The 230,686-nt window shown below is 70.6% G+C and carries 191 protein-coding genes, 1 tRNA gene and 3 pseudogenes (1 of these 195 only partly in view); 75 read left to right on the forward strand and 120 right to left on the reverse strand.

Features of this window, described 5'->3' with window-relative positions; genetic code table 11:
• Nucleotides 1–204, reverse strand: partial view of a TetR/AcrR family transcriptional regulator gene (locus tag AB0L91_RS01630; protein ID WP_365006866.1) — the beginning only. It extends 555 nt beyond the left edge of the window; only the first 204 of its 759 coding nucleotides appear in the window; the start codon lies at nucleotides 202–204; the stop codon falls past the left edge of the window.
• 125 nt (nucleotides 205–329) lie between these two features.
• Here AB0L91_RS01630 and AB0L91_RS01635 point away from each other — a divergent pair, with 125 nt between their 5' ends.
• Complete coding sequence (locus tag AB0L91_RS01635) at nucleotides 330–2,069, forward strand: DEAD/DEAH box helicase (protein ID WP_365011134.1); 1,740 nt, start codon at nucleotides 330–332, stop codon at nucleotides 2,067–2,069.
• Nucleotides 2,069–2,611, forward strand: a complete 543-nt coding sequence (locus AB0L91_RS01640) for a hypothetical protein (RefSeq protein ID WP_365006867.1) — start codon at nucleotides 2,069–2,071, stop codon at nucleotides 2,609–2,611. Before AB0L91_RS01635 ends, AB0L91_RS01640 begins: the two co-directional genes overlap by 1 nt.
• 40 nt (nucleotides 2,612–2,651) lie before the next feature.
• On the opposite strand, the gene AB0L91_RS01645 is transcribed toward AB0L91_RS01640, so the two are convergent.
• The gene (locus tag AB0L91_RS01645) at nucleotides 2,652–3,386 is read right to left on the reverse strand and encodes an SDR family oxidoreductase (protein ID WP_365006868.1); all 735 of its coding nucleotides are present in this window, start codon (nucleotides 3,384–3,386) and stop codon (nucleotides 2,652–2,654) included.
• Between the two features lie 147 nt (nucleotides 3,387–3,533).
• Between AB0L91_RS01645 and AB0L91_RS01650 the strand changes: the two genes are divergently transcribed.
• A complete protein-coding gene (locus AB0L91_RS01650; protein ID WP_365006869.1) occupies nucleotides 3,534–4,136 on the forward strand; it encodes a TetR/AcrR family transcriptional regulator in 603 nt (200 codons plus the stop codon).
• 10 nt (nucleotides 4,137–4,146) lie between these two features.
• Here the strand turns inward: AB0L91_RS01650 and AB0L91_RS01655 are convergent, their stop codons facing one another.
• A complete protein-coding gene (locus AB0L91_RS01655; protein WP_365011135.1) occupies nucleotides 4,147–5,826 on the reverse strand; it encodes a DEAD/DEAH box helicase in 1,680 nt (559 codons plus the stop codon).
• 397 nt (nucleotides 5,827–6,223) lie between these two features.
• Here AB0L91_RS01655 and AB0L91_RS01660 point away from each other — a divergent pair, with 397 nt between their 5' ends.
• On the forward strand, nucleotides 6,224–7,210 hold the full coding sequence (locus tag AB0L91_RS01660) for a YihY/virulence factor BrkB family protein (protein ID WP_365011137.1): 987 nt from the start codon (nucleotides 6,224–6,226) through the stop codon (nucleotides 7,208–7,210).
• Here the strand turns inward: AB0L91_RS01660 and AB0L91_RS01665 are convergent.
• Nucleotides 7,183–7,419, reverse strand: coding sequence for a DUF3039 domain-containing protein (locus AB0L91_RS01665; RefSeq protein WP_355277558.1), 237 nt, complete (start codon nucleotides 7,417–7,419; stop codon nucleotides 7,183–7,185). The two genes, AB0L91_RS01660 and AB0L91_RS01665, sit on opposite strands and share 28 nt — an antisense overlap.
• A 143-nt stretch (nucleotides 7,420–7,562) precedes the next feature.
• Between AB0L91_RS01665 and AB0L91_RS01670 the strand changes: the two genes are divergently transcribed.
• Nucleotides 7,563–7,922: a DUF3099 domain-containing protein gene (locus AB0L91_RS01670; RefSeq protein ID WP_357345707.1), complete on the forward strand. Its 360-nt coding sequence runs from the start codon at nucleotides 7,563–7,565 to the stop codon at nucleotides 7,920–7,922.
• Here AB0L91_RS01670 and AB0L91_RS01675 read toward each other — a convergent pair.
• Nucleotides 7,893–9,284 (reverse strand): MFS transporter, encoded by a 1,392-nt coding sequence (locus AB0L91_RS01675; protein ID WP_365006870.1) that lies wholly within the window; start codon nucleotides 9,282–9,284, stop codon nucleotides 7,893–7,895. The two genes, AB0L91_RS01670 and AB0L91_RS01675, sit on opposite strands and share 30 nt — an antisense overlap.
• Before the next feature lie 201 nt (nucleotides 9,285–9,485).
• Here AB0L91_RS01675 and AB0L91_RS01680 point away from each other — a divergent pair, with 201 nt between their 5' ends.
• From AB0L91_RS01680 to AB0L91_RS01690, 3 genes are all read left to right on the forward strand, one after another.
• A complete protein-coding gene (locus tag AB0L91_RS01680) occupies nucleotides 9,486–10,232 on the forward strand; it encodes a VOC family protein (protein ID WP_365006871.1) in 747 nt (248 codons plus the stop codon).
• 451 nt (nucleotides 10,233–10,683) lie between these two features.
• Entirely contained in the window at nucleotides 10,684–12,201 is a 1,518-nt protein-coding gene (locus AB0L91_RS01685; protein WP_365006872.1) for a methyltransferase, read from the forward strand.
• A gap of 168 nt (nucleotides 12,202–12,369) precedes the next feature.
• A complete protein-coding gene (locus tag AB0L91_RS01690) occupies nucleotides 12,370–13,338 on the forward strand; it encodes a sigma-70 family RNA polymerase sigma factor (protein WP_022566390.1) in 969 nt (322 codons plus the stop codon).
• 111 nt (nucleotides 13,339–13,449) lie between these two features.
• Here the strand turns inward: AB0L91_RS01690 and AB0L91_RS01695 are convergent, their stop codons facing one another.
• Together AB0L91_RS01695 and AB0L91_RS01700 are read right to left on the reverse strand one after the other, a co-directional pair.
• Nucleotides 13,450–16,194: a GNAT family N-acetyltransferase gene (locus AB0L91_RS01695; RefSeq protein ID WP_365006873.1), complete on the reverse strand. Its 2,745-nt coding sequence runs from the start codon at nucleotides 16,192–16,194 to the stop codon at nucleotides 13,450–13,452.
• A complete protein-coding gene (locus tag AB0L91_RS01700; protein WP_365006874.1) occupies nucleotides 16,187–17,428 on the reverse strand; it encodes an acetoin utilization protein AcuC in 1,242 nt (413 codons plus the stop codon). The genes AB0L91_RS01695 and AB0L91_RS01700 overlap by 8 nt, the downstream gene beginning before the upstream one ends.
• A 129-nt stretch (nucleotides 17,429–17,557) precedes the next feature.
• Here AB0L91_RS01700 and AB0L91_RS01705 point away from each other — a divergent pair, with 129 nt between their 5' ends.
• Nucleotides 17,558–18,244: a metal-dependent transcriptional regulator gene (locus AB0L91_RS01705; RefSeq protein ID WP_355277572.1), complete on the forward strand. Its 687-nt coding sequence runs from the start codon at nucleotides 17,558–17,560 to the stop codon at nucleotides 18,242–18,244.
• 3 nt (nucleotides 18,245–18,247) lie between these two features.
• Nucleotides 18,248–19,228: a UDP-glucose 4-epimerase GalE gene (gene galE, locus AB0L91_RS01710; protein WP_365006875.1), complete on the forward strand. Its 981-nt coding sequence runs from the start codon at nucleotides 18,248–18,250 to the stop codon at nucleotides 19,226–19,228.
• Nucleotides 19,229–19,247: 19 nt separating this feature from the next.
• Here the strand turns inward: galE and AB0L91_RS01715 are convergent, their stop codons facing one another.
• Together AB0L91_RS01715 and AB0L91_RS01720 are read right to left on the reverse strand one after the other, a co-directional pair.
• Nucleotides 19,248–20,411, reverse strand: a complete 1,164-nt coding sequence (locus AB0L91_RS01715; protein ID WP_365006876.1) for a DUF4192 domain-containing protein — start codon at nucleotides 20,409–20,411, stop codon at nucleotides 19,248–19,250.
• A 137-nt stretch (nucleotides 20,412–20,548) separates the two neighbouring features.
• Entirely contained in the window at nucleotides 20,549–21,289 is a 741-nt protein-coding gene (locus AB0L91_RS01720) for a sensor domain-containing protein (protein ID WP_365006877.1), read from the reverse strand.
• A 195-nt stretch (nucleotides 21,290–21,484) separates the two neighbouring features.
• On the opposite strand from AB0L91_RS01720, the gene AB0L91_RS01725 reads away from it, so the two are divergent.
• The 5 genes from AB0L91_RS01725 to AB0L91_RS01745 all read left to right on the forward strand — a co-directional run bounded on the left by AB0L91_RS01725 (nucleotide 21,485) and on the right by AB0L91_RS01745 (nucleotide 28,134).
• Nucleotides 21,485–22,429 carry a PAC2 family protein gene (locus tag AB0L91_RS01725; protein WP_355277582.1) on the forward strand — a complete coding sequence of 315 codons (945 nt, stop codon included), beginning with the start codon at nucleotides 21,485–21,487 and terminating at the stop codon, nucleotides 22,427–22,429.
• Nucleotides 22,430–22,485: 56 nt separating this feature from the next.
• Nucleotides 22,486–24,984 carry a DUF3516 domain-containing protein gene (locus AB0L91_RS01730; RefSeq protein WP_365006878.1) on the forward strand — a complete coding sequence of 833 codons (2,499 nt, stop codon included), beginning with the start codon at nucleotides 22,486–22,488 and terminating at the stop codon, nucleotides 24,982–24,984.
• A 104-nt stretch (nucleotides 24,985–25,088) separates the two neighbouring features.
• Nucleotides 25,089–26,204, forward strand: a complete 1,116-nt coding sequence (locus AB0L91_RS01735) for a type III PLP-dependent enzyme (protein WP_365006879.1) — start codon at nucleotides 25,089–25,091, stop codon at nucleotides 26,202–26,204.
• 8 nt (nucleotides 26,205–26,212) lie between these two features.
• On the forward strand, nucleotides 26,213–27,415 hold the full coding sequence (gene speD / locus AB0L91_RS01740; protein ID WP_355277591.1) for an adenosylmethionine decarboxylase: 1,203 nt from the start codon (nucleotides 26,213–26,215) through the stop codon (nucleotides 27,413–27,415).
• 158 nt (nucleotides 27,416–27,573) lie between these two features.
• Entirely contained in the window at nucleotides 27,574–28,134 is a 561-nt protein-coding gene (locus tag AB0L91_RS01745) for a hypothetical protein (RefSeq protein WP_355277601.1), read from the forward strand.
• A gap of 55 nt (nucleotides 28,135–28,189) precedes the next feature.
• Here AB0L91_RS01745 and AB0L91_RS01750 read toward each other — a convergent pair whose 3' ends face one another.
• From AB0L91_RS01750 to AB0L91_RS01775, 6 genes are all read right to left on the reverse strand, one after another.
• Nucleotides 28,190–28,402, reverse strand: coding sequence for a 4-oxalocrotonate tautomerase family protein (locus AB0L91_RS01750; protein WP_355277604.1), 213 nt, complete (start codon nucleotides 28,400–28,402; stop codon nucleotides 28,190–28,192).
• Nucleotides 28,403–28,417: 15 nt separating this feature from the next.
• Complete coding sequence (locus AB0L91_RS01755) at nucleotides 28,418–29,158, reverse strand: SDR family NAD(P)-dependent oxidoreductase (RefSeq protein WP_365006880.1); 741 nt, start codon at nucleotides 29,156–29,158, stop codon at nucleotides 28,418–28,420.
• Nucleotides 29,159–29,241: 83 nt separating this feature from the next.
• Nucleotides 29,242–29,832 (reverse strand): TetR family transcriptional regulator C-terminal domain-containing protein, encoded by a 591-nt coding sequence (locus tag AB0L91_RS01760; protein WP_365006881.1) that lies wholly within the window; start codon nucleotides 29,830–29,832, stop codon nucleotides 29,242–29,244.
• Nucleotides 29,833–29,879: 47 nt separating this feature from the next.
• Nucleotides 29,880–30,482, reverse strand: a complete 603-nt coding sequence (locus AB0L91_RS01765; RefSeq protein ID WP_365006882.1) for an energy-coupling factor transporter transmembrane protein EcfT — start codon at nucleotides 30,480–30,482, stop codon at nucleotides 29,880–29,882.
• Nucleotides 30,479–31,159 (reverse strand): ABC transporter ATP-binding protein, encoded by a 681-nt coding sequence (locus AB0L91_RS01770; RefSeq protein WP_365006883.1) that lies wholly within the window; start codon nucleotides 31,157–31,159, stop codon nucleotides 30,479–30,481. The genes AB0L91_RS01765 and AB0L91_RS01770 overlap by 4 nt, the downstream gene beginning before the upstream one ends.
• A gap of 21 nt (nucleotides 31,160–31,180) precedes the next feature.
• Nucleotides 31,181–31,774: a biotin transporter BioY gene (locus AB0L91_RS01775; RefSeq protein ID WP_357344689.1), complete on the reverse strand. Its 594-nt coding sequence runs from the start codon at nucleotides 31,772–31,774 to the stop codon at nucleotides 31,181–31,183.
• A 186-nt stretch (nucleotides 31,775–31,960) separates the two neighbouring features.
• Here AB0L91_RS01775 and AB0L91_RS01780 point away from each other — a divergent pair, with 186 nt between their 5' ends.
• Nucleotides 31,961–33,055, forward strand: coding sequence for a LuxR family transcriptional regulator (locus AB0L91_RS01780; RefSeq protein WP_357344687.1), 1,095 nt, complete (start codon nucleotides 31,961–31,963; stop codon nucleotides 33,053–33,055).
• 10 nt (nucleotides 33,056–33,065) lie between these two features.
• Here AB0L91_RS01780 and AB0L91_RS01785 read toward each other — a convergent pair whose 3' ends face one another.
• The 3 genes from AB0L91_RS01785 to AB0L91_RS01795 form a co-directional block, all read right to left on the reverse strand.
• Nucleotides 33,066–33,695: a serine protease gene (locus AB0L91_RS01785; RefSeq protein WP_365011138.1), complete on the reverse strand. Its 630-nt coding sequence runs from the start codon at nucleotides 33,693–33,695 to the stop codon at nucleotides 33,066–33,068.
• A 103-nt stretch (nucleotides 33,696–33,798) separates the two neighbouring features.
• A complete protein-coding gene (locus AB0L91_RS01790) occupies nucleotides 33,799–34,035 on the reverse strand; it encodes a hypothetical protein (RefSeq protein ID WP_355277618.1) in 237 nt (78 codons plus the stop codon).
• 107 nt (nucleotides 34,036–34,142) lie between these two features.
• Nucleotides 34,143–35,051: a hydrogen peroxide-inducible genes activator gene (locus AB0L91_RS01795; protein ID WP_355277620.1), complete on the reverse strand. Its 909-nt coding sequence runs from the start codon at nucleotides 35,049–35,051 to the stop codon at nucleotides 34,143–34,145.
• A 109-nt stretch (nucleotides 35,052–35,160) separates the two neighbouring features.
• Here AB0L91_RS01795 and AB0L91_RS01800 point away from each other — a divergent pair, with 109 nt between their 5' ends.
• From AB0L91_RS01800 to AB0L91_RS01810, 3 genes are all read left to right on the forward strand, one after another.
• Entirely contained in the window at nucleotides 35,161–35,748 is a 588-nt protein-coding gene (locus AB0L91_RS01800) for a peroxiredoxin (RefSeq protein WP_019048020.1), read from the forward strand.
• Between the two features lie 41 nt (nucleotides 35,749–35,789).
• Nucleotides 35,790–36,329 carry a carboxymuconolactone decarboxylase family protein gene (locus tag AB0L91_RS01805; protein ID WP_355277623.1) on the forward strand — a complete coding sequence of 180 codons (540 nt, stop codon included), beginning with the start codon at nucleotides 35,790–35,792 and terminating at the stop codon, nucleotides 36,327–36,329.
• A gap of 116 nt (nucleotides 36,330–36,445) precedes the next feature.
• Nucleotides 36,446–37,147 carry a PhzF family phenazine biosynthesis protein gene (locus tag AB0L91_RS01810; RefSeq protein ID WP_365006884.1) on the forward strand — a complete coding sequence of 234 codons (702 nt, stop codon included), beginning with the start codon at nucleotides 36,446–36,448 and terminating at the stop codon, nucleotides 37,145–37,147.
• A 2-nt stretch (nucleotides 37,148–37,149) separates the two neighbouring features.
• Here the strand turns inward: AB0L91_RS01810 and AB0L91_RS01815 are convergent, their stop codons facing one another.
• Entirely contained in the window at nucleotides 37,150–38,217 is a 1,068-nt protein-coding gene (locus tag AB0L91_RS01815) for a hypothetical protein (protein WP_365006885.1), read from the reverse strand.
• A gap of 58 nt (nucleotides 38,218–38,275) precedes the next feature.
• On the reverse strand, nucleotides 38,276–38,866 hold the full coding sequence (locus AB0L91_RS01820; RefSeq protein ID WP_365006886.1) for a DUF5134 domain-containing protein: 591 nt from the start codon (nucleotides 38,864–38,866) through the stop codon (nucleotides 38,276–38,278).
• A gap of 116 nt (nucleotides 38,867–38,982) precedes the next feature.
• Between AB0L91_RS01820 and AB0L91_RS01825 the strand changes: the two genes are divergently transcribed.
• Nucleotides 38,983–39,474 (forward strand): GNAT family N-acetyltransferase, encoded by a 492-nt coding sequence (locus tag AB0L91_RS01825; protein WP_357344680.1) that lies wholly within the window; start codon nucleotides 38,983–38,985, stop codon nucleotides 39,472–39,474.
• A gap of 15 nt (nucleotides 39,475–39,489) precedes the next feature.
• Here the strand turns inward: AB0L91_RS01825 and AB0L91_RS01830 are convergent, their stop codons facing one another.
• Nucleotides 39,490–40,713, reverse strand: coding sequence for an aminotransferase class III-fold pyridoxal phosphate-dependent enzyme (locus tag AB0L91_RS01830; RefSeq protein ID WP_365006887.1), 1,224 nt, complete (start codon nucleotides 40,711–40,713; stop codon nucleotides 39,490–39,492).
• Nucleotides 40,714–40,767: 54 nt separating this feature from the next.
• Entirely contained in the window at nucleotides 40,768–41,409 is a 642-nt protein-coding gene (locus tag AB0L91_RS01835; protein WP_365006888.1) for a Pr6Pr family membrane protein, read from the reverse strand.
• Between the two features lie 192 nt (nucleotides 41,410–41,601).
• Here AB0L91_RS01835 and hrpA point away from each other — a divergent pair, with 192 nt between their 5' ends.
• Nucleotides 41,602–45,804 carry an ATP-dependent RNA helicase HrpA gene (hrpA, locus tag AB0L91_RS01840; protein ID WP_365006889.1) on the forward strand — a complete coding sequence of 1,401 codons (4,203 nt, stop codon included), beginning with the start codon at nucleotides 41,602–41,604 and terminating at the stop codon, nucleotides 45,802–45,804.
• Nucleotides 45,805–45,816: 12 nt separating this feature from the next.
• On the opposite strand, the gene nrdR is transcribed toward hrpA, so the two are convergent.
• From nrdR to AB0L91_RS01855, 3 genes are all read right to left on the reverse strand, one after another.
• Nucleotides 45,817–46,290 carry a transcriptional regulator NrdR gene (nrdR, locus tag AB0L91_RS01845; RefSeq protein WP_355277642.1) on the reverse strand — a complete coding sequence of 158 codons (474 nt, stop codon included), beginning with the start codon at nucleotides 46,288–46,290 and terminating at the stop codon, nucleotides 45,817–45,819.
• A 54-nt stretch (nucleotides 46,291–46,344) separates the two neighbouring features.
• Nucleotides 46,345–47,553 carry a hypothetical protein gene (locus tag AB0L91_RS01850; protein WP_365006890.1) on the reverse strand — a complete coding sequence of 403 codons (1,209 nt, stop codon included), beginning with the start codon at nucleotides 47,551–47,553 and terminating at the stop codon, nucleotides 46,345–46,347.
• A gap of 162 nt (nucleotides 47,554–47,715) precedes the next feature.
• Nucleotides 47,716–48,363, reverse strand: a complete 648-nt coding sequence (locus AB0L91_RS01855) for a hypothetical protein (RefSeq protein ID WP_365006891.1) — start codon at nucleotides 48,361–48,363, stop codon at nucleotides 47,716–47,718.
• Nucleotides 48,364–48,593: 230 nt separating this feature from the next.
• Between AB0L91_RS01855 and lexA the strand changes: the two genes are divergently transcribed.
• A complete protein-coding gene (lexA, locus tag AB0L91_RS01860; RefSeq protein WP_355277648.1) occupies nucleotides 48,594–49,310 on the forward strand; it encodes a transcriptional repressor LexA in 717 nt (238 codons plus the stop codon).
• Nucleotides 49,311–49,329: 19 nt separating this feature from the next.
• On the opposite strand, the gene AB0L91_RS01865 is transcribed toward lexA, so the two are convergent.
• The 7 genes from AB0L91_RS01865 to AB0L91_RS01895 form a co-directional block, all read right to left on the reverse strand.
• Complete coding sequence (locus AB0L91_RS01865; protein ID WP_365006892.1) at nucleotides 49,330–50,073, reverse strand: pirin family protein; 744 nt, start codon at nucleotides 50,071–50,073, stop codon at nucleotides 49,330–49,332.
• A gap of 90 nt (nucleotides 50,074–50,163) precedes the next feature.
• A complete protein-coding gene (locus tag AB0L91_RS01870) occupies nucleotides 50,164–51,021 on the reverse strand; it encodes a lysophospholipid acyltransferase family protein (protein WP_355277651.1) in 858 nt (285 codons plus the stop codon).
• A 143-nt stretch (nucleotides 51,022–51,164) separates the two neighbouring features.
• Nucleotides 51,165–52,595, reverse strand: coding sequence for a GTPase HflX (gene hflX, locus AB0L91_RS01875; protein ID WP_355277849.1), 1,431 nt, complete (start codon nucleotides 52,593–52,595; stop codon nucleotides 51,165–51,167).
• 163 nt (nucleotides 52,596–52,758) lie between these two features.
• On the reverse strand, nucleotides 52,759–53,649 hold the full coding sequence (dapF, locus tag AB0L91_RS01880; protein WP_365011141.1) for a diaminopimelate epimerase: 891 nt from the start codon (nucleotides 53,647–53,649) through the stop codon (nucleotides 52,759–52,761).
• A 44-nt stretch (nucleotides 53,650–53,693) separates the two neighbouring features.
• Entirely contained in the window at nucleotides 53,694–54,518 is an 825-nt protein-coding gene (locus AB0L91_RS01885; protein ID WP_316575495.1) for a TrmH family RNA methyltransferase, read from the reverse strand.
• A gap of 8 nt (nucleotides 54,519–54,526) precedes the next feature.
• Entirely contained in the window at nucleotides 54,527–55,474 is a 948-nt protein-coding gene (gene miaA / locus AB0L91_RS01890; protein WP_365006893.1) for a tRNA (adenosine(37)-N6)-dimethylallyltransferase MiaA, read from the reverse strand.
• Nucleotides 55,471–56,244, reverse strand: a complete 774-nt coding sequence (locus AB0L91_RS01895) for a hypothetical protein (protein WP_365006894.1) — start codon at nucleotides 56,242–56,244, stop codon at nucleotides 55,471–55,473. The genes miaA and AB0L91_RS01895 overlap by 4 nt, the downstream gene beginning before the upstream one ends.
• Nucleotides 56,245–56,507: 263 nt before the next feature.
• Between AB0L91_RS01895 and AB0L91_RS01900 the strand changes: the two genes are divergently transcribed.
• The gene (locus tag AB0L91_RS01900) at nucleotides 56,508–57,887 is read left to right on the forward strand and encodes a DUF349 domain-containing protein (RefSeq protein ID WP_357344658.1); all 1,380 of its coding nucleotides are present in this window, start codon (nucleotides 56,508–56,510) and stop codon (nucleotides 57,885–57,887) included.
• A 51-nt stretch (nucleotides 57,888–57,938) separates the two neighbouring features.
• Here AB0L91_RS01900 and AB0L91_RS01905 read toward each other — a convergent pair whose 3' ends face one another.
• Together AB0L91_RS01905 and miaB are read right to left on the reverse strand one after the other, a co-directional pair.
• Nucleotides 57,939–58,517, reverse strand: coding sequence for a hypothetical protein (locus tag AB0L91_RS01905; RefSeq protein WP_357344656.1), 579 nt, complete (start codon nucleotides 58,515–58,517; stop codon nucleotides 57,939–57,941).
• 137 nt (nucleotides 58,518–58,654) lie between these two features.
• Nucleotides 58,655–60,196, reverse strand: a complete 1,542-nt coding sequence (gene miaB, locus AB0L91_RS01910) for a tRNA (N6-isopentenyl adenosine(37)-C2)-methylthiotransferase MiaB (RefSeq protein WP_365006895.1) — start codon at nucleotides 60,194–60,196, stop codon at nucleotides 58,655–58,657.
• Between the two features lie 223 nt (nucleotides 60,197–60,419).
• Between miaB and AB0L91_RS01915 the strand changes: the two genes are divergently transcribed.
• The 4 genes from AB0L91_RS01915 to AB0L91_RS01930 all read left to right on the forward strand — a co-directional run bounded on the left by AB0L91_RS01915 (nucleotide 60,420) and on the right by AB0L91_RS01930 (nucleotide 63,671).
• Nucleotides 60,420–61,148 carry an amino acid ABC transporter ATP-binding protein gene (locus tag AB0L91_RS01915; RefSeq protein WP_355277854.1) on the forward strand — a complete coding sequence of 243 codons (729 nt, stop codon included), beginning with the start codon at nucleotides 60,420–60,422 and terminating at the stop codon, nucleotides 61,146–61,148.
• 32 nt (nucleotides 61,149–61,180) lie between these two features.
• Entirely contained in the window at nucleotides 61,181–62,017 is an 837-nt protein-coding gene (locus AB0L91_RS01920) for a glutamate ABC transporter substrate-binding protein (RefSeq protein WP_355277667.1), read from the forward strand.
• 92 nt (nucleotides 62,018–62,109) lie between these two features.
• Nucleotides 62,110–62,781 carry an amino acid ABC transporter permease gene (locus AB0L91_RS01925; RefSeq protein ID WP_355277669.1) on the forward strand — a complete coding sequence of 224 codons (672 nt, stop codon included), beginning with the start codon at nucleotides 62,110–62,112 and terminating at the stop codon, nucleotides 62,779–62,781.
• Nucleotides 62,778–63,671 carry an amino acid ABC transporter permease gene (locus AB0L91_RS01930; protein WP_355277672.1) on the forward strand — a complete coding sequence of 298 codons (894 nt, stop codon included), beginning with the start codon at nucleotides 62,778–62,780 and terminating at the stop codon, nucleotides 63,669–63,671. The genes AB0L91_RS01925 and AB0L91_RS01930 overlap by 4 nt, the downstream gene beginning before the upstream one ends.
• A gap of 259 nt (nucleotides 63,672–63,930) precedes the next feature.
• Here AB0L91_RS01930 and AB0L91_RS01935 read toward each other — a convergent pair whose 3' ends face one another.
• From AB0L91_RS01935 to AB0L91_RS01975, 9 genes and pseudogenes are all read right to left on the reverse strand, one after another.
• A complete protein-coding gene (locus AB0L91_RS01935; RefSeq protein WP_365006896.1) occupies nucleotides 63,931–64,791 on the reverse strand; it encodes a 3-hydroxyacyl-CoA dehydrogenase in 861 nt (286 codons plus the stop codon).
• Between the two features lie 174 nt (nucleotides 64,792–64,965).
• Nucleotides 64,966–65,934, reverse strand: a complete 969-nt coding sequence (locus tag AB0L91_RS01940) for a glycine betaine ABC transporter substrate-binding protein (RefSeq protein ID WP_365006897.1) — start codon at nucleotides 65,932–65,934, stop codon at nucleotides 64,966–64,968.
• Complete coding sequence (locus tag AB0L91_RS01945; RefSeq protein WP_357344645.1) at nucleotides 65,931–66,698, reverse strand: ABC transporter permease; 768 nt, start codon at nucleotides 66,696–66,698, stop codon at nucleotides 65,931–65,933. The genes AB0L91_RS01940 and AB0L91_RS01945 overlap by 4 nt, the downstream gene beginning before the upstream one ends.
• The gene (locus AB0L91_RS01950) at nucleotides 66,695–67,867 is read right to left on the reverse strand and encodes an ATP-binding cassette domain-containing protein (protein WP_365006898.1); all 1,173 of its coding nucleotides are present in this window, start codon (nucleotides 67,865–67,867) and stop codon (nucleotides 66,695–66,697) included. Before AB0L91_RS01950 ends, AB0L91_RS01945 begins: the two co-directional genes overlap by 4 nt.
• On the reverse strand, nucleotides 67,860–68,510 hold the full coding sequence (locus tag AB0L91_RS01955; RefSeq protein WP_365011142.1) for an ABC transporter permease: 651 nt from the start codon (nucleotides 68,508–68,510) through the stop codon (nucleotides 67,860–67,862). Before AB0L91_RS01955 ends, AB0L91_RS01950 begins: the two co-directional genes overlap by 8 nt.
• Before the next feature lie 416 nt (nucleotides 68,511–68,926).
• Nucleotides 68,927–69,097 (reverse strand): annotated as a pseudogene (locus AB0L91_RS01960) (recombination regulator RecX); the annotation flags it as partial.
• Nucleotides 69,098–69,466: 369 nt separating this feature from the next.
• A pseudogene (locus AB0L91_RS01965) lies at nucleotides 69,467–70,345 on the reverse strand (regulatory protein RecX); the annotation flags it as partial.
• 3 nt (nucleotides 70,346–70,348) lie between these two features.
• Nucleotides 70,349–71,386, reverse strand: coding sequence for a recombinase RecA (gene recA / locus AB0L91_RS01970; RefSeq protein ID WP_019048052.1), 1,038 nt, complete (start codon nucleotides 71,384–71,386; stop codon nucleotides 70,349–70,351).
• A gap of 175 nt (nucleotides 71,387–71,561) precedes the next feature.
• Nucleotides 71,562–72,011 carry a nuclear transport factor 2 family protein gene (locus AB0L91_RS01975; RefSeq protein ID WP_365006899.1) on the reverse strand — a complete coding sequence of 150 codons (450 nt, stop codon included), beginning with the start codon at nucleotides 72,009–72,011 and terminating at the stop codon, nucleotides 71,562–71,564.
• Between the two features lie 127 nt (nucleotides 72,012–72,138).
• Between AB0L91_RS01975 and AB0L91_RS01980 the strand changes: the two genes are divergently transcribed.
• Nucleotides 72,139–72,654 carry a CGNR zinc finger domain-containing protein gene (locus AB0L91_RS01980; RefSeq protein ID WP_365006900.1) on the forward strand — a complete coding sequence of 172 codons (516 nt, stop codon included), beginning with the start codon at nucleotides 72,139–72,141 and terminating at the stop codon, nucleotides 72,652–72,654.
• A 19-nt stretch (nucleotides 72,655–72,673) separates the two neighbouring features.
• On the opposite strand, the gene AB0L91_RS01985 is transcribed toward AB0L91_RS01980, so the two are convergent.
• The 3 genes from AB0L91_RS01985 to AB0L91_RS01995 form a co-directional block, all read right to left on the reverse strand.
• Nucleotides 72,674–73,900, reverse strand: a complete 1,227-nt coding sequence (locus tag AB0L91_RS01985) for a phosphotransferase (protein ID WP_365006901.1) — start codon at nucleotides 73,898–73,900, stop codon at nucleotides 72,674–72,676.
• Nucleotides 73,901–73,907: 7 nt separating this feature from the next.
• The gene (locus tag AB0L91_RS01990; RefSeq protein WP_218716463.1) at nucleotides 73,908–74,099 is read right to left on the reverse strand and encodes a DUF3046 domain-containing protein; all 192 of its coding nucleotides are present in this window, start codon (nucleotides 74,097–74,099) and stop codon (nucleotides 73,908–73,910) included.
• Nucleotides 74,100–74,174: 75 nt separating this feature from the next.
• The gene (locus AB0L91_RS01995) at nucleotides 74,175–75,326 is read right to left on the reverse strand and encodes a nucleotide disphospho-sugar-binding domain-containing protein (RefSeq protein ID WP_365006902.1); all 1,152 of its coding nucleotides are present in this window, start codon (nucleotides 75,324–75,326) and stop codon (nucleotides 74,175–74,177) included.
• Between the two features lie 128 nt (nucleotides 75,327–75,454).
• Between AB0L91_RS01995 and AB0L91_RS02000 the strand changes: the two genes are divergently transcribed.
• Nucleotides 75,455–76,108: an HD domain-containing protein gene (locus AB0L91_RS02000; protein WP_365006903.1), complete on the forward strand. Its 654-nt coding sequence runs from the start codon at nucleotides 75,455–75,457 to the stop codon at nucleotides 76,106–76,108.
• 49 nt (nucleotides 76,109–76,157) lie between these two features.
• On the opposite strand, the gene AB0L91_RS02005 is transcribed toward AB0L91_RS02000, so the two are convergent.
• Nucleotides 76,158–76,868 carry a PIG-L deacetylase family protein gene (locus tag AB0L91_RS02005; protein WP_365006904.1) on the reverse strand — a complete coding sequence of 237 codons (711 nt, stop codon included), beginning with the start codon at nucleotides 76,866–76,868 and terminating at the stop codon, nucleotides 76,158–76,160.
• Between the two features lie 28 nt (nucleotides 76,869–76,896).
• Nucleotides 76,897–77,340 (reverse strand): hypothetical protein, encoded by a 444-nt coding sequence (locus AB0L91_RS02010; protein WP_365006905.1) that lies wholly within the window; start codon nucleotides 77,338–77,340, stop codon nucleotides 76,897–76,899.
• Between the two features lie 51 nt (nucleotides 77,341–77,391).
• On the opposite strand from AB0L91_RS02010, the gene AB0L91_RS02015 reads away from it, so the two are divergent.
• The 7 genes from AB0L91_RS02015 to AB0L91_RS02045 are packed head-to-tail and all read left to right on the forward strand — an operon-like array spanning nucleotide 77,392 to nucleotide 84,505.
• Entirely contained in the window at nucleotides 77,392–78,246 is an 855-nt protein-coding gene (locus tag AB0L91_RS02015; RefSeq protein WP_365006906.1) for an ABC transporter permease, read from the forward strand.
• Nucleotides 78,243–79,016, forward strand: a complete 774-nt coding sequence (locus AB0L91_RS02020) for an ABC transporter ATP-binding protein (protein WP_355277712.1) — start codon at nucleotides 78,243–78,245, stop codon at nucleotides 79,014–79,016. The genes AB0L91_RS02015 and AB0L91_RS02020 overlap by 4 nt, the downstream gene beginning before the upstream one ends.
• 40 nt (nucleotides 79,017–79,056) lie before the next feature.
• Entirely contained in the window at nucleotides 79,057–80,019 is a 963-nt protein-coding gene (locus AB0L91_RS02025) for an ABC transporter substrate-binding protein (RefSeq protein ID WP_365006907.1), read from the forward strand.
• Nucleotides 80,016–80,987 (forward strand): asparaginase domain-containing protein, encoded by a 972-nt coding sequence (locus tag AB0L91_RS02030; protein WP_365006908.1) that lies wholly within the window; start codon nucleotides 80,016–80,018, stop codon nucleotides 80,985–80,987. Before AB0L91_RS02025 ends, AB0L91_RS02030 begins: the two co-directional genes overlap by 4 nt.
• Nucleotides 80,984–82,198 carry a M20 family metallopeptidase gene (locus AB0L91_RS02035; RefSeq protein ID WP_365006909.1) on the forward strand — a complete coding sequence of 405 codons (1,215 nt, stop codon included), beginning with the start codon at nucleotides 80,984–80,986 and terminating at the stop codon, nucleotides 82,196–82,198. Before AB0L91_RS02030 ends, AB0L91_RS02035 begins: the two co-directional genes overlap by 4 nt.
• Nucleotides 82,199–82,217: 19 nt before the next feature.
• A complete protein-coding gene (locus AB0L91_RS02040; protein ID WP_365006910.1) occupies nucleotides 82,218–82,967 on the forward strand; it encodes a GntR family transcriptional regulator in 750 nt (249 codons plus the stop codon).
• Between the two features lie 50 nt (nucleotides 82,968–83,017).
• The gene (locus tag AB0L91_RS02045) at nucleotides 83,018–84,505 is read left to right on the forward strand and encodes a carboxylesterase family protein (RefSeq protein WP_365006911.1); all 1,488 of its coding nucleotides are present in this window, start codon (nucleotides 83,018–83,020) and stop codon (nucleotides 84,503–84,505) included.
• 60 nt (nucleotides 84,506–84,565) lie between these two features.
• Here AB0L91_RS02045 and AB0L91_RS02050 read toward each other — a convergent pair whose 3' ends face one another.
• The 5 genes from AB0L91_RS02050 to pgsA form a co-directional block, all read right to left on the reverse strand.
• Nucleotides 84,566–85,420: a hypothetical protein gene (locus AB0L91_RS02050; protein ID WP_355277726.1), complete on the reverse strand. Its 855-nt coding sequence runs from the start codon at nucleotides 85,418–85,420 to the stop codon at nucleotides 84,566–84,568.
• A gap of 203 nt (nucleotides 85,421–85,623) precedes the next feature.
• Nucleotides 85,624–86,448 carry a PspA/IM30 family protein gene (locus AB0L91_RS02055; RefSeq protein WP_355277728.1) on the reverse strand — a complete coding sequence of 275 codons (825 nt, stop codon included), beginning with the start codon at nucleotides 86,446–86,448 and terminating at the stop codon, nucleotides 85,624–85,626.
• Nucleotides 86,449–86,643: 195 nt separating this feature from the next.
• On the reverse strand, nucleotides 86,644–87,096 hold the full coding sequence (locus AB0L91_RS02060; protein ID WP_355277730.1) for a helix-turn-helix transcriptional regulator: 453 nt from the start codon (nucleotides 87,094–87,096) through the stop codon (nucleotides 86,644–86,646).
• A gap of 91 nt (nucleotides 87,097–87,187) precedes the next feature.
• Nucleotides 87,188–87,679 (reverse strand): CinA family protein, encoded by a 492-nt coding sequence (locus tag AB0L91_RS02065; protein WP_355277733.1) that lies wholly within the window; start codon nucleotides 87,677–87,679, stop codon nucleotides 87,188–87,190.
• Nucleotides 87,676–88,332 carry a CDP-diacylglycerol--glycerol-3-phosphate 3-phosphatidyltransferase gene (pgsA, locus tag AB0L91_RS02070; RefSeq protein WP_365006912.1) on the reverse strand — a complete coding sequence of 219 codons (657 nt, stop codon included), beginning with the start codon at nucleotides 88,330–88,332 and terminating at the stop codon, nucleotides 87,676–87,678. Before pgsA ends, AB0L91_RS02065 begins: the two co-directional genes overlap by 4 nt.
• 256 nt (nucleotides 88,333–88,588) lie before the next feature.
• On the opposite strand from pgsA, the gene AB0L91_RS02075 reads away from it, so the two are divergent.
• Both AB0L91_RS02075 and AB0L91_RS02080 read left to right on the forward strand, forming a co-directional pair.
• On the forward strand, nucleotides 88,589–89,155 hold the full coding sequence (locus tag AB0L91_RS02075) for an amino-acid N-acetyltransferase (RefSeq protein ID WP_365006913.1): 567 nt from the start codon (nucleotides 88,589–88,591) through the stop codon (nucleotides 89,153–89,155).
• 36 nt (nucleotides 89,156–89,191) lie between these two features.
• Nucleotides 89,192–89,476 (forward strand): YciI family protein, encoded by a 285-nt coding sequence (locus AB0L91_RS02080; RefSeq protein WP_355277739.1) that lies wholly within the window; start codon nucleotides 89,192–89,194, stop codon nucleotides 89,474–89,476.
• A gap of 54 nt (nucleotides 89,477–89,530) precedes the next feature.
• Here AB0L91_RS02080 and AB0L91_RS02085 read toward each other — a convergent pair whose 3' ends face one another.
• Nucleotides 89,531–90,511: a TerC family protein gene (locus tag AB0L91_RS02085; RefSeq protein WP_365006914.1), complete on the reverse strand. Its 981-nt coding sequence runs from the start codon at nucleotides 90,509–90,511 to the stop codon at nucleotides 89,531–89,533.
• 438 nt (nucleotides 90,512–90,949) lie between these two features.
• Here AB0L91_RS02085 and AB0L91_RS02090 point away from each other — a divergent pair.
• Nucleotides 90,950–91,023 (forward strand) — tRNA-Leu (locus tag AB0L91_RS02090).
• Nucleotides 91,024–91,186: 163 nt separating this feature from the next.
• On the opposite strand, the gene AB0L91_RS02095 is transcribed toward AB0L91_RS02090, so the two are convergent.
• Entirely contained in the window at nucleotides 91,187–93,748 is a 2,562-nt protein-coding gene (locus AB0L91_RS02095) for a DNA translocase FtsK (protein WP_365006915.1), read from the reverse strand.
• Nucleotides 93,749–94,045: 297 nt separating this feature from the next.
• Here AB0L91_RS02095 and AB0L91_RS02100 point away from each other — a divergent pair, with 297 nt between their 5' ends.
• Both AB0L91_RS02100 and AB0L91_RS02105 read left to right on the forward strand, forming a co-directional pair.
• Complete coding sequence (locus AB0L91_RS02100; RefSeq protein WP_365006916.1) at nucleotides 94,046–94,429, forward strand: DUF4189 domain-containing protein; 384 nt, start codon at nucleotides 94,046–94,048, stop codon at nucleotides 94,427–94,429.
• A gap of 36 nt (nucleotides 94,430–94,465) precedes the next feature.
• A complete protein-coding gene (locus AB0L91_RS02105; protein WP_365006917.1) occupies nucleotides 94,466–95,026 on the forward strand; it encodes a hypothetical protein in 561 nt (186 codons plus the stop codon).
• Nucleotides 95,027–95,084: 58 nt separating this feature from the next.
• Here AB0L91_RS02105 and AB0L91_RS02110 read toward each other — a convergent pair whose 3' ends face one another.
• Together AB0L91_RS02110 and dapA are read right to left on the reverse strand one after the other, a co-directional pair.
• Entirely contained in the window at nucleotides 95,085–97,121 is a 2,037-nt protein-coding gene (locus tag AB0L91_RS02110) for a ribonuclease J (RefSeq protein WP_365006918.1), read from the reverse strand.
• A complete protein-coding gene (gene dapA, locus AB0L91_RS02115; protein ID WP_355277753.1) occupies nucleotides 97,118–98,026 on the reverse strand; it encodes a 4-hydroxy-tetrahydrodipicolinate synthase in 909 nt (302 codons plus the stop codon). The genes AB0L91_RS02110 and dapA overlap by 4 nt, the downstream gene beginning before the upstream one ends.
• Nucleotides 98,027–98,175: 149 nt before the next feature.
• On the opposite strand from dapA, the gene AB0L91_RS02120 reads away from it, so the two are divergent.
• On the forward strand, nucleotides 98,176–98,622 hold the full coding sequence (locus AB0L91_RS02120) for a toxin-antitoxin system HicB family antitoxin (protein WP_357344601.1): 447 nt from the start codon (nucleotides 98,176–98,178) through the stop codon (nucleotides 98,620–98,622).
• Nucleotides 98,623–98,626: 4 nt separating this feature from the next.
• Here AB0L91_RS02120 and AB0L91_RS02125 read toward each other — a convergent pair whose 3' ends face one another.
• From AB0L91_RS02125 to AB0L91_RS02165, 9 genes are all read right to left on the reverse strand, one after another.
• Entirely contained in the window at nucleotides 98,627–99,826 is a 1,200-nt protein-coding gene (locus AB0L91_RS02125; protein WP_365006919.1) for a crosslink repair DNA glycosylase YcaQ family protein, read from the reverse strand.
• Nucleotides 99,827–99,866: 40 nt separating this feature from the next.
• On the reverse strand, nucleotides 99,867–100,892 hold the full coding sequence (locus AB0L91_RS02130; RefSeq protein WP_365006920.1) for a hypothetical protein: 1,026 nt from the start codon (nucleotides 100,890–100,892) through the stop codon (nucleotides 99,867–99,869).
• Nucleotides 100,885–102,105: an ATP-binding protein gene (locus AB0L91_RS02135; RefSeq protein ID WP_365006921.1), complete on the reverse strand. Its 1,221-nt coding sequence runs from the start codon at nucleotides 102,103–102,105 to the stop codon at nucleotides 100,885–100,887. Before AB0L91_RS02135 ends, AB0L91_RS02130 begins: the two co-directional genes overlap by 8 nt.
• Nucleotides 102,102–102,776 (reverse strand): response regulator transcription factor, encoded by a 675-nt coding sequence (locus AB0L91_RS02140; RefSeq protein ID WP_365006922.1) that lies wholly within the window; start codon nucleotides 102,774–102,776, stop codon nucleotides 102,102–102,104. The genes AB0L91_RS02135 and AB0L91_RS02140 overlap by 4 nt, the downstream gene beginning before the upstream one ends.
• Nucleotides 102,777–102,909: 133 nt before the next feature.
• On the reverse strand, nucleotides 102,910–103,968 hold the full coding sequence (locus AB0L91_RS02145; protein ID WP_365006923.1) for an aldehyde reductase: 1,059 nt from the start codon (nucleotides 103,966–103,968) through the stop codon (nucleotides 102,910–102,912).
• 92 nt (nucleotides 103,969–104,060) lie between these two features.
• Nucleotides 104,061–104,513, reverse strand: coding sequence for a flavodoxin family protein (locus AB0L91_RS02150; RefSeq protein WP_365006924.1), 453 nt, complete (start codon nucleotides 104,511–104,513; stop codon nucleotides 104,061–104,063).
• Nucleotides 104,514–104,516: 3 nt separating this feature from the next.
• Nucleotides 104,517–105,014 carry a hypothetical protein gene (locus AB0L91_RS02155; protein WP_357344588.1) on the reverse strand — a complete coding sequence of 166 codons (498 nt, stop codon included), beginning with the start codon at nucleotides 105,012–105,014 and terminating at the stop codon, nucleotides 104,517–104,519.
• Nucleotides 105,011–105,757: a 4-hydroxy-tetrahydrodipicolinate reductase gene (dapB, locus tag AB0L91_RS02160; protein ID WP_218717779.1), complete on the reverse strand. Its 747-nt coding sequence runs from the start codon at nucleotides 105,755–105,757 to the stop codon at nucleotides 105,011–105,013. The genes AB0L91_RS02155 and dapB overlap by 4 nt, the downstream gene beginning before the upstream one ends.
• A 74-nt stretch (nucleotides 105,758–105,831) precedes the next feature.
• On the reverse strand, nucleotides 105,832–106,938 hold the full coding sequence (locus AB0L91_RS02165; RefSeq protein ID WP_365006925.1) for an alcohol dehydrogenase catalytic domain-containing protein: 1,107 nt from the start codon (nucleotides 106,936–106,938) through the stop codon (nucleotides 105,832–105,834).
• 134 nt (nucleotides 106,939–107,072) lie between these two features.
• On the opposite strand from AB0L91_RS02165, the gene AB0L91_RS02170 reads away from it, so the two are divergent.
• Nucleotides 107,073–107,468 (forward strand): VOC family protein, encoded by a 396-nt coding sequence (locus AB0L91_RS02170; protein ID WP_365011144.1) that lies wholly within the window; start codon nucleotides 107,073–107,075, stop codon nucleotides 107,466–107,468.
• Here AB0L91_RS02170 and AB0L91_RS02175 read toward each other — a convergent pair.
• Nucleotides 107,465–108,670 (reverse strand): MFS transporter, encoded by a 1,206-nt coding sequence (locus AB0L91_RS02175; RefSeq protein WP_355277775.1) that lies wholly within the window; start codon nucleotides 108,668–108,670, stop codon nucleotides 107,465–107,467. The two genes, AB0L91_RS02170 and AB0L91_RS02175, sit on opposite strands and share 4 nt — an antisense overlap.
• Before the next feature lie 92 nt (nucleotides 108,671–108,762).
• Between AB0L91_RS02175 and AB0L91_RS02180 the strand changes: the two genes are divergently transcribed.
• Complete coding sequence (locus tag AB0L91_RS02180; protein WP_365006926.1) at nucleotides 108,763–109,095, forward strand: helix-turn-helix domain-containing protein; 333 nt, start codon at nucleotides 108,763–108,765, stop codon at nucleotides 109,093–109,095.
• Nucleotides 109,096–109,099: 4 nt separating this feature from the next.
• Here AB0L91_RS02180 and AB0L91_RS02185 read toward each other — a convergent pair whose 3' ends face one another.
• The 6 genes from AB0L91_RS02185 to AB0L91_RS02210 form a co-directional block, all read right to left on the reverse strand.
• The gene (locus tag AB0L91_RS02185; protein ID WP_365006927.1) at nucleotides 109,100–110,539 is read right to left on the reverse strand and encodes a tetratricopeptide repeat protein; all 1,440 of its coding nucleotides are present in this window, start codon (nucleotides 110,537–110,539) and stop codon (nucleotides 109,100–109,102) included.
• Between the two features lie 57 nt (nucleotides 110,540–110,596).
• A complete protein-coding gene (locus AB0L91_RS02190) occupies nucleotides 110,597–111,928 on the reverse strand; it encodes a pitrilysin family protein (RefSeq protein WP_365011145.1) in 1,332 nt (443 codons plus the stop codon).
• A gap of 135 nt (nucleotides 111,929–112,063) precedes the next feature.
• A complete protein-coding gene (locus AB0L91_RS02195; RefSeq protein WP_365006928.1) occupies nucleotides 112,064–134,809 on the reverse strand; it encodes a non-ribosomal peptide synthase/polyketide synthase in 22,746 nt (7,581 codons plus the stop codon).
• Between the two features lie 608 nt (nucleotides 134,810–135,417).
• A complete protein-coding gene (locus tag AB0L91_RS02200) occupies nucleotides 135,418–137,688 on the reverse strand; it encodes a polyribonucleotide nucleotidyltransferase (RefSeq protein ID WP_355277786.1) in 2,271 nt (756 codons plus the stop codon).
• 374 nt (nucleotides 137,689–138,062) lie between these two features.
• A complete protein-coding gene (gene rpsO / locus AB0L91_RS02205) occupies nucleotides 138,063–138,332 on the reverse strand; it encodes a 30S ribosomal protein S15 (protein ID WP_019048089.1) in 270 nt (89 codons plus the stop codon).
• 161 nt (nucleotides 138,333–138,493) lie between these two features.
• Complete coding sequence (locus AB0L91_RS02210; protein WP_355277789.1) at nucleotides 138,494–139,462, reverse strand: bifunctional riboflavin kinase/FAD synthetase; 969 nt, start codon at nucleotides 139,460–139,462, stop codon at nucleotides 138,494–138,496.
• Nucleotides 139,463–139,531: 69 nt separating this feature from the next.
• Between AB0L91_RS02210 and AB0L91_RS02215 the strand changes: the two genes are divergently transcribed.
• Nucleotides 139,532–140,299: a metal-dependent transcriptional regulator gene (locus AB0L91_RS02215; protein ID WP_355277791.1), complete on the forward strand. Its 768-nt coding sequence runs from the start codon at nucleotides 139,532–139,534 to the stop codon at nucleotides 140,297–140,299.
• A 1-nt stretch (nucleotide 140,300) separates the two neighbouring features.
• On the opposite strand, the gene AB0L91_RS02220 is transcribed toward AB0L91_RS02215, so the two are convergent.
• Both AB0L91_RS02220 and AB0L91_RS02225 read right to left on the reverse strand, forming a co-directional pair.
• Complete coding sequence (locus tag AB0L91_RS02220; protein ID WP_365006929.1) at nucleotides 140,301–141,128, reverse strand: hypothetical protein; 828 nt, start codon at nucleotides 141,126–141,128, stop codon at nucleotides 140,301–140,303.
• Nucleotides 141,129–141,272: 144 nt separating this feature from the next.
• Nucleotides 141,273–142,121: a helix-turn-helix transcriptional regulator gene (locus AB0L91_RS02225; RefSeq protein WP_365006930.1), complete on the reverse strand. Its 849-nt coding sequence runs from the start codon at nucleotides 142,119–142,121 to the stop codon at nucleotides 141,273–141,275.
• 184 nt (nucleotides 142,122–142,305) lie between these two features.
• On the opposite strand from AB0L91_RS02225, the gene AB0L91_RS02230 reads away from it, so the two are divergent.
• The gene (locus AB0L91_RS02230) at nucleotides 142,306–142,503 is read left to right on the forward strand and encodes a hypothetical protein (RefSeq protein ID WP_365006931.1); all 198 of its coding nucleotides are present in this window, start codon (nucleotides 142,306–142,308) and stop codon (nucleotides 142,501–142,503) included.
• Between the two features lie 44 nt (nucleotides 142,504–142,547).
• On the opposite strand, the gene AB0L91_RS02235 is transcribed toward AB0L91_RS02230, so the two are convergent.
• The 6 genes from AB0L91_RS02235 to AB0L91_RS02260 all read right to left on the reverse strand — a co-directional run bounded on the left by AB0L91_RS02235 (nucleotide 142,548) and on the right by AB0L91_RS02260 (nucleotide 148,530).
• Nucleotides 142,548–142,970, reverse strand: a complete 423-nt coding sequence (locus tag AB0L91_RS02235; protein WP_365006932.1) for an EF-hand domain-containing protein — start codon at nucleotides 142,968–142,970, stop codon at nucleotides 142,548–142,550.
• Nucleotides 142,971–143,124: 154 nt separating this feature from the next.
• Nucleotides 143,125–144,057 (reverse strand): tRNA pseudouridine(55) synthase TruB, encoded by a 933-nt coding sequence (truB, locus tag AB0L91_RS02240; RefSeq protein WP_365006933.1) that lies wholly within the window; start codon nucleotides 144,055–144,057, stop codon nucleotides 143,125–143,127.
• Nucleotides 144,057–144,728, reverse strand: a complete 672-nt coding sequence (gene npt / locus AB0L91_RS02245; protein ID WP_365006934.1) for a 4'-phosphopantetheinyl transferase Npt — start codon at nucleotides 144,726–144,728, stop codon at nucleotides 144,057–144,059. Before npt ends, truB begins: the two co-directional genes overlap by 1 nt.
• A gap of 153 nt (nucleotides 144,729–144,881) precedes the next feature.
• A complete protein-coding gene (locus AB0L91_RS02250) occupies nucleotides 144,882–145,838 on the reverse strand; it encodes a metallophosphoesterase (protein WP_365006935.1) in 957 nt (318 codons plus the stop codon).
• A 113-nt stretch (nucleotides 145,839–145,951) separates the two neighbouring features.
• Nucleotides 145,952–147,085 (reverse strand): lipase family protein, encoded by a 1,134-nt coding sequence (locus AB0L91_RS02255; protein ID WP_365006936.1) that lies wholly within the window; start codon nucleotides 147,083–147,085, stop codon nucleotides 145,952–145,954.
• Nucleotides 147,086–147,186: 101 nt separating this feature from the next.
• Nucleotides 147,187–148,530, reverse strand: coding sequence for an MATE family efflux transporter (locus tag AB0L91_RS02260; RefSeq protein WP_365006937.1), 1,344 nt, complete (start codon nucleotides 148,528–148,530; stop codon nucleotides 147,187–147,189).
• Nucleotides 148,531–148,805: 275 nt separating this feature from the next.
• Here AB0L91_RS02260 and AB0L91_RS02265 point away from each other — a divergent pair, with 275 nt between their 5' ends.
• Nucleotides 148,806–149,984, forward strand: a complete 1,179-nt coding sequence (locus AB0L91_RS02265) for an MFS transporter (RefSeq protein ID WP_365006938.1) — start codon at nucleotides 148,806–148,808, stop codon at nucleotides 149,982–149,984.
• Nucleotides 149,985–150,119: 135 nt separating this feature from the next.
• Here AB0L91_RS02265 and AB0L91_RS02270 read toward each other — a convergent pair whose 3' ends face one another.
• From AB0L91_RS02270 to rimP, 7 genes are all read right to left on the reverse strand, one after another.
• Nucleotides 150,120–151,118: a bifunctional oligoribonuclease/PAP phosphatase NrnA gene (locus tag AB0L91_RS02270; RefSeq protein ID WP_365006939.1), complete on the reverse strand. Its 999-nt coding sequence runs from the start codon at nucleotides 151,116–151,118 to the stop codon at nucleotides 150,120–150,122.
• A gap of 5 nt (nucleotides 151,119–151,123) precedes the next feature.
• The gene (gene rbfA / locus AB0L91_RS02275; protein ID WP_355277821.1) at nucleotides 151,124–151,573 is read right to left on the reverse strand and encodes a 30S ribosome-binding factor RbfA; all 450 of its coding nucleotides are present in this window, start codon (nucleotides 151,571–151,573) and stop codon (nucleotides 151,124–151,126) included.
• Between the two features lie 19 nt (nucleotides 151,574–151,592).
• Nucleotides 151,593–151,886, reverse strand: a complete 294-nt coding sequence (locus AB0L91_RS02280; RefSeq protein WP_355277864.1) for a DUF503 domain-containing protein — start codon at nucleotides 151,884–151,886, stop codon at nucleotides 151,593–151,595.
• Between the two features lie 93 nt (nucleotides 151,887–151,979).
• Nucleotides 151,980–154,970 carry a translation initiation factor IF-2 gene (gene infB / locus AB0L91_RS02285; protein WP_365006940.1) on the reverse strand — a complete coding sequence of 997 codons (2,991 nt, stop codon included), beginning with the start codon at nucleotides 154,968–154,970 and terminating at the stop codon, nucleotides 151,980–151,982.
• Nucleotides 154,971–155,079: 109 nt separating this feature from the next.
• Nucleotides 155,080–155,409, reverse strand: coding sequence for a YlxR family protein (locus AB0L91_RS02290; protein ID WP_357345694.1), 330 nt, complete (start codon nucleotides 155,407–155,409; stop codon nucleotides 155,080–155,082).
• A 68-nt stretch (nucleotides 155,410–155,477) separates the two neighbouring features.
• Nucleotides 155,478–156,506: a transcription termination factor NusA gene (nusA, locus tag AB0L91_RS02295; protein ID WP_355280671.1), complete on the reverse strand. Its 1,029-nt coding sequence runs from the start codon at nucleotides 156,504–156,506 to the stop codon at nucleotides 155,478–155,480.
• The gene (rimP, locus tag AB0L91_RS02300) at nucleotides 156,503–157,132 is read right to left on the reverse strand and encodes a ribosome maturation factor RimP (RefSeq protein WP_357344551.1); all 630 of its coding nucleotides are present in this window, start codon (nucleotides 157,130–157,132) and stop codon (nucleotides 156,503–156,505) included. Before rimP ends, nusA begins: the two co-directional genes overlap by 4 nt.
• A gap of 364 nt (nucleotides 157,133–157,496) precedes the next feature.
• On the opposite strand from rimP, the gene AB0L91_RS02305 reads away from it, so the two are divergent.
• Nucleotides 157,497–158,042: a hypothetical protein gene (locus AB0L91_RS02305; protein WP_365006941.1), complete on the forward strand. Its 546-nt coding sequence runs from the start codon at nucleotides 157,497–157,499 to the stop codon at nucleotides 158,040–158,042.
• Nucleotides 158,039–158,476 (forward strand): ferritin-like domain-containing protein, encoded by a 438-nt coding sequence (locus AB0L91_RS02310; protein ID WP_355280666.1) that lies wholly within the window; start codon nucleotides 158,039–158,041, stop codon nucleotides 158,474–158,476. Before AB0L91_RS02305 ends, AB0L91_RS02310 begins: the two co-directional genes overlap by 4 nt.
• A 78-nt stretch (nucleotides 158,477–158,554) precedes the next feature.
• Here AB0L91_RS02310 and AB0L91_RS02315 read toward each other — a convergent pair whose 3' ends face one another.
• Nucleotides 158,555–160,306, reverse strand: a complete 1,752-nt coding sequence (locus AB0L91_RS02315) for an acyl-CoA dehydrogenase family protein (protein WP_365006942.1) — start codon at nucleotides 160,304–160,306, stop codon at nucleotides 158,555–158,557.
• Nucleotides 160,307–160,427: 121 nt separating this feature from the next.
• On the opposite strand from AB0L91_RS02315, the gene AB0L91_RS02320 reads away from it, so the two are divergent.
• The gene (locus AB0L91_RS02320) at nucleotides 160,428–160,913 is read left to right on the forward strand and encodes a MarR family winged helix-turn-helix transcriptional regulator (protein ID WP_357344544.1); all 486 of its coding nucleotides are present in this window, start codon (nucleotides 160,428–160,430) and stop codon (nucleotides 160,911–160,913) included.
• 19 nt (nucleotides 160,914–160,932) lie between these two features.
• The gene (locus AB0L91_RS02325) at nucleotides 160,933–162,228 is read left to right on the forward strand and encodes an FAD-dependent monooxygenase (protein ID WP_365006943.1); all 1,296 of its coding nucleotides are present in this window, start codon (nucleotides 160,933–160,935) and stop codon (nucleotides 162,226–162,228) included.
• A gap of 44 nt (nucleotides 162,229–162,272) precedes the next feature.
• Here AB0L91_RS02325 and AB0L91_RS02330 read toward each other — a convergent pair whose 3' ends face one another.
• Both AB0L91_RS02330 and AB0L91_RS02335 read right to left on the reverse strand, forming a co-directional pair.
• Entirely contained in the window at nucleotides 162,273–163,715 is a 1,443-nt protein-coding gene (locus AB0L91_RS02330; RefSeq protein WP_365006944.1) for a DUF6882 domain-containing protein, read from the reverse strand.
• A gap of 123 nt (nucleotides 163,716–163,838) precedes the next feature.
• Nucleotides 163,839–165,587, reverse strand: a complete 1,749-nt coding sequence (locus tag AB0L91_RS02335) for a proline--tRNA ligase (protein ID WP_365006945.1) — start codon at nucleotides 165,585–165,587, stop codon at nucleotides 163,839–163,841.
• Between the two features lie 105 nt (nucleotides 165,588–165,692).
• On the opposite strand from AB0L91_RS02335, the gene yaaA reads away from it, so the two are divergent.
• A complete protein-coding gene (yaaA, locus tag AB0L91_RS02340; protein WP_365006946.1) occupies nucleotides 165,693–166,439 on the forward strand; it encodes a peroxide stress protein YaaA in 747 nt (248 codons plus the stop codon).
• Here the strand turns inward: yaaA and AB0L91_RS02345 are convergent.
• The 4 genes from AB0L91_RS02345 to AB0L91_RS02360 all read right to left on the reverse strand — a co-directional run bounded on the left by AB0L91_RS02345 (nucleotide 166,429) and on the right by AB0L91_RS02360 (nucleotide 168,878).
• Nucleotides 166,429–166,821, reverse strand: a complete 393-nt coding sequence (locus tag AB0L91_RS02345) for a VOC family protein (RefSeq protein WP_357345692.1) — start codon at nucleotides 166,819–166,821, stop codon at nucleotides 166,429–166,431. The two genes, yaaA and AB0L91_RS02345, sit on opposite strands and share 11 nt — an antisense overlap.
• On the reverse strand, nucleotides 166,821–167,102 hold the full coding sequence (locus tag AB0L91_RS02350; RefSeq protein WP_365006947.1) for a metalloregulator ArsR/SmtB family transcription factor: 282 nt from the start codon (nucleotides 167,100–167,102) through the stop codon (nucleotides 166,821–166,823). Before AB0L91_RS02350 ends, AB0L91_RS02345 begins: the two co-directional genes overlap by 1 nt.
• An 89-nt stretch (nucleotides 167,103–167,191) precedes the next feature.
• A complete protein-coding gene (locus tag AB0L91_RS02355; RefSeq protein WP_365006948.1) occupies nucleotides 167,192–167,872 on the reverse strand; it encodes an NAD(P)-binding domain-containing protein in 681 nt (226 codons plus the stop codon).
• A gap of 70 nt (nucleotides 167,873–167,942) precedes the next feature.
• Nucleotides 167,943–168,878, reverse strand: a complete 936-nt coding sequence (locus tag AB0L91_RS02360; protein ID WP_365006949.1) for a LysR family transcriptional regulator — start codon at nucleotides 168,876–168,878, stop codon at nucleotides 167,943–167,945.
• 110 nt (nucleotides 168,879–168,988) lie between these two features.
• On the opposite strand from AB0L91_RS02360, the gene AB0L91_RS02365 reads away from it, so the two are divergent.
• Complete coding sequence (locus AB0L91_RS02365) at nucleotides 168,989–169,681, forward strand: type 1 glutamine amidotransferase domain-containing protein (protein ID WP_365006950.1); 693 nt, start codon at nucleotides 168,989–168,991, stop codon at nucleotides 169,679–169,681.
• An 88-nt stretch (nucleotides 169,682–169,769) separates the two neighbouring features.
• Complete coding sequence (locus tag AB0L91_RS02370) at nucleotides 169,770–170,642, forward strand: SGNH/GDSL hydrolase family protein (RefSeq protein ID WP_365006951.1); 873 nt, start codon at nucleotides 169,770–169,772, stop codon at nucleotides 170,640–170,642.
• 6 nt (nucleotides 170,643–170,648) lie between these two features.
• On the opposite strand, the gene AB0L91_RS02375 is transcribed toward AB0L91_RS02370, so the two are convergent.
• On the reverse strand, nucleotides 170,649–171,272 hold the full coding sequence (locus AB0L91_RS02375) for a metal-dependent phosphohydrolase (RefSeq protein ID WP_365006952.1): 624 nt from the start codon (nucleotides 171,270–171,272) through the stop codon (nucleotides 170,649–170,651).
• A 68-nt stretch (nucleotides 171,273–171,340) separates the two neighbouring features.
• Nucleotides 171,341–172,984, reverse strand: coding sequence for a PucR family transcriptional regulator (locus AB0L91_RS02380; RefSeq protein ID WP_365006953.1), 1,644 nt, complete (start codon nucleotides 172,982–172,984; stop codon nucleotides 171,341–171,343).
• A 110-nt stretch (nucleotides 172,985–173,094) separates the two neighbouring features.
• On the opposite strand from AB0L91_RS02380, the gene AB0L91_RS02385 reads away from it, so the two are divergent.
• The 3 genes from AB0L91_RS02385 (at nucleotide 173,095) to AB0L91_RS02395 (ending at nucleotide 176,423) form a co-directional block, all read left to right on the forward strand.
• Nucleotides 173,095–174,585: a CoA-acylating methylmalonate-semialdehyde dehydrogenase gene (locus tag AB0L91_RS02385; protein ID WP_365006954.1), complete on the forward strand. Its 1,491-nt coding sequence runs from the start codon at nucleotides 173,095–173,097 to the stop codon at nucleotides 174,583–174,585.
• A 19-nt stretch (nucleotides 174,586–174,604) separates the two neighbouring features.
• Nucleotides 174,605–175,951 (forward strand): aspartate aminotransferase family protein, encoded by a 1,347-nt coding sequence (locus AB0L91_RS02390; protein WP_365006955.1) that lies wholly within the window; start codon nucleotides 174,605–174,607, stop codon nucleotides 175,949–175,951.
• 73 nt (nucleotides 175,952–176,024) lie between these two features.
• Nucleotides 176,025–176,423 carry a PPOX class F420-dependent oxidoreductase gene (locus tag AB0L91_RS02395; RefSeq protein WP_355280640.1) on the forward strand — a complete coding sequence of 133 codons (399 nt, stop codon included), beginning with the start codon at nucleotides 176,025–176,027 and terminating at the stop codon, nucleotides 176,421–176,423.
• Nucleotides 176,424–176,450: 27 nt separating this feature from the next.
• Here AB0L91_RS02395 and AB0L91_RS02400 read toward each other — a convergent pair whose 3' ends face one another.
• The gene (locus AB0L91_RS02400) at nucleotides 176,451–177,914 is read right to left on the reverse strand and encodes an MFS transporter (protein WP_357345690.1); all 1,464 of its coding nucleotides are present in this window, start codon (nucleotides 177,912–177,914) and stop codon (nucleotides 176,451–176,453) included.
• 85 nt (nucleotides 177,915–177,999) lie between these two features.
• Entirely contained in the window at nucleotides 178,000–179,256 is a 1,257-nt protein-coding gene (gene cobA, locus AB0L91_RS02405; RefSeq protein ID WP_355280638.1) for a uroporphyrinogen-III C-methyltransferase, read from the reverse strand.
• Nucleotides 179,257–179,380: 124 nt separating this feature from the next.
• Between cobA and AB0L91_RS02410 the strand changes: the two genes are divergently transcribed.
• From AB0L91_RS02410 to AB0L91_RS02420, 3 genes are read left to right on the forward strand one after another with little or no spacing between them, the layout of a single operon-like run.
• On the forward strand, nucleotides 179,381–179,854 hold the full coding sequence (locus AB0L91_RS02410) for a nucleoside deaminase (protein WP_365006956.1): 474 nt from the start codon (nucleotides 179,381–179,383) through the stop codon (nucleotides 179,852–179,854).
• Entirely contained in the window at nucleotides 179,851–180,813 is a 963-nt protein-coding gene (locus AB0L91_RS02415) for a 2-oxoglutarate and iron-dependent oxygenase domain-containing protein (protein ID WP_365006957.1), read from the forward strand. The genes AB0L91_RS02410 and AB0L91_RS02415 overlap by 4 nt, the downstream gene beginning before the upstream one ends.
• 18 nt (nucleotides 180,814–180,831) lie before the next feature.
• Nucleotides 180,832–181,782, forward strand: a complete 951-nt coding sequence (locus tag AB0L91_RS02420) for a hypothetical protein (RefSeq protein WP_365006958.1) — start codon at nucleotides 180,832–180,834, stop codon at nucleotides 181,780–181,782.
• A gap of 2 nt (nucleotides 181,783–181,784) precedes the next feature.
• Here AB0L91_RS02420 and AB0L91_RS02425 read toward each other — a convergent pair whose 3' ends face one another.
• Nucleotides 181,785–183,131 (reverse strand): DoxX family protein, encoded by a 1,347-nt coding sequence (locus AB0L91_RS02425; protein WP_365006959.1) that lies wholly within the window; start codon nucleotides 183,129–183,131, stop codon nucleotides 181,785–181,787.
• Between the two features lie 200 nt (nucleotides 183,132–183,331).
• Between AB0L91_RS02425 and AB0L91_RS02430 the strand changes: the two genes are divergently transcribed.
• Both AB0L91_RS02430 and AB0L91_RS02435 read left to right on the forward strand, forming a co-directional pair.
• Complete coding sequence (locus AB0L91_RS02430; protein WP_365006960.1) at nucleotides 183,332–184,462, forward strand: phosphotransferase family protein; 1,131 nt, start codon at nucleotides 183,332–183,334, stop codon at nucleotides 184,460–184,462.
• Nucleotides 184,463–184,477: 15 nt separating this feature from the next.
• Nucleotides 184,478–185,587 carry a hypothetical protein gene (locus tag AB0L91_RS02435; RefSeq protein ID WP_365006961.1) on the forward strand — a complete coding sequence of 370 codons (1,110 nt, stop codon included), beginning with the start codon at nucleotides 184,478–184,480 and terminating at the stop codon, nucleotides 185,585–185,587.
• Between the two features lie 70 nt (nucleotides 185,588–185,657).
• On the opposite strand, the gene AB0L91_RS02440 is transcribed toward AB0L91_RS02435, so the two are convergent.
• The 7 genes from AB0L91_RS02440 to mqo all read right to left on the reverse strand — a co-directional run bounded on the left by AB0L91_RS02440 (nucleotide 185,658) and on the right by mqo (nucleotide 194,760).
• Nucleotides 185,658–187,256: a TROVE domain-containing protein gene (locus AB0L91_RS02440; RefSeq protein ID WP_365006962.1), complete on the reverse strand. Its 1,599-nt coding sequence runs from the start codon at nucleotides 187,254–187,256 to the stop codon at nucleotides 185,658–185,660.
• Between the two features lie 394 nt (nucleotides 187,257–187,650).
• Nucleotides 187,651–188,103: a cobalamin biosynthesis protein gene (locus AB0L91_RS02445; RefSeq protein ID WP_365006963.1), complete on the reverse strand. Its 453-nt coding sequence runs from the start codon at nucleotides 188,101–188,103 to the stop codon at nucleotides 187,651–187,653.
• 52 nt (nucleotides 188,104–188,155) lie between these two features.
• Nucleotides 188,156–189,544 (reverse strand): cobyrinate a,c-diamide synthase, encoded by a 1,389-nt coding sequence (locus tag AB0L91_RS02450; RefSeq protein WP_365006964.1) that lies wholly within the window; start codon nucleotides 189,542–189,544, stop codon nucleotides 188,156–188,158.
• A gap of 40 nt (nucleotides 189,545–189,584) precedes the next feature.
• Entirely contained in the window at nucleotides 189,585–190,199 is a 615-nt protein-coding gene (cobO, locus tag AB0L91_RS02455) for a cob(I)yrinic acid a,c-diamide adenosyltransferase (RefSeq protein ID WP_355280624.1), read from the reverse strand.
• Between the two features lie 363 nt (nucleotides 190,200–190,562).
• Nucleotides 190,563–192,665 carry a magnesium chelatase subunit D family protein gene (locus AB0L91_RS02460; RefSeq protein WP_365006965.1) on the reverse strand — a complete coding sequence of 701 codons (2,103 nt, stop codon included), beginning with the start codon at nucleotides 192,663–192,665 and terminating at the stop codon, nucleotides 190,563–190,565.
• A 103-nt stretch (nucleotides 192,666–192,768) separates the two neighbouring features.
• On the reverse strand, nucleotides 192,769–193,218 hold the full coding sequence (locus AB0L91_RS02465) for a GNAT family N-acetyltransferase (RefSeq protein ID WP_365006966.1): 450 nt from the start codon (nucleotides 193,216–193,218) through the stop codon (nucleotides 192,769–192,771).
• Between the two features lie 12 nt (nucleotides 193,219–193,230).
• On the reverse strand, nucleotides 193,231–194,760 hold the full coding sequence (gene mqo / locus AB0L91_RS02470; RefSeq protein ID WP_365006967.1) for a malate dehydrogenase (quinone): 1,530 nt from the start codon (nucleotides 194,758–194,760) through the stop codon (nucleotides 193,231–193,233).
• Nucleotides 194,761–194,990: 230 nt separating this feature from the next.
• Here mqo and AB0L91_RS02475 point away from each other — a divergent pair, with 230 nt between their 5' ends.
• Nucleotides 194,991–196,034 carry an alpha/beta hydrolase gene (locus tag AB0L91_RS02475; protein ID WP_365006968.1) on the forward strand — a complete coding sequence of 348 codons (1,044 nt, stop codon included), beginning with the start codon at nucleotides 194,991–194,993 and terminating at the stop codon, nucleotides 196,032–196,034.
• 41 nt (nucleotides 196,035–196,075) lie between these two features.
• Here AB0L91_RS02475 and AB0L91_RS02480 read toward each other — a convergent pair whose 3' ends face one another.
• On the reverse strand, nucleotides 196,076–196,639 hold the full coding sequence (locus tag AB0L91_RS02480) for an alpha/beta hydrolase (protein ID WP_365006969.1): 564 nt from the start codon (nucleotides 196,637–196,639) through the stop codon (nucleotides 196,076–196,078).
• A 364-nt stretch (nucleotides 196,640–197,003) separates the two neighbouring features.
• On the opposite strand from AB0L91_RS02480, the gene AB0L91_RS02485 reads away from it, so the two are divergent.
• Nucleotides 197,004–198,092, forward strand: coding sequence for an NAD(P)/FAD-dependent oxidoreductase (locus tag AB0L91_RS02485; protein ID WP_365006970.1), 1,089 nt, complete (start codon nucleotides 197,004–197,006; stop codon nucleotides 198,090–198,092).
• A 73-nt stretch (nucleotides 198,093–198,165) separates the two neighbouring features.
• On the forward strand, nucleotides 198,166–198,612 hold the full coding sequence (locus AB0L91_RS02490; protein WP_365006971.1) for a hypothetical protein: 447 nt from the start codon (nucleotides 198,166–198,168) through the stop codon (nucleotides 198,610–198,612).
• Nucleotides 198,613–198,655: 43 nt separating this feature from the next.
• Here AB0L91_RS02490 and AB0L91_RS02495 read toward each other — a convergent pair whose 3' ends face one another.
• The 3 genes from AB0L91_RS02495 to AB0L91_RS02505 are packed head-to-tail and all read right to left on the reverse strand — an operon-like array spanning nucleotide 198,656 to nucleotide 203,510.
• Nucleotides 198,656–200,305 carry a cobyric acid synthase gene (locus AB0L91_RS02495; RefSeq protein ID WP_365011147.1) on the reverse strand — a complete coding sequence of 550 codons (1,650 nt, stop codon included), beginning with the start codon at nucleotides 200,303–200,305 and terminating at the stop codon, nucleotides 198,656–198,658.
• 32 nt (nucleotides 200,306–200,337) lie between these two features.
• Nucleotides 200,338–201,201 carry a type I methionyl aminopeptidase gene (gene map / locus AB0L91_RS02500; RefSeq protein ID WP_365006972.1) on the reverse strand — a complete coding sequence of 288 codons (864 nt, stop codon included), beginning with the start codon at nucleotides 201,199–201,201 and terminating at the stop codon, nucleotides 200,338–200,340.
• 23 nt (nucleotides 201,202–201,224) lie between these two features.
• Complete coding sequence (locus tag AB0L91_RS02505; RefSeq protein ID WP_365006973.1) at nucleotides 201,225–203,510, reverse strand: FdhF/YdeP family oxidoreductase; 2,286 nt, start codon at nucleotides 203,508–203,510, stop codon at nucleotides 201,225–201,227.
• 149 nt (nucleotides 203,511–203,659) lie between these two features.
• Here AB0L91_RS02505 and AB0L91_RS02510 point away from each other — a divergent pair, with 149 nt between their 5' ends.
• Complete coding sequence (locus AB0L91_RS02510; RefSeq protein WP_365006974.1) at nucleotides 203,660–204,646, forward strand: class I fructose-bisphosphate aldolase; 987 nt, start codon at nucleotides 203,660–203,662, stop codon at nucleotides 204,644–204,646.
• On the opposite strand, the gene AB0L91_RS02515 is transcribed toward AB0L91_RS02510, so the two are convergent.
• Nucleotides 204,647–205,804: a GAF domain-containing sensor histidine kinase gene (locus tag AB0L91_RS02515; protein WP_365006975.1), complete on the reverse strand. Its 1,158-nt coding sequence runs from the start codon at nucleotides 205,802–205,804 to the stop codon at nucleotides 204,647–204,649.
• Nucleotides 205,801–206,466, reverse strand: a complete 666-nt coding sequence (locus AB0L91_RS02520) for a response regulator transcription factor (RefSeq protein WP_365006976.1) — start codon at nucleotides 206,464–206,466, stop codon at nucleotides 205,801–205,803. The genes AB0L91_RS02515 and AB0L91_RS02520 overlap by 4 nt, the downstream gene beginning before the upstream one ends.
• Before the next feature lie 135 nt (nucleotides 206,467–206,601).
• Here AB0L91_RS02520 and tkt point away from each other — a divergent pair, with 135 nt between their 5' ends.
• Together tkt and AB0L91_RS02530 are read left to right on the forward strand one after the other, a co-directional pair.
• Nucleotides 206,602–208,605: a transketolase gene (tkt, locus tag AB0L91_RS02525; RefSeq protein ID WP_365006977.1), complete on the forward strand. Its 2,004-nt coding sequence runs from the start codon at nucleotides 206,602–206,604 to the stop codon at nucleotides 208,603–208,605.
• On the forward strand, nucleotides 208,602–209,312 hold the full coding sequence (locus AB0L91_RS02530; RefSeq protein WP_365006978.1) for an HAD-IA family hydrolase: 711 nt from the start codon (nucleotides 208,602–208,604) through the stop codon (nucleotides 209,310–209,312). The genes tkt and AB0L91_RS02530 overlap by 4 nt, the downstream gene beginning before the upstream one ends.
• A gap of 46 nt (nucleotides 209,313–209,358) precedes the next feature.
• Here the strand turns inward: AB0L91_RS02530 and AB0L91_RS02535 are convergent, their stop codons facing one another.
• Nucleotides 209,359–210,789, reverse strand: coding sequence for a DHA2 family efflux MFS transporter permease subunit (locus AB0L91_RS02535; protein ID WP_365006979.1), 1,431 nt, complete (start codon nucleotides 210,787–210,789; stop codon nucleotides 209,359–209,361).
• 46 nt (nucleotides 210,790–210,835) lie between these two features.
• Complete coding sequence (locus AB0L91_RS02540; protein WP_365006980.1) at nucleotides 210,836–211,312, reverse strand: MarR family transcriptional regulator; 477 nt, start codon at nucleotides 211,310–211,312, stop codon at nucleotides 210,836–210,838.
• 121 nt (nucleotides 211,313–211,433) lie between these two features.
• Between AB0L91_RS02540 and AB0L91_RS02545 the strand changes: the two genes are divergently transcribed.
• The 3 genes from AB0L91_RS02545 to AB0L91_RS02555 all read left to right on the forward strand — a co-directional run bounded on the left by AB0L91_RS02545 (nucleotide 211,434) and on the right by AB0L91_RS02555 (nucleotide 215,778).
• Nucleotides 211,434–212,444, forward strand: coding sequence for an LLM class flavin-dependent oxidoreductase (locus AB0L91_RS02545; RefSeq protein ID WP_365006981.1), 1,011 nt, complete (start codon nucleotides 211,434–211,436; stop codon nucleotides 212,442–212,444).
• 150 nt (nucleotides 212,445–212,594) lie between these two features.
• Nucleotides 212,595–213,029, forward strand: a complete 435-nt coding sequence (locus tag AB0L91_RS02550; protein WP_365006982.1) for a serine/threonine-protein kinase — start codon at nucleotides 212,595–212,597, stop codon at nucleotides 213,027–213,029.
• Nucleotides 213,030–213,051: 22 nt separating this feature from the next.
• Entirely contained in the window at nucleotides 213,052–215,778 is a 2,727-nt protein-coding gene (locus tag AB0L91_RS02555; RefSeq protein ID WP_365006983.1) for a tetratricopeptide repeat-containing protein kinase family protein, read from the forward strand.
• A gap of 22 nt (nucleotides 215,779–215,800) precedes the next feature.
• On the opposite strand, the gene AB0L91_RS02560 is transcribed toward AB0L91_RS02555, so the two are convergent.
• Nucleotides 215,801–216,409 (reverse strand): DUF4126 domain-containing protein, encoded by a 609-nt coding sequence (locus AB0L91_RS02560; protein ID WP_365006984.1) that lies wholly within the window; start codon nucleotides 216,407–216,409, stop codon nucleotides 215,801–215,803.
• Between the two features lie 145 nt (nucleotides 216,410–216,554).
• Between AB0L91_RS02560 and AB0L91_RS02565 the strand changes: the two genes are divergently transcribed.
• The 4 genes and pseudogenes from AB0L91_RS02565 to AB0L91_RS02580 all read left to right on the forward strand — a co-directional run bounded on the left by AB0L91_RS02565 (nucleotide 216,555) and on the right by AB0L91_RS02580 (nucleotide 219,671).
• Nucleotides 216,555–217,031, forward strand: coding sequence for a DUF1772 domain-containing protein (locus AB0L91_RS02565; protein WP_365006985.1), 477 nt, complete (start codon nucleotides 216,555–216,557; stop codon nucleotides 217,029–217,031).
• Between the two features lie 29 nt (nucleotides 217,032–217,060).
• Nucleotides 217,061–217,459: a PPOX class F420-dependent oxidoreductase gene (locus tag AB0L91_RS02570; protein WP_365006986.1), complete on the forward strand. Its 399-nt coding sequence runs from the start codon at nucleotides 217,061–217,063 to the stop codon at nucleotides 217,457–217,459.
• A gap of 56 nt (nucleotides 217,460–217,515) precedes the next feature.
• Nucleotides 217,516–217,674, forward strand: a pseudogene (locus tag AB0L91_RS02575) (transcriptional regulator); the annotation flags it as partial.
• A gap of 311 nt (nucleotides 217,675–217,985) precedes the next feature.
• Nucleotides 217,986–219,671: a hypothetical protein gene (locus AB0L91_RS02580; protein ID WP_365006987.1), complete on the forward strand. Its 1,686-nt coding sequence runs from the start codon at nucleotides 217,986–217,988 to the stop codon at nucleotides 219,669–219,671.
• A gap of 76 nt (nucleotides 219,672–219,747) precedes the next feature.
• On the opposite strand, the gene AB0L91_RS02585 is transcribed toward AB0L91_RS02580, so the two are convergent.
• The 4 genes from AB0L91_RS02585 to AB0L91_RS02600 form a co-directional block, all read right to left on the reverse strand.
• Nucleotides 219,748–221,352 carry a hypothetical protein gene (locus AB0L91_RS02585; RefSeq protein ID WP_365006988.1) on the reverse strand — a complete coding sequence of 535 codons (1,605 nt, stop codon included), beginning with the start codon at nucleotides 221,350–221,352 and terminating at the stop codon, nucleotides 219,748–219,750.
• A gap of 336 nt (nucleotides 221,353–221,688) precedes the next feature.
• Nucleotides 221,689–226,728: an FtsK/SpoIIIE domain-containing protein gene (locus tag AB0L91_RS02590; RefSeq protein WP_365006989.1), complete on the reverse strand. Its 5,040-nt coding sequence runs from the start codon at nucleotides 226,726–226,728 to the stop codon at nucleotides 221,689–221,691.
• Nucleotides 226,725–228,176 carry a hypothetical protein gene (locus AB0L91_RS02595; protein WP_365006990.1) on the reverse strand — a complete coding sequence of 484 codons (1,452 nt, stop codon included), beginning with the start codon at nucleotides 228,174–228,176 and terminating at the stop codon, nucleotides 226,725–226,727. The genes AB0L91_RS02590 and AB0L91_RS02595 overlap by 4 nt, the downstream gene beginning before the upstream one ends.
• Entirely contained in the window at nucleotides 228,176–230,008 is a 1,833-nt protein-coding gene (locus tag AB0L91_RS02600; protein ID WP_365006991.1) for a hypothetical protein, read from the reverse strand. Before AB0L91_RS02600 ends, AB0L91_RS02595 begins: the two co-directional genes overlap by 1 nt.
• Nucleotides 230,009–230,686: the final 678 nt, after the last annotated feature.

Genomic DNA, 230,686 nt, shown 5'->3' on the forward strand with positions numbered 1-230,686 from the left:
CCCGAGGTCGGCGGCGACCGCGCGGATCGTCAGCTTGTCGATCCCGTCGCGATCGGCCAGGGCGATGCCCGCGGCGACCACGGCGTCGACGGTGAGCCCTGGTTTCGGGCCGCGGGCGCCCGGTCTGGCGGGCAGCGCGTGCCGCCACAGCAGCTCGAGGATGCGGGTGGCCTGCGCGGTGGACTCGTCGCCGTCGGTGGGCACGCGCGGTCCTTTCTGGCGGTCGGGAACAAACTCAGTACAGTGTACGTTGTTAGGTCGTTCGCGCTGCCCGATCAGAGGAGACCGCTCTGCCCGCCACCCAGGCCACCTATCTCCCCGACCGTCACCTGTTCGCCCTGTGGACGTGGACCGGTCACGGTGCGGGCCCCGCGCCCACCGACCTCGGCGATCGGGAACACCTCACGCTCGCGCTGCCGGTCGGCGAACGCGGCGCGATCGAGCCCACCGAGATCCCGGCCGCCGTGGTGACGCCCGCCGAGCTGGCCGGACTGGCTCCCGGCGACCTCGCGCCGTCGACGCTGGCGTGGCGCGCGGTGCTCGCCCAGGACACCGACGTCCGGCCCGACACCCTGCCGATCGCCGCCCACGCCGTCCCCGACGCCGTCGGCACCGCGATCTTCTCGGCGGAGCGAGCCGCGCGGGTGCTACGGGAGACCGAGCTCGCCGCCATCGAACTCGCCGGCCTGCTCGACGCCACGCTGCGTCCGTATCAGGTGCGGGGCGTGAGCTGGTTGCACGAGACCGTCGCGGCGTACGGCGGCGCGGTGCTGGCCGACGAGATGGGGCTCGGCAAGACCGTGCAGACCATCGGATTCCTGCGCGGCCGGTCCGCGGGCCCGCAACTGGTGGTGTGCCCGACTTCGCTGGTCGGCAACTGGGTCCACGAGATCACGCGGTTCGCGCCCGATCTGACGGCCGTGTCCTGGCGCGGTGGCGCGGTGCCCGCGGCGCCCGGCACGATCGTGGTCACCGGGTATCCGACGCTGCGGCTGCACGGGGCCGCCCTGACCGAGACCCGGTGGGCGACCGTGGTGTTCGACGAGGCCCAGGCGCTGAAGAATCCGCGCACGCAGGTGTCGCGGGCCGCCAAGGCCGTGCCCGCCGACGCCAAGGTCGCGCTGACCGGCACGCCGGTGGAGAACCATCTCGACGAGCTGTTCGCGCTGCTGCACCTCACCGTGCCGCGACTGTTCGCCCACCGCACCCAGTTCCGGCGCCGGTTCGTCAAACCGATCGAGGAGGGGTCGGCCACGGCCGCGGCCCGGTTGCGGGACGCGGTGGAACCGGTCCTCCTCGGCCGCAAGAAGATCCAGGTCGCGGCCTCGCTGCCGGCGAAGATCCACAGCGATCTGCTGTGCGACCTGACGCAGGAACAGGAACGGGTCTACGACGCGGTGCTCGCCGAGGCGCTCGACGAGGGCTTCGGCTCCGGGCTGCAACGCCAGGGGCGCGTGCTCGCGGCGCTGACCGGGCTCAAACAGGTCTGCAACCATCCCGGCCTGGTCTCCGGCGACCTGGACGAACTGGCCGGGCGCTCCGGCAAACTCGACCTCTGCACCGACATCGTGGCGACCAATCTCGACACCGGCGACCCCACGCTGATCTTCACCCAGTACCGCGCGACCGGTGAGCTGCTGGTGCGGCATCTCGCCGAACAGTTCGGGGTGACGGCGCCGTTCTTCCACGGCGGGCTAGACGCCGACCAGCGCGCCGGGATCGTCTCCGCGTTCCAGTCACCGGACGGCCCACCGGTGCTCGTGCTGAGCCTGCGCGCGGCGGGCACCGGTCTGACCCTCACCCGCGCCGCCGATGTGATCCACTTCGATCGTTGGTGGAATCCGGCCGTCGAAGCGCAGGCCTCCGACCGCGCGCACCGGATCGGGCAGACCCGCACCGTCACGGTCACCACGCTGACCAGCTCGACCACGGTCGAAGAGCACATCGCCGCGATGCACACCCGGAAATCGGCGCTGACCGATCTGTCCGACGCGGCGGGCATCGCCGAACTGGCCCGCCTCGACGACGACGCCCTCGTCGACATCCTGCGCCGGAAGCGAGAGAACTGATGGCCGACAACGAATTCGGTTACACGCCCTGGGGCAAGGACTGGGTCCGGCTGGCCGAGCCGCTGCGCCAGACCAAGCCGGAACCGATGCTGCCCCGCGCCCGCAGCATCGCCCGCAATCACGGCGTGCGCACCGAGATCGAGGGACGCACGGTCCGCGCGCATCTGCATCGGGGGGGTCAGGCCTCGATCGCCCATGTCGAGGTGGTGCCGCTGACCCGGGCCGAGGTGACCACGATCGCGCGGGCGATTCCCGATTCCTCGGTGGTCACCGACGAGATGCACCGCGCGCTGCTCGACGCGGGTCACGCGCCCGCCCCGACCCTGGCCAGTACCGACTGCTCGTGTTCGGCGCGCACCGACCGGTGCGTGCACGTGCTCGCGGTGCTGTACACGATCGCCCGGCAGGTCGACGAGAATCCGCGGCTCGCCCTGGAGCTCCAGGGCTATTTCGACGCGACCACCGACACCGCGGCACCCGTCCAGGAACAGCGCTGGACCAGCATCAACGCACTCGATCCCGCGCGCTTCTTCGCGGTCTGACGCGCCGGGGCACCGCCGTTCGCGCGGTGCCCCGGCGCGCTCAGGCGTTGGTGCCACCGTCGATGGTGATGACCGCGCCGGTGATGGTCCGCCCGGCGGGACCGGCGAGGAAAGCGACGAGATCGGCGACGTCCTCGGGCGCGCCGAAACGCCCCAGCGCGTTGAACTCCCGCTGGACCGGCGCGTGATCGCTGCCCGCCGGGTTCATGTCGGTGTCGGTGGGTCCCGGCTGGACCAGGTTGACGGTGATGCCGCGCGGGCCCAGTTCGCGGGCCAGCGCCTTGGTGTAGCCGTTGAGCGCGGACTTGCTCAGGTTGTAGAGCGCCAGGCCGCCGAAGAGCGCGCGGTCGGTCAGGTTCGAGCCGATGGAGATGATCCGCCCGCCCTCGCCCAGATGGGCCAGGGCGGCCTGGCCCGCGACGAACGGGGCGCGCGCGTGGATGTTCAGCGCCCGGTCGATCTCGTCCAGGCCGAATTCCTCGTAGGGCTTGGCCGGGAAGATGCCCGCGTTGTTCACCAGCACGTCCAGCCCGCCCAGGTCCCGCGCGGTCCGGTCGACCGCGGCGGCGATCTGCCCCGCGTCGGCGCTGTCGGCGCGCAGCGGCAGCGCCCGCCTGCCCAGCGCCTCGATGTCGGCGGCGACGGCCTTCGCGGCGACCTCGTCGCGCTGGTAGGTGAACGCCACGTCGGCGCCCGCGCCCGCCAGCTTGCGGGCGATGGCGGCGCCGATCCCCCGGCTGCCACCGGTCACCAGGGCCACGGTGCTGCTCGTCATCGGTTCGCTCCTTTGTGTAGTGATCAATACACAAATAGCCAAGCGCACGACGCCGAGCCGCGTCAAGAGTTTCTTATCGATCGATACAGAATTTACGAGCGGGGGCTCGACGAGGTATGTTTGTCGATCGACACAGAAAGGTTCGCCATGGCAGAACGCGGCCGCCCACGCGGTTTCGATCGCGACGTCGCCCTGCGGCGCGCCATGGAGGTGTTCTGGGAACGCGGCTACGACGGCGCCTCGATGGCCGACCTCACCACCGCCATGGGGATCAACTCCCCCAGCCTCTACGCCGCCTTCGGCGACAAGGAAGCCCTGTTCCGCGCCGCAGTCGAGCTCTACGGCCGCACCGAGGGGTCACGCACGGCACGGGCACTGCGCGAGGAACCCACCGCCTACACCGCCATCGAGGCGATGCTGCGCGACAACATCACCACCTACACCGACCCCGGGCTGCCGCACGGCTGCATGGTGGTCCTGGCGGGCGCGACCTACACCACGCGCAACGCCTCGGTCCGCGAGTTCCTGGCCGAGGCCCGCAGGCACACCACCGCCGACATCCACGCCCGGCTCGACCGCGGCGTCGCCGACGGCGATCTGCGGCCCGGCACCGACACCGCCGCGCTGGCGACGCTGTACAGCACCGTCCTGTACGGGCTCTCGATCCAGGCCAGGGACGACGTCGGCCATGCCGAGCTCAGCGCCGCCGTCGACAGCGCGCTGCACGTACTCGCCGCGTCGACGACGTAGCGTCCACGCGCTACTGGCGCCGCAGGGCCGCGATGCGCTCGGTCAGCTGGTCGGCGGACGCCAGAGCCGTGGGCGGACCGCCGCATTCGCGCCGGAGCTCGCCGTGGATCACGCCGTGCGGTTTGCCGGTGCGGTGGTGGTGCATCGCGACCAGGCTGTTGAGTTCGCGGCGCAGTTCCCCCAGCTTGTCCGACGTCGCGACCCGTTCGACGACCGCGGCGGGCGCGGGGACGGCGGCGTCCTGGGCACTGCGGTCGGCGAGCTGACGGGTCTGCCGTTCGCGCAGCAGCGCGCGCATCTGGTCGGCGTCGAGCAGGCCGGGGATACCCAGGTAGTCGGCTTCCTCGTCGCTGCCCGCGATGGTGGCGGTGCCGAAGGAGGAGCCGTCGTAGATCACCTGGTCGAGCTCGGCGTCGGCGGCCAGGGCGACGAAGGACTTCTCCTCCTCGCCCGGCTCGTCCTTGGTCTTGTTCGCGTCGATCAGCAGTTCGTCGTCGAGCGCGTTCTTCTCGCGATGCGGCTTGCCGATCACGTGGTCGCGCTGGAGCTCGAGCTGGGCCGCCAGATCGAGCAGCACCGGCACCGACGGCAGGAAGACGCTGGCGGTCTCCCCCGGCTTGCGGGCACGCACGAAGCGGCCGATGGCCTGGGCGAAGTACAGCGGCGTCGACGCGCTGGTCGCGTACACACCGACGGCCAGGCGCGGCACGTCGACGCCCTCGGACACCATGCGCACCGCGACCATCCACGGCTGGGTGCCCTTGGCGAACTCGTCGATGCGGCTCGAGGACTGCGGGTCGTCGGAGAGGACCACCGCGGGCCGCTCCCCCGAGATGTGTTCCAGCAGTTCGGCGTAGTCGCGGGCGCGTTCCTGATCGGTGGCGATCACCAGGCCGCCCGCGTCGGGGATGCCCGAGGAGCGCAGCTGGCGCAGCCGGGTGTCGGCCGCGCGCAACACCGCCGAGATCCAGTCGCCCGCCGGGTCCAGCGCGGTGCGCCAGGCACGCGCGGTCTGTTCGGCGCTGAGCGGTTCGCCGAGGCGGGCGGTGTGCTCCTCGCCCGCGCTGTCGCGCCAGTGCGCGTCACCGGAGTAGGCCAGGAAGACCACCGGGCGCACGACGCCGTCGGCCAGGGCGTCGGCGTAGCCGTAGGAGTGGTCGGCGCGCGAGCGCGGGAAACCGGCCTCGTCGGGTTCGTAGGTGACGAACGGGATCTTGGAATCGTCGCTGCGGAACGGGGTTCCGGTCAGCGCGAGCCTGCGCGTCGCGTCGCCGAAGGCCTCCTCGGTGGCCTCGCCCCAGCTCTTGGCATCGCCCGCGTGGTGGATCTCGTCGAGGATCACCAGGGTGCGGCGATTCTCGGTGCGCACCCGGTGCCGCGCGGGGTGGGCCGCGATCTGGGCGTAGGTCACCACGACGCCGTGGTAGTCGCCGGAGGTGCCGCCGGTGCTGTTGGAGAAGCGCGAGTCCAGCTGGATGCCGGAGCGGGCGGCCGAGGCGGCCCACTGGTGCTTGAGGTGCTCGGTCGGCGCGACAACGGTCACCTGGTCGACCGTGCGATCGGCCAGCAACTCCGCGGCTACCCGCAGCGCGAAGGTGGTCTTACCCGCGCCGGGGGTCGCGACCGCGAGGAAGTCGCGCGGCTTGGTGGCCAGGTATTTCGTGAGCGCGCGCCGCTGCCAGGCGCGCAGGGAACCCCCCGACGCACCCCCCGCGGCCGCATCGCCCGGTGTACCCGCTTCTCTCGCCGCAGCGACGCCACCCGACCCAGTCACGCAGACGACCCTAGCCGCCCGATGCGGCGTGTCGCCAAACCGACGCGGGGTGGGCGACAGGCATCACAAACGAGCCCGAGGTCACCGGCCATTTACCTGTTACCCGCCGACACGATGCCCGGCCCGCACCACACGGACCACCATCGTGCGGGATGCTGGAGACACCATGAGCAACGACCAGATCCGGGCAGCCGACGCGGCGCACCCGCCGCGGGCACCCCTGCCCGGCGGTCCGCCCGCCCCGCCCGCGGCCCCGGCCGGGGCCGCCGGGCAACGTCCCCGCGAACACGCCCGGGTGACGCGGTGGCTGCTCATGGCGTGGCGGCTGGTGGTCCGGGTGGCCCAGAAGTGCTGGAACAACTCGATCTTCGCCAAATCGGCGGCCGCCGCCTTCTGGCAGACGCTCTCGCTCGCGCCGCTGCTGCTCGGCCTGCTCGGCAGCCTCGGCTACGTGGGCGGGCTCTTCGGCCCCGACACGGTGCAGATCGTGGAATCCAAGATCATCGCGTTCAGCCGGGAGTTCTTCAGTCCGTCGGTCGTCTCCGACCTGATCGAACCCACCGTCGACGACGTGCTCGGCCGCGGGCGCGGCGCGGTGGTGTCGGTGGGCTTCGTGCTGTCGCTGTGGGCCGGGTCCTCGGCGATGGCGACCTTCGTCGACGCGATCGTGGAGGCCCACGATCAGCAGGACGCCCGGCATCCGGTCTGGCAGCGGATCTTCGCGCTGCTGCTGTACGTGCAGTTCCTGGTGGCGGCGGTGCTGATCCTGCCGGTGATCGCGCTCGGACCCACCCGGATCGGCCGGGTGCTGCCCGACACCTGGCGCGAACCCGGCCTGCGCCTGATCGACACGTTCTACTACCCGATCGTCGGGTTGCTGCTGATCGTCGGGCTGACCACGCTCTACAAGCTGGCGCTGCACCGATCGCTGCCCTGGCACCGGCTCTTCGGCGGCGCGCTGGTGGCGGGGGTGTTCTTCCTGGCCGCCAGCGACCTGCTGCGCCGGTATCTGGCCTGGATCACCGCCACCGGGGTGAGCTACGGCGCGCTGGCCACGCCGATCGCGTTCCTGCTGTTCACCTATTTCCTCGGCTTCGCGGTGATCCTCGGCGCCGAGTTCAACGCCGCGGTGCAGGAGTTCTGGCCGGCCAGAGCCACCCGGATGGAGCAGGTCAAGGAGTGGCTCAGCAACCAGGTGCGCGGTGACGACGAACGCGACGAGGCGGCCGACGCCTCGGCGGAGGCATCGACCGCACCGAACGCGGAGCCGGTTCAGTCGCCCTTGCGCAAGCCGTCGTAGACCTTCTTGCAGTCCGGGCAGACCGGCGAACCGGGCTTGGGCGAACGCGTCACCGGGAAGACCTCGCCGCACAGCGCGACGACCATGGTGCCCATCACGGCACTCTCGGCGATCCGGTCCTTCTTCACGTAGTGGAAGAACTTGGGGACGTCGTCGCCGGTCGTCTCGTCGGTCGTGGTTTCCGGGCGTACCAGAGTGTCTGTACTCACGCCTTCCATGATGCCGCATCCCGGGCGCGTACCGCTGACCAGCCGCGTGTGCGTTCGCCGGCGTCGAGTGGAAGACTCGGGGTATGCAGTCCCACGGCGACACCCCCGGCGCCGACGAGCCGACACCGGCCCCGGAGGTGACGATGCCCGCCGCGCCGAGTTCCTCGCGCGGCTATTTCCCCGGCGCCGACGCCAAGCACCCGGTGCTCATCACCGAGGCCGCGCCGTCGCTCGACGACCAGCATCGCGCCCGCGTCCGCCGCTACACGATCATCATGGCCTTCCGCATCCCCTGCCTGATCCTGGCCGCGATCGCCTACAGTGCGTTCGAGAACCCGCTGATCTCGATCCTGATCATCGTGGCCTCGGTGCCGCTGCCCTGGATCGCCGTGCTCATCGCCAACGACCGGCCGCCGCGCAGCAAGGACGAGCCGAGCCGCTGGGACGGCCGGGCCAACCAGATCGCGCTGGACTCACGCCCGCACAAGGCCATCGACGGCTGACGCCCGCGGGCGCCGCACCAGCATCGACATCAGCGCCGCCAGGCCGCACAGCGCGCCGGCGAGGTACCAGGCCAGATCGTAGGAACCCTGCAGGTCGCGGATGAGTCCCGCGCCGGTGGCCGCGATCGCCGCGCCGACCTGATGAGCGGCGAACACCCAGCCGAACGCGATCGGCCCGTCGGCGCCGAACAGCTCCCGGCACAGCAGCACGGTCGGGGGGACCGTGGCGATCCAGTCCAGGCCGTAGAAGACCACGAAGACCCACATGCTGGGCTGGGTGTGCGGACCCAGCAGCGAGGGCAGGATCAGCAGCGAGAGCCCGCGCAGCGAGTAGTAGCCGAGCAGCAGGTAGCGCGGATCGACCCGGTCCGAGAGCCAGCCGGAGGCGATCGTGCCCGCCACATCGAAGATCCCGACCAGCGCCAGCAGCCCCGCCGCGGTGGTCGGCGGCATGCCGTGATCGTGGGCCGCGGTCACGAAATGCGTGCCGACCAGGCCGTTGGTCGACGCGCCGCACACCGCGAAACCGCCTGCCAGCAGCCAGAACCCGGGCCTGCGCGCTGCCGAGGCCAGGACCCTCAGCGCCCGGCCCGCGCCCCCGTCGACCGCGACGCGCGTCCCCGCGTCCGAACCCTCCGGCGCTCCGTAGGCCCGCACGCCGACATCGCTCGGGTAGTCCCGCACGAACAGCCACACCAGCGGCACCACGGCCAGCGCGACGCCTGCCACGAGCACCGACGGCAACCGCCAGCCGTGCTCGTGCGCCAGCATCGACACCAGCGGCAGGAACACCAGCTGACCGGTCGCGCCCGCGGCGGTCAGCACGCCGGTGACCAGGCCGCGGCTGCGCACGAACCAGCGGCCGGTGATGGTGGCGACGAACGGCATCGACATCGATCCCACGCCCACGCCGACCAGCAGGCCCCAGGTCGCCACCAGCTGCCAGGCCTCGGTCATGAACACCGTCAGCCCGCTGCCCGCCGCGATCAGCACCAGCGCCGAACACACCACCCGGCGGATGCCGAAGCGGTCCATCAGCGCGGCCGCGAACGGCGAGATCACGCCGTAGAGCAGCATGTTCAGGGAGACGGCGGCCGAGATCGTCGCGTGCGACCAGCCGAACTCGGCGTGCAGCGGGTCGATCAGGACGCTGGGCACCGAGCGGAAGGCGGCGGCGCCGAGCAAGGCGACGAAGCCGACGCCCGCCACGATCCACGCGGGATGCGGGGCGCGACGACGCCGGGTGGTCACCGGCGCGACGTCGGTCGGCCGATCGATGGCCCCCGCGTCGCCGGGGACGGGCGTGGCGCGGTCGGCCGGGTCGTCGCCGGTGGGCGGCAGGGGCGCGCGGAGATCGGTCACCGGAACAGGGTGCCGGAACTTCGCGGCACGAACGAGTGGCCGCGATGACATCTTTCGTCGACATCCTGCCAACTCGCCGCCCGGCGATATCGCGGTCGACAGCGCGCCCGTTGCCGCCTACCGTGCGGACAGGACCTCCGCCCCCGCGCCGACGATCGGTCGGCCGCGCCGGGACCCGATCCACACCGAAACGGAGACAGCATGATTCGCTGGACGTGGGCCTTTCTCGACCGTCCCGCCACCGGTTTCGACGACTGCGTGCGGTTCTGGGCGACGGTCACCGGCTCCACCGTGTCCGAACCCCGTGGCGCGGACGGCGAATTCGTCACCCTGCTGCCCGCCACCGGTCCCGCCTGGCTGAAGATGCAGCGCGTCGGGGACGACGGCGGTATCCACCTCGACCTCGACGTCGACGACATTCCCGCCGCGGTGGCGAGCGCGACCGATCTCGGCGCCCGGGTCGTCACCGTCGAGCGCGACTACACCGTGCTGGAATCGCCCGCCGGACAGACGTTCTGCTTCACCCCGGTTCGCGAGGCCGCCACGCCCGAGGACGCGACCCCACCCCCGGTCGTCGTGTCGACCGCGCCCGACGGCACCGTGACCCGCCTCGATCAGGTCTGCCTGGACTTGTCCCCCGCCGACATCGCGACCGACACCGCCTTCTGGCAGGCGCTGACCGGCTGGACCCACCGGCCGGGCCGCCGTCCGGAATTCTCCCGCCTACGTGGCCCCGACCAGCCGCTGCACTTCCTGCTCCAACGCCTCGACGAGCCGCGCCCCGCCGCCGCCCACCCGGACCTGGCCTCCTCCGATATCACCGCCACCGCGGCCTGGCACGAATCGCTGGGTGCCACCCGGGTCGCGGACGGCGAACGCTGGATTGTGCTGCGCGACCCCGGTTCCGCGCTCTACTGCGTCACCGGCCGCGACCCGTACACCGGCTGAACCACCCGCCGGGACCGCCGCCGTCAACGCCCCGGGCTCCTGCCGGACGACCGATCGACGACCGGACACGATGCGCGAGCGCCAGAGCGAGCCTGGGCGCCGGTGACCTCTACCCCATCGACGGCCAGACATGGTCCGGGACCGGCCCGGTCGCGGCGACGACACCCAGCCCATCGACCACTGGACATGGTCCGCGAACGGCCCGGCAGCGGCGACGGTCGCCAGCCCCATCAACGGCCAGACAGGTCCGGGACCGGCCTGGTGGCGGCCACGACAGCCAGCCCCATCGACCGCCGGACATAGTCCGGGAGTGGCCGGTGGCGGCGACGGTTGCCAGCCCAGCACCGTCGGCACGGGGGCGGCCCCTCCAGCGGTGGGCGCGTGCCGGGCCGCACGACACGCGCCTGTAGCTGGTCGATCCGGGCGCGCGTTGCCCTGGCAGAGTAGGCGGGTGCCTACGAACCCCACGACCACCGGTTCCCTGCTCACCGCCCTGTGCCCGGACCTGCGCACGGCGCTGATCCGGGTGGGCTACGACGCCGACACGCTGGTGGACGCGCTCGGCCCCGACGTGCACGCCGCGCTGGGCCGGTCCGAGCCGGTGCCGGTGCGCCGGGCCGCGCGGGCGGCCGGGGAGCTGGGCACGCTGATCCGGCTGCTGCTGCTCGGTGACGCGCTGCCGGAACGCGAGGTCGCCGCCGCGCTGTCGCCGGTGCGGATCGACGACGCCGTCGCGGCGGGGCTGCTGGCCCGGGACGGCGACGACCTCAGGGCCGCACTGGATCTGCGCCCGCTCGACACCGGCGCGGGCACCCGCTGGATCCTGTCCGACCTCGACGATTCGATGCGCAGGCGCACCCTCACCGAGGACCATGTCCTCGGTGTCGGGCACGCGTCGCTGTCGCTGCTGCGCGCCACACCGACCGAACCGGTGGGCACCCTGCTCGACCTGGGCACCGGCTGCGGTGTGCAGGCCGTGCACGCGGCGAGCTACGCGGGCCGGGTCACCGCCACCGACGTCAACGCGCGAGCGCTGTGGCTGGCCCAGGCCACCGCCGCCCTGAACGAACTCGACATCGAACTGCGGGAAGGGTCCTGGTTCGAACCGGTGGCGGGCCGGAAGTTCGATCAGATCGTGGCCAATCCCCCGTTCGTTGTCGGCCCGGCGCGCATCGAACACACCTATCGCGACTCCGGGCTGGCCCTGGACGGGGCCAGCGAACTGGTGATCGGGCAGGCGCCCGGTCTGCTTGCCCCCGGCGGCACCGCGGCCATGCTCGCCGCCTGGGTCCACGTCGAGGGCCAGGACTGGCGGCAGCGGGTGTCGTCGTGGCTGCCCGCCCACGGCGTCGACGCCTGGGTCGTGCAGCGCGACGTCGCCGATCCGGCGCTCTACGTGGGCACCTGGCTGCGCGACGCGGGCCTGGACCCACGTGACCCGGCCGCCCAGGCCCGCGCGGAGGCGTGGCTGGCGGCGTTCGAGGCCGCCGACGTGGAGGGCATCGGGTTCGGGTTCGTCTACCTGCACGCCATCGACGGACCGACCGAGCTGATGGCCGAGGACCTCACCCACGGCTTCGACGATCCGCTCGGTGACGAGGCGCCCGCCTACTTCGCGCGCTCGGCGTGGCTGCGCGCGGTGGCCGCCGACGACACCCTCGCCTTGACCTCCCGCTTCGCGCCGAGCCCGGCCACCGCCCTGGAGCGGGTGTATCTGCCCGGTGAGCACGGCTGGGCCGAGCAGGTCGCGCGGCTGCATCGCGGCGACGGTCCGCGCTGGCAGCACGAGGTCGACGAGTCGACGGTGGCCCTGGTCGCGGGAATGCGACCGGATGGTCTGCCGTTGTACGAACTGCTCGAACTGCTGGCCCTCGCCGAGGGCGCCGACGAGGTGACCCCGGAGTTCGCCGCCCAGGCACTCGGCGTCGTGGCCGGTCTGGTGCGCCACGGATTGGTCCGACCCGTGTAAGCCGCCCGGTGGTGGGCCGAGTTCCGGGCACGGTGCTCTTCTCAGGAACTTCTCAGCCGTACCGGTGGGAACCCGCAGCTCAGAGCGGTTTATCACCGGCACGATCGGGAACTTTCTCTAAGTCGGGTCCGTTGATCGGAGTGAGACACCACCGACAGGAGGCAAGTCATGACAAGCCCCGCCACTACTCGTGTGCGCCCCAGCGAGTCCGATATCGACGCCCAGAGCCCGGCCGCCGACCTGGTACGCGTGTACCTGAACGGAATCGGCCGCACGGCACTGCTCACGGCGGCCGACGAGGTCGAGTTGGCCAAGCGTATCGAGGCGGGCCTGTATGCCCAGCACCTGCTCGAGACCGGTAAGCGGTTATCGGCGACCCGCAAGCGTGATCTGGCGATTCTGGTCCGCGAAGGGCAGGCCGCCCGCTCGCATCTGCTCGAGGCCAACCTGCGCCTGGTCGTCTCGCTGGCCAAGCGCTACACCGGCCGCGGCATGCCGCTGCTCGACCTGATCCAGGAGGGCAACCTCGGACTGATCCGCGCGATGGAGAAGTTCGACTACGCCAAGGGCTTCAAGTTCTCCACCTACGCCACCTGGTGGATCCGCCAGGCCATCACCCGCGGTATGGCCGACCAGAGCCGCACCATCCGGCTCCCCGTGCACCTGGTCGAGCAGGTCAACAAGCTCGCCAGGATCAAGCGTGAGCTGCACCAGCAGCTCGGTCGCGAGGCCACCGACGCCGAACTCGCCAACGAGTCGGGCATCCCGGTGGAGAAGATCGCCGACCTGCTCGACCACAGCCGCGACCCGGTCAGCCTGGACATGCCGGTCGGCAACGACGAGGAAGCCCCGCTGGGCGACTTCATCGAGGACTCCGAGGCCACCTCCGCCGAGAGCGCGGTCATCGCCGGCCTGCTGCACCACGACGTGCGCAGCGTCCTGGCCACCCTCGACGAGCGCGAGCAGCAGGTCATCCGCCTGCGCTTCGGCCTCGACGACGGTCAGCCCCGCACCCTGGACCAGATCGGCAAGCTGTTCGGTCTGTCCCGCGAGCGGGTCCGCCAGATCGAGCGCGAGGTCATGTCCAAGCTGCGCAAGGGCGAGCGCGCCGACCGGCTGCGCGCCTACGCCAGCTGATCCCGAGAACCCGACGGCCCCGCGGGGTCGTCTGCCGAAACGCCGACCGGTGTCCGCGACCTCACCCCTCCGGGGTCGCGAGCCGGTCGGCGTTGTTCGTCGGGGACCCGCTCAGGCCAGCCTGCGCGGACCGGTGTCGAAGCGGCTCGGTTCCGGGCCGATCCGGGCCCTGGCGTAGATGATCTCGGCCGATGACGGTGCCGCGAGCACCGGATCGCAGGACAGCTCGCGCATCTGCGGGATGTCGTCGAACAGGGCCGAGATGCGCTGCGCCAGCTCGGCCAGGGCCGCCTTGTCGACGGCCGGCCCGGCCTGACCCCCGGACAGCAGCGGCGCGGCCCGTGGCGCCTCGATCAGGGCCACGGATTCCTCCGCGGTGAGCGGCAGCGCGCGGAAGGCACGGTCGCCGAGCAACTCGATGATCAGGCCCGAGAGCCCGAACTCGATGACCGACCCGAACGACGGGTCGTCGGTGACCCGCAGCACGCACCCCATGCCCTTGGTCGCCATCTTCTGCACGTGCAGCAGCGGATCGCCGCAGATCTCCACCAGGTCGGTGTAGGCCTGGCGGACCGCGTCGGGGGTCCACAGGTCCAGGCGCACCCCGAGCAGGTCCGGCCTGCGCCGCCACAGCTCCCCGGTGGCCTTCGCCGCGACCGGATAGCCCAGTTCCTCGGCGGCGGCGACCGCCTGTTCGGCGTCGTGCACCGCCCGGAACTCGACGACGTCGATGCCGTAGCAGCTCAGCAGCCGCACCGTCTCCTCGTCGGTGAGCCAGCGCCCGCCCGATTCCGCCAGCCACCCCGCCACCAGGGCCGACGCGGCCGCGGTGTCGATGCCGGGCGGCCGCACGACCGGGGAGACCGGCCGGTCCCGCCAGCGGGCGTAACGCTCGGCCCTGGCCAGTGCCCTGGCCGCGCGTTCCGGGTCCGGATACGAGGGGATGGATCCTCTGGCCGGCGCGCCACCGGTCGTGCGGACCGCGAGCAGCTTCGGAATGCCCGACTCGGCGACGAAGGTGGTCAGCACCGGCTTGTCCTTGCCGGGCGCCGAGGCGGCCGCGGCCCGGAGCGCGTCGGCGAAGCCGGTCATCGGCACCGGCACCGGCGGGGCGACGACGACGATCACCGCGTCGACCTCGTCGCTGCGCAGCGCGGCCTGCACCGCTTCCCGATAGTCGGCGGGGGTAGCCTCTGGCCCCAGATCCACCGGTCCGTCGACCGGTGCGCTGGCGGCCCGCTCGGTCGGCCGCGCGCTGGGACCGCGATCCAGCGCCGTGGCGGGCCGGTGCACGCGCAGGCCCTCGCTGTGCGCGGCGTCGATGGCCAGCCAGTTCAGCGCGGCGCTGTTGCCTACGACCGCCACCCGTGGCCCGCGCGGCAACGGCTGACTGGCCAGCAGCGCGGCGCAGTCGAACAGCTCCGAGATGGAGTCGACCTGGATGATCCCGGCCTGGGCGAACAGGTCGCGCACCACCGTGCGATCCATATCGGCGCCCGCCGCGAGGCGGCCGCTGCTCACCGCCACGATCGGCTTGCCGCGCGCCACCCGCCGGGCCAGCCTGGAGAACTTGCGCGGATTACCGAAGCTCTCCAGGTACAGCAGGATCACCTCGGTATCGGCGGCGGTGTCCCAGAACTGCAGCAGATCGTTGCCGGAGACATCGGCGCGGTTGCCCGCCGACACGAACGTCGACAGGCCGAGATTGCGGGCCGCCGCCTCGCCGAGGATCGCCGCGCCCAGCGGGCCGGACTGGCAGAAGAACCCGATCCGCCCGCGCTCGGGCAGCACCGGGGCCAGGGTGGCGTTGAGCCCGACTGCCGGGTCGGTGTTGGCGATGCCGAGCGCGCTGGGACCGACCACCCGCATGCCGTGGCCGCGGGCCGCGGCGACCAGCTCGTGTTCGGCGGCCAGGCCCTCGGGTCCGGTCTCGCCGAAACCCGCCGTCAGCACCACCAGGCCCTTGACCCCCTTGGCCATGCAGTCGTCGAGCACCGACCCGATCGCGGCCGGTGGTACCGCGACGACCGCCAGGTCCACTTCGTCGGGGATCTCGCGCACCGTGGCGTAGGCGCGCACCCCACGCACCGAGCGCCGGTGCGGGTTCACCGGGAACACCGGGCCGCTGAAGCCGCCGGCGAGCAGGTTCGCCAGTACCGCGCCGCCGACCCGGGTGGCCTCCGGCGACGCGCCGATCACGGCCACCGAGCCCGGCGCGAGCAGGTTGCCGACGCTGCGCGCCTCCGAGGCGGCCTCGCGCGAATCCCGCACGGTGCGCAGCGCTTCGGTGGGGTCGATCGCGAATTCCAGATGCACCTCGGCGCCGTCGCGACTGCGCTGCAGCTGATAGCCGGCATCGCGGAAGACGGTGATCATCGCCTCGTTCTCGGCGAGCACCTCCGCGACGAAGGCCACCACCTCGTTCTCGGCCGCCGCCCCCGCCAGGTGCTCGAGCAGCACCGAGCCGAGCCCGCGGCCCTGGTGCTCGTCGGCGACCACGAACGCGACCTCGGCGGCGCGCGGGCCCTGCCGGTCGAGCAGCTCGTAGCGGGCGACGCCGATTATCGCGTCCCCGAGCAGGGCGACCAGTCCCACCCGGTCGCGGTAGTCCACGTGGGTGGTGCGGTACATGTCCTTGGGCGAGATCCGCGGGTACGGACCGAAATAGCGCAGATACCGGGTGCGATCCGACAGCGCGGCGTGGAACACGGCCAGCGCGGGCGCGTCGGCGGGCACGATCGGGCGCACCCGGACCACGCCGCCGTCGGAGGCGAGCACGTCGCCGTACCAGTGCTGGGGTGGCGCAGGCGGATTCGCGGGCGTATCGGGGGTGTCGGGGAGCAGCGGCTCAGTCACGAGGATCCTCCGGGTCGAGCCCGAGCAGGGCGAAACTCGCCCGCCGGGTGGCCGTGATGGCGGTATCGATGGCCCGTTGGGCGCGGATCTGGCCGGCGTCACCGAGCTCGGGGGTGCCACCGGGACCGTCCCAGGGCCGGTAGGCGGTGTCGCCACCGTCACCCATGCTGGTCGGCGGCTGGACCCGGGGTGCGGCGGCGCGCACCTGCTCGATCCAGTCGGCCGGGACCGGGGTCTCCGGTGCCAGCGGCCGGTCCAGGGCCGCGGCGAGCAGATGCGTCCAGGCCCGGGGCACCACCCGGACCACCCCGTATCCGCCGCCGCCGATGGCCAGCCAGCGCCCCTCGGCATACGTGTCGGCCAGATCACGCATCGCCAGGAAGGCCGCGCGCTGACCGTCCACGGTGAGCTCGAGATCGGCCAGCGGGTCCTCCCGATGGGTGTCGACGCCGCACTGGCTGACGATGATCTGCGGCCGGAACGCGGCCACCGCGCCGGGCACCACCGCGTGGAATCCGCGCAGCCACTGGGCATCCCGGGTGCCGGGCAGCAGCGGCAGGTTGATCGAGGTGCCCTCGGCCGCCCCGATGCCGGTCTCGGTGGGCCAGCCGGTGTTGGGCCACAACGTCGCCGGGTGCTGGTGCAGCGAGATCGTCAGCACCCGCGGATCGGCGTAGAAGGCGCGTTGCACGCCGTCGCCGTGATGGACGTCGACGTCGAGGTAGGCGATGCGGTCGAAGCCGTGATCGAGCAGCCACGAGATCGCGATCGCGGCATCGTTGTAGATGCAGAAGCCCGCCGCCGCGTCGGGCATGGCGTGATGCATGCCACCACCGATGCTCACCGCCCGCCGGGTCCGCCCGGCCGCGATCTCCCCGGCGGCGGCGAGCGTTCCGCCCACGATGACCGACGCCGCCTCGTGCATGCGTGGGAAGATGGGATTGTCGGCGGTTCCCAAGCCGTACACCGTGTCCTCGGGCGTCGGTGGGCCGTCCCCGGCCCGCCGCACCGCCTCGATATAGGCGCTGCTGTGCACCCGCAACAGGTCCGCCTGGGTGGCCGTGGCCGGCGCCAACGGCTCGACACCGTCGAGCACGCCCAGACTTTCGGCCAGCGACATGGTGAACTGCAGACGCGCCGGTTTCATCGGGTGCTCCGGACTCCAGGTGTAGCCGAGGAATCGCTCGGTCCACACGACGGTCCCGGGCTCTTCGCTGCGCGGCGGCGTGACCATGCTCGCCACGCTAGTCGGAAGCAGCGACCCCCGTGACGCGTTGACATGCAGTAGAAATAGGGCCGCCGGTCCGGCGGGCGGACGGGCGTTCGCGCGTGGGTAGAATTCGTGCCGACGAAGGGGTAACAGGTGAAGGATCTGGTCGACACCACGGAGATGTATCTCCGTACCATCTACGACCTCGAGGAAGAGGGCGTGGTGCCGCTGCGGGCGCGTATCGCCGAACGGCTCGAGCAGAGTGGTCCGACGGTGAGCCAGACGGTCGCGCGGATGGAACGCGACGGCCTCCTGCTGGTCGCGGGTGACCGCCACCTCGAGCTGACCGACAAGGGCCGCGCCATGGCGGTCGCGGTGATGCGCAAGCACCGGCTCGCCGAGCGGTTGCTGGTCGACATCATCGGCCTCGACTGGCAGAACGTGCACGCCGAGGCGTGCCGCTGGGAGCACGTGATGAGCGAGGAGGTGGAACGGCGTCTGATCGAGGTGCTCAACCACCCGACCACCTCGCCCTACGGCAATCCCATCCCCGGGCTGGACGAGCTCGGCCTCGGCGATACCCCCGCTGCCGAGGAGACGCTCGTGCGGCTGTCCGACCTGCCCAACGGCGCGCTGCACGCCGTCGTGGTGCGCAGGCTGGCCGAGCACATCCAGACCGACCCGGAGGTCATCGGCAGGCTGCGCGAGGCGGGTGTAGTGCCCGACGCGCGCGTCACCGTCGAGACCAAGCCGGGTGCGGTGCTGATCACGGTGCCGGGGCACAGTGGTTTCGAACTGTCCGAAGAGATGGCGCACGCCGTCCAGGTGAGGCTGGTCTGATACGTGAAACTTCTGGTCACCGGCGGCGCCGGCTACGTGGGTGGCGTCTGCGCCGCCGTCCTGCTCGAGGCCGGCAACGAGGTGGTCGTCGTCGACGACCTCTCGACCGGTAACGCCGACGGTGTCCCCGCCGGCGCCCGCTTCGTCCAGGGTGACATCGCCGTCGCGGCACCGGAGTTGCTGCGCGCCGAATCCTTCGACGGCGTCCTGCATTTCGCGGCGCAGTCGCTCGTCGGCGAGTCGGTGGAGCAGCCGGAGAAGTACTGGCAGGGCAATGTCGTCAAGACACTGACCCTGCTCGAGGCGATCCGCGAGACCGGCACCCCGCGCCTGGTGTTCTCCTCCACCGCCGCGACCTACGGCGAACCGGATCAGGTGCCGATCACCGAGGCCGCGCCGACCCGCCCCACCAACCCCTACGGTGCGAGCAAACTGGCCATCGACCACGCCATCACCTCCTACGCGGTGGCGCACGGTCTGGCCGCGACGAGCCTGCGCTACTTCAACGTGGCAGGCGCCTACGCCGGTCTCGGTGAGAACCGAGTCGTGGAAACACATCTGATCCCCCTCGTGTTGCAGGTGGCGCTGGGCCACCGCAAGGCCATCTCCGTCTACGGCACCGACTGGCCGACGCCGGACGGCACGTGCGTGCGGGACTACATCCACATCCGCGACCTGGCGCAGGCGCATCTGCTCGCCCTGGCCTCGTCGCAGCCGGGCAGCCACCGGATCCTCAATCTCGGCTCGGGCACCGGTTTCTCGGTGCGCGAGGTGATCTCGGCGTGCGAGCGGGTGACCGGCCTGCCGATCGAGGCGATCGACGCGCCGCGCCGCGCGGGCGATCCGGCGGTCCTCATCGCCTCCAGCGACCGGGCGATCGCCGAGCTGGGCTGGCAGCCTGCGCACAACGATCTCGACGAGATCGTCTCCGACGCCTGGGAATTCCTGCGTTCGCTCGGTGACAAGGCGCACAGCGCGCGCTGAGTTCCGCCGATCGCCGGTGTCATGACCGGAGTGGGCCGATGTCGACCCCCAGATCGGCCGCGATCTGGTGACCGCAGTGCGCGAGTTTGCGGAGCCGTTCCGGCCGCAAACCGCTCTGCAACGAGGTCTCCAGCAGCACGGCCATCGGGTGGGTCGCGTCGGCGTCCACCGCGGCGGCGAGGGCGACCCCGGCGAACGGGCCGTCCCCGCGCAGGTAGGCGCTGAATCCCAGCAGCGCGGCGGCTTCGGCGCGATCGGCGCCGGGGGTGGCCCGGGCCAGCTGGGCCCACAGCTGCTCGGCGGCCTCGGCGTGATCGCCCAGCGCCAGCCCGTACATCGCGTCCCGGATCGGCCGGTCGCGCAGCGTGGCGGCCAGCTGCGCGAGTTCGCGATCGGCGCGCGGCGCCCCCGAGGCGGCGTCGGCGATCTGCCACAGCACCCATTCCAGCGCCCGGCGCTGATAGGCCACCGCGTGCCCGGCGCGGGACGCGGCGGACAGGCCACCGCGATAGCGCGCGACCGCGGGTCCGAGCCGGGTCTGCACCCGGGCGCGCAGGTGGCGGTCGGGCCGGACCAGGGCGGTCAGTTCGGTGCGGGAGCCGCGGATCTGCCTGCCGTCGAGGACGTGCGAGAGCGCCACCATCGACGACGCCGGATCCCCGACGACCCCGCCCGCGCCGCGCTGGAACAGGTCCCGGAACCGCGCCCCCGCCACGATCGCGGGCACCGACCACGCCCCGCACACGACGATGCCCTCGTCACCGAGCGCTTCGAGCAGCGATGCCGCCCGCAGCGCCTGCATCACCCCGGTCCCGGCCTCGTCGACGAAGACCGCCAGCACCCCGGCGGCGTGCTCACGCAGGCAGATCGACCCGACACAGGTGGTGAACTGGCCGATCCGGTGCGGATCGGCCAGTGCGTCCAGATCGAACCGCACCACCGCCTCGATCGCCGTGGCACCGCCCCGGCCCGCACCCTGCAGGACGGCGACGACCAGCGAGCGTTCGGGGACGAAGCCGAGCATGGCGGGCAGGGCGGCGATGAGCTCGCCGGGATCGTCCACCCGCAGCGGCGGCTGTGGCAGGCGCGCGGGATAGCCGGGGGTGGATTCGGCGCAGGTGAGCGCCCGGGGAAAGGGTCCGGAGCGGGTGGCCCGGCGGGTGGAGTTCGTCGAAGGTGTCATGGCTCCACCGTGCCCGGGGCCGTCGTCGGCGCCGGACAGCCGACCTGGGCATTCCGCCGCCCTGTTGACGGCGTCGCGGCTGTGGAGCGATCCCGGTCCCGGCGTCGCGCCCGGACCGGACTTGTCACCCCCGCGTGCTAGGCCTCGCGCACCCGGCGCACGGCGGTCGCGAACATCTCCGCGACGGCCTGGTCGTCCGGCTGCCCCGCGCCGAAAGTCATCGACGTCACCGTGATCCGCACATCGCCGACCTGCCCGATCGAGGTCTGCATCGTCTGGGTCAGCCCTGGCCCACCGACATCGGGAACAACGGTGCGCCGCAACGACACCGCGTCGTCGGCGCCCGCCGGGACGGCGGTGCCGAGCACGGTCGAGACGGTCGATTCCGCGCCCGCCCGGCTGACCCGGATCTGCTCGCACCCGGCGAGCCGGTCGCGCAGGCGCGCGGCCGCCTCGGTGGTGCGCGACAGTTCGACGGTGAGTGTGGCCCGGCTCGCGTCGTCGTTGCCGACTGCGACCGCGGCCGGTTCGCCGCCCGGCCCGGGGTCCGGTGGCGTGCATCGCGACGGGCTGACGGTGGCCGCGGCCCCGACCCCGTCCAGATCGCCCGCCGCCGCGGCCGCGGCCTGCGGCGGCAGCACCACGGCCGGATACCGGGCCGGGAACTGCTGCGCGGTGGGCAGCAGATCGGCGAGCGCGCCGTCGACGTGCCGGACCGCCATCGCGCTCTGGGCGACCGGCGTGCCGCTGATGCTCTCGCCACACCCGGTCAGCGCGAGCCCGGCGACCGCCACCGCGCAGACGAGGGTCCGGCGCCGCTGCCCGGGGCGCCGGACCGGATCGCCGTGGTGGGCCGGTGTCGTTTCCGCCACGTTCACCCCTCCCACTGTGCCGCACCGGGCCGGTCGGGGCGTGATCGCCACGCCGCGCGGGAATGTCGAGGCAGCGGTGGCTGTTGTGTAGCAGGACGAGCCGTCCTCCGGCCGTGTGCGACGCTTCTGCTCGCGTGGGGGACAATGGAGAACGCCTCCCCCGCCGCGAGCGTTGGTGGACCGCGCAGGAAGGAGTACGCGATGGATGACCAGTCGCACATGTACGAGCTGGAGTTCCCGGCACCGCAGCTGTCGTCGGACGACGGTGCGGGCCCCGTGCTGGTGCACGGGCTGGAAGGTTTCACCGACGCCGGTCACGCCGTGCGCCTGGCGACCACCCATCTGCGCGAGAGCCTGGAATCCGAGCTCGTCGCCTCCTTCGACGTCGACGAGCTGCTCGATTACCGCTCGCGGCGTCCGCTGATGACGTTCAAGACCGATCACTTCGCCGAGTACGCCGAGCCCGAGCTGAACCTGTGGGCGCTGCGCGACACCGCGGGCACCCCGTTCCTGCTGCTGGCGGGCCTGGAGCCGGATCTGCGCTGGGAGAAGTTCACCACCGCGGTGCGGCTGCTGGCCGAGCAGCTCGGTGTGCGCCGCACGATCGGGCTGTCCGCGATCCCGATGGCGATTCCGCACACCCGGCCGCTGGGTGTCACCGCGCATTCCTCGGACCGTTCGCTGATCGGTGACCACCAGCGCTGGCCCGGTGAGCTGCAGGTGCCCGGCAGCGCGTCCTCGCTGCTCGAGTTCCGGATGGCCCAGCACGGCCACGAGTCGCTCGGGTTCTCCGTGCACGTGCCGCACTACCTGGCCCAGACCGACTACCCGGAAGCCGCCCAGACGCTGCTGGAGAACGTCGCCGACAGCGCCGGCCTCGAACTGCCGCTCACCGCGCTGGGCGAGGCGGCCGCGCGCGTGCGCGAGCAGGTCGCCGAGCACATCGCGGGCAACGAGGAGGTGGAGACGGTCGTGACGGCGCTGGAACGCCAGTACGACAGTTTCGTGACCGCCCAGGAGAGCCAGTCCAGCCTGCTGGCCGGCGACGGTGAACTGCCCAGCGGCGAGGAGCTCGGCGCCGAGTTCGAGCGCTTCCTCGCCGAGCAGGGCGGTTACGGCGACAACGCCCGCGACAGCGAGGACTGACCCGCCGGGCCGTGCTGACGGGGGCCACGCCCATCCTGCCCACTAGGGTGGTCGGAGTGGATCTGACCGACCTGCTCGAAATCCCCGGGACCGACGCCGACGCGCTCTACGAGTCGTTCGCGGCGTGGGCCGCCGAGCAGGGCACCCCCCTGTATCCGGCGCAGGACGAGGCGCTGATGGAGCTGGCGTCGGGGTCCAACGTGATCCTGGCGACGCCGACCGGCTCGGGCAAGTCCCTGGTCGCGGTCGGCGCGCACCTGTTCGCGATGGCCAACGGGCAGCGCAGCTACTACACCGCGCCGATCAAGGCGCTGGTCAGCGAGAAGTTCTTCGCACTGTGCGAGGTGTTCGGCGCGGCGAACGTCGGCATGGTCACCGGCGACGCGGCGGTCAACGCCGACGCCCCGATCATCTGCGCGACGGCGGAGATCCTGGCGAACCTGGCGTTGCGCGAGGGCCCCGACGCCGAGGTCGGCCAGATCGTGATGGACGAGTTCCACTTCTACGCCGATCCCGATCGCGGCTGGGCCTGGCAGGTCCCGATCATCGAGCTGCCGCGCGCGCAGTTCCTGCTGATGTCGGCGACCCTGGGCGAGGTCGACTTCTTCGCCGAGGATCTCGAACGCCGCACCGGCCGCTCCACGGCGGTGGTCGCGGGCACCGAACGCCCTGTCCCCCTGACGTTCTCCTACGTGCGCACCCCCATCACCGAGACGCTCGAAGAACTGGTCACCACCCATCAGGCGCCGGTGTACGTCGTGCACTTCACCCAGGCCGCAGCGCTGGAACGCGCGCAGGCGCTGACCAGCGTGAACTTCGCCACTCGCGCCGAGAAGGACGCGATCGCCGCCGCCATCGGCGAGTTCCGGTTCGCCGCCGGTTTCGGCAAGACCCTCTCGCGGCTGATCCGGCACGGCATCGGCGTGCATCACGCCGGCATGCTGCCCAAGTACCGCAGGCTGGTGGAGAAGCTCGCCCAGGACGGCCTGCTGAAGGTGGTGTGCGGCACCGACACCCTCGGCGTCGGCATCAACGTGCCGATCCGCACGGTGCTGCTGACCGGGCTCACCAAGTTCGACGGCGTCCGCACCCGCAGGCTCAAAGCCCGTGAGTTCCATCAGATCGCGGGCCGCGCCGGCCGCGCCGGCTTCGACACCATGGGCACCGTCGTCGTCCAGGCGCCCGAGCACGAGGTGGAGAACGCGCGCCTGATCGCCAAGGCGGGCGACGACCCGAAGAAGCAGCGAAAGGTGCAGCGCCGCAAGCCACCCGAGGGTTTCGTCTCGTGGAGCGAGGAGACCTTCGACCGGCTCGTCGCCGCGCAGCCCGAGCCGATGGTGTCGCGCTTCGCGGTGACCAACGCCCTGCTGCTCAACGTGATCGCCCGGCCCGGCAACTGCTTCGACGCCATGCGCCACCTGCTCGAGGACAACCACGAGCCGCGGCCCGCCCAGCGCAAGCACATCCTGCGCGCGATCCGGCTCTACCGCGCGCTGCGCGATGCCGGTGTGGTGCAACAGCTCACCGAACCCGACGCCAAGGGCCGGATGGCCCGGCTCACCGTCGACCTGCAGCGTGACTTCGCTCTCGATCAGCCGCTCTCGCCGTTCGCGCTGGCCGCCTTCGAACTGCTCGATCGCGAAAGCCCCACCTACACACTCGATGTCGTCTCGCTGATCGAGGCGACCCTGGAGGACCCCCGCCAGCTGCTGATGGCCCAGCAGCACAAGGCGCGCGGCGCCGCGGTGGCCGAGATGAAGGCCGACGGTATCGAATACGAGGAGCGCATGGAGCTCCTGGAAGAGGTCACCTGGCCCAAACCGCTGGCCGAGCTGATCGAGCCCGCGTTCGAGACCTACCGGGCCGGGCATCCCTGGGTCTCGGAGTTCGCGCCGTCGCCGAAGTCGGTGGTGCGCGACATGATCGAGCGCGCGATGACCTTCGCCGAGCTGATCTCGTTCTACGAGCTGGCCCGTTCCGAGGGCGTGGTGCTGCGCTATCTCGCCGACGCCTACCGCGCGCTGCGCCGCACGGTGCCCGACGCGGCGCGCACCGAGGAGCTCGACGACCTCGTCGAATGGCTGGGCGAGCTGATCCGCCAGGTGGATTCGAGCCTGCTCGACGAATGGGAGCAGCTCACCAACCCCGGCGCGGAGAACGACGCCGAGCAGGTCGCGTTCGGCGCGGAGTCGGTGCGCCCGATCTCGGCCAACGAGCGCGCCTTCCGGGTGATGGTGCGCAACGCCATGTTCCGCCGGGTCGAACTGGCCTCTCGACAGCGCTGGTACGACCTCGACGAACTGAGCCCCGGCCCCGACTGGGCCGAGGACTTCGCCCCCTATTTCGACGAGTACGCCACGATCGGCACCGGCCCCGACGCCCGCGGCCCGCAGCTGTTCCAGGTGGAGCAGCGGCCGGGTTTCTGGAACGTACGCCAGGTGCTCGACGACCCCGCCGGGGACCACGGCTGGGCGCTGACGGCCATCGTCGATCTGGAGGAGTCCGACGCCGCGGGCGAGGTCGTGTTCGACGAGGTCACGGTGTCAGCGGGCTGAGTGATACCCGTTCACTATCGTCGAAAATGACGAATGTTTGACGGATTCGTTGTTGGGTAGGCGCCGCTGATAGTCTCTCCCGGCCGCCGACCGAAAGTTCAACTATGCCCGAATCCCCGTACCTTGTCATCTACCCCGAACGGGTACGTGCCAATTACCGAACTCTCGCAGCCGCCGTGTCGGCGCGGCGCAGCCGGGGCACCCGGATCAGGTACGCGGTGAAAGCGGCACCGGTCGACGAGTTGCTGACCCTGCTCGACGCCGAGGGCGCCGAGTTCGACGTGGCCAGCATCGGCGAGATCGACCAGGCGCTGCGCCTGGGGATCGACGCGGGCAAGCTCTGCTACGGCAACCCCATCAAGAAGAGCGCCCACATCGCGCGCGCCTTCGCCCTGGGGGTGCGCCGCTACGCCTTCGACACCGAGGACGATCTGCTGCGCATCGCCGAGCACGCCCCCGGCGCGGAGGTCGAGTGCCGGTTCCTGTCCTCGGCGCCGGAGTCGCGCACCCCCTTCGGCACCAAGTTCGGCTGCGCGCCGAGCGAGGCGCTGCGGCTGCTGGTGCGCGCCCGCGATCTGGGCCTGGTGGTGGGCGGCCCGTACTTCCACGTCGGCTCCCAGCAGCTCGATCCGGCCGCCTGGCGGATCGGCATCCGGCAGGCCGGTGAGATCGTGACCGCGTTGGCGGACAAGGACATTCACGTCGCCGCGGTCAACGTGGGCGGCGGCCTGCCGATCTCCTACGTCGACGCGGCCCCCGAACTCGACGCGATCGCGGCCGCCATGACCGCGGCCGCCGCCGAGTTCCTGCCCGAGTCCACCGGCCTGGTCGTCGAACCCGGCCGCGCGCTGGTGGGCAACGCGGGCACCATTCACGCCGAGGTCGTCGGCGTGCGATTCGCGCCGGATGGCCGGCGCTGGGTGTATCTCGACATCGGCCGGTACAACGGTATGGCCGAGACGGAGAACGAGTACATCGCCTACCGGTTCGTCACCGATCGCGACGGCGATCCGGTGGATGAGGCGGTGGTCGCGGGTCCGACCTGCGACGGCGACGATGTACTGTATCAACGCACGAAGGTCCTTCTGCCGACCACGTTGCGAGCCGGTGATCAGATCCAGATCCTCGACACCGGCGCCTATACCGCGAGTTATTCGTCGGTGTCCTTCAATGGTTTTCCGCCCTTGACCGTTCATGTCTCGGGCGCTGAGCGAGAGTGAGTTTGCCCATGACGGCGGAATTCACCGGCTGGCACGTGCTGGCCGAGTTCGGTGGTGTCGACACAGACCTGTGTGACGATCTCGAACGACTCGAATCGGCGTTGCGTGAGTCTCTGATCGCGGCGGGCGTCACCATCTGCGATGTCGTTCACAAAAAGTTCGATCCGCAGGGGGTGACCGTCCTCGCCCTGTTGTCGGAGTCCCACGCCTCGATTCACACCTATCCGGAGTCCGGCGACATCTTCGTCGACGTCTTCACCTGCGGCAGCATCGGCGCCGGTGCGACGAAGGCGGTAGAACTCCTGCGAGACAAGTTGTCTCCCAAGGATGTTCGTATGAAGGTCGTCCAGCGCGGCCACGGTGCCGAGAAGATCTACGAACCGGTGGGCGACGGCCTGACCCGGATCTGGGATCTGCACGAGGTGATCGTGGACACGAACACCCCGTTCCAGCACATGGTGATCGCGCGGACCGATCAGGGCATCTCCCTGTTCTCCGACGACGACCGCCAGTCCACCGAGTTCTCCCAGGTCACCTACCACGAGGCCATGATGGTCCCGGCGTTCGTGCTGGCCGAGAAGCTGGACCGGGTGCTGATCATCGGTTCCGGCGAGGGTGTGGCCTCGCAGATGTCGGTGGCGGCGGGCGCGACCCTGGTCGACCACGTCGACATCGACCAGCGCGAGGTCGAGCTGTGCGCCCGGCACCTGCCCTACGGCTACACCACCGAGGAACTGGCGGCCGCGGTCGCCGGCGAGGGTCCGGTGCACGTGCACTACGCCGACGGCTGGGACTTCCTGGCCAACGCGCAGGAGGCGGGCACCCGCTACGACGTGATCGTCATCGATCTGCCGGACGAGCGCGTCGAGGACGCCCAGCACAACCGCCTCTACGAGGCGGAGTTCCTGTCCCGATGTAAGGCACTGCTGGCGCCCGGCGGCGTGCTGTCGGCCCAGGCCGGCTGCGCGACCATGTGGCGCAACGAGACCCTCAAGCGCTCGTGGGGCCGGTTCCACGAGCAGTTCGCCACCGTGGTCCCCTACGGCAGCGACGAGCACGAGTGGACCTTCCTGTTCGGCCTGAACGAGAAGATCGACGACCCGGTGCGCGGCATGACCGACCGCCTGGCCCTGCTCCCCTACCGCGCCGAGACCATCGACGCCCGCGCCCTCGAGCGCGGCGCGATCGAGCCCTACGCCCTGCGCGCCTGAGCTCGCTTCGCGACAGCCACCGAAGGCGGTGACCCGGACCCGGGTCACCGCCTTCGTCGTTTCCGCGGATCACCACCGGGCTGCCGATTCCGGTGTCGTGGCTCGCCGAACGTTGGCAGTATGCAAGATGCACAGCATCGACAGAATCGAGTCCGCTCATGACGCCGACACCGTTGTCCGCCGACGGTCTGATGCCGGTCCGCGCGCCGTCGGGCCATCGCCCGCGCCTGGACGCCCTGTCGCGGGCCGGGCTCACCGAGTTCCGCGCGCTGTTCGACGCGGCGCCCGCGGTGACCGAACGCGACTTCGCGCGGCTCGACGGTGATGTGACGATGCGGTCGTTCCCCGGGTCCGCCGAGCGGGTGCTCGGGCCGGTGATGGCGCGGCCGTCGTATTTCTGGGTGGCGAAATCGTTTCGTCACGTGGACGGCGGGGTGGCGGTCGGCCACAACGTCTTCCGTCTGCTCGGCGGCATGCGGGCGCTGAATTTCGTGGCCACGGTGGGTGATTCCGTGCTCGACGGGCGCGCGGCGGTGCTGTTCGACTACGACGATCCGCGAGTCGGTTCGCGGCGGCCCGCCCGGCGGATCTACGACGAACTGCGGGAGATCGAGCCGGATCTGTGGCTGGGCCCGAGCTACTTCCTGACCCGGGGGAAGCGGATCCCGATGGGCTGGTTCGCCCTCGACGCCGCGGTGCCGTTCGACGGCCCGGCCTGACGAACGGCGGCGCGCCGGGCGCGGGAGAGCCCGCACCCGGCGCACCGTGGCACCCTCAGCCGCGCGCCGCGCGTTGGGCGCGATACTCGGCGACGTTGACCCCGCCGACGCCCCAATCCGTCAGCGCCACTTCGTCGATCACCACGTAGGTGCTGTCGGGCGACTTGCCGAGCACCTCGAACAGCAGGTCGGTGACACCCTTGATCAGCTGACCCTTCTGCTCCGGGGTGACCCCTTCGTCGGTGACCTTGATGTTGACATACGGCATGGTTTGGTTTCCTTTCTACGCCGCTCTACCCGAGATGAACCCGCCGTCGACGGGGAGGATGTGGCCGGTGACGAACTCGGCGTCGGTCAGGTACAGCACGGCCGCCGTGGTGTCGGCGACCTCGCCGATCCGGCCGAGCAGCGCAGCGCCCGCGGCGGCGCGCTCGTCACCGTCACCGAACAGCGGGGTGCGGATGATGCCGGGCGCGACCGCGTTCACCCGGATCCGGGCGGGCGCGAGTTCGGCGGCCAGGCTGGTGGTCAGGGCGTGCACGCCGCCCTTGCTGATCAGCGCTGCCGACGCGGGCAGCCCGGTCATCGCGTGGTCGATGAGCACGGTGCCGATATTGACGACGCTGCCGCCGTCGCCCTGGGTGAGCAGCTGGCGCACCACGGCCTGGGTGGTGAAGTAGGTGCCCTTGAGGTTGCCACCGAGATAGCGGTCGAGCTCGGACTCGGTGACGTCGACGAAGGGGGTCGCGCCGAACACGCCCGCGCTGTTGATCAGCGCGTCGACCCGACCGAATCGCTCCAGAGCGGCGCGGACGTATGCCGATCCCGTTGCGGGCGAGCCGATATCACCGGCCACGGTGGCCACGCGATCCGGCGCGTCCAGTTCCGCGGCGACGGCGGCGAGCTTGTCCGCGTCGCGCCCGCCCAGGACCACCGCGTCGCCTCTGGCGACGAAGGCGCGGGCGACATCACGCCCGATTCCGCTGGATGCCCCGGTCACGACGACCGTCTTCGGAGTCGACATCGACTGTTCCTTTCGAGTTCGGATACGACCGGTCGTCTTAGGATGGACGACCGGCAGGGTTGGGACGCGAGATAGGGCTTTGGTTACGGCCGGAAGTAGTCGTCGAGCAGGCGGCGCAGACACTTGTCCAGCGGCTCGACGGTGCGGTCGATCTTCATCCGGATGACCGCACCCTCCCACGACTCCAGCAGCAGATCGGCGAGGTCGACGGCATCGATGTCGGCGCGCACCGTCCCCTCGGCCTGCGCGGTCCGCAGGGCGCCCGCGACGCCGTCGCGCCAGGCCGCCCAAGCCGCCGAGAGCGCGGTGCGCAAGGTCTCGCTGCCCTCGAGTTCACCGCCGAGATTGGCGATCAGGCAGCCGCCGGTGTAGTCGGCGGCGACGAAGTCCGCGGTCAGCGTGCCGAAGAAGCGGCGCAGTCCGGTGAGCGCGTCGGGGGCGCCGCCGAAGGCTTCGGCCAGGTTGCGCTGCACGCACAGCGAGTGATGCTCGATCACCGCGTGCGCGAAGCTCTCCTTGCTGTCGAAGTAGTTGTAGAACGACCCCTTCGGCACGCCGACCTTGTCGAGCACCTGCTTGATGCCGGTGCCGTGATAACCGTTGGACAGCAGACCGACCGCGCCCTCCTCGATCAGGAGTGCTCGGGTGTCGTCGCTACGTCGGGGCCGTGCCATGCGAACGACTATACGACCGGTCGTCTACTAATCGCAAGAGGTATTCGTCAGTCGTCGTCGACGCCGCGCGCCGCCAGCGCCTCCCCCATCGCATCGGCGGTCCGCAACGCGCGCACCAGCACGGGCGTGACCAGGGCCGTCGCCGACCAGGACACCCCGCGAGCGCGGCGCGCCTCGGCGACGTCGTGCACGATCTGCGCCAGCAACGGAACGCAGCGAATGGCCAGGGCCAGCAGCAGCCCCACCCGCTCGGGATCCACCCCGACCCGGCGCAGCGGCCCGAGCGCGCGGGTGAGGGCGTCCAGCAGGTCGGTGACCCTGGTCGTCACGGTGACCAGCGCCGCGAGCGCGACCGAGGCGAGCAGCACAGCGCAGACGACGACCGCCCGGGTCGGCGAGGTGGTGAACAGCTGGAACACACCGATGATCAGCGTCATCCACAGCACCGGCCGGATCTGCGCCAGCGCCACCCGCCAGGAGATCCGCGCGAGCGCGAACAGGCAGGCGATCGCAAGTACGAGCACACCCACCCCCGGCAGACCGCGCACGAAGACGGTCATCGCGACGATCGCGACGACGAGCAGCACCAGCTTCGCCCCCGCGGGCATCCGGTGCAGCGGGGAATCGCCGGGACGGTATAGGCCGATCACTCGACGAGCCGCCGGTACGCGCCGACCGCGTCCGCGGGCGGGCCGTCGTAAGCGACGGACCCGTTGTCCAGCACCACGACTCGGTCGAAGCCGTCGAGCAGGGCGAGCTGGTGTGTCACCACGATCACCTGCTGGTCGAGGGCGTTCAGCGCCTCCGACACCCGGCGGGCGTTGCGCAGGTCGAGCAGGGTGGTCGGCTCGTCGGCGACGATCACCTCGGGCTCGCGGATCAGCGCGGAACCGATCGCGAGCAACTGCTTCTGCCCGCCCGAGAGCAGGTGCGCCGGATGGTCGGCGTGCGCGCTCAGCCCGAATCGGTCCAGCATCCCGGTCACCCTGGCCGCGATCTCGGCGCGGCCGAGGCCGCTGCGCCGCAGCGAGAACGCCAGGTCCTCGGTGACGGTCGGCATCACGATCTGGGTGTCGGGATCGGTGAACACGAAGCCGACCTTGCGCCGCACCTGGGCACCCTTGCGGGCAGCGTCGATCCCGTCGACCGTGACGCTGCCCGAGGTCGGCTTCAGCAGGCCGTTGAGCATCCGCGCCAGCGTCGACTTCCCCGAGCCGTTGGCGCCGATGAGCCCGACCCGTTGTTCGGTGATCCGCAGGTCGATCTCGCGCAGGACGGTCCGGTCGCCGAACCGGTGGCCCACCCCGTCGAGGACGATCTCGCTCACGCGCGCCGCCGACCCGCGCGCTCAGCCACGGATCAGTCCGGGATAGGCCCGGTGCACGCCCTTGGCCACCACGGTGGCGATGACGACCTTGGCCAGGTCGCCCGGCACGAACGCGAAGTTGGTCGATATGGCGGCCCAGAGCCCAAGGTCGGTGCGGACCAGCAGGCCGGCGGTACCGAACAGGTAGATGACCAGGATGCCGCCGAGCGCGTTGATCAGCAGGCCCGGCACGATCGGGTACTTCGGCAGGATAAGCGCGGTCAGCGACCCGATCACCAGCGTGGCGGGAATCCAGCCGATCAGATAGCCCGCGGTCGGCGAGGCCAGCGCGGTCAGGCCGGTGCGACCACCCGAGAGCAGCGGCAGGCCGATCAGGGTCAGCGCGATGAACACCGCGACGGCGGCGGTGCCCTTGCGCGCGCCGAGGATCGCGCCGGTCAGGATCACACCGAGGGTCTGCAGGGTGATCGGCACGCCACTGAATCCGACGGTGATCGCGCCCGGCAGCCCCAGGGCGGCGATCAGCGCGGCGAACACCGCGATCTGCGCCAGGTCCCGCGCGGCGAAACCGACCGCGGGCTTAGGGGATTTCTCGATATCGGACACAGCGGACATCCTTCACCATGGAATTGAACGACGTTCAAGATAGCAGGTGAGCCGCCTGAGTCCGCGGCCGGAAGACATCGGCGAGCATTTCGCCGCGCCCGAAGATCGATTACGATTCGAAGGTTGGGACTTCCCGGGCGGCGCTCGCCGCACAACGGCAGCGCGCCGACAACCCGTGGCCGAGGAAGGGCCATCATGTCGATAGCGCTACAACGTTTTTCGAACTTGATCGCCGCGATCTACGGCGCGGGCAACGACCCGGACCGGTGGGACTCGGTGATCGGGGAGATCACCGACACCTTCGGCGCGGTCCACGGCTTCCTGGTCATCGCCGATCCGGTCGGTGACCGGTTCGCGATCAAATCCGCGGGGGCCAGCAGCCCGCCGGATCTGCCCGCGCAGCTCGAGCGCGTCGCCGAGCGGGTCCAACAGCTGCCGGTCGGCAGCACCGCCACCAGCGACGACCTGTTCGCCGTTCCGGAGCACGGCAGCGCGCTCGCCGACCAGGTCAGTGCGAACGGCCTGTCCAACAGCTTCCTGGCCCGGCTCAGCGACGATCGCCCGTCGTCGTGGATCTGCCTGACGATGCCCGATCACCAGTCGATCACCGGCCATCCCGCGGGCCTGGCGCTGCTGCGGGTGCTCGTGCCGCACCTGCGCGGCGCGCTGCGCACCCAGTCCAAGCTGGTCGAACTGTCCCGGGACCGGGCCTTCGCGCTCGCGACCCTGGAGCAGGCGCACTACGGGATCATGATCGTCACCACCGACGCGGCACTGGTGTTCGCCAACTCGATGGCCGAGCGGATCACCGAGGCGTCCGACGGGTTGTCGGTGGACGCCTTCGGCTGTCTGCGGGCCGGATCCCCGACCACCCAGAAACAGCTCAGGGACCTGATCAACTGCGCCGCCGACCCCGGATTCTCCAGCGGCAACGTGGCCGTCACCCGCTGTTCCGGCCGCAAGCCGCTGATTCTGCGGGTGTCCCCGCTCGACGGCATCGCCGGCGACGGACTGTGGCACCGCGCGGTGCTGCTCCTGCTCGTCGATCCGGATCACGACCCCGAGCCGGAGCCGGAGGCCCTGCACGATCTGTACGGCCTGACCGACGCGGAGACCATGGTCGCCATGGGGGTGCTGCGCGGCGACGGCTTGCCCGCCGTCGCCGATCAGCTCTCCGTCTCGGTATTCACCGCCCGCACGCACCTGCAGCATATTTTCGCGAAGACGAAAACACACCGACAGGCGGAATTGGTTCGGCTCCTGCTGACCACTGCCATTTCCGCGCAGTAACTATTCGCAATCAAATCGGATGGAATCCTGCACCGATTCCGCCGCGTGCGTCGACATCCGCGAGAATCAGCGAGAAATTCGCGCCGACCTGCGGGCCGATGCACGGCAACCCGATATAGCCGTTGACGATCGCGACGAGCGTCGAACCGACGACGACGGGCGCGCCGGAATCACCGAGGATCACGCAGATCTGGGTCAGCGTCCACGAGGCGCCACCGAAGACGTCTCCGTAGACCAGCCCACAGGTCTGCCCTGTTGTCCGTCCTTCCTTACAGGCGACAGCCGGGAACTGGGCGGGCACGCCGACGTCGGTGATCGTGGTCGAGCCGACCCGGTTCACCGGGATCACCGCACTCTCGTCGAAGGCGATGACCGCGTAGTCGAGATCGCTGCCGAGCAGCGCGATCGTGCCGACGTTGCCTGCCTCGGGATCGGCCTCGGCGGCCACTCCCATGCCCTCACCGGCGGCAGCGCAGTGCGCGGCCGTGAAGCCGACCAGACGACCGGCACCATCCCAGCCGATCGTCGTGAGTGTGCAGGTCGAGCCGTCGTCGAGGACGATGCCGGAGCCACCACCGAGCGTCACCGGGGCGGCTCCCTGCGCCGTCCCGACAGTGCCGACGGTGCCCCAGACCAGCAGCAGCGTGGCGGCGGCGATCCACCACCGACCCCATGTCGTAGGAGCACTCCCGCGCTGAAGTGCGGGAGTGCCTCGATTGCTTCTCGTTGTCGGCATCTGCGTGTCAGACCACGCAGACCGGGTACAAGAAGGGAACGGTGATCAGGACGATGCCGCATGCGAGGAAGGCACCGGGGATCGTGATGAACGGTGACAACACAACGGGCTCGACCTGAACCGGAACCGGTGCGACGGGGACGGGGTCCGCCGCCGGTGCTGCGCCGGCGACGCCGGCACCTAGAGCGATCATCGGCGCACAAGCGAGCACCGCGATGGTTGAACGTACTTTGTACATGGCCATTCCTTCGACTGTCTCCCACATTTGTCGTGCCGATCCCACGACGGAATCGTCACCCTATAAAGGACAGCACCGACGGCCCGGAATATCGTCGTACGAACAGATGAGATCTAAAAGGGCCGCTTCGATCGGATCACAGCTGCGAGGTATTCGTAATCCTCGGCCCGCGCGGATGACCCCCGATATGCCAGCCCGATCGTGCGGCCGGGCGCGGGATCGGCGAAGCGCGCGGTGTCGAGGGTGGCCCGCGCGGTCTCGGTGGCCACGGCCATCTGCGGAATGAGGGTCACCCCGAGGCCGCCCGCGACGCACTGCACCACGGTCGTCAGCGAGGCGGCGCGGGTGTCGCCGACCGCGCCGGGGTGCACCTCGGCGGTGCGGCACAGCTCCAGCGTCTGGTCGCGCAGGCAGTGGCCTTCGTCCAGCAGCAGCAACGGCATGTCGGCCAGCACCGGCGCGGCCAGGTCGGTGCGCCCGGCCAGCTCGTGCCCGCGCGGGGTGACGAGCACGAATTCCTCGGAGTACAGCGGGATCTCGACCAGGCCGGGGGCGTCGGTGGGCAACGCGAGCAGGGCGACGTCGAGCACGCCGGTGCGCAGCCCGTCGAGCAGCCGGGCGGTCTGGTCCTCCACCACCTGGGGCACCAGCGCGGGCAGTTTGCGGCGCAGCTCGGGCAGCAGGTCCGGCAGCACGTAGGGCGCGACGGTCGGGATAATGCCCAGCCGCAGCACGCCGCCGAGTCCGTCACCGGTCGCCGAGGCCACGAAACGGTCGGCCGCCTCGAGGGTCGCCATCGCCTGCGGCAGCAGCCGCATCCCGGCCGCGGTGACCAGCACGCGACGGGTGCTGCGCTCGATGAGCTGCAGTCCGAGGCCGTTTTCCAGTGATGCCAGTGCCTGCGATAACGTGGGTTGGCTCACAGTCAAACGCGCTGCGGCGGTGCCGAAATGCCGATATTCGGCCACGGCGACGAACGCACGCAGCTGCGACAGGGTTGGCTGATAAGTCTGATCAGTCACGCCTATCAGTGTACGACGAGCGATCGGCTTTACCTTTCAGTACGCTTTCGGCAAGATCACCGCGGGCTCACACGACGAGCGCGACCACACCACGAATGAGGAGATGAGCATGGCTCTGCTGACCATCGGCGACCAGTTCCCGGCATACAACCTCAAGGCAGTCATCGGAGGTGACCTGTCGAAGGTCGACGCGCAGCAGCCGGACGATTACTTCACCCAGATCACCAGCGACGACCACGCGGGCAAGTGGCGAATCGTGTTCTTCTGGCCCAAGGACTTCACCTTCGTGTGCCCCACCGAGATCGCCGCCTTCGGCAAGCTGAACGAGGAGTTCGCCGACCGTGACGCCCAGGTGCTCGGCGCCTCGGTCGACAACGAGTTCGTGCACTTCCAGTGGCGCGCCCAGCACGAGGATCTCAAGACCCTCCCCTTCCCGATCCTGTCCGACCTCAAGCGTGAGCTGGCCGCCGCCACCGGCGTTCTCAACGCCGACGGCGTCGCCGATCGCGCCACCTTCATCGTCGACCCGAACAACGAGGTGCAGTTCGTCTCGGTGACCGCCGGTTCGGTCGGCCGCAACGTCGACGAGGTGCTGCGCGTGCTCGACGCCCTGCAGTCCGACGAGCTGTGCGCCTGCAACTGGAAGAAGGGCGATCCGACCATCAACGCGGGCGAACTGCTCTCGGCCAGCGTCTGATCCACCCGTCCCCACCGAACACCCAGAGGAGCCCCACTGTCATGAGCATCGAGAACCTGAAGAACTCCCTCCCCGAGTACGCCAAGGACCTCAAGCTCAATCTGTCGTCGATCGCGCGCACGACGGTGCTCAGCGAGCAGCAGCTGTGGGGCACCCTGCTCGCCTCGGCCGCCGCGACCCGCTCGGCCACCACGCTGCGCGAGATCGCCGAGGAAGCCGCCGACGTGCTGTCCGCCGAGGCCTACGAGGCCGCGCTGGGCGCCGCGTCGATCATGGGCATGAACAACGTGTTCTACCGCGGCAAGGCGTTCCTGGACGGCCGCTACGACGATCTGCGCGCCGGCCTGCGGATGAACATCATCGGCAACCCCGGTGTCGACAAGGCCGACTTCGAGCTGTGGTCGTTCGCGGTCTCCTCGATCAACGGCTGCGCGCACTGCCTGGAGGCGCACGAGAAGACGCTGCGTGAGGCCGGTGCCTCGCGCGAGGTGATCTTCGAGTCGCTGCGCGCGGCGGCCATCGTCGCCGGTGTCGGCCAGGCGGTGCAGTCCACCGAGGCCCTGGCCTCGGCCGCCGTCTGAGGTAGCGCCCCGCGGCCCCCGACCGGGATCCGGTCGGGGGCCGCGGTCGTTTCCCGAGGACACGACCGGGCGCGCGATCCTGCCGGGCCCGCGTACCGGCCGGTAGGCTCGCGATCATGAACGCACATGATGTGCCCGATGCCCCGGACATCCAGGTCGAGGTCGTCCGAGTGTTCACCGACCCCGCCGGGCAGCTCGGCAACGCGCTCGGCATCGCCCGCGCGGGTGACGTCGTCGCGCTCGACAAGCAGGAGCTGGCCGCGCGGCTCGGCTTCAGCGAGACCACCGTCGTGCAGGACCCCGTGGACGGGATCGCCGACATCCGGATCTACACGCCCACCGTGGAATTGCCGTTCGCCGGGCATCCGAGCGTCGGCACCGCGTGGTGGCTGGCCGTGCAGCGCACGCCGGTACACACCCTCCAGGTCCCCGCGGGACCCGTCGCCGTCGCCCAGACCGACGGCCTGACCTGGATCACCGCCCGCGCCGAATGGGCGCCCGACTTCACCTTCCACGAGCTGGCCACGGCCGAGGAACTGGCGCTGCTGCGGCCCGACGACTTCAGCACGGGCCAGCACTACTTCTGGACCTGGACCGACGAACCGCGCGGCGCCCTGCGCTCCCGCATGTTCGCCCCCGCCATGGGCATCGCCGAGGACGAGGCCACCGGCGCGGCGGCGGTCGCGCTCACCGCCCAGTTGCGCCGCGGTCTGGTGGTGACCCAGGGCCAGGGGTCCCAGCTCTACACCGAATGGGATTCCGACGGCTGGGTGCGGCTCGGCGGCCGGGTCGCCGAGGACCACGTGGTGGTGCTCTGAGCTCAGCTCCCCAGCGGGCCGCCGAAGCGGCGTAGCCAGGGTGGGCGGGCGGTCCAGTGCCCGCGCCGTGGGGTGCCGGGTCCGGCCAGGTCGGCGAGGATGCGGGTCTCCAGGTGCCGGGGCGGGGTGCGCTGGTCGTCGGCCGCCAGGCGCGCGAGCACGTCGTGCACACCGCGGACCCGGTCGGCGAATTGCGCGAGACCGGGCGTGGTCATGGTGGCCAGCTTGTTCTCGATGTGGTGGTGTTCGAGTTCGGCGACCGCGTCGAGGGCGTAGGCGTCGGCGAGGGCGAGCACCGAGCCCGGTGGACACCAGTGCCGCGTGCTGCCGACGCGGATGGTGCGCTGCTCGGCCAGCCGCTCCACGCCCTCGGCGAGCAGCCGGGTGACGACGGGGACCCGCAGGCCCAGTTCGCGCCCGATCGCGCGGTAGGTGCGCCCGCCGTAGTAGGCGAGCACGAACACCTCGCAGTGGCTGTCGAGCGGATCGGCGAAGCCGAGCCGGGCCGACGCGGCGAGCCAGGGCATGTCGTCGCGGTCGTGCCGGTCCAGCCGCAGTCGCTGGATCGCGAGCCGGTGGACCTGAGCGAGCAGCCAGGTCTGCTCGGCGTCGAACTGCGGTTCGCCGCGCCCCCGGTAGGGCGCGGGCAGTTCTGGCTCGCCCACCGGCGGGAGGTCGCCGCCGACCCGGGAGCCGTCGCGGCCGTAGACCGCGCCCCGGCCGAAGCCGGTGTCGGAGCCGGGGTCCCGCCGCTGCCCGCCGACGAATGCCGAACGGCCCCAGGGCGTCCCGAGATCGGGACCGTGGTCGTCCGCGAGGTCGGCCGGTGGGTCCGGCGGCTCGGCGTCGGCCGTCCACGGGGTCGTGCGGAGTCGCCGATATCCCTCGCGGACAACGTCTTCAGCCGCACCCCGCCGGTGCAGCACCCGCAGCGCCAGCCCGAAGGCCGCCGCACCGGTGGCCCGGAAGAGGGTGCGCAGCGCCTCGCGGTCGTCCGGCTCGGACGGGAGGTCGGGGACGGACCGCTCGACGCCACCGACCGCCGGGTCGGGACCACGCTGCCGGTTCATCGTCGAATTCCTGTCCACACAACGGCAATTCGCAGCGCGAGCGGTTGTGGATCGGTATTCACCGCCCGATCGCGGCGATCAGCATGAAGGCGGTACCGATATCCATCACCACATGGGGGATCAGCGCCGAGCTCAGTGGATGGGCACCGGCCGGGTGGACGAACCGGTGCGGGCGCGGTCCGTGACCGACGGTGCCGAGCGCGAGCAGGGCGTCCAGCGCGAACAACGCGGCCAGCGCCAGCGCGGGCCAGGCCGGTCCACTCACCGTGTGCCCGCCGCCGTGCCCGGCCATCGCGTACAACATCGCCGCGGCAGCGAGGGTGTGGTAGCCGAGCGCCATGACCCCGTCGGGACCCCCGGCAGCACCCGCCCGCAGGCCGACGACGCGCTCGGCCAGCAGGATCGCGAAGGCGACCGTGAGCGCGGTGAGGACACCGCGCACGGCCAGCGGATGGGTCGCGGCGGGGAAGATCAGCATGGCCAGCATCACCAGGCACATGAGCAGGTGGGCGCTGTCGGCCGCCGCGTCGACCCGGTGCCCGGGCGCCACCCGGCCGGTCAACCGCCGCGCGACGATGATCGTCGCGAGCACGAACGCGGCGACCACCGGCCACCGGACGAGTGCATAGTGCTCAACGAATTCGGCCACACCCCACCACCTTCGAGTCGAGACCCGCGCACCCCATGCTCGCATCGACCGGTGTCCCCGCGGGCGGGTTTGCCCCCAGGCGAGAGCACCCGCGGGAGATGACGGATCATGGACCGATGTCCGACGCACCCTCCGTGGCCTCGGCGCAGGCACTGCGCGTGACGGTCGACGACCTCTCCGACGCCCCGATCCGCGACCTGCTGACCGGCCATCACACCGAGATGGCCGCCAACTCCCCCGCCGACAGCATGCACGCCCTCGACCTGGCCGCCCTGCGCGATCCCGCGGTCACGGTGTGGAGTGCCTGGGCGGGCGCCGAACTGGCCGGCTGCGGCGCGCTCAAGGAACTCGACGCGGGCCACGGCGAGATCAAGTCCATGCGCACCGCCGACGGGTTCACCGGCCGCGGCGTCGCCGCGCGGGTGCTGGCCGACATCGTCGCCGAGGCGCGACGACGCGGCTACGCGCGACTGAGCCTGGAAACCGGCTCGAACGCGTACTTCGCACCCGCCCGCCGCCTCTACCTACGGCACGGGTTCACCGAGTGCGCGCCCTTCGCCGACTACGTCCTCGATCCACACAGCCAGTTCTTCACGCTGGCCCTCTAGCCACCGGCCCCGTGCTCAGCCCAGGGCGCGGGTGAAGCCCTCGACGAGCTCGGCGACCTGCGCGTCGGTCATCACGAACGACGGCGAGATCTGCATGGCGCCCTGACCGGCGGCGCGACCCGAGATGCCGTGCTCGCGCAGGGTTTTCACCAGGCCGGGACCCTCGGACGGATCGGCCAGCTGCACCGCGGCCACCGCACCGAGCCCGCTGCGTACCTCGGCGACGCGCGGATGCTCGGCCAGCGGCGCGAGCAGCGTGTGCAGGGTGCTCTCCAGGCGGGCCGCCTCCGCGAGCAGCCCTTCGCGTTCGACGATGGCGAGGTTGGCCAGCGCCGCGGCCGCCGCGCCCGCGTGCCCGCCGTAGGTGTAGCCGTGCCGCCACCAGACGCCGCCCGCGAAGAACGGCTCGGCCAGGTGCGGTGCGATGAAGACCGCGCCCATCGGCACGTAGCCCGAGGTCAGGCCCTTGGCGGTGGTGACGAGGTCGGGTTCGAGGGCGAACTTGGTGGAGGCGAACCAGGTGCCGCCGATCCGGCCGAAACCGGTGACCACCTCGTCGGCGACGAACAGGATGTCGTTGTCGCGGCAGATCTGGCGCACCTCGGCCAGGTACCCCTCCGGCGGCAGGTACACCCCGCCCGCGCCGATGATCGGCTCGCAGAAGAAGGCCGCGATCTGCTCGGCGCCGATGTCCTCGATCAGGGCGAGCAGCGATTTCGCGTCGTCCCATTCGACGGTGCGGGTGTCGGCGACGAGTTCGCCGTACCCCTCCCGGTTGCCGGCCAGACCACCGATCGAGGTGCCGGCGTAGTGCATGCCGTGGTAGGCCAGGCGGCGGCCGACCAGGATCTTCTTGTCGGTGCGGCCGAGTTCGTGCCAGTAGCGGCGAGCCAGCTTGGCGGCGGTCTCCACCGAGTCCGAGCCACCGGAGGTGAAGAAGATCTTGCTGCCCGGTACCGGCGCGATCGCCGACAGTTTCTCGGCCAGTTCCTGGGTCGGCGGTTCGGTGAGGTCACCGAAGTTGGAGTAGTGCGCGATGGTGCGCAACTGCTCGGCGACCGCGTCGGCGATCTCGGCGCGACCGTGCCCGACATTGGCGAACCAGAGCCCGGCGGTGGCGTCGAGGTACCGCGTGCCCGCGGTGTCGTAGACGTAGGCACCGTCACCGCGAGCGACGACGAACGGACCGTCCCGAGTGACGGCACCCATATCGGCGAATCCATGCCAGAGCGCATTCATGGCTCCACACTTACCCGAACCGGCCCGGCCGCGCTCGCCGGACTCGCGGATGTCTCAATCCGCGGACGCGCGCTCCCGCCACCACGCCCGCAGATCGCCCAGCGACGCCATGGCTACCGCGAGGACGGCGAACACCAGCGACAACACGACCAGCCCGATCGCCATCGACAGGTAGCCCTGCTGGCGCGGATCGATGAACGGATACGGATACCAGTCCACGATCGGGCCGCGGATCAAGCTGTAGGCGCCGTAGAGCAGCGGGTAGATCAGCCACTGCCCGACCAGTGCGGGACTCGGCCGCAGCCGCTCCGGCATCGACACCAGCACCCAGTCCAGCAGCAGCACCAGCGGCAGGTACCGGTGCATGACGTCGTTGATCCACTTGTCGTTGAGCATCACGTCGATCCGGGAGAGCAGGACCGCGTAGACGACCATGGTGATCAGCATGTACAGCGTCGCCGCGCCACGGAACAGCTGCCAGCCACGGCCCTGCGGGGCGAGGAATCCGCCGACCAGCAGCACGATCACGCCGAGGATGTTCGACTCGACCGTGAAGTAGCTCAGGTAGTTGGTGAGCGAGAACGTCGCGGAGTCGATGTTGCGCAGCGGAATCCACAGCAGCGCGACCGCACCGAGGATGCCGAACCCGATCCGCAGAACCCTGATCCACCACGCCGTGCCCGCCGCTGCGCTCATCTCGGGATCATCGCACGCTCCGACCGCGAAAACGCCGGTCTGCGGCGTCGCGTCGCGGCATCGACGGCGACCGCTCCGGACACGCGCGGGCCGACGGTCCGGTCCGACGGTGTGTCGTTGGTCTCCGCGACACCGGCCGTGGGCGGCGTGCCGGGAAAACCGGTGGCGGCCTTCGCTAGGCTGGTAGGCGCAATGACCAGGACAGCTAGCACCGGTACCCGCGCGCTGCGCACCCGCCTGGCGGAGGTCTCGCTGCGCGACGAACACCGGCTCCGGCGCAAGCTCGACCGGTCGCGCGCCGAGGATCTGCCCGCGCTCGAGGCGGAGATCGCCGCCGCCGAGAGCCGCGTGGCGAATCGCCGCGCGGCGGTTCCGCGCATCACCTACCCCGAACAACTCCCGGTCTCCGCGCGCCGCGACGACATCGCCGCCGCGATCGCCGCACACCAGGTCGTGATCGTGGCAGGCGAGACCGGCTCGGGCAAGACCACCCAGATCCCCAAGATCTGCCTCGAGCTCGGCCGCGGCATCCGCGGCACCATCGGCCACACCCAGCCGCGCCGCCTCGCCGCCCGCACCGTCGCCGAGCGCATCGCCGAGGAGCTGGGCACCGAACTGGGTGACGTGGTCGGCTACACGGTCCGCTTCACCGACCAGGCCTCGGACCGCACGCTGGTCAAGCTGATGACCGACGGCATCCTGCTCGCCGAGATCCAGCGCGACCGGCTGCTGCGCCGCTACGACACGATCATCATCGACGAGGCGCACGAGCGCAGCCTCAATATCGACTTCCTGCTCGGCTACCTGAAACAGCTGCTGCCCCGGCGCCCCGACCTCAAGGTGATCATCACCTCGGCGACCATCGATCCCGAGCTGTTCGCCCGCCACTTCGCCGACGCGCAGGGCACGCCCGCACCGATCGTCGAGGTGTCGGGCCGGTCGTATCCGGTCGAGCTGCGCTATCGCCCGCTGTCGCTGGAGCTGCCCGGCGCCGAGGACGACGAGGACGACACCCGCGTCGTCGACCGCGACCCCACCGACGCCATCGCCGACGCGGTCACCGAGCTGTTCGCCGAGGGCGACGGCGACGTGCTGGTGTTCCTGTCCGGCGAACGCGAGATCCGCGACACCGCCGACACCCTGCGCGACCTGAGACTCCCCCGCACCGAGATCGTGCCGCTCTACGCGCGCCTGTCGGCGGCCGAGCAGCACAAGGTGTTCGCCCCGCACACCGGCCGCCGGGTGGTGCTGGCCACCAACGTCGCCGAGACCTCGCTGACCGTGCCGGGCATCCGCTATGTGGTCGACCCCGGCACCGCCCGCATCTCCCGCTACTCGATGCGCACCAAGGTGCAGCGGCTGCCGATCGAACCGGTCTCGCAGGCCTCGGCCCGGCAGCGTTCCGGCCGCTGCGGCCGCGTCGCCGACGGCATCTGCATCCGGCTGTACTCCGAGGACGATTTCGAGTCGCGGCCCGCGTTCACCGAGCCGGAGATCCTGCGCACCAATCTCGCCGCGGTCATCCTGCAGATGACGGCGCTCGGCCTGGGCGACATCGAGAGCTTCCCGTTCGTCGAGGCACCCGATCGCCGTGCCATCCGCGACGGCATCGCGCTGCTCGAGGAACTGGGCGCGCTGGCCCACGGCAGCGCGAAAGCGGTGGACGGCGACGCGGATTCGGGTGGCCATCTCACGCTCACCCCGATCGGCCGGGAGATGTCGCAGCTGCCGGTCGACCCCCGGATGGCGCGCATGCTCGTCGAAGCGCACCGCAACGGGTGCCTGGACGAGGTGCTGGTGATCGTGGCGGCGCTGTCCATCCAGGACGTGCGCGAACGGCCGGTGGAGCATCAGCAGGCCGCCGACACCCGGCACGCGCGGTTCACCGTCGACGGGTCGGATTTCCTGGCCTACCTGCGGTTGTGGGACTACCTGACCGAACAGCGCAAGTCGCTGTCGTCCAACCAGTTCCGCCGGATGTGCCGCGAGGAGTTCCTGCACTATCTGCGGATCAGGGAGTGGCAGGACCTGCACGGTCAGCTGCGCACCATCACCCGGGGACTCGGCTGGAACGCCGGGAACGCCCGCGGGGAGAACACCGACGCGGCCACCGAGGACGGTGCGGCCCCGCAGCGCGGGCGGCGTGGCGGCGGACGCGCTGCCGACCGCGAGCAGCCGCTGTCGGCCGCCGAGGCGGGCGACCGGTCGTCGGCGCGACAGCGCGGCTCGTCCCGGCGCGGGCGCGGGGCGCGGCCGGAGCGGGGATCGGCGACGGACACCACGGCGGCGAAAGTCGCTAGCGGAGCAGCGGATTCGGCCGCGGCCGCCGACGAGGCCATGCCGTGGCCGAGCGCGCAGATCCATCAGTCCCTGCTGGCGGGCATGCTCTCGCACATCGGGGTGCGCGAAGCGGAGTCGCGGGAGTTCCTCGGCGCGCGCAACGCCAAGTTCATGATCTTCCCCGGGTCCTCGCTGGCCAAGAAGCCGTCGCGCTGGGTGATGGCGGCCGAGCTGGTGGAGACCTCGCGGCTGTGGGGCCGGATCGCGGCGAAGGTGGAACCCGAGTGGGCCGAGCGGCTCGCGGGCGATCTGGTGAAACGCACCTACTCCGAACCACATTGGTCGTCGAAGCGGGGCGCGGCGCGGGCCTACGAGCGGGCCACGCTCTACGGCGTTCCGCTGGTCACCGGCCGTCCCGTCGACTACGGGCGGATCGATCCGGAACTGTCGCGCGAGCTGTTCCTGCGGCACGCCCTGGTGCAGGGCGAATGGCAGACCAGACACGGCTTCTTCGCCCGCAACCGCGCGCTGATCGATGATGTGGCCGACCTCGAGCATCGGGCCCGGCGCCGTGACATCCTCGTCGACGACGAGGTGCTCTTCGAGTTCTACGACCAGCGCGTCCCCGCCGACGTCGTCTCGGTGCGGCACTTCGACAGCTGGTGGCGCAAGGCCGAGCGCACCGATCCCGCCCTGCTGGACTTCTCGACCGACACCGTCGTCAACGCCGGTGCCGCCGCGCTCGATCCGACCGATTTCCCCGATGCCTGGCGCCAGGGCGAGCTCAGCTTCCCGCTGACCTACCAGTTCGAGCCCGGCCAGGACGACGACGGGGTGACGGTGCGCATCCCGGTCGAGCAGCTCGCGCACGTGCGGGCCGTCGGCTTCGACTGGCTGGTCCCCGGCATGCGGGAGGAACTGGCCGCCGCGTTCATCAAGACCCTGCCGAAGACCCTGCGCCGCCAGGTGGTTCCCGCTCCCGATTTCGCGGCGGCCGCGCTGCGCGAGCTGGTCCCCCGCGCCGAGCCGCTGCGCACCGGGCTGGCCAGGGAGCTCTCCCGGCTGGGTTCGGTCACCATCACCGCCGACGATCTCGCACCCGGCACGCTCCCCGATCATCTGCGGATGACCTTCGCCGCGGTCGACGGCCGGGGCACCGTGCTCGCCAAGTCCAAGAATCTCGCCCAGCTGAAAACCCAGCTGGCCGCCCAGGTGTCGGCCTCGGTGGCGCGGGCGACGGCGGGCGCGGAGCGGGCGCCCGCCACCGTGTGGACGTCGGAGTCGCTGGGTTCGGTGGCGCCGACCGTGCGCCGCGAGGTGGCCGGGCAGACCGTCACCGGGTATCCGGCGCTGGTGCCCGAGGGCGAGGGGGTGGCCGTGCGGGTGCTCAGTTCGCCCGCCGAGCAGGCCGCCGCGATGCGCGCCGGCGTGCGCACCCTGCTGCTGGCCGCGATCCCGACCTCCACCCGCGCCGTCACCGCCGGGCTGCCCGCCGCCGACCGGCTGGCCTTGAGCCAGAACCCCGACGGCTCGCTGGACAAGCTGGTCGAGGACTGCCGGGTGGCCGCCGCCGACGAGCTCATCGCCGCCGCGGGCGGACCGGTCCGGACCCCGCAGGAGTTCGATGCGCTGGTCGCCACCGTCCGGCCCCAGCTGGCCGGCGCCGTCACCGGGCTGATCCGGGCCGTGGCGCCGGTACTGTCGGCCGCGCACCGGGCCCGCGCGGCCCTGGCCGACACCACCGAGACCGATATCGCCGACGATGTCCGCCAGCAGCTCGATGACTTGTTGTTCCCCGGTTTCGTCGCCGAATGGGGGCGGGCCAGGCTGCGCGAACTCCCCCGCTACCTGCTCGCCGCGGCCCAGCGGCTGGAATCGCTGCCCGGCTCGGCCGTGCGCGATCGCCAGGGCATGGTCGAGGTCGACCGGATGCTGGCGGCCTACGACAAGCTGGTCCGCAGCCTGCCCGAGGGCCGCCGCAACGCCCGCGACGTCACCGAGATCTGGTGGATGATCGAGGAACTGCGGGTGAGCCTGTTCGCGCAGAAGCTCGGCACACCGTATCCGGTGTCGGCCAAGCGGATCGAGAAGGCGATCGGCGCGATCCGGCGCTGACCGACCGGCGGGTCAGTCGGTCGGCGCGGCGACGGCCGCCGCGCGCGCCTTGCGCATCTCGGTGATCTCGCGCTCGAAATCGGCTGCGCTGGTGAAGGATCGGTACACCGAGGCGAAGCGCAGGTAGGCCACCTCGTCGAGATCGCGCAGCGGACCCAGGATGGCCAGACCCACCTCGTGGCTGGGTACCTCGGGAGAGCCCTTGGCGCGCACCGCGTCCTCGACCTGCTGGGCCAGCAGGTTGAGCGCGTCGTCGTCGACCTCGCGGCCCTGGCAGGCGCGCCGGACACCGACGATCACCTTCTCGCGGCTGAACGGTTCGGTGACACCACTGCGCTTGACCACCGACAGGATCGCGGTCTCGACGGTGGTGAACCGGCGACCGCAGGACGGACACGACCGCCTGCGGCGGATCGCCGTACCCTCCTCGACTTCACGCGAGTCGACGACTCGCGAGTCAGGGTGACGGCAATACGGGCAATGCATCCGAGGGTTCCTTCGTCGAGGCGCACTCCATGGCACTTGACAGAATACCTGTCACTACTGCACCACCTGCCACTGCGTGGTCAGGTCCGCGATCAGCTCGGGCAACCGGGCGAACATCCGGCCCCGGGTGAGCTTGGCGGGGAAGGGTTCGGCGAAGACCGACACCGCGCGCGCCGGGTCGGCGGTGAGGTCGAGATGGCGCGGCACCAGGTCCGCGGTGATGTAGGCCCAGCGCGCGTCGCGGTCGGCCCAGTTGAAGTCGGGCAGCGGCATCCGCAGGCCGAGTCCGCCCGCGCGCACCGTCGCAGGCGCGTAGACGCCGGGCGCGCGCACGCCGGGCACGGCGGGCTTGCCCGCCACCGTGGTGACGTAGGTGAGGACCCGGCCCATGCCGTCGCGACCGGCCGCGGTGACGTCCCACTGGTCGGCGACGATGTGGTTCTGTTCGCGGTCGGTCATCCGGACCAGCGAGTCCGCCCGGCCCGCCGCGGTGCCGCCGTCGATGCCCGCCCAGGCCGCGCGCATGCTGTCGTCGATCACGCCCGCGGCGAACAGTTCCTCGATGCCCGCCATCCCCTCGGCCAGGTAGACCTCGTGCTGCGGGACCAGGTCGGTGAAGATGTGCTTCTGCATGATCATCAGCCGGGTCTGGTACCAGGCGAGATCGGCGGCGGTCAGGCGCGGGCCGTGCAGCGCCAGCCCGGTGATGTCGGCGGGCACCTCGGCGACGAGTTCGGGCGGGGTGGCCCGCAGCAGCTCGGCGACGGCGGTCCCGAGTTCGTGGATCCCGCCGACCGAGAGCACCGCGCCGATGTCACCGACGTCGAAGAAGCCGGAGGCGAAGGAGCCGCCCGCGATCCCCGCCAGGCCTGCCCAGTAGAAGTCGGGCCGGGCCGCGGCGATGCGGAAGTAGTTGACGTACACCTGGCTGAAGGTGGCCGAATTGGCGGCGACGCCGCGCGCGGGCTCCCAGGCGGCCAGATCGATGGCCGCGTTGTCGGTGGCGACCACGAGCCAATACTGGTGCAGCAGGGTCGCGTAGCGCGCGGGCGCGATGCCGTCGGCGCGCGCCTCGGCCAGGGCTTCCCGCAGCGGTGACTCAGTCAGTGGCAGTGCCGGGTGCAGACCGCCGCCGAACTCGCCGTCGGCGTTGAGCGCGGGGAGATCGAGATAGCCGGTGTACGCGGGAGCCGCGCCGGCCGGTGGCGCCGCTACCGCGCCGAGGAGCAGACAGAGCAGCACAACGATCGAAGAGCGGCGCATATGACCTCGCAACCGGTAACGCCGAGGCCCCTACCCGCCTCGGTTCGGGATGCCCGTCACGGTAGCAACGCGTTCTAGTTCTGGGACGCTTTTCGGCGACGCCGTTGATCTTCGGAACGGCCCGGATGATCCGAAAACCCTTTCTGTCCAGGCCTTTTCACCCTAGTTGACTGTCCCGGACAGTCCGCCCGTCCCGGCGTCCACCGACTGCGAAATCCCGGGATTCGCCGGCTCGAACCGATCACCGAAGCTCCCGGCACGCAGGTGCGCCAGACCGAGGAAGGCCACGACGACGATCGCCGTCACCAGGGCCGCCACCGCCAGTGCGGCGAAACCGATCTGGGCCTGTTCGACCCGGCGCACCGGATGCACTCCCCTCGCCCGCCGAGTGCCGGACACGCGGTCGTACAGCGCCGCGTCGGCGCGACGGCCCGCCTGCCGCGGCCCCCGCTCGGTCCGGGCGGGCTCACGCGTGCGGCGGGGCGCTTCCGTCTGCGGCACCGTGGCGAAGGCGCGATCGAGGTCGGCGTCGACCGGCCGCGCCGACGCCGCGACGAGCACGTCGCGGGCGGCGGCCAGACCGTCGGTCCCGTACGCGGCGAACACCTCGGTGGCGGGCCCGCGCGCGATCTCGGGACGCGCCACCAGCGGCGGCGGCACCGGCGCGGGGCGACGAACAAGCGAGCCGGCACCGGCGCCGCGCACGAGCGAGAACGGCCGTCGCGCACGGGCGTCGCGACGACGCCGGACGATCGGCTCGGGGTAGGCGGCGTGGTCGTGGGAACGCAGGGCGCTGGTCGCTGTGCTCATCGGAAGAACCTCCGGGGTGGTGTGCTCCGCTGCTGAAGGAAGTGCTGGTGAAGCCGCTGTGTCACACATTGTTCGAACACCTGTGCGACGAACTGATGTTCGATTTCTACCACGCCGCGGAGGCGATGTCAGCACGAAACGCCCGACATGCTCGAACAGATGTTTGATACTTCGGCGTGGCACGACTAACGTCGGAAAGGCGAAATCGACCAGCGGAAGGGCGGGACACGGTGACCCACACAGACGACACGGGTGACGAAAGCGCTACCGGCACCGTCACATCGGGATCCGGTGCGGATCTCACCGTGCGTCAGCGCACGGTCCTCGACGTCATCCGCACCTCGGTGACCGAGCGTGGCTATCCGCCCAGCATCCGCGAGATCGGCGACGCGGTCGGGCTCACCTCCACCTCCTCGGTGGCGCATCAGCTGCGCGCGCTCGAGCGCAAGGGGTATCTGCGCCGCGACCCGAATCGTCCGCGCGCGGTGAACGTTCGCGGCCTGGACGAGGCGGTCCGCTCGGTGACCACCCTGCCCGTCGACGCGCCCGACGAGGTCGACGCGAGCAGGCCGACGCCGACGTTCGTTCCGGTGCTCGGCCGGATCGCCGCCGGTGGGCCGATCCTGGCCGAGCAGGCCGTGGAGGACGTCTTCCCGCTCCCCCGCGAGCTCGTCGGCGACGGCTCGCTGTTCCTGCTCAAGGTCGTCGGCCAGTCCATGGTCGACGCGGCCATCTGCGACGGCGACTGGGTCGTGGTCCGGCAGCAGAACGTCGCCGAGGGTGGCGACATCGTCGCCGCCATGATCGACGGCGAGGCGACGGTGAAGACGTTCAAGCGCACCGGCAAGGATGTGTGGCTGATGCCGCACAACCCGCATTTCGAACCGATTCCGGGCAACGACGCGCAAATTCTCGGCAAGGTCGTCACCGTCATCCGCAAGATCTGAGCCGTGGCCCTGCGCGCGCTCAGTCGCGCACGGCCGCGTCCATCTCCCAGATCAACAGTTCGGCGGCGGTCAGCGCGGTGATGCGGTGGCCGCCGGTGGCGGTCAGACGCACGGCGTCGCCCTGGGCCAGCGCGCCGTGGTCCTCGAAGTCGACGGAGCCGCGGGCGACGAAAACGTGCCCGTAGGGCGCGTCGGGCACGGCGATCGAGTATCCCGGGTCCAGCCGCGCCACATGGAAGGTGGCGTGCCGATTGCCGATGCCGATCGCGGCGTCGGCACGGTGGCGCGGCATGCCGGAGGCGACGGGCATCAGGGTGTTGCGGCGCAGCGCGTCCTCGATGTCGAGTTCCTGGTAGCTCGGCCCGACGCCGGGAGTGTCCGGCGGGATCCACATCTGCACGACGTGCAGGCGCTCGCGTTCCCGGTAGCCCGCGCCGTTGCGTTCGGAGTGTCGGATGCCGGTGCCCGCGCTCATCCGCTGGGCCAGGCCGGGGTGGATCACCCCGGAATGCCCGGCCGAGTCCTGGTGCACCATGGTGCCCTCCAGGACCCAGGTGAGGATCTCGGTGTCGCGGTGCTGATGGGTGTCGAAGCCCTCACCGGGGCCGACGATGTCCTCGTTGTGCACCAGCAGCAGCCCGTGCGCGTTGTCCTCGAGGACGAAGTTGCCCGTCGCCGGGAAGGACTGCCGGGAGTCGAGCCAGGCGTTCCACCAGTGCGCGCGTTCCGCGCCCGGGACCACCTGTACCTGCGCCGTCGCCATCGTCGTCACCTTCCGTCATCCGGACTATGGTCCGCATAGCGGGTAACGCGGGCGGCGCCGCGGGCATTCCACGGCGCCGGCCGGCGAAGGTCAGAAGGGCAGAGCGCCGCGCAGGCGACCGATCAGGGTGCGGCCCGAGTCGCGCTCGCGTTCGTTGAACAGGAACTGGAGTTCTTCCTCGAGCCCCTTGCGCACGACGTCGCGCAGATCGATGGCCGCGGCGTCGAGATCGTCGGCCTCGAGCCAGGGCGCCGGGTCGATCGGCGCGCCCGCCGAGAAGTAGAACCGTTCCGGACGGGGCAGCGGCGTCGGGCCGATGCCCTTGACCATCGGCGGATTCAGCTCGGGATTGATGCCGAGCAGGCTGCAGGTCCAGCGCAGCGGGCGCATCACCGGATGCTGGCCGTCGAAGACGATGTCGAACGCGTCGTCGACACCGATCATCGCCAGCGGCACGATCGGCACCCCCGCCTGGATCGCCATCCGCGCGAAGCCGGTCCGGCCCTCCCACTTGAGCACGTACTTCTCACCCTTGCGGCGGATCGCCTCCCGGCCACCACCGGGGAACACGACCACGGCCTCGCCCCGCTCCAGCAGCGCCAGGCAGTTGTTGCGGGTGCCGCGCACCGCGCCGAAGCGATGCAGGATCTCCCGCACGCCGGGCACCATCAGCACGTGCTCGGCCAGGCCGCGCACCAAACGTCCACGCTGCCGCAGGATCTCCGGCATCAGCAACGGCGCGTCGATCCCGCCGAGCAGATTGTGGTTGGCCACGATCAGCACCGGCCCCTCGGCCGGGATGTTCTCCAGACCGTAGAACCGCGGACTCGCCCACGCGCGCACCGGCGCGAACACCGCTTCGAACGCGCGGATCTCCCACTCGCTCGGCGTCGGATTCAACGGCGCGTTGTCGGAGAGGATCCGGTCGCCCTGCTCGACCGATCCCACCCTGTTCTCATTCACAATTCCTGGACCCCGCTGGTCATTCGACATAACACCCTCCTGCTGTCGACAATCGACCATAGCGCCCGAAAAAGGCTGTGTCGCATCGACATTTAACCGCTAACTCGCGGCAAACCCCGCTGGTCGGATCAGTTCGGCACGGCCTCCGCCGGGCCCGAATGCGCGTATTCCGACAGGGCGGCGGCCAGCGCGTGCGGTACCCGCGCGCGGACCCTGGTGCCGCCTTCCTCGTGCTCGGAGGTGATGATCCGGCCGTCGGCGTGGATGCGCGCCAGCAGATCGCCGCGGCTGTAGGGCAGCAGCACGCTGATGTCGACATCGAGCCCGCCGAGCACCTCCGAGAGCCGCTCGCGCAGCTCCTCCACCCCGGCGCCGGTCTGCGCCGAGACGAAGGCCGCGTCGGGCAGCAGCCCGCGCAGCCGGGTGAGCTCGTTCGGGTCGGCCGCGTCGATCTTGTTGACCACCAGCAGTTCCGGCGGCGCGGCGGTGCCCTGCTCCTTGATCACGTCGGTGATCACCTCGCGGACCGCCTTGATCTGCTCGAGCGGCAGCGGATCGGAACCGTCGACGACGTGCAGCAGCAGATCGGCGCCGGTGACCTCCTCCAGCGTCGAGCGGAACGCCTCGACCAGCTGGGTGGGCAGGTGCCGGACGAAGCCGACGGTGTCGGTGAACACCATCTCGCGGCCGTCGTCGAGCGCGGCCCGCCGGGTGGTCGGATCGAGGGTGGCGAACAGCGCGTCCTGCACCAGCAGACCCGCGCCGGTGAGCGCGTTCATCAGGCTCGACTTGCCCGCGTTGGTGTAGCCGACGATCGCGATCGCGGGGACGCCGCTGCCGGCGCGGCGCGCGCGCATGGTGTCGCGCGCGGTCTTCATCTCGCGGATCTCCCGGCGCAGCTTGGCCATCCGCTCGCGGATGCGGCGACGGTCGGTTTCGATCTTGGTCTCACCGGGACCACGCAGACCGACACCGCCGTTGCTGCCCGCGCGGCCACCGGCCTGGCGGGACATCGACTCACCCCAGCCGCGCAGGCGGGGCAGCATGTACTCCATCTGCGCCAGCGCGACCTGGGCCTTGCCCTCGCGGGAGGTGGCGTGCTGGGCGAAGATGTCGAGGATCAGCGCGGTGCGGTCGATGACCTTCACCTTGACGACCTTCTCCAGCGCGGTCAGCTGCGCCGGGGTGAGTTCACCGTCGCAGATCACGGTGTCGGCGCCGGTCTCGAGGACCACGGTGCGCAGTTCCTCGGCCTTGCCGGAACCGATGTAGGTGGCCGGGTCGGGCTTGTCGCGGCGCTGGATCAGGCCTTCGAGGACCTCCGAGCCCGCGGTCTCGGCCAGCGCGGCCAGCTCGACCATGCTCGCCTCGGCCTGCGCGGAGCTGCCGGTGGTCCACACCCCGACCAGCACGACCCGTTCCAGGCGCAGCTGGCGGTATTCGACCTCGGTGATGTCGGTGAGTTCGGTGGACAGTCCGGCGACGCGGCGCAGCGAGGAGCGCTCGTCGAGCTGCATCTCGCCGACGGTGGGTTCGGGGGACCAGCCGGGCTGCCGCATGCGGGCCGCGTGGCGGGCCAGCGCGTCGTCGACGTCGCCGCGATCGGCGGCCACGTCGGGCTCGGCCGCGGCGGTGTGCTCGGTCGAGTGGGGGTCTGTGGGGGTTTCTGGTTTCGTCATACGCCCTCTATGCTGCCACGTCACGGTGACACCGTGCATCCGGTTATCGGCGCTCCAGCGCGTCCCACCAGTCCCGCGACAGCGTGCCGGTGGCCAGCAGCACCGACGGACCGCGCAACCACGCCCGGCCCCGATCGACGGTGACCCGGACCTGGCCGCCGGGTACCCGCACGGTCACCTCGCCGGATCCGGTGCCCACCGAGACGCCGGCGGCGGTCAGCGCGGCGGCCGCGGCGGCCACGGTTCCCGTTCCGCAGGACCGGGTCTCGCCGACGCCACGTTCGTAGACGCGCATGTCGACCGCGTTGTCGGGGCCGAGGGCGGTGAGGATCTCGACATTGACCCCGTGCGGGAACAGGTCGGGATCGAAGCCGGGCGAGACGGCCAGATCCAGCTTGGCCAGCGCGTCGGCGGTGAGTCCCTCGTCGACGCAGGCCAGGTGCGGATTGCCGACATCGATGCCGATACCCGACAGCGCCCAGCCGCCCAGGGTGGCGGTGGACGGCCCGAGTTCCCGGACGACGCCCATGTCGACGGTGACCTCACCGTCGACCGGTCCGGCCGCGTGCACCACGACCGGCCGGGCGCCCGCGCGGCTGCCGACCACGAACTCGGTGCGCGATTCCAGCCCGGACGCGGCGAGGTAGTGCGCGAACACCCGCACGCCGTTGCCGCACATCTCGGCGATCGAGCCGTCGGCGTTGCGGTAGTCCATGAACCAGTCGGCGGCGGCGACGCCCGCGGGCAGGGCGGCGAGGACACCCGCCTCGACCAGCGCGCCCGCCGTCGCGACCCGCAGCACGCCGTCGGCGCCGAGACCGCGCTGCCGATCGCACAGGGCGGCGATCCGGTCGACGGTCAGGTCGAGCCGGACCTGCGGGTCGGGCAGCACCACGAAATCGTTCTGGGTGCCGTGGCCTTTGCTGAATTCGATGTCGGACACGGTCGTCATTCTCCCCTGTGCCGCCGGGTGCCGCGTTACCGGGCGAAGGTGCGCCGCTGGCGGGCGATCTCGTACAGGCTGATCGCGCCCGCCGACGGCGCGCCCAGCGAGCTGGCGGTGCCTCCCATCGGGATGGTCACCAGGTCGTCGCAGGCCTCGGCCCAGGCCGAACTCATCCCGGTGGTCTCGTTGCCGACCACGAGGATCGTGGCCTCGGTGAAGTCGTAGTCGTAGATGGTGCTCGGCGCGTCCTCGTCGGTGCCGACGATGCGGGTGGGGATGCCGCGGGCCACCTGGCGGTCGCGGAACTCGAGCACCTGGGCGGGCCCGGCCGCGCGCAGCACCGGGACCGCGAACAGCGAGCCGGTGGAGGCGCGCACGGCCTGCGGGTCGAACTGGTCGGCGCCGTGGCCGGTGACGATCACGCCCGACGCGCCGAAGGCGTCCGCCGAGCGGATCAGCGTGCCCAGGTTGCCCGGCGAGTTCGGGCGATCGAACACGACCACGACCGGCGCGTCCTCGCCCGGTTCGCCCGGCGCGTAGTCGGCCAGGTCCGGCTGGCGCGACACCGCGACCGCGACGATCTCCGGCACACTCGCCGCCTTCTCCCCCAGCTCGGCCATCAGCTCGGGCACCAGCCCGACCTGGGGCACGTCGGCGGTGTCGAGCACCTCGCGCGCCCAGCTGGACAGTTCGGGCGTGCCCAGCCGGTAGAGCAGGGTCTCCAGCGGCCAGTCGTTGGCCAGCGCCTGGGTGATCGGTCGCACGCCCTGCACGAGGAACCGGCCGTCACGATGACGTTTCGTCCGGTTGTTGAGGTAGGCCTGCCACACCTGCACCGAGGCGTTGCGGGTACTCACTCGTCGCGTCACTGCGCTGTCCGTCCTGTCGAGTCTGTTCGGTGCGTGGAGAGCAGGGCCAGCGCGGTCGCGGCGAGCTCGGGGTCGGCGCCGTCGACCCAGGCCACCCGGGGATCGCGGCGGAACCACGACCGCTGCCTGCGCACGTACCGGCGGGTGCCGATCAGGGTGCGCTCGCGGGCGTGGGCGAGGTCGTACTCACCGTCGAGATGGGCCAGCACCTGGGCGTAGCCGATCGCGCGACGGGCGGTCTGGCCCTCGCGCAGGCCGACCTCGAGCAGCCCGCGCACCTCCTCGACCAGACCGGTGTCGAACATGAGGGCCGTGCGCTCCTCGATGCGGGCGTCCAGTGCGGCGGTCTCCCGGTCGACGCCGAGGATGACGGTGTCCCAGCGCGGCGTGCCGATGGTCGGCGCCGAGGCCGCGAACGGCTGCCCGGTCAGCTCGACGACCTCGAGCGCGCGCACCATCCGCCTGCCGTCGGTGGGCAGGATGGTGGCGGCCGCGACCGGATCGGCCGCGCGCAAGGCGGCGTGCACGGCCACCACGCCGCCTTCGGCCAGCAGCGTCTCCCAGCGGGCGCGGACCGCCGGGTCGGTGGCCGGGAAATCCCACTGGTCCAGCAGCGCCTGCACGTACATCATCGAGCCCCCGACGATGACCGGGGTGCGCCCGCGCGCCGTGATGTCCGCGACGACGGCGCTCGCGGCGCTCTGATAGGCGGCGACCGTCGCGGTCTCGGTGACGTCGAGGACGTCGAGCAGATGATGCGGGATGCCCCGGCGCTGGTCCGGCGGCAGTTTCGCGGTGCCGACGTCCATGCCGCGGTAGAGCTGCATCGCGTCGATGTTGACGATCTCGCCGTCGAGCCTTTCGGCCAGGTCGAGCGCCAGATCGGACTTGCCGGTGGCGGTGGGGCCGACGACCGCGATGGGGCGCCCCGGCCTGCTCGTCACTCGCCGCTACCTTCCTGCCCACCGGGTTCCCACACGCTCACGTCGTAGCCGACACCATAGGGTGCGCCCTGATAGAGGGTACGCACCCGGGGATCGGCCGGATCGGCGGCGAACAGACCGCCGAGTACCTGGTAGGCGGCCCGGCCGTCGAGCAGCAGCTGCGCGCACAGCGAGGGGTCGAGCGTGGCCAGACCGGCGCGCGAGCCGTCGCGCAGCGCCGCGTCGAGCGCGTCCTGGACCGGTGCCGCACGCTCGTCCAGGTAGCCGGGCGCCCCGACCGTCAGCGTCGCCGCGCCGTCGGCGACGACGAGCACCGCGTGCGGAGCGGGATCGGCGTCGAGCGCGGCCCGCAGCGCCGCGCCCGCGCGGACGCAGTCCGCCGGCGAGGTGTCGGCGGCGAGCAGCCGCGCCGTCACCGGGATCCCGGGTGCGACCCGCTCGCGCAACCATCCGGCGACCAGCACCGGCAGCGGAAGCTGGGGGTCTGCTGGGACCGGATCCGGGCCCGCCGGGCCGAGCCCGACGACGACGTCGGCGCCGAAACCACGGAACGTCCCTCTGGTCGTGGCCGCGAAGTTCTGGTCGTGCGCGCCGACGCCGAGGACCGTCCAGCGGTCGGCCGACGCGGCGAGCGCGGCCGCGGCGTCGAGGGCGGCGGCGCGCAGCACCGCGGTCGGGTCGTCGGGATCGCTGTCGGCCGCCACCGGGCGCCCGCACAGTTCGGGCACCAGCATCGGCGGCGACGGGACCAGGGCCGCTATCGAGAACACCGGGTAACCGTAGCCGGAGCGCGGGTGGGGGGCCGCACCAGCCGCACCGCGACGAGGGAGGCGTCTGCGAGTGTCCGGCGCGGTGATGCCCACCGAGATTGCTAGTGTTTTCAGGTGCGACTACCCACGTCGTCCGGGACGAAATCCCAGGAAATCCGGCATCCGATCGCTCGGATCGATGGTTTCCTCGGCTCCGACCGGGTTCAATGGGATGTGCTAGGGCGTAACCAGGCAGCCGTGACGCGCGGCAGGGACGGAGAGCAATGACCGACAGCAACGGAACCGCGAAGCCCACCCCCGGTCCGGGCCCGCGACCGTCCGGTACCCCCAAGCCCGGCGGAAAGTCTCCGCGTCCGCCGAAGCCTCACGCCGTGAAACCGGCGCCGGGCCCCGATCAACCGCATCCGCACGCGGTGGTCGTGCCGACGGTGACCGACCCCAGCAAGTGGGGCCGCGTCGACGAGGACGGCACCGCGTGGGTCAAGACCGCCGACGGCGAGCGGATCATCGGATCCTGGCAGGCGGGCGACGCCGCCGAGGGGCTCGAGCACTTCGGCCGCCGCTTCGACGACCTGGCCACCGAGGTCGCGCTGCTCGAGGCCAGGCTGGCCGCCGGCGCCGACGCCCGCAAGACCAAGGCCGCCGCGCTGACGATCGCCGAGTCGCTGCCGACCGCGGCCGTGATCGGCGACATCGACGGTCTGGCCGCGCGCCTGCAGGCGATCGCCGAGCACTCCGAGGAAGCCGCCGCGCACGCCAAGGAGGAGAAGGAGCGCGCCCGGCACGAGCACACCGAGCGTAAGGAAGCCCTCGCCGCCGAGGCCGAGCAGATCGCCGCCGAGTCCACCCAGTGGAAGCACGCGGGCGACCGGCTGCGCGAGATCCTCGACGAGTGGAAGTCCATCCGCGGGGTCGACCGCAAGGTCGACGACGCCCTGTGGAAGCGCTACTCCAAGGCCCGCGAGGCGTTCAACCGCCGCCGCGGCGCGCACTTCGCCGAGCTCGACCGCGAGCGCGCCTCGGCCAAGACGCGCAAGGAAGAGCTGTGCGTGCGCGCCGAGGAGCTGTCCGGCTCCACCGACTGGACCGGCACGGCCGCGGTGTTCCGCGATCTGCTCACCGAGTGGAAGGCGGCGGGCCGCGCTCCGCGCGAGGCCGACGAGGCGCTGTGGCGGCGGTTCAAGAGCGCCCAGGACGTGTTCTTCGCCGCCCGCAACGCGGCGGTCTCCGAGCGCGACGCCGAGTTCGAGCACAACGCCACCGCCAAGCAGGAGCTGCTGCGCGCCTACGAGCACATCGACCCGGCCGCCGGGCTCGACGCCGCCCGCAACGCGCTGCGCGAACTGCAGGACAAGTGGGACGCCGTCGGCAAGGTGCCGCGCGAGCGCATGCAGGAGCTGGAAGGCAAGCTGCGCGCGATCGAGAAGCGCGTGCGCGACGCGGCCGACCAGCAGTGGCGGCGCACCGATCCGGAGGCCGTGGCGCGCGCCGCGCAGTTCCGCGAGCGGGTCGCCCAGTTCGAGGAGCAGGCCGCCAAGGCCACCGCGGCGGGCAAGAAGCGCGACGCGGAGAAGGCGCTCGAGCAGGCCAAGCAGTGGCGGGAATGGGCCGAGGCCGCCGAAGGCGCGGTCAGCAACCGCTGAGACAGCAAGAAACCCCCGACCGGTCCGGTCGGGGGTTTCTTCGTTCGGGGCCTACTCTTCGCCGGTCAGGCGCTTGCGGTCGCGTTCCTCCGCCTCGCGCGCGGCGTTGCGGCGCTGTTCCTCGGCGGCGAGCTGCACGGCGGTCCGGCTCCAGACGACGCGGATCCAGTGGAAGGTGAGCACCATGATCGCGATCGTGCCCAGGATCAGGCCGATGCCGGGGCCCGCGCCCTCGTAGTTGCCCAGGCCCGGGGTCTGCCGGTGCCAGATCGACAGCACGCCGAACACGCTGGCGACCGCCGAACCGGCGCAGGCCAGCCAGGCCAGCACCCAGCGGCGGGTGGTCAGCGCGAGCAGCGAGAAGCCGACACCGAAGACGATGACCAGCCAGACGAAGATCCGCGACGGCAGGCCGATGTGCTCGACGCCCGCGGCGTCGGTGTTCAGCAGCACGTCGAAGCCGCGCGCGGTGCCCGCCGTCGGCAGCACCAGGGAGATCAGCAGCGCGAAGACCGCGCCCGCCACGACCAGCGCCCGCGCGCCGGGATCGATCTCGCCGGCGATGCGGCGTTCCACCGCGTCGAGTTCACCGCGGAACTGTTCGAATTCCTTGTCGTCCACCCGGTTCACCGCGTCATCGCTCCTGTCCGCAGGCTGCTCGTTGCTGGTCTCGTGTGCGCCGGGCTCTACTGTGCCATCCCCGTCCGCGCCACCGGCACCCGACCCACTACGTCCGGTAGTAGATTCGGGTTCCTCCGGCGTCGCGGTCACGAGCAGCCGGTCGAGCAGCCACTGCTGACCGGCTCGACCGCGGGCGCGCCGATCCGCGGCAGCCCGAGGCCGACGCCGATCGGTTCGGTCTTCGGCGTCACGCCGCGCTCGTGCGCGTCGCCCGCCCTGGTGCGCCGGTGCGACTTCACCACGCCGTCGGCGATCAGGTGGTGCGGCGCGGCCTCGGTGATGTCGACGACGACGAGGTCGCCCGGCCGGATCCCCGCGTCGGCGCCGGGCCGGAAGTGCACCAGCCTGCCGTCGCGCGCGCGGCCGCTCATCCGGGCGGTGGCGGCGTTCTTCTTGCCCGCGCCGTCGGCGACGAGCAGCTCCACCTCGGTGCCGATCAGTGCCTGATTGGCCTCCAGCGAGACCTGCTCCTGCAGCGCGATCAGCCGGTCGTAGCGCTCCTGCACGACGGCCTTGGGCAGCTGGTCGGGCAGTTCGGCGGCGGGCGTCCCGGGCCGCTTGGAGTACTGGAAGGTGTAGGCGCTGGTGAACCGCGCCCGGCGCACGACGTCCAGGGTCTCCTGGAAGTCCTCCTCGGTCTCCCCGGGGAAGCCGACGATGATGTCGGTGGTGATCGAGGCGTGCGGCATCGCGGCGCGCACCTTGTCGATGATCCCGAGGAAGCGCTCCTTGCGGTAGGAGCGGCGCATCGCCTTGAGCACCCGGTCCGACCCGGATTGCAGCGGCATGTGCAGCTGTGGGCACACGGTCGGGGTCTGCGCCATCGCCTCGATGACGTCGTCGGTGAACTCGGCCGGGTGCGGGGAGGTGAACCGCACCCGCTCCAGGCCCTCGATCTGCCCGGTCGCGCGCAGCAGCTGGGCGAAGGCCCCGCGATCGCGCGGCTGCTCCGGGTCGACGAAGTTCACGCCGTAGGAGTTGACGTTCTGGCCGAGCAGCGTCACCTCGAGCACACCCTGGTCGACCAGGGCCTGCACCTCGGCGAGCACGTCACCGGGGCGGCGGTCGACCTCCTTGCCGCGCAGCGCGGGCACGATACAGAAGGTGCAGGTGTTGTTGCAGCCCACCGAGATCGACACCCAGCCCGCATAGGCCGATTCCCGCTTGGCCGGCAGCGTCGAGGGGAACGCCTCGAGCGATTCCAGGATCTCGACCTGGGCTTCCTCGTTGTGCCTGGCCCGCTCGAGCAGCACCGGCAGCGAGCCGATGTTGTGCGTGCCGAACACCACGTCGACCCAGGGCGCCTTGCGCACGACGGTCTCGCGGTCCTTCTGCGCCAGGCAGCCGCCGACGGCGATCTGCATGCCGGGCCTGCCCTGCTTGACCGGCGCCAGGTGCCCGAGGGTGCCGTAGAGCTTGTTGTCGGCGTTCTCGCGCACCGCGCAGGTGTTGAACACCACCAGGTCGGGGGTGTCGGAGGGCGCCGCCTTCACATAGCCCGCGTCTTCGAGCAGGCCGGACAAGCGTTCGGAGTCGTGTACGTTCATCTGGCAGCCGAAGGTGCGGACCTCGTAACTGCGCGCCTGCGTCTGCGCGCGCTCCGTCGCGTTCTGTCCGTTCGAATCCACCCGTCCAGGGTACGGGCCGCACCCGAGGTGGTCTGCGTCGCGTCCGGGAGTCGCCCGTGGTACCGGCAGGTTACCGGCCGGTGTCGTTTCGGCGTGCCGTTGCGGCGAGTCACGGAAAGCCGGGCAAATCTCCGAAGAACGCCTAAGGTTTCTGACCATGACCGACGACGCCGCACCCGCGACCGGGAAAGCCGACGCCGCAGCCACTGCTGGCGCGCCGCCGATGATCTCGATGCGCAACGTGGACAAACACTTCGGTGATCTCCACGTTCTGCGCCACATCAACCTGGAAGTTCCGCGCGGGCAGGTCGTGATCGTCCTGGGCCCCTCGGGCTCGGGCAAGTCCACCCTGTGCCGCACGATCAACCGGCTCGAACCGATCGATTCCGGCGACATCGCCGTCGACGGTGTCGCCCTGCCCGCCGAAGGCAAGGCGCTGGCCGCGCTGCGCGCCGAGGTCGGCATGGTGTTCCAGTCGTTCAATCTGTTCGCGCACAAGACGATCCTCGAGAACGTCATGCTCGCGCCGCTGAAGGTCCGCGGCATCAAGAAGGACGACGCGCGCAAGAACGCGCTCGCCCTGCTCGACCGGGTCGGCATCGCCAACCAGGCCGAGAAGTACCCGGCGCAGCTCTCGGGTGGTCAGCAGCAGCGCGTGGCCATCGCCCGCTCGCTCGCGATGGACCCGAAGGTCATGCTCTTCGACGAGCCCACCTCGGCGCTGGACCCGGAGATGGTCAACGAGGTGCTCGAGGTGATGGTCTCGCTCGCCAAGGAGGGCATGACGATGCTCGTCGTGACCCACGAGATGGGCTTCGCCCGCCGGGCGGGCGATCGCGTGCTGTTCATGGCCGACGGCGAGATCGTCGAGGACACCGCGCCCGAGACCTTCTTCACCGCGCCCGCCTCGGACCGTGCCAAGGACTTCCTCGGCAAAATTCTCAGTCACTGACCATCCACCCATCACCAGGAGAAGGACACTCGATGAGGATCAATCGTGCGATGCGGGTCGGAATCGGCGCCGCGGCACTGGCATTGGCTGCCACGCTCACCGCGGGCTGCGGCGGCGGTGACGAGGGGTCGGTGCTCGACCACGCCAAGGACGGCAAGCTGACCGTCGGCATCAAGTTCGACCAGCCGGGCCTCGGCCTGCGCAACACCGACGGCACCTACAGCGGGTTCGACGTCGAGGTGGCCAAGTACGTCGCCGACAAGCTGGGCGTGAAGCCGGAGAACATCACCTTCAAGGAGTCGCCGTCGGCGCAGCGCGAGACGCTGCTCGAGAACGGTCAGGTCGACTACGTCGTCGCGACCTACTCGATCACCGACAAGCGCAAGGAGAAGGTCGACTTCGCCGGCCCGTACTATATCGCCGGTCAGGACCTGCTGGTGCGCGCCGACAACACCGACATCACCGGCCCGGACTCGCTCGCGGGCAAGAAGGTCTGCTCGGTCAAGGGCTCCACCCCGGCGCAGAACATCAAGGACAAGTACCCGCAGGCGCAGCTGCAGACCTACGACACGTACTCGCTGTGCATCGAGGCGCTGCGTGGCGGCGCGATGGACGCGGTCACCACCGACAACGTGATCCTCGCCGGTTACGCCGCGCAGTCGCCGGGCTCCTACAAGCTCGTCAACAAGCCCTTCACCACCGAGAAGTACGGCATCGGTATCAAGAAGGGCGAGTCCGAGGCGCGCACCAAGATCAACGACGCGATCGAGGCGATGATCGCCGACGGTTCGTGGAAGGCCGCGCTGGAGAAGTCCTTCGCGGGCACCGGTTTCGCGATCCCGCAGCCGCCGACCGTCGACCGCTACTGATCACCTCCGCGATGGCGGCCCGGGACGTCCCGGGCCGCCATCGCGGGTGAAGTCCTGCTGACCCTTCCACATCGATCGGAGGACGCGCGTCCGTGTTCGACCTGATCTCGAGGTACGACTCCGAAATCCTCGACGCCTTCTGGGTGACCATCAAGCTGACGTTCTTCTCCGCGATCGGCGCGCTGGTCCTCGGCACCCTCGTCGCCGGCATGCGCGTGTCCCCCATCCCGGTCGCGCGCTGGGTCGGCTCCGTCTACGTCTCGATCTTCCGCAACACCCCGCTGACGCTGATCATCGTGTTCTGCTCGCTCGGCCTCTACACCACGCTGGGCTGGAAGCTGGCCGGTGATTCGCTGGCGGACAACAACTATCGCTGGGCGATCGTCGGCCTGAGCGTCTACACCGCGGCGTTCGTCTGCGAGTCGCTGCGCGCGGGCATCAACACGGTGCCGCTGGGCCAGTCCGAGGCGGGCCGCTCGCTCGGCTTCGGCTTCGCGCAGAACCTGCGCCTGGTGGTGCTGCCGCAGGCCTTCCGCGCGGTCATCGCCCCGCTGGGCAGCGTGCTGATCGCCCTGACGAAGAACTCGACCATCGCCTCGGTGATCGGTGTCGGCGAGGCCGCGTTCCTGATGAGCGAGATGAACGAGAACGAAGCCGCGCTGCTCGCGATCGGCGCGATCTTCGCCCTCGGCTTCGTCATTCTCACCCTGCCGACCGGCCTGTTCTTCGGCTGGCTGGCCAAGCGATTCGAGGTAGCCCGATGAGCGCAGCGTCGGTCCTGTTCGACGCGCCGGGCCCCCGCGCGCGCGTCCGGCATCACTTCTACTCGGTCCTGGTCGTCGTCGCGCTGGCCGCCTTCGGCTGGCTGCTCTACGACGCGTTCGCCGAGCAGGGCCAGTTCACCGCCGAGAAGTGGAAGCCGTTCCTGGAAGCGGGTGTCTGGGAGACCTACCTGCTGCCGGGCCTGCGGGGCACGCTGACCGCGGCGGTCATCTCGATCGTGTTCGCGCTGATCTTCGGCATGATCTTCGGCATCCTGCGGTTGTCGGACCACAAGTGGGTCCGCTGGATCGCGGGCGCGATCGTCGAGCTGGCCAGGGCGATCCCCGTGCTGATCCTGATGATCTTCCTGTTCGCTGTGTTCGGCGAGTACAAGGTCTTCCGGTCCGACGATCTGGCGCTGGCCGCGGTCGTCATCGCGCTGGTCATCTACAACGCCTCGGTCATCGCCGAGATCGTGCGCGCGGGCATCCGGTCGCTGCCCAAGGGCCAGACCGAGGCCGCGGTGGCGCTGGGCATGCGCAAGACCCAGCTGATGCGCCTGATCCTGCTGCCGCAGGCGGTCACGGCGATGCTGCCCGCCCTGGTCTCGCAGATGGTGGTGGTGCTCAAGGACACCGCGCTGGGCTACCAGATCACCTACGTGGAACTGGTGCGCGCCGGTCAGCAGGAGGGTGCCGCGCAGCAGAACACCATCCCCGCGCTGATGGTCGTGGCGCTGATCATGATCTCACTGAACCTGGCGCTGACCTTCCTGGCGACCACGCTGGAGAAGCGGCTGCGGTCGCGGCGCAAGAAGGGCGGCGGTGCCGTGGTCGCCGCCGACTCGATCGTCACCGACGCCGCGCCCGGCGTGGACATCACGAAGAACTAGCTCGACGACGACCCACCGCGGGGCCCGGTCCGGACGGATCGGGCCCCGCGGTGTGTTCGCTAGTCTTCGCCGAGAAGACCGAATTCGCGCAGCAGCGGCCCGATCTCGGTGTCGTCGAGCTTCTTCAGCAACCGGTGGCGGACGAAATCCGGCCCGGGCAGGCTCATCTCCGCCCGTTTGCAGATCTTCTGGATTTGACGTCCTCCCCGCCCTGGCAGAACCGACTTCCTCTGTCCGTTGGCGGCGATGTCGAGCGGGACTACCCGGTGTAGCGGTAGAACCCCTCCCCGGTGGCGGCGCCGAGCTTGCCCTTGTCGATGTAGTTCTCCTTGAGCCAGGCCGCGAGCTTCTTGTGCGCGTCGTTGCCGTTGACCAGGATGTTGTACGGGGTGCTCAGGCCGACGATGTCGAGGATCTGGAACGGGCCCATCGGGGCGCCGGTGGCGATGCGCCAGGTCTCGTCGACCGCGGCGGGTTCGGCGTAGCCGCCCGCGGCGAGCTCGATGCCGGAGTTCAGGAACGGCACGAGCAGCGAGTTGAGGACGTAGCCCGCCTTCTCCTTGTGCAATTCGATCGGCACCATGCCGATGGCCCGGGCGAACGCGACCACGGCCTGGAACACCGCCGGATCGGTGCGCTCGGTGCCCATCACCTCGGCGGTGTTGAACTTCCAGACGTGATTGGCGAAGTGCAGCGCCAGGAATCGGTCGGGGCGGCCGGTGGCGTCGACGATGTCGCTGGGCAGCAGCGTCGAGGAGTTCGTCGCGAACACGGTGCGTTCGGGCGCGAGCGTCGCGAGCTTGCCGTAGAGGTCGCGCTTGATCTCGAGGACCTCGGGCACCGCCTCGATGATCAGGTCCGCCTCGCTCGCGGCGACGGCCAGATCGGTGGTGAGCGTGATACCCGCGGCGGTCGCTGAGGTGTTGCTCGCGTCGGCGCCGTCGACGTCCTGCTGGTACACCGTGGCGAGTTCGTCGAATCGGGCACGCGCCGCGGTGATCGCCTTGTCGTCGATGTCGTAGGCGGTCACCTCGAAGCCGTGGAAGGCGGTCTGGAACGCGATCTGGGATCCGAGCACCCCCGTCCCCAGGACGGTCACCTTGCGGAATTCGATCGTCATGCGTCATCCTCCCAGTCGGGAAGCGGACCCCCACACCGCTCCGCGTTTCGGTTGCCGGTGTCTCCACCGCCGTCCATCATGGCCCGGGAAGCTGAGCGCGTGGTGTGAAGAAGCCCCGCGTTTCGGACATCCCGGGCGGACGCCGGTAACAGTTCGGCACACCGCCGCGGTGGGTCAGCCCGCGGTGACGAGTCCCTCCGCGACCATCCAGTCGCGGGCGACGTCGGCCGGTTCGCGGCCGCCGATGTCGACCTGGCGGTTGAGCTCGGTGATCACCGCGTTGGTCAGGCGCGCGGAGATCGGCGCCATGATCGAAGCGACTTCGGGGTGCGCATCGGCGAACGGGCCGTGCATGACCAGCGCGGCGTTGTACTTCGGGAAGAAGCCGCGGTCGTCGTCGAGCAGCACCAGATCCAGCGCCGGGATGCGGCCGTCGGTGGCGGCGACCGAGCCGAACCGGCACTGCTTCGCGTCGGCCGTCGCCTGGTAGACGAGCGCGTCCTGGACGATCTGTTTCGGCACGGCACCGACATCGATGCCGTACTTGCGGGCCATTCCCGGGTAGCCGTCCTGGCGGACGTTGAACTCGGTGCCGACGCAGGTACCGGCCGCGGCCGGGTCCTTCGCGATCAGGGCCGCGTAGTCCGACAGCGTGCGCACCCCGGTCTCCTCGGCGGTGCGCCTGCTGGTGACCAGGGCGTAGGTGTTGTTCATCGGCGCCATCGCGGCCCACACCATGTCGTGTTCGGCGCGGTCGGCGTCGCGGACGAGTTCGAACTGCCGTACCTCATCGGGTTCGGGTGTCTCGTTGCCCAGGTAGTTGATCCAGCCCGTGCCGGTGTAGTCGTAGGCGATGTCGACCTGACCGTGCAGCTGGGCGTCGCGCAGGCTGTTGGAGCCCTGGATATTGGTCAGGTCACGCACGTTCGCGCCCGCCGCGGTGAGGGCGAATTCGATCAGGTAGCCGAGGATGTTGGCCTCGGTGAAGTCCTTGGAGCCCACGGTGACCGCGACCCCGTCGAGCGCGGGCACGGCCACGATGCTGCCCGGTCCCACCGGCAGCGGCACCGAACCGCCCGACTGCAGACCACAACTCGCCAGCAGCAGCACCCCGGCCACGCCGAGCCATCGGGTGATCCTCACCGCAACCCCCTCGGTCCGAGGAACTGTTCGGCCAGTGCGCCCAGCCAGTCGACGAACAGGGCAAGGGCCACGGCCAGCACCGCGCCCACCGTCAGGGTGACGGTGTCGCGCAGCTTGTAGCCGGTGTCGATGAGGATGCCGAGCCCGCCCGCGCTCACCAGGAACGACAGCGTCGCGGTGCCGACGGCCAGCACCAGCGAGGTGCGCAGCCCGGCCAAGATGTAGGGCACCGCGAGCGGGAACTCGATGCGCCGCAACACCTGCGCCGCCGACATCCCCTGTCCGCGACCGGCGTCGACCAGCGCCGGGTCGACCTCCTGGTAGCCCAGGATCGTGTTGCGCAACACCGGCAGTAGCGAGCAGAACGCGATCGGCGCGACCCCCACCCAGAATCCGGTGGTGCGGGTGACCAGGTAGCACAGCACGATCAGGCCGATGGCGGGCGCCGACGCCCCGATATTGGCGATGCCGACGAAGATCGGCGCGAACCCGCGGAATCCGGGCCGGGTGAGCAGCGTGCCCAGCGGCACCGCCACCGCGACGACGATGATCACCACCGCCGCGGTGATCAGGATGTGCTGCCAGGTGACCTCGGCGATGTTGCCCGCGCTGATGCTGGCCTGCTGGGTGAGCGTGAGGTCGCGCCGGAACGCCCACACCAGCACGCCGACGGTGAGGATCAGCACGATCACCGGCTGCACGAGCAGCCGCAGGAATTCGGCGCGCCGCTGCGCGGCCGGTGCGGCGGGCGCGTTCGCGGTCATGCCTGGACCGTCTCGGCGGTCCCGGCGGCGGCCAGGTGGCTGATCAGCGTGTCGACGGTGACCACGCCAGCGAACGCGCCGGTGTTGTCGACGACCACGGCCGAGGCCGTGCGTTCGGTGAGCAGGATCGTGAGCGCGTCCTGGAGGGTCGCGTCGGTGGGCAGTGTGGTCCGGATCGGGGTGCCGAGGTCGCGCAGTGAATCCGCGTGCGCGAGTTCGCCCGCCGCGATCCGGCGGGCCGGGGTGCGGTCGGCGGCGAGAACGATGCCCCAGTCCTGCCGCGCGGTGCGCAGGCGGTCGGTGAGGTCGGCCGGGGCGGTGTCCTCGGGGACGGCGATGCCCTGGTCCAGGTCCAGGTCGGCGAGGACGGCGAGACCGAGGCGGTCGATGGTGGCGGTGTTGCCGACGAACCCGGCGACGGTGTCGTCGGCGGGAGCGGCCAGGATCGCCGCCGGGGTGTCGTACTGGAGGATGCGGGACCGCTCGCCCAGGACGGCGATCCGGTCGCCGAGTTTCACGGCCTCGCCGAAATCGTGGGTGACGAAGACGATGGTCTTGCCGAGTTCGCCCTGCAGGCGCAGCAATTCGTCCTGGAGCAGCGCGCGGGTGATCGGATCGACGGCGCCGAACGGCTCGTCCATCAGCAGGACCGGCGGATCGGCCGCCAGCGCCCTGGCCACCCCGACGCGCTGCTGCTGCCCGCCGGAGAGCTGGCGCGGGTAGCGGCCCCGGTAGACGGCGGGGTCGAGGCCGACGAGGCCGAGCATCTCGTCCACGCGGGCCTGGGTGCGCTTGCGGTCCCAGCCGAGCAGGCCCGGCACCGTGGCGATGTTCCTGGCGACGGTCAGGTGCGGGAACAGCCCGGCCTGCTGGATGGAATAGCCGATGCCACGGCGCAATTCGTCGGCGTCGATGGCGGCGGCGTCGCGGCCGCCGATGGTGACGGTGCCCGAGGTGGGCTCGATCAGCCGGTTGATCATCCGCATGGTGGTGGTCTTGCCGCACCCGGAGGGCCCGACCAGCACCACGATCTCCCCGGCCGGGATGGTCATGCTGACCTCCTCGACCGCCGGATCGGGCTGGTCGGGATAGCGCTTGGTGACCCGGTCGAGCACGATCTCGACCCCGGAGACCGCGGCGGTGCCGGTGGTGGTGTCGGTGTCAGTCACGAATTCCCCTCGAGATGGTGAGCCGGCCGAGCAGCATCAGGACGCCGTCGAGCGCGAGTGCGAGCACGACGATGAGCACGGTCCCGGTCAGTGCCTGCGGCACCGCGTTCGGGCTGCCGAGGCGCGAGAGCCCGGAGAAGATGAGATTGCCGAGGCCGGGGCCTTTCGCGTACGCGGCCAGGGCCAGGATGCCCATGATCATCTGGGTGCTGACCCGCATCCCGGCCAGGATCGACGGCCACGCCAGCGGCAGCTCGATCGCGGTCAGCAGTCGCAGCCGGTTCATCCCCACACCGCGCGCGGCGTCGATCACCGCCGGATCCACCGATGCCAGCCCGAGCACGGTGTTGCGCAGGATCGGCAGCAGCGCGTACAGCACCAGCGCCACGATCGTCGGCCCGACCCCGAGGCCGAGGAACGGGATCAACAGGCCGAGCAGCGCGAACGACGGGACGGTGAGGATCGCCCCCGCGCTCGCGGTCGCCGCCGCGGAGCCGAGCGGGCTCCGGTACACGAGCACCCCGACGAGCACCGCGACGATCGTCGCCAGCGCCAGCGACTGCACCACCGCCGACACGTGCAGATACGAATCGACCAGCAACTGCTCGCGCCGGTTCACCACGAACGACCACAACGCGTCCAGGGTCCACCTCCCCGTAGTTCGGCGGCCACACCGGGCCCTGTCCCCCGGAATGCCCACCCCGACCTCGGGTGAAACACCCCGTCACCACACCCCCGCCGCAGTCTGCGACGCTCGAATCTGCCTGCGCGAAACCACGTTTCGCCGGCGCCGAATCATCCTACGCGCCGCGCCTCCCGCACGGGGGCTGTTCCCGGCACCGGCCGTGCGGCAGTAGCTCGCCGCTGCGGCCGACAGCGTTCCGGCATCGCGGTCGTCGGGCGGACCCCGCGTTGCGCGGCGTCGGGCGTCCGCGGTGCGGAGGCGACGGGACACCCGCGTGATCCAGCGTTCTCGCACGGACAACGCTTCGGCGTGTCGGCCACCGGCTCGGTGTTCTCGCGCGGGCAGCGCACCCAGCGAGGTTCGGCCACCCCGGTTCAGCGATCGGCCTCGGCCAGTTCGGCTTTGACGACCGCGTAGGCGACGGAGGGGCGGTAGCCGCGGCGGGCGAGCATGTCGACGAGGCGACGGGTGACCTTGGCGCGGTCGAGGTCGGCGGGGATCGCGCGGAGTTTGCGGCGGACCAGGTCGGCGGCGGCCTGATCGTCGCCGGGGACCGGGCGGCGCGGCGCGCGCCGGTCGGGCACCAGATCCGGGTCGGCGGTGTCGTCGGGCACTTCGCTGTCGGCCCGTGTGCTGACCGCGCGTGACCATCGGGAGCGGTCTCGGCGCGGGATGCCCTGGTCTCGGCCGTCCGGGACCGGCTCGGTCTCACTGTCGGCGTGGTCCGACGGATCATCCTCCGGTCGTTCGGGCCGTCGGCGATCGTGGGACCGCCCGGTCGCGCTCGAATCGAGCCCGGACACCCGGCGCGGCGGCGGGGGTGTCTGTTCGAAGCCTGCCTCGGCGAGTTCGGCGGTGACGACAGCGAACGCCGTGGACTGGTCGTAACCGCGCCGGGCCAGCATGCCGACGAGACGGCGGACGGCCTTGTCGCGGTCCAGGTCTCGGGACAGGGCGGTCAGTTTGCGGCGCACCAGGTCGGTGGCGCGGGCGCGTTCGGCGTCGTCGGTGACGCTCGCCAGCGCGTTCTCGGCCTCGGCGGGGGCGACGCCCTTGTCGCGCAGTTCGCGCTGTAGGGCACGCTTTCCGCGGCCGGAGTACGTATGGCGCTCGTGCACCCACTGTTCGGCGAAGGAACCATCGTCGACGAGGCCGACTTCGGCGAGCCGGTCGAGCGCGGCCGCGGTCACCTCGAGCCGGAAGCCCTTCTCCCCGAGGCGTTTCTCCAGCTCGGCCCGGCTGCGGGCGCGCACCGCCAGCAGATTCAGGCAGGCGTCCTTGGCCTGGTCGACGGTCGCCTTCGGACGGTCGCCCGGGGCGAGCCGGCGTGTGCCGGCCCGCCTGTCGGGCTCTCCCGGCTGGGATCCGGCCGCCACCGGATCCACCTGCCGCCCGTCGTCACCACCGACGCCGGTCGACAGGGAGTCTTTCTCGCGCCGGCCGGACTTCCGTCCGCGCCGGGCGCCACGGGGCCGTGCCCCGCTCCCCCACTCTTCATGATCATCCCCGATCCGCGCAGCGGAATCGTGCGGTTGATCATGATCGGCGAATCCGGTCGGGTGCGCGCGCTGCGGATCGCCCGCACCCGACCGAATTCCCCTGGCGTCCAGTTCGGCCCGGTGTACCCGAGCCGACCGGACGAGTTCGGTGTCCGCGCTGTCGCGGTGACGGTCTCGCCGCTGCGGCGGTTCCGGCGCCACCTCGATGCCGAGGCGGGCCAGCTGCCTGCGCATGTCCTCGACCGGATCCACCGCGTCGCGGGGCGCCCGGCCGCCGGAGGTCGGCGAGCCCATCGGCTAGAAGTCGGCGGGCGCGTCGGCCTCGGCGGTCAGGTCGGCGCCGATGCCCAGCTTCTCCTTGATCTTCTTCTCGATCTCGTCGCGCACGTCGGTGTTCTCCAGCAGGAACTTGCGGGCGTTCTCCTTGCCCTGACCCAGCTGGTCGCCCTCGTAGGTGTACCAGGAGCCGGACTTGCGGATGAAGCCGTGCTCGACGCCCATGTCGATGAGCGAGCCCTCCTTGGAGATGCCCTGGCCGTAGAGGATGTCGAACTCGGCCTGCTTGAACGGCGGGCTCACCTTGTTCTTGACGACCTTCACGCGGGTGCGGTTGCCGACCGCGTCGGAGCCGTCCTTGAGGGTCTCGATGCGGCGCACGTCCAGGCGCACGGAGGCGTAGAACTTCAGCGCCTTACCACCGGTGGTGGTCTCCGGCGAGCCGAACATGACGCCGATCTTCTCGCGCAGCTGGTTGATGAAGATGGCGGTGGTGCCCGAGCTGTTGAGCGCACCGGTCATCTTGCGCAGCGCCTGGCTCATGAGGCGGGCCTGCAGACCGACGTGGCTGTCACCCATCTCGCCCTCGATCTCGGCGCGCGGCACCAGGGCGGCGACGGAGTCGATGACGATGATGTCGATGGCGCCGGAACGCACCAGCATGTCGGCGATCTCGAGCGCCTGCTCACCGGTGTCGGGCTGGGAGACCAGCAGCGCGTCGGTGTCGACGCCCAGCTTGCGGGCGTAGTCGGGATCCAGCGCGTGCTCGGCGTCGATGAACGCGGCGACGCCGCCGGCGGCCTGGGCGTTGGCCACCGCGTGCAGCGCGACCGTGGTCTTACCCGAGGATTCCGGGCCGTAGATCTCGACGACGCGACCGCGCGGCAACCCGCCGATACCGAGCGCAACGTCGAGCGCGATGGAGCCGGTCGGGATGACGGAGATGGGCTGGCGGGCCTCCTCGCCCAGACGCATGACCGCGCCCTTGCCGAAGCTCTTCTCCACCTGCGCCAGTGCCAGCTCCAGCGCTTTGTCGCGATCGTAGGCCTGCGGTGCCATGATGTGGTCCCCTTCTCGAGGTGAGTGTCTCTCTGGTTGGCGCCCACAGTAGAGGCCGGCACCGACAAGTTCTGGCGCTCAGATTAGTCGAACACCCATTCGAGTCAAGCGACGCGCCCGGCAACACGCGAGGACCCGCAAACCCGGCGCACATCACACACCGCGGACCCCGCCGTCACCGCTGCGGCAGCACCGAATCGTCGCCCTCGGCGCGCGGCCCGAAGATCCGCCGCTCGGATTCGTCGATCCGCACGTCGTTGATGCTGGCCTCGCGCCGCGCCATCCGCCCGTCCGGCGCGAACTCCCACTGCTCGTTGCCGTAGCTGCGCCACCACTGCCCGGCCTCGTCGTGCCACTCGTACTGGAAGCGCACGGCGATGCGGTTGCCGTGGAAGGCCCACAGGTCCTTACGCAGGGCGTAGCCGTTCTCGGTGGACCACTTGCGGGTGAGGAACTCGACGATGGCGGCGTGGCCGGTGAAGAACTCGTCGCGGTTGCGCCACACCGAATCCTCGGTGTAAGCCGCGGCGACCCGCTCGGGATCGCGGGTGTTCCAGGCGTTTTCGGCGGCGAGCACCTTGGCGCGCGCGGATTCGAGGTCGAAGGGTGGCAGTGGCGGTCGCACGGGGGACCCCTTCCGGAATGTTAACTACCTATCAAGCGTTGACAGGTTAGACAGTAGGGTGACCCGGCAGCGCCGTCAACCCGTGAAATCGCGACAGTGGTTAGGAGATGAGTTGGTAACCTCAGGCATGCGCGATCCCCGTCCGCACACCGGCGAACCACCGGCTCTGGACCTGCTCAACACGCGGTGGGCGGGCGCCACCCCCGGTGACCTGCTCACCGATCTCGACGGGCTGCGGCTGTGGCTCGAGCTCACCGGACTCGCCGACCGCGTGCCCGCCGACGAGCACACCCTCACCGCGCTGCACGCCGCCCGCGACGCCGTCCACGCGGCGGTCACCGCCGCCGATCCCACCGCGCTCAACCAGGTGCTCGACCGGGGCAGGCTGCGCCGTGAACTCACCGCCGACGGCCCGCGCGACATCCCCGAGGTGGCCGACCCGGCCTGGCTGCCGGGCTGGCTCGCGGCCGACGATCTGCTGCGCCTGATCGCCGCGGCGCCGCACCGGATCCGCCAGTGCGCGCACCCGGACTGCGTGCTGTTCTTCTACGACACGTCCAAGAACGGCACCCGGCGCTGGCACTCCATGGCGACCTGCGGCAACCGCACCAAGGCCGCGCGGCACTACGCCAAGTCCAGCTGAGCGCCGCAGCGCCACGGCCTCAGAACAATTCGTCGAGCAGCCGGTAGTACTCGAGCTTCGCGCGGTCGGGCCCGGTCAGGCCGTAGGCGGTGAAGAACGCGGCTACCGCGTCGATACCGAAATCCTCGGCCAGGTCGCGCTCGGCGAGGGCCAGATCGCGATAGCGGTCGGCCACCCCCAGCGCGCCGACATCGATCAGCACGCCACCGGCGAGCACATTGCCCGGGGTGAAGTCGCCGTGCGCGACGACCAGATCCTCCTCGGACGGGCGCTGCGCCACCAAGTGCTCGTGGATTGCCTCTGCGGTGAGTTCGCTGTGGTCGGGGTCGAAATCGGCGGTGTCGACGAACTCTTCGACGACCTGCCTGCGGGCCTGCGCGAGGGTCACCTCGAGGCGGCCGTCGAACGGGCAGCCGGTGACCGGCAGGGCGTGCAGCGCGCGCAGGGCCCGCCCCATCACGGTGCCGACCTCGGCCGGATCACCGGCCAGATCGGTGAGCGAACGGGCCTCGGCGTCGGCGAGCACCAGGATGTCCTCGGCGAAGGCGGCCACGGCGGGCACCGCGATGCCGTTGTCGCGCAACCAGATCAGCCGATCGTGCTCGGCGACGGCGCGCGGCCCGCGCTTGATCCAGTACCCGCCCGACCGCGCGAGATTGCCGCCACGGCCCTCGTGATCGTCCGACCACGCGGGCACCGGGCCGAGCAGCTCGGCGATCGCGGGCGGCAGCGGCAGGGCCAGTTCGTCGAGATGGTCCAGCGCCGCCCGGGTGGACTCGATGAGTTCGGAATCGCCGTCGGCCACCCGCAGCCGCATCGCCTCGTTGAGCAGTTCCCGCGCCTCCCGCGGCCGGTGCTGCTCGGCCAGCGACTTGCCCAGGTGATGGGCGGCGAAGGAGACGAGCTCGGGATCGAGGGCGCGGCTGGCGTCGAGCGCGCGCCGGTACAGGATCTCCGCGGGCGCGGGTTCGCCCTGGTAGCGGTACACGTCGGCGAGGTTGATCCACACGGTGATCCGGCGCCGCTCGGTATCGGCCAGTTCCAGCGCCTGATCGAGCCGGTCGAGGGCCTCGTCGTGGCGGCCGAGCAGCATCAGCGCGATGCCGAGCCTGCGCAGGCCGCCGAAATCGTGGGGGTCGGCGACCGCGACCCTGGCCGCGAGCGTCTCGGGATCGACCGGGATCATCCGCAGCCGCTCGTCGAACCGGTACGGCCGGGTGTCCGGGTTCTGCGCTGTCACAGCCATGACCTGCTCACCATCGGGTTCGGGGAACATCGAAGTCGGCGCACAGGGCGCGCCACACATCTCGCGGGTCGACGCCCGCCTCGATCGCGGCGGCACCGGTCCGCCCGAGCGCCGGGATCACGTGATCGGCCAGCATGGCGTCGGCGCGCGCCACGCCGAACTCGGTGTGCATCAGCTCCTGGAATTCGGTCAACCGCACGAAGCCCAAGATACTCGCGCTCGGCGACACCCGACAGGGCCACCGGTGCCCGAGACCTCCCCCTCGACCCCGGGGTCAGCGCTCGGCGGCCTTCTGACAGATCTCGACCGGATCCTCGACCTCGGCCCGCCCGGCGGCGGCGCGCCGGGCCGCGGCGGTGTAGGCCGGGTCGTCGAGCACCTGCCGGACCGCGGCGCCGACCGCCTCCGGGGTCAGCGGCCGCACCAGCACCGAACTCCCCTGGCGCACCGCACGATTGGCCAGTTCCCACTGGTCACCGCCGCCGGGCACGGTCACCACCGGCACCCCGGCGGCCAGGGATTTCGCGAGCAGGCCGTGGCCACCGCCGCCGACGACCACCGCCGCCTCGGTGAGCAGGGTGTCCTGGCGGCCCAGCCCGGCGGTCGCCCAGTCGGGCAGCTCGGCCGGTGGGGTGTCGAGCATCGAGACGGCGGCGCGGACACCGAGCCCGGCCAGTCCGGCCAGCACGGTGTCGGCCATGGCGTCCACCCCCGTATGCGCGGTGGACGGGGCCACCATCACCAGCGGCGCGTCGCCCGGCGGGACCGGCAGGATCGCGTCGGTCGGCTCCCACAGCAGCGGCCCGACGATATGGGTGTCGGCGGGCCAGTCGGGCCGGTCGACCTCCAGCGCGGGCAGCGTCGCGACCAGCCGGGCGGTGGGGCCGGGATCCTCGGCGGGCAGGCCGATGCTCTCGCGCGCCGCCGAACGCTGCCGATTGCCCGCCTTGACCGCGCGGGCGGTCATCGTGCGCAGCACGCCGTCGCGCACCCGCCCGCGCACGCCCTCCCCCGGCGCGAGACCACTGCCGATCGGCGGCAACGCTTTCGAGGGCAGGTACAGCGGATGGGGAGACAGTTCGACCCACGGCAGGCCGAGCCGCTCGGCCGCCATCCCGCCGCCCGCGGTGAGCACGTCCGAGACGATCAGGTCCGGCAGCATCGCGCTGAGTTCGGGCAGGTTCTCGGTCGCGATGTGGGCGGCGCGTTCGTGGATGCGCGCGCCCGCGTCGGCGTCGTTGTCGGTGGGGCGCGGTGCCAGCCCCTTGAGCCTGCGCACACTGATGCCCGCGGCTCTGGCCGCGTCGAGCCAGCGCGGGCCGGTGAACAGCACCGGCTCGTCGCCCGCGGCCAGCAATCGCAGACACAACGCGATCGCGGGAAACGCATGCCCCGGATCGGGCCCGGCCACCACAGCTACTCGCATGCCGTCAGCGTGCCATACCTCCCGGCATGGTTCGCCGCGCCCAGCCGGCTACCGGCCGGTCGGCTACCGTCACGACGACAGCCGGGCGCGCGTCCACCGGCCCGTCGAATCGCGAGGAGTGATCTGTCGTGCGGCCCGAAAACCCCACGCCCGACCCGCCGGCGGGCGAACCCGTCCCCGGCACACCCGAGCACGCGGCGCCAGGCTCGGGCGGCGCGATCGCCACGGTCGACGCGCTGCTCGCGCTGCTCGCCCGCTGCGCGGACGCCTGGGACACCGCCGACCGCACCGGTGATCCGGTCGACATCCTCGATCACGACCGCCAGTGCGCGGAACTGCTGCGCCGCGACCATCCCGCCGACGAGGAACTCCAGGTCGCCGGGCTGGTCCACGACATCGGGCACGTGCTGGTCCCCGGCGACGACGCGGGCCACGGCCGCCACGGCGCCGACGCGGTGCGGGCGCTGCTCGGCGAGCGGGTCGCGCGCCTGGTGGAACTGCACGTGGTCGCCAAACGCTTTCTGGTGGCGACGGATCCGGTGCACGCCGCCGGACTGTCCGCCTCGAGCCTGCGCACCTTGATCGCGCAGGGCGGACCGATGTCGCCCGAGGAGGCGCGCGCCTTCCGCGCCGACCCGAACTTCGCCGCCGCGCTGGCATTGCGCCGTGCCGACGACGCGGGCAAGGTCGTCGGCTTGTCCGTGGCGCCGCTGCGGGAGTGGCGCCCGGTGATCGAGCGCGTCGCCGCCCTCGCCCGGCGCGGTCGGCGGGTGCGGACCTGACCCGGTGCGGACGCCGTCGGCCGAGCCCGCGCACCCCGAGAGGGGTGAATCAGCCGCCGAAGGTGAACAGCTCGAATCCGACCGCGTGCGCGGCGGGGAACCCCTCCTTGGGACCCGTTGCGTAGGAGACGATCTCGTCCACCTGCTGCTCGACCGGTACCGGGCTGAGGACCTGGAGATAGCGCCGGTGCGCGGACAGCGACGCCTTCGCCTGCGCCAGCTGCTCGCCGACGTCGACGGCGTGCGTCGCGACCGGACCGACCACGGCCGCCCAGCGCGCCGACCACGGTGCCAGGTCGGCGATCTCGGGGAAGATCCACTCGTTGCCCGCGTCGGAGATGGCGTCCATCGCCGAGCGGCCCACCGCCCGATGATCGGCGCTGTTGACCATCCCGGGCGCCCAGGTGTCGCCGAAGTTGAACAGCACCACCATCTCCGGGCGATGCCTGCGGATCGCGGCGGCCAGTTCCCGCCGCAGCGCCAAGCCCTCCTCGATCCGCCCGTCGGGGTGGTCGAGGAATTCGACGGTGTGGACGCCGACTTCCCGCGCGCCCGCGAGCTCCTCGATCTCCCGCAGCGGCCCGGCCTGCACGGGCGGCATGCCCGCGATGCCCGCTTCGCCGCGCGTGACGAGCAGATAGCGGATGTCCTTGCCCTGTCCGGTCCATCGCGCGACCGCGGCGGCCGCTCCGTATTCGATGTCGTCGGGATGCGCGACGATCACCAGTCCGCGCTGCCAGTCCTCGGGTACCTGATCCACCCGGCCATGCTAATCGCGGACGCCGCGATTACGGCTTCGTCAGCGTGGTCTTGTCGTTCGAGCCGGTCATCGCCTTGTACAGCAAGTACACCCCGGTACCGATCGCGGCGATCACCAGAACCGGCAGCAGCGCCTTGATCAGCGCCCCGATGATCCAGAACGCGATCAACGCGACCACGACGATGCCGATGACTTTCCAGACCATGATGTGCTCCTCGCCAGTTCCGTGACCGCCCCGCGGCGATCCGACACCTTCGATGCTCCCACCCGCGATCCGATAAATCACCAGGTCAGCACGGAAATCGGGGGCGATCTCAGGGTTCACCCCGAGGCCGGGACACACCGGGACGCCCCGGGCCGTCACCTTCGGATCAGCGTGAATCCGGTGGCGGATCCCGACCGGAGCGGCCCCCTCATCGGGCGTTTCCCGGCGATGCAGGTGGCGTAGCACGGCGGACGCGAATTCGGACACCTCGGCGTAATACCCCGGCTCTATAACATTCCTGACGCAGGAAAGGCGGGAATGGCCGTGACCACGGAAACCCTCGAAACCCGCGCCGCACCGATATCGGCGGCGCCCACCCGGCAACGGACATATCGCACTCTTCGCGGACTGGGCGCACCACTCGCTCGCGTCCTGACCGCGGGAATCGGAATCGTCGCCGTGGCCGCGCTGTGGACCGCGGTGCACGCGGCCGGGATATTTCCGGACATCCTCTTTCCCGGCCTCGGCGATATCGCCGCCGCGGGCGCGGCGATGTGGCGCGACGGCAGTCTCCGGGCCGACACGCTGGCCAGCCTGGACCGCGTCATCCGGGGATTCGCGGTGGGCGTGCTCGTCGCGATCCCGGTGGGGGCGCTGACCGCGACCACCCGCGCGGGCAGGCTGATCGTGCAGCCCGTGCTGCGGTTGTTCGCCCCGGTGCCGACCGTGGCGCTGGTGCCGCTGGCCATTCTGTGGTTCGGGCTCGGCGAAGGCAGTAAACAATTCGTCATCGCGCTCGGCGTCTTCGTTCCGGTGTGGATCAATACGCATTCCGGACTTTCCGCGACACCCGCCGATTTCCTGAAAGTCGCGCGCTGCGCGGGCGCTTCCCGCTGGCGCACACTCGTGCGCGTCGTTCTGCCTGAGGCATTTCCCGATATCGTCACCGGATTGCGGGTGGGCACCGCGACCGCGTTCGTCTTGATCGTGGTCGCGGAAATGGCCGGAACAACGGTCGGGCTCGGTTATCGCATCGCCCAGGCGCAGTTGTTCTCCCAGGTCGACCGGATGATCTTCTGCCTGCTCGTGCTCGGCGTCCTCGGCGTGCTGTGCGATCAGGTGGTGGCGCGCGCGGCGGCCCCGTTCATCGGCTGGGACCAGGAGGAACGATGAGCGTCACCCTGACCGCGCGCGGTCTGACCGTCGACTTCCCCCGCCGGACCCGCCCGGTCCTCGACGATCTGTCGCTGACCATCGAATCCGGTTCCTGCACAGTCCTGGTCGGACCGTCCGGCTGCGGCAAGTCCACCCTGCTCGACTGCTTCGCCGGGCTGCGGCTGCCGACCGCCGGGGTGGTCACCGAGGACGGCGTGCCGATCACCGGGCCCGCACCGCGCCGCGGGGTGGTGTTCCAGCGCGACGTGCTCTTCCCGTGGTGCAGCGTGCGGGCCAATCTCGACTTCGTGCTCGGCGCCGCCGGTGTCCCGCGCCGCGCCCGCCCGGCCCGCATCGCACGACTGCTCGCCGATGTGCACCTGCCCGCCGAGGTCGCCACCCGTCGGCCGCACCAGCTCTCGGGCGGAATGCGGCAGCGGGTCGGCGTGGCCAGGATGCTGGCCGGCGAGCCCGAGGTGATGCTCATGGACGAGCCGTTCGCCGCGCTCGACGCCCAGACCCGGCTGCACATGCAGGATCTGGTGACCGAGCTGTGGTCGAGTTCGGGGCGCACGGTGCTGTTCGTGACGCACGACGTGGACGAGGCGATCCGGCTCGCCGACCACATCGTCGTCCTCGGCGCGGGCCGGATCCGCGCCCGCATCGACAATCCGCTCCCCCGCCCGCGCCCGGCCGACCGCCTCGCCGAGCTGCCCGGCTACAGCGCCCTGCGCCGCAGGCTGCACGCCGAATTGCGGGACGACGCGGACGATCTGCTCCCGCACTGACTCTCTTCTCTTCACTCGGAACCACTTTCGGAGGTCACCCATGTCCGGACCACTGCGCAGAGCCTGCGCGGCTCTGCTCGTCGCCGCCACCGCGGCCCTGTCCCTGTCGGCCTGCGCGGGCGAAACATCCACCGGCGCCGACACACTCACCGTCGGCTTCGTCGTCGACCCGTCGTGGGCGCAGATCCCGGTCGCCCAGCACAGCGGCGCCTTCACCCGGCACGGGGTGACGGTGCGGGTGGTCAACTTCGCCACCGGTGTGCAGGCCCTGCAGGCGCTACAGGGCGGCCAGGTCGACATCACCACCGCCGCCGACGTGCCCACCGCGAGCGCGCTGGCCAAGTCGAACGAGTTGCGGGTGGTGGCCGACGGGTCGCGCTGGATGGGCTCGCGGATCGTGGCACGCCGCGGGATCGAGAACCTGAACCAGCTGGCGGGCAAGAAGATCGGCACCCCGCTCGGCACCAGCGCGGCCTACTTCGCGGCCAAGGCCCTGACCAGTGCCGGGGTCGACGCCGAACTGGTCCAGGTGGCGCCCGCGACGATCACCACGGCGATCGCCAAGGGCGACGTCGACGCCGTCTCGATCTTCCAGCCCTACCAGGCCCAGGCGGTGGAGGTGCTCGGCGCGGACGCGGTCGAGCTGGACGTGACCACCGACCCCTACCGCCAGCACAGCCTGTACCTGGCCCAGGCCGCCGTCGCGCAGCAGAAGGCGGCGACCTTTCGGAAGTTCTTCGACGCCGTCGCCGAGGCGAGCGCCGCCCTCGCCGCGCACGACCCCGCCGCGACCACCGCGGTCGCCGACGCGACGAAGCTGGCGCCCGCGCTGGTGGCGAAGGTGCTGGGCGAGTTCGACTTCACGCTGCAGCTGCGACCGGAACTCGCCGGCAACCTCGACGCGCTGGCCACCTGGGCGCGATCGAGGAACTACCTGGACCCGGCGGTTCCCGCCGCCGACTACCCGCGCCTGCTCGACCCGAGCGCGCTGCCGCAGTCATGAGCGCGCCCACCCTGTTCACCCTCGGCGGCACGATCAGCATGCGGCTGGTCGACGGGCTCGCCGTGCCCACCCTCGACGCCGACGGTGTCGCCGGGCTGCTCGGCGGCACCCCGCCCGTGACCGCCGTCGAGATCGCCCGGGTCGGCGGCTCGGAGGTCGACTTCACGCACCTGCGGGCCCTGCACGCCGCGATGACGGCCGCCGTGGCCGGGGGCAGCGGCGGCCTGATCGTGACCACCGGCACCGACTCGATCGAGGAGGTCGCCGCCTGGCTCACCTACACCGGACCGTGGACCGTGCCCGTGGTGGTGACCGGTTCGATGACCCCGGGCGGCGAACCGGGCAGCGACGCGCTCGCCAATCTGCGCGCCGCCGTGGCCGCCGTGGCGACACCGGTGTCCACCGAGCCGGTCGTGGCCTTCGCCGGCGCGCTCTGGCTCGGACGCGGGGTGCAGAAGGTGTCCGGCACCGGGCTCGCGGCCTTCGCGACCCCGGGACGGGCCGCGCTGGGCGTCGTCACGGGCACCGCGATAGCGGTCGAGCAGCCCGCGCCCGCGCCGGCCAGCACCCTGGGCGCACCGGGCGCCGTCATCGCCCGGGTTCCGCTGGTCGGCGCGTCGATGGCGGCCGACGACACCGCGCTGCGCGCCGTCGCGGCGGGTGCCGACGCCGTGGTCGTCGCGGGCAACGGGGCGGGCAACCTGCCACCGGCCCTCGCGGCCGCCGCGGCCGAGCTCGCCGCCGCGGGCACCCTGGTGGTGGTCGCCACCCGGGCCGCCGACAGCCGCACCGCCGCGGTCTACGGCTATCGCGGCGGCGGTGGCCTGCTCGTCGAGGCGGGTGTCCTGCTCGCCGACCGCATCACCCCGCACCAGGTGCGGGTGTTCCTCACCGTCGCGGTGTCGCGTGGCCTGACCGGGCCCGCGCTGCGCACCGCTCTCACCGAACATCTGGAGTCGCTGACGTGACCACCGTGCACACCCCCCGCCTGACCGCCCTGAGCGTCACCGAACTCGTCGAGCTGCTGGTCCCCGCCGGTCAGCCCTGGTGCGAGAACAGCCTCGACGGTCCGGCGCGGCCGCCCGAGGAGACCAGGGCGGCGCGCGAGATCGCCCCGTTGCTCGACGAACTCGGCTTCGCGACCCGTCTCGTCGGCCGCACCACGACGCGCGCCAACCTGATCGCCACCAAGGTGTTCGGGCCGGGGCCGACGCTGTTGCTGAACGACCATCTCGACACCTATCCCTCCGGGCCGCCCAGCCGATGGGCCAAGTGCGACAACCCCTTCCGCGCCGTCGTCGACGACGGCCGGGTGTACGCGCGCGGCACCTCCGACACCAGGGGCAATCTGGCGACGCTGCTGCGCGCGGTCGCACTGGTGTGCGCCACGCCGCCGGAGACCGGCACGCTGGTGGTCGCGCTCACCGTCGACGAGGAACGCAACGGCGTGGAGGGCGCGCTGTATCTGCTCGAGCAGCAGGGGCTGCGGGCGGACGCGAGCATCACCGTCGAGCCGACCGCCTGGACCGACGACACCGGTACCGGCGTGGCGGTGGCCACCCAGCACACCGGCCACGCGCTCGTCGACATCGCGGTCACCGGGCGGTCCAGCCACATCTGGCGGCCCGACACCGGCATCAATGCCGCGCACGCCCTGCTCGCCGTACTGGCCGGGCTGTCGGGGTTGCCCGCGGGCTGGGGACACAGCGTCGTCGGGCTGGACGCGGGCGAGGCGGGCATGGCCCAGTTCACCCCGCTCACCGCGTCGGCGCGGATCGCCATCGTCGGACTCGGTCCCGAGGTGAATCGCGCCGAGCTGCTGCAACGCGTCGACGACATCGCCCGCGCCCACCCGACCCCGGGCACCGACGTGCACGTCGCCTACGCCCCCGGGCCGACCTTCGTCCCCGGCACGGTGCCCCTCGACGCGGACGAACCGATCGTGGCGGCATTGCGCGCCGGCTACCGGGACGCGGGCGGCGGTGAGGTCCGCACCTACGCCAAACCCGCCTACTGCGACACCATCCGCTTCCGGCACGCGGGCATCCCGGCGGTCACCTTCGGCCCCGGCGACGACGGCTGGGCGGTCTACGACGAGAGCATCGGCGTCGCCACCATGGAGTTCGCGGTCGACGCCTTGGCCGCCGCCATCGGCCGGTATCTGCGTCCGTCCAGGTGAGGCTGCGTATGCTCGGCGCGTGACCCACCAGCCCGACCCGATCCGCGCGCACCCCGGCCGTCGGCTGCGCTCGGATCGGGCCAGGCAGGTCGCCGATGTGCTGCGCCGCCAGATCGCCCAGGGCACCATCGCGACCAAGCTGCCCGCCGAGGCGGTGCTGCAACGCGAATTCAGCGTGTCGCGCAACAGTATTCGCGAGGCACTCGAGATCCTGCGGCGCGAGGGCCTGGTCGACCGGTTTCCCGGCATCGGCACGGTGGTGCGCCGCCCGAAGCTCGAGCACACCATCGCCGCCACCCGTGGCCTGGCCGCGTCGCTGCGCGGGCACGGGACCGTGGTCAACGAGGTCAGGACCGCCGGGCAGGTCCGGCCGCCGACGGCGGTGACGAGCGCGCTCGGCCTCGGTCCCGACGAGCACGTCTGCTACATCGAGCGGCTGCGCCGCCTCGACGGCGAACCGATCTCCCTCGACCTCACCTACCTGCCGCTCGACATCGGCACCGCGCTGCTGCACGCCGATCTGGAGACCGAGGACCTGTTCGCCCTGATCGAGCGGGCCGCCGACGACCGGCTGACCACCGTCTCGATCAACCTCGACGCCGTCACCGCCGACGACAACTCCGCCGCGCTGCTCGGGCTGCCGCCCGGCGGTGCGCTGCTGGTGCTGCAGCGGATCACCCGGCTCAGCGACGGCCACCCGGCCTGCCTGGAGTTCGTCCGGATGCGCGGTGACCGGATCACCCTGCGCATGTCTGCGCCGAACGGCTGACGGCGTGCGGCGCGTCCGGCCATACTCGGGGCGTGAGCGAGGAGGAGTCCATGGAACCCATCGTCACCATCGCTAGCGGCGCGGTGCGCGGCCGGACCGACGCGGGCGTCACCCGATTTCTCGGGGTCCCCTTCGCGGCGGCGCCGGTCGGCGCGCGACGTTTCCAGCTGCCCGCGCCTGCGCCCGCCTGGGACGGGGTGCGCGAGGCGACGGCGATGGGCGGGACCTGCGCGCAGTCGCCCTATCCGGCGCCGATCCACGCGCTGATCGGCAGCGACGGCATTCCCGGCGACGAGTACCTCAACGCGAACGTGTGGACGCCGGATCCGGGCGCGAGCGGGCTGCCGGTGCTGGTGTGGATCCACGGTGGCGCGTTCGTGCGCGGGTCGAACGCGCGCGCCATCTACGACGGCACCGCGTTCGCGCGCGACGGCGTGGTGCTGGTGTCGATCAACTACCGGCTCGGGATCTCCGGCTTCGCCGTGCTCGAGGGCGCCCCGCTCAATCGCGGCCTGCACGATCAGATCTTCGCGCTGCGCTGGGTCCGCGACAATATCGCCGCCTTCGGTGGCGATCCGGACAATGTCACCGTCTTCGGTGAATCGGCGGGTGGGATGAGCGTGGCGGCGCTGATCGCCGCGCCGCAGTCGACCGGGCTGTTCCGCCGCGCGATCATGCAGAGCGGCAACGGCGCGGTGGCCGCCGACGCCGACGACGCACGCAAGGTGTCCGCCGCGCTGGCCGCGGAACTGGGCATCGCCCCGACCGCCGCCGATTTCGGCAGACTCGGCCCCGACGAGTTGCGCGCCGCGCAGAACGCCGTCGCCCTCGCGGTGATGACCGATCCCGACCCCCGGCGCTGGGGCGCGTCGGTGGTCGAGCAGGGCATGGGCATCATGAGCCTGTTCCCGGTGATCGACGACGACATCGTCCCCGGCGCGCCGACGGCGGTGCTGGCCGCGAACCCCGACCGCGCGGTACCGCTCATCGCGGGCACCACCGCCGACGAGTTCCGGTTCTTCACCGTCCCGACCGGCATCACCGCGGCCGTCACCACCGACACGCTGCCGTTCGTGCTCACCCGCTACGGCATCGATCCGGCGGTGGCGCAGACGTATTCGGCGCAGCGCCCCGACGCGGGCCCGGCCGAGATCTTCAACGCGATCCTCACCGACTGGTGCTTCCGGGCCGGCACGGTCGACTTCGCCGAGGCCAATGCCGCGGGCGCGCCCACCCATGTGTACGAATTCGCCTGGCCCACCGATCTTCCCGGCCTCGGCGCCTGCCACGTGCTCGAGGTGCCGTTCGTCTTCGACGCGCTCGCCGGGGCGCATGCGCTGACCGGTCCGCACCCGCCGCAGGCACTGGCCGACGAAATCCACGCGGCCTGGGTGCGATTCGCGACCGACGGCGACCCGGGGTGGGCCGCGTTCGACAGCGAGAACAAGCGGGTGCGGATCTTCGACACCCCGGAGTCCTCGACGGTGGTGAACCCGCGCTCGGCCGAACTCGACGCGCTGCGCCAGACCATCGCCTGACCCGACTCGGCCCCGACGCCGCAGGGCGCCGGGGCCGGAAGTCGTTGCGCGCCTGTCGGACTAGCGCGGGCCGGTGACGGGGCGGTCGGCCAGGTCGGTGAGCGCCTGGGCCCAGCCGTCGAGCCGGTCGGCGGCCTCGCGCAGATCCGCGACGATGCCGTTGAACTGGTAGGCGACCACGGTGTCCTCGGGGACGGCGAGAATGCGCGCCGCCGCGGCGACGAGCTGTTCGTATTCCATGACACCGTGTTCCAGCCGCGCGAGCACCCCGTTGACGGTGACCTTCAGCGCGGCAACGGTATCGGGATTGGCCCGGCCGACGGTGTCGGCGGCCTGCTCCATCGCCACGATGTCGGTGGCCAGCGCGTGCAGGGCGGCCGCGCCGGAGCGGGCCGTCTCGAGCAGGTCGCGCAGTTCGTCCTCGGGCAGTCGGCGGGTGCGGGCGATCTGGGCGCCGAGCCCGTGCAACGCGCGTTCGGCGCGAATCAGGCGCTGGATCGGACCGCGGGCCACCGAGCGCAGGCCCGGCGTCTTGCGGGCGACGAAGGCTGCCTGCGGCAACGGCTGACCGCGCAATTGCAGATACCGGCGCGCGCTCAACGCGGTCCCGGTCACGAAAGCGACCGCGCCACCACCGATCACGACGACCGCCCAGGCGGGCGCCGACACCACGGCCAGACCGACCGCGCCGACGGTGGTGATGCCCGTGGCGGTGCCGAGCTGGAAGCTGCGCCGACGGGCGCGGCGCCTGCGGCGCAATTCCTTCTCGCGCGGATCGGCCCAGCGGCGCACCGCCACCATGGCCTGTTCGCCGACCTCGCGCAGGGTAGCGGGCACCCCACCGGACACGGTGGGCCCCACCGGCGCCGCCGGATCGACGATCTCGGCTCGTTCGCGCCGTGTTCTCCCGCTCATCCCTCATCCTTTCGTCGCCACGGACCAGTGTCGCAGCAGACGACGACAAGTTGCCACCACCGCACCGGGGACCAGCGCGGCGGCGGCGCCCACGCGGTCATCGGTTCGCGGCCGATCGCCGGTCGGGCTCCGTTGCGTCGCCGACGAACGAGCAAGCAACGGTGCCCGACCCGCGTCCGCGAACCCGCGTGGGCCGGTACTACCTACTGCTGGGCGGCCTGGCCCTTGTTGATCTGCGGCGCCTGCGCGGGCTGCTGCTGCGCCGGATCGATCGCCGCGGCGTTGTTGCCGGTGGGCAGCGCGTCACCGCGCATCGAGGCGCGGATCTGCTCGAGCTTGCTGTGGCCCGCCATCTGGATGCTGGCCTGCTGGACCTCCATCATCCGGCCCTGCACCGTGTTCTGCGCCAGCTCGGCGGCACCGAGCGCATCGGCGTAGCGACGCTCGATCTTGTCGCGCACCGCGTCGAGGCTGGGCGTGGAACCGGGCGCGGACAGGGTGGAGTCCATCTGCTGCAGCGAGGCCGAGACCTGCTCCTGCATCTTGGCCTGCTCGAGCTGGCTGAGCAGCTTGGTGCGCTCGGCCACCTTCTGCTGCAACATCATCGCGTTCTGCTCGACCGCCTTCTTGGCCTGCGCGGCGGCCTGCAGGGACTGGTCGTGCAGCACCTTGAGGTCTTCCACCGACTGCTCGGCGGTGACCAGCTGGGCGGCGAACGCCTCGGCGGCGTTGGTGTACTGGATCGCCTTCTCGGTGTCGCCCGCGGCGGCCGCCTGATCGGCCAGCGTGACGGCCTGCCGGGCGTTGGCGTTGAGCTTCTCGACCTCGTCGAGCTGGCGGTTCAGCTTCATCTCCAGCTGACGCTGGTTACCGATCACCGACGCTGCCTGCTGCGACAGCGCCTGGTGCTGACGCTGCGCCTCCTCGATAGCCTGCTGAATCTGGACCTTCGGATCCGCATGCTCCTCGATCTTGGAGTCGAAGAGGGCCATCATGTACTTCCAGGCCTTCACGAACGGATTAGCCATCGATTGATCCCGCCTCCATCTGTGCGTCGCTCGTGCGACTGGTGGTGCGCGACCGTCACGCACCAGATATGTGCTTATCCTTCACCATGCGGCACCCGGGCCGGTGCGACCGGCCCGATCGACGCCTGATGAGAATCTATCCGTTCTCACCAGCTGTGTGCAGCGTCTCGCGCGTCGGGCACGTGGTTCGCCGCGTCACATTCCCTTCACCAGTACCAGCATCTCGGCCCTTGGCGCCGGGATGACGATGCGGGTGTCCTCGGCGATGCCGATCCGGGCGCCCTGCTCGGCCGACGCGCTCGCCGTGGCGGCCTGCTCCGGCGCGGCGGCGGGTTCGGCGGCCGCGGGCTCGGCGGCGGTGGCCTCGCGCTCGGCGGCGGGGCCGGTCAGCGCGGGCTCGCGCGGCGCGGAGCCGTCGGCGCCGGCCATGATGGTGCTCACGTCCCACAGCACCCGCGACAGCGGCACGTCCAGTGCCTCGCAGATGGCGGCGAGCAGTTCACTGGAGGCTTCCTTGCGGCCGCGCTCCACTTCCGACAGATAGCCGAGGCTCACCCGCGCCGAGGTCGACACCTCGCGCAGCGTTCGATGCTGGGCGAGACGCGCACGCCGCAGACTGTCCCCGATTGCCTCCCGCAGCAGCGTCATCTCGTTCTCCTCCACCTCGTGTCACCGCCGTAGCGGTGCTCACCTCTTTCTGGCACAACGTCGAGCATCGGCCGGTGGTTCCCGGACGCGGCTAGTTCGTCGTCACACAGCGCAGCAACTCCCGCACCGCGCTGTGCACCGCACCGATCCTGATCGTCCACCGGTCGCCGTCGAGTTTCAACCGGACCACCTCACTGTGCCGTGGACCGGCCAATCCGAGGTATACCGTCCCGACCGGGTGCCCGTCCTGGGAATCGGGTCCGGCGACCCCGGTCAGGCCGACACCCCAGTCGGCGCCACAGCGCTGTCTGGCCCCCACGGCGAGCTGCTCGGCGGTCGACGCGGCCACCGGGCCGTCGACCCGAAGGACGTCGTCGTCGACGCAGGCCAGATGGTTCTTCAGGTCGGTCGCGTACACGATCAGCCCACCCCGCAGCACCGCGCTGGCACCCGGCACCCCGGCCACCGTGGCGGCCAGCAGGCCCGCGGTCAGCGATTCGGCGGTGGCGACAGTCTGACCGGCCGCGGCCAAGGCCCCGACCAGCTCGGCGACCGGCGCCCCGCCGACGAGCGGATCGCTCACGAGCGGGACGCGCCGCGCGCGCGTCTCCCCGCCAGCCACAGGCGGGCCGCCTGGCCGACGTAGTCCAGGCCGGTGATCACCGTCAGCGCGACGGCCACGTACATCAGCACCATGCCCGCGGTGGCGAAGGCGCCCGAGAGCGGCAACAGCAGCAGCGCGATGGCGATCGACTGCACCAGCGTCTTGAGCTTGCCGCCGCGACCCGCGGGGATCACCCCGTGCCGGACCACGACCAGCCGCAGCAGGGTGATACCGAGCTCGCGCCCCACGATGACCACGGTGATCCACCACGGCAGATCGCCCAGGATCGACAGCCCGATCAGCGCCGAACCGATCAGCGCCTTGTCCGCGATGGGGTCGGCCAGCTTGCCGAAATCGGTCACCAAACCGTATTTGCGGGCCAGTTGCCCGTCGAAGCGGTCGGTGATCGCCGCCAGCCCGAACACCGCGGCCGCGATGATCCGCCAGCGGGTGTCGTGCCCGCCCTCGGCGAACAGCGCCAGCACGAACAGCGGGACCAGCACGATACGCGCGATGGTCAGCACGTTCGCGATATTCAAGACGGGAACCTGCGCCTCGGCGCGATCCGGCACCACCCGCGGCGCCGTGGCCGCCTCCCACCCGCGGTCGATCTCTTCGGGTCGCACGCTCATGCTGCGCCCATCTGGCCTGCTCGGGCGCTCTCCGTGGTTACGCAGGCTGCCTCCTCCGCGCGCTGACCTCTCATGCCCCGCCCTCTCGGCACTCACCGGCACTGCGCCGAAATCCACCCGTTTCGCGCGCGGTTTGCTCGCGTGGGCAATGCCGTCCGATCCGGTCGTCGAGCCCGGCGCGATGCGGTGAGCGGAACGACAGGATGTGCGGCACATGTTCAGACTATCGGTAACCCGGCCGACTACTGTGCACCCCATGACCTCACGGGGACCACTGGGTGGTTCGACCAGCGACGCGCATCCCGCCGCGCCCACTGTGGCGCCTGTCTCCGGTGTGGTCGTGCGACGAGCCCGAACCTCGGACGTCCCCGAGATCAAGCGTCTGGTCGACGAGTACGCGGGCCGCATCCTGCTGGAGAAGAACCTGGTCACGCTGTACGAGTCGGTCCAGGAGTTCTGGGTGGCCGAGCTCGGCGGACAGGTCGTCGGCTGCGGCGCCCTGCACGTGCTGTGGGCCGATCTGGGCGAGGTGCGCACCGTCGCGGTCGATCCGGTGGTGAAGGGCCGCGGCGTCGGTGGCGCCGTCGTCGAGCGGCTGGTCGCGGTCGCGCGCGAGCTGCAGTTGCAGCGGCTGTTCGTGCTGACCTTCGAGGTGGACTTCTTCGGCAGGCACGGATTCGTCGAGATCGACGGCACACCCGTCACCGCCGAGGTGTACGCCGAGATGTGCCGGTCCTACGACACCGGTGTCGCGGAGTTCCTCGACCTGAGCTACGTCAAGCCGAACACCCTCGGCAACACCCGCATGCTGCTGACTCTCTGAACATCCGCAAGTCCACCGCGAGAAAGCGACCGAGAAGTGCCGATCTTCGCCGTCCACTACACCTACACCGAGGCCACCGCGGCCGACCGGGCGACCAACCGCCCCGAGCATCGCGGGTGGCTCAACGCGCTCGTCGAGGTGGGCACGGTGCTCACCAGCGGCCCGTACCCGGACGGTACCGGCGCGCTGCTGATCTTCCGCGCCGCGGACGCGCAGGCGCTGACCACGCTGCTGACCGAGGACCCGTTCGCGAAGCTGGGCCTGATCGAGGCCGTGCGGGTCGTCGAGTGGCAGCCGGTGATGGGCGCCTTCGCCGAGTGACCGGCCGCTGACACAGCGCTGCCCGGAACCACGGTGGTTCCGGGCAGCGCGCGGTCAGGAGGAGGTGGTGCGACGGGTCTTGAGCAGACTCGCCACCGTGGCGATCACCAGGATGCCGATGATCACGCTCAGCGAGAGCACGGTGGAGATCTCCGGCACGCTCACGTGCTCACCGCCGTTGATGAACGGCAGCGTGTTCTCGTGCAGCGCGTGCAGCACGAGCTTGACGCCGATGAACGCCAGGATGGCGGCCAGGCCGTAGGACAGGTACACCAGGCGGTCGAGCAGGCCGCCGATGAGGAAGTACAGCTGCCGCAGGCCCATCAGCGCGAAGGCGTTGGCCGTGAACACCAGGTAGGGCTGTTCGGTGAGGCCGTAGATGGCCGGAATCGAGTCCAGCGCGAACAGCAGGTCGGCGAAGCCGATGGCCAGCAGCGCCAGCAGCAGCGGGGTCACCACACGTTTGCCGTCGATCCGGGTGACGAGCTTGTCGCCGTCGTACTGGTCGGTGGTGGGCAGGATCCGCTTGGCCAGCGCGACGATCCGGCTGTCGCGTTGCTGCTCGTGCTCGACCTCGTGTCCACTCTCGCGCAGCAGGTTGACCGCGGTGTAGATCAGGAACGCGCCGAACAGGTAGAACACCCAGCTGAACGCGCTGATCGCGGCCGCGCCGACGGCGATGAAGATACCGCGCATCACCAGCGCCAGCACGATGCCGATCAACAGCACCTTCTGCTGGTAGATCCGCGGCACGGCGAAGGTGCTCATGATGATCAGGAAGATGAACAGGTTGTCCACCGAGAGCGCCTTCTCGGTGACGAAGCCCGCGTAGTACTCCCCGGCGTAGGTGCCGCCCCATTTCCAGGCGACGACCAGGCCGAACAGCAGCGCCAGGGTGATGTAGACGGCCGACCAGAAGCCCGATTCCTTGAAGGTCGGTTCGTGCGGTGTGCGCACATGGGCGAAGAAGTCGAAGACGAACAAGCCGAGGATCACCAGACCGGTGATCACCCACTCGAGCGTGGTCACCTGCATGTGGTGGTCCGATCGATGAAGTTCATGCGGTCCATCATGCCCGAAATGTCCGTTTCAGTTGGTATTGCCGAATGCTTGCTCGTCATGATTTCACACACACGCGCCCTGACCTGCGCACGGGCCGGTCGGGCGCGTCGGAAAAATCCGTTTCGCCGGGCACCGACCGCTGCTACCGTCGACGCATCGTCACCCCACCGGTACCCCGAGAGGAGCTAGCCGTGAACGGATCCACCGCGAAGTACGAACGCCGTGTCGAGATGCACCGGCTACCCCTGGGTGCCGTGCTGCCGCAGCGCCTGTCGAGCGCACGCGGCGACTGCTGACCGGCATCGTCCGGTGCTGAGCCGCTAGGCACCCCTCCCCCACGCGCGAGCCGACCGCTCGCGGTCCTGTCACGTACCCCAGCCCGCCGCAGCGCGGCCCGGGGCGATCAGTCATTCCCTCGTAGCCCAACTGGCAGAGGCACCGGTCTCAGGTACCGGCAAGTGCGAGTTCGACTCTCGCCGAGGGAACCGTTCACCACTCCCGGCTCACGCAGGTGCCGACGGGCTCTCATAAGGCCCGGACGCGCGGTTCGACTCCGCGGTGAGCCACGGTCCCTCCTCGTTCGTCGCCGACTACTCCCGGCACGGTCAGAGCAAACCAGTATCGCGCGCCGACCGGCGTGCGTTCGACCTACTCGTCCTCGGCGCCGCCGGGGTCGCCACCCCGGATCGACCACAGCAAGCCGTCCAGCTCGTCGGGCTTGATCAGCACGTCGCGCGCCTTGGAGCCCTCGCTGGGCCCGACGACGCCGCGCGTCTCCATCAGGTCCATCAACCGGCCCGCCTTGGCGAAGCCGACGCGCAGCTTGCGCTGCAGCATCGAGGTGGAGCCGAACTGCGAGGTGACCACCAGCTCCACGGCCTGGAGCAGCACGTCCATATCGTCGCCGATGTCGGGATCGACGTCCTTGACCTCGCCCGCCTTGGCGGCGGTCACGCCCTCCTGGTACTCCGGTTCGGCCTGGGTCTTGCTGAACTCGACGACCGCGTGGATCTCCTCGTCGGAGATGAACGCGCCCTGCAGACGGGTCGGCTTGCCCGCGCCCATCGGCAGGAACAGGCCGTCGCCCATGCCGATCAGCTTCTCCGCGCCGGGCTGATCCAGGATGACGCGCGAGTCGGTGAGCGAGGAGGTCGCGAAGGCCAGCCGCGAGGGCACGTTGGTCTTGATCAGGCCGGTGACCACGTCCACCGAGGGGCGCTGGGTCGCCAGCACCAGGTGGATACCGGCGGCGCGGGCCTTCTGGGTGATCCGCACGATCGCGTCCTCGACGTCGCGCGGCGCGGTCATCATCAGGTCGGCGAGCTCGTCGACGATGGCCAGGATGTACGGGTAGGGCCGGTACACCCGCTCGCTGCCCAGCGGCGCGGTGATCTGGCCTGACTTGACCTTCTTGTTGAAGTCGTCGATGTGGCGGACCTTGTTGGCCTGCATGTCCTGATAGCGCTGCTCCATCTCCTCGACCAGCCAGGCCAGCGCGGCGGCGGCCTTCTTCGGCTGGGTGATGATGGGCGTGATCAGGTGCGGAATACCCTCGTACGGCGTGAGTTCCACCATCTTCGGGTCGATCAGGATCATCCTGACCTCGTCCGGGGTGGCCCGGTGCAGCAGCGAGACCAGCATCGAGTTGACGAAGCTCGACTTACCGGAACCGGTGGAACCGGCCACCAGCAGGTGCGGCATCTTGGCCAGGTTCGCCGAGACGAACTCACCCTCGATGTTCTTGCCGAGGCCGATCACCAGCGGATGGTGGTCGTTGCGGGTGTGCGGCGACTTGAGCACGTCGGCCAGGCGCACCAGCTCGCGGTCGGAGTTGGGCACCTCGATGCCGACCGCGGACTTGCCGGGGATCGGCGCGAGCAGGCGCACGTTCTCGGTCGCGACCGCGTAGGCGAGGTTGCGGGCCAGCGCGGTGATCTTCTCGACCTTGACGCCGGGGCCCAGCTCCACCTCGTAGCGGGTGACCGTCGGGCCGCGCACGAAACCGGTGACCGCCGCGTCGATCTTGAACTGCACCAGCACCTCGGTGATCGCCTCGATCATCGATTCGTTGGCGGCCGAACGCTTCTTGGGCGGTTCACCGTCGAGCAGCAGCGTCAGCGGCGGCAGCGTGTAGTCGCCGTCGACGACCCGGTCGGTGACGAACTCCGGCGCGGCGGGCGGCGGCGGGGTCTGGTCGACGACCTTGGCGGGCGGACGCTTGCGGGCCGGCTTGGGCGCGGGTTCGGGCGCGGGCGGTTCCTCGTCGAGCTGCAGCTGCTTCGCCTCGCGCAACGGCGGTTCGCCGAGCGATTCGGTGCGCGCGTCGGAGCCGCCGAATTCGTCGGTCGGGTAGTTGTCGTCGGGGGTCCGACCGCGACGACGGGTACGGTTGCGGTGCAGCGGGAAACCGTCGTCGTCGTAGTTGGCCGGATCGTAGGGATCGTCGTCGCCGCCGTGTTCGCCGAGGCCGAAGTACTCCCGCAGCGCCGCGGGCACCTCGCGCACCGTCGTCCCGGTGAGCAGCAGCACGCCGAACACCATGGCCAGCAACAGGATCGGCAGCGCCAGCCAGGGCGTGAGGCCCTGCCCGAGCGGGCCGCCGATGGCATAGCCGAGGATGCCCGCCGCCCGCGAGCGCCCGTGCGCGTCGGTGGGTGACCCGGCGGCCAGGTGCCAGATGCCGAGCGCGGGCAGCACGACGAGCGAACCGCCCAGCACCAGCCGGGGCCGGATCTCCGGGTGCGGCTCGGTGCGCATGAGTACCACGGCGAGCGCGATGAACAGCAGCGGCGCCAATCCGCCCGCGGTACCCGCGATGGCGCGCACGACGTCTTCGAGGAAACGGCCGACCGGACCGCCCGCCGAGAGCCACATGGCGGCGGCGATGATCGCGCTCACCGCGATGAGCGCCAGGCCGATGCCGTCGCGCCGGTGCCCGTGCTCGATCTCGCCCGCCCGGCTCAGCGTGCGAGTGGTGGCGCCGACGCCGCGGGCCAGCATGGTCCAGCCGCTGCCGACGCCGCGCCCGATCACGGCCAGCGGCGCGGTGTTCGACGCGCGTTTGACGGGTCGGCGGGCGGGGGCGGTGCGCCCGCGTGGCGCCGCCGACGCTCGCGGTGTCGTGGAACGAGATCGCGGCGGCGGCGTCTGCCCCCGGCTCGATCCCGCCCGCGCCCGAGAGGTCGTGGTGCTGCGGGACTTACCTGCCATGACCATCAGGCTAGCCGCTCAGGCCCCGTCCGGACCATCCGCAACACTGGTCCCACCCCGGTTGCGACGCTGATCTCACCCGGAGTCGCAGGTCGCGGGGCCCTGGTCGGGACGGGGAGAACTCGCGCGCGACCGCGTTTCGCGGCCCGTGGCTTATCGAATCCTTGTCGAACCCCTGTAATTCGGCCGTTTCGGCGCCGGATCGCTGGCGCGCGCGACGATCCGGCCGTTACGTTGACTGCGCTCGATCGGGTCGATGACCCGCAGCTCGTGAAGGGGAAGCTACACGTGAAGAGAATGCTCACCAGCGTTGCCGTTTTCGGCGCGACGACCGCGGCCTTGGTCGCGGGCAACATCGCTCCGGCCAACGCGCAAGGGAGCTACTACGGCGCCATCGCGGTGTCGGTCAAACCGGGGGTCTACGGGTACGCCACCGACTACGGCAGCTATGCCGACGCGGAGGCGGGCGCGATGGCGGCCTGCCGCCGCGGCGGAGGCGGCGGCGGGTGCGATGTGAAGGTGTCCTACCGCAACGGCTGTGGCGCGATCGCGATCTCGCGCGGCTGGTGGAGCTACGGCTCCGCGTCGACCATCGGCGGCGCCAAACGCGAAGCGCTGAACAACAATCCGGGCAACGCCGCCATCAAGCACTGGAACTGCACCAGCGGTTACCAGCTCTAGCCCGACCCGTCTCCGAACAGCATCTGGGGAGTTGCAGTGAACAACCGTCCAATGAAGACCGCCGCCGTCCTCGTCGCGATCGTCGCGACACTCGGGCTCAGCGCGTGCGGCAGCGACACCGGCTCGTCGAGCGCGGGCGCGACCAGCACGACCGCCGCCGGCGCCGGCGCCGGCTTCGAGTCGGGCAGCACCAAGCAGGGCAAGGAAGAGGGCGGTGACCTCGCCGTCACCACCCCGCCCAACCTGCCCAAGCCGACCGCCGAGGAGCTCAACAGCCGGATCAACAAGGCGCTGGCGGGCAAGCTCACCGGTGACGAGAAGAAGACCTACATCGAGGACGCCGATCAGGATCCGATGCTGGTCGACAAGTTCGTCGACGCCGCGAACAAGAACAAGGTGACCGTCGCGATCACCAAGGTCGGCGAGCCCGCCGACGGCAAGCTCAAGGCCGACGCCGACGTCACCATCGACGGCAAGCCGGTGCAGGACGCCTTCGTCGACTTCGTCGCCGAGGACGATTCCTGGAAGGTCTCGCACACCTTCGCCTGCAACATCGTGAAGTCGGCGAAGCTCGACTCCGCGGCCTGCCAGGCCTGACCCGAACGCGAAAACCGCCGGCTGACAGGGTCACCCGGCGGTTTCGTGGCTCAGCGGATCAGACGCCGATGACCGTCGGCACGATCATCGGGCGGCGGCGGTAGGTGTCGGCGACCCAGCGGCCGACCACCCGGCGCACGCCCTGGGCGATGCGGTGGGTGTCGGTGATGCCCTCGCCGGCCAGCCGCAGCAGCTCGGACTCCACCAGCTCGTTCGCGCCGTTGAGCGCGGTCGGGTCGTCGGAGAAGCCGCGCCCGTTGAGCTCGGTGCTGACCGCCTTGCCGGTGGTCGAGTCGATGACGACGGTGATCGAGATGAAGCCGCCCTCGCCGAGGACCAGGCGGTCCGACAGGGTCGACTCGCCGACGTCGCCGACCGAGAGACCGTCGACGTAGACGTGCCCGACCGGCACCCGGCCGACGATGGAGGCGATGCCGTCGACCAGGTCGACCACTACACCGTCCTCGGCCAGCACGACCCGCTCCTCCGGCACGCCGGTGGCCACCGCGAGCGCGGCGTTGGCGCGCAGGTGCCGCCACTCGCCGTGCACCGGCATGGCATTGGTCGGGCGCACCGCGTTGTACAGGTACAGCAGCTCACCGGCCGAGGCGTGCCCGGAGACGTGCACCTTCGCGTTCTGCTGGGTGATGACGGTGGCGCCGAGCCGGGCCAGGCCGTTGACCACCGCGAACACCGAGTTCTCGTTGCCGGGGATCAGCGAGGAGGCCAGCACGATCAGGTCGTCGGCGCGGATGTTGATCTGGCGGTGGTCACCACGCGCCATCCGGGCCAGCGCCGAGAGCGGCTCGCCCTGGGAACCGGTGGAGATCAGCACCAGGCGGTTGCCGGGCAGGTTCGCGGCCTGATCCATCTCGACGACCACGTTGTCGGGCACCGTCAGGTAGCCCAGGTCCTGCGCGATCTGCATGTTGCGCACCATCGAGCGGCCGACGAAGCAGACCTTGCGGTTGTACTTCTGCGCCACGTCGACGACCTGCTGGATGCGGTGCACGTGGCTGGCGAAGGACGCGACGATGACGCGGTTGCGCGCCTTGCCGATGACGTTGTCGAGCACGCCGCCGATCTCGCGCTCGGGCGTGACGAAGCCGGGGACCTCGGCATTGGTGGAGTCGACCAGGAACAGGTCGACACCCTCGTCGCCGAGCCGGGAGAACCCGGCCAGGTCGGTCAGGCGGCCGTCGAGCGGCAGCTGGTCGAGCTTGATGTCACCGGTGTGCAGCACGACGCCGGCCTGGGTGCGGATGGCGACCGCGATGGCGTCGGGGATCGAGTGGTTGACCGCGAAGTACTCGCACTCGAACGGGCCGTGCACGGTGGTCTCGCCCTCGGCGACCTCCATGAGCTTGGGCTGCAGCCGGTGCTCACGGCACTTGGCGGCGACCAGCGCGAGGGTGAACTTCGCACCGATCACGGGGATGTCGGGGCGGTTGCGCAGCAGGAACGGCACCGCGCCGATGTGGTCCTCATGGCCGTGGGTGAGCACGATGGCGACGATGTCGTCCATCCGGTCCTCGATGGGCCGGAAGTCGGGCAGGATCAGGTCGACGCCGGGCTGCTGGTCCTCGGGGAACAGCACGCCGCAGTCGACGATCAGCAGCTTGCCGTCGTACTCGAAGACGGTCATGTTGCGGCCGATTTCGCCGATACCGCCGAGCGCGAACACCCGCAGGCCGTTCTTGGGCAGCTTGGGCGGGCTACCGAGGCGGTCCTGGGGCGCCTTCTCGCGCGGCTCGGCCACCGGCGCGGAACCGCGGCCACGGCCGCCGCCCTGCCTGCCACGGCCACCGCCGCGGGCCTGCTGCTGCGGGGCCTGCTCGGCGGCGGGCTTGCTCTTGGCGCGGCGCGAGGAGGTCTTCTTCGGCGCGGTGACCTGCTCCTCGGCGACGCTGATCAGATCGGTGCCCACCTCGGCCTCGCCGACCAGGTTGGCCTCGGCGACGATCTCGGCGACCGGCTCGGGCGCGGCCTGCCGCGGCGGCTCGACCTGCTCGACCGGGGTCGGCGTGGGTTCGGGCGCGCCCGCGGCGCGACTGGCGGACCGGCGGCGCGGCTTACGTGCGGTGGGTTCGGTCATTCCGACACCCCCGCGGCCTGCAGATCCAGCGCCAGCGCGTCGAGCTGCGCCTGCGTCGGCATCAGCTGGGGCAACCGGGGTTCACCCACATCGACACCGAGCAATCGAAGAGCTCCCTTGCACATCGCCACACCTCCCAGGCGGGTCATGGCCGCGAACAGCGGCAGCAGCGTCGCGTTGATCTCCCTGGCCCTGGCCACGTCACCGGCCGTGTAGGCCTGGTGGATCTCGCGCAGGCGCTCGGGCACGACGTGTCCGATCACGCTGATGAAGCCGGTGGCGCCGACCGAGAGCCACGGCAGGTTGAGGCCGTCGTCACCGGAGTAGAAGTCCAGGCCGGTGGTCGCGATGAGGTCGGCACCGGAGACCAGGTCGCCCTTGGCGTCCTTGACCGCGACGATGTTCGGGTGATCGGCGAGGCGGCGGATCGTGTCGATGGCGATCGGCACGATCGACCGCGGTGGAATGTCGTAGAGCGTCACCGGCAGCGCGGTGGCGTCGGCGACCGCGGTGAAGTGCGCGAGCAGGCCCTCCTGCGTGGGACGCGAGTAGTACGGCGTCACCACGAGCAGGCCGTGCGCGCCCGCGTTCTCGGCCGCGCGCGCCAGTTCGATGGAGTGCGCGGTGTCGTAGGTGCCCGCGCCCGCGATCACGGTGGCGCGGTCGCCGACCGCGTCGACGACGGCGCGCAGCAGCTCGGCCTTCTCGTGCTCGGTGGTGGTCGGCGACTCACCCGTGGTCCCCGAGATGGCCAGCAGGTCGACGCCGCGGTCCACCAGGCGTGCGGCCAGGGCCACACCGGCATCGACGTCGACCTTGCCCGCAGCGCTGAAGGGGGTCACCATCGCGACACCTACCGTGCCGGACGCGTGCAGCTCCGTTGGCGTCGATTCACCGTTCGTCATGGTCAGAAAGGCTACCCGGTCGCCGGATGAGCCTCGACACCCTAGCGGCCGATCCGGCTGCCGGTGGGTGTTTTTCGCCGTCTCCCCTGTTCGGCGGTGACATCACGTCCTTCCTTGCGCGCCGTCAGATATGACGTCACACTGATGTCATGGATCTGAACGCTCATACCGCGCGGCTGCGCGAGGAACTGATCGCCGCCGCAGCCCTCGGCGACGAGAAAACGCAGGCCACCGCCGCCGCACTGGCCGCGGCGGTGGAGAGTTCGAGCAGGCTGGTGCTGCTGTCGGCGCTGTCGGAACTGGCCGCGGAGATCAGCGCCGAACTCGGCGACCGCACCGTGCACGTCCGCCTCGACGGCACCGAGGCGGTGGCCGACGTGCGCAAGAACACGCCGTCGGGCTCCGACGAACAGCCGACCTTCGAGGAGATGACCGGCGACATCAGCCGCGTCACCCTGCGCCTGGTCGAACAGCTCAAGTCCAAGGCCGAGGAGGCGGCGGCGCAGAACGGGCAGTCCCTGAACTCCTGGCTCTCGGGCGCGGTCACCAACACCCTGCGCGATCAGATGCGCGGCCAGGGTCCGAAGGGCTGGTAGCCGGTCACAGCAGCGGGGCGAGGTCGCCCCGCTCGCCGATGACGACCTCGTCGAGTTCGAGCCAGTCGGCCATCTCCCGCAGCGCGCCGCGCAGCGCGTGCGCGGTCTCGGCCGTCGCGTAGCCCGGCTCGGCGAACGCGCCGGGCGCGAGCAGCCTGCCGCTGCCCCGCTCGGCGCGCAGGTCGACGCGGCCGACCAGGACGCCGTCGAGCAGGAACGGGAAGACGTAATAGCCGTGCACCCGTTGGGGTTCGGGCGTGTAGATCTCGATGCGGTAGTGGAAGTCGAAGATCCGCTGGGTGCGCGGGCGGAAGAAGATCAGCGGGTCGAACGGGCACAGCAGGGCTGCGCCGGTGATCCGGCGCGGGGTGCTCGCCTCCGGGTGCAGGTAGGCGGGCGCGTCCCAGCCCGCGACCTCGACCGGGAGCAGTTCGCCCGCGTCGACGAGATCGGCGATCGCGGGGGCGCTCTGGCGCCGGTTCAGCCGGTAGTAGTCGCGCAGGTCGGTCTCGGTGCCGATGCCCAGCGCCCGGCTCGAGCGGCGCAGCAGTTCGCGCACGGCGTCGTCCTCGCCGATCTCGCGGTCGAGGACGTCGGCCGGGACGACGCGTTCGGTCAGGTCGTACTGGCGGGTGAAGCCCGCCCGGCGCGCGATGGACAGTTCTCCCGCGGCGAAGAGCTGTTCGCACACCATCTTGGTGTCGCTGAGATTCCACCAGGTGCCCTTGGGGCGGGGCTTGTCCAGCTCCAGGTGGCGTTCGATCTCGCCCGCGCTGGACGCGCCGACCTCGGTGACGACATCGAGGATGTCCTTGCCCAGGGTCGGATTCCGCTCGACGACCTTGCGCATCCCCGACCAGCGCCCGTGCCGGTACTCGGCCATCCGCCAGCGCAGCAGCGGCCAATCCGCGACCGGGATCAGCGCCGCCTCGTGCGCCCAGTACTCGACCAGGCCACGGCGGGCGCGCGGGCTGTCGCTCCACGCCGCCTGCTCGAGCAGGGCGCGGTCGTAGGGACCGATCCGGCTGAATACCGGCGCGTAGTGCGCCCGGACCACCGCCGACACCGAATCCAGTTGCAGCAGACGGGTTCTGGCGACGACATCGAGGACGGCCCGCCGGTTCGGGTTGGCCGGGCGACGTTTGCCGAAACCCTGCGCGGCCAGCGCGATCCGCCGGGCCGTCGCCGCATTCATCCGCTGCATTCCCTCAGCCTGGCACAGGGGTACGACAGATCGGCGCGGCTCAGGTGGAGACCCGCACGACCCCCGCGGTATCGATCTCGGTGCGCCGGTCGCCGGTCGCGGCGGCGGCCAGCACGGTCGCCACCCAGCGCCGCCCGATCGGCAGCACCCGCACGGTGACCGTGCCCTCCTGCGCCGCGTCGAGCGCCTCGATGGCGGCGTCGATCACGTTGTGGCGCACCCAGGTCGGCACGCCGCGGAAGCCGCCGTCGTCGAGCAGGGTCACCTCGACACCGCGCGCCCTGGCGCCGCGCGCGGCGGCGCTGAGCTGTTCGGTGACCAGTTCGGGAGCCCGCAGTCCGTCGCGCAGTTCGGCTTCGAGCAGCCGGCACTGTTCGCGTTCGCCGTCGGTGAGGTGGGCGCCCTCGGCGATGCGCGCGAGGATCGGCCGGGCGCGCAGCTCGAGCCGGGTCAGCTGCCGGTCGCGTTCGGCGCTCGCGGCGGACAGCGCCGCCTCGGTCGCCGCGCGCCGGTTGGCCTGGCCGCGCAGCTCGCGCAACGAACGCTGGGTGGGCCGCACGATCGCCATGAACACCGTCACCACGCCGACGGTGGCGACCGGGGTCAGCGCCCGCACGACCGTCTCCGGATGCCAGGTGGTGAACACGCCCATGGTGACGAGCACGGTCGCCGCGGCGGCGACGCCGAGCCAGGCCGACAGGATGCGTCCGCGCAGCACCAGCATGGCCAGCAGGTACGAGGTCGGGTAGGCGGTCCACAGCTGGTGCGAGAAGCCGGTGGGGTTCTCGATCCACGGCACCGTCAGCGCCATCGCGGCCGGTCCGGCGCAGGCGACGTAGGCGGTGGCGGGCCACGGCAGCGGATCCACCGGGAAGACCAGCACCACCAGCGCGGCGACGGCCATCAGCACCAGCGCGACGGCCGCCGGGATCGGCGGCACGATGTCGAAGTTCACCCGCAGATACATGACGATGGTGGCCTCGAAGATCACCACGAACAGCCAGGCCATGCCGTCGCTGAGGCCGAACAGGTCACGCATGCCGAACGGCAGGTCGCGCTCAGCCATGACTGCCCCACACCAGCGTCACCACGGTGCCGGCGCCGGGCGCGGACTCGACGAAGGCCGCCCCGCCGGGCAGGGTGCGCATCCGGCCGAGGATGCTGCCCGCGATGCCCATCCGGTCGGCGGGCACCCGGGCCGGGTCGAAGCCGGCGCCGTCGTCGGAGAGCACCACCTTGATGCCGCCGGTCGCCACGGTGACGGCCACGTCACGCCGCACCCGCCTGCCCGCGACCTCCGCGTGCCGCACGCTGTTGCGCACGGCCTCGCTCAGCGCCGCGCCCAGCACCTGCGCCGACTCCAGCGGCAGGCACAGGTCCGCGCCGCGCCGCGCCGCCTGGACCGGGATCTCGGCATCGACCTCGTGCACCGCGGCCCGCAGGAACTCCACCGCGGCGGCCGCGTCGAGATGATCGAGTTCCGGTGCGCTGCGCGCCTGTTCGAGCTGTTCGAGGGTGCGGGTCGCCTGGGCGGACAGGGCCGCGGTGGAGCCGGCCGTGCGGGAGGCCTCGAGCAGGGTCGACAGCACCGCGTCGTGGATGAGCGCGGCGAACCGGGCGGCCTCGCGTTCGCGGGCCGCCGTCGCCGCGACCGTCGCCGCCCGCGAGCGCTGCCGGACCGCTTCCTTGTCGACCCGTTCGGCGGCGGTGCGCGCGTAGACCACGCACCACAGGAACAGCGCCGCCACGCCCAACGCCCTGGTGACATCGCCGAACAGCGCCCACGCAGAACTGTCCGGCACCACCGCGGCATTGGACGCGCTCGTCGCCACCGCGAGCACCGCAGCGAAGCACGACGCCGTGCGGACCGACCAGGCCAGCCCGCCCGCCATCACCCCGAGGACCAGCCCGCGATACGGCCACGACGCGAACGACCCGACGGTCACCACGGAGTACACCAGCGGCGTCGTCACCGTCGCCACCAGATAGCAGATCGCGGCCGCCGCGGCGACCCGGCGGATCGCGGTGACCGGCCCGCGCGCCGACACCACGGCCAGCGGCGCGAAGAACAGATACGCGGCCACCAGATGCACCTCGGGCCACACCGAGCGGTTGATCGGCTGGATCAGCACGGCGGGCAGTTCGAGGGCCATCACGATGATCGCGCCGACGCCGATCACCACGCCGAGCCTGCGCAGGATCTGGTCGGTCGCCGCCCGGGAGAGCTCGGTGTCCACCGCGACGGGCCCGGCTGCCGGGCGGACCGCGGTGGCGGTCACGGGCGCTGCTGACGTTCCGGCACGGGCAGCCAGCCGTCCTCGACGGCCCGTTTGTACAGGTCGGTCTTGGTGGGGGCGGGCCTGCCCGCGTCGGCGTACTTCTGCCGGATGCGGCCGAGATAGTCGTTGACGGTCTGCTCGGACAGGCCGGTCAGCCGGGCCACCCGCGACGCCTTCTCCCCCGAGGCGTACAGCATGAGCACTTCTTCCTGGCGCGGGCTGAGGCCGACGTCGGACAGCTGCGGGTCACCGTCGATCGCGGCGGCCCAGTCGGTGGTGACGACCTGTTCCCCGGAGGCGGCCCGGCGCACCGCGGCGACCACGGTCGCCACGCTCTCGGACTTGCGCAGCACCCCGAGCACGCCCGCCTTGGCCGCCGACCGCACCAGGAACGCGTTGTCGGCGCCGGTGAACACCAGCACCTCGATGCCGCGTTCGCGCAGCGTGGTGACGTTGTCCTCGGGGGTCGAGCCGTCGGGCAGGCGCAGGTCGAGCACGACCAGGTCCAGGGCGTCGTCGGCGGCGAGCAGCCCGGCGACGGTGTCGGCGGTGGCGACCAGGTCCAGATCGGGTTCGGGCCCGAGCATGGCGGCCAGCCCGATCGCGACGGACTCGTGGTCCTCGACCAGCCCGATCCGCCGTACCACCGGAGTCTGCTGCAACTCGCTCACCGACCACTCCCCATCCTCGAACACCCTTCGCGGCCAGCCCGCGACCCGTCGGTGTCGAGTTCTACCGCATCCGGCGCCCGCGTGTCAGCCCACCAGAATTCGGGGCCGTGGCGATTCGCCCCGGTCGGCCCGCTCAGGCGGTCCGGCGACGCCGCGTCCACCGGCGCGGCGCCGGCGCCGTGACGATGCCGTGGGTGAGCAGGCTTTCCGCGGTGTCGAGCACCGATTGCCGGACGGGCAGGAAGGTGAGTCCGAGCTCGGCTCTCGCCTTCTGCGCGCTGACCCGCTCCCGCGTGCCGAGCGCGGGGACCACACGCTTGACGGTGTCGTCGGTCAGCGCGGCGAGCTTCACCAGCCAGTGGGGCAGCGTGCGCGACGGCACGGTGAAACCGCGCGGGCCGAATTCCGCGGCGAGGATGCCCGCCATCTCCCGCATCCAGACGTGCTCTCCCCCACAGATATAGCGCTGCCCGCCCGCCTCGGGGGTCTCCAGGGCGAGGCGATGGGCACGCGCGAGATCGCGGACGTCGACGGTGGACCATCCCACATCGAGCGACCCCGGCACCGTGCGGCCGAGCAGCCGGATCACCGGCTCGTGGGAGATGTTGGTCTGCGGGTGCAGCAGCGGCCCCAGGATCATCGGCGGGTGCAGGGTGACCAGGTCGAACCCGAGCGACGGCGCCCCGTCGACGAACTCGCGCGCGGCACGCTCGGCGAGCGCCTTGCTCCTGTCGTATCCGGTGAGCCGGTCGGGGTTCGAGAAGTCCTGTTCGGTGAACACCTTGTCCACGTCGTGGCCCAGGTTGACGGTCACGATCGACGAGGTGAGCACGACGCGGCGCACGGTCGGGTTCGCGGCGGCGGCCCGCAGCACCCGCAGGGTGCCCTCGACGGCGGCCTCGACCATGGCCTGCTCGGATTCCTCGCCGCCGCCGGGGATCGGCGAGGCCACGTGCAGCACGTAGTCGCAGTCCTTCACCGCGACGTCCCAGCCGTCGTCGGCGGTCAGGTCCGCCTGCACGAACTCCACCGTGCCGCCGAGCCGGTCGGCGAGCTTCACCAGATGCGTGCGCCGGCCGACCGCGTCGAGATCCCGCACGGTCGCCCTGACCCGATAGCCGTGTTCGAGCAACTCCCGGACACAGTGCCCGGCGACGAATCCCGTCGCACCGGTCACCAAGACGATCGCCATGGCCGATTCCCTTGTAGCTCAGAGGGATTCGACCCCCACCCCGTTGTTTCGAGGCGGAGTCTACTGTTCGCGACCGTGCTGCGCGCGGTGGCTCACTCCATCAGCTGCGCGGCGACCGTGGCGCCGAGATTCCAGCAGGCTTCGAGGTCGGACTTGGCCGGCGCGCCCGAGACCACCACGTAGTCGGCGGCCTTCACCCAGCCGAGTCCGGTGGTGATGGCGGTGACGCCCTTCTCCGCGCCTTCGGTGCCCTCGTTGCCGTGGACGTAGAGCCCGAACGGCCTGCCCCGCGTCGAATCGAGGCAGGGGTAGTAGACGGTGTCGAAGGCGTGCTTGAGCGCGCCGCTCATGTAGCCGAGGTTGGCCGGGGTGCCGAGCAGGTAGCCGTCGGCCTCGAGCACGTCGACCGCGGTGACGGCCAGCGCGGCCCGGCGCACCACCTCCACGCCCTCGATCTCGGGATCGGTGGCGCCGGACACGACCGCTTCGAACATCGCCTGCGTGTGCGGCGACGGGGTGTGGTGCACGAGCAGCAACCTGGCCACGGTCTAGTCCTCGCGTTCCAGTTTTTCCAGGGCCACCGCGCGGCGCATGGTCTCGCGGGCCCTGGTGCGGTCGCCCGCGTAGTCGTAGGCGCGGGCCAGCCGGTAGGAGGAGCGCCAATTGTCCGGATCGGCTTCCCATTCGGCCTTGATCCGCTCGAACAGCGCGTCGGCGGCGGCCCGCTCGATACGGCCCGACGGCCGTCGCGGCAGCTCCGAGGTGTCGACCTCGAGGCCCTCCTCGTCGATCCGGCGGGCCAGGCGCTGGTGCGCGAACGCCGCCTGCAGCGTCGCCCCCACGATCCACACGCCGACGATCGGCAGCAGCAGCATGCCGATGCCGATCGCGATCCCCGCGAACCCGCCGTCGGCGATGTAGGCGATGGCGAGTCCGCCGAGGCGGAGGAAGTAGTAGCCCAGCGCCAGCACCAGGAACGCCACCAGCGCGACGATCTTCACGACCTGACGGTCGGGTCGCCACGCGGCGGGTTCGGACGCGTTCACAGATCCAGGAACGGGTCGAGTCCGACCGTCAGACCCGGACGTCCGGCGATCTCGCGCACTCCCAGCAGCACGCCCGGTGCGAAGGAGTTGCGGTCGATGGAATCGTGGCGGATGGTCAGCGTCTCGCCCTGGGTGCCGAACAGCACCTCCTGGTGCGCGACCAGGCCGGCCAGCCGTACCGAATGCACCCGCACCCCGTCGACGTCGGCGCCGCGGGCACCCTCGAGCTCGGTGGTGGTGGCATCGGGGCTCAGGCCGACGCCCGCCTCGGCGCGGGCCGCGGCGATCAGCCCGGCGGTGCGGTAGGCGGTGCCCGAGGGCGCGTCGGCCTTGTTCGGATGGTGCAGCTCGATGACCTCGACCGACTCGAAGAACCGCGCCGCCTGCTCGGCGAACCGCATCGACAGCACCGCGCCGATCGCGAAGTTCGGCGCGATCAGCACGCCGACCTCGGGCCGCTGGGCCAGCTGGCCCCGCACCTCGGCCAGGCGGACCTCGTCGAAGCCGGTGGTGCCGACGACCGCGTGGATCCCGTTCTCGATCAGGAACTTCAGGTTGCCCATCACCACATCGGGATGGGTGAAATCGACGACCACCTGGGTGCCGGTCTCGGTGAACGTCTCCAGCGCGTCACCCTTGTCGACCTGGGCGACCAGCTCCAGATCGGCCGCCGCCTCCACGGCCGCGCAGATGGCCTGTCCGACCTTGCCACGTGCTCCGAGCACTCCGACCCGAATGGTCACCCGTATCTCCTCGTGTCTCGCTTCGCCCTTACCGGCCAGCCTATCGAGCAGCGACGGGTGACCCGGCGCCGAGGTCAGTCGAACACGATCACCTGGCGCAGCGCCGCGCCCGCCGCGAGCTCGTCCATCGCCGCGTTGACCTGGTCGAGCCCGATCCGGGCCGACACCAGCCGTTCCAGCGGGAGCGTGCCCGCGCGCCACCGGCGGACGTATTCGGGGATGTCCCGCTCGGGCACGGCCGAGCCGAGGTAGCTGCCGACGATGGTGCGGCCCTGCGCGACGAGCGCCAGCGGCGAGATGGTCGCGGTGGCGTCGGGGGCGGGCAGGCCGACCGTCACCGTGACGCCACCGGCCGCCGTGGCGGCGACGGCGGTCTCGAACGCGCGCACATTGCCCGCGGCCTCGACGACCACCTCCGCCTGGACCCCCCGCTCGGCGATCTCCCCCGGCGTGAATGCCGCGGTCGCTCCGAATTCCTTTGCCAGCGACAGCTTTTCGGGGACGGTGTCGACGGCGATCACCTCACCGAGGCCGAGCGAGACGGCGACGAGCACCGCGGCCATGCCGACGCCGCCGAGCCCGACGACCATGATCCGATCGTCCTTGCCCGGCTTCGCGGCATTGAGCAGCGCGCCGCCGCCGGTGAGCACCGCGCAGCCGAGCACCGCGGCGACCTCCGGCGGCACGTCGGCGTCGACCGGGACCACCGACCGCCGGTCGACGACGGCGTGCGTGGCGAAACCGGACACGCCCAGGTGGTGGTGCACCTCGGCGCCGTCGCGCCGCAGCCTGCGGCCACCGCCGAGCAGTTCACCGGCGTTGTTGGCGACGCTGCCCGGCGCGCACGGGGTGCGGCCGTTGCTCGCGCAGCCGGCGCACTCACCGCAGCGCGGCAGGAACGTCATCACGACCCGCTGCCCCACCGCCACATCGGTGACACCGTCGCCGACCGCCTCGATCAGGCCCGCCGCCTCGTGCCCGAGCAGCATCGGCACCGGCCGCACCCGGTTGCCGTCGACGACCGACAGATCGGAGTGGCACAGCCCCGCCGCCTCGATCCGCACCAGCAGCTCCCCGGGGCCCGGCGCGGCCAGCTCGAGCTCGCACACGGTGATCGGCCGCGACTCGGCGAACGGCGCGGGCGCGGCGATGCGTTCCAGGACGGCTCCACGAATCCTCATGTGCGCGACGCTACCCCGCGCGACCATTGCACGATCCGGGATCGGTGGCTAATCTCGTTCGCGGTGATGGTGCTCCTGTCGGCCGCCTCGTACCGTGCCCAGGGTCGGCGCCATCACGAACAAGGAGAAATCCACTGTCAGTGCAGTTCAATCACACCATTGTCGGATGTCACGATAATCGGGAAACCGCCGAATTCTGGGCGGATCTCCTCGGGTTGGACGTAGGGAAAGAGTGGGGGCCGTTCATTCCGGTCCCCGTCGCCAATGGCGTCACCTTCGATTTCGCGAAGGTGCCTCCGCATGTTTCCGAAATCCAGCCGCAGCATTACGCATTCCTCGTCTCGGAATCCGAATTCGATGCTGCCTACGCCAAGATCCAGCGCTACCGGATGGATCATTGGGCCGACCCGATGCAACACGGGGTCAACGAGATCAATCACAACGACGGTGGCCGCGGGGTCTATTTCCTCGACCCCAACGGCCACTTCATGGAGTTGATCACCGTGCCGTACGGCGGCTGGCCCGCCTAGTGCGCACGCGCTGCTCGGGTTCCCCGGAGCCCGAGCAGCGCGGCCAGCACGCAGGCCACCGAGACCAGCACGATGAACCACGGGAAGACCGTCGACAGGCCCCAGGTGGTGGCCGCCCAGCCCGCGGCCAGGGTCGGCAGCGCCATCGCGGAGTAGGCCAGCAGGTAGTAGGCCGACATGGTCTCGCCTCGGCGGTGCGGCGGAACGACTTCCGACAGATGCCGCAGCGAACCACCGAAGCCGAGGCCGAAGGTCGCGCCGAGCACCAGCCCGGCCACGATGACGACGGCGGGCTGCTTGGTGGCCAGCGCCGGGATGGTGGCCAGCAGCGCGGCGGCCATGCCGAGATCACCGATGACGGCGGCGCGACGCGCCGGAATCCGCGACGCGAACAGCTGCGCCAGCGCGGCGGCGAGCGCGGTGCTCGCCACGACGACGCCACCGAAGACCAGGTTGTGCACGCCGGTCTCCGCCGCGGCCAGCGAGGGGTACAGCGACAGCAGGACGCCCAGCACCGACCAGGCCGCCATCACGCCGATCGCGGAGAACCAGAAATCGGCCCTGATCTCGTGCGGCACCGCCGGTTTCGCGATCGTGATGCGCGATTTCACCCGCGCGGTGTGTGGCTCGCGCACGGCCAGGATGCCCGCGCCCGCGACCAGGCAGACCGCCGCGATCACGACGTAGGGCGTGCGCAGCGGCGACGGCGCGTACTGCGCGAGCACCGCGGTGCCCAGCACCGCGACCGCGATCCCGACATTGAACGCCACCCCGCTGAGCTGGCCCGACCGGGCACCGTGCGTCGGCCGCAGATCGAGCAGGGCCGCGGCGCCCGCCACGACGGTCGCACCGACCGCGGCGCCGTGCAAGGCCCTGGCCAGCAACAGCATCGGCACGGAATCGGCCAGCAGGAACACCACCAGGCCGAGGATCATCGTCGCGAAGGCGGCCACCATGACCGGCTTGCGGCCGACCACATCGGAGATCCGGCCCGAGACCAGCACCGCGCCGAGCGCGGCCACCGCGTACACGGCGAACACCATGGTCGTGGTGAGCGGCGAGAAGTGCCACTCGGTCTGATAGATGCCGTAGAGCGGCGCGGGCGCGCCGGAGACACCGAGCGCGACCGCGCTGGCGGCGAGGACGAGTCCGTACGCCCACCGCTTCCCCGACTCGACCGGAGCGATCGTCGTCGCCACCATGGCAGCCCCTATCAGCAGAGTTTGATCACCATCGAACGACGTCGACCCTACGCCTAGTATGATGAGTATCAAACCCCCGAGTGAGGTAGATCATGACACAGGCTAACGGCCTTCCCCCGGCGCCGACCCTGCCGGTCGCCGGGCTCCCCACTGTCCTGAGCGCCTTGCACGATCCGGTCCGCCTCGAGATGGTTCGCCGCATGGCCAACGCGGGCGCCCCGGTGCGCTGCTCGGCGCTCTACGACGCGATCAACAAATCCACCGCGACCCACCACTTCAAGATCCTGCGCGAGGCGGGCCTGATCGAGCGCCTGACCATCGACGGCCAGACCTATCAGCGCCTGCGCGCCGAGGCCGTGGAGGACGCCGTCCCCGGCCTGCTGCCCGCCGTCGTGGCCGCCGCCAATCAGGCGGCGCTGGACTGAGGTCCTACGGCTGGTCCGCCCGGGACTCGAGCGCCCCGCTCGGCGGGGGACCGGCGGGCATCATCACCAGTTCGTGCCCGCGCACCTCGCCGCCGGCGATCTCGCCGCCACCCCACCACACGGCGGCACCGGCCGCGACCAGCAGGGCCAGGACCGTCGCCACGATCAGGGGGACGCGGCGATAGCCCGTCCGGTCCCGCGCCATCGCGAGGACGCCCTCTAGCACGATGGTGCCCAGCACGATGCCGAGTACCGCGAGCAGCACGCCGAATGTCACCGGCTGCCGCGCCCATCCGCGTCCCAGCCCGGCGATGACGAGCAGCGGCACGCCGAGCAGCGCCGAGCCGACCAGCATTCCCAGCGCGAAATCGAAGCCGTCCTCGGCCTCGGGATCGTCGCGTCCCGGCCGCTGCCAGGCGGTGAACAGCAGCAGGTGACCGACCGCCGCCCCGAGCGCGCCGAGCACCACGCACCACCCGCCCAGCCGGACGAGCTCGACGTACTGCGATCGCAGGGCGACCGCGCCGATATCGGCGACCACGCCGGCACCGCCGACCGAGACCAGGGCGAACAGCGGCCGGGGCCGCAGCACCCTGGCCCGCAGATACCCGGCGGGCAGCTGCCTGCGAAGCTTGCGGAACACCCCGAACCAGGCCAGCGGCAACGCGGCGAACAGCACCGGCGACAGCACGCGCAGCCCGCTCGCGGGGATCCACATCGTGGCGAAGGCGAGGCCCGCCGCGAACACCCAGACCCAGGTGGCCAACCGCATCAGCGCCCGCCAGTGCACTTCGGCGAGCAGCCTGCGGGCCGTGGGATCGGTGGGCGTGCGCGCGAGGAGCCCGCGCAGAATGGCCACCGCCCCGGCCCGGCCCTCGACGCCTTCGAACTCCAGCCTGGCCTGCAGGTTCAGCAGGTCGGTATGCGTCGGGTCGACGGCGAGCCCGGCCGCCACGTGTCTGCGGACCGCGTCCTGGTCGGTGAGCCGCTGGTAGATCTCGGCCGCCGCGCAGTGCACATCGGCGTCGTCGGGTGCGAGCTCGACCGCTTCGGCCAGCACGGCCCGTGCCCGCGCCGGGTCGGGTTCGGGGCCGTAGGCGAGCAGCCAGGCCAGCATCAGCAGCGTCGGCGCGCTGTGCGGACTCAGCCGCACCGCGGTCTCGAGATGGCGCAGGGCGCGGTGCGGATCGTCGAGGTGTACCGCGGCCATCCCGACCACCAGGTGGGCGTCGGGAAGGTCGGGATCGGCGACGATCGCCTGCCCCGCCCACCGCGACGCCTCGGCGGGATCGCCCAGGTCGAGCGCGATATTCCCCAGTGCCACCAGCACTTCCGGATCGTCGGGCGCGGTCGCCAGCGCCGTGCCGAGGATCCGCCGCGCTTCCTCGATCCGGCCGAGTTCCCTGGCCACCCGTGCGCGTTCGATCGCCGCCTGTACCGGCACGGCCTCTCCCCTCCCCTGTGCGGTCTTCCGGGTGCAGACTACCGCCGGGGCGCGGGCTCAGTGATCGACGAGTTTGCGGACCGCCGCGGGCAGGTCGCGGGTGCGCTGGTAGGGGCCCGCGATCGCCGCGCCGTAGGGGCGGGCCAGCAGGCTCCGGGCGATGGCGCTGACCTCGTCGGTGGTGACGGCATCGATGCGGGCGAGGGTGGCGGAGACGCTGCGGTGGTTGCCGTAGCTGAGTTCGCTGCGGCCGATCCGGTTCATCCGGGAGGCGGAGTCCTCGAGCCCGAGGACCAGGCCGCCGCGCAACGAGCCCTTGGCACGGGCGCATTCGGCGTCGGTGACGCCGTTGGTGGCCACGTCGACGAGCACGTCGCGCGCCAATGTCGTGACCTGGGCGAGGTTTTCGGGCTGGCAGCCGAGGTAGACCGAGAACGCGCCGGTGTCGGCGAAGGTGTCGACGCTCGAGTACACCGAGTACGCCAGGCCGCGTTCCTCCCGGATGCGCTGGAACAGGCGGGAACTCAGGCCACCGCCGACGATGGTGTTGAGCACCGACAGCGGCCAGCGCTGCTGGCCTTCGTGCCTGCCGAAGGCGCGCACGCCGAAGACCAGGTGGGTCTGTTCGCTGTCGCGGTTGATCCGGACCAGGCTGGGCGCGGTCTGCGCGCGGAACCTGCCCTCGCGGCGCGGGGCCGGGTCGGCGGCGGCGTCCAGGCGCGGCCCGAACGCGCGGTGCACCAGTTCGACGGTGCGGTCGTGGTCGACATTGCCCGCCACCGCGACGACCATCCGGTCCGGCCGGTACCGGCGCTGGTGGAACCCGCGCAGCTGGGCGGCCCGCATGCCCTCGATGGACTCGACGGTGCCGATCACCGGACGACCGATCGGGTGGTCGCCGAACAGCGCGGTGAGGAAGGAGTCGGCGACCAGGTCCTCGGGGTCGTCGTCGCGCATGGCGATCTCCTCGAGCACCACCTGCCGTTCCACGTCGACGTCGACGGACCGGCACAGCCCGTTGAGCACCACGTCGGAGACCAGTTCCACGGCCAGCGGCAGGTCCTCGTCGATGACGTGGGCGTAGTAGCAGGTCTGTTCCTTGGCGGTGAACGCGTTGAGCTCGCCGCCGACGGCGTCCATCGTCTGGGCGATATCGAGCGCCGAGCGGGTGGGCGTCGCCTTGAACAGCAGGTGTTCGAGGAAGTGCGCCGCGCCGGCCACGGTGGGCCCCTCGTCGCGCGAGCCGACGCCGACCCACACCCCGATGGAGGCCGAGCGCACGCCGGGCACGTGCTCGGTCACCACACGAAGCCCGCCGGGGAGCACGGTGCGGCGCACACCACCGGCGGTGGAGACGTCGTCAGCGGTTTCGGTACTCGACTCGGTCAACTGTGGCTTCGTCACCCGATCCCACCGGACGGCTGTACTGACATGGCTTCTCGAACCTCTCGGAAACGGGTGCTGGCGACGTGCGCGGATGCCTCGGCGAAGCAGGCAGCAGGCTCGACGGCCGGCTCCGCGATTCTATGCGCCCCGCACCCCCGCTCGCGCATCGGCCCTCACGGCGTCCACGGGTGGGACCGCGTCGAGCACGGCCGCGATCCGGGCCAGCGCGGCGTCGCCCGCCATGGCCCAGTGGGTGGCCTCGATCCCGTACCGGTGCACGTCACCGCCGATGACGCCGGCCCAGCTCGCCGCGCCGCGCGCGCCGGTGGGGTCGTCGAGGGTAGCCGCGAAGTAGACGAGGTCGCCGTGGAAGCGCTCGGGCCGGTAGGCGTCGACCATCGTCATCGAGGCGGTGGCGGCGTCGATGATGCGGGCGACGCGGGTCCGGTCGAGCGCGGCCAGTGCTCCGCCCGCCTCGGCGGCCGCGGCGGCGAGGCCGTCGGCGTCGAAGGCCACGTCGAATTCGTCGCCGGCGAGGCCGCCGAGCAGGTCGCCGACGGTGGGCAGCGGCGTCTGCTCGGGGCCGTCGCCGAGCCAGCTGTCCATCATGGCCAGCCGCGCGACCTCGGCGCCCTCGGCCTGCAGCCGGGTGGCGACGGCGTGCGCGAGCAGGCCGCCCAGCGACCAGCCGAGCAGGTGGTACGGGCCCTCGGGCTGGACCTCGCGGATGGCCGTGACGTAGCGCTCGGCCCAGGCGTCGATGGTGTCGGGCAGCGGTTCGTCGGCGGTGAGGGCGGGCGACTGCAGACCGTAGATCGGGCGCTCCGGGTCGAGGTGGCGGGTCAGACCGGCGAAGGACCAGGACACACCGCCCACGGGATGCAGGCAGAACAGCGGCGCGCCGGTGCCGTGCGCGCGCAGCGGCAGCAGCACCGCGAACGCGTCGTCGGCCGAATCGTCCTGGGCGCGCAGCCGTTCCACGACCACGGCGGGTGTCGGGTCGGTGAAGAACCACGCGACCGGCACCGCGACGCCCAGTGCCTCGCTCAGGCGCGCGGACAGCTGGACCGCGGTCAGCGAGTTGCCGCCGAGGTCGAAGAAGTTGTCGTCCATGCCGATCCGGTCCAGGTCGAGGACCCGGGCGAATTCTCCGGCGACCCGCTGTTCGGTCTCGGTGACCGGGCCGCGGTAGGCGGCCTGGCGCAGGTGCGGCCGAGGCAGGGCGGCACGGTCGAGCTTGCCGGAGGTGGTGACCGGGAACTCGTCGAGGACGAGCACCACGGCGGGCACCAGGTACCCGGGCAGTGCCTCGGCCAGTGCCGCGCGGACGGCGGCCGGGTCGAGCGGATCACGCTGCGCCACTGTCGATTCGGCGACGACGTAGCCGACGAGCCGGTCCGCCCCCGCACCCGGCAGCACCGCGGCCGCGGCCTGGGCGACGCCGGGATGATCCAGCAGCGCGGCCTCCACCTCGCCGAGTTCGATGCGCTGTCCGTTGAGCTTGACCTGGAGGTCGACGCGGCCCACGTAGTCGAGTGCGGCCGCCCCGTTCTCGCCGATGCGCAGGCGCACGAGGTCACCGGTCCGGTACATCCGGGCACCGGGCCCGGCGGACGGGTCGGGGACGAAACGCTCGGCGGTGAGCCCGGCCGCGCCGACGTAGCCGTGCGCGAGTTGCGCACCGCCGACGTACAGTTCGCCGGTCACGCCCGGCGGCACCGGCCGCAGGCGCGCGTCGAGCACGTAGAGCCCGGTATTCCATACGGGTGCGCCGATCGGCACCGACACCGTGTCGGCGTCGCCCACCACATGGGTGCTCACCTGCACGGCGGTTTCCGTCGGTCCGTACAGGTTGATCACCTGCGCGCCGGTCACTTCGCGGGCCCGCTGTGCCAGTGCCGCGGGCAGGATCTCGCCACCGGCGAATACCCGCCGCAGACCCGGCACTGACGTCGGGTTCGCGGCCGGGACACCGACGGGCACCGTCACAGCTCCGTCACCGGCGACCGGTCGGGTGCCCACACCTGGTCGGGCGCCTTCTGTCGACAGAACTGTCTGGCCCGCCATGCCGTTCCGTACCGGATCGACCGCCGGCGGCCGTGCAACAGATTCGGCCAGGTATGCCGCGAGCAGGGTCGGTGCGAACTGCACGGTGTCGATGCCGTGCTGTGCGATCAGGTCGGCCAGGTAGCGGGGGTCGCCGTGGCCGCCGGGGCGGGCGAGGACCGTGCGGGCGCCGACGCGCGACGGCAGCAGCAGTTCCCAGATCGAGGCGTCGAAGGTGACCGGTGTCTTGTGCAGCACGGTGTCGCCGGGAGCGAAGCCGAATTCCGTTGCCATCCAGTCGAGCTGGTTGACTATGGCGCGATGCGGCACCCCGACACCCTTGGGCAGACCGGTGGATCCGGAGGTGAAGATCACATACGCGGTGTGCTCGGGCAGCAGCGGCTGCACGCGCTCGGCGTCGGTGAGCGGACCGGCCGGGTAGGCGGTGAGGTCGACCGTGTCGGCCTCCACCACATCGGCGCCGTCCACCGGGGAACCGATGACCGGCAGGTCGGCGCGATCACGAGAGGTGGTGAGCACGCACACCGGCTGCGCGATCCGCAGCACGCGGGTGATCCGCTCGGCCGGGTGATCGGGGTCGATCGGCACGTAGATGCCACCGGCGGCGTGCACCGCGTGCACCGCCACCAGCAGCTCCGGCGCGCGGCGCACCGCGACGGCGACCGCCGTGTCCGGTCCCACACCCTGGTCGACGAGGTGGCGGGCGAGCCGGTGCACCCGGTCCGCGACGTCGGCGTAGGTGAGCGAGACGTCGCCGTCGGTGAGCGCGATCGCCGTCGGCGTCGCCGCGGCCTGCCGGTCGAACGCGACCGGCAGCACCTCGGCGGGCACCGGATGCCCGGTGTCGCACCAGGTGTCGAGCAGGCGCCGATCGGTGTCGGTCAGCAGGTCGACCTCGCCGAGCGGACGGGCCGGGTCGGCGGTGACGGCGTCGAGGATCCGGACGTAGCCGTCGGCGATCCGGGCCGCGGTGGCGGCGTCGAACAGGTCGGTGGCGTAGGTGAGACTCACCGCGCAGCCGCCGTCGGCGGTGTCGGCGAGCACCAGGTCCAGGTCGAACTTGGCGACGGCGGTGTCGGTGTCGAGCCCGGTGACGGTGAGGTCGGGCAGGCTGACCTCGGTGGCCGCGGCGTCCAGGTTCTGGAAGGCGAGCATCACCTGGAACAGCGGGCTGTGCGCGGTCGAGCGGACCGGGTCGAGCACGTCGACGAGCCGCTCGAACGGCACATCGGCGTGCTCGAACGCGTCGAGGTCGACGCGGCGGGCCTGGCGCAGCAGGTCGGTGAAGGACGCGGCCGGGTCGACGGCGGTCCGCAGCACCAGGGTGTTGACGAACATGCCGACCAGCTCGTCGAGCGCCGCCTCACCACGACCCGCGACGGGCGTGCCGATGGCGATGTCGCCGGTGCCGCTCAGCCGGGCCAGCAGGGCGGCCAGCGCCGCGTGCGCGACCATGAACGCGCTCGCGTCGCCGCGGCGGGCCAGCTGCCCGACCCGCCGCCAGATCTCCGGCGGCACCACGGTGTCCACGCTCGCGCCGCGCTGCGAGGCGACCGCGGGACGCGGCCGGTCGGTGGGCAGCTCGAGCAGGCCGGGCAGCCCGGCCAGTTCGTCGCGCCAGAACCGGATCTGCCGGGCGGCGACCGAGTCCGGGTCGTCCTCGCTGCCCAGCACCGCACGCTGCCACAGCGTGTAGTCGGCGTACTGGACCGCCAGGGGCGCCCATCCGGGGTCGGTGCCAGCGCGCCGGGCCAGGTAGGCCGCGGTGGTGTCGCGCAGCAGCGGACCGGCGGAGAAACCGTCGGCGCTGATGTGGTGGATCACCACGACCAGCACGACGTCGTCGGGCGCGCTGCGCAGGACCCGCACCCGCACCGGCGGCGCGACGGTGACATCGAAGCCGCGGCCGATCTCGGCGGCCACCATCGCGGGCACCGCGATCGGGTCGACGGTCTCCACCACCGGGGTCGGCACGAACTGCCACACCGCCTGATGCCCGATGCCGTCGATCGCCGGGTACGCGGTGCGCAGCACCTCGTGCCGGTCGAGCACATCGGCGACGGCGGCGGCCAGCGCCTGGGCGTCCACGTCGCCGCGCAGCCGCACCGCGATCGGGATGTTGTAGGCCGCCGACGCCGGGTCGAGGCGGTTGAGCAGCCACATGCGCTGCTGGGCCGCCGAGAGCGGGATCCGGTGCGGGCGGCGGGCGGCGGTCAGCGCGAGGCCCGCGCCGCTGCCCATCCGGCCCGCCAGGGTGTCGGCCAGGTCGGCGACGGTGGTCGCCTCGAACAGGGCGCGCACCGGCACCCGGGCCGACAGTGCCGCGCCGAGGCGGGCGGCGACCCTGGTGGCGATGAGCGAGTTGCCGCCGAGTTCGAAGAAGTCGTCGTCGAGACCGACCTGCTCACGGCCGAGCACCTCACCGAAGACCTCGGCGACCGCACGCTGGGCCGGGGTGACCGGCGCCCGGAACGGCCTGGCCACGAATTCCGGTGCGGGCAGGGCCTTGCGGTCGAGCTTGCCGGAGGTGTTGAGCGGGAACGCGTCGAGCAGCACGATCACCGACGGCACCATGTACGACGGCAGCACCGTCGCCAGCGCCGAACGCAGCTGCGCGGCATCGAGTTCGGCGCCGGGCACCGGCACCGCGTAGCCGACCAGCCGGTCGCCCGCCGGGCTCGCCGACACCACCGCCGCGGCCTGGCTGACCCCCGGCAGGCCACCCAGCGCGGCCTCGATGTCGCCGAGCTCGATGCGCTGACCGCGGAACTTCACCTGGAAGTCGATGCGCGCCAGGTAGCTCAGGACGCCGTCGCGGTTCCAGCGCACCAGGTCGCCGGTGCGGTACATGCGCTCGCCCGCCGCCCCGAACGGGTCGGCGACGAACCGGTCGGCCGAGAGGTCGGGCCGCCCGAGGTACCCACGGGCCAGCTGCGCACCCGCCAGGTACAGCTCACCGGCCACGCCGGGGGCGACCGGCCGCAGCCGCTCGTCGAGCACGTAGACCCGGGTGTTCCAGGCGGGCACCCCGATCGGCACGGTCTGCCCGGTCGCGCCCTCGGCGGGCCAAGCGGTGACCGAGACGGCGGCCTCGGTGGGTCCGTAGAGGTTGTGCACGGCCGCGGCCGAATGCGCGCCGAAGGCGGCCACCGTGTCCGGGGTGAGCGCCTCGCCGATCGCGAACACCAGCCGCAGGCTCGCCAGCTGACGCGCGTCGCCGTGCGCGGCGAACATCGCCAGCATCGACGGCACGAAGTCGGCGACGGTGATCCCCCGCGCGGCGACCAGGTCGGCCAGATACAGCGGATCGCGATGCCCGTCCGGGGTGGCCAGCACCAGGGTGGCGCCCGCGGCCAGCGGAGCGAAGTAGCCCCACACCGACAGGTCGAACCCGGCGGCGGACTTCTGCAGGTACACGTCGTCGCCGTCGATCCCGTACCGCGCGAGCAGCCAGGCGATCTGGTTGCGCACACCCGCGTGACTCATCGCCACGCCCTTGGGCTTGCCGGTCGAGCCGGAGGTGAACAGCACATAGGCCAGGTTCGTATCCCGCAGCGGCGCACGGAGTTCGGCATCGGCCACCGGATCCGCCGAGTAGACCGACGTATCGACGGTGTCGACGACGACGATCCGGGGCGCGGGCGCCACCATGGCCGCGATGCCGGTCCCCGTCGACGACTGCCGATCGAAGTAGTCGCGCGCGGTGGAGAGGACCAGGTGGGGGCGCGCGGTGTCGAGGACCTGGGCGATGCGCTCGGCCGGGTGATCCGGGTCGACCGGCACGTACGCGCCGCCCGCGGTGAGCACCGCGTACAGGGTGACGACGAGGTCGATCGAGCGGCGGATCGCCACCGCCACCAGCGCGTCCGGGCCGACGCCCTCGGCGACGAGATGGCGGGCCAGCTGGTTCACCCGGGCGTCGAGCTCGGCGTAGGTCAGCTCGGTGTCCTCGGAGACGAGCGCGGTCGCGGCGGGATTCGCCCGCACTCGGTCGCGGAACGGGGTGAGCAGCGTCGCGGTGCGGTCGATCTCGTGCGCGGTGGCGTTCCACTCGGCGAGAATGCGGGTCCGCTCGACCGGCTCGAGCACGTCGATGTCGTCCAGGGGCGTGTGCGGCGCCGCGGCGACGGCGGTGAGCAGCCGTTCCAGCCGGCCCGCGAGGGCGGCCGCGGTCTCGGTGTCGACGACATCGTGGGCATAGGTGAGCACACCGGTGACACCGCCCGCGGCACCGTCGGCGGCGTAGGTGTCGCTGACGATCAGGTGCAGGTCGAACTGGGACAGCTCGCTGTCGGTGTCCAACGCGGACACCGTGATCCCGGGCAGCGCCAGTTCGGCGCGCTCGAAGTTCTGGAACGAGAAGCCCACCTGGAACAGCGGGTGCCTGGCGGTGGAGCGGGCCGGGTCGAGCACCTCGACGAGCCGTTCGAACGGGACGTCCGCGTTGGCGTACACGGCCAGGTCGGTGGCGCGCTGGCGGGCCAGCAGCTGACCGAAGGTCTCTCCCGCCACCAGCCGGGTGCGGAAGACCAGGGTGTTGACGAACATGCCGATCAGGTCCTCGAGCGCGGCCTCACCGCGCCCGGCGACGGGCGTGCCGACGGTGATGTCGGCGCTGCCGGACAGGCGTCCGAGCAGCGCCGCGAACGCGGTGTGCACGACCATGAACAGCGTCGCGCCGGATGCCCTGGCCAGCTCGGTCAGCCGGGCGTGGGTGCGCGCGTCGAGCGTGACCGGCACCGTGCCACCGGCGAGGGTGCGCACGGCCGGGCGGGGCCGGTCCAGCGGGAGGGCGAGTTCGTCCGGGAGATCGGCGAGTTCGCCGCGCCAGAAGTCGAGCTGGCGGGCGGCCACCGAGCCGGGGTCGGCTTCGTCACCGAGGGTCGCGCGCTGCCACAGCGCGTAGTCGGCGTACTGCACCGGCAGCGGCGTCCACGCGGGCGCGGTGCCGTCGCGACGGGCTAGGTAGGCGGTCATCAGGTCGCGGACCAGCGGCGGGACGGACGAGCCGTCCGCGCTGATGTGGTGCACGACCACGGCCAGCACGGCCTCGTCGGTGTCCGCGTGGTCGCGGTCCGCCTGCTGTCCGGCGGTGAGCCGGTACAGCACGACCTGCCAGGGGACTCCGGCCGTCACGTCGAACGTGATCCCAGCCAGTTCGGTGACCGCCGCGACGACCTGGTCGGCCGAGATGTCACGAACCCGCAGGGCGACACCGGCTTCAGAGGTGGACAGGATCTGCTGCACCGGGCCGTCGGCGGTCTCGGGGTAGTAGGTGCGCAGCACTTCGTGGCGCTCGACGAGATCGCCGACGGCGGCGGCGAGCGCGTCGACATCGAGCACACCGCTGAGCCGCACCGCGATCGGCACGTTGTAACCGGCCGAATCGGGGTCGAATCGGTTGAGGAACCACATGCGCTGCTGCGCGGGCGAGAGCGGGAGCACGGCGGGCCGCTCCCCCGCCACCAGGGCCAGCCGGGCGGTGCCCTCGGCGCTGTCGAGCGCGGCGGCCAGCGCGGCCACCACGGGGGTTTCGAAGATCCGTGCCACCGGGACCTGCCGGTCCAGTGCGGCGCCGAGCCGGGCGGCGACTCGGGTCGCGATGAGCGAGTTGCCGCCGAGGTCGAAGAAGTCGTCGTCGGCGCCGACCGTATCGAGGCCGAGCACGTCCGCGACCACCCCGGCCACCAGCTGCTCCGACGGCGTCGCCGGAGCGCGGAATTCGCGCGCGGCGAGTTCCGGCGCGGGCAGCGCACGTCGATCCAGCTTGCCGGAGGCGTTGACGGGCAGCGCGTCGAGCACCACGAAGGCGCTCGGCACCATGTAGGCCGGAAGTGCTTGCCGCAGTGCGGCCTTCACCGGGTCCAGGTCGATCGCCGAATCGGCGTTCGCGGGGACGAGGTAGGCGGTGAGGTAGTCGCCGGTGCCGTCGTCGCGGACGGTGACGACGGCCCGATCGACGGTGTCGAGGCCGGACAGGATCGCCTCGATCTCGCCGAGTTCGATGCGCAGGCCGCGCAGTTTCACCTGGAAGTCGGTGCGGCCCAGGTACTCCAGTTCGCCGGTGCGGGTGCGCACGACGAGGTCGCCGGTGCGGTACATCCGCTCGCCGGGGGTCCCGTACGGGTTGGCGACGAAGCGATCCGCCGACAGGTCGGGGCGGGCGAGGTAGCCGCGGGCCAGCTGGACACCGGCCAGGTACAGCTCGCCGGGCGTGCCGACCGGCACGGGGCGCAGGCGGGCGTCGAGCACGTGCAGGGCGGTATTGGCGACGGGCGCGCCGATCGGCACGGTGACGGTGTCGGCGTCGGTGACCTCGTGGAAGGTGACGTCGACGGCGGCCTCGGTCGGCCCGTACAGGTTGTGCACCGCCACCCCGGGCACCAGCGCGCGCAGGCGCTGGGCGTCGGCGGCGGGCAGCGCCTCACCGGAGGCGAACACCTGGCGCAGCGACCCGCACGCGGCGGCCCGTGGTTCGGCGAGGAACGCGGCCAGCATCGACGGCACGAAATGCGCGACATCGACACCGGTGCGGGTGATCACCTCGGCCAGGTAGGCGGGGTCGCGGTGCCCGTCGGGGCGGGCGACGACCAGGGTGGCGCCGATCTGCAAGGGCCAGAACAGTTCCCACACCGACACGTCGAAGGTGATCGGCGTCTTCTGCAGCACCACGCCGTCGGCGTCGAGCCGGTAGGCGTCCTGCATCCAGACCAGGCGGTTGACGATCGCGGTGTGGCTCACGGCCACACCCTTCGGCTTGCCGGTCGAGCCCGAGGTGAACAGCACGTAGGCCAGGTCCGCGGCGCGCAGCGCCCGGATCCGATCGGCGTCGGTGACCGGGTCGGCGGCGAATCCGGACAGGTCCAGGTCGGCCGGATCGAGGACGCGGGCGCCGGGGAAGCCCGCGCCGGCGAGTACGCACACCGGCGCCGCGGTCGCGAGCACGTCGGCGATGCGGTCGGCCGGGTGGTCGGGGTCCAGCGGCAGGTAGGCCGCGCCCGCCGCCTGCGCGGCGTAGACGGCGACCAGCAGGTCGATGCCGCGGCGCAGGCCGACACCGACGACGGCGCCGGGGCCCACGCCCTCGGCGATCAGGAATCGCGCCAGACGCGCGACCCGAGCGGCGAACTCGCCGTAGGTGATCCGCAGGCCCTCGAAGTCGAGGGCGACGGCGTCGGGGGTGCGCAGGGCTTGCGCGGCGAACATCGAGACGAGCGTCGCCTCGGCGTCCAGCGGGGCGGCGGTGTCGTTCCATGCCGCCAGCTGGGCGGTTTCGGCGGGATCGAGCAGGTCGATCTCGCCGACCGGCGCGGTCTCGTCGGCCACCACCGCGGCCAGGACACGCACGAAGCGTTCGCCGAAGGCCACGACCGTGGTTTCGTCGAACAGATCGGTGGCGTAGCGCAGCCAGCCACGCAGACCGGGTTCGCCCGCGGCGCCGGTGATCTCGTCGATCGCCAGCGACAGGTCGAACTGGGTGGTCGCGGCGGGCAGGGCGAACTCGCCGATGCGCAGGCCGGGCAGGTCGATGCCGGTGTCGTCGCGGTGCTCGAACGCGAGCATCACCTGCACGATCGGCGAATACGCGGTCGAGCGCACCGGATTCAGCTCCTCGACCAGACGCTCGAACGGCAGTTCGGCGTGGGCGAAGGCGCGCAGATCGGCGGCGCGGACCTCGGCGAGCAGGTCACCGAACCCGGCGGCCGCGTCGACGGTGGTCCGCAGCACCAGGGTGTTGACGAACATGCCGACCAGATCGTCGAGCGCGGCATCGGCCCGTCCGGCGACGGGCGTGCCCACCACGATGTCGGCCCCGGCTCCCTGCCGCGACAGCAGCACCGCGAACGCCGCGTGCACCACCATGAAGGTGGACACGCCGTGGCGGCGGGCCAGCTCCTCGATCCCGGTCACCACGTCGGCGGGCACGTCGAACCCGACGGACCCACCGGCGCCGGTCCGCACGGCGGGCCGCGGCCGATCGGTGGCGAGCTCCAGCGCCGGTGCGAGCCCGGCCAATTCGTCGCGCCAGTGTGCCAGCTGCCGCGCCAGCCGCGAATCCGGATCGGCGGCGTCACCGAGCACCGCGTGCTGCCACAGGGTGAAGTCAGGATACTGCACCGGCAGCGGCTCCCACGCCGGCGCCGTCCCCGCACCGCGCGCGACATACGCGGTGACGAGATCCCGGGCCAGCGGCGTGGTCGACACACCGTCGGCGGCGATGTGATGCACCGCGAGCACCAGCACGTGCTCGACCTCGTCCACCCGCGCGTCAGTGCCGTTGCGCAGCGCGAATCCTGGTGCCGCACCGTCGAAGGCGGCACTGTTGCGGCCAGCGGGTGCGGGCGCTCGATCGTCCGGCACCCGCCGGAGCAGGGCGGCACGGACCGGGGGCTGGGTGGTCAGGTCGTAGCCCGCCCCGATGATCGCGCGGACCGCGTCGGCCAGGTCGGCCTCGGCGACCTCGCGGACGTCGGCGACCGGCAGCACCCGGTCGACCGGGAGAACGACCTGGGTCGGCCCGTCGGCGTCCTCGGGGAAGACGGTCCGCAGCGATTCGTGCCGCGCGAGCACGTCGCCCAGGGCCGCCCACAGCGCGTCGGTGTCCAGGTCGCCGGTGAGGCGCAGGGCGATGGGCAGGGTGTAGACGGCGGAGTCGGGGTCGATCCGGTTCAGCAGCCACAGGCGGGTCTGGGCCAGCGACAGCGGGATTCGGGCCGGGCGCGGGTCCACCACGGTCAGCGGCGGCAGCTGCTCGGTGTGGGCGACGGCGCGGACGGCGAGTCCGGCGACGGTGGGGGCGTCGAACACGTCGCGCACGTCGAGCGCGCTGCCCAGTGCCGCGTTGGCGCGGGCGACGAGCCGCATGGCGAGCAGGGAGTTGCCGCCGATGTCGAAGAAGTCGTCGTCGGCGCCGACGCGGGCCAGCCCGAGCAGCTCGCCCACCACGGCGGCGAGCGCGGTCTGTGTGCCGGGGCGCGGCGCCACGTAGGCGGTGGTGACGGACAGGTCGGCGGCCGGGAGCGCGGCCCGGTCCAGCTTGCCCGCGGAGTTGAGCGGGACGGTGTCGAGCACCACCAGGTGGGCGGGCACCATGTAGGCGGGCACCCGGCTCGCGACGTGCGCGCGCACCACGGCGGGGTCGACCGCACCGGCGACGTAGGCGACCAGGCACTGTCGTCCGGCGTCGTCGGTCGCGGGGACCACGGTCGCGTGGGTGACGCCGGGCGCGTCGCCGAGCGCGGCCTCGATCTCGCCGAGCTCGATCCGCAGACCGCGGATCTTCACCTGGAAGTCGTTGCGGCCCAGGTACACCAGCGCGCCGACGCGATCGCGGCGCACCAGATCACCGGTCCGGTACATGCGTCCGCCGTCGGGCCCGTACGGGTCGGCGACGAAGCGGTCGGCGGTCAGGTCGGGCCTGCCCAGGTAGCCGCGGGCGAGCTGGTCGCCCGCGAGGTACAGCTCGCCCGCGACCCCGGCGGGCACCGGGTGCAGCCGCTCGTCGAGCACGTAGGCGCGCACGTTCCAGCTGGGCCTGCCGATCGGCAGCTCGGTCTGCTCGACCGGCGCGGTGATCTGCTGGAAGGTGCTGGTGATCGTCACCTCGGTCGGGCCGTAGGTGTTGTGCAGTTCGGCGGGCACGGTGGCGAGCACGGTGGCCGCCAGCGCGGCGGGCAGCTCTTCGCCGCCCAGGTGCAGCATCCGCAGCCCGCTCAGGTCCCCGGCCAGCCCTTCGGCGAGCATCGCGGCCAGCACCGACGGCACGAATTCGGCGACGGTGACGCGCTGTTCGCGCACCACCCGCGCCTGGTAGGCGAGGTCGAGGTGCCCGCCGGGCCGCAGCAGGACCAGGGTGGCGCCGAGCAGCGCCGGGCACAGCAGTTCCCACAGCGAGACGTCGAAGGTCAGCGGCGCGCGCTGGAGCAGCCGGTCCGCCGCGGTCAGGTCGTATTCGCCACGCAGCCAGCACAGTTCGTTGACCACGGCCCGATGCGAGACCAGCACGCCCTTGGGCAGACCGGTGGAGCCGGAGGTGAACAGCACGTAGGCCGGGTGCGCTGGGTGCAGCGGGGCGAGGCGTTCGGCGTCGGTGACCGGGCCGCCGGGCACCGGCGGCTGCGCCGGGTCCTCGAGCTGCGCGACGGTCAGCACCGGGAAGCCGGAGCGCGACGCGGCGGCGAAATGCACCGAGGCCGTGGCGGATCGGATGCCCCGGTCGACATGGTCGAGGTCGCCCGCCGACGCGGCGACGACCAGGCGCGGCGCCGCGGTCTCGAGCACGTGCCCGATCCGGTCGGCGGGCTGGGCCGGATCGATCGGCACGTACACGCCACCGGCGGCGAGCACACCGTGCAGCACCACCAGCAGGTCGATCCCGCGCGGCACGGCGACCGCGACCGGGGTCTCCGGGCCGACACCGCAGTCGATCAGCCTGCGCGCGAGCCGGTTCGCCCGCGCGGCGAGCGCGCCGTAGGTGATCTCGTCACCCTCGAACACGGCGGCGACGGCGTGCGGATCGCGGGCCGCGGCCGCGTCGAGCAGGTGCGCGGCCAGCGGGGCACCGATCCCGAGTTCGGCGAGCGCGGGCGCGAGCGGCTCGACGTCACCGTGCGGGCCGGCGAGCAGCCGCGCGCGGCCGTCCTCGTCGAGGACGGGGAGGTCGCCGACGGCGGTGCCGGGCGCGGTGACGGCGGCGCGCAACACCCGCTCCAGCATGCCGACCAGGGTCGCGATGGTGTCGGCGTCGAAGAGGTCGGTGGCGTAGCGCAGTTCGAGGTCGAGGCCGTCGGCCGTGCCGTCGGCGCCGTAGTGGTCGACGAAGGTGAAGTCCAGGTCCACTTCGATCGGCGCGTCCGGCAGGGTCAGCCCGGACAGGGTCAGGCCGGGCAGCTCGAACGCGGTGGTGCGCTGGTTCTGTAGCGCCAGCGACACCTGGTACAGCGGCGCGTAGCCCTGGGAGCGGGCCGGATTGACCGCGTCGACGAGGCTTTCGAACGGCACGTCGGCGTGGTCGAAGGCGTCGAGGTCACCGGCGCGGATGTCGTCGAGCAGGGCGCTGAACGGCACGGCGGCGGGCACGTTGGCCCGCAGCACCAGGGTGTTGACGAACATGCCGACGATGTCGTCGAGCTCACGATGCCCACGGCCCGCGACGGGCGTGCCGACGACGATGTCGGTGCCCGCGGACAGGCGCGCCAGCAGCACCGCGAGACCGGCGTGCAGCACCATGAACGGGGTGGCGCGCCGCGCGCGGGCCAGCTGGTCGATCCGGCGGTGCAGGTCGGCGTCGAGGGTGGTGGTGAAGGTGGCGCCCCGGTGGGAGGCGACCAGCGGCCTGCGACGGTCGGCGGGCAGGGTGAGCACGTCGGGCAGGCCGGCGAGCCGGTCGGTCCAGTAGGCGAGCTGGTGGGCCAGCGGCGCGTCGGGATCCTCGGCATTGCCGAGTCCTTCGGTCTGCCACAGCGCGTAGTCGGCGTAGTGCACGGCCAGCGCGGGCAGTTGCGGCTCGGCCCCGGCGGTGCGGGCCGCGTAGGCGGCGACCAGATCGCGGGTCAGCGGGCCCATCGACCAGCCGTCGGCGGCGATGTGGTGCACGACCAGCACGAGCACGTGCTCGGTCGGTGTCACCCGCAGCAGCGCGGCGCGCACCGGCACCTCGGTGGTGATGTCGAAACCGTCGTCGAGCGTGGCGCCCACGGCGGCGGCCACCGCCTCGGCGTCGACGTCGGTCACCATGAGGTCGGGGACGAACGGCGCGCCGACGAGCTGGGTGGCCTGCCCGTCGAATTCGGGATAGGTGGTGCGCAGCGTCTCGTGCCGGGCGATCAGGTCGCCCAGGGCGCCGCGCAGGGCGGCGGTGTCGAGGTCGCCGCTGAGCCGGATCGCGACCGGGATGTGGTAGGCGGTCGAGCCGGGATCGAAGCGGTGCAGGAACCACATGCGCTGCTGCGCGGGCGAGAGCGGAATCCGCCGCGGCCGTTGCCCGGCCACCGGACCCCGCCTGCTGCCGGTGCCGCGCAGCGCGTCCAGGCGCACGGCGAGCCCGGCGACGGTGCTCGCCTCGAACAGCTCCCGCACCGGCACCTTGGCGTCCAGGACCGCACCCAGCCGGGCGGCCACCTGGGTGGCGAGCAGCGAGTTGCCGCCGAGGGCGAAGAAGTCGTCGTCGGCGCCGACGCGGTCGAGTCCGACCACGTCGGCGAAGGTCGCGGCGACGATTCGCTCGGTCGCGGTCGCCGGTTCGCGATGGTCCCGCTCCGGCAGTTCCGGCGCGGGCAGTGCGCGGCGGTCGAGCTTGCCGGAGCTGTTGATCGGCAGCGCGTCGAGGAAGACATACGCGCCGGGCACCATGTACGACGGGAGCACCGCCGCGACGGCGGCATCCAGGTCGGCAGGCGACAGATGCTCGCGCCCGGGCGAATCACCCTCGGGGGCAGCCGCATCACCCGCGACGTTGTCGGGTGTGGGCACGATGTAGGCGACGAGCTGGTCCGGGCGGTCGGCGTCCGAGCGGACCAGCACCGCGACGCGATCGACGCCGGGGACCGCGACGAGGGCGGCTTCGATCTCGGCGGGTTCGATGCGCAGGCCGCGCAGCTTCACCTGGAAGTCGGTGCGGCCCAGGTAGTGCAGGGCCGGTCCGGCGGGGCCGGTACGCCAGGCGACGAGGTCGCCGGTGCGGTAGAGCCGGTCGCCGATGCCGAACGGGTCGGCGACGAAGCGCTCGGCGGTCAGGTCGGCGCGGCCGTGATAGCCGTCGGCGAGCTGGGCGCCCGCCACGTACAGCTCGCCGGGAACCCCGGCGGGTACCGGACGCAGCCGCGAATCCAGCACGTACACGCGGGTATTGGCGACCGGGGTGCCGATCGGGGCGGCGGCGGTCGGCTCGGCGCCGACCTCGTGGGTGGTGACCTGGACGGCGGTTTCGGTGGGGCCGTACAGGTTCACGACCGCCGCGCCGGTGGCGGTGCGCACGCGCTGGGCCAACTCGGTGGTCAGCGCCTCGCCACCGGCGAACACCAGGCGCAGGCTCTCCGTACGGACCGGCTCGGCGACGACGGAGGCCAGCACCGAGGGCACGTACTGCACGACGCTCACCGCGTGCCGCGCGGTCACCTCGGCCAGATACGCCGGGTCGCGGTGTCCGTCGGCGGTGGCGAGGACCAGGCGGGCGCCGGTCTGCAACGGCCACAGCAGTTCCCACACCGACGCGTCGAAAGTGAACGGGGTCTTCTGCAGGACGACGTCACCGGCGGTGAGCGCGTACTCCCGCTGCAACCACCGCAGCTGGTTCACCACGGCCCGGTGCGGTACCGCCACGCCCTTCGGCCTGCCGGTCGAGCCGGAGGTGAACAGCACGTAGGCGAGGTGGTCCGGGCGCAGCGGGGTGACCCGCTCGGCGTCGGCGATCGGCTGATCCGCGAGCTCCGCCAGGTCGAGGGTGTCGATCTCGACGACCGAATCCCCCACGGCCACACCGTGACCGGCGGCCGTCAGCACGCACACCGGTGCCGTCCGGTCGAGCACGTACGCGGTCCGCTCGGCCGGATGATCCGGGTCGACGGGCACATACGCGGCGCCCGCCGCGAGCACAGCGTGCACGGCGACGAGCTGATCGAGACCGCGCCGCAGGGCCACGGCGACCACCGAGCCCGGTCCGGCGCCGACACCGATGAGGTGTCGCGCCAGCCGATGGACCCGGCTCGCGAATTCCGCGTATGTCAGCGACTCGACGGCGTCCGGATCGTCGCCGAGGCCCGTCGCACCGACCGGCATCGGCTCGGCATCCACGACCACCGCGACAGCGTCCGGGGTGGCGGCGACCTGGTCGGCGAACAGTGAAGCGAGCGTGGCCGCGGGGTCGAGGACCAGGTCGGTGGCGTTCCAGGTGGTCAGGACCTCGGTGGCTTCGGCCGGGTCGAGCAGGTCGAGATCGCCGACCGGGCGGGCCGGGTCGGCGAGGACACCGTCGAGCAGGCGGTGCAGGCGGGTGGCGAATCCGGCGACGGTGCTCGCGTCGAACAGATCGGTGGCGTAGAGGAACGCGCCGGACAGGCCCGCGGGCGCGCCGTGCTCGTCGCGGTGCTCGGTGAGGGTGAGTTCGAGGTCGAACTTGGCGACCGAGGTGGGCAGGTCGACGCCGGCCACCGTGAGCCCGGGCAGGGCGAGGGCGCGCGGCGTGTCCTCGTTGAGCGACAGCATCACCTGGAACAGCGGATTGCGCGCGGTGGAGCGAACCGGGTCGAGCACCTCGACCAGCCTCTCGAACGGCACATCGGCGTGGCCGAACGCGGCGAGGTCGGTCTCGCGCACCCGGGCCAGCAGCTCGGTGAACGAGGCGGCGGGGCTGACCTCGGTCCGCAGCACGAGGGTGTTGACGAACATGCCGACCAGGTCGTCGAGGGCCCGGTCACCCCGCCCCGACACCGGGGTGCCGATCGCGATGTCGGTGGTCGCCGACAGCCGCGCCAGCAGCACCGCGAACACCGCGTGCGCGGCCATGAACACGGTGACGCCCCGCGCCCGCGCGAATTCGGCCAGCGCCCGGTGGGTTTCGGCGTCGATGTCGATCGGGTGCAGCGCACCGCCGCGCGAGGCGACGGCGGGTCGCGTCCGATCGGTCGGCAGCTCCAGCTGCTCCGGCACGCCCGCCAGCGTGTCCGCCCAGAACGCCAGCTGCCGCGCCGCCACCGATTCCGGATCGGCGGCATCGCCAAGCACGCCGTGCTGCCACACCGCGTAGTCGGCGTACTGCACCGTCAGCGCCGCCCACTGCGGCACGTTCCCGGTGGCCCTGGCACCGTACGCGGTGAGCACATCGCGGATCAGCGGGCCGAACGAGAACCCGTCGGCGGCGATGTGATGCAGCACGATCACGAGCACGTACTCGGCGTCGCCGGAGCCCGATTCCGCGGCTTCGGACTCCGCCGCGACGTCGGTGACGCGCAGCAACGTGGCCCGGAGGGGCGCGTCGACGGTCAGGTCGAAGCCCGTGGTGGCGCAGGCACGCACCGCGCCGGTCAGGGCCGCCGTGGTGACGATCTGCGGCAGGACCTCGGGGACCAGGCCGGTGGCGGGCAGGATCTCGGCGATCGCCCGGCCGTCGCGCTCGGGGTAGCGGGTGCGCAGGACCTCGTGGCGGTCCAGCACGTCGACGAGGGCGGCGTGCAGGGCGGCGACATCGAGGGCGCCGGTGAGCCGCACCGCCATCGGGATGTTGTCGGTGGCCGAGCCCGGGTCGAACCGGTTGAGGAACCACATGCGCTGCTGGGCGGGCGAGAGCGGCAGCGGGTCGGGCCGGGTGCCCGCGACGAGGGCGGGGCCGGAACCGGTGCCGCGCAGCCGGTCCGCGGCCGCGGCGAGGCCGAGCACGGTGGCGGTGTCGAAGAGCTGCCGGACCGGGATGCGGATGTCGAGGTCGGTGCCGAGGCGTGCCATCAGGCGGGTCGCCAGCAGCGAGGTGCCGCCCAGGTCGAAGAAATCGTCGTCGCGGCCGACCCGCTCCAGGCCGAGAACCTCGGCGAACGCGGCGGCGACGGCCTGCTCGGCCGGGGTCTCGGGCGCGCGATAGGCGGCGGCTTCGAAGACCGGCGCGGGCAGCGCGGCGCGGTCGAGCTTGCCGACCGGGGTCAGCGGCACCGCGTCGAGGGCGACGATCGCGGCCGGGACCATGTGCGCGGGCAGGTGGTCGGCAGCGTGCGCGAGCAGCGTCGCGGTGTCGACGGCCGCGCCCGGAACCGGCACCACGTAGGCCACCAGCACGGTCGCGCCCGCGTCGGTGCGATGCCCGAGGGTGGCGGCGAAGTCGACGGTGGCGTGCCGGGCGAGGACGGCGTCGATCTCGCCGAGCTCGATCCGGAAGCCACGCACCTTCACCTGGAAATCGTTGCGTCCCAGGTATTCCAGGTCCCAGGCGTCGTCGGTGCGCACCCAGCGCACGGTGTCGCCGGTGCGGTACATCCGTTCGCCCGGCGCGCCGTAGGGATTGGTGACGAAGCGGCCCGCGGTGAGCGCGGGCCTGCGGTGGTAGCCGCGCGCCAGCTGGGCTCCGGCGATGTACAGCTCGCCGACCACACCGGCCGGGACCGGCCGCAGCCGCTCGTCGAGCACCAGTTCGGTGGTGCCCTCCACCGGCGCACCGAGGGTGATCGGCGTTGTCGCCGTGAGGGGTTCGCTGATATTGGTGACGATGGTGGTCTCGGTGGGACCGTAGCCGTTGCGGAAGACCAGACCGGGGATCGCGGCGGTCCAGCGCGCCACCAGCTCCGCCGGGCACGCCTCGCCGCCGACGACCACGACCCGCAGCTCGTCGAGCCCGTCCGGGTGCACCGTGGCCAGCGCGGACGGCGTGATGATCACATGGGTCACCCGCTCGGCCCGCAGCAGCTCACCCAGCTCCGCCCCACCGAACACCCCGGTCGGCGCGACGACCATGGTCGCGCCCGCGGTGACGGTCAGCAGCAGCTCGGCCACCGAGATGTCGAACGACGGCGACGCCACATGCAGCACCCGCGCGTCCGCCGACGCCACGTACCGCCCCGCCTGCACCGGCAGGTACGCCGCGACCGCGCCGTGCGGAATCACCACGCCCTTGGGCAGACCGGTGGTGCCGGAGGTGTAGATGACATACGCGGGATCCAGTGGATCCACCGCACGGCGCGTTCCGCGAGGACCGGAGACGAGCGGAGACGCACCCAGCTCGAGTGCTGCCACATCGGCGTACACCGCCGCGTCGAGCACGACCCACCCCACGGTGGTGGGCAGGGCAGGGCGCACCACGTCGACCGTGATACCCACGGCCGCACCGGAATCCGACAGCATGTGGGTGATCCGGTCGGCGGGGTAGGTCGGGTCGACCGGCAGGAAGCCCGCCCCGGACTTCACGACACCCCAGACGGCGGTGACGGAGTCGGCGGAACGCGGAATGCTCACGGCGACGAGGTCGCCCGCGCCGATGCCGAGCCCGGTCAGGTGCGCGGCCAGGCGCGAGGACGCGGCGTCGAGTTCGCCGTAGGTGAGGGTGCGGTCCCCGTCCCGGATCGCGATGGCGCCGGGGTCGGCGGCGGCGCCGGCCAGCACCTGCGGCAGCAGCGGGAACGGGGCGGCCGGGCCGCCGGTGCGGCCGGTCAGCTCGGCGAGTTCGGCGTCGATCAGCAGCGGCAGGTCGGCGACCGGGGTCCGCGGGGCGGCGGCGATCGCGGCGAGCAGGCCGGTGAAGCGGCGCACCATCCGGGCGACCGTGGACTCGTCGAACAGATCGGTGGCGTAGGAGAATTCGCCGGACAGACCGGTGGCGCCGGACTCACGCAGCGTCACCGACAGATCGAACTTCTCGATGTCGTAGGGCAGGTCGACGGCGGCGGCCCGCAGGCCGGGCAGCTCGAAGTCGGCCTGCGGCAGGTTCTGCAGCGACAGCGCCACCTGGAACAGCGGGTGGCGACCGGCCGAACGCGGCGGCGCGAGCACCTCGACCAGGCGCTCGAACGGCAAGATGGTGTGCTCGAACGCGGCCAGATCGTCGGCGCGGACCCGGCCGAGCAGATCGGCGAAGGATTCCCCGCCGCGCACCTCGGTGCGCAGGATGGCGGTGTTGACGAACATGCCGATGACATCGTCGAGCTCGGCGGCGCCACGCCCGGCGACCGGGCTACCGATCGCCACATCGGTATTGCCCGACAGGCGCGCGATCAGCACCGACAGCGCCGCGTGCAGCACCATGAACAGGGTCGCGCCTTGATCGGCGGCAACGGAATTCAGCGCCGAGACGAGATCGGCGTCGAGCGCGAACTCGATCCGCCTGCCCCGCATCGAGGCGACGGCGGGCCGCGGCCGATCGGTCGGCAGGCTCGATTCGTCCGGCAGCCCGGCCAGCGCGCCACGCCAGAACGCGATCTCCCGCCCGGCCCTGGACTCGGCGTCCTCCTCGGCCCCGAGCAGCGCCCGCTGCCACAGCGTGTAATCGGCGTACTGCACCGGCAGCGGCGCCCACTCCGGCGCCGCGCCCCCGGTCCGCGCGTAGTAGGCGGTCATGGTGTCGCGCACCAGCGGCCCGGCCGACCAGCCGTCCGAGGCGATGTGGTGCACCACCAGCACCAGCACGTGATCACCGTCGACCTCGTACAGCCGCGCCCGCAGCGGCGGCGCGACCGTGACATCGAACCCGCGCAGAATCACCGCGGCCAGCACCTCGGGCAGGTCCCGCGCCGCGACGCTGACGGGCGTGAGCACGCCGGACAGCGCCGACACCGCCCCCGACTCGACACCATCGATCTCCGCACCGGCCCCAGCGCCAGCAGCGCCAGCAGCGCCAGCAGCGCCAGCAGCGCCAACAGCGCCAACAGCGCCAACAGCGCCAACAGCGCCAACAGCGCCAACAGCGCCAACAGCGCCAACAGCGCCAACAGCGCCAACAGCGCCAGCAGCGCCAGCAGCGCCAGCAGCGGGAAGGGTCCAGTTCGCTTCGGCGGCAAGCAAATCGACGGCGACGGCAGCAGACAACACCTGCTGGGTGCCGACTCCGTCGACCTCCGGGTACACCGTCCGCAGCACCTCGTGCCGGGCGATCAGATCGCCCACGGCGGCGCGCAGGGCGTCCTGGTCCAGCGCGCCGGACAGGCGGACCGCGATCGGGATGTTGTAGGCGCCGGTCGCCGGATCGAACCGGTTCAGGAACCACATGCGCTGCTGGGCGGGCGAGAGCGGCAGCACCTCGGGGCGCGGGCCCGCGACCAGGGCGGGCCGGTCGTCGATCGCGCCACCGTCGACCAGCTTCGCCAGCACGGCGACCGTCGGGCTGTCGAAGAAGTCCCGCACGTCCACGCGCACACCGAAGTTCGCCAGCAGGCGGGCGATGGCGCGGGTGGCGATCAGCGAGTTGCCGCCGAGGCGGAAGAAGTCGTCGTCCAGGCCGACGGTCTCGACCCCGAGCAGTTCACCGAAGAGCGCGGCCACGGCGCGCTCGGTCGCGGTCACCGGCGCGCGGAACTCGGCCGCCGCGACCCGGAAATCGGGCTCCGGCAGCGCCTTCCGATCCAGCTTGCCGCTGGCGTTGATCGGCATCGCGGGCAGCTGCACCAGCAGCGAGGGCACCATGTATTCCGGCATCGACGCCTTCGCGTGGACGACCAGCTCGGCCTCGTCGAGCGGCGCACCGTCGACACTGACCACATAGCCGACCAGCGCCTCACCGGCGGCATGGCGATGCACCACCACCGCCGCGTTGCCGACGCGCGGGTGCGCGGCCAGCACGGCCTCGATCTCCCCGAGCTCGATCCGCAGGCCACGCAGCTTCACCTGGAAGTCGGTGCGCCCCAGGTACTCCAGCTCGTCCCCGCCGGGCAGCTGCCGCACCAGGTCACCGGTGCGGTACATGCGCTCACCGGGCACGCCGAACGGATTGGCGACGAAGCGGTCGGCGGTCAGTCCGGGCCGGGCCACATAGCCGCGCGCCAGCTGCACCCCCGACAGATACAGCTCACCCACCACCCCGGCGGGCACCTCGTCGAGGTTCTCGTCGAGCACCAGCAGACCGGTGTCGTCGGCGGGGCCGCCGATCGGGACCGACACCTCGTCGGCGACGGTCACCTCGTGCGCGGTCACGTCGACCGCCGCCTCGGTGGGGCCGTACAGGTTGTGCAGCGCGGTCGCCGACAGCTTGCGCAGCCGGGTGGCGGTGGCGGCGGGCAGCGCCTCGCCGGAGGCGAACACCAGCCGCAGCGACGACAGGTCCACCGGCGCGGTGGTCTCGGACAGTTCACCGGCGAAGGCGGCCAGCATCGACGGCACGAAGTGGGTGACGCTCACCCGCTGCTCGGCGATCAGCGCGGCCAGGTAGGCGGGCTCACCGTGCCTGCCGGGTTCGGCGACGACCAGCCGGGCACCGATCTGCAAGGGCCAGAACAGCTCCCACACCGAGACGTCGAAGGTGTAGGGCGTCTTCTGCAGCACCGCATCGGCATCCGTCAGCGCGTAGCAGCGCTGGCGCCAGTCCAGGTTCGCCACGATCGCGCCGTGCGTGACGGCCACGCCCTTGGGCCTGCCGGTGGACCCCGAGGTGAAGATGACATAGGCGGTGTTGCCCGCCCGCGCGCCGCCGTCGACCTCGGCGGGCGGCGCGGTCCAGTCGATGTCGTCGGTGCGCAGGACCGGCGCGCCGGGCAGATCGGGCTCGTCGGCGGCCCGGGTCACCACGACGATCGGCCGCGCCACCTCGAGCACATAGCGCAGCCGGTCCACCGGGTGATCCGGATCCAGCGGCACGTACGCGCCACCGGCGCGCACGATCGCGTGCACGGCGACGATCAGCTCCACGCTGCGCCGCATGGCCAGCCCGACCAGGGCCTCCGGTCCCACGCCGAGGGCGAGCAGCCGCGCGGCCAGCACCCGCACCCTGGCGTCGAATTCGGCGTAGGTCAGCGTCTGCGCACCGAACTGCACCGCGACCAGGTCGGGTGTGCGGGCCAGCTGCTCGGCGAACCGGTCGACCAGGGTCGGCGCCTGCCCCGCCACCGGCGGCTGCACACCCAGCGCGGCCATGGCGTCACCGGCCAGCGCGTCCAACAGCAGCCCGAACGTCCCGTCGGCGGCATCGACCACGCCGGGGAACAGCTCGGCGAGCACGACCTGCACCAGGGTCTCGGGATCCAGTGCGCCACCGGTCAGCTCGGCCATCACCGTCAGCCGCGCGTCGAGGTCGGCATAGGAGACCGAGGTGCCGTCGAACTCGACCGCGCTGCGGCCCGGCTCCATCGCCGCGACCGTCGCCACCAGCGCCGCCAGCTGTTCTGTTCCCGCGCGCGCCGGAGTGGTGTTGGTCATCTGGACTGCCTTCCATCTACCGACCGCAGGTGACGCCACGCGGCCGCAATACAACTCTCGGAACTCCCCGGACCCACCGGGGTGACGGGATCGGCGCGGGGCGGCCAACCTCGGGCACCCAGCCCGAAATCCGCCCTCTCACACCGGCACTCAGTGCGATCGGCTATGACACGATCGCGACCCACCGGCTCGCCGCCATGCAACCAGCTATGACTCGGTTATCTCCCGACCTCCATCGTCAACCCCGACACCTGACACCCGCGCCCGCAGACGAGAGAAGCGTATTCGGTCCGATAATAAACCGGACCAGATTCCGTCAAAATCTCGGTTCGAAGCCCCGGTTTCCAGCGCTGAGAACGGTCCAGCAATGGCACCGCATACGCCGAGGGGACAGCTCTCGCCCGGTCGTCCGTCATGGACGGTGTGGCGGCTGTCGGCACAGGTTCACACTGTGTCGGGCAACACTATGTGAAACAACGTTGCATCAACGTTGCATCACAGTGATTCACACCACTTTTCCGCGCGCGGGGCGTCCCCCGGACACGACGAAACCCCCCGCCGCGCGAGACGACGAGGGGTTTCGGTGGTCGGTACGGCTACCGGCGCGGTTACTCCGCGGCGGCGTCCTCGGCCGGGGCGGCCTCGGCGGCCGGGGCCTCTTCCTCGACGGGGACCAGCGAGATCTTGCCGCGGTTGTCGATGTCGGCGATCTCCACGCGCAGCTTGTCGCCGACGTTGACCACGTCCTCGACCTTGGCCACGCGCTTGCCCTGGCCCAGCTTGGAGATGTGCACCAGGCCGTCGCGGCCCGGCAGCAGCGAGACGAACGCGCCGAAGGCGGTGGTCTTGACGACCGTGCCCAGGAAGCGCTCGCCGACCTTCGGCAGCTGCGGGTTCGCGATCGCGTTGATCGCGTCGATCGCGGCCTGCGCCGACGGCCCGTCGGTCGCACCGACGAACACGGTGCCGTCATCCTCGATGGAGATGTTGGCGCCGGTGTCCTCGGTGATCTGGTTGATCATCTTGCCCTTGGGCCCGATGACCTCGCCGATCTTGTCGACCGGGATCTTGATGGCGGTGACGCGCGGGGCGTACGGGCTCATCTCGTCCGGGGTGGCGATGGCCTCGGCCATCACGTCCAGGATGGTGGTGCGGGCGTCGTGCGCCTGGTTCAGCGCGCCGGCCAGCACCTGCGAGGGGATGCCGTCGAGCTTGGTGTCCAGCTGCAGGGCGGTGACGAAGTCGCGGGTACCGGCGACCTTGAAGTCCATGTCGCCGAAGGCATCCTCGGCGCCGAGGATGTCGGTCAGCGCGACGTAGCGGACCTCGTCCTCACCCTTGTCGTTGGTGACGGTGTCCGACACCAGGCCCATGGCGATACCGGCGACCGGCGCCTTCAGCGGCACACCGGCGTTGAGCAGCGACAGGGTCGAGGCGCACACCGAACCCATCGAGGTGGAGCCGTTGGAGCCCAGCGCCTCCGAGACCTGACGGATGGCGTAGGGGAACTCCTCCTGCGAGGGCAGCACCGGCATCAGCGCACGCTCGGCGAGCGCGCCGTGGCCGATCTCGCGCCGCTTCGGCGAACCGACGCGACCGGTCTCACCGGTGGAGAACGGCGGGAAGTTGTAGTGGTGCATGTAGCGCTTGGTGGTCTCCGGGCCGAGCGAGTCGACCTGCTGGGCCATCTTCACCATGTCCAGGGTGGTGACGCCCATGATCTGGGTCTCTCCACGCTCGAACAGCGCCGAACCGTGGGCGCGCGGGATCACGGCGACCTCGGCGCTCAGCGCGCGGATGTCGGCCAGACCACGGCCGTCGATGCGGAAGCCGTCGGTGAGGATGCGCTGACGCACCAGCTTCTTGGTGACCGAGCGGAACGCCGCGCCCAGTTCCTTCTCGCGACCGGTGAAGTCCTCACCCAGCCGCGAGAGGACGTCCAGCTTGATCTCGTCGATCTTGGCCTCACGGGCCTGCTTGTCGGCGATGCTCAGCGCCTCGTTCAGCTCACGCTTGGCGGTGCCCTCGACGGCCTCGAACACGTCGGCGGCGTACGGCGGGAAGAGCGGGAACTCCTCGGTGGGCTTGGCGGCCAGGGTCGCCAGGTCCGACTGCGCGCGGCACAGGCGGGCGATGAACGGCTTGGCGGCCTCGAGGCCCTCGGCCACGACGGCCTCGGTCGGCGCCTGCGCGCCGTCCTCGATCAGGGCGATGACCTTGTCGGTGGCCTCGGCCTCGACCATCATGATGGCGACGTCACCGGTCTCGGTGACGCGGCCCGCGACGACCATGTCGAACACGGCGCCCTCGAGCTGCTCCACCGTCGGGAACGCGACCCACTGGCCACCGATCAGGGCGACGCGCACGCCGCCGACCGGGCCGGAGAACGGCAGGCCGGAGATCTGGGTGGACGCCGAGGCGGCGTTGATGGCCACCACGTCGTAGAGGTCCTGCGGGTCCAGGCTCAGCACGGTGACCACGACCTGGATCTCGTTGCGCAGGCCGTCGACGAACGACGGGCGCAGCGGACGGTCGATCAGGCGGCAGGTCAGGATCGCGTCGGTGGAGGGGCGGCCCTCGCGACGGAAGAACGAGCCGGGGATGCGGCCCGCGGCGTACATGCGCTCTTCGACGTCGACCGTCAGCGGGAAGAAGTCGAACTGGTCCTTGGGGTGCTTGCCGGCGGTGGTCGCCGACAGCAGCATGGTCTCGTCGTCCAGGTAGGCGACGACGGATCCGGCGGCCTGCTTGGCCAGACGGCCCGTCTCGAAGCGGATGGTGCGGGTGCCGAAGCTGCCGTTGTCGATCAGCGCGACCGACTCGAAAACACCGGGCTCGACCTCGACCGCGGTCGAAGTACGTTCAGTTGTCTGCGTCATTTTTCTTCTCTCGACCTCTCGTCTCGCCGGAGCGCAGCACCATCTGGGCGCGAACCAGCTATTCGTCAGCCGTACCGGACACGGACACGTGGGAACCCTCCTGGCTGCCACGCGCAGCACCCGGCCGGATCCCCTTGGAAGCGGCGACGCGGAGGCGGTCATCGATCGAAGCCCGACGGCGGCGGGAATTCGCCAGCCGAAAGGCCACTACCGAAGACCGACGCCACGCGGACGGATGCATACGGCTGTCACATGTTGTAGTGCACGCGGAAACCCGATGGTCGCCGAATACACGAATAGCCAACGAGAAGAAGTGTACTTCTTCCCATTGGCTACTCGCCGACCGCCTCAGCGGGGAGGCGTGTCGAAGCAGATCAGCGGCGCAGGCCGAGACGCTCGATGAGCGAACGGTAGCGCTCGATGTCCTTGGCCTGCAGGTACTTCGACAGGCGACGACGACGACCGATCAGGGCCAGCAGGCCGTGCCGGGTGTGGTGATCGTGCTTGTGCTGCTTCAGGTGCTCGGTCAGGTCCGAGATCCGCTTCGACAGCAGCGCGATCTGCGCCTCCGGCGAGCCGGTGTCCTTCTCGTGCAGGCCGTACTCGGCCAGGATGGCCGACTTCTGCTCAGTGGTCAGCGCCATGCGGCATCGACTCCTATTTCTCAGGGCTCATCCCCGCTCGCGCGAGGAATACCGTTGGACTGCGCTCGAAGCCTGGACAAACCAGGTGGGCGCCACCGCAGACCGCAGCAAACCCGAGGATCGACTGTACCGGAGCGCTCGAGCGCGGGCCGAACCGGGTGTCAGGCGTCGGCGGCGGTGAGCACCTTGCGGGCGTTCTCGACGTCGCGACCCATGGCCTCGACCAGGTCGTCGATGGTGTCGAACTTGCGCATCCCGCGCAGCTGCTCGACGAAATCGACCGCGACGTGCTGGCCGTACAGATCGGCCTCACCGTCGAGGACGAACGCCTCCACGGTGCGCGAACGCCCCGAGAAGGTGGGGTTGGTGCCGACCGAGATCGCGGCCATCGCCCGCTCGCCGGGTTCGACGGTGCCGATGGTCGGACCGGGCCCGAGCACGGTGAACCAGCCCGCGTACACGCCGTCGGCCGGGATGGCCGCGTGCATCGGCGGGGCGACGTTGGCGGTCGGGAAGCCGAGCCCGCGGCCGCGGCCGTCGCCGTGCACGACGACGCCCTCGACCCGATGCGGCCTGCCCAGCGCCTCGGCGGCGGCCGCCATGTCGCCCGCGTCGACGCAGGCGCGGATGTAGGTGGAGGAGAAGGTGACGGCGTGCTCGCCGAGCAGGGTGACGCCGTCGACCTCGAAGCCGAAGCGGGCGCCCAGATCGCGCATGGTGTCGACGGTGCCCGCGGCCTTCTTGCCGAAGGTGAAGTTGTCACCGACGACGACCTCGGTGACGTGCAGCCGCTCGACCAGCAGGTCGTGGACGTAACCGGCGGGGGTGAGCTTCATGAAGTCCTGGGTGAACGGCATCACGCAGAACACATCGATCCCGAGTTCCTCGGCGAGCTCGGCCCGCCGGGTCAGGGTGGTGAGCTGCGCGGGATGGGAACCGGGCCGGACCACTTCCATGGGATGCGGATCGAAGGTCATCAGAACCGAGGGAACATCACGCTTCTTCGCCGCGGCCACCGCACGGCTGATCAGCTGCGCGTGCCCGCGATGCACGCCGTCGAACACGCCGATCGTGAGGACGCAGCGCCCCCAGTCGGCGGGCACATCGTCGAGACTTCGCCATCTCTGCACAGAGCGAAGCCTACGCAACGTTATTCGCCGGCGCCGTGCCGGTCCGCCGATGTGTCATTCGGGCCAGGGATGCCTAACATCAATGATGTGCCAGGTAAACGAGATGTCGCTACCCGCCGAGCGTCGACAGCGCCCGGTGAACAGGCCGAACTCGCTGCCACCGCGACGCTCGCGCCCGAATTGTCCGCGGTGGCGCAGGACTATCTGAAGGTCATCTGGACCGCGCAGGAGTGGTCACAGGAAAAAGTGTCGACCAAGCTGCTCGCCGAGCGGATCGGCGTGTCGGCCTCGACGGTGTCCGAGGCGGTGCGCAAGCTCGCCGATCAGGGCCTCGTCGAGCACGCCCGCTACGGCGCGATCACCCTCACCGAGCACGGCCGCCGCGCCGCCGTCGCCATGGTCCGCAGGCACCGGCTGATCGAGACGTTCCTGGTGAACGAGCTCGGGTACGGCTGGGACGAGGTGCACGACGAGGCCGAGGTGCTCGAGCACGCGGTCTCGGAACTGCTGATGACGCGCATCGACGCCAAACTCGGCCACCCCGACCGCGATCCGCACGGCGACCCCATCCCGTCGGTCGACGGCGCGGTCCCCACGCCCCCGGCGCGACGCCTGTCCGACTTCGCCGCGGGCGAATCCGGCCGCGTCGCCCGCATCTCCGACTCCGACCCCGCGATGCTGCGCTACTTCGACTCGGTCGGCATCGCCCTCGACACCGTGATCGCGGTCGAGGAACGCCGCGACTTCGCCGGCACCATCGCGGTCCGCATCGCCGCCGCCGAGGCGCCGACCGAGCTGGGAACCCTCGCCGCCGAAGCCATCTGGCTGACGGCCTAGCTCAGCAGGAGAAGTAGTGCCGCAGGGTGTCGGGGACACCGGCGGCGCTCGCCTCGGCCCAGCACGTGTCGTGCGGGAACTGGACATAGGTGGCCCAGGTGCCCGTGGCGCGGGTGATGATCCGCTGGTTGTCGCCGGGGCTGTCCCAGGACACGACCGCCCAGCGCCCGTCGCAGTGCGAGATGGTGGCGACCGGACCCGCGTCGACCCCGAGTTCGGTCTCCACGGTGGCCTCGGCGCAGGCGGACGCCGGTGCGGTGTCCTGGAAGCGCAGGTTCCCGGTGACGGTCGCGCCCGCCTCGACCAGGAACAGCGAGTGCATGCCCTCGGGGACCGGGTTCGTGCCGGCGGGCGCCGTCATGCCGAAGTGGTAGCAGCCCGTCGCCGCGGTGAAGACGGCCAGCCCGGCGGCGTCGGTGACGCCCTCCTGGCGCTGCGTCTCGGTGGTCTCGCCGACGGGAATGTCGTGGCCTGCCGGATCGCACGGCTGCTGGAGCGAAAGCCGCACGGGCACACCGGGAACCGGGACCCCGGACAGGGTCGCCGTCCGCAACACGACGGTGCCGGTCGCGGGCGTGGGCGGCGGCGTGGTGCGCGCGGACGTCGGCGCGGCGGAGGTACCGACCGGCGGGCGGGTCACCGGCGGCGGGCTGGTGACCGGCGCCTCGCTCGGCGGCACGATGACGGGTGGCCGTGACGTGCTGGTCACGGTGCTCGGCCGCACCGAACTCGACGCAACCACCGACTGCGGACCATCACCCCCACACCCCGCGAGCAGCAATGTCACGCCGGCGACCACGCCGATCCAGGTCTTCCGCAGTGCGGCCATGGCCCACCCCTCCGTAGCCGAGAGCTATTCGTCCTGGCTATCGCGAGAGGTGGCTGTGGTGTTAACCACGGTCCAGTACCCCTGACATCGCGGCCGCGCCCTCAGCGCGACAGGAAGTCCAGCAGCACACGGACGGCAGACGGCCTAGCCCTGGTTGAGGTCGAGGAACTCCGCCAGCGGTGTCGAGACCGACCACATCTGCTCGAAGTTGACGATGTAGTAGCCGACGAAATTACGGTCGGTGACACTGAATCCGTTCAACTTCTGCCGCCCGCCGCCGGAGAAGGCAAGGAAGGCAACGGTGTCGTCGAGCAGCGCCATGCTGACACCGTCGACAACCGCGGACCAGTCGATGACATTCGCCTCGTAGGACAAGATGTCGGCAGTCTGGTCTCGATGACTGCGCAACCAGTCGAGCATGCTGGGCACGACGACGCCGTTGCGGGTCGGCGCCGCGATCACCCGGCGCGCAGACCGCTGTTCGTTACCGCAGCTGCGAGCCCAGTCCAGGACGGCCTCGAAATAGTCCGCCGAGGCACTCGATGCGAACGATGTCGGCGGGTGGGCTCGCAAATAGGTGCAGCGGATTTCCTGCGTCGCCGCCCGAACCTGTCGCGCTGCGGCGGAGTAGAACTCGGGGTTGTCCCGGTACCAGGTGGTGGAGATGAGGTTGGTCGAGGTGTCCTCGCGCACAAGGACATCGGCGGGTCCGGAGCCGTAACGCTCGGCATCCCGGTCGGCGCGGGTCTGTTCCCACAGGCTCTGCCACTCCCGCAACCCGGCCGCGTTCTCGGCGAGGGCAGGCTCGCACGCGACGACCAGCGCCTCGGTGTGACGCCAGCTGGGAAAGCGGTTGCCGCTCAACCAGTCCGCCACCATGGCCCGGCTGATCATCATCCGCCCCGCCAGAACCTGCTGGGTCGGGTTGCCGAACCGCTCACGGTGGGCCCGTAGTTTCGCTGCGAACCGATCCGTCGCGGTCCGATCGATCATGAAGCATCACCCCTGCCGCCATGATGCCCTTCGGTGTCGGCAGATGTCGACAAATGTCGACGCGAGCGTCGACGCGGTGCCGCCGTCGCGCGATCCCGTCGGCAGGTGTCGACCTGGTGCCGTCACCACGGCGGCGTCCCGACCATGGGAATCACCGCACCCTCCTACCCGAACGGTGGCACCCATGAAGATCCTCTTCCGAATCCAGTTCACCGAGCGCCTCGCGTTGTCGGCGGGCTTGCTGATCGCGATCGCGTTGTTCGCGATGCCGGAGCAGGCAGCCGCGCGATGTCCGGACATCGATCCCGGCGTGGCGTTGTTCGTCGTCGCCACGATGCTCTTCGCCCGTACCGCCGCTTCGTCTGTGCCGCAGCGGGCATAGCCGAAGCCGTCCGGGTCGTGTGACGGCGGCCCGGGCAGGCGCCCTCAGCGCGACAGGAAGTCCAGCAGCACACGGAATTCCGTGAGCGAGAGGTAGCCGTCGCCGTCCTGATCGGCGGCCGCGAGCAGGTCGGCGGCCGGTTCGTCGATGCGGCCGCCGCCGACGTGGCGGATCAGCGAGTCCAGTTCGCTCACCGAGATCCGGCCGTCGCCGTTGACGTCGAAGACCCGGAACGCGGCGTCGGCGTCGGTCACCTCGATGCGGCCATCGACCACGGCGGCGTCGAATTCGGCGCGGGAGACCAGGAAGTCGCCGTTGGTGTCGGCCGCGGCGACCAGGCGTTCGATCGCCGCGCGGTCGACCTCGATACCGGCGGAACGGATGCCGGTCGCGATGTCGTCGACCGACACCAGCCCGTCGCCGTCGCGGTCCCACAGCGTGAACGTGTCGACCGGCTCTGTACTCATCTCGCTACCCTTCCCCCGGTCGGCGATATCCGCACGCCGACCGTCACCGCCACTCTACGGAGGCGGCAGCGACGACGTCCGGCGAGCCGGGCGGCGGTGACCGCGCCCGCGGGTACCCGCCGCCGAACGCCGACGCGGCGCAACACCTTCGGTGTCAGTCGCCGATGCCCTGGGGACGGACCACCATCACCGAGGCCGCCCGCTTGCCGCTCTCCTCGAGCAGCGCGATGGCCCGGCCCGCCGGGTCGATGGCGGCGTAGACACCCGCCAGCCCGATCGGCGCGAGCCAGCGGCCGTTGCGCAGGTCGTTCGCCTGGGACTCGTCGATGTCGCGGTGCGGGAAGGCCGTGCGGACCGCGGTGTCGATATCGAGGCTGAGCAGCGGCTGTTCGGCTTCCGCGGCGGCGGCCAGCTGCTCCAGGGTGCGGGCGTGTTCGAGGGTGAACGGGCCGACCCTGGTGCGGCGCAACGCCGTCAGGTGACCACCGACGCCGAGGGCGGCGCCGAGATCGCGGGCCAGCGCGCGGATGTAGGTGCCCGAGGAGCACTCGACCTCCACGTCCAGGTCGACGAACTCGCCGTCGGCGACGTCGCGGCGAGCCAGGATGTCGAAGCGCGACACCGTCACCGGGCGGGCCGCGAGCTGCACTTCCTCCCCCGCGCGGGCGCGGGCGTAGGCGCGTTCGCCGTCGACCTTGATGGCGCTCACCGTGGCCGGGATCTGCGCGATGTCACCGGTCAGCGCCGCGACACCGGCCGCGATCTCGGCATCGGTCACGTGCAGCGCCGGGGTGGTCGCGGTGACCTCGCCCTCGGCGTCGTCGGTGATCGTGGCCTGGCCGAGCCGGATGGTCGCGGTGTAGGCCTTGGTGGTGAGGATCAGCTGACCGAGCAGCTTGGTCGCCCGTTCCACGCCGAGCACCAGCACGCCGGTGGCCATCGGGTCGAGGGTGCCCGCGTGCCCGACCTTCTTGGTGCGCAACAGCTTCCGGCTGCGCGCGACGACATCGTGACTGGTCCAGCCGCCGTCCTTGTCGACGATGACCAGGCCGCCCAGCGGGTCCACCGCGGGGGTGCGCGCGCCCATCAGCCGTGCGCGATCGCGGTCAGGATCAGCCCGTCGGCGATCATCCAGCGGCCGTCGAACGAGGTCAGCGGGGTGCCGCCGTCGTTCGTCGTCCCGGGAACCAGCAGTCGCGTGTGGAACGTACCCGTGCCGGAATCGGCGGTGCGGGAATCGATCTCGAAGGTGATGTGTGCGTCCTCGAAACCGAGCCAGCGCAGCGTCAGCGGGAACCAGGCCTTGTAGGTGGCCTCCTTCGCGCAGAACAGCAGGCGGTCCAGGTGCAGGCCGTCGGCGGGCGCGGTGGCCAGCCACTCGCGTTCGGCGGGCAGGCTGACCGAGTCGAGCACACCCTCGGGCAGCGCGCCGTGCGGTTCGGCGTCGATGCCGACCGAGCGGAACCGCAGCGCGTGCGCCATCGCGGCGGCGCGGTAGCCGTCGCAGTGGGTCAGGCTGCCGACCACACCGCGCGGGAACAGGGGCATGCCCCGCTCCCCCTTGCCGATCGCCACCGGCGGCTCGCCGAGTTGCTCGAGCGCGAGGCGGGCACAGTGGCGGGCGCCGATGAAGTCGCGCCTGCGCTTCTCGACCGACTTGGCGATGAGGTGCTCCTCGGCGGGATGCGCCTTCAGGTCCTCCGGGTACGCCAGCAACTCGGCGGCGGCAACGCCCGAGGGCAGAATGTTGTCAAGCATGTCCCGCCTCCCCGCGATTTCCGGCCGGACTCGGGTGGCCGACCGGTGTGTTCGGCGGCCTGCGGTGGTGCATCGGGGCGAGTGCGCCCGTGCCCGGTGAGTTACCCATGTTCATCACCAAATCAGTGGTCGAGGCTCGAAGCAAATCTCTGGTCAGATGCCGCGGCGACGGTCGGCCTTGGCCCGCATCTCGGCAGCGGCGGCCTCCATCTCGGGCGTGACGGTGAAGTGGCCGCCCCAGGCGTTGAGGTCGCCGTCGGCGTAGACGGGTTCGGGCAGGATCTGGCGCAGCAGGGGCTCCGGCATGCCGCGGCGCTTCCATTCGCGGGGGTAGCCGAGGGAGACCTCTTCGAAGCGGACGCCGTCGTAGAAGGTGGTGCGCGGGATGTGCAGGTGGCCGTAGACCGAGCAGACCACGTTGTAGCTGGTGTGCCAGTCGGCGGTGAGATCGGTGCCGCACCACATCGAGAACTCGGGGTAGAACAGGATCTCGGTGGGCTGGCGGACCAGCGGGAAGTGGTTGACCATCACCACCGGGGCATCGGGGCCCAGCGCGTCGAGGCGGCGCTGGGTGTACTGCACGCGGGCGTGGCACCAGGCGTCGCGGGTGAGGTACGGGTCGGGGGTCAGCAGGAACTCGTCGGTCGCGACGACATTGCGTTCCCGCGCCACGGCCAGCCCCTGGGCCTTGGTGGTGGTGCCCGCGGGCAGCCACGAGTAGTCGTAGAGCAGGAACATCGGCGCGATGGTGACGCGGCCGCCGTACTGTTCGGCGCCCGAGCCGGTCCACACCGGATACGGGTCCTCCGGGGTCACCACGTCGAGGTCGCGGCACATCGAGACCAGGTAGTCGTAGCGGGCGGCGCCGTGCATCTGCACCGGGTCCTTGGGCGTGGTCCAGAGCTCGTGATTGCCCGGCACCCAGATGACCTTCGCGAACCGGCCGCGCAGCAGCTCCAGCGCCCAGCGGACCTCTTCGGCCTTCTCGCCCACGTCACCGGCGACGATCAGCCAGTCCTCCGGCGAGTCCGGGTGGATCTGCTCCACCACCGGTTTGTTGCCCTGATGCCCCACGTGCACATCACTGACCGCCATCAACTTCGGAATCACCTGTCCACAGTGGCACACCCGTGAACCGGCGCCCGCGCGGGTTCGCCCGTTCCGATCGCGCGGTCGTCGGCGACCAGCGGATCCAGCGGTCCGGGGACGCCGCCGTCGGGCCGTCAGACGCGGAACAGCCCGGCGACGAAGGACACCACCTGTGGTCGTGCCTGGGCGTCGATCTCGGGGTGCCCGCCCGGATACTGGCCGAATTCCACCGCGGTGCCCGCCGCGCGCATCTGCGCGAGCAGGGTGTAGGTCATCGGCAGCGGGACCACCGTGTCGGCGGCGCCGTGCACGATCAGGATGGGCTGGCGGTAGCCGACCGTGGGGACCACCATGTAGTCGCGCAGGGCCGCGCCGATGCCGTCGGCGTCCACCGGGCGGGCCAGCAGCGCGCCGATCGACGCGCCGTCGACCACCTGGCCGAAGTCGGCGACGCAGCTGGTGGCGATCGCGTCGACCACCTCCCGGCCGCGCGGGCTGAGCAGGCCGTTCACATCCAGGTCGGGGCGGGCGGCGCGCAGCCCGGCGAGGATGCCCGCGAACGGGCCGACCAGCTCGTCCACGATCGGCAGATTCGGCACCCGCGGGTCGAGCCGGGACAGGACCTGTTCGAAGTTGGATTCCGGTGCCAGCGCTACGGTGCCGCGGAAGTCCAGTTCGGGCGCGTAGTCGCCGGCCAGATTGCCGGTGGCCAGCGCCGCGTGGCCGCCCTGCGATCCGCCGACCACAGCCCAGGTAGCCGAGAGGTCCGGCTCGGCCGCGCGGGCAGCGCGGACGAGGTCGATCGTCGCCGTGGCCTCGGTGCGGGTGTGCAGGTAGGGATGCACGGTGTCGGACCCGGCGGACAGTCCGAGGTAATCCGGCGCAACCACGGCCCAGCCGCGATCGAGGAAGGACTGCAGCAGCGGCTGCTCGTGCACCGCCTTGTTCGTCGTGATGCCGCACTGCGGGCCGAGGCCGCTGGTGCCGTGGTCCCAGGCCACGACCGGGTAGCCACCCGCGGGCGGCGGCGAGTCCGGCAGCAGCACGAGCCCGGCACCGTTGATCAGTCCACCGGTCGGCCCCTCTGTGCGGTAGTCCACGATCGCCGCGCGCGACCAGTTCCCCCAGCCCGCGGGCTGATCGATGTGCCCGAGCAGGGTGCCCGCCCCGTCGGGCGCCGCGTGCGCCGTCGGCACTGCGAGCCCGAGCCCCGCGAGCAGGACGGCGGCACCGACCGCCGCTCGGAGACCGATACTCCTGGACTTCACGCCACGCACTACGTCGCCTCCATCGTCGGCTCGAGGTCCTCCGTGCCGACGGTAGTGCGAACTCGCCGTACCAGGTATCGCTGTGACGAGCGCCACTCCGGCTAGGCGGCCCCCGTCGGGACGTCGGCGCCGACGCGGGCCCAGCGACCGGACCTGGCGCGGGCGACGACCGCGAGCAGACGCAGGAGCATGAACGCCACCAGCCCAGACCAGATACCCGCGACGCCCCAGTCGAAGACCAGGGCGAGCCAGATCAGCGGCAGGAAGCCGACCAGGGCGGCGACCAGCGTGGCGGTGCGGAGGAAGGCCGCGTCGCCCGCGCCGAGCAGGACGCCGTCGAGCGCGAAGACGGCGCCCGCCACCGGGATCATGGCGACGAAGAACCACCAGATGACGTGCGTGCGCTCGAGGACCTGCGGGTCGTCGGTGAACAGCAGCGGGATCACCCCCGCCCCGGCGGCGAAGCAGGCGGCCAGGACCAGCGCGAAGATCACCGACCAGCCCGTCACCCGCCGGGCGATCCCCTTCGCGCCCCGCGCGTTGCCCGCGCCGAGCGCGGCCCCGACGAGGGCCTGGGCCGCGATGGCCAGCGAATCCAGGGTCAGCGCGAGGAAGTTCCACAGTTGCAGCACCAGCTGATGGGCGGCGACCGAGGCGGCGCCGAAGCGGGCGGCGACCGCGGCGGCGGAGATGAAGCACGCCTGGAACGACAGGCTGCGCACGATGAGATCGCGGCCGAGGACCAGCTGGGCCCGCATCACGGCGGGAACTGGACGCAGCGAGACCCGTTCGCGCAGCAGCGCGTAGCCGAACAGGCCGCCGGTCACGAGCTGACCGACCACATTGGCCACCGCCGACCCCGCCAACTCCAGGCGGGGCGCCCCGAGCAGCCCGTACACCAGCACCGGGCACAGCACGGCCGACAGCGCCAGTCCCGCCACCACGTACATCAGCGGACGGCGCACATCCTGCACCCCGCGCATCCAGCCGTTGCCCGCCATCGACAGCAGGATCAGCGGCACCCCGAACAGGGCGATCCGCACCCAGCCCAATGCCTCGTCCGCGATCTCGCCGCCACCGGCGATCGCGGCGCACAGCGGCCCCGCGAACAGCTGCACCACCAGCAGGATCAGCACACCGATCGCCGCGCCCACCCAGCTGGCCTGCACGCCCTCCGCGACCGCGCCCGCCCGATCCCCCGCGCCGTGCCGCCGCGACGCGCGCGCGGTGGTGCCGTAGGACAGGAAGGTGAGCTGGGTGCTGACCGACCCCACGATGACCCCACCGACCGCGAGCCCGGCCAGGGCCAGCGCCCCCAGCCTGCCGACGATCGCCATGTCGAACAGCAGGTACAGCGGCTCGGCCACGAGCACGCCGAGCGTGGGCAGCGCGATCCCGAGAATCCGCCGCGGCCCCACCTCGGCGTCCGGATCAACCGTGGACATCAGGCTCCGCCTCCCCGTCGATGGCGCCCGAACCGGCGCCCGCCACCGATGCTCGCACACCCGTCGCGACCCGATCCCGCGCCGCGACGAGCGCCGGACCACGGGCCCGGCGCGGGGCCGGACCGGACACGGCCGGTGCGGAACCGGACGATCCCGGCGAAATCCCTGGTAAATGTCGCGGCACCCGACGCCACCGGCGATACTGGTCACTCGCCCAGTCAGGGCGGACGCAGCGCGACCCCTCCGGTTCGCCCCGAGCTCTCAGGACAGCATCCATGGCGTTTGTACAGCGGTGGCGCGTGATCACGGCGTTCGCCCTCGTGGGGGCCGCGACCCAGGTCGTGTGGCTCAACTACGCGCCGGTCACCACGGTGGCGGCGGCCCATTTCGGGGTGTCGGAGTCGGCGGTCGGCTGGCTGGCCAATATGTTCCCGCTGCTGTACGTGGTGCTGGCGATCCCCGCCGGCATCCTGCTCGACCGCTGGTTCCGGCCCGCCCTGATCGCGGGCGCGGCGCTCACCGCGATCGGCGCCGACCTGCGCCTGCTGCACGACAGCTTCGCGATGGCGCTGGCCGGTCAGACGATCGTGGCCGTCGCGCAGCCGCTGGTGCTCAACGCGATCACCGGCGTCGCGGGGCACTATCTCGACGAGAAGGACCGCCCGACCGGCATCGCGGTCGGCACCGCCAGCACCTTCGCCGGGATGGCGGCGGCCTTCGTGCTCGGGGCGATCTTCCCCGCCGAGAGCCAGCTGTGGACGCTGACCGCCCTCGGCGCGGGGTTCGCCACCGTGGCGGCGGTGCTGCTCACCGTCGAACTGCTGCGGCCGGGGCACGGCGCGGCGCCCGTGCGTCCCACGGGCGAGCCGGAACCCCCGCTCGCCGCGCTGCGCGCGACCCTGGGCGACCCGTATGTCCGCCGCCTGTGCGCGGCGGTCTTCTTCCCGTTCGGCACCTTCGTCGCGCTGGCCACCTACGGTCAGGCGCTGCTCGAACCCGCCGGGGTCAGCGCGGATGCCGCGAGCATCGTGCTGCTGATCAATGTCGTGGCCGGGGTCGTCGGCTGCGCGGTGGTACCGGTCGCGGTGCTGCGGCGCGGTGTCGAGCTGCCCGCGGTCATGGTCGGGCTCACCGCCAGCGCGCTGGCCTGCCTGCTCGTCGCCGTGGCGCCCGGGCTCGCCACCGGGTTCCTGGCGTTCGTCCTGATCGGCCTCACCCTGCTGCCCGCCCTGCCGATCGTGCTCACCATGACCGAGCGTCACACCGGGGTGGCCGAGGGCACCGCGGCGGGGCTCATCTGGATGACCGGCAATCTCGGCGGCCTCGTCGTCGCCGGGGCCACCGGCCTGCTCGTCGACCGACCGGCACTCGCGTTCGGATTGTGCGCTGTCGCAACGATTCTGGGCGTACCCCTCGTCCGGCGGCTGCGCCGCGAGCCGGTTCCGGTCGGCTGATCAGCGCGACCGGCCGCGCACCGGACTGTCGGCACGCCGGTCACCGGCCTCGGCCGGGTCGATCGGCCTGCCCGCCGGTTCGGATCTCCTCCGAGAACGGTCCGGCACGTCCGGGGACGGCAGACGGCGCCGCGCTCAGCCGAGCGCGGTGACCAGCGCCTGCACCACGTCGGCGGCGTTGCCATACGTTGTGTACCCCGCCGCGAACCGATGTCCGCCACCACCGAATCCACTGGCGATCGCGGCGACGTCCACGCCGTCGGCGGCACCCGGCGCGGAATCGCGCGAGCGCAGCGAGACGGTCCAGCGGTCGTTCTGGCCGCGGGCCTCCTTGAAGACGGCCGCGATCCCGGCCTCGGCGGTGGTGCGGACGACGTCGATGACGCTCTCCACCTCTTCGGGTCCCACCTCGTGGGTATCGGCGGCCCGCACCAGCGCGTAGACCAGCCCCACCCCGGCCGCCGAGGGCACCACGACCGCCGTGGACAGCACCTTCGACAGCATCGGCAACCACGCGTACGGATGCGTGTCGAGCAGGACGCGGGTGATCTCGGCGCCATCGATCCCGGTCGCCAGCAGCCGTTCGGCCAGGGCATGACTGCCGGTTCTGGCCCAGCGGAACGACCCGGTGTCGGTGACCAGCCCCGCGAACAGGCAGTGCGCGATGGCGGCGTCGATCGGGATGCCCCACGCGTCGAGCAGCCGGGTGACCAGCTCCGTGGTCGAGGCCGCCGACTCGTCGATCAGATCGACGGTGCCGAACCCGTCGTTGGCCCGGTGATGGTCGATGACCAGCGTCGTCGCGGCCCCGTCCAGCCGGTCGGCGAGCACGCCGAGCCTGCTGCGCGCGCCGCAGTCGACGACGACCAGCAGGTCGACCTCGGCCGGTACCTCGGCGGGCGGCACCAATAGATGCCCGCCGGGCAGCGTCCGCAGCGAGGCGGGCAGTTCGACGGGCTCGGCGAAGGACACCACCACCGGCACGCCCTTGCGTTCCAGTGCCAGCGCCAGCGCGAGCCCGCTGCCGATGGTGTCGGCGTCGGGCTGCACGTGACAGAGCACCGTCACCGCCCGCGCCGTCGCCAGAGCGGCGACGGCGGCGGCCGGCACGGTCGCGTCACGGACGCTGGTCATCGGGGTTACTCGTCGCCGTCGTCGTCGCGATCGGACTTGTACGGGTCGGCCTCACCGGCGTGCGTGGCGTTGGCCGCGACCTTGGCGACCTCGTCGTCGATGGCGCGAGCCCGGGCCAGCAGCTCTTCCATCTCGCGGGCCGCGTCGGGCACCTTGTCCAGCGTGAACGACAGGATCGGGGTGAACTTCACCCCGGTACCCGCACCCACCTTGGACCGCAGCACGCCCTTGGCCGCGTCCAGACCGGCGGCCGCGGCCGCGTAGTCGGGTTCGGCGTCGAGCGTCTCGCCCATCACCGTGTAGAACACCGTTGCCTCGCGCAGATCGCCGGTCACCTTGGCATCGGTGACGGTGACGAACCGCAGCCGCGGATCCTTGATCTCGTACTCGATCGCGGTGGCCACGATCGCGGAAATCCGCTTGGCGAGTCGGCGTGCCCTGGCTTGATCCACCATGGGTCTGTCCTCCTCTGGTCTAGTCTTCGGGTCCGAAGATCCGGCGGCGTACTGCCAGCAACTCTATCTCCGGACGGGCGGCGACGTGCCGCTCACACTTGTCGAGCACCTCGTTCAGGTGACTCGTTTCCGCGCTGACCATGGCGACACCGAGCAGGGCCCGGCGATGCAGATCCTGGTCACCGGCCTCGGCGGCGTTGACGGCGAAGCGCTTCTGCAGCTCGGCGAGAATCGGGCGGATCACCGACCGCTTCTCCTTGAGCGAGTGCACGTCACCGAGCAGTAGATCGAATTCGAGCGCACCGATGTACAGCGGTGCTCACCTCCTGGTAGATGGATGGATTGCCCGCATGACCACACGCCGCACCCGAGGTGTCGGGTGCGGCGTGTGGAACGGTGTGCGTGATCAGTCGCGCGGCTTCTCGCGCAGCTCGTACGCCTCGATGATGTCGCCGTCCTTGATGTCGTTGTAGGTCACGGTCATACCGCACTCGTAACCTTCGCGGACCTCGGTGGCGTCGTCCTTCTCCCGCTTGAGCGAGGAGATGGTCATCGTCTCGGCGATCACCCTGCCGTCGCGGATCAGGCGCGCCTTGGCGTTGCGCTTGACCGAGCCCGACAGGACCATGCAGCCGGCGATGTTGCCGACCTTCGACGAACGGAAGATCGCGCGGATCTCCGCCCGGCCCAGCTCGACCTCTTCGTAGATCGGCTTGAGCATGCCCTTGAGGGCCTTCTCGATCTCGTCGATGGCCTGGTAGATCACCGAGTAGTACCGGATGTCGACGCCCTCGCGGTTGGCCAGCTCGGTGGCCTTGCCCTCCGCACGGACGTTGAAGCCGATGATGATCGCGTTCGAGGCCGACGCCAGGTTGACGTTGGTCTCGGTGACGCCACCGACACCGCGGTCGATGACGCGCAGACGCACCTCGTCGTCGATCTCGATGCCGAGCAGGGCCTCTTCGAGGGCCTCGACCGTACCGGAGTTGTCGCCCTTGAGGATCAGGTTGAGCTCCGAAGTCTCCTTCAGGGCGGCATCCAGATCTTCCAGGCTGATCCGCTTGCGGCTGCGCGCGGCCAGTGCGTTGCGCTTGCGCGCATTGCGGCGGTCGGCGATCTGGCGAGCGATCCGGTCCTCGTCGACCACGAGCAGGTTGTCGCCTGCGCCGGGCACCGAGGTGAAACCGATGACCTGGACGGGCCGCGACGGCAGGGCCGCCTCGACGTCGTCGCCGTGCTCGTCGACCATGCGGCGCACGCGACCGTAGGCGTCGCCCGCCACGATCGAGTCGCCGACGCGCAGCGTGCCGCGCTGGATGAGCACGGTGGCCACCGGGCCACGGCCGCGGTCGAGGTGCGCCTCGATGGCGACACCCTGGGCGTCCATGTCCGGGTTGGCCCGCAGGTCGAGCGAGGCGTCGGCGGTCAGCAGGACCGCTTCCAGCAGCGCGTCGATGTTGGTGCCCTGCTTGGCCGAGATGTCGACGAACATGGTGTCGCCACCGTATTCCTCGGTCACCAGGCCGTACTCGGTCAGCTGCTGCCGGATCTTGTCCGGGTTCGCGCCTTCCTTGTCGATCTTGTTGACCGCCACCACGATCGGCACGTCGGCCGCCTGGGCGTGGTTGATCGCTTCCACCGTCTGCGGCATGACGCCGTCGTCGGCCGCGACCACGAGGATCGCGATGTCGGTGGCCTTCGCACCACGGGCACGCATGGCGGTGAACGCCTCGTGACCCGGGGTGTCGATGAAGGTGATCAGGCGCTCGTCGCCGTTGAGATCGGTCAGCACCTGGTAGGCACCGATGTGCTGGGTGATGCCACCGGCCTCGCCCTCACGGACGTTGGCCTTACGGATCGTGTCCAGCAGTCGGGTCTTACCGTGGTCGACGTGACCCATGACGGTCACGACCGGCGGACGCTGCTCGAGGTCGTCCTCGCCGCCGGCGTCCTCGCCGTAGGTGAGATCGAACGATTCCAGCAGCTCGCGGTCCTCGTCCTCGGGGCTGACGACGTGCACGACGTAGTTCATCTCGCTGCCGAGCAGCTCGAGGGTCTCGTCGTTCACCGACTGGGTCGCGGTGACCATCTCGCCCAGGTTGAACAGCGCCTGCACGAGAGCGGCCGGGTTCGCGTCGATCTTCTCGGCGAAGTCCGACAGCGACGCGCCGCGGGCGAGCCGGATGATCTCGCCGTTGCCACGCGGCAGCCGCACGCCACCGACGGCGGGCGCCTGCATGTTCTCGTATTCGGCGCGCTTCGCCCGCTTCGACTTGCGGCCACGACGCGGAGCGCCACCGGGACGACCGAACGCACCGGCCGCGCCACCACGGCCACCGGGACCACCCGGACGACCGCCGCCGCCACCGGGACGACCACGGAAGCCACCGGCCGCGGGTGCACCGGCACCCTGACCTGCGCCGGGGGCACCGCCACCGCCACCGCGGTAGCCGCCACCGCCGCCACCGGGACGACCGGCGCCACCGGGCGCGCCGCCCGGACGACCCGGACGGCCACCGGCCGCCGGACCCGGACGCGCGGAGCGCTGGGGCATGGCACCGGGGTTCGGCCGCGGGGGCATCGAGCCCGGGTTGGGGCGCGGGCCACCGGGACGCGGGGCACCGCCCTGCGCGGCGGCCGGACGCGGACCACCCTGGCCCTGGCCGGGACGGGGACCGCCCTGACCGGGAGCCGGACGCGGACCACCCTGGCCGGGAGCCGGACGCGGACCACCCTGACCCGGCGTCGGCCGCGGGCCGCCCTGCGGGGCGGGACGCGGGGCCGGACGCTCACGATCCGGGGCGGAGCTGAACGGGTTGTTGCCGACGCGCGGGGTCTTCGGGCCCGGCTTCGGGCCGGGACCGGCCGGACGCGGGGCCGGAGCACCCGGGGCCGGCTGACCCGGACGGGCCTGACCGGCGGCGGGCTGACCCGGACGCGGTGCGCCGGGGGCCGGACGCGGACCGGGCGCGGGGGCACCGGCCGGCTTCGCGGCGGGCGCCGCCGACTGCGCGGCGGCCGGGGTCGGCCGAGCGGCCGGAGCCGGCTTGGCCTCGACCGGAGCCGACTCGGCGGCCGGAGCCACCGGGGCCGCGGGGGTCGCGGCGGCGGGCGCCGCCGGAGCCGGACGCGGACCGGGACGGGGGCCGCCACCGGGAGTGGGCTTGGCGGCCGGACGGGCCGCCTGGGACGGACCGGGACGGGCCGCCGGCTTCGCGTCGCCCGCCGGGGCGGACTTCGACGCGAGCGATTCGCGCAGGCGACGGGCGACGGGTGCTTCCACCGTCGAGGACGCCGACTTCACGAACTCGCCCTGCTCCTTGAGCTTCGCGAGTAGTTCTTTGGACGTGACACCGAGTTCTTTGGCCAACTCGTGCACGCGGGCCTTGCCTGCCACTGCTCTCCTCACTGAGAGGCCGAGCAGCGCCACCGTGTAAGGGGACGGCGGCCCGCACGACCTCGGGTTATCTCCGATGGACGTTCATCGTTGGTGCTTCACGGTGTGCTCATGAGTGCTCGTGCCTGTTCTCGAGGTACTGCTCCAGGGCTGAGATATCCAGATTTCCGGACACTCGTAGGGCTCTGCCGAATGCTCGGCGCCGCTCTGCGGAACGCAGACAAGCTGAAACGGGGTGCAGCCAGGCACCCCGTCCGGGAAGTCTGCGCCGTGGATCGGGAACGACCGCAACAGCCGGAGCCCCGGCGGAGCCGGTGTTCCGATGCTGCGCCACGATCCGCAACAGTTCGGCAGACGGCTCGCGCTGACGGCATCCGATACAGGTTCGAACGGATTGCGCGGGCCGGTCTTCCACCCACTCTACCGGTGACCCGGTCATAACGACGAACCCCTCCCCTTCCGAAGTTACGAACATGTCATCCGAGGGTCGGGATTCCCGCGTTTTCGTCAACTACGGTGCGCCTCCGGCCGAACCGAATCGCCCTGCTCCGGGGCCGCGTCGCTGCGGATATCGATGCGCCAGCCGGTCAGCCGGGCGGCCAGGCGGGCATTCTGGCCCTCCTTGCCGATCGCCAGCGACAGCTGGAAGTCCGGCACGATCACCCGGGCCGCCCTGGCTTCCGGATCGACGACGGTGACCGAGACCACCTTCGACGGCGAGAGCGCGTTGCCGACGAAGGTCGCCGGATCCTCGGCGTAATCGATGATATCGATCTTCTCGCCGGCCAGCTCGCTCATCACGTTGCGCACGCGCTGGCCCATCGGGCCGATGCACGCGCCCTTCGCGTTCACGCCGGGCACGGTGGACCGCACCGCGATCTTGGAGCGGTGCCCCGACTCGCGGGCCACCGCGACGATCTCCACCGAGCCGTCGGCGATCTCGGGCACCTCGAGCGAGAACAGCCTGCGCACCAGGTTCGGATGGGTGCGCGAGAGCTGGATCTGCGGGCCGCGCGGGCCACGGGAGACGCCGTAGACGTAGCACTTGATCCGGTCGCCGTGCTCGTAGGTCTCCCCCGGCACCTGCTCGGCGGGCGGGATCAGGCCCTCGGCGCCGTTGGCCTCGCTGCCGATCCGCACCACCACGATGCCGCGGGCGTTGGCCCTGGCGTCGCGCTGGACGACACCGCCGACGATGTCGCCCTCATGGGTCGAGAACTCGCCGAAGGACTTCTCGTTCTCGGCGTCGCGCAGCCGCTGCAGCACCACCTGGCGGGCGGTGGTCGCGGCGATCCGGCCGAAGCCCTCCGGGGTGTCGTCCCACTCGGAGACGAGGTTGCCGTCGGCGTCCAGCTCCCGCGCCATCACCCGGACCACACCGGTCTTCTGGTTGATGTCGATGTACGCGTTGGGCTGATGGCCCTCGGTGTGCCGGTAGGCGGTGAGCAGCGCCGACTCGATCGCCGAGATCACGGTCTCGATGGGGATGCCCTTGTCGGCGACGATCGCCCGCAAGGCTTCGATTTCGATGTTCATTCCGCAACCCCTTCGGTGGGAGAGTCACTGTGTTGTCCTGCGGCGGCGAGGTCGGCGGGTTCTTCGCCCGGTACCGGGCGGCCCGCGGCGATCCCGCCCGCGAGTTCGAGTTCGGCGGCGCCCGGTGCGTTGAACTCGACCTGGACCACCGCGGTGGCGATGTCGGCGAGCGGCACGTGCACCCGGTGCGGCTTGTTCTTGCCGCCGAGGACCAGCGCCACGGTGCCGTCCTCGGCGAGCTGGCCTGCGCGCGCCTCGAAGCGAGCCTTGCCCTCGACCGGCTCGGCGCCGTCGCGCAGCGCGACCTTCACCTTGCGGCCCTGCGCGCGTCGCCAGTGCCGCTCGGCGGTCAGCGGGCGGTCGACGCCGGGGGTGGTCACTTCGAGCAGGTAGGCGGATTCGCCGAAATCGCCGGCGTCGTCGAGCAGCTCGGACATCTCCCGGCTGAGCTCGGCGATCGCGTCCAGATCGGCCGGACCGTCGCTGTCGACGGTGACCTTCAACCGAACCGGCGCCAATTCGTCCTTGCCCGCAGACGCGATCGCGACGCCCTCGAGGTCGAATCCCCGGCGTGCGACGAGCTCAGCGACGAGCTGGCTCACCCTTTCCTCGGTGGGCATCGGCATATGGGCGGCTCCTGGTTCAGTTGTGACGCGATCGGAAATTTCTACGCCGAAGGTCTAGCGTAACGCGCCACGAGAGTGTAAAGGACCAGCCACCGGGCTTCGCGCACCGGTCCGCCCCGGCGTGCCTCCCGGTGTCGCGGCGTGGGCGGGCGACGGTACGCGGATCTGGCACGATGGGTAGGTGCCCTTCCGCCATACCGCCCCGCCGAGCGCCGGGCGACCTTCCGGCATGCGCTCCGACCGGCACGAATCCCGCCCGATGACGAGCGAGTCGCCGTGCCCGGTCGCACCGCAGCGCACAGCCCCCGCAGCTCCGCACCGAGCGGCTTCGGCCGCACCGGCGCAGTGGTCGCCGACCGCCGACGTGACACAGCGCACGGCGGGTGCCTGGCGGCGGCGGTCGCTGCTGCGCCTGGCCGGCGCGACGGCCGTCGGCGTCCCCGCGCTGAGCGTGCTGGCCGCCTGCGCCGAGGACGACACCGTGCACGCGCCGGATCCGCTTGCCGCGCAAGAGGTCCTGGCCCGCGCCGACGCCGCGTCCGCGCAGGCCGCGATCGCGCTCGCTCCGCAGGCACAGGCGGCGCTGGCCACCGTCGCCGCCGAACGCACCGCCCACGCCGACGCGCTGCGCACCGAGATCGACCGGGTGATCGGCGTGTACGGCGACGGCACCACCCCCGTGCACCGCACCGGTGAGATCACCGTGCCCGGCCCCGACGGCGCCCTCGTCCCCGCCGCGACGATCGAGAACGCCACCCAGCCGCTGACGATCGCCCAGCTGCGCGATCAGCTGGTCCGCTCGCAGCAGTCCGCCGCGGCGCTGGCCCGCACCGAATCCGGGTACCGCGCGGGGCTGTTGGCCTCGATCAGCGCGGCCTGCGCCACCGAGGCGGGAGTCCTGCTCGCATGACCGATCAACGACAGGCCCTCCAGGCCGCCCTGGACAGCGAGTACGCCGCCGTCTACTCCTACGGTGTGATCGCCGCCTACGCCAATGCCGACCGGGCGCGCATGGTCGCCGAGTTCAGCGCCGCGCACCGGGCCCGGCGCGACGCCACCATCGAACTGCTGGAAGCGGGCGGCACCGCACCCGAGGCGGCAGGCGCCGCCTACACCCCACCGTTCCCGGTCGACGATCCGATCCCCGCGGCACACCTGGCCGTCACGGTCGAATCCGATTGCGCCGCAGCGTGGTACGCCGTCGTCGAACAGGCGGCCGACGCCGCGGTCCGGGCCACCGCGACGGAGGCACTCACCGAGTCCGCGGTGCGCCGGGCCCGCTGGCAGGCGATCCTGGGCGCGAACCCGGTCACCACGACCTTCCCCGGCCGCGCGTCGGTGTAACCACACCCGGGCACAATCGCGAGCCCGGGCCCGACATCGGCCGCCCCACCGTGCGGTGCGGCGGCCGAACCGGGTCCGCTACGGGCGCATCGCGTAGGCGCCGTCGTAGGACGCCACCTGCTGCCACACCCGGTCGAAGCGCGCGGCGTCGGCCACGGGACTGCGCAGGGCGCCGACGGCCCACGCGCGCTGGGCCTCGGTGACCGTCGGCTTGCCGAGCAGGGCGGTCGCGTGGGTGTTGAAGTCGCGGATCTGGAAATCGAAGATCTGGTCGACGACATCGCGGTCGAGCCCGGTGAGCTCGGCCTGCTCGAGGATCAGCTGGCCGTAGACCACCGTGGAGAACAGGTGGCCGACGGTCAGCATGAAGTCCAGGTCCTTCTGCTGGGCCGCGTCGGGCGCCGCGGTGAGCAGCAGCGTGCGCAGCGCCTGCGCCTGCTCGTAGAACCGGCCGACGTTCGGCACGTCCGCGGCCTGCTCGTAGGCCGGCGTCCAGTCGGCGAACTGCACCTTGCCCGCGCCACGCGCCGGACCCTGCTTCCAGAAGAACTCCTGGTCGCCCGGTGCCAGGTCGGTGCCGATCGCCGGGTACTCCGTCGGGTTGAGCAGGTAGTTCGGCATGAACTTCAGGATCTGGCCCACGTTCACGTGCACCGTGCCCTCGAGGCGGGGCAGGTGGTTGATGTAGCGCGAGGCCTGCGCGAAGTAGGTGGCCTTCTCGAAGCCCTTGGCCGCCAGCACATCCAGCAGCAGGGTCATCGCGACCTCGGCCTCGGAGGTGACCTTGGACTTGGTCATCGGGTTGAACAGCAGGTAGCGGCGGTCCTCGAGCGAGGCGCTGCGGAAGTAGTCCACCGCGCGGTCGCTGAACAGCTTCATCGCGATCAGGCGCGTGTAGGCGTCGACGAAATTGCCACGCACATGGCCGAAGTCGGTGACCGGGTTGCCGTAGAGGATGCGGTTGCTGGCGTGGGTGATGGCCTCGAAGAACGAGTGCTCGACCATGCCGATACCACCGTGGCAGAGGTTGAACTTGCCCACGTTGACGGTGTTGAGCGCGGCCGAGAAGGCCTCGGGCCCTTCGTGCAGCACGTCGGCTGCGGTCACCGGGTAGTTCTCCAGCCGGAAGTGGCTGACGTACATCTGGCCGTGGATGACGCTCTCGACCAGGTGGTAGTCGGCGTGGCGGCTGTCGGCGGCGAACCAGACGTAGCCCTCGGCGCCCTCGACATCGCCGCGGCGGGAGAACACCGACACCATCGAGGCGACGTTGCCGTTGCCGATGTAGTACTTCTCGCCGTTGGCGCGGAACAGGATTCCGGCCTCGGCGTCGGCGCTGCCCGGCGCGGTCGGGGTGAGGATCAGGTCGGTGTTGTAGATGTCGGCGCCGTGCTCGCGCTCGGACAGCGCGAACGCCATCACCTGGCCCGCGTCGAGGTCGGCGGCGGCCTTGCGCTTGGCGGTCTCGTTGTCGCTCTGCCAGATCGGGCCGAGGCCGAGGATGGTGACCTGCTCGGCGTACCAGTACGCGAGGCCGTAGAAGCCGAAGATCTCGGCCAGTGCCGCGTTGCGGGCGGCGTCCCAGCGCTTGTTCGGGTCGCCGTCGGCGTAGGCGGCCGGGGTCAGGAAGGTCGCGAACAGCTTCTCCTTCGCGACGAAGTCGAGGAACTCCTGGGTCCAGACCGCGTCGCGGTCCTCGGCCAGCAGCTGTGCCTTGCCCTTGGATTCGAACCACTCGATGGTGGCTCGCAGCAGCCGCCGCGTCTCGGCATCGAAGTGCTGAGGGTCGTAGGTGGCGGGGTTGAACAGCAGGCTCGGCGAACTCGTCATGGGAGCTAACTTAGCAGCGCCATACCCGGCTTCGAGGCCATGACCTGCAGGTTTCCCCTACGTAGGCGTAAGTTCACCACCCCTATTGTTGTTTCACGCAATCAAATGTATTATTTGATTCATGCAAGCAAACAAGGATCAGGTCTCCGAACTCGCCCGCACGACGAGCAGGTTCGCCGAGGCGATGCGCCAGGGCACGTCCCGGGCGTACGACCCGGTCCGGGTCGGGGTGCTGCAGGCGGTGGCGGAGTCGGGTCCGCTGCGCGCCGGGGAGATCGCCGAGCGCCTGGACGCGCTGCCCTCCTCGATCACCCGGCACGTGCAGACCCTGGCGGAGGCCGGGCTGGTGCGCACCGCGCCGGACCCGGCCGACCGGCGGGCGGTCCTGGTCGAGATCACCGACGCGGGGCGCGCGGAACTCCAGCAGTTCCTCGAGGTGGGCGACCAGGTGTTCGGCGCGGTCATCGCCGACTGGCCCGCCGCCGATGTGGTCACCCTCACCCGCCTGCTCGACCGGTTGATCACCGACTGGTCGCAGGCGGGCCCCACCCAGCAGCAACGGGCGTCGAAGCGGCGCTCCGGCGGGTTCGGCTGGAGCCGGGCCTGACCATCGAAAGGACACCGTCATGGCATCCAACACCCCACTGAAGGTCATCGTCGCGGGCGGCGGTATCGGCGGTCTGGCGCTGGCCAACGGCTTGCGCCGGGCCGGCGTCGCGGTCAGCGTGCACGAGCGCGAGGTGCGGCGCACCGACCGGCTGCAGGGCTTCCGCATCCACATCAACCCGCACGGCAGCGGCGCGCTGGCCGAGCTGCTCTCCCCCGAGCTCTTCGCGACCTTCGTCGCCTGCTCCGGCCAGGGCGGCAACGGTTTCGGCTTCGTCACCGAGCAGCTGTCGAGCCTGATCGATTTCGAGAGCGCCGAGACCCCGCACGCCGACCGCGACCACTACGGCATCAGCCGGATCACCCTGCGCCGCATCCTGCTCGCCGAACTGGGCGACGCGGTGCACTACGGCAGCGCGTTCGACCGCTACGAGCGTCGGCCGGACGGCCGGGTGGTCGTCCACTTCGCCGACGGCGGCAGCGAGGTCGGTGATGTGCTGGTCGGCGCCGACGGCGGCACCTCGCGGGTGCGGGCCCAGTACCTGCCCCAGGCGCGGCGCGTGGACACCGGCATCGTCACCATCGCGGGCAAATACGCACTCACTCCGAGCGCCCGTGACCGCCTCGATCCGCGCCTGCTCGCGCACCCGCACAGTGTGATTCCGCCGAGCGGGTGCGGCATGTTCGTCGCGCCGCACGAATTCGCCCCGCCCGCACCGGGTGTCGCGCTCGGCAGCGACGGCACCGAGCTCACGCCCGGCTTCCTGTTCGACGACACCCAGCCCTACGTGTTCTGGGCGTTCGCCGCCGAGCGGGACCGATTCGGCGTCGACCTGTCGGCCCTCGACGCGGCGGAGCTGCATGCCACCGCGGTCCGGATGACCGCGGGCTGGGCGCCCGAACTGCGCAGGCTGGTCGCCGAATCCGACAGCGACACCGCCACTCTGCTGCCGATCAAGACCTCGGTCCCGATCCCGCGCTGGACCCCGACCACCGTCACCCTGCTCGGTGACGCCATCCACAGCATGACCCCGTTCGCCGGCATCGGCGCCAACACCGCCCTGCGCGACGCCCAGCTGCTGTGCCGCATGCTGGTCGCCGCCGACCGCCGCGAGCGCGGCCTGCTCGACGCGATCGGCGCCTACGAAACCGCCATGACCGACTACGGTTTCGCCGCGGTCCGCACCTCGCTGAGCACCGCCGAACGCGCCGTCGCCGACGGCAGGCTCGGCCGCATGATGGGCAAGCTCGTCCTGCGCACCGCGGGCGCGATACCGCCGATGAAGCGCAAGATGTTCGCCGACCTCGGCGCCTGACCCGGTGCCGCGCCGCCAGGAACACCGGGCGGCGCAGGCCGGGTTCAGCTCATCAGTTCACCGATCATGCCGGTGCGGGTGCCGATGATGCCGCCGGTGGCGTCGAACTCCACCCGCAGCTCGTACAGACCGAAGTGCGCGAGCAGCAGCTGCGGTTCGCCGAAGGTCAGGGTGGTGACGTGGTGGCGCTCGAAGTAGCCGGCGGCCATCGCCCGCATGGCGGGGTAGCGGCTGTCCGGATCGGTCAGCGGATGCAGCAGGTTCGCGGCCGTCTCGATGAGCTGGGCGGCCACCCCGGGATCCGATCCCGTCATGGTCACGGCGTCGTCGGTGACCGCGAAGTAGCGCCACCCGGCGCCGTCCGGCGCCGCTGCCCAGCCGACGGATCCGCCCAGCTCGGCGGCCCCGGCCACCAGCAGGGTGACCACATTGTCGGGATGGACGACGGTGCCGAGGTCGACCCGATCCACCGCCAGGTGCTCGGCCCCGTGTTCGCGCGCCAGCCCGCGCAGCGCGGCGGCACCCGCCCATTCTCGGCCCGCCCACGCCCAGATCCGGTGCTCGCTGTCGTAGCGGCCGATCTCGGCGACGGCCACCGGGCCGCCGGGGACCTCGACGAGATCGCCGTACATCGGCTGCCAGCGCAGGGTAGGTCGTGGTCCGGCGATGGCCGCGCCACGCAGCGAACCGTGGCCGCCGACGGTGGTCGCCGCGGCCGGTGCCAGCGCGACCAGCAGGCTGTCCGGGAAGAAGGGCGGAATCCGCTCCTGCCGTGGCCCGGCAGCGGCCGTGACCGACACATCCGCACCGACGACCTCGGCGTCGAGGAGCTGGTCACCGGCGTCGATGCGGACGATCAGCCGCGGCCCGTCGGCCAGCTGCACCTCCACCCCGTCGGCGGTGTCGCGCACGGGCAGGCGGTGACGGTGGGCGTAGCCGGCCACGACCGCCCGCGTGCCCGTGCCGGGCAGCATCCGGGCGGCGGCGGCCACCAGGTCGGCCACCCGGCCCGGGTCCGGCGTCGCGGACGGCACCTGCTCGTCGTCGACGATCAGGTAGGCGTACGCGCGGCCGCCGTGATTGAACTTGGTCATCCCGCGGGCGCCGAGCGCGCCCAGCGCGATGATCGACAGATGATCGGCGGCCAGCATCGGGTCGGGGAAACCGGCGAGATCGACGATCTCCTCGGCGAATTCGGGGATCCCGTGCTGTAATCCGAGCTCGCGCAGCCGGGTCGACGCCGCGACGCCGGGCAGGCCGGCGAGGGTGGGCTTGGCCCACGCCCACAGGAAGGTCAGATCCTCGGCGTAGGTCCCGATCTCGCCGGACCCGGCGAACTCCCGGTCGCCGATCCAGACGCGCCCCGCCCGATGATCCACCCGGGTCGGCCCCGGCCTGATCTGCTCCTGAAATACCGAATACTGCTCGATCGCCCCGCCGAGATAATCCCGCGCCAGCCGCAACAGCGAATCGCTGAACGTGTCCACGCGCTCGAAACTATCAGTTCCCGGCCCGCTGCCCGTACGCGAGCGGCAACGGTCGGTTCCTGTGCCGCAGCGGCTTTCGCCGACCCGGTCGCGCCGCGGGGGACGTGACCGGGTCGAGCGGATTCAGCCGCGAATCTTCGCGGTGACCGCGGCGACGGCGTCCTCGGCCGCGATCTCCTCGGCCTCGCCGGTGAACCGGTTGCGCAGTTCGACCTTGCCGTCGGCCCAGCCGCGGCCGATCACCAGGATCCAGGGCATGCCGAGAAGTTCGGCGTCCTTGAACTTCACACCAGGCGAGGCGGTGCGGTCGTCGAAGAGGACCTCGAGGCCCTGCTTGTCCAGACCGGCCACGACCTGCTCGGCGCCCTCGCGGGCGGCGGCGTCCTTGTTCGCGATGACCACGTGCACGTCGAACGGCGCGACCTCGGCAGGCCAGCGCAGGCCCTTGTCGTCGTGCTGCTGCTCGGCGATCACCGCGACCAGGCGCGAGACGCCGATGCCGTAGGAACCCATGGTGAGCCGGACCGGCTTGCCGTTCTCGCCCAGCACGTCGACGTCGAACGCATCGGTGTACTTGCGGCCGAGCTGGAAGATGTGGCCGATCTCGATGCCACGGGCCGACACCAGCGGACCGGCGCCGTCGGGCGAGGGATCGCCGTCGCGGACCTCGGCGGCCTCGATGGTGCCGTCCGGGGTGAAGTCGCGACCGGCCACCAGGCCGACGACGTGCTTGCCCTGGACGTCGGCGCCGGTGATCCAGCTGGTGCCGTCGACGACGCGGGGATCGACGAGGTAGCGAACACCGTTGGCCTGCAATGCCTTCGGTCCGATGTAGCCCTTCACCAGGAAGGGGTTGGCGGCGAAGTCAGCCTCGGTGAGCAGCTCCACCTCGGCGGGCTCGACGGAGGCTTCCAGCCGCTTGTCGTCGATCTCGCGGTCACCGGGGACGCCGATGCCGAGGATCTCGGTCTTGCCGTCCGGGTGGCGCAGCTTGACCATGACATTCTTGAGCGTGTCGGCCGCGGTGACGGCGCGGTCGAGCACCGTCGCCTCGTTGGCCCAGTCGACCAGCGTGGCGATGGTGGGGGTGTTCGGGGTGTCGTACTCGACCGCGGCGGGCAGGCCGTCGATCGGCAGCGGCGCGGGCGCGGGCGTGACCACGGCTTCCACGTTGGCCGCGTAGCCGGACTCGGCACAGCGCACGTAGGTGTCCTCGCCCACGGGGCTGGCGGCGAGGAATTCCTCGGACGCGCTGCCGCCCATAGCGCCGGAGGTGGCGGCCACGATCACGTACTCGACGCCGAGCCGCTCGAAGATGCGCTGGTAGGCGGCGCGGTGGGTGGCGTAGCTGGTGGCAAGGCCGTCGTCGTCGAGGTCGAAGGAGTAGGAGTCCTTCATGGTGAACTCGCGGCCGCGCAGGATGCCTGCGCGGGGACGTTCCTCGTCGCGGTACTTGTCCTGGATCTGGTACAGCGTGACCGGCAGATCCTTGTAGGAGTTGTACTCACCCTTGACGGTGAGCGCGAACAGCTCCTCGTGGGTGGGGCCGAGCAGGTAGTCGCCGCCCTTGCGGTCCTGCAGGCGGAACAGGGCGTCGCCGTATTCGGTCCACCGGTTGGTGGTCTCGTAGGGCTCGCGCGGCAGCAGCGCGGGCAGGGAGATCTCCTGGGCGCCGGTGGCGTCCATCTCCTGGCGCACCACGTCCTCGATGCGGCGCAGCGTGCGCAGGCCCAGCGGCAGCCACGAGTACACGCCGGGGGCGATCCGGCGGACGTAGCCGGCGCGGACGAGCAGTTTGTGGCTGGGCACCTCGGCGTCGGCGGGATCGTCTCGCAGGGTGCGCAGGAACAGGCGGGAGAGGCGGGTGATCACGGATGCACAGGGTAGTCCCTGGTCCGGGGCCACGTGCAAGCCGATATCGGTTCCACCGACCACCAGCGGCCGGACCCGAGCGCGACGCCGGTACCGTAGGCGATCGTGCTGGTGCTGCTGCCTCCCTCCGAAACCAAGTCCGACGGTGGGTCGGGCGCGCCCCTCGACCTGGCCGATCTGGCGATGCCGCAGCTCACGGCGGTGCGCGACAAGCTGATCACCGAGGTGGTGCAGCTCGCCGCCGACCCGGCCGCCGCCACGGCGGTGCTCGGGCTCGGCAAGGCCGCCGACGCCGAGATCGCCCGCAACGCGAGCCTGCGCACCTCGGCGACCCGCCCCGCGCTGGAGCGCTACACCGGGGTGCTCTACGACGCACTGGACGCGAAGTCGTTCACCAAGGCGCAGCGCGCGAAGGCGTACGCGCGCCTCGGCATCGGCTCCGCGCTGTTCGGCGCGGTCCGCGCGGCCGACCCGATCCCGGCCTACCGGCTCTCCGGCGGCACCAAGCTGCCCGGCCTGCCGACGCTGTCGGCGGTGTGGCGCGACGTGCTGTCCGACGCCCTCTACGCCGAGGCGGGCGGCGAGCTCGTCATCGATCTCCGGTCGGGCAGCTACCAGCAGCTGGGCCGGGTCCCCGACGCGATCACCGCCAACGTGCTCACCGAGCACCCCGACGGCTCACGCACGGTGGTCAGCCACTTCAACAAGCATCACAAGGGTCTGCTGGCCCGCGCGCTGGTGCTCACCCGCGCGGAGCCGACCGACATCCGCGCGGTGGCGCGGGTGGCGACCAAGGCCGGGCTGCGGGCCGAGATCGCCTCCCCCACCGAACTTCTCATCATCACGCGGTAGTGGGCTGCATCAGCTGGATGAGGTTGCCGCAGGTGTCGTCGAAGACGGCGGTGGTGACCGCGCCCATCGGCTGCGGCGGCTGGGTGAACAGGACGCCGCGGTCGAGCAGGCGGCGGTATTCGCCGTCGAGGTCGTCGACGGTGAAGATCATGCAGGGGATGCCATCGGCCGTGAGCGCGGACTTGTAGTTCTGGGCGATCGGGTTCTGGTCGGGTTCGAGCAGCAACTGGATGCCGTCGACGTCGGCGGGCGAGACCACGGTCAGCCAGTCGTACTCGCCGACCGGCACCCGGTCCTTGACCTGGAAGCCGAGCACGTCGGTGTAGAACTTCTCGGCCTTGTCCTGGTCGTCGACGAAGATGCTGGTCACACCGATGCGGATCATTGGTCCTCCTGGGGGATCGGCCATCGCTCCGAGATCGCGCGCAGCGGCGTGAAATCGGCGTGATGGAACTTGTAGCGGCCTTGTCGACGGGTGGTCACCAGCCCCGCGGCCTCGAGCATGCCCAGGTGCTGGGTGATCGCCTGCCGCGACGAACTGATCCCGTGCCGGGTGGCGAGCTTGGCGCACAATTCGAACAGCGTCTGCCCGTCCCGCTCGGCCAGTTCGTCGAGCAGCGCGCGCCGCGTCGAGTCCGCCAAGGCGGTGAAGATATCGGTCACGGCGCGCGTTCCTCCCGTCGTCTCCCCTCGAACGATAGGCAAGCTGACGCTTGCATGTCAAGCATCGATGCAGGTGGGAGGCTCCCGCCTCAGACCTCGGCGGCGGCCAGCGCGGTGCGGATCGCCGCGATGTCGCCGGTGGTCGCGGCCGCGGGCGGCCAGGAATCGCCCGGGACGGCGTAGGGCCGGACGTAGACCGGCGTGTCGCGCTGGGAGCGACGGCTCTCGGCGAGCGTGCCGCCGTCGACGACGTCGTAGCCGAGCGCGTCGATCAGGTGCGCCGCGGCGATCTTCGCGGCCGGGTCGTCGCCGAAGACCGGCAGCGCGGAACGGTCGGCGGCGCCCGCGGGCCGGGCGAGGGCGGCCAGATGCTCGAAGTAGATGTTGTTGAACGCCTTGACCACCTGCGCGTCGGGCAGGTGCCGCTGCAACAGCTCACTGGTGGTGACGGTGTCGGCGTCGAGTTCGGCGATGGCGCCGTCCCGCTCGGGGTAGTAGTTGTTGGTGTCGAGCACGACCTTGCCCGCCAGCGGCGCGACCGGTACGTCCTGATACGCCTTCAGCGGCACGGTCACCACCACGAGGTCGCCGGCGGCCGCCGCCTCCGCCGGTGTCGCCGCCCTGGCCCGGGGCCCGAGCTCCGCGACGAGGCCGGCCAGCGTCTCGGGTCCGCGAGAGTTGCTGAGCACCACGTCGATTCCGGCGGCCACCGCCAGCCGCGCCACTGTCGATCCGATATTGCCGCTGCCGATCAATCCGAGTGTCGTCATGTGCTCGGTCAACCATCGAGCCGGCGCGCCTGTTCCCGGGCGCTTGCGCGCGGCTGGATCCGATCGCGGCTCACTCGGCGCGCCAGGCGACCGCGGCCGCGAGCAGCCGGGCCCGGACCAGGTCGACGTGCGGTCGGGGCGGCCCACCGACCCGGCGGGCCAGGAAGCCGGTGTTGATCGGCGGATCGGCCGGATCGAGCAGGGTCACCAGGCTGCCGTCGGCGAGCTCGCCCGCGCACAGGTAGCGCGGCAGCACACTGATCCCCGCGCCGGCGCGCACCGCGGCCAGCACCGCGCGCAGATCGGGGACGATCAGGGCCGGGATCGCCTCCAGCCGGGTCTCGAACACGTGCCGCCAGTAGCGGCGCAGGATCGGCAGATCCGCGGCGTAGCTGAGCAGCGGGAGCCCGTCGAGCGCGCCCGGATCGGCGCGGCGCAGGCGATCGGTGTCGACGCGGGCGGCCACCGCGGGCGCCGCGACGAGCAGGAACTCCTCGTCGACGAGCGGTTCGGCGAGCACGGTCCGGCCGCGCGGGCGCGCCGTGGCGATCACCAGATCGAGCGTGCCCGAACGCAATTCGGCCAGCAGATCATCGGTGAGTCCGGCGCGGACGGTGAGCCGCACCCCGTCGGCGAGCAGCGGCGCGAGCGCGGGCAGCACCTGCGCGGCCAGCATCTCGGCGGGCCCGCCGAGCAGCACCGGCGGTTCGGGCGGCGCTGGCCGCTCGGCGACCGGGCCGCCGACCACCGACGCGAGCGCGTCCAGCGGGGCGCTCACCCGCGCCGCCAGCTCGTGCGCGGCGGCGGTCGGCGCCACCCCGCGCGGCAGGCGCTCGAACAGCGGCGTGCCCAGGTACCGTTCCAGCGCCTGGACCTGCGTGGTCACCGTGGGCTGGGACAGCCCCGCCTGCGCGGCGCCCGCGGTGAGCGATCCAGTCCGGTAGACCGCCAGGAAGGTCCGCAGCTGCACCAGATCCATCGAGCCATCGGCTGGCCTATGTCTCATATAGACCATCCTATTGGTCAGACAATGCCCGAGTCCCTAGCGTCGAGAGGGCGACCCGACGACGCTGCCGGCCGATCGCCACGAAACCCGTTGAATGGAGAAGGAATCCGATGGCACACATCCTGTTCGTCCTCACCGGCGCCGATCACTGGACCCTGGCGGACGGCACGAAGCACCCCACGGGGTTCTGGGCCGAGGAGTTCGTCGCGCCGTACGCGGCGTTCACCGGCGCGGGCCACACCGTCACCGTCGCGACGCCGGGTGGCGTGCTCCCACCGGTCGACCAGGGCAGTCTGGCGGCCGAGGCGAACGGCGGCGCCGAGCGCGCGGCGGAGATCGCCGAGGTCCTGGCCGGGGCCGAGGTCCTGCGGCAGCCGATCCCGCTCGCCGAGGTGCGGCTCGCCGACTACGACGCGGTGTTCTACCCCGGCGGCCACGGCCCGATGGAGGATCTCGCGGTCGATCCCGTCTCGGGTGCGCTCCTGGTCGACGCGCTGGCCTCGGGCAAGCCGCTCGGGGTGGTCTGCCACGCGCCCGCCGCCCTGCTCGCGACCGCCGATGCCGACGGGAAGTCCCCGTTCGCCGGGTACCGGGTCGCCGCGTTCAGCAATGCCGAGGAGGCCCAGGCGGGCTTCGCCGAGAAGGCGAAGTGGCTGCTCGCGGACCGGCTCGTCGCGCTGGGGGTGGACTATCGCGAGGGCGAGCCGTGGGCCCCGCACATCGAGGTCGACCGCACCCTCTACACCGGCCAGAACCCGGCGTCGTCGGCGCCGCTGGCCGCCCGGATGCTCGACGCGCTCTGAGCCACGGCCCGGCGGACCGCACCGGTCCGCCGGGTGTCGTGTCGCCGCGTGCTTGTGGCGTGGCCCACCGCCACCTACTCTTCGCGCTGTGGATCCCCGCCGTTCGCTGAAGAACAGTCTGCGCGTGCTCGCCGCGGTCGTCTCGCTCGCCGCGCTGCCGCTCGCCCCGGCCCAGGCCGAACCGTCGCTCCCTGGTGGCGCCACCTATGTCGCGCTCGGTGACTCCGGGGCGGCGACCACCGGCGCCGCGAACCTCGACCTCGGCGCGCCGCTGCGCTGCGTGCGCTCCACGACCAACGCGCCCAAGCTGGTCGCCGAGCGCCTCGGCCTCGCCCTGGACGACCGCACGTGCAGCTCGGCGAAGATTCCCGACCTCTACACCTCCCAAACACCGGGCGTCGCACCGCAACTCGACGCGCTCGGACCCGCGACGAAGATCGTCACCCTGCACATCGGCGCCAACGACGCCGAGATGACGAAGTACATCCTCGGCGACTGCCACGCGGGCGCGGCCACCGGCGGTTGCGCCGCGGCGGCCGATCCCGCGTGGGACGCGGGCATCGACGCGATCGGCCCGGCCTACGCCGCCGCCCTGGCCGAGATCGCCCGCCGCGCACCGGCCGCCACGATCTTCGTCGACGGCTGGCCCACCTACCTGGCCGACACCAGCTGCCCGGCGATGCTCGGCCTGCTCCCGGCCGACGCCGCCTACATCCAGTCGAAGTTCGCGCGGCTCAATACCGTCGTCGCCCGCGCGGCCGCCGCGCACGGAGCGGTCTACGTCGACACCGTGGCGGCCTCGCCCGCGCTCGGGATGTGCGCCGACCCGGCCGTGCGCTGGTTCGATCCGCTGGTGGCCGACCAGACCCTGCTCCCCTACCACCCCACCCTGACGGGCCAGCGCGGCGTCGCCGAACTGCTCACCGCCGCCATCGAATCCAGCGGCGCGCTGGGGCGCTGAGCGGCCTCAGTCGGTGAGCCGGTCCAGTTCCGCGGCCAGGTTCTCCCGCGCTCGCTCCTCGTAGCGGGCGCGGGCCGCCGGAGTCCGGTACAGCACAGGCTGATTCGCGATCGCGCGCAGCACCGCGGCGCGACCGGCCCGGAACAGGTCGTCGGGGACGTGCGCGTACTCGGTACGCACCGCGGTCGCGTAGGCGGCGTAGCTCACCGGATCGCCGCCGAGCACGACCAGGTCGGCGTCGCACAGCACGGCGCCGTTGGCGTCGCCCGCCTCGGAATCGTGACCACGGGTGAGCAGCACCAGTCGAGCCACCTCGTCCACCAAGGGTTTTCGGGCGCCCAGGGATTCGAGGACGTCGCGCGCCAGGTCGGCGCTGCGTTCCTCGTTGTCGGCGCGGTCGACCGCGTAGATCGCGTCGTGGAAGAAGGCGGCGTAGCGCACCGCGTCGATATCGGCTGCGCTGTCGGCCCATTCGTCGATCGCGCCGAGCATCGCGCGCAGGTGTTCGGCGGTGTGATAGTGGCGATGGGGTTCGCTGTAGCGGGCGATGATCCCGGCTCCGAGGGAAACGGAGTCCGGTCCGGCCAGGGCGGTCCAGCGGTCGAGAAGGTCCAGCGACGACAACGTCATGGGCTCCAGTGTCGGCGGACACCCGCTCGCCGACAACCCCGATTTCCGGTGGGATCACCACGATCGGCTTATCGCGGGTCGTCGCCACCGGTGAGTTCGCGCACCAGCAGCGCGGTGTGCAGCGAGGTGCGGGACTCGCCGTCGTCGAGGTCGACGTCGAGAATGCGCTCGATCCGGGCGAGGCGGTCGTAGAGCGTCGGCCTGCTGATGACCAGCGCCTTGGCGAGCTCGGTCTTGTTGCCCGCCAGGTCGAGGAAGCGGCGCAGGGTGGCGGTGAGATCGGTGCCGTGCCGGAGGTCGTGGCGCAGCAGGGCACTCAGTTCGGTCTCGGCGAAACCCTGTACCCGGGGATCGTCGCGGATCAGCGAGAGCAGCCCGCGCAGCCGGATATCGGCGCTGCGGAAGAAGATTCGGCGGGGCGCGGCGCGCATCGATGCCGCGACGGCCGCGACCTCCCTCGCGTCGGCGAGCCCGCTCGCCGTGTCGAGCAGGGAATCGGAGTCGGCGCCGACACCGATCACCGCGCGCCGCACCCCCTCGACCCGGCGCACTTCGGTGAGCACGGCCGCGCATACCGTCGCGAGCCGGTCCTCGACGACGGCACCCCGGGCGACCGCGAGAATCATCGCGACCCGTTCCCCGTCGACCCGCGCCGAATGTCCGCCCGTGCCACGCGGCGCAGGCCGGTGCTCGGCCGCGCTCAACGCCGAGGCGTCGGCGAGGCCGAGCCCGTGGGTCACCGCCTCGACCACCGCCGCGCTGCGCCGTTGCGCCGCCACCGGGTCCGGGTCGGCGACGGCGTCGACATCGATGGCCAGCGGAACGTAGCGGGCGTGCCGGTGCAGCCCGAGCGCTGCCGCCCGCGCCTGCGCGTCGCGTTCGTCGCCGATCCGGCCCTCGACGAGGTCGGCGATCAGGCCGGTCTGGGCCCGGCGGTGCAGCCCGAAGCGGTCCTTGTCGATCATCCGGTGCAGGGTCAGGGTCTGGGCCGCGCGTTCGAGCACCATGCGTGCGCGAGGTGTCGGGCCGTGGTCCGCACGCAGGATCAGCCTGCCCCAGCGCTGCATCTGCGGGCCGACGTCGACCACGCACGCGTCATCGGGCAGCAGGCGCGACGTTGCCTCCCAATTCTCCAGCAGCGCCGAGGACGTGGTGTGCCGAGCGGTCGCGGCCAGCACCCGGTGCGCCAGATCCTCCAGCACGACCGACGCGTCGAGCATGGTGGCCGCGGTGCGCACGATCTCGGCGAGCGCGGCCCGGCGCACACTGAGGTCGGTGAAGGTCTCGTGCACCGTCCTGGCGAACTCGAGCTCGGCGTACTGGTCGGCGACGATCGCGCGATGCACCGCCTCGGTGATCTCGACGAACCGCGTCACCCGGTGCAGCACGATGACAGGCAGCCCGAGTTCGGCGGCCGTGGCCGCGACGACCGGACCCAGTTCGCTCACGTAGCTGCCGAGCTCGACCACCAGACCCGCGACCCCGGCGGCGGCCAGCGAGCGCAGATAGGCGACCCGGTCCGGTTCCGGCGCGGCCAGCGCCTGCCCGGTGGTCAGGATGAGTTCCGCGCCGACCAGCACCCCGGCGACGTCGGCCAGATCGCTGACGTGCACCCAGCGCACCGGCCGGTCCAGGTTCGCCCCGCAGATCACCTCGGGTTGACCTGCTTGGACCACCGGCGTGGCGAGCACATCGGCCACCGTCAACAGCACCGACGAATCGTAATACGAAAGCCGTGACTCCGTACAGATCGTCGGCCGGTGCCGCGCTGATCGTGGACCAGGGTGGAAGCACCACCCTTCCCGGCGAAACGAGGTCTGGCATGCAGTCCATCGGCCACTGGATCGACGGCAAGTCCGTCTCCGGCACCAGCGAGGCGACGGCCCCGGTCACCAATCCCGCCACCGGCGCGGTCACCGGCGAACTGGCCCTGGCGAACGTGGCCGACACCCGCGCGGCGATCGACGCCGCGACGGTGGCGTTCGCGACCTGGCGCGACACCTCGCTGACCCGCCGCACCCAGGTGCTGTTCCGGTTCCGCGAGCTGCTGGCCGAGCGCAAGGAGGAGCTGGCGGCGATCATCACCGCCGAGCACGGCAAGGTGGCCGCCGACGCCCTCGGTGAGGTCACCCGCGGGCTGGAGGTCGTCGAATTCGCCTGCGGCATACCGCATCTGCTCAAGGGCTCGTTCACCGAGAACGCCTCGACCGAGGTCGACATCCACTCCGTGCGACAGCCGCTGGGCCCGGTCGCGATCATCTCGCCGTTCAACTTCCCGGCCATGGTGCCGATGTGGTTCTTCCCGCTGGCCATCGGCGCGGGCAACACCGTGGTGCTCAAGCCGAGCGAGAAGGACCCGTCGGCGGCGCTGTGGCTGGCGCGCCTGTGGCAGGAGGCGGGCCTGCCCGACGGCGTGTTCAACGTCGTGCAGGGCGACAAGGTGGCCGTCGACGAACTGCTGGACAATCCGGGCATCAAGGCGGTCTCGTTCGTCGGCTCCACCCCGATCGCCAAGTACGTCTTCCAGCGCGGCACCGCGGCGGGCAAGCGGGTGCAGGCGCTGGGCGGGGCGAAGAACCACATGGTGGTCCTGCCCGACGCCGATCTGGACCTGGCCGCCGACGCCGCCGTCAACGCCGGATTCGGGTCGGCGGGCGAGCGGTGCATGGCGATCAGCGTGGTCGTCGCGGTCGGCGGGGTCGCCGACGAGCTGGTCACCCGGATCGCCGAGCGCGCGGCGACCATCGTCACCGGGGACGGCACCTCCGGCGCCGACATGGGTCCGCTGATCACCCGGGCCCACCGCGATCGCGTGGCCGACTACATCGACGCGGGTGAGAGCGCGGGCGCCCGGGTGGTGCTCGACGGCCGTCCGCTGATCGTCGAGGGCGCGCCGGACGGATTCTGGCTCGGGCCGACGATTCTCGACGGGGTCACGCCGGCGATGAGCGTCTACACCGACGAGATCTTCGGGCCGGTGCTCTCGGTCGTGCGGGTCGGCACCTACGAGGAGGCGGTGGCGCTGATCAACGCCAACCGCTACGGCAACGGCACCGCCGTGTTCACCAACGACGGCGGCGCGGCCCGCCGGTTCCACCACGAGGTGGAGGTGGGCATGGTCGGCGTGAATGTGCCGATCCCGGTTCCCATGGCCTACTACAGTTTCGGTGGCTGGAAGAACTCGCTGTTCGGCGACTCCCACGCGCACGGCACCGACGGCGTGCACTTCTTCACCCGCACCAAGGCGATCACCACCCGCTGGCTCGATCCCAGCCACGCCGGGCTGGAACTCGGCTTCCCGCAGAACAAGTGACCGGACAGGAGCAGTGCCGATGACGCTTTCCGACGAGGCCGCCCGCGCCTACGAACTCGATCGCCGCCACGTCTTCCATTCCTGGTCGGCGCAGGCCCAGGTGTCCCCGATCGTGCTCACCGCGGCCGAGGGCTGCTACGTGTGGGACGGCGAGGGCAACCGGCTGCTGGACTTCTCCTCGATGATGGTGAACACCAATATCGGGCACCAGCATCCGAAGGTGGTCGCCGCGATCGCCGCGCAGGCGGCCGAATTGTGCACGGTCGGACCGGCGTTCGCCAATGCCGCCCGGTCCGAGGCGGCCCGGCTGATCAGCGAGCTCACCCCGGGCGACCTGGACAAGATCTTCTTCACCAACGGCGGCGCCGACGCCGTCGAACACGCGATCCGGATGGCGCGCCTGCACACCGGGCGGCCCAAGGTGCTCGCGCGGTACCGCTCCTATCACGGCGGCACGGAGACGGCGGTCAATGTCACCGGCGACCCGCGACGCTGGCCCAACGATCACGGCACCAGCGGGGTGGTGCACTTCTTCGGCCCGTTCCTCTATCGCTCGGAATTCCACGCGAGCGACGAAGCGCAGGAGACCCAGCGCGCCCTCGAGCACCTGGAACGCACCATCGCGATGGAGGGCCCGGCCACGATCGCGGCCATCGTGCTGGAATCGGTGCCGGGCACCGCGGGCATCATGGTGCCGAGCACCGAGTACATGCGCGGCGTCCGGGAACTGTGCGACCGGCACGGCATCGTCTTCATCGCCGACGAGGTGATGGCGGGTTTCGGCCGCACCGGAAAATGGTTCGCCATCGACAATTTCGGGGTCGTGCCGGATCTGATCACCTTCGCCAAGGGCGTGAACTCCGGCTATGTGCCGCTGGGCGGCGTGGCGATCAGCGAGGCCATCGCGGCCACGTTCGCGGACCGGCCGTATCCGGGCGGGCTCACCTATTCGGGTCATCCGCTGGCCACCGCGGCGGCGGTCGCCACGATCACCGCGATGCGCGAGGAGCGGATCGTGGAGAACGCGGCCGAGGTCGGTGCCCGGGTCATCGGGCCCGGGCTGCGCGAACTCGCGCAGCGGCATCCGAGCATCGGCGAAGTGCGCGGGCTCGGCGTGTTCTGGGCGCTCGAGCTGGTGCGCGACCGCGCGAGCCGGGAACCGCTGGCTCCGTACGGCGGCACCAGCCCCGCGATGACCGAGCTCGTCTCCGCCTGCCGGCGCGGCGGGCTGCTGACGTTCGTGAACTTCAACCGGCTGCACGTGGTGCCGCCGTGCGTGATCACCGAGGCCGAGGTCAAGGAGGGGCTGGCGATCCTCGATCAGGCGCTCACCGTCGCCGACGCGCACACCGTCGACGCGCCGTGACACCGGCGGTTTCGCCGCGGGCGGAATGCGCCCGCGGCGGCACGCGTTGTCCGCGAGTGTGACTGATACCGCAGTGCTTTCCGACGAACTGAAGTCGTATCTGGACGAGGAGAAGGTCTACGCGACCGTCGCCACGGTCGGTGCGAACGGGCATCCGCATCTGACCGTCGTCTGGATCAAACGCGAGGGCGACGACCTGCTGTTCTCCACCACCGTCGAGCGGCAGCAGGCCAAGAACCTGGCGCGCGACCCGCGGATCACGGTGATGGTGAACCCGCCGGAGCGGCCGTTCCTCTACGCCGAGATCCGGGGCACGGCCACCACCGTCCCCGATCCGGAGCGCGCGCTGCCCGAGGAGATGTCGCTCAAGTACACCGGCCTGCCCTACCGCGAGTTCAACCCCGCCTCGGTGCACGACGGCGAGCGGGTGATCGTGCGGATCACCCCGCGCCGGGTCGCCGGGCGGCTCTGAGTCGCCGATCGCGAGGCAGGGGCGGGCTCAGGCGTTCTGAGCCTCCTCCTGGGCGTGCTGCGCCTCGGCCAGCTGGCCGGGAGTGAACCGCAGCGTCACCGCGACGACGGCGGCCAGCACGGCCAGCCCGGAGCAGACCAGCAGGACCAGGGTGTAGCCGCTGGTGAGCGCGTCGAGCTGGGGTCCGTCGAGATCGGAGACCTTCTCGGTGGTGCTGCCGCCCAGCGACAGCGTGCGCGAGGCGGCGATCGGGCTGAGCAGCCCGATGGCGATCGGCGTCGCCAGGTTCATGAACATCTGCCCGACGGCCGACAGCGGTCCGATATCGGCGGGCGGCACCCCGACGAGCACACACAGCGGCGCCAGCACCATCGCGACGCCAACGCCGAAACCGATGACCACCAGCAGCGGAAGCAGCGTGGTGAGGTAGCTGATGTGGCGATCCAGGGTCGAGCCGAAGAGCAGGCCGGCCGCCAGCACCAGCGCGGCCGCGCTCAGCAACCAGCGGGGTGGCACGATCAGCGCCGCCTTGGACGCCAGCGCGCCACCGATCCCGATGCCGACGGTGAACGGGATACAGGCGATACCGGCCTTCAGCGGGCTGTAACCGAGCGAGTTCTGCAGCATCTGGGCGACGAAGAACGTCATGGCGCCGAGCACCGCGCCGGCCAGGAAGATGAGCAGGAAGGTGGAATTGCGGTCGCGGCTGTCGAACAGCGACCACGGCAGCAGCGGATCGGATTCGTTGCGTTCGACGACGACGAAGGTGATGAGCAGCGCGAAACCGATGATCAGCGCACCCAGGATGACCGGACTGTCCCAGCCCCACGCCGGTCCCTCGGTGGCACCGAAGACGATCAGCGCGCACGCGAGAGTCCCGAGCACCGCGCCCTTGACGTCCAGCGGCGCGCGATGGTGCACGGTATCGGCGAGGGCGTACACCGCCCCGGCGACGATGAGCGCGCCGATCGGCACGTTGATCAGGAAGATCCACCGCCAGGACAGCTCGGTGAGCAGACCACCGACGACCAGGCCGCTGACCGAGCCGATGCCGGCCATCGAGCCCACCACCGCCACGGCCTGATTGCGCGCCTTGCCCGGCGCGAACGTCGTGGCCACCAGTGCGAACGCGGTCGGCGCCGCGATCGCGGCGCCCGCGCCCTGGAACGCTCGCGCGACCAGCAGGGTCACCTCGCCCTGGGCCAGCCCGCACGCCAGCGACGCCACCGTGAACAGCCCGACACCGGTGATGAGCATGCGTTTGCGCCCGAACACGTCACCGAGGCGACCGCCGAGCAGCATGAGTCCGGCGAAGGTCAGACCGTAGGCGGTGACCGTCCACGCGCCACCGGAGCTGGACAGGCCCATCTCCTCCTGCAGCCGCGGCAGCGCGAAGATCACGACGGTCCCGTCGAGCACGACCATGAACTGCAGGCCACTGAGCACGAGGATGGCCAGCCCGAAGGCCGACTGTTTCACCGGGGGCTGCATCGTCGCAGGGGGTTTATCGAGCACAGTCGAACACTGTAAACGAGGCCGCTACCCGGCCCGGCGGGTTCGGTGCGCCGCCGGGCGCTCAGGCGCGCGCACCGGTGGCGGCGTCGAAGCCCGCGGTCGGGCCGATGACGATGATCGCCGGTGGCCGGATGCCCTCGGATTTGACCTTCTCCGCGACCGTGCCCAGATCGGCCCGGACCACCCGCTGGGTGCGCAGGGTGCCCTCCTGGATGACCGCGGCGGGCGTCTCGGCGGCACGGCCGCCGGCGAGCAGCGCGTCGGCGAACTTGTCGATCCGTTCCACCGCCATCATCAGCACCAGGGTGCCGCGCAGCTTGGCCAGCGCCGCCCAGTCGACCAGCGAATCGGGGTGATCGGGGGCGACGTGCCCGCTGACCACGACGAACTCGTGCGTCACGCCGCGGTGGGTCACCGGGATGCCCGCGGCGCCGGGCACCGAGATCGGGCTGGTGACGCCGGGCACCACCGTCACGGGAATGCCCGCCTCGGTGCACGCCTCGAGCTCCTCGTACCCGCGGCCGAACACGTACGGATCGCCGCCCTTGAGCCGGACCACGAACTTGCCCGCCTTGGCGCCCTCGACCAGCGCGAGGTTGATCGCCTCCTGCGCCATCGACCGGCCGTACGGGATCTTGGCCGCGTCGATCACCTCGACGTGCGGGCCCAGCTCGGCCAGTAGTTCCGGCGGCGCGAGCCGGTCGGCGACGACCAGGTCGGCGCGGGCCAGCAGCCTGCGGCCGCGCACGGTGATCAGGTCCGGGTCGCCCGGTCCGCCGCCGACCAGGGCGACGCCAGGGGTCACCGGCTCCGAATCATCGGTCACCACACCGGATTGCAGTGCCTCGAGCAGACCGTTGCGCACGGCGGCCGAGCGCCGATGCGCGCCCCCGGCCAGCACACCGAGGGTCAGTCCGTCGTAGCGGGCGGTGGCGGGGGTGACGGCGGTGCCGTCGCGGGCGATGTCGGCGCGCACGCAGAAGATCCGCTTCGCGGTCGCCTCGGCGACCACGGCGGCGTTGGTCTCGGGTTCGTCGGTGCAGGCCATCGCGTACCAGGCGTCGTCGAGATCGCCGTCGGCGTAGGCGCGCAGCTCGACGGTGAGCTGCCCCGCGGTCGCCATGCCCTCGACGGCCGGGGTGACCGCCTTGCTGACCACGTGGACGTCGGCACCGGCGGCCACCAGCAGGCCGAGCCTGCGCTGGGCGACGGTGCCGCCGCCGACCACGACTACTCTGCGTCCGCGCAGATCGAGCCCGACCAGGTAGTTCGGGTCGCCTGCGGGCGGGGTCGATGCGGTGTCAGACGTGTTCGGCACAGTGGCTCAGCCTAGTTCCTGGCTCGCCGCGCGCCGAACGGGCCCGCCGACACCGCCTTCGCCGTGCGCCGCGGTCGGCGCGCCCGCGTTGCCGTCCGGCCCTCCGCGCGCGACAGTGGAGTCCATGACCCAGCCGGACGCACTTCTCGACGTGGCCTACGACGAAGCCCTGCGCGGCCTGGCCGAGGGCGGTGTCCCGATCGGTGCCGCCCTGTTCGACGCCGACGGCACCCTGCTCGGGCGCGGCCACAATCGCCGCGTGCAGAACGACGACCCGAGCGTGCACGCCGAGACCGACGCCTTCCGCGCCGCGGGCCGCCGGCGTGACTACCGGTCCACGATCATGGTGACCACCCTGTCGCCGTGCTGGTACTGCAGCGGCCTGGTCCGCCAGTTCGGCATCGGCACCGTGATCATCGGCGAGGCGCGCACCTTCCACGGCGGCCACGACTGGCTCGCCGAGCACGGCGTGCGGGTGCTGGTCCTCGACGACCCGCGCTGCGTGTCCCTGATGACCGACTTCATCGCCGATCGCCCCGACCTGTGGTTCGAGGACATCGGCGTCACCGACGCGCCGGCGAAGGAGACCCCGGCATGAGCGACCGCATCGCCTCGGTCGACCTGGCCCGCTGGCGCTCCGGCGGTGCCGCGGCCGCCGCCGTGGCGCGCGAGGTCGACGCGGGCCTGCGCCGGGCCGGTTTCCTGCTGGTGCGCGGCCACGGCATCGACCCGGCGCTGCCCGCCGCGGTCCGCGCCGCCGCCCGCCGCTTCTTCGCACTGCCCGAGGAGGTCAAGAACCGGTACGCGGTGACCGTCGGCGGTCGCGGCTGGATCGGGCCCGGCCGCGAGGCCAACGGCTACGCCGAGGGCACCGAGACCCCGCCCGACCTCAAGGAGACCTTCGCGGTCGGTGCCGACACCGCCACCGGTGACCCGGCGGTGGACCGGGTGTGGTTCCTGCCCAATGTCTGGCCCGCCGAGGTCACGGAGCTGCGCGCCCTGCTGACCGAGTACACCGCCGCCGTGCACGCGCTCTCCGACGAGCTGCTCGCCCTGTTCGCCGCCGCGCTCGACCTCCCGGACAACCCGTTCGCCACACTGGCCACCCGCCCCACCTGGACCTGCAATATCAACCACTATCCCCCGCTGACCAGCGTCGGCACCCCGCAAGCCGGCCAGTTCCGGATCGGCCCGCACACCGATTTCGGCACCGTCACCGTGCTCGACCGCGAGCCGGGCGCCGGCGGCTTGCAGATCTACACCGAGGCCGACGGCTGGGCCGACGCCCCCTTCGATCCGGCCGCGCTGACCGTGAACATCGGTGACCTGCTGGCCTATTGGAGCGGCGAGCGCTGGCCCTCGGGCAGGCACCGGGTGCTCCCCCCGCAGGCCGCCGCGCCGGAGGAAGACCTGGTCTCGCTCATCTTCTTCTACGAACTCGACCACGATGCCGTGGTGACCCCGCTCGCGCCGCCGATCGGCCGGGTGCGGCCGGGACCGCCGGTGGTCTCGGCCGACTTCCTGCGCGTGCGCCTGGACGCCATCACACTCGGCTGACCCGTACACTCGCGAGCCATGCCCGCCTGGTCTCGCATCGTCCTGGTCGTCGCCGCCCTGCTGCTGGCCGGACCCGGCCCCGCCGTCGCCGCGCCGCCCTACGAGGCGGCGGCCGGTGTCGAAGCGCACTACGCCGCGCCGGGCCCGTTCGCCGTGACCGAGCGGATCGGCGAACTGTGTTGCGACACCACCGGTGCCGCCTTCGACCTGTGGTACCCGAGCGAGCTCGGCACCGGCCATCCGATCGTGCTGTTCGGTGACGGCACCCAGGCGGTGCCCACCCAGTACCGCCACCTGCTGCGGCACTTCGCGTCGTGGGGCTTCGTGGTGATCGCGACGCAGAACCAGTACACAGGTTCCGGCATCGACATCCTCACCTCGCTCGACCGCCTGATCGCCGAATCCGCCGATCCCGCGAGCGTTTTCGCCGGGCGGCTGGACACCACGGCGGTGGGCGTGGTCGGTCATTCGCAGGGCGCTTCCGGCGCGCTGAACGCGATGCGGCGCTCCGGCGGGGCGATCCGCACCGCGATCACCGTCGAACTGCCGCGCACCGGCCTGTGCTCGGATGCCCTCAGCTGCACCGATCCCGCCGCGATCGAGACCGGCTCGGTGTTCCTGATCAACGGCTCGGCCGACACCCTGATCTCGCCGTCGGAGCAGCCGCTCCCGGTCGAGGTCGTCGGCGTCCAGTCCCATCGCGCCTATTACGACGCGCTCACCGTGCCGAAGGTGTGGGCGACGCTCGAGGGCGCCGACCACAACGACGTCCAGGGCACTCCGGCCTGCGCGGACGGCCAGCTCGCCTGTGGCACCGGCGTGTACGGCTTCCTCGGCTACCCGACGGCCTGGCTGGCCGCCCGATTGCGCGGTGATGCCAGGGCCGCGGCGGCCTTCGTCACCGGTTCCGGCGCGTTGTTCGCCCCGTCACCGCATTGGCGCAATCAGAGCGGCACGATCACCGGCTGAGTTCAGCCGGTGTACGGATTGTTCTGCACCCAGCGGAAGTCCGTGCCGCGCAACGGGAAGCTGTCGAGATCCAGGCGGGTGAGGGTGACCGTCACCGGCTTGCCGTCGAGCTCGCCGCGCAGCGTCAGCCGGTCGTCGGCGGGCCGGTCGACCGCGAAGGTCGTGACGGCCGCCGGGGCCTCGCCCGGCGCCGACGGCGCGGCGGTGAGGGTCATCGTGTGCGCTTCGGTGTCGAAAGCGGCGGCCACCGGCACGATCGAGTCGTCCATCCGCTGGTAGCCCGCCGAACCGGCATCGATGATCATGCGCTGCCAGCGCACCGGGTCGGTGGTCAGCGGCGGCACCGGGGTCGCCTCGGCGGTGAACTCGGTGACGTCCCAGATGCCGTACAGCTCGGGTTTCGGTGCGCCGCCGCCGTATTCGTCCCAGGATCGCGCGCCGAGGTACACACAGCCGAGCACCACCCACAGCCCCGCCACGACCTGCACGACCGTGGCCCACCGGTTCGCCCGCGCCGACCCGAACAGCGGCGGCTGCCCGAGCGGACCCGAATCCCGTTCCAGCACCAGCACATTCGCCAGGCGCCGGGCCTGGGGCGCGAGCAGCACCAGGCTCATCAGCAACAGATGCCCGGACAGCATCTTCACCGGCACGTCGAAGGTCAGGTTCAGCAGGAACACCTGCGCCATGCTGATCACGCCGAGCATCGCGCCCAGGGTGGCGGTGCGCGGCCAGAACAGCAGCAGCCCGGCGAGCACCTCGGCCGCGCCCAGCGACATCTCGTAGACCGGGGACGACCCCACCTGGGTCCACAGCATCGACATCGGGCTCAGGTCACCGACCCGGGTGAGCAGGGTGGTGAGCGCGGGCTCGGGCATCTGGGTCGGGATGAGCTTGGCGAACCCGTAGAACAGCAGCTGCCCGCCGACACACAGCCGCAGCAGCGTGAGGAACCAGCTCGCCGCCCGCGGGTAGGCGCGCCTGCGCCGGTCGAGCACCGACCAGACCACGGTGATCAACAGCGCGGCCACCAGGACCAGCCCGCACTGGATCCAGATCGCGGCCTGGTCACCGCTGCCGTTCATGACCAGCTCCGCCTGCACCCCGAACACGTGCTCACCGATCCAGCGGCTCACCGGGGCCAGCGAGAGCATCTGCCAGGCGATGGCATCCTCGGGCAGATGCAGCGCGAACACCCCGAGGAAGACGAAACTGATCTGCGCCATCCACAGACAGAACAGCCCGAGGTAGGCGACCGTGAACCGGAAGGCGAGCCGCGTCACCGGATGCCAGGTCGGCGCCGGCGGCGGCGGGCTCGCGATCTCTGCGGGTGCGAGCTCCGTGGTCACGGCGGTCACCTTGGCCTCCTCGTCGAGTTCGATTGCTACCGAAGCTAATCGGTTCCGCGAGCGGACGCGTCCGGGAAAACCCCCATCTTTGCCGTGTCAACCCTGAATCTCACTGACCGACTGACGGCTTACATTCCCGTCGGCCGTCCGGTACGCCGGTATCGAAACGTGTTCCATCTCGCCGACAGGGGTACTCACATATGTCCGACGATCCGGACCTCACCGCGCAACAGTCGCTCACGGTCAGCGAGCGCGATCTCGACGAACTCGCCGAGCAGTTGTCGCAGTGGCTGGCCGGCAAGGTCGGCGCCGACGCACCGCCGAAGGTCGGCAACCTGAGCAAGCCGTCGACCGGTGGCATGTCGAGCACCACCATCCTGTTCGACGCCGAGTGGACCGTCGACGGCGAGACCGACGGCGGGGCCTTCGTGCTCCGGATGGCACCCGAGGACGGCTCGTTCCCGGTCTTCGAGTCCTACGACCTGCCGCTGCAGTACCAGGTGATGGCCGGGGTGGCCGACGGCTCCGATGTCGCGGTGCCGACGCTGCGCTGGCTCGAACGCGACGAATCGGTCTTCGGCTCGCCGTTCCTGGTGATGGAGAAGGTCGACGGCCGCGCGCCCTCGGACAATCCGCCGTACGTCTTCTTCGGCTGGCTCTTCGACGCGACCGTGGCCGAACGCGAGCGGATCGCCGACGCGACCGTCGACGTGATCGCCCGCGTCCACGCCATCGACGACATCACCCGGCGCTTCCCGCTGCTCGACGGCGAGGGGTCCGGGCTGCGCAGGCACTTCGAGGCCCAGCGCGCCTGGTACCGGTGGGCGCTGACCGACGACGGCGTGGAGATCCCGCTGATCGAGCGGACCTTCGACTGGCTCGAGGCCCACTGGCCCGCCGAGACCGGTCCCGAGGTGCTGAACTGGGGCGATGCCCGGCCCGGCAACATCCTCTTCGACGGGTTCGCCCCGGCCGCGGTGCTGGACTGGGAGATGGCCACCTTCGGCCCGCGCGAGCTCGACCTGGGCTGGGTGATCTTCATCCACCGGTTCTTCCAGGACATCGCCACCCGCTTCGATCAGCCCGGCCTGCCCGATTTCCTGCGCAAGGACGCGGTGGTCGCGAAATACGAAGAGCTGACCGGACATACGGTCCAGGACCTCGACTTCTACATCGTCTACGCGGCGCTGCGGCACGCGATCGTGATGGCCAGGATCAAGCGGCGGATGATCCACTTCGGTGAGGACACCGTGCCCGCCGAACTCGACGACTACGTGATGCACCGGCTCAGCCTCGAAGCGCTGCTCGACGGCACCTATGAGTGGGACTGACAGGAGACAACGACGATGAACGCGATCATGCCCGTCCCCCTGGACGAATACCCGGTCCACCAGACCCCGCTGTCGCTGGCCAGGGTGGCCACCAGCGACCGCAACTTCTACGACCGCTACTACTTCAACGCCTTCGACCCCGCCGGCGACGCCATGCTGATCACCGGGTTCGGCGTCTACCCGAACCTGGGCGTGGTGGACGCGTTCGCGACGGTGCGCCACGGCGACACCCAGCGCAGCGTGCGGTTCTCCGACGCGCTGACCTCGCGTGATCTCACCACGGCGGTGGGCGGCTACCGGATCGAGGTGCTCGAGCCGCTGCAGAAGCTGCGGGTGGTGTGCGAGCACGAGGACCTCGGCTTCGACCTCACCTGGACCGGCGCGCATCCGGCGGTGCAGGAGCAGCCGCACCTGATCCTGTCCGGCACCCGGCCGATCATCGAGGCGTCCCGGTTCGCCCAGCTGGGTTCGTGGGAGGGCACGCTCGCCGTCGACGGGCGCGACATCACCGTCGACCCGGCGGCGTGGACCGGCAGCCGCGACCGCTCCTGGGGCATCCGCCCCTCGGGTGAGCCGGAGCCGCCCGGGCGCGCCGCGTCCGAGGGCGCCGGTGGTTTCTGGTGGCTGTACGCGCCGCTGCGTTTCGACGACTTCGCCATCGTGGTGATCGTGCAGGAAGACCCCGACGGCACCCGCACCCTCAACAACGCGGTCCGGATCTGGCACGACGGCCGCAAGGAACAGCTGGGCTGGCCGCGGATGACCTGGACCTACGAGTCCGGCACCCGGCATCCGAAGTCGGTGCGCCTGGACATGACCACCCCCGACGGCAAGCCGCTCGAGGTCGAGATCGAGTCGCGTCCCGGTATCGCCCTGCACGTCGGCTGCGGCTACGGACCCGACCCCGACTGGACCCACGGCCGCTGGATGGGCCGGGACTGGTCGCTGTCGAGTTCCTACGACCTCACCGACCCCGCGATCATCGCCCGCACCCCCTACGGCGTGATCGACCACATCGGCTACGCCCGCTGCGGCGACGCCGAGGGCTGGGGCCTGTTCGAGCACGCCTCGATGGGCCGCCACGACCCCACCGGTTTCGCGGATTGGTCGTCCGTCGCGCCCTGACGCGGCGGAGGCGGTCCTGCGAGAGAAAAGGCGCCGCCGCGACAACGAGGTCGCGGCGGCTCCGATTTTCCTAGGCGGCCGTGGCGAAGTCGGCCAGCAGCGACGGAACGGCGGCGTCGAATCCGGCGACGTCGAGCATGCCCGCGTCGTCGGGATCGGCGATGCTGAACTTCGTCGCGGTCATGCCGACCACCACCAGCTTGGCCCGCGGGTTCACCTCGCGGCGGTAGCGAGCCAGCGCCTGGTGCGGGTGCACCGACCCCGCCCAGGTCTCATTGTCGGTGTACACCGAGAACACATCCACCTCGATGCCCTGATCCAGCGCGTGCAGGATCGGCAGCGAGCAGTCGGTCCCGCCGAACGGCAGGCCGGACACGGCGCGCACGGCGTCGTCGAGGCGCTGCCGCGGCGAGATCGCCAGCGGGGACAGATCGCGCGCCCCCTGCCAGCGGGTGCCCGACGCGGTGAACCCGACGATCTGGTGCCGCTCCTCGGTGCGGGCCGTGACCAGGGCGAGCGCAGCCGAGGCCTCGCGCGCCGAGAGCGGCAGCCCGGCGATCGGCGACATCATCGACCCCGACACGTCCAGTGCCAGCAGGTGCCGCAGGCCGGTCGGGCGGACGGTCTCGAACGCCGCGTAGAACGCCGCGTCGAGTGCGTCCACCACCGGCGCCGACGGCGTCCAGGTGCCGCCGCCACGCGCCGAGGCGCCGGACGCGTAGGTGCGCAGCGCGATCAGCACCGACACCGGGTGCACACGAGCCCTGCGCAGCCGTTCGGGGTCGCTCAGCCGCGCGCAGATCGCCGCGGTGCGCGGACCGAGCGGATCCAGCAGGCCGAGCCGGGTCAGGCGCGGCAGCTGCCGCAGCAGCGCCGTCTGCGGGATGCCGTTGTCCAGCAACGCCTCCCACACCTCGGGCGTGTTCAGCGCGGCGTCGGGCAGCATCTCCCAGCTCAGCCGGTACTCGCGAACCAGCTCGGGCACTCGCTCGACCGGCGCGGACCTGGCCCGCTCGAAGCCGTCGACCAGGGCGAGGCCGTCGAGTTCCGGTGTGCGGCCGCAGATCCAGTCGAAGAGCCTGCGCCGCTCGTCCTCGGTGGTCGCCGGGTGCGACAGGCGCAGCAGATCGCGGTGCGACCAGCCTTCCCGCTGCCGGTACTTGACGACCTGGTACGCCAGGTCACCGACCGGCTTGTCCAGGTACCAGTTGGCGACCGCGCGGGACAGGCCGCGACCCCAGCCGCGGAACTGCTCGGCGTAGCCGGCGAACAGGAACAGGTGGGTGCCGGTGCGCGCGACCATCGGCAGCGCGGCGAGCGCGGCCCGACGGCCGTCGACGTCACCGAGCGCGGCGGCGGCCGCCAGCGCGAACAGCGCCGGGTTCGGCCGCGGCGCGCGCCCTGCGGTGGAGATCTCGACGATCTCGCGCACCAGCTCGGCGGTGTGCTCCGCGGCGTACTCGGCGATGAACTCGGCGTTGTCGGCGGTCAGCGCGGCGGCGCTGACGTAGTACGTGCCGGATTCCGTGCCGAGAGTGAGGAATCGGCGCACGCGGGCCTGCGGCGTGATCTCGAAGACGTACCCGCCCGCGGCATCGACGACCTGCCGGGCATCGGCAGGGCTGGTCTGCGGTGTGGCGCGACGCGAAAAGCGCGACAGAATATTCATGGTTCCCCCTCCGATACGAGTACCGGCGTTGCGGTTTCGGCCCCGGGACCCACCGGGACGTGTGACGGCGCGTGGAGCGGACGGACATGTGTGTCTCGGCCGGGACAACGGAAATCGCTTTCCGCCGCAGGGCTCGAACCTGCTGGACTCGGAGTCCTCACCAGATAACCGACCGAATCCGGTCCGTCCGGCTCCTACGCACCGCAGCCGCACGGGTGGACGTGTGTGTCCCGACCGGAAGGACGCTCTACCGGACTGAGCTACCGCCACCTCGCGGTGGCGGGCAGGATTCGAACCTGCGACATTCCCCATCTGAAGGTAACCGATCGGATCCGGTCCACCCTGCGGCTGCTGGAGATGACGGTACGGGCCGGAGGTGATCTTGCCCAGCGAATTAATTCGGGGCGCTCGCCCCCACCGTCGCGACGGCGATCACGACACCGTCGACAACGGTTCGGCCGCACAGGAGTTCACCACTGCCCGCGAGCAGCGCCGCCGCCTCCGCGACCGAGGGAGTGCCGACGCCCCGCGCGGTCCGTGGGGATTGATGCGGGGTGCCGACCTCGGCCAGCTGTGCCGCGCTGAACGCGACCACGGGCACGCCGAGCGCCGCCGCGGCCGCGCGGACACCGGGATCGGGCGCACGACGGTCGATCGTGGCCAGGCACGTCACGGTGGCGGTGTCGCCGAGGACGGATTCGACCGCGCGGGTGATCTTCTCCGCGTCGGCGCCCGGCCGGACGCCGACACCGACGACCACCGCGGTCCGCTCGACCGTCGCGTCGGCCCGCGGGCCGGGTACCGGCTCGTCGCCGCTCGGCGGCGGGCCTGCGGGCGGCGATGTCATCGGCACGTCTCTTCGGCTTTCACCGGAGCCGCCGTGGTCCGCCGCTTCGCCGTCATCGATCGAAGCGGCGGGCGGCGGTGACGAATCGGGTGATGGCGTCGGGGTTTCCGGCGGGATGGGTGTGCAGGTAGGAGGCGTGGACCTGGCGGATCACCGCGCCCTCGGTGATCGAGGAGGTGGTGCGCCAGCCCCAGGCGGCGTTCTCGGGGCCGACCCGGGTGAGGCGGGTGCGGTGGAATTCGTGGCCGCGGACGCGGGTGCCCGCGCGCCAGAGGGCGGAGTCGTGCAGGGCGACGGCGTCGCGGTAGCCGAGGGTCAGGCGGGGGCCGAACTCGGCGTGGGCGTCGAGGACGCCCGCCATCGGGTGGCCGTCGAGGGAACGGGTGAGGTAGAGCAGGCCCGCGCATTCGGCGTGGATCGGCAGGTCGCTGGTGGCGCCGTCGGCGATCGCCGTGCGCAGCTTCTCGTTGGCCGACAGGGCGCCCGCGTGCTCCTCCGGAAACCCACCGGGCAGTACCAATCCCGCTGTGCCGGAAGGCAGTTTGTCCACCAGTGGGTCGAAGACGGCCACCTGAGCGCCCGCGGCGATCAGCAGCTCGCGATGCTCGGCGTATCCGAACGTGAACGCGGGTCCGCCCGCCATCGCGATCAGTGGACCACTGCCTGTCCGTGCTTCGGCGGGAGCGTGTTCGGCCGCGGCCAGTTCCGACGCGGGGTCCCACGCGGGCCCCTGGGCCGAGCCACCGGCGAGGTCGACGATCGCCTTCAGATCGATGTGGGCCGCGACGAGTTCGGTCATCGCGTCCACCGCGGCGGTGGCGGCGGTACCGTGCTCGACGGCGGGGATGAGACCCAGATGCCGTGAGGGAACTTCCAATTCGGCCATGCGGGGCAGGGCACCGAGGACCGGGATGCCGACGCGATCACACGCCGCGCGCAGGACCTGCTCGTGCCGTTCGCTGCCGACGCGGTTGAGGATCACCCCGCCCAGCCGCACCGAGGAGTCGAAGGTGGCGAAGCCGTGCAGCAGCGCGGCCAGGCTCTGCGAGTGCCCGCGCGCGTCGACGACCAACACCACCGGAGCACCGAGCAGGCTCGCGATCTGCGCCGTCGACCCCTCGGCGACCGCCTCGGTCCGGTTCTCGTCGATCCGCCCGTCGAACAGGCCCATCACGCCCTCGACGACGGCGATATCGCAGCCGCGCGCACCGTGCCGGTAGAGCGGGACCACCCGATCCTCGCCCACCAGAACGGGATCCAGATTGCGGCCGGGTCGCCCGGCCGCGAGCCCGTGATAGCCGGGGTCGATGTAGTCGGGGCCGACCTTGAACGGCGCCACCCGATGACCGGTCCGGCGCAGCGCGCCGATGAGCCCGGTGGCCAGCGTCGTCTTCCCGCTGCCCGACGCCGGGGCGGCGATCACGACCGCGGGGGCGGTCATCGTGGACCCCGGGGCGCGGCCGTCGCCGTCACGGTGACGGTCACCATTCGATGCCGCGCTGGCCCTTGCGGCCCGCGTCCATCGGATGCTTCACCTTGGTCATCTCGGTGACCAGGTCGGCGGCGTCGATGAGCGCCTGCGGTGCGTCGCGGCCGGTGATCACGACGTGCTGGTTTCCGGGGCGGTTGGTCAGCGTCTCGACGACCTCGTCGACATCGACCCAGCCCCACTTGAGCGGGTAGGTGAACTCGTCGAGCACGTAGAAGCGGTGTTGCTCGGCGGCGAGCCGACGCGCGATCTCCTGCCAGCCCGACAGCGCGGCGGCCGCGTGATCCTCCTCGGTGCCGTGCTTGCGGGTCCAGGACCAGCCCTCGCCCATCTTGTGCCACTCGACCGCGCCACCGGCGCCGGTCTGCTCGTGCAGCTCGCCGAGCGTGCGGAACGCGGCCTCCTCGCCGACCTTCCACTTGGCGCTCTTCACGAACTGGAACACGGCCACGTCGAAGCCCTGGTTCCAGGCCCGCAGCGCCATCCCGAAGGCGGCGGTGGACTTGCCCTTGCCCGGGCCCGTGTGCACGGCCAGCACCGGCTGGTTGCGCCGCTGCCGCGTCGTCAGGCCGTCCTCCGGCACGACCTCCGGAACACCCTTGGGCACGAAGACTCCTCCTTCTCGGCACCGACGCGCCGGTTCGCGGCCCGGATGGACCGCACTGTCGCTGGACGACCGCGCCGATGCCCCGAGCACCCGACGGCGCACCGATCGCGCGACTGTCGATCCCCATTTCTATCAGGGCGTCACCGGCCCCCCGACACACGCACTGCCGTCCGGAACATCACCGCCGCACGCTGAGCACGAGGCCGCCGCGTCGATGGCCCGGCTACCGGGCGATGTCGGCCGGGCCAGGCCGCGCGAGCACCGACGACGGCCCTGGCCACGGCACGTGGGCGGCGTCGGCCGAGTCAGGCCACGCGAGCACCGGCGGCCCCAGCCACGGCGCGCGGAGCGATGTCAGCCGGGTCAGGCCGCGCGGGCGCCGGTGGACCGGACGACATCCGCTACGGTGTCGCCGGTCAGTTCGTCCAGGCGCAGGTAGCGGGCGCGCAGGTCGCGGGCCAGTTCGGCGGCCAGGCCGAGGCGGATCATGCCGCGTTCGCAGTCGATGACCATGGCGGTGTGGCCCTCCCCTGCCAGCAGGCGGGCGGCCGTGCGGGCGCGGGGCAGCGGGTCGACGCCGCCGGTGGCGCGGCCGTCGGTGAGCAGCACCAGCATCGGGCGGCGGCGCGGGTCGCGGACGTGTTCGCGGGCGATCACCTCGCGCGCCTTCAGCAGGCCCGCCGCGAGCGGGGTCTTGCCGCCGGTGCGCAGGCCGGCCAGGCGGCGCACGGCGATGTCGACCGAGGAGGTCGGCGGCAACACCAGTTCGGCCTCGCTGCCGCGCACGCTGATCACGGCCACCTTGTCGCGGCGCTGGTAGGCGTCGCGCAGCAGCGTGACGATGGCGCCGGTGACGGCGGTGAGCCGGTCGCGCGCGGCCATCGACCCGGAGGCGTCGACGACGAACACGACCAGATTCCCTTCGCGCCCTTCGCGATACGCGCCACGCAGGTCCTCGGTGGCCAGGGCCAGCGGGCCGCTGAACCGGCCGCGCTCGAATTGCCGTGGGGCGGCGGCGAAGACGGTGCCGAGCAGGTGCAGCCCGGTCGAGGTGTCGGTGCTGGGGCGCACCATGCGACCGGTGCGGGTCTGGGCGCGGGACCGTCGGCCCGGCGCGCCTTCCCCGATACCGGGGACCTCCCAGCGCGGCGCGGCCTTGGCGACCGCACCCGGTGTGCCCGAGACACCTTCGGCCGCGGGCCTGGCCCCGCCGCCCTTGGGGCCGCCACCGTCGGGACCGCCGTTCGGACCGCCGTCGTCCGGTCCGCCGTCGTCGGGCCCCGGGTCGACCGGTCCCTGGTCCTCGGGTCCATGCGGGCCCGCGCTGTCGGGGCCATGGTCGTCGACCGGGCGTGATCCGGCGTCACCGGACGTATCGTCGCCCCGCTCCGCGGGACCGGTTCCGGCGTCGCCCGGCTGGTCGGAGCCGGACCGATCGTCGGCGAGTTCCTCGGTGGCGGAAGCCTTGTCGACCTCGTCGGCGGCCGATCGCATCGCCTCGTCCAGCTGCTCCTCGCTGATCCCCGGCTCGTCGAACGGATCGCGCCTGCGCCGATGCGGCAGGGCCAGCTCGGCCGCGATCCGCACGTCGTCCTCGGTGACCCGGTCGCGGCCCCGCCAGGCGGCGTGCGCGGTGGCGGTCCTGGCGACGACCAGATCGGCGCGCATTCCGTCGACGTCGAAGGCCGCGCACAGCGCCGCGATCCGCCGCAGTTCGGCGTTGTCGAGCGCCACGCCGGGCAGCCGGTCGCGCGCGGTCAGAATCCGTTCGGCGACAACGGCGTCGGCGTCGGCGTAGCGCGCGGCGAAGCCGGCGGGGTCGGCCTCGTAGTCCAGGCGCCTGCGCACCACGGCCATGCGGGTGTCCACCTCGCGGGAGGCGGCCACGTCGACGGTCAGACCGAACCGGTCCAGCAGCTGGGGCCGCAGCTCGCCCTCTTCGGGGTTCATGGTGCCGACGAGCACGAAGCGCGCCGGATGCGAATGCGAGACGCCGTCGCGCTCGACGTGGACCCGGCCCATGGCCGCCGCGTCGAGCAGCACGTCGACCAGGTGGTCGTGCAGCAGGTTCACCTCGTCGACGTAGAGCACGCCGTGGTGGGCCGCGGCCAGCAGACCGGGCCGGAACGCCTGCTCGCCGTCGCGCAGCACGCGCTCGAGGTCGATCGACCCGACGACGCGGTCCTCGGTGGCGCCGACCGGCAGTTCGACCAGCCGGGCGGGCCGCGCGCCGCTCTCGTCGACGACCGGTGGCAACAGCTGGGCCAGCGCGCGCACCACCGTCGACTTCGCGGTGCCCTTCTCGCCGCGCACCAGCACGCCGCCGATCCCGGGGTGCACCGCCGACAGAATCAACGCCAGCTGCAGGCGCTCCTGGCCGACGACCGCCGAAAACGGGAAGCCCGCCTCACCCGCCGAGCGAGCGGCGGTGTGCGGACCAGCGGCGACATCAGCAAAACCAGGCACACCCCCACTGTATTCGCGCCATGATCATCTCCGGACGCGGGGCATCGGCGGCCGAAACGACGCGAGGTCCCCGGCACGGTGCCGGGGACCTCGCGGGGGATGTTCAGCCCCGACGCATCGGGACGTGCGGGATACCGTCGTCGAGGAACTCCGCGCCGTCGGCGACGAAGCCGTACTTGGCGTACATGTCGACCAGGTACGACTGCGCGTTCAGGCGGACCGTGGCCGAACCGGTCTCGGCGAGTGCCGCCTGGAGCAGCCGGGTGGTGTAGCCGTGCCCACGCGCGGGCACGGCCGTGCACAGTCGGCCGAGCCGGAAGCTGGTCACCCCGTCCTCGTGCTCCTCGAGCAACCGCAGCGTGGCGATGACCTCGCCCTCGTCGTCGAGCCACAGGTGCCGGGTCTCCGGCAGCAGGTCACGCCCGTCCAGTTCGGGATAGGCGCAGGCCTGCTCGACGACGAACACGTCGACGCGAAGTTTCAACAGCTGGTACAGGGTGGCGGTGTCCAGATCCGCCGCCCATGCCCGTCTCAATGCGACCGTTGACATCATCGCGTCTTGCTATCACACCTGCGCGTAGGTCGGGGCCTCCGGCTGCGCGGGCGTGTTCTTCGCGTCGAGCTTCAGCGACTTGTTGGTCCAGTCCCAGACCTCCTGGAACAGGGCCTGGTTCTCCGACAGCTTCTGGCCCAGCGACGGGATCATCCGCTTCAGCTGCGGGGTCCAGTCGGCGTACTCGCGGGGGAAGCAGCGCTGCATGACGTCGAGCATCGCGGTGACGCAGGTCGAGGCGCCCGGCGAGGCGCCGAGCAGGCCGGCGATGGTGCCGTCCTCGGCGGAGATGACCGCGGTGCCGAACTCGAGCACACCGCCCGCGCCCTTCTTCCGGATGACCTGCACGCGCTGACCGGCGGTGATCAGCTCCCAGTCGCGGCCCTCGGCGCGCGGCAGGAACTCCTCGAGCACGCCGACCTTGCCCGCCTGCGACTTGAGCAGCTCGCTGATCAGGTACTTGGTCAGGCCCATCTCGGTGAGGCCGACGCCGACGAGCGAACCGATGTTGTTCGGCTTGATCGACTTGAACAGGTCGGCGTTGGAGCCGTCCTTGAGGAACTTGGGGGTCCAGCCGGCGTAGGGGCCGAACAGCAGGCCCTTGCGGCCGTTGATGACGCGGGTGTCCAGGTGCGGCACCGACATCGGCGGCGCGCCGACGGCGGCCTTGCCGTAGACCTTGGCCTCGTGCGCCGCGATCAGCTCGGGGTTGGTCGAGCGCAGGAACTGGCCGCTGATCGGGAAGCCACCGAAGCCCTTGGCCTCCTTGATGCCCGACTTCTGCAGCAGCGGCAGCGCGCCACCACCGGCGCCCACGAAGACGAACTTCGCGTTGACGACCCTGCTCTGGAAGGTGCGCAGGTTGCGGACGGTGACGTTCCAGCTGCCGTCGGACTGCTTGTCGAGATTGCGGACCTCGGTGCCGAAGGCGATCTCGCCGCCGGACTTGCCGATGTAGGCCAGCAGCTGCTTGGTGAGCGCGCCGAAGTCGATATCGGTGCCGCCGTCGGTCCAGTTCAGCGCGATCGGGTCGGTGAAGTCACGGCCCTTGGCCATCAGCGGCAGGCGCGCGGCGAACTCGTCGGGGCTGTCGATGTACTCCATGCCGCGGAACAGCGGGTGCGGCGCCAGCGCCTCGTAGCGCTTGCGCAGGTAGTCGACGTTGTCGGCGCCGTGCACGAAGCTGACGTGCGGGATGGGGTTGATGAACCCGGACGGGTCGTCGAGGACGCCGGTGTCGACGGCCGAGGCCCAGAACTGCCGGGAGACCTGGAAGCGCTCGTTGATGTCGACGGCCTTGCCGATGTCGACCGAGCCGTCGGCGTTCTGCGGGCTGTAGTTGAGCTCGCACAGCGCCGAGTGACCGGTACCCGCGTTGTTCCACGGATCGCTGCTCTCCGCGGCGGCGGCGTCGAGCCGCTCGAACACCGAGATGGTCCACTCCGGCTGCAGCTGCCGCAGCAGCGCGCCCAGCGTGGCACTCATGATGCCGGCGCCGATGAGTACTACATCGGTCTTTTCGGTCTTCGCAGCGTTCGACACGGGTACTTCGACTTCCTTGTCCTTCTCAGCTACCCACCGGAGTGAGTTCGCTTGGGCGCGGGCGCTTTGGGGTTGTTGCGACTCGCGGTGAATCGCCGGGGGGTAGGTTACCCGTCGTTCACCTGAAGCCAATTGTGCACCTCAGCCGTTCGGAGTACCGCAACCGACCTCCCGAATGTGATCTAAACCAACACTGCACGTCGCGCTGACCGCGCGATAGATTGAGCGGTGTGACGAACGAAACCTCACTCGATCCCGCCGGCACCGCCGATCGGACCGATGAGCAGTGGCAACCCGATGTCCTCGGCACCGACTACCAGCAGCGCACCCTGCCGCTCGGCCCCGATCCCGACGGTGAGGGCGAGGTGGTGGCCACCCTCGTCCGCTATCTGCCCGACGCCGCCGCACCGGCCACCGCGCCGACCGTGCTCTACCTGCACGGGTTCACCGATTACTTCTTCCAGGAGCACCTGGCCGAGCACTTCGCGGCCCGCGGTCACCGCTTCTATGCCCTCGACCTGCGCAAATGCGGTCGTTCGCGGCGGGAAGGGCAGAGCGCGCACTACGTCAGCGACCTGGCGCTCTACGACGCCGAGCTGAACGAGGCGCTGCGCATCGCGCGCGCGGAGACCGGCGACGACGTCCTGATCGTCGCGCATTCGACCGGCGGACTCGTGGTGCCGCTGTGGCTGGACCGGCTCGAGGCCGCGGGCGGCACCGCGAAGGCCGGGATCGTCGGCGTCGTGCTCAACAGCCCGTGGTTCGACCTGCAGGGCCCGGCGTACTACCGCACCGTCGGCACGCCGATCATCAACGCGGTCGGCAAGGTCCGGGCATTCGCGCAGCTCCCCGGCATGGGCGTCAGCACCGCCTACGGCGACAGCCTGCACCACAGCCGCGCGGGTGAGTGGGACTACAACCTGGACTGGAAGCCGCTCAGCGGCGAGCCGGTGCGGCTGGGCTGGCTGCGCGCCATCCGGCGTGGCCAGGCCCGCCTGCACCAGGGGCTGGCGATCGGGGTGCCCGCGTTGATCCTGCGCTCGCGGCTGACCAAGTTCGCCCGCGCGCACAGCCCCGCCGTCGACGTGGCCGATGCCGTGCTCGACGTCAAGCAGATCCAGCGCTGGGCGGGTTGCCTGGGCGAGCGCACCACGATCGTGCCGATCGACGGCGCCCGCCACGACGTGTTCCTGTCCGCGGAAGCGGTGCGCGCCAACGCTTTCGCCGAAACCGACAGCTGGCTGGACTGGCTGGCGGCCTACCGCAAGAACTAAAGCGGGTGGCGGGCCGGGACCGGATGGTCCCGGCCCGCTGCTCACCAGAGGCTGGTGCGCAGGACGATCTCGGTGGCCAGTTCGTGGGCGCCCTCGGTGGCGATGTTGTCGACCTCGACCGGCACCACCCGGAACTCGCCGTACACGTAGCGGCCGGACGCGTCGGCGACGGCGCGCGGCAGGCTCTTGGTAACCAGCATGGTGACCGGCAGCTCGAGCGGCGGACAGGTCGAGTCGGGCGCGGTGCTGTCGGCGCCGGGCACCGCCGGATGACCGTGATCGGCGACGACCAGGCTCATGAACCGCCCGAACCGGCCCGCGCACAGCCGCCAGGCCAGCGCCGCGCCCGCACCGCGCCCCGCCACATTGGCGTAGGGCAGCTCGAGCTCGTCGAGAATCACGTGGATCGCCGCGGGCTCCAGCCCCTCGACGGACTCCAGCACGACGGTCTGCAGATCGGACTCGTGCAGCCGCGCGCACACGGTGTCGAACACGTCGGCCGGATCGTCCGCATCGGGAAGCAACAGCACATTGTGCCGCGATTGGGGGCCGTCGACCCGCACTGTCCAGGCCCGGTCACCGACCGTGATCTGCCGAGATTTCATGCCGGTGAACGGTACACGGCCCGGCTGAACACGGCAGCGTGTTGCGCTCCGCCCGGCCGGTCTGTTTTCGCCCGTGTCCTGGGCTTTCCCAGCCGGGAAGGGCCGAATTGCCGAACCTGTCACAACCGCGCCCGCCGGGCTGTGAGCAGAGACCGGCCGCACATCGTGCGAGGGGGAAGAGCCGGGTCACCGGCGACCGGAGCGGGGGCGTGCGCATCCTGGGAACATTTTGTCCCCTGCACGGACGCGCGGGGAGCTGCCACTGTCGGTACGAGCACCACTGGCGACTTTCCCCAGGTGGTTGCGTCGCCGCGCGAGGTCGGGCCGACCCGCCGGCACTTCGACGTTCGAGAAGGAGTAGGTCATGGCCGTTTCCGTGTCCGGAGCCGCGGCGCACACGCCGACGCTGATCGTGGGCGGTTCGCTCGGCGGGCTGACCACCGCCCTGGCCCTGGCCGCGCGTGGCCGCCGGAGCACGGTGCTGGAGCGGACCGGCGGGCGCACGCAGCGCGGCGTCGCCATTCTGGTGTCCGGTGCGAGCCTGAGCCGCGCCCTCGGTCCCGCGGCGCGTGACATCGTCGGCGCGGCGCTGGGCCCCGTCGCCATGGGCCAGGGCACCTATCCGCACGCGTGGTGGGACGTCTACTCGGCGCTGCGCGCCGCGGCCGACGCCGAACCGCTGATCACCGTCGTCGAGAACGCCGCCGTGGTCGCGGTCGGCCAGCACGACAAGGCGGCCTGGGCGCGCACCGAGGACGGCGCGGTCCACACCGCCGACGTCCTGCTGGGCGCCGACGGCTACCGCAGCGTGGTGCGCCGCACCGTCGACGCCGATCGCCCGGTCGCCAGGTACGCGGGATACGTTGTGTGGCTGGGACAGTCGGAGTTGCCCGCCGCCTTCGCCGATCGCGCCGGCGGACCCGATTTCCATTCCGGCGCCGACGACATGCTCGCGGTCTACCCGCTCATCGACCGCGACGGCGGCGTCTCCCGCTACGGCTGGGGCTGGTTCGACCCGAACCACACGGCCCTGCTGCGCCGGATCGGCGCCGTCGACGGCACCGAGGTGAAGTACACACCGCGCCCGCAGGCCGTTCCCGACGAGGTCTACGACGACATGATCCGCACGGCGCGGACCCGGTGGAGCGAACCGTGGCGCAGCGGCGTCATCGAGGCGTTCCAGAACCGCGAGGTCATCGCGACCCCGATCACCGAGTACCTGCCCCGGCGCGTCGTCGACGGCCGCCTCGCCCTGCTCGGCGACGCCGCCCACGCGCAGACCCCGATGACCGGGGCGGGTTTCGAGGAAGCGGTCACCGACGCGGCGGCACTGGCCGAGGTCCTGTCCGGCGCCGAACCCGACCTGCGGCGCTACGAGCTGCTCCGGTTGCCCGGCATGCGCGCCCGCGTCTCGGCCGGACAGTCGTTCAGCCGGTCCTTCGCCGCGGGCTGAGGCCGAGCGCCGGACGAGACCGCGGCGCGCCGGTCGACGCACCGTAGGATGAGCCGAAGGTCGAGGGGGGATTGTGAAGCGGATTGTCCAGAGTGTGCTGTGCGCCGTCGGCGCCGTCGTGTTCGGGGCCGGGGCCCTGTTCGGGATCACCCAGCCGATCAACGCCACCGCCTACCTGCTGGGATTCGGTCGAGAGGTCACGGTCCACGTCGACGAGAGCTCCAGCGGGACCATGGGCGGCCGCGGCCGGGCGGGTATCGGTACGAGTGTCGAGGACGGCCGCACGATCCGCCTCTTCGGTGTCACGGCGGGCGAAACGGTCAGTGCCCGGATCGTTCTCATCGACATCGGCGTAGACACCGGTGCCTATCGATCGGCCGCGACCGCTGCGACCGATTTCGTCTGGCTGATCGGTGTCCTGGTCCTCGGTGGGCCCGCCCTGGTGTTCGGCTTCGCCGCGTATGCGCTGGCCCGGGCGCGGCCTGCCGTGGCCGAGAAAACGGCGTCAGCCGGGGACTGAGCCACCGCCCGCTCGTGCTGCTGCGACAGGTGGCCGAGGTCTCTCAGCCGACGTCGGGGCGATCGAGTTCGGCACGCACGGTCGGTAGATCGGGTGACGCGCCACAGCTGATCAGGGCGTCGAGGGCGGCCAGGTCGACGTGCTGTTCGATCAGGTCGGCCAGCAGGTCGAGTTGGGCGGTGCGGGTGGCGGCGACCGAGGTGTCCGGGGCGACGCGGAAGCCGGTGCGGCCGGCGCGCAGGGCGACTTCGGCGAGCCAGGTGCGGCGGAACTCGTCGGATTCGAGCAGCCCGTGCACGTGGGTACCCCAGATCGCCTCGCGCACACTGCCTTCGGGGATGCCGTCGACTGTCAGCCAGGTGGGGTCGCCGCTGTGCCGGACGCGGCCGTGGTGGATCTCGTAGCCGGTGACGGGGATGCCGTCGGCATGGCCCGAGATCTGTCGGGCGATCTTGGGGTTCGCGAACTCGATGGTGAGGTCGAGCAAGCCGAGACCTTCTGCAACCCAGGGGTTCTCGCCCGGTGCGGCGAGTCCTGGCGGTTGGTCCGGTCGCGCCGCATCCTCGCCGTCCGCGTCGCGACCGTTCGGCGCGACAGCCGTGGCGTGTTCGCCGGAACCCGCCGGACGCGCATACTCCACGCCGTCGGTGATCCGGCATCCGAGCATCTGATAGCCGCCGCAGATGCCGAGAATCGGGCGTCCAGCGGCCGCGCGCGCACGCAGCGCCTCACCGATTCCCCTGGTGCGCAACCACTCCAGGTCCGAGACGGTGGCTTTGGAACCGGGCACCACCACGAGGTCGGCGGTGGCGATCTGATCGGGGCCGTCGGCCCAGCGGACGGCCACGCCGGGTTCACAGGCCAGGGCCTCGATATCGGTGGAGTTCGAGATGCGGGGCAGGCGAACGGCGGCGACGGTGAGCCACTCGGTGCCGTGCGGCGGGCCGGGACGGCCGACGGGCGTGCCCGCGACAGTGCCGAGGGAGTCCTCGGCGTCGAGCCACAGGTCCTCGGCGAAGGGCAGCACCCCGAGGGTGGGGCGACCGGTCAGCGCGGTCAGCTGGTCGAGGCCGGGCTGGAGCAGGGCGACGTCGCCACGGAACTTGTTGACGAGAAAACCCGAGATGAGCTGCTGGTCTTCGGGTTCCAACACCGCCACGGTGCCGAACAGATGCGCCAGCACTCCCCCGCGATTGATGTCACCGACCACGAGCACCGGCAGCTCGGCGGCACGCGCCAGCCCCATGTTCGCCAGATCCGTGGCCCGCAGATTGATCTCGGCGGGCGATCCGGCACCCTCGCAGATCACCACGTCGAATTCCGCGCGCAGGGAAGCGAGTTCGGCCGCGACCACCTCGCGCAGCTGCTGCCTGCGTGTGAAATAGTCTCGCGCGCCGACGGTCCCGACGGCCTTGCCGCGCACCACGAGCTGCGAGCGCCGATCGCTGCCGGGTTTGAGCAGCACCGGATTGAACCGCACGCTCGGCTCCAGCCCACACGCCCGCGCCTGCAACGCCTGCGCCCGCCCGATCTCCCCGCCGTCGAGGGTGACGACGGAGTTGTTGGACATGTTCTGCGCCTTGAACGGCGCCACCCGCACACCACGCCGCGCCAGCATCCGGCAGATACCCGCCACCACAACGCTTTTCCCCGCGTCGGAGGTCGTGCCCGCGATCAGCAGCGCCCCGCGCAGTCGCGCGTCGTCCCGCGCACCCGCGGACCGACTCACGGCAGCGTGAGGATTTCCGCACCCGTCTCGGTGACGACCAGGGTGTGTTCGAACTGGGCGGTCCACTTGCGGTCCTTGGTGACCACGGTCCAGCCGTCGTCCCAGATGTCGTAGTCGATGCCGCCGAGGTTGATCATCGGCTCGATGGTGAAGGTCATGCCGGGCTCGATGACCGAGTCGATCTCCGGCTGGTCGTAGTGCAGGATGACCAGGCCGCTGTGGAAGGTGGGGCCGACACCGTGGCCGGTGAAGTCGCGCACCACGCCGTAGCCGAAGCGATTGGCGTAGGCCTCGATGACGCGGCCGATCACATTGAGCGCGCGGCCCGGCTTGACCGCCTTGATGGCCCGGTTGGTGGCCTCTTCGGTGCGCTCGACCAGCAGCCGCACCTCCTCGTCGACATCGCCGGCGAGGAAGGTCTTGTTGGTGTCGCCGTGCACGCCGTGGATGAAGGCGGTGACGTCGATATTGACGATGTCACCGTCTTCGATCACGGTCGAGTCCGGGATGCCGTGGCAGATGACCTCGTTGAGCGAGGTGCAGCAGGACTTGGAGAAGCCCTTGTAGCCGAGGGTCGACGGGTAGGCGCCGTGGTCGCACATGTACTCGTGGGCGATCCGGTCCAGCTCGTCGGTGGTGACGCCGGGCGCGACCGCCTTGCCCGCCTCTTCCAGGGCCTGCGCGGCGATCTTGCCCGCGACCCGCATCTTCTCGATGGTCTCGGCCGTCTGCACCCAGGGCTCACGCCCTTCGTTCGCGGTCTTCTTCCACACGTACTCGGGACGCTCGATGGAACGCGGGACGTCGCGGATCGGCGACTGGGTGCCGGGAACGAGTGGCTGACGGGTGCGCACGGACATAGCAGCGAGTGTAGCCAGCGCCCCTACCCGGCGCTGTGTCGCGGTTCGAGCCGGACCACGATCCCCTTCGAGGTGGGGGTGTTGCTGATGTCGGCGACGCTGTCGAGCGGGACCAGCACGTTCGTCTCCGGGTAGTAGGCCGCCGCCGAGCCGCGGCTGGCCGGGTAGGCGACCACCACGAAGTTCTCGGCGCGCCGCTCGACCCCGTCGTGCCAGACGCTGACCAGGTCGACCACATCCCGATCGGCCAGGCCGAGCTCGGCCAGGTCGTCCGGGTTGACCATCACCACCCGGCGCGCGTTGTGGATGCCCCGGTAGCGGTCGTTGTTCGCGTACGGGATGGTGTTCCACTGATCGTGCGAGCGCAGCGACTGCAAGAGCAGATGCCCCGGCGGCACATCGAGGAAGGTGAAGTCGTTGCGGGTGAACTCCGCCTTTCCGCTGGCGGTGCGGTAGACACCCTCGTTGACCGGGTTGATCAACCGCAGCCCACCCGGCCGGGAGACCCGCTCGGTGAAGTTCTCGAAGCCGGGCACCACCCGGGAGATGCGGTCGCGCACGGTGTCGTAGTCGGCCTCGAACTCCGCCCACGGAATCGCCGGAGTGGTGCCGAGCGTGCGCTGGGCCAGCCGGGAGATGATGGCGACCTCGCTGAGCAGGTGCGGCGACGCCGGGTCGAGGCGGCCGCGCGAGGCGTGGACCTCGCTCATCGAGTCCTCCACGGTGACGAACTGCTCGCCGGTGGCCTGGATGTCACGATCGCTGCGCCCCAGAGTGGGCAGGATCAGCGCGGTCGCACCGCACACGGTGTGCGAGCGGTTCAGTTTGGTGGAGATCTGCACGGTGAGCGCGCACTGCCGCAGCGCCGCCTCGGTGACGGCGCTGTCCGGCGTGGCCCGCGCGAAATTGCCCGCGACACCGACGAATACCTTCGCCCGGCCGTCGCGCATGGCGCGGATGGCGTCGACCGAGTCCAGCCCGTGCGCGGTCGGCGGAGTGAAGCCGAACTCGGTACCGAGGGCGTCGAGGAACCACTGCGGTACCCGCTCCCAGATGCCCATGGTGCGGTCGCCCTGGACGTTGCTGTGCCCGCGGACCGGGCACACGCCCGCACCGGGGCGGCCGAGATTGCCACGCAGCAGCAGGAAGTCGACGATCTCGCGGATCGTCGGCACGCCGTGCTTGTGCTGGGTCAGGCCCATCGCCCAGCACACGATGATCTTCTTCGCGCCGAGGACTTCCCGGTGCACGTCCTCGATCGCCGCCCGGGTCAGACCGGTCGCCGTGAGCGCGTCGTCCCAGCCGATTCCCCGGGCGTGCGCGGCGAAATCCTCGAAGCCGTGGGTGTGCTCGCGGATGAACTCGTGGTCGAGGACGGTGCCGGGAGCAGCGTCCTCGGCTTCGAGCAGCAACCGGTTCAGGGTCTGGAACAGGGCCAGGTCACCGCCGGGCCGGATCTGCAGGAAGTGATCGGCGATCGCGGTGCCGCGCCCGATCACCCCGCGCGGGACCTGCGGGTTCTTGAACCGGATCAGCCCGGCCTCGGGCAGCGGGTTGACCGCGACGACCTTCGCGCCGTTGCGCTTGGCCTCCTCCAACGCCGAGAGCATCCGGGGATGGTTCGTGCCGGGATTCTGGCCGACGACGAAGATCAGGTCGGCGGCGTAGATGTCGTCCAGCGACACGCTGCCCTTGCCGACCCCGAGGGTCTGGTTCAGCGCCGAACCACTGGACTCGTGGCACATGTTGGAGCAGTCGGGCAGGTTGTTGGTGCCGTAGGCGCGGGCGAAGAGCTGCAGCAGGAACGCGGCCTCGTTGTTGAGCCTGCCCGAGGTGTAGAACAGCGCCTCGTTCGGCGAGTCCAGGCCACGTAGCGTGTCGGCGATCAGGTCGAGGGCGGCGTCCCAGCCGATCGGTTCGTAGTGCACGGCGCCGGGCTGCTTGACCATCGGCTCGGTCAGCCTGCCCTGCTGGTTGAGCCAATAGTCGGAGGTGGCGTCGAGTTCGTCGACGGTGTGGGTGGCGAAGAACTCGCGGGTCACCCGGCGGGTAGTCGCCTCGTCGCTGACGTGCTTGGCGCCGTTCTCGCAATACTCGTTCTTGTGCCGGTGCTTCGGCTCCGGCCAGGCGCAGCCGGGGCAGTCGAACCCCGCGGCCTGGTTGACGTTGAGCAGCGTCAGCGCGGTGCGTGCGGCCGAGGTCTGCGACAGCGAGTACTCGAGCGCGTGGACCACCCCGGGAACACCGGCCGCCCAGGTCTTGGGTGGGGTGACCGACAGGTCGTCGGTGGGGTCGTCGATCGAGGTCATCACCGGCTTCTTCCCGTGCCGCGGCACTGCGATCGGACTGGATGACCTCAGGCTTCCCAGTTTCGGCGCGGTTGTCAACGCGGCGGTTCACACCCGGTTTCGCCCGCAGGGGTGAGGACGGACGACCGTCACGCTCGCACGCTGTCACCATGACGACACTTCCCGCCCCGCCCCTCGCCGCCGTCGCCCAGCAGCTGACCGGCGGCGGCCGCGGCATTCTCGCCGCCGACGAGTCGATCACGACCATGTCCGCCCGCCTGGAACAGGCTGGCGTCCCCGCGAGCGCGACTGCCCGGCGCGACTATCGCGCCCTGCTGCTCACCGCCGACGGGCTGGCGGATCGGGTCAGCGGAATCATCCTGTGCGACGAGACCTTCGGCCAGGATCTCGCCGACGGCCGCCCCTTCCCCGTCGCGGCCCGCGACCTCGACCTGCTGCCCGGCATCAAGGTCGACACCGGCACCACCGCCCTGCCCGGGCAGGCGGGCGCGCTGGTCACCGAGGGACTCGACGGGCTCGGCGCCCGGCTGGCGTCCTATGCCGAGCGTGGGGCCGCCTTCGCCAAGTGGCGGGCCGTGTTCGACGTGCGGACGATCACGCCCTACGCCGCCCACGCCAACGGCCACGCGCTGGCGCGCTACGCCGCGCTGTGTCAGGAGCACGGCATCGTGCCGATCGTGGAGCCGGAGGTGCTGTGCACCGGCGAGCACGATCTGGCCGCGTCCGCCCAGGCCACCCGGCTCGCCCTGCGCTCGCTGTTCGCCGCCCTCGACGCCGCCGGGGTAGACCTGACCGGCATCGTGCTCAAACCGAACTTCGTGACGCCGGGACTCGACGCCGCGCCCGCACCCGCCGACGAGGTGGTGGTGGCGACGTTCGAGGTCCTGCGCGACACCGTGCCCGCCGCGGTTCCCGGCATCGCCTTCCTCTCCGGTGGTCAGCCGACCGAGCAAGTCTGCGACTACCTGCGCGCGCTGCACGCCAGGGGCGACCGCCCGTGGTCGGTCACGTTCTCGTTCGGGCGGGCGCTGGTCAGCGCCGCCTTGCACACGTGGGCCGGGGCGCCCGCCACGGTGGCCGACGCCCAGCGGGTGCTGCTGGCGAACTGCCGCAGCGCCGCCGACGCGACCCGCTGACTACCGGATCGGCAGCTCGACCAGCACGATCGTGCCGCGCCCCAGCAGCGACTCGATGCGCAGCGAGGCCTCGATGACGGCGCAGCGTTCGGCGAGCGAGCTCAGCCCGAAGTGCTGGTCGGCGTCGGCGGACCGTTCGGCCCGGCGCGCGGCGGGGTCGAACCCCGCGCCGTCGTCGGAGCACCCCAGCACCACCGAGTCGCCGACCCGGCGCAGCGACAGCACGATCCGGCTCGCACCCGCGTGCTTGACCGCGTTCACCAGCGCCTCCTGCGCGATCCGGTACAGGGCGGCGGCCGCGTGCTCGGGGATGTCGCCGACGGCGGCGGCCGGGTCGACGAGGAATTCGATCGCCGGGCCACCGCCGGTGCTCGCGGTGCGGACCAGCGATTCGAGCGCGGCGACCAGGCCCAGGTCGTCGAGGACGAGGCTGTGCAGGCCCGAGATCGCCGCCCTGGTCTCGTTGTAGGCGTAGTCGGCCAGGGTCCGAGCGCCGACCAGTTCGGCGCGGGCCCGCTCCAGCGCCCGCAGGCCCGACTCGTCGCCCGCGGCGACGTGGGCGGCGAGTTCGGAGACGGTCAGGTCGGCCGCGGACAGGTGGAACGACATCGACGCGAGCGCGGTGGTCACCCCGTCGTGCAGGTCGAACGCGATCCGCCTGCGCTCGGTCTCCTGCGCCGAGATCGCCTGTTCGACGAGGCGATCCCGTTCGGTGCGATGCCGGGTGACGGTGCGCCACAACCGGTGCGCGTGCAACGACAGGCCGAGCACGCCGGCGTAGCCTTCCGCCCGCGCGAGGTCGGCCGGGCCGAACGGTGTCGCCGGATCCCGATGGGCGGCGAGGACTCCCACCACCGAGTCGTCGATGCCGCGCAGCGGCAGGCACATCCGGGCGATGGTCCGGTCGGGATCCAGGCGTAACAGGCTGCGGTGCATCGCATTACGCGGCGAATCCCGATCGAGCAGCACCGGCGTGCCGGTCCGGGCGACCAGTCCGGTCACCCCGAATCCGACCTGCAGGGTCAGCGCGCTCGCCGACGGATGGGCGGGCCAGAGGTCGACCACGGTGAGGTCCTGCCCGTCGACCGCGTACAGCAGCACACCCTCGGCCGCGAGCAGCGGGGCCAGCTGCGCGGCGCTCGGCGCGACGCCGGTCACCGGAACAGCCCCTCCCGCAACGCGACCGCGATCGCCCCGCTCCGATCGGACACGCCCAGTTTGCGATACAGCCCGCGGATGTGGGTCTTCACCGTGTCCTCGCTGACCACCAGCTTGCCCGCCACCGCCCGGTTGGAGTGCCCGGAGACCAGCAGTCCCAGGACCTCCGACTCGCGCTGGGTCAGCCCGAGATGCGCGCCCGACCAGAACTGCCCCGCGTCGAGCCGGGCGGCGGCCAGGGCGACCCGGCCGGCCAGGGCGGGATCGATGACCGTCTCGCCGTCGGCGGCCCGGCGCAGGTGGGCGACGAGTTCGCGCCCGTCCACCCGCTTGAGGACATACCCGGCCGCGCCGGCGCGCAGCGCCTGGTAGAGGTAGTGCTCGTCGTCGTAGACGGTGAGCACCACGACCCGGGTGGCCGGATACCGTTCGGTGATCTGCCTGCACAGATCCAGGCCGCTGGCCTTGCCGATCCGGACGTCGCACAGGACGATGTCGGGCCGGTGCTCGTCGATCAGGCGCAGGGCCGCGGTGTCGGTGGTCGACTGGCCGACGATCGCGACCTCGTCGGGGAAGTGGCCGAGCATCGCGTCGAGCCCGCGCAGGACCATCTCGTGGTCGTCGACGAGCACCAGCCGTAACGGGGGCGGCGGCTCCGGCATACCGCCACAGTACGGTGGAAAACGGCAGGGGCTCACGGCAATCGGCGAGAAATCACCCGTGCGGCCACCCGCGCGGGGGAAGGCCGCGCGACCCGCGTGCGGTCGGATGGACGGACCCGATCGAAAGGCGCCGCCATGCCGGAATCCACTGTTCATCGGCCACTCGCCGCGTCCGCTGTCGACACCGATCAGCTCGCCGTCGACGCCCTGCGCTTCCTCGCCGCCGACATGGTCGAGGCCGCGAACTCGGGGCATCCGGGGATGCCGATGGGGGCGGCGCCGATGGCGTGGACGTTGTGGAGCAGGCATCTGCGCCATGATCCGGCCGACCCGGCCTGGGCCGATCGGGATCGGTTCGTCCTGTCCGCCGGGCACGGTTCGGCGCTGCTGTACGGGCTGCTGCACCTGTTCGGCTACGACCTGCCCACCGAGGAGCTGCGCCGGTTCCGGCAGCTCGGCTCACGGACACCGGGTCATCCCGAGTACGGCGAGACGCCGGGCGTCGAGTGCACGACGGGTCCGCTCGGTCAGGGCCTGGCGATGGCCGTCGGCATGGCACTGGCGGAGCGGATGACGCACGCCCGCTACCCGGAGATCACCGACCACCGCACTTACGCGATCGTCGGCGACGGCTGCCTGATGGAGGGTGTCAGCCACGAGGCGGCCTCGTTCGCCGGGCAGCTGCGGCTGGGCCGGTTGATCGTGCTGTGGGACGACAACGCCATCACCATCGACGGCGCCGTCGACCGATCCTGCGGCGACGACCAGCTCGCCCGCTTCGCCGCCTACGGCTGGCACACCGAGACGGTGGCCGACGGCACCGACATCGCCGCGATCGATGCGGCCCTCACCCGGGCGAAAGACGATCCGCGGCCGAGTTTCCTGGCCGTCCGGACGGTGATCGGGCACGGCGCGCCCGACGTGGCGGGCACCGCGAAGGCGCACGGCGCACCGCTGGGCGCGGATCAGCTCGCCCGGGCCAAAGCGCTTGCCGGATGGACCTATCCGGCTTTCGCGGTCCCCGAGCAAGTCCGCGCGACGTGCGCGGTGCTCACCGAGATCGGCGCCGAGGACCGGGCCGACTGGCTCGTTCGGTTCGCCGCCTTCGCTTCTGCCGCACCGGAACGCGCCGACGAGTTCACCCGGACCGGTGCGCGCGCACTGCCCGCCGGACTCGACGACACGCTGTCCGGCATCGTCGGTGACGCGCCGCGCGCGACCCGGCAGTCCTCGCAAGCCTGCCTGGACGCCCTGCGGCCGATCCTGCCGGAACTGGTGGGCGGCTCGGCCGATCTCGCGGGGTCGACCGGCACCTCGTTCGGTCCGGTGCTGGGCCGGGACGACTACACGCACCGGGCGATCGCGTTCGGTATCCGCGAGTTCGGCATGGCCGCCGTCCTCAACGGGATCAGCCTGCACGGCGGGTTCCGGGTGTTCGGCAGTACATTCCTGGTCTTCGCCGACTACCTGCGTCCCGCACTGCGCCTGTCGGCGCTGATGGGCCAGCCGGTGATCTACGTGCTCACCCACGATTCGATCGCGGTCGGCGAGGACGGGCCGACGCATCAGCCCGTCGAGCACGTCGAGTCGCTGCGCCTGATCCCCGGTCTCCAGGTACTGCGCCCGGCCGACGACGCCGAGACCGCGCTCGCCTGGGAGCTGGCATTGCGCCGCACCGACGGCCCGACCGCACTGATCCTGTCCAGACAGTCCCTGCCGCAACACAACACCGTCGCCGACTCGCGAAGGACGACGACCGGCGAATCTCCGACCACCGACGGTGATCCGAGCGAGACCACCGAGCCGCTCGTCACCGAGGGACGCCACCTGGTCGATATCGTCGCCACCGGCTCGGAGGTCGCGCTGGCGGTGGCGGTCGCCGACGAGCTCCGGGCCGACGGCTACATCGTGCGGGTGGTGTCGGTGCTGGATCGCACGCGCTACTCCCCCGATCCCTCGGCCCACACCGTCAGCATCGAAGCGGGCAGCACCACGGGCTGGGCGGGCGTGGTCGACCTGGCGATCGGGATCGACACGTTCGGGCACAGCGGTCCCGGCGCCGAGGTCATGGCCCACCACGGCCTCACCGTGTCGTCGGTGCTCACCCGGGTCCGCGACTACCTGGGCGGTGCCCGATGACCCGCCTGGACGCGGTGATCTTCGATGTCGACGGCACCCTGGTGGACAGCGAGCGCGACGGGCACCGGGTGGCGTTCAACGCGGCCTTCGCCGAGGCCGGGCTCCCCGACCGCTGGGATGTCGACCGCTACGGCGACCTGCTGCGGATCGCCGGCGGCACCCAGCGGATGGCCCACTGGTTCGAGAGCACCGGCCGCTCGCCCGCCCAGGCCGGGGAACTCGCGGAACGATTGCACCCCATCAAGACCCGGATCATGCGGAACCTGGTCGAGGACGGGCGGATTCAGCCCAGGCCCGGTGCCAGGGAGCTGATCGAGCGGCTCGCCGCCCGCGGTATCGCGCTGCACGTGGCCACCACCGGTACCCGCGCGTGGGTGGAACCCCTGCTGCGCCATGCCTTCGGCCCGGTCTTCGATGTCGTGGTCACCGGGACCGAGGTCCCCGACCTCAAACCGAGCCCGGCGGTCTATCTGGAGGTCTTGGCCAGGACGAGGTGCGCGCCCGAGCACGTTGTCGCGGTGGAGGATTCCGCCAACGGTGTGCACGCCGCGACGGCTGCCGGGCTGCGATGCGTCGCCGCGCAGAACGCCTACACCCGCTCGCACGACCTCTCCGCGGCCCTGCTGGTCGCGGACGGCCTCGACGATCCGGAACTCGTCAGCTGGTTCGACGACCAGCTGAGCGCGGCCTCGCCCCGCCGCCGGTAGTGACCGGAGGGGCGGCGGGCGATACGCCACCCCTGCGGTCGGCCGTTCAGAAGGAGGGGACCGCGTCCGCCGTGGTCGCCTCGGCGGTGGTCCCCGGTCGGCGCAGCACCGTCACGCTGACCAGCAACGCCGCCGCCAGCAGACCGGCCGCGACGGTGAACGCGAGGCGATAGCCATCGGTCAACGCGACGGCTTCGGTTGCGCCCGTGGCTAGTTCGGCGCCGGTCCGGGTGGCGGCGAGGGTGGACAGGACCGCGACCCCGATCGCCATTCCGACCTGCTGGGTGGTGTTGAACAGGCCGGAGGCGAGCCCGGCGTCGTCGGCCGAGGCACCCGACATGCCCAGCGCGGTGAGCGCGGGCAGCACCAGCCCGCCACCGGCGATCAGCACCATCATCGGCAGCAGATCGGTGACATAGTCCGCGTCGACGGGCAGCCGCATCAGCCACGACATGCCGACCAGCAGCAGGACCAGTCCCGCGATGAGCACGGTCCGTTCGCCGAAGCGGGTGATCAGCCGGGCCGAGGCGAACAGCGATACCCCGCCGATGGCGAGGGCTGCGGGCAACATGGCCAGCCCGGTCTGCAAGGCGTTGTAGCCCAGCACCTTCTGCAGGTAGAGGGCGACGATGATCTGGAAGGCGAACATCGCCGAGAGCGTGAGCATCTGCACCACATTGGCGCCGGACACGCTGCGGGAGCGGAAGATCCGCAGCGGCAGCAACGGCCGTCGCGCGGTGGCCTGACGGGCGACGAAACCCGCGAGCAGCGCGCCGGACACCGCGCCGAGCCCCAGGGTGTGCGGCGACACCCAGCCGTACCGTTCGACTTCCACGATGGTGTAGATACCGAGCATCAGCCCGGCCGTGACCAGGAGGGCACCGAGCACATCGGCGCCCGCGCCCCAGCCCAGACCGCGGTCGGCCGGGAGCGCCGTGACGGCGACCAGAACGGTCACCACCCCGATCAGCACATTGATCAGGAAGATCCAGTGCCAGTTCAGCGCATCGGTGAGCACTCCGCCCAGCACCTGCCCGATCGACGCGCCCGCCGCCCCGGTGAAGCTGAAAATGCCGATGGCCGTGGCCCGTTCGCGCGGACCGGGAAAGATCGTGACCAGGATGCCGAGCACCACCGACGCGGCCAGAGCACTGCCGACGCCCTGCAGGAAGCGCGCCGCCACCAGCATCGCCGGGGTGCCCGCGGCACCGGCCAGCAGCGAGGCCGCCGTGAAAACGACGATGCCGGTGAGGAACATCGTCTTGCGGCCGATCAGATCGCCCAGCCGTCCGGCCAGCAGGAGCAGTCCACCGAAGGCGATCAGGTAGGCGTTGACGGTCCAACTCAGGCCCGCGGGCGTGAAGCCGAGGTCCGCCTGGATCGCGGGCATGGCGACGGTGACGATGCTGCCGTCGAGGATGGTCATCAGCGTCGCCGCCGACAGCACCGCGAGCGCGATGCGCTGAGAAGAGGTCATGAAATGACCGTACTAGATAGTTTCGTTGCAGACAATCTATAACGGACTATTGCCGTGCGCGACGCGCGGGCGCCGCCTCCACCACGGTCGACAACTGCCCCTCCACCAGCAGATTCAATGCGCGAACCAGAGTGTCCCGCTCCACCTTCGGCAGCGAACCGAGCGCCGCCTGGTGCACACCGTCCACGATTTCGGTGCTGCGCGCGGCGAGCTTCGCCCCCTCCGGCGTCACCGCGATGATCCGCGCCCGACGGTCGGCGCTCGACGGCTTGCGCTCGGCCAGACCCGCCTTCTCCAGCGCGTCGACGGTGACGACCATGGTCGTCTTGTCCATGTCGCCGAGCTCGGCGAGCTGCGCCTGGGTGCGCTCGGCCTCGAGCGCGTGCACCAGCACGCAGTGCATGCGGGCCGTCAGCCCGATCTCGGCCAGCGCCGCCGCCATCTGGGTGCGCAGCACGTGACTCGTGCGGTCGAGCAGGAAGGACAGGTCGGGTTCGGTGCGCGTCGTCGCGAGGGCGGTCATACCGGCCACTATAGTTTTGTCATAGATAATCTGCATCCATCCGTAACGGCGGGGAATTTCGCCGGACCACGGTCCGTTTAGGAGATGACCGGAGCAGACCGCATCCCGAAACGAGGTTCACATGGAACTGGGGCTCACCACCTTCGCCGAGCTGTACCCCACCGGCGACCGGCCCGCGCCGACCGCCGCCGAGCGGCTGCGCCAGGTCGTCGACGAGGCCGTCGCCACGGAGGCGGCGGGCCTGGACGTCTACGGCGTCGGTGAGCACCACCGCGAGGATTTCGCGGCCTCCTCGCCCGCCGTCGTCCTGGCGGCCGCGGCGGCGCGCACCGAACGCATCCAGCTGACCAGCGCGGTGACCGTCCTCAGCTCCGACGACCCGGTCCGGGTGTACCAGGACTTCGCGACCCTGGACGGGCTGTCGAACGGCCGGGCCGAGCTGATGGCCGGGCGCGGGTCGTTCACCGAGTCGTTCCCGCTGTTCGGCTACGACCTCGCCGACTACGACGACCTCTTCGAGGAGAAGCTGGCCCTGCTCCTGCGCCTGCGCGCGGACGAACCGGTGACCTGGTCGGGCCGGTTCCGCGCGCCGCTGCGCGACGCCACCGTCTATCCGCGCACCGACGACCGGCCACTGCCGGTGTGGATCGCCGTCGGCGGCAGCCCGGAGTCGGTGATCCGGGCGGGCCTGCTCGGGCTGCCGCTGGCGATCGCGATCATCGGCGGTCAGCCGGCCAGGTTCAAGCCGCTGGTCGAGCTGTACCACCGAGCCCTCGCCGAGGGCGGCCACGAGAAGCAACCGGTGGCAGTGCACGCGCACGGCTACGTCGCCGACAGCGACGAACAGGCGGTGGCCGACTTCTACGCGCCGTACGCGCTGGCCATGTCGACCATCGGCCGCGAACGCGGCTGGGGCCCGATGACCCGCGAGCAGTTCGACGCCCTGCGCTCGCAGAGCGGTTCCCTGTTCGTCGGCACGCCGGACTACGTGGCGAGCAAGATCGCCGAGGTCCGCGACACCCTCGGCCTGGACCGGTTCATGCTGCACACCAGCGTCGGCACCCTCCCGCCGGAACAGGTACTGCACAGTATCGACCTGCTCGGCACCAAGGTCGCGCCACAGGTGCGCTGACCAGCGCGGAGCCGGCATCGTGTGTGCCTGCGGCAGTGGTTCGCGCTTGCGACGATGATGTTGTCCGGCAGCCTGTCTCATCGGATCGTGTCGGTTACCGACTTGTCGCTATGCTGCCAATAGTGCTCGGGTCACAGGGGGAGGCGCGTTGTGGTCACGCTGACGTTCGGCGATGAGTTCGCGGGATTCGTCATCGAGGACATGCTCGGACAGGGCGGGATGGGCACGGTATACCTGGCCAGACACCCGCGACTGCCGCAGCGTGTGGCGTTGAAGCTGTTGGCGCAGGACGTATCCCGTGACAGTGACGCGCGGCGACGGTTTCTGCGCGAGGCCGATGTCGTCGCCGGCTTGAATCACCCCAACATCGTCGGAGTCACCGATCGGGGTGACGACCGCGGACACCTGTGGATCGCGATGCAATACGTGCCCGGCGTGGACGCGTCACGGCTCGACACCACCACTGTGACGGCCGAGCGAGCGGTGCGCATCATCGGGGAAGCGGCCGCCGCGCTCGACTACGCGCACAGCAATGGCGTGCTGCACCGGGATGTGAAGCCGGCGAACATTCTGCTCATCCCCTGATGTCGGCCGTGCCGAACGCGCGGTGCTCACCGATTTCGGCATTGCCCACCTGCTGAATTCGGAGACCCATCTCACCGTCACCGGCACCCTCATCGCCACGTTGGCGTTCGCGTCACCCGAGCAGCTGTCGGCATCGACCATCGACCATCGGTCCGATCAATACTCGTTGGCCTGCACGATGTTCACCCTGCTGACCGGAACGTCACCGTTCGCGGCAGACCACCCCGGTCAGGTGATTACCGGGCATCTGGTCAAACCGTGGCCGAGTCTGCGGCGCACGCGGGCGGATCTACCCGCCGCGCTCGACCAGGTGCTCACCCGCGCGGCCTCGAAATCGCCGAACGACAGGTTCGACAGCTGTGGGGATTTCGCCGCTGCCCTGCGCCGGGCACTCCCCGCACTCGTTTCCGCACGGGCACACGCCAGACCGACGATGGTGAACACCCCGGAGATTTCGCGTCTGATGGCGGAATTCGACCAGAGAGGCGCCGAGGCCAAGGACCACGACCTGGCTGGGGACACGCACCGGGCGGTCGAACTCATGGCCACTCTGCTGACCGAATGCACAACAGCTTTCGGCAGTACCGACAGCAGAACACTGACCACCCGCATCGCGTTCACGGACTACTGCCTCGATACTTCCGCCTACCTTCGCGCGGCATATCCCGCCGCGGGGCTCGTGGAAGACTGCGTCCGGGTCCTCGGCGCCCAGCACGCGGAGACACTCGACGCCAAGTATGTCGTCGCACGGCTCGCGGGAATGTCGGGTGACGCTCGTCGCGCCCGAGACCAGTTGCAAGCACTGGTTGCCATTGCCGATGACGTCGACGCTGACACGCTGATCAAATTCCGGACGCGCGCCGCGCATTGGTTCGGCGAAGCCGAAAACTATGCCGCAGCATCGGATCAGCTCCGCAGCATAGTCGCCGATTCCCTACGCCTGCTCGGACCGGACCACCGCCGCACCTTGGAGACCCGCGCCTACTCCGCACATTCAACCGGGGAGGCCGGGAACGCCGAGGAAGCGGTGAGTATGTGCGAGGCGGTCCTTGCCGACTACGCCCGTGTTCTCGGCCCGGAGCATCCACTGACCTTGGACGCGCGTTCGCAGTTGATTCGGTGGACCGGCGAGGCAGGAAAACCCGCCGAAGCCGTGAACCTCTACCGAACCCTCGTCGCCGATCGCTCTCGCATCCAAGGCCCCGACCATCCCGACACACTCGACAGCCGAGGGGGCTTGGCGCGTTGGACCGGCGAAGCCGGGAACCCCGCCGAAGCCGTGAACCTCTTCCGAACCGTCGTCGCCGATCGCTCTCGCATTCAAGGCCCGGACCACACCGACACCCTCAACAACCGGAGTTGGCTGGCACGCATGACCGGCGAAGCCGGGAACCCCGCTGAAGCCGTGAACCTCTACCGAACCGTCGTCGCCGATCGCTCCCGTATTCAAGGCCCCGATCACACCGACACACTCGACAGCCGAGGAGGCTTGGCGCGTTGGACCGGCGAAGCCGGGAACCCCGCCGAAGCCGTGAACCTCTACCGAACCCTCGTCGCCGATCGCTCTCGCATCCAAGGCCCGGACCACACCGACACCCTCAACAACCGGAGTCGGCTGGCACGCACGACCGGCGAAGCCGGAGACCCCACCGAAGCCGTGAACCTCTACCGAACCGTCGTCGCCGATCGCTCTCGCATTCAAGGCCCCGACCACACCGACACGCTCAACAGCCGAGGGGCCATGGCGCGTTGGACCGGCGAAGCCGGGAACCCCGCCGAAGCCGCGAAACAGTTCCAGACCCTCACCGCCGATCGCTCTCGCATTCAAGGCCCCGACCACACCGACACACTCGACAGCCGCTGGGGCATGGCACGTTGGACCGGCGAAGCAGGCAACACCGCCGAAGCCGCGAAACAGTTCCAGACCCTCGCCGCCGACTACACCCGCGTCAAAGGCCCTGACGAGAGCGACACCCTCAACAGCCGAGAGTGGCAAGCCTATTGGACCGGCAAGGCACTCGATGCGCCCGAGGCGGCAAAGCAATATCGGCAGCTGGCTTTCGACCGCGCGCGGGTGCTTGGACGCGATCACAAGCTCACCCTCGACACGCGAGCGCTTTTCGCACGGTGGACGGGAAAAGCGGGTAACCCCGCCAAGGCCGCCGAACAGTTCGAGATTCTGCTCCCCGATCAAACGCGCGTGTTGGGACCCGACCACTCCGGCTTGTACTTCCTGCGCAGCCGCCTGGCCTACTGGAAGGCCGAGGCGATCGATCTGAACGCGAAGGTGGCGGTCACAGACTTGGCCGACGACCCCGGGATCATCGTCTGGCTGGAAATGCTCATGGCGGCACATCTGGTCGGCCGACCATCGCCCCGACCGGATCGACCCTGGTTGTCGGGCCTCATGACGCGGTTCGAGCCGTGGATCATGGACGCCGTGGAACGTCGTCTGCGAACCGCGGTGGAAGCGCAGTACCCGCGGCTCACCTGTGAATTCGAGGCAACATCACTGGTCGAGCACCTGGTTCGTTGTGCTCGGGACTCCTTCGACGGAAACGACATGTGCGATGGAAAAGAAGAAGAATGGGTGTGCCCCGATTATCTGGAATACACTTCCCCCTTCGCCGACAGCGTCCGCCGCATACACAAGAATGCCGACCCGAAGGAGCAGTTCCTCGGCGCGAGCGAATGGCTCAATCTCACCACCACGTGGCCGGTGATCGCGTACCGCATCGAAGACTTCTGAGCGTCGGACGAGTCACGACGTCCTATTCGAGGGCCGGGTCGCCGCGGCCGGTTCGCGCGGCGCGGCGTTCTCGCCTTCGCCGTAGGTAGCGACGAATTCGGCTGGCACACAGATAGACCACCCACAGTCCGGTCGCCAAGAGGACCGCGGCGATCACCGCCGCCAACACCGGAAAGAACACCGCCAGGGTGACGACTCCGCCGACAGTGATGTCCTCCGCGGTGCTCATCGCGATGTTGGTGACCGGCTCCGGGGAAGCGTTGATCGCCATCCGCGAACCGGCCTTGACAATGTGACTGAGTAAGGCGGTGGTGCCGCCGACCGCCGCGGCGAACATGGTGGGTAGCGAATCATCCTGCCCCGCGATCAGGGCAGAGACGACCGCGCCCGACGCGGGCCGCACCACCGTGTGCACCGCATCCCAGAACGAGTCCAGATACGGAATCTTGTCCGCCACGGCCTCGATGAGGAACAGCACGCCGGCGGCCACCAGCACATCGGTCCGCTGCAACCCGGGCGGCACGTCACCGGCCCACCCGATCCGCCCGAACAACCCGAGCAGGAACACCACCGCGTACGCGTTGATCCCGCTGGCCCAGCCCGCGGTGAAGATCAGAGGTAGCACCGACACCTGCTCAGCGTAAGCCCGTCCACCGACTCCACACGGCAGCTCGGCCACGCTTCAGAATCTAGCAACGCTAGACATGCTAGCGATCGGATGCTACCTTTGCTCCAGCTTCTAGCGATGCTAGATATCACGAAGAGGGAGCCAGGAAATGCTCGTTGTCACCGGCCAGATCATCGCCACCGCCGCCGTTCTCGCCAATGCCGTCGTCTACGGCACCGATGTCTGCGGGGCCGTGATCATGCGGTCGGTCTACCGCAAGCTCGACGACGCGACCGTGACCGTGAGCGCGGGGTGGGGACACTACTACGGCGACAAGCGCATGCCGATCGTCGGCGTGAGCGGCGTGGTGACCGCGGTGCTCACACTGCTGATCGCGGTGCTGGCCGGGCAGATCGCCGCCGCGGTCGCCGCGGGGATCGCGGTCGCCGCGCTGCTGACCTGGCTCGCCCTCTACGTCCGCGTCGCCAAGCCGATCAACACCAGGCAGACCGCCGCCGCGCTCAGCGGCGTCATCCCCGCCGATGCCCGTGCGCTGCAGGACAAGTGGGACAGCATCCTGAAGTACCGGGTCACCCTGCAATTCATCGCCATCGCCGGCCTGTGCGCCGCGATCATCCTGTTCTGAACCCACCCCATCACCGAGGAGTCATCGACATGTCCTTCACCACCAATGAACAGCAGTTCCTCACCGAGGCCGGGATCGGCCGACTCGCCACGGTGTCGCCGGACGGCGTCGTGCAGAACAACCCGACCAACTACCGGCTGAACCCCGACGGCACCATCGACATCGGCGGCATGCGGATGCGCACCAGCCGCAAGTACCGCAATGTCGAGGCGGGCAGCCGCGTGTCGTTCGTCATCGACCAACAGGTCTCCCTGGAGCCCTACGTAATTCGCGGCATCGAGGTCCGCGGCCACGCGGAGACCCTCGCCGACGAAGAGCCCCCGTTCCCCCACCAGGAACGCGTGATCCTCCGCATCCACCCCGAACGCATCATCTCCTGGGGCATCGACGGCGACTCCTTCGACTTCACCAGCCGCGACGCCGAATAGCCGGACCGCGCCGCCACGAGTCGCCGGGACCGTGGCGGCGCGGTTAGCGTGGAGGGATGGCCAGTGCAGCGTCCGCCCACCGTCGTGAGCAACTCCGTGATTTCCTGCGGTCGCGGCGGGAGCGGGTCGGGCCGGCGGACGTCGGTCTGCCCGCGGCGGGTCGTCGGCGGACCCCGGGGTTGCGGCGTGAAGAGGTCGCGATGTTGGCGGGGGTGAAATGTTGCTTACGCACTCCGTGTGTGCCGGCGTCGGATACTCATCGCAGCCGTGCTCCAAGCTGAACGTGGTCACAGACCAATTGCTCGCCTTCGAGCTGCCCTACAAGACCGTGCAGTCCGTTTGGCCTACCTTTGCTGATCGAGTGCTGTGCACTTCATGGGCATGGAATATTTGCCCGGTGGCGAATAGGCAAACACGTAGGGCAAGAAGGCAGCCGACGAACCCCGGCATCAACTTTCCGACGCCGGACCTGACGGGTCTACCGCCAGAGACCGGCCCGGTGATCCAATCGTTGCAGCAGCAGCCCATGGCCATCGTCGCGGGAATGGTGGGTATCACCGCGATGACCGAAGAGGAACGGGGAGCACTGCTGTGCGAGATTGATGTACAGGACGCTCTCGTGAGGGTGGTGGACATCCAAGCCCGATGGGACATAGCGTCCACGACCCACTGGGACATCAAACCGCTGCAGTTGGACTTGCTGGCGCGAACGACTGAAGACTGGGTTGCCGCAGTTCGGACGGAGGTGAACCGCGGCAACGTCATGGCTTCCCCGCAGATGACCGTCCAACTAATGCGCGAGCTGATGGAGACTGACTCGGCATCATCGAGACTGCTGAGCGCGGACGAGCTGGTCCACCTGCTGCTGTCCATCGCCACCGAACAGCAGACGCCCGCCGAGTTCGAGTCCGACGTGCCGACCGACTCCGATTTGGCACAGCTCGACGCGAAGTTCCAGGCGATGGCACCTGACGAGTTGTACGCAACAGCACACCAGTTCCTTCAGGGGCATACCGCCGGCATGCTGTTCAACACGCCTCGCAAGATCGAGTGTCTCAAGGCTGACGTCGTGGACTTCTGGTACTCACCGTGGGCCGATCGAGCGGCCGACACACTTGGTGTCACCCCCGCCGACACCTTCAAGTCGGCGACCGGGATCGCCTTCGAAGACTTCCTCCGAGCTGGCGTTGCAGTTGCAGACGCAGGGGCTTCTGGTCAGACCATTGTGCGTCTCGACGACCTCATCGGTGACTGCCAGGTGCGGGACTTCATCACCGGGAACATGTCGCTGGATCTCGCGCGCTATCGCGAGCAGCTTGCGGCCGACCGCGAACGAGGCAACGTCAAGCTCCAGCGGTACACGTTCACCCGGTACCCGTTTCTCGATCTCGGAGACCGAAAGGTACTGATCCTGCGCTCTCAATGGGCAACCGAGCGGTTCTTCGGTGATCCCGCACAGCTTGACGTTATGGCTGCCTTCGCAGCTAGCGGCGACGATACGAGCGCTAAGCGTTTCGGCGAGGGGATCAAGTACCAGTTCGAGGACGTTGTAGGCGGCATCCTCACACGCATCGCAACACGCAGCCAGCGGATCGACGCCCTCGTCCCCGAAACCATCATGGAGCGTGAGTGGACGGAGAAGAAGGGACAGAAGCCTTCGGTGTGCGACTGGGTGCTGCGCGCCGGACCGATCAGCATCCTTGTGGAGGCGACACATCACCCCGTGAACGCCGCTCTGGCGCAGGGCCTTGCAGACGGAGAGACCTACAGCGCAGACGCGGACAAGATCCTGACCAACCGCAAGTTCAAGCAACTAGCCTCGGTCATGGGCCTCGTGCGCCGACTGGGATGGTCTGGGCAACCACAACCGGATGCGATCTTCGTTCCCATCGTCGTCGTACCAAACTCAGGTACCCCCAGCTCGATGCTGTCCGAACTCGACAACGGAAATCGCGCCATGTCGATCTTCGCCGAGTTCCAAGGTCGTGTCGCCCGCCCTACTGTCCTGCAGCTTCAGGATCTCCAGATACTGGAAGGGATCGGTGATCACTTCCCGGTCGACGTAGTGACGTTCCTGTACCGTTGGCGTAAGTTCCCTGTCCCGCTGCCCCTGCAGGATTTTCTTGAGGCGAACAGTATGCCCCGCCCACTGTCAATGCACATACTCGAATCCGCGGCGAAACTCGATCAGCAACTTCGCACCGAGGCCTAGGGCTTCATATGAGTTGGATAGTTCGATTTGACTTCCATGCTTCGGTAAGGGAACAACCAATATTCGGATCAGGTGATCAATTCTCATGAAAAGTAGTGAGTCCTGCAATATCCGCCCCAATTTCAACCCGGTTCAATAACCAGCGACATTTCGCCGCAACCAGTGCCACTGGCTCTCGGGACACTTGCGAGTGACGAAGGGACTCGTCGAGAACGGCTGCCAACAATTTGGCGGCAACTCTCAAATTTTCACCCATTCCATATGGCTCGATGACGCCAGCGTGTACGATCTCGTTGCGCGATCCGTACAATCTGCGAATAGACTCCGAGAACTCGGCACGGATTACGTTAAACCGGCCAGTTTCGACCGCTAGATTGCGAGCCTGCTGCAAAAGAATGGGGCCATGCTCGGCGTCTACACATAACGTTCGCGCCGCTAAAAGGGAATCGACGGTGAGCTCAACTCTTCGATACATGTCGGCCCCATTGAGTTTCACCGAAAGTTCATCATCACCAAGCATCATATGGCTTGATGCGAGCTTGTCAAACAAATCGGTCACATACATGCACGTCAATAGGTCGGCGGGACGATCGGAGATGTCCGCAAGAGAGCCGAAGTCGGATGCATCAGCGAACATCGTCTCGACCATTGCCCACGTTGTCACGCACGCAGATCTCATCGATACTGCCCCGATATTAGATAGTAGATCCAACCCCGCTTCGACGTCCGGGCGAAGCTTTTGAAGCTTCCAGCGGTCACCCCCCATTGCCAACGATTCCAAGGGGATAAAGGTAGTGCTCGCCAAGTCCGGAAGGTCCAACGCGTTGGAGCCTGGATGCATCCATGCCCCACCGTCGGGTTTAAGTTCCAGCTTTGCTTCGACTAGACGACCTCTCGCCAACGCGTCTTGCAGAAATTTAGCAAATAGCTCGGTTGCGCGATACTTTTCGATTGCTGGCGCCTGGAAGATCAGTCCACCCGCATTCTTAGGCATTTCCTCGCCTGGCATATATTCTGCAAATTTGCCCTCAAACTCACTTTTCGACAACCATGGCGGCTCGCTGTCGAGATCATACTCGCCGTTGACTGGCAGAGGCACCAGAAATGTATACTCCCCTGGGCCATTCTGCGCAACCCGGGCAGCCGAAGTTAGCATTTCCTCAAGGGTGGAATCTTCTGGGCGATGCTTGATATGATAATTGCAGTGCTTCAGGATCCATTTGTCCGAGAACCCACACCAGCGCAGATGCCCCGCGATGTAGCAAGAAATTAGATTCAGATCCAGTTTCGTCGAAATAGGATCCTCGCACTCGTCAATGCTCGCAATAAATCTCTGCCATAGGCTGAAATATTCGCTTTCGAGTTGGCCTATTTCGTGCTGCAATACGAAGTACGAGTGAGTTCCGGACCGAAATTGATCAGCTTTCTTCGGCATGGAGTCTAGAACCTGACCGCGTCGACGACCCAATAGGACTGGATCGTTCTTGATTATCCGTCGAGCCGTATTAATCACATACTGCACTCGCGCTTCGGTCGTATTCGAATCAGCGAGTGCCATGCAGTCGCTCATAGCCCTTAGGGTTCCGACCTGCCACAGATAGTTGTGCCATGCCGAATCAGCATCGACCAGTGATGCTATTCGAAGGGCTATGACCTTGCCGACTCCGTCTTCGTTGAACATAACGACAAGTTAAGCAGAGACGCAGAATGAGTGCGCCGAGACACTAGACCAGCACTTTGGCTCGCGTAGTGGACCCCCGGGTCGCCGGAAGTGGCGTTCGGATCAGGCGAGGCCGCACAGTCTGGCCCACAGATCGGTACAAGCAGACACTCTGCGCCGTGCGGCGCGGTCCATCGTGCGGCCGCGACGCCGCCGAGGGACAGCCCTGGTGGAATTTCGGCGAGCCATCGCCGATTGGATGGTCGGTACTCACAGACGATCGCGGCCGTGGTCGCTCCATACGTGTAGGTTCACGGATTGGCACGGCTCGCTCGTTTTCGCTTGGCAGGGCCTTGGTCAGCTCCCGTCGTAGGCGATCTGTACTCGTATGGTGCCCTTGGCCGTGTGAAGGAAGGCGTCGCCCTGCCCAGCCAGGGCTTCGGCTCCGGTCTCGTCCAGAATGATGCGGCTGTCGGTTGCGGTCTTGACGCGCAGGGCGAGTTGGGCGGGGAAGTTGGAGCGGATGGTCGTCGAGATAACATCCGCGCTCGGGCGCTGCGTGGCTGCGATGACGTGGATGCCCGCAGCGCGAGCCTTCTGCGTCAGGCGCTTGAGCAGTGCTTCAATTTGCTTCTTGTCCTCGGGATCGCTTGTGAGGTCGGCGTACTCGTCCAGAACGATGACGATCCAGGGCTTTCGCTCTGCTTTGCCGACCTTGGCGTTGTATTCGACGAGCTTGCGTGAACGGATCGCCTTCATGTCCCCGTAGCGCACAGCCATCTCTTCGACGGTTTCCTCGAGAATCTCGATGGCGTCGGCGGCGTCCATGCCGATCATGCCATCAAGGTGAGGGTCGTCTTCGAAGTCGACAAGCTCGGTGCCCTTGGGATCAACAAGGCGGAGTCGCAGGGTGTTCTTGTCGTACCGGACCAAGCCTTTGAGGATCGTGTCCAGAGCGACGGACTTTCCTGATCCGGTAGTGCCGGCCACCAGCAAGTGCGGTGAGTCCGCGGAGGACAGGTCGATGGTGACCGGGTTGCCTTCGATGTCGGCGCCCAGCGGAGCGATGAGGCTGTCGGGATCGGTCGGGCATTGCTGCCACAGTGCTTTGGCGTCTATCCCGTACTTCTCGTCGTCGATCTTAGGGATCTCGAAGAGCACAGAGCCGCGGTCGCTGCGGGTGCGAATACTGAATCCGGAGGGCAGTGCCAGGGCCAGGAAGATTTCGTCGCGTCGGTTGGTCAGCTTGTCCACGGTGACCCCGGGATTGGGGATGAACCGGAAGATATAGAAGCCAGGTCCTTCCTGCCACTTGCCGACCTCCGGTGCGGTAACCGCGACCTTGTGGCGGGCGAAGACGTCGACGACTCTGTTGTATCGGAGCCTCAGCTCCTCCTCTGGGAGCCCACCACGGTGAGCCTTCAGAGAGACAGGATCCACCCATGCGGCCGGGTGACGCGCGACTGGCGCACTTGGGGCGTTTGTTGGAGCTGTCGCTCCGAAAACCTCGACAGGTGCAGTCGGTACTTCCTCAGTGGGCAGTTCGGCGGAATTGCCCGGCGAGGAGTGCCTGACGCCAGCGTCTGGCACATTTTCGGTCCCACTGAGGCCTTCAGAGAAAACAAGGTGGTCGGCATTGATGGGTTCGTGGTTGGCGCGCAGAGCGCCAATGAGGTTCAGCAGCTCATGCTTGTTCAGCCTGACCAGGGTGTGTTTGCCGATGCTTCCGAGCGTAGGGGCTGGCTGATCATCCTCAGCGGAGATGGCCACGGCAACACCGGTGACTGAACCGAGCCGGACATCCTCGGAGCGCAGGGCGTCAAGGATTTTCGCCTCGACCTGACGGTGGTCGTCGGTGCCGATCATGGTGCGGGCTGGAAGGTCTGCGGCCGGTATGGCATTCCCACTGGTCTGAGTGATCGCGGCGGCAAGCTCGTCCAGCCAGAAGGGATGGTCATGGCGAGCCTCGCCGTCCGAGCGGAAGGCGTCCTCGCACAGGTCAGTGGTGCGATTGAGCTGTTCCTCGGCCGAGCCGACGTCGAAGGTCTGGCGGAACTTGGACTCGGCGACCAGGACATCCAGTTGGACCGTGCCGTCGTCTTGGACGGTCAGCACGAACCGACCCAGATCCGCACGGGTTTTGTGTCCTCGGCCGAACCAGCGATGGTGCTCGTCGAAGCTGATCCAGGTGACCAGGCTCGTGCCCTGCCGAGGGACGGGGAACTGCTGGTCGATGACGAACCGGGTGGCGACCAAGCCGACGACTTCGTTTACTGTGGTGCCGATACCGAGGGAACGCAGCACGGCGCCAGGCGCCACATTGCGGCCGACCTCGTAGATCCGCTTGGCGGTGTCTTCGGAGTCTTGCGGGGTGACGACCCCGATCTGTTCGAGTCGGCGCCGCAGTCGCTGGACGACGAACTGCTGACCGGTTTGCGAGCTGACAATGAGCGTGTAGGACTCATTTTTGCCGACATTGGGCTTGACGAGGATGACGTCAGGGCGGTTACGTAGAGAATCGATCTGCTCACGGCCGATGAAGCTATCGAGGGTGACAACCCAGTGGGCCACGCGGTGCAGGGTGGTGAACAAGTCCTGGTGCTGGTCGAACTGCACCTGCATCTCGAAGTAGTCGATGCTGTCGACACTCTCCCTGGAGACCGGTGAACGGCGGTCGTAGCGCACGCACAAGGTCGACCAGGACTCGAGGGTCTCGTCGGCGGTCTCGGGCAACAGTGCCCTGACGACGTTCTCGCTGGTCTGAGCCAGGTTGTGTGAGGCCGGGTGCTTCCAGGAGTTGAAGGAGCCGGACAGGGACTCCTTCTTGGTGCTCTCCTTGACACTTGTCTGGGTGCCGAACAGGGCCGGAGCCAGAGCGAGATCGATGGTGTTTTCCAGCCCTGACAGGTCTGCTTCCTGGTCGGGCTCCCATGCCTGCAGGATGAGTTGGACGTCGGGTAGGAAGCTGTCCTCGGTCATCTCCGCGCCGGAGAACTGTAGGTCGAAACCCTGGATGATCTCGTGATGGGTGGCTTGGGGAGCCAGCACAACCAGATCAACCTTCAGGCGAGGGTTCTTGGCCCGCATCTGCTTTGCCACGCGCATGGGAAGGACCGGGTCTCCGTTTCGGTCCAGAAGCAATACGCGGAGGCCGTCGAGCTTGTGGGGATAGGTCGACAGGTAGTCGGTGATGACACGGACCATCTCGTCGATCGCGGTCTCGTCCACGCTGGAGAGCCAGTCCTTGGACTCGTTGCCGCCGAAGCGGACCGGCACGTACTCCTCGTGCCCGGCCGATTCCCGCATCGGAATGGCGATTGTGCCGCCGGGCCCGACGAGCACCGCCGGTGTCCCATGTGGGGAGATACGGTCGATCGCGTCGAAGAAGAGGTCCTCGTTCTCCTGGTTGAGACTAAGACCTCCCTCCTTGTTCAAGGCAGTCTCGATGCTGCCGGCGGCCTCTGCGTAGTTGTTTGCCAGCCAGCGCAGCTTTAGCGGGTGGGTAGCCAACATCATCATGCGGCGATTGGTCAATCTGACGACATCGGCCAGCACGACCGCCTCGAGGTCTGCGTTCGGAGCGTTGTCGGGAACCAAGGTGGTGCGCGCTTCGCGAAGCATGCTTTCCCACTCGCGGACATAATCTCTGATGTTCCCGGCGTCAAGCCCGTCGGAGAACCGCTCGAAATGCTCCAGCTTGACGCGCTCCAGCTGACCGGCGAAACGTGTTGCGGGGACAGGCACAGGTTCGTCGACCTGCCACAGCCGGGGGTCATTGAACTTCCCGAGGAAGGTGTCGAAGGTTAGATTGCTGGCATGGCCAGGTGGGTTTCGCCAGCCATGGATGAGAGCCGCCAGTGCGATCTGCCCTGGGATGCCCAGTGGGTCCCAGCGAAAGCGTCGCTGGGCGGCGCCGTCCATCTCGACCAGGATGCGCAGCGGGGCCCACTCGGTGTTCGGGTCAAACGGCTCGTCCTCCTCCGGCAGGGGCGGTTTGGTCAGGTCCAGCAGGCAGTTGTTGACCTCTAGAGCCAGGCGAAGTCCGGTGGAGTCCTGGACATCACGCAGAGTGCGTGCGTACAGGAAGGCGAACAGCCAGCGGCTCCACCGCCCGGTTTCCTGATTGCCTTCAAGCCTGACGACGACGGACCCTTCCTCTTCGTCGGCGAAGTACGTCAGCTCGCGCAGCAGTGCCCGCAGTGGGTCCTGGACGAACTGTGAGTCTGGGAAGGCAAGCTTCTCGACTTTGCGGCGCGACCGTTTGGACAGCAGGTCTGCCAGCGGTTCGGTCCCACCGGTGGGAGCCTCGTCAAGGAAGCGCTGTGCGGATTCCTGGTCTCCGCGGTCGAGCGCGTCTTCGATCAACATGGCGTCGAACTCGTCGACCCGCTCTGTGGCGGTCCTCTCGATCTCCTGCCGGACCTGTTGGCCCAGACCGATCTTCGTGGACTTCTGCTCGAAGACTTCAAGCCAGAGGGTCAGGTCCTGCTCGCAGCGCAGCTGACGAGGGTCCTGCGGGGTAGTACCACTCCGATTGAGGTCGAGTACGAGGCTGCGCATGCGAGTTTTGGCAGTCTCCGAGTCCGTACCGATGTGGTCCAGGGACTCCTTGCTGAACTCGGTCGTCGCGATGCGGTCTATCAGGTCGTCTTCGGTGATCTCTTTGCCAGAGGGCTGTTTGAAGGCGCTGACCGAGACATTCTTCTTGATCCGGGCGGGCAGCGCCGCGGGTTTGATGAAGAGTCCTCGGTCCGGGAAGAGGTCAAGAGCGGGCAGGGCTGCAGAGATCTCGGGATAGACCACGTCAGGGGTGTGGACCTCAGTTGCTGCCACCTTGTGCGCGGTCTCGACCAGGAAGGCTGCCCAGCGGTGCAAGGACCGGGGCTCCTCGTCGGTGATCGCACGCCAGATCTCCGGCAGAAGGGTGGCCATCAGGGCTGGAACGGTGCCGATGCCACCCGCCTCCCGCCATGCTTCTGCCATGAACCTGTCGAACCCGCGCTCGCCGACGGCCTCGTGGTAGTCGCCCAGGATTGAGGCATCGTCAAGGGCGTTCATGGCCGCCAGCCCCTGTGCGTCTGGCGACTGCCCCCACTCGAAGAGCAACACCGCCATACCCTGTCCCGAATTACGCCACTTGGTCAGCTGGTCCTGTGGATCCAGCAGATACTCAACAGGTACGCCTTCGATCGGCTCCGAGGTGCCGACCTTGACGACAACCTGACGGTCGGGCAACTCCAACACACTCTGTGCCGTCCGACGGAGCGCCTCGGCCACGGTCGGCCGATCGAACCCGCTGACTCGCAGGACGGCACGGGCTCCGCTGATCTCAGTGACTTTACGGAGTGCTTCGTCGGCGACGAATCGACCTAGGGCTCGGACACTGCTGGAGGTCACTGGGGCTCCCCTCGGACCATGCTGGTTGCATCTGAATACTGAGTGAGCAGACCGATAGCGGCCAGCTTTTCCCGGAAGGCCTTGCCGTTGTGGTCAAGGACCGATGGGTCAACCTCGTAGGCCAACGGGCTCGCAGCCGCGACCTTGTTTTCCACCACGAGCCCGTACTTCTCGTACAGCAGTGCGCAGAACTGGTCGAACTCCATCTCCGTACTCTGCGAGACGGTGGCAGACACCAGGCCCTCGAGCATCGGGGGCTTCATAGTGAAATGGCGGCGCCCTACCGTCGCGTTCAGAGCTCCCACAGCGGCGAGGGTCTCGCTGAAGAACGCTCGGGGCGAGGCGACCGCGTTGCCAGCTTCCTTGGTGAATCTCTCGTATCGCCGCTTCTTGACCTCGTCGCATTCGGCTTCGATTTCGTCGATCATTTCCCGGGCCTGGACGTTGATCGCGTTTACGATGTCATTGCGGCAGCCGGTGAGATACTTCTGCGACTCTCTGCGCAGCGGGGTTGCCTCGTTGCCGAAGTCCAACAGGATCGACTCGCGATCGGTAGCACCGAGTTTCGTGCGTGCGAGGTGCAGCTGGTGGCGTGCCAAGCAGTAGGGGACCCAGTGCATGAGGCTCTCGGTGCGCTTGGCCCTGGGGACCGTCGAAATCCGTGTGACGATGTTGCGGGTCCCTGCCCTCAGTAGGTCAGGCCACGGGCTGAGATCCTCGTGCAGCTCGATTCCTGCGTCTGAGCCCTCCACGGGGGCTTCGTCGTAGTCGAAGTCGTGCGCGCTGAGGGCTTTGGCAAGGTTGCCCAGCGGGGTGCCGCTGTCCTGTACTAGGTCGGTCAGGCCCTGTCGGGTCGCTTCTTTGCGGTCCGGATCAGGGTCGCTGCGCAGGACTTTGTAGGCCCAACCCCCACCATCGCGGAAGAGGTAGCGCTCGATACTCGGAGCATTTATGCCAGCTGCGACCGCGCCAGCCTGCGTGCGCTTCTTGGCGCTCCTCGTGAGGGATGCGTCGCTTTGCTTGATTCGTCGCTCGACTGCGTCGTAGTGGATGAGCTCGCCGACGAACGGATAGATGTGCGCGCCGAACCAACTTGGTTGGCTACGACGCCCGGGGATCTCGACCAACAGGGAAGAGAACAGGGCGTGGAGCGTTTCCAACGTCTCGGGAGAGTCCAGCTCGACGGCCTTCCCGAGTTTCTCGTCGCCCTCGACGATGCGGGTCTTGGTCGCGATCCGCCGGGCCAGGTCGTGCGAGGTCCGCTTGTAGGCGGTGTCGGCACCGGCGTCCAGAAGTCCTGCGAACTTCTCCTGGTCTTCCTGATGCGCCATGTAGACGCCGCGGGCGATCGCGAGCATCTCAAGCGGTACGTAGAAACCGCGCCCCTGCTGTTCGAGATTCACCCCGAAGAGACGAAGAACGACCTCGGCCTTGGAACGATCAGCCATCACGCATGCACCGACCTGATCTTGTCGCCGACGTCGATCATGAGCTTTCTCATGACGTTGCCCACCAATACCTGGATCTCGTCGTCCTTGTTCGACGAGTCAGCCAGCTCTGCCAGGGATCCACTCAGGCCCCGGATCTCTGCCTCGTGCTGGACCTCGCTACGCAGGCCCGCGCCCCACCGAGTCAGCAGCTCAAAGCGCAGGAGGTCCGCTTCCACCGAGACTGCGCCATGGTCAGAGGCGACGGCCGGGATACGGATGTAAATGGCCCGGTTGAGCCACTCGACGGCGTTCTGCATCTCGGGGGTGATGCCCGTCCGGCCTTCCTGCTGCCACTGGGTGACCTGGTCGACGACCTCTACGCCCTTGCTAGGTACTCGCCGTGAGATGACGGCCGCGCGTGCGCGGTGGGTGAAGAATGCCGGGTCAAGTATGAAGAAGTCAGGGTTGCTCCCTGCGCGGTGGATGCCCTGGACGGCTTCCAGTCCCTTGAGGAAGCGGTCTCGCACCCTGGTGTCTGCCATGTCCCGGTTCTCGTCCTGGACACTGACGAAGTCGTCGCCAGCCTGCAAACCCATGCGGGCGAACCGGTCCTTGTCGTCGTCGCTGTTGAAGAAGTCAGCTCGTCGCAGGAACGTGTACAAGCCCCGCAACTGTTCGGCCTGCTTCTGAACGTCCCGACTCGTACGGACCTTCTGCAGGTAACTGCTGGCGTCCGCGGGAGGGAAGTCGCCAGCCGTGTCCGGGTCCAGCCGGTCGTCGACCTGGCGACGGGAGACCTTGCCCGGGTCCAGCTTTCGTAGTGCGAAGAAGGCGGGAACCATATGACGCTGTTGCTGGGTCAGCCGGTCACCGAAGAGAGCCTGGTGGTACAAGTGTGGAGCCTGCCACAATGTGTTCGAGTGCGACCGCTGGTACCTGGCATGGACGTTCTCGCAGGACAGGCCGCCCGTGAGCATGTAGCTGGTCACCGACAGCGCCTGACGGGTCGTAACTACGGCTCCGGTGCGCTCGGCCGCGGCGAACACGTCCCTGATCGCGGCCCGGCGCTGATGCCCGCGGGTGGGATCGCTTAGTTCGTTGCGGTTGGCAAGGATTGGGCAGACTTTCCGTGCATCACAGGCCTCGCAGGGCTTCCACCGTGACCATTGCGTCGTGGTCCACTGCTTCAGGACCCAAGGGATGAGCCCGCCGTTGGGGTTGTCGGCTGCCACGGACTGGTAGTTGAGATTGATGACAATGACCGTGCCATTGGGGTCGCTGACCTGCCCGCGGATGATGCCTTCCGCAAGGGTCGTCACCAGAATCTTGGCGCGACCGGTGCCGCCTTTGTCAAGGTTGTCGTCTTCGGCGACGCACTTGCGTAGCTGGCCCTCGTTTGCGCAGATGATCGCGACGCCCTCGTCCGGAGGGTCGAGCAGCTCCACGAGTTTGCGAGCACCCGCCTGCACACTGAGCTCGCTGAGATCCTTAATGATGTACAGCGGGCGTCCGCTATGGGTCTGGCCAATAGGGCGGCTGGCGTTGCCGGCCTCGGACAGCTCGCGGAAAACTGCCTTCCGAACCTCTGGGGTGACCGTCTCGGCATCGTTCCGCAGCGCAGTCAGAAGGCTGGCGCACAGGCTCGTCTTGCCATGCCCAGCGTCGCCGGTCAGGACAATAGTTTTCGTGGTCGGTCGCTCAATGGCCTTCAGCAGATAGTCGAGCGTCACGACGGGGAACAGTGACTGCGTCCAGTCTGCCTGTAGCTCGTAGATCATCTCAGAGGTGTCGACGTCGAAGGGCTGGTAACGACGTATGCGTTGGACATGCTTGTTGACCTCTAGCGGCATGCTGCTGTCCTTCGTCGACCGATCCGGGAGCGCTGTCGAATTCTAGCTGTCAATGCTCCTATCGGTAGTCAAATCCCTTGTTAGAGAGCTGAAGCGAGGATTCGAGCCACGCCCTCCTCGCCCGACACGGTTCAGACGTCTCGATGATCCAGCAGCATCAGAGCAGTCGCAACGACCGAGCCGATCCTCCACGGGCGCAACCTCATTCGCCGCAAGGCTCTGAGATCCATTGGCTAGGGCATCAGCACGCTCGTCGTCGCAGCACACCCGGTTGTGAGCCCTGTTCGCGTCACTTCTGATCGTCAGCCAGCTCACCTCGGGCAGGGCCTTGTTTGCCGTGGTCAGCAGATCTGCCAGCGGATCATCTGCAGCTCCTACCGTACGGAATGCGGAGATGCTACGACTCGCAGGGGTGAGATGTTCGCTACACACTCCTGCAATGCCCGCTTCCTGTACGGAGAAGACGATGCCACGTCGCCGCCCACGAATGACACGCCCAGTCGCACCTGCCCGCTGCGCAAGCGCATCACCGAGACCGCTCTCGAGAACATCCCGTATTGCCGCACACCGCGCTGACAGCGTCGGCCAGAGTCCGCAGTGTCGGGTTAGATCCGTTGCGGCTCAAAGCATCCTAACCGTCGTCTACGTGCGTTCGGGCAATGTCAGACTTGGGCCGGT

The sequence above is a fragment of the Nocardia sp. NPDC051833 genome (assembly GCF_040681225.1).
Classification (GTDB): Bacteria; Actinomycetota; Actinomycetes; order Mycobacteriales; family Mycobacteriaceae; genus Nocardia.

Bases quoted from the DNA above. Each gene is read 5' to 3' on its own strand.
- AB0L91_RS02390 (WP_365006955.1), top strand. From the start codon at position 174,605: ATGACGCTTTCCGACGAGGCCGCCCGCGCCTACGAACTCGATCGCCGC.
- AB0L91_RS02125 (WP_365006919.1), bottom strand. From the start codon at position 99,826: ATGCAGCGGATGAATGCGGCGACGGCCCGGCGGATCGCGCTGGCCGCG.
- AB0L91_RS01980 (WP_365006900.1), top strand. From the start codon at position 72,139: ATGCGCGATCCCCGTCCGCACACCGGCGAACCACCGGCTCTGGACCTG.
- AB0L91_RS02230 (WP_365006931.1), top strand. From the start codon at position 142,306: ATGAAGATCCTCTTCCGAATCCAGTTCACCGAGCGCCTCGCGTTGTCG.
- AB0L91_RS02050 (WP_355277726.1), bottom strand. From the start codon at position 85,420: ATGAGCGGGAGAACACGGCGCGAACGAGCCGAGATCGTCGATCCGGCG.
- AB0L91_RS01930 (WP_355277672.1), top strand. From the start codon at position 62,778: ATGAGCGCAGCGTCGGTCCTGTTCGACGCGCCGGGCCCCCGCGCGCGC.
- AB0L91_RS02325 (WP_365006943.1), top strand. From the start codon at position 160,933: ATGGCATCCAACACCCCACTGAAGGTCATCGTCGCGGGCGGCGGTATC.
- AB0L91_RS02030 (WP_365006908.1), top strand. From the start codon at position 80,016: ATGAGCGCGCCCACCCTGTTCACCCTCGGCGGCACGATCAGCATGCGG.
- AB0L91_RS02175 (WP_355277775.1), bottom strand. From the start codon at position 108,670: ATGGTGGCGACGACGATCGCTCCGGTCGAGTCGGGGAAGCGGTGGGCG.
- AB0L91_RS02195 (WP_365006928.1), bottom strand. From the start codon at position 134,809: ATGACCAACACCACTCCGGCGCGCGCGGGAACAGAACAGCTGGCGGCG.
- pgsA (WP_365006912.1), bottom strand. From the start codon at position 88,332: ATGAGCGTGCGACCCGAAGAGATCGACCGCGGGTGGGAGGCGGCCACG.
- AB0L91_RS02510 (WP_365006974.1), top strand. From the start codon at position 203,660: ATGACGACACTTCCCGCCCCGCCCCTCGCCGCCGTCGCCCAGCAGCTG.
- AB0L91_RS02075 (WP_365006913.1), top strand. From the start codon at position 88,589: ATGACCTCACGGGGACCACTGGGTGGTTCGACCAGCGACGCGCATCCC.
- AB0L91_RS02385 (WP_365006954.1), top strand. From the start codon at position 173,095: ATGCAGTCCATCGGCCACTGGATCGACGGCAAGTCCGTCTCCGGCACC.
- AB0L91_RS02315 (WP_365006942.1), bottom strand. From the start codon at position 160,306: ATGACGAGTTCGCCGAGCCTGCTGTTCAACCCCGCCACCTACGACCCT.
- AB0L91_RS02270 (WP_365006939.1), bottom strand. From the start codon at position 151,118: ATGACCAGCGTCCGTGACGCGACCGTGCCGGCCGCCGCCGTCGCCGCT.
- AB0L91_RS02420 (WP_365006958.1), top strand. From the start codon at position 180,832: ATGCCCGCCTGGTCTCGCATCGTCCTGGTCGTCGCCGCCCTGCTGCTG.
- AB0L91_RS01680 (WP_365006871.1), top strand. From the start codon at position 9,486: ATGATTCGCTGGACGTGGGCCTTTCTCGACCGTCCCGCCACCGGTTTC.
- AB0L91_RS01700 (WP_365006874.1), bottom strand. From the start codon at position 17,428: ATGGTCACGCCGCCGCGCAGCGAAGAGCCCGGGACCGTCGTGTGGACC.
- AB0L91_RS02565 (WP_365006985.1), top strand. From the start codon at position 216,555: ATGCTCGTTGTCACCGGCCAGATCATCGCCACCGCCGCCGTTCTCGCC.
- AB0L91_RS02290 (WP_357345694.1), bottom strand. From the start codon at position 155,409: ATGACCGGGTCACCGGTAGAGTGGGTGGAAGACCGGCCCGCGCAATCC.
- AB0L91_RS01855 (WP_365006891.1), bottom strand. From the start codon at position 48,363: ATGAGCACAGCGACCAGCGCCCTGCGTTCCCACGACCACGCCGCCTAC.
- AB0L91_RS02235 (WP_365006932.1), bottom strand. From the start codon at position 142,970: ATGAGTACAGAGCCGGTCGACACGTTCACGCTGTGGGACCGCGACGGC.
- AB0L91_RS02145 (WP_365006923.1), bottom strand. From the start codon at position 103,968: ATGGCGATCGTCTTGGTGACCGGTGCGACGGGATTCGTCGCCGGGCAC.
- AB0L91_RS01745 (WP_355277601.1), top strand. From the start codon at position 27,574: ATGACGCCGACACCGTTGTCCGCCGACGGTCTGATGCCGGTCCGCGCG.
- AB0L91_RS02200 (WP_355277786.1), bottom strand. From the start codon at position 137,688: ATGACGCAGACAACTGAACGTACTTCGACCGCGGTCGAGGTCGAGCCC.
- AB0L91_RS02410 (WP_365006956.1), top strand. From the start codon at position 179,381: ATGACCCAGCCGGACGCACTTCTCGACGTGGCCTACGACGAAGCCCTG.
- npt (WP_365006934.1), bottom strand. From the start codon at position 144,728: ATGCTTGACAACATTCTGCCCTCGGGCGTTGCCGCCGCCGAGTTGCTG.
- dapA (WP_355277753.1), bottom strand. From the start codon at position 98,026: ATGACGAACGGTGAATCGACGCCAACGGAGCTGCACGCGTCCGGCACG.
- AB0L91_RS02055 (WP_355277728.1), bottom strand. From the start codon at position 86,448: ATGGCTAATCCGTTCGTGAAGGCCTGGAAGTACATGATGGCCCTCTTC.
- AB0L91_RS01775 (WP_357344689.1), bottom strand. From the start codon at position 31,774: ATGTCCGCTGTGTCCGATATCGAGAAATCCCCTAAGCCCGCGGTCGGT.
- AB0L91_RS01760 (WP_365006881.1), bottom strand. From the start codon at position 29,832: ATGGCACGGCCCCGACGTAGCGACGACACCCGAGCACTCCTGATCGAG.
- AB0L91_RS02360 (WP_365006949.1), bottom strand. From the start codon at position 168,878: ATGAGACATAGGCCAGCCGATGGCTCGATGGATCTGGTGCAGCTGCGG.
- AB0L91_RS01865 (WP_365006892.1), bottom strand. From the start codon at position 50,073: ATGGCGACGGCGCAGGTACAGGTGGTCCCGGGCGCGGAACGCGCGCAC.
- AB0L91_RS02400 (WP_357345690.1), bottom strand. From the start codon at position 177,914: ATGCAGCCCCCGGTGAAACAGTCGGCCTTCGGGCTGGCCATCCTCGTG.
- AB0L91_RS01725 (WP_355277582.1), top strand. From the start codon at position 21,485: ATGGATGACCAGTCGCACATGTACGAGCTGGAGTTCCCGGCACCGCAG.
- AB0L91_RS02465 (WP_365006966.1), bottom strand. From the start codon at position 193,218: ATGATGTCAACGGTCGCATTGAGACGGGCATGGGCGGCGGATCTGGAC.
- nusA (WP_355280671.1), bottom strand. From the start codon at position 156,506: ATGAACATCGAAATCGAAGCCTTGCGGGCGATCGTCGCCGACAAGGGC.
- AB0L91_RS01935 (WP_365006896.1), bottom strand. From the start codon at position 64,791: ATGACGATCGAATTCCGCAAGGTGACCGTCCTGGGGACGGGGGTGCTC.
- AB0L91_RS01815 (WP_365006885.1), bottom strand. From the start codon at position 38,217: ATGAACCGGCAGCGTGGTCCCGACCCGGCGGTCGGTGGCGTCGAGCGG.
- AB0L91_RS02505 (WP_365006973.1), bottom strand. From the start codon at position 203,510: ATGACCTCGATCGACGACCCCACCGACGACCTGTCGGTCACCCCACCC.
- hflX (WP_355277849.1), bottom strand. From the start codon at position 52,595: ATGCGGCAGCCCGGCTGGTCCCCCGAACCCACCGTCGGCGAGATGCAG.
- map (WP_365006972.1), bottom strand. From the start codon at position 201,201: ATGTCCGTGCGCACCCGTCAGCCACTCGTTCCCGGCACCCAGTCGCCG.
- AB0L91_RS02430 (WP_365006960.1), top strand. From the start codon at position 183,332: ATGTCCGACGATCCGGACCTCACCGCGCAACAGTCGCTCACGGTCAGC.
- AB0L91_RS02570 (WP_365006986.1), top strand. From the start codon at position 217,061: ATGTCCTTCACCACCAATGAACAGCAGTTCCTCACCGAGGCCGGGATC.
- AB0L91_RS02485 (WP_365006970.1), top strand. From the start codon at position 197,004: ATGGCCGTTTCCGTGTCCGGAGCCGCGGCGCACACGCCGACGCTGATC.
- AB0L91_RS02320 (WP_357344544.1), top strand. From the start codon at position 160,428: ATGCAAGCAAACAAGGATCAGGTCTCCGAACTCGCCCGCACGACGAGC.
- AB0L91_RS02025 (WP_365006907.1), top strand. From the start codon at position 79,057: ATGTCCGGACCACTGCGCAGAGCCTGCGCGGCTCTGCTCGTCGCCGCC.
- AB0L91_RS01920 (WP_355277667.1), top strand. From the start codon at position 61,181: ATGAGGATCAATCGTGCGATGCGGGTCGGAATCGGCGCCGCGGCACTG.
- AB0L91_RS02095 (WP_365006915.1), bottom strand. From the start codon at position 93,748: ATGGCAGGTAAGTCCCGCAGCACCACGACCTCTCGGGCGCGGGCGGGA.
- recA (WP_019048052.1), bottom strand. From the start codon at position 71,386: ATGGCACCGCAGGCCTACGATCGCGACAAAGCGCTGGAGCTGGCACTG.
- AB0L91_RS02440 (WP_365006962.1), bottom strand. From the start codon at position 187,256: ATGAATATTCTGTCGCGCTTTTCGCGTCGCGCCACACCGCAGACCAGC.
- AB0L91_RS02015 (WP_365006906.1), top strand. From the start codon at position 77,392: ATGGCCGTGACCACGGAAACCCTCGAAACCCGCGCCGCACCGATATCG.
- AB0L91_RS02045 (WP_365006911.1), top strand. From the start codon at position 83,018: ATGGAACCCATCGTCACCATCGCTAGCGGCGCGGTGCGCGGCCGGACC.
- rimP (WP_357344551.1), bottom strand. From the start codon at position 157,132: ATGCCGATGCCCACCGAGGAAAGGGTGAGCCAGCTCGTCGCTGAGCTC.
- AB0L91_RS02260 (WP_365006937.1), bottom strand. From the start codon at position 148,530: ATGTCCACGGTTGATCCGGACGCCGAGGTGGGGCCGCGGCGGATTCTC.
- AB0L91_RS02435 (WP_365006961.1), top strand. From the start codon at position 184,478: ATGAACGCGATCATGCCCGTCCCCCTGGACGAATACCCGGTCCACCAG.
- AB0L91_RS01850 (WP_365006890.1), bottom strand. From the start codon at position 47,553: ATGCGCCGCTCTTCGATCGTTGTGCTGCTCTGTCTGCTCCTCGGCGCG.
- AB0L91_RS01790 (WP_355277618.1), bottom strand. From the start codon at position 34,035: ATGGCCATGTACAAAGTACGTTCAACCATCGCGGTGCTCGCTTGTGCG.
- AB0L91_RS01985 (WP_365006901.1), bottom strand. From the start codon at position 73,900: ATGGCTGTGACAGCGCAGAACCCGGACACCCGGCCGTACCGGTTCGAC.
- AB0L91_RS02310 (WP_355280666.1), top strand. From the start codon at position 158,039: ATGACCGATCAACGACAGGCCCTCCAGGCCGCCCTGGACAGCGAGTAC.
- AB0L91_RS02600 (WP_365006991.1), bottom strand. From the start codon at position 230,008: ATGCCGCTAGAGGTCAACAAGCATGTCCAACGCATACGTCGTTACCAG.
- AB0L91_RS02530 (WP_365006978.1), top strand. From the start codon at position 208,602: ATGACCCGCCTGGACGCGGTGATCTTCGATGTCGACGGCACCCTGGTG.
- AB0L91_RS02355 (WP_365006948.1), bottom strand. From the start codon at position 167,872: ATGACGACACTCGGATTGATCGGCAGCGGCAATATCGGATCGACAGTG.
- AB0L91_RS02085 (WP_365006914.1), bottom strand. From the start codon at position 90,511: ATGCAGGTGACCACGCTCGAGTGGGTGATCACCGGTCTGGTGATCCTC.
- AB0L91_RS01835 (WP_365006888.1), bottom strand. From the start codon at position 41,409: ATGAGCGCAGCGGCGGGCACGGCGTGGTGGATCAGGGTTCTGCGGATC.
- nrdR (WP_355277642.1), bottom strand. From the start codon at position 46,290: ATGCATTGCCCGTATTGCCGTCACCCTGACTCGCGAGTCGTCGACTCG.
- AB0L91_RS01645 (WP_365006868.1), bottom strand. From the start codon at position 3,386: ATGACGAGCAGCACCGTGGCCCTGGTGACCGGTGGCAGCCGGGGGATC.
- AB0L91_RS01995 (WP_365006902.1), bottom strand. From the start codon at position 75,326: ATGCGAGTAGCTGTGGTGGCCGGGCCCGATCCGGGGCATGCGTTTCCC.
- tkt (WP_365006977.1), top strand. From the start codon at position 206,602: ATGCCGGAATCCACTGTTCATCGGCCACTCGCCGCGTCCGCTGTCGAC.
- AB0L91_RS02100 (WP_365006916.1), top strand. From the start codon at position 94,046: ATGCTCACCAGCGTTGCCGTTTTCGGCGCGACGACCGCGGCCTTGGTC.
- AB0L91_RS02375 (WP_365006952.1), bottom strand. From the start codon at position 171,272: ATGACGTTGTCGTCGCTGGACCTTCTCGACCGCTGGACCGCCCTGGCC.
- AB0L91_RS01690 (WP_022566390.1), top strand. From the start codon at position 12,370: ATGACAAGCCCCGCCACTACTCGTGTGCGCCCCAGCGAGTCCGATATC.
- AB0L91_RS02540 (WP_365006980.1), bottom strand. From the start codon at position 211,312: ATGACCGCCCTCGCGACGACGCGCACCGAACCCGACCTGTCCTTCCTG.
- AB0L91_RS02020 (WP_355277712.1), top strand. From the start codon at position 78,243: ATGAGCGTCACCCTGACCGCGCGCGGTCTGACCGTCGACTTCCCCCGC.
- AB0L91_RS01830 (WP_365006887.1), bottom strand. From the start codon at position 40,713: ATGAATGCGCTCTGGCATGGATTCGCCGATATGGGTGCCGTCACTCGG.
- AB0L91_RS01755 (WP_365006880.1), bottom strand. From the start codon at position 29,158: ATGTCGACTCCGAAGACGGTCGTCGTGACCGGGGCATCCAGCGGAATC.
- truB (WP_365006933.1), bottom strand. From the start codon at position 144,057: ATGGGCGCGCGCACCCCCGCGGTGGACCCGCTGGGCGGCCTGGTCATC.
- AB0L91_RS02520 (WP_365006976.1), bottom strand. From the start codon at position 206,466: ATGCCGGAGCCGCCGCCCCCGTTACGGCTGGTGCTCGTCGACGACCAC.
- AB0L91_RS02585 (WP_365006988.1), bottom strand. From the start codon at position 221,352: ATGTTCAACGAAGACGGAGTCGGCAAGGTCATAGCCCTTCGAATAGCA.
- AB0L91_RS02445 (WP_365006963.1), bottom strand. From the start codon at position 188,103: ATGACATCGCCGCCCGCAGGCCCGCCGCCGAGCGGCGACGAGCCGGTA.
- AB0L91_RS02265 (WP_365006938.1), top strand. From the start codon at position 148,806: ATGGCGTTTGTACAGCGGTGGCGCGTGATCACGGCGTTCGCCCTCGTG.
- AB0L91_RS02060 (WP_355277730.1), bottom strand. From the start codon at position 87,096: ATGACGCTGCTGCGGGAGGCAATCGGGGACAGTCTGCGGCGTGCGCGT.
- AB0L91_RS01660 (WP_365011137.1), top strand. From the start codon at position 6,224: ATGGCGTGGCGGCTGGTGGTCCGGGTGGCCCAGAAGTGCTGGAACAAC.
- AB0L91_RS02415 (WP_365006957.1), top strand. From the start codon at position 179,851: ATGAGCGACCGCATCGCCTCGGTCGACCTGGCCCGCTGGCGCTCCGGC.
- hrpA (WP_365006889.1), top strand. From the start codon at position 41,602: ATGACCAGGACAGCTAGCACCGGTACCCGCGCGCTGCGCACCCGCCTG.
- AB0L91_RS01780 (WP_357344687.1), top strand. From the start codon at position 31,961: ATGTCGATAGCGCTACAACGTTTTTCGAACTTGATCGCCGCGATCTAC.
- rpsO (WP_019048089.1), bottom strand. From the start codon at position 138,332: ATGGCGCTGACCACTGAGCAGAAGTCGGCCATCCTGGCCGAGTACGGC.
- AB0L91_RS02130 (WP_365006920.1), bottom strand. From the start codon at position 100,892: ATGGCTGAGCGCGACCTGCCGTTCGGCATGCGTGACCTGTTCGGCCTC.
- AB0L91_RS02165 (WP_365006925.1), bottom strand. From the start codon at position 106,938: ATGAGGATTCGTGGAGCCGTCCTGGAACGCATCGCCGCGCCCGCGCCG.
- AB0L91_RS01640 (WP_365006867.1), top strand. From the start codon at position 2,069: ATGGCCGACAACGAATTCGGTTACACGCCCTGGGGCAAGGACTGGGTC.
- AB0L91_RS01945 (WP_357344645.1), bottom strand. From the start codon at position 66,698: ATGACCGCGAACGCGCCCGCCGCACCGGCCGCGCAGCGGCGCGCCGAA.
- AB0L91_RS02535 (WP_365006979.1), bottom strand. From the start codon at position 210,789: ATGACCTCTTCTCAGCGCATCGCGCTCGCGGTGCTGTCGGCGGCGACG.
- AB0L91_RS02225 (WP_365006930.1), bottom strand. From the start codon at position 142,121: ATGATCGATCGGACCGCGACGGATCGGTTCGCAGCGAAACTACGGGCC.
- speD (WP_355277591.1), top strand. From the start codon at position 26,213: ATGACGGCGGAATTCACCGGCTGGCACGTGCTGGCCGAGTTCGGTGGT.
- AB0L91_RS02480 (WP_365006969.1), bottom strand. From the start codon at position 196,639: ATGAAATCTCGGCAGATCACGGTCGGTGACCGGGCCTGGACAGTGCGG.
- AB0L91_RS01670 (WP_357345707.1), top strand. From the start codon at position 7,563: ATGCCCGCCGCGCCGAGTTCCTCGCGCGGCTATTTCCCCGGCGCCGAC.
- rbfA (WP_355277821.1), bottom strand. From the start codon at position 151,573: ATGGTGGATCAAGCCAGGGCACGCCGACTCGCCAAGCGGATTTCCGCG.
- AB0L91_RS02365 (WP_365006950.1), top strand. From the start codon at position 168,989: ATGGCACACATCCTGTTCGTCCTCACCGGCGCCGATCACTGGACCCTG.
- AB0L91_RS02180 (WP_365006926.1), top strand. From the start codon at position 108,763: ATGACACAGGCTAACGGCCTTCCCCCGGCGCCGACCCTGCCGGTCGCC.
- AB0L91_RS02120 (WP_357344601.1), top strand. From the start codon at position 98,176: ATGGATCTGAACGCTCATACCGCGCGGCTGCGCGAGGAACTGATCGCC.
- AB0L91_RS01650 (WP_365006869.1), top strand. From the start codon at position 3,534: ATGGCAGAACGCGGCCGCCCACGCGGTTTCGATCGCGACGTCGCCCTG.
- AB0L91_RS02215 (WP_355277791.1), top strand. From the start codon at position 139,532: ATGCCTAACATCAATGATGTGCCAGGTAAACGAGATGTCGCTACCCGC.
- AB0L91_RS01715 (WP_365006876.1), bottom strand. From the start codon at position 20,411: ATGACACCTTCGACGAACTCCACCCGCCGGGCCACCCGCTCCGGACCC.
- AB0L91_RS01810 (WP_365006884.1), top strand. From the start codon at position 36,446: ATGAACGCACATGATGTGCCCGATGCCCCGGACATCCAGGTCGAGGTC.
- AB0L91_RS02545 (WP_365006981.1), top strand. From the start codon at position 211,434: ATGGAACTGGGGCTCACCACCTTCGCCGAGCTGTACCCCACCGGCGAC.
- AB0L91_RS01900 (WP_357344658.1), top strand. From the start codon at position 56,508: ATGACCGACAGCAACGGAACCGCGAAGCCCACCCCCGGTCCGGGCCCG.
- AB0L91_RS01805 (WP_355277623.1), top strand. From the start codon at position 35,790: ATGAGCATCGAGAACCTGAAGAACTCCCTCCCCGAGTACGCCAAGGAC.
- AB0L91_RS02450 (WP_365006964.1), bottom strand. From the start codon at position 189,544: ATGACCGCCCCCGCGGTCGTGATCGCCGCCCCGGCGTCGGGCAGCGGG.
- AB0L91_RS01915 (WP_355277854.1), top strand. From the start codon at position 60,420: ATGATCTCGATGCGCAACGTGGACAAACACTTCGGTGATCTCCACGTT.
- AB0L91_RS01735 (WP_365006879.1), top strand. From the start codon at position 25,089: ATGCCCGAATCCCCGTACCTTGTCATCTACCCCGAACGGGTACGTGCC.
- AB0L91_RS02580 (WP_365006987.1), top strand. From the start codon at position 217,986: ATGGCCATCGTCGCGGGAATGGTGGGTATCACCGCGATGACCGAAGAG.
- AB0L91_RS02110 (WP_365006918.1), bottom strand. From the start codon at position 97,121: ATGACCGAACCCACCGCACGTAAGCCGCGCCGCCGGTCCGCCAGTCGC.
- AB0L91_RS01825 (WP_357344680.1), top strand. From the start codon at position 38,983: ATGTCCGACGCACCCTCCGTGGCCTCGGCGCAGGCACTGCGCGTGACG.
- AB0L91_RS01800 (WP_019048020.1), top strand. From the start codon at position 35,161: ATGGCTCTGCTGACCATCGGCGACCAGTTCCCGGCATACAACCTCAAG.
- AB0L91_RS02595 (WP_365006990.1), bottom strand. From the start codon at position 228,176: ATGGCTGATCGTTCCAAGGCCGAGGTCGTTCTTCGTCTCTTCGGGGTG.
- AB0L91_RS02220 (WP_365006929.1), bottom strand. From the start codon at position 141,128: ATGGCCGCACTGCGGAAGACCTGGATCGGCGTGGTCGCCGGCGTGACA.
- AB0L91_RS01750 (WP_355277604.1), bottom strand. From the start codon at position 28,402: ATGCCGTATGTCAACATCAAGGTCACCGACGAAGGGGTCACCCCGGAG.